The sequence below is a fragment of the Myxococcus hansupus genome, assembly GCF_000280925.3.
Classification (GTDB): Bacteria; Myxococcota; Myxococcia; order Myxococcales; family Myxococcaceae; genus Myxococcus; species Myxococcus hansupus.
The window spans coordinates 6951657-7182342 of sequence record NZ_CP012109.1; the positions used below are offsets into that span (position 1 = coordinate 6951657).

The 230686-nt window shown below is 70.2% G+C and carries 190 protein-coding genes and 2 pseudogenes (1 of these 192 running past the window's edge); 99 read left to right on the plus strand and 93 right to left on the minus strand.

Going from position 1 to position 230686, the window contains the following annotated elements; genetic code table 11:
* Positions 1 to 82 precede the first annotated feature (82 nt).
* Positions 83 to 682: a hypothetical protein gene (locus tag A176_RS27095; protein ID WP_044889371.1), complete on the plus strand. Its 600-nt coding sequence runs from the start codon at positions 83 to 85 to the stop codon at positions 680 to 682.
* Between the two features lie 6 nt (positions 683 to 688).
* Here the strand turns inward: A176_RS27095 and A176_RS27100 are convergent, their stop codons facing one another.
* On the minus strand, positions 689 to 1432 hold the full coding sequence (locus A176_RS27100) for a PP2C family protein-serine/threonine phosphatase (RefSeq protein ID WP_044889370.1): 744 nt from the start codon (positions 1430 to 1432) through the stop codon (positions 689 to 691).
* 400 nt (positions 1433 to 1832) lie between these two features.
* Between A176_RS27100 and A176_RS27105 the strand changes: the two genes are divergently transcribed.
* The gene (locus tag A176_RS27105) at positions 1833 to 3002 is read left to right on the plus strand and encodes a hypothetical protein (RefSeq protein ID WP_002635475.1); all 1170 of its coding nucleotides are present in this window, start codon (positions 1833 to 1835) and stop codon (positions 3000 to 3002) included.
* Positions 3003 to 3015: 13 nt separating this feature from the next.
* Here A176_RS27105 and A176_RS27110 read toward each other — a convergent pair whose 3' ends face one another.
* The 3 genes from A176_RS27110 to A176_RS27120 all read right to left on the minus strand — a co-directional run bounded on the left by A176_RS27110 (position 3016) and on the right by A176_RS27120 (position 6514).
* Positions 3016 to 4296, minus strand: coding sequence for a choice-of-anchor X domain-containing protein (locus A176_RS27110; protein WP_002635474.1), 1281 nt, complete (start codon positions 4294 to 4296; stop codon positions 3016 to 3018).
* Positions 4297 to 4319: 23 nt separating this feature from the next.
* The gene (locus A176_RS27115; protein ID WP_002635473.1) at positions 4320 to 5207 is read right to left on the minus strand and encodes a hypothetical protein; all 888 of its coding nucleotides are present in this window, start codon (positions 5205 to 5207) and stop codon (positions 4320 to 4322) included.
* Positions 5208 to 5392: 185 nt separating this feature from the next.
* Positions 5393 to 6514, minus strand: a complete 1122-nt coding sequence (locus A176_RS27120; RefSeq protein ID WP_044889470.1) for an aminotransferase class I/II-fold pyridoxal phosphate-dependent enzyme — start codon at positions 6512 to 6514, stop codon at positions 5393 to 5395.
* 112 nt (positions 6515 to 6626) lie between these two features.
* Here A176_RS27120 and A176_RS27125 point away from each other — a divergent pair, with 112 nt between their 5' ends.
* Positions 6627 to 7100 carry a peroxiredoxin family protein gene (locus A176_RS27125; protein WP_002635471.1) on the plus strand — a complete coding sequence of 158 codons (474 nt, stop codon included), beginning with the start codon at positions 6627 to 6629 and terminating at the stop codon, positions 7098 to 7100.
* Positions 7101 to 7116: 16 nt separating this feature from the next.
* Entirely contained in the window at positions 7117 to 8163 is a 1047-nt protein-coding gene (locus A176_RS27130) for an SDR family NAD(P)-dependent oxidoreductase (protein WP_002635470.1), read from the plus strand.
* 19 nt (positions 8164 to 8182) lie between these two features.
* Here the strand turns inward: A176_RS27130 and A176_RS27135 are convergent, their stop codons facing one another.
* Positions 8183 to 9280 carry an MJ1255/VC2487 family glycosyltransferase gene (locus tag A176_RS27135; RefSeq protein ID WP_193409805.1) on the minus strand — a complete coding sequence of 366 codons (1098 nt, stop codon included), beginning with the start codon at positions 9278 to 9280 and terminating at the stop codon, positions 8183 to 8185.
* 70 nt (positions 9281 to 9350) lie between these two features.
* Between A176_RS27135 and A176_RS27140 the strand changes: the two genes are divergently transcribed.
* Both A176_RS27140 and A176_RS27145 read left to right on the plus strand, forming a co-directional pair.
* A complete protein-coding gene (locus A176_RS27140) occupies positions 9351 to 9653 on the plus strand; it encodes a hypothetical protein (RefSeq protein WP_021781021.1) in 303 nt (100 codons plus the stop codon).
* Between the two features lie 137 nt (positions 9654 to 9790).
* Entirely contained in the window at positions 9791 to 10696 is a 906-nt protein-coding gene (locus A176_RS27145) for a LysR family transcriptional regulator (protein WP_002635467.1), read from the plus strand.
* Positions 10697 to 10702: 6 nt separating this feature from the next.
* Here A176_RS27145 and rsmB read toward each other — a convergent pair whose 3' ends face one another.
* The 4 genes from rsmB to A176_RS27165 are packed head-to-tail and all read right to left on the minus strand — an operon-like array spanning position 10703 to position 14509.
* Positions 10703 to 12019, minus strand: a complete 1317-nt coding sequence (rsmB, locus tag A176_RS27150; protein ID WP_002635466.1) for a 16S rRNA (cytosine(967)-C(5))-methyltransferase RsmB — start codon at positions 12017 to 12019, stop codon at positions 10703 to 10705.
* Complete coding sequence (locus A176_RS27155; protein ID WP_044889469.1) at positions 12016 to 12939, minus strand: type II 3-dehydroquinate dehydratase; 924 nt, start codon at positions 12937 to 12939, stop codon at positions 12016 to 12018. Before A176_RS27155 ends, rsmB begins: the two co-directional genes overlap by 4 nt.
* Positions 12940 to 12959: 20 nt before the next feature.
* Positions 12960 to 13898: a methionyl-tRNA formyltransferase gene (fmt, locus tag A176_RS27160; protein WP_002635464.1), complete on the minus strand. Its 939-nt coding sequence runs from the start codon at positions 13896 to 13898 to the stop codon at positions 12960 to 12962.
* A 29-nt stretch (positions 13899 to 13927) separates the two neighbouring features.
* Positions 13928 to 14509 (minus strand): hypothetical protein, encoded by a 582-nt coding sequence (locus tag A176_RS27165; RefSeq protein ID WP_044889369.1) that lies wholly within the window; start codon positions 14507 to 14509, stop codon positions 13928 to 13930.
* 103 nt (positions 14510 to 14612) lie between these two features.
* On the opposite strand from A176_RS27165, the gene A176_RS27170 reads away from it, so the two are divergent.
* Positions 14613 to 16208: a HEAT repeat domain-containing protein gene (locus tag A176_RS27170; protein WP_021781019.1), complete on the plus strand. Its 1596-nt coding sequence runs from the start codon at positions 14613 to 14615 to the stop codon at positions 16206 to 16208.
* A gap of 67 nt (positions 16209 to 16275) precedes the next feature.
* Here A176_RS27170 and A176_RS27175 read toward each other — a convergent pair whose 3' ends face one another.
* From A176_RS27175 to A176_RS27185, 3 genes are all read right to left on the minus strand, one after another.
* On the minus strand, positions 16276 to 18300 hold the full coding sequence (locus tag A176_RS27175) for an FUSC family protein (RefSeq protein WP_002635461.1): 2025 nt from the start codon (positions 18298 to 18300) through the stop codon (positions 16276 to 16278).
* Positions 18301 to 18562: 262 nt separating this feature from the next.
* Positions 18563 to 19909 (minus strand): LETM1 domain-containing protein, encoded by a 1347-nt coding sequence (locus tag A176_RS27180; protein ID WP_021781018.1) that lies wholly within the window; start codon positions 19907 to 19909, stop codon positions 18563 to 18565.
* A 197-nt stretch (positions 19910 to 20106) separates the two neighbouring features.
* Positions 20107 to 20946, minus strand: a complete 840-nt coding sequence (locus A176_RS27185; RefSeq protein WP_044889367.1) for a metal-dependent hydrolase — start codon at positions 20944 to 20946, stop codon at positions 20107 to 20109.
* A gap of 147 nt (positions 20947 to 21093) precedes the next feature.
* Here A176_RS27185 and A176_RS27190 point away from each other — a divergent pair, with 147 nt between their 5' ends.
* Both A176_RS27190 and A176_RS27195 read left to right on the plus strand, forming a co-directional pair.
* Positions 21094 to 22956, plus strand: a complete 1863-nt coding sequence (locus tag A176_RS27190; protein WP_002635458.1) for an HSP90 family protein — start codon at positions 21094 to 21096, stop codon at positions 22954 to 22956.
* The gene (locus tag A176_RS27195) at positions 22956 to 24083 is read left to right on the plus strand and encodes a hypothetical protein (protein ID WP_002635457.1); all 1128 of its coding nucleotides are present in this window, start codon (positions 22956 to 22958) and stop codon (positions 24081 to 24083) included. Before A176_RS27190 ends, A176_RS27195 begins: the two co-directional genes overlap by 1 nt.
* Positions 24084 to 24098: 15 nt before the next feature.
* Here the strand turns inward: A176_RS27195 and A176_RS27200 are convergent, their stop codons facing one another.
* The 8 genes from A176_RS27200 to A176_RS27210 all read right to left on the minus strand — a co-directional run bounded on the left by A176_RS27200 (position 24099) and on the right by A176_RS27210 (position 28994).
* Positions 24099 to 26441, minus strand: a complete 2343-nt coding sequence (locus A176_RS27200; RefSeq protein ID WP_002635456.1) for a Tex family protein — start codon at positions 26439 to 26441, stop codon at positions 24099 to 24101.
* Positions 26442 to 26534: 93 nt separating this feature from the next.
* Entirely contained in the window at positions 26535 to 27086 is a 552-nt protein-coding gene (locus A176_RS27205) for a GNAT family N-acetyltransferase (protein ID WP_044889366.1), read from the minus strand.
* A 144-nt stretch (positions 27087 to 27230) separates the two neighbouring features.
* Positions 27231 to 27401, minus strand: coding sequence for a hypothetical protein (locus tag A176_RS39390; protein WP_002635453.1), 171 nt, complete (start codon positions 27399 to 27401; stop codon positions 27231 to 27233).
* Positions 27402 to 27493: 92 nt separating this feature from the next.
* Entirely contained in the window at positions 27494 to 27661 is a 168-nt protein-coding gene (locus tag A176_RS39395) for a hypothetical protein (protein ID WP_002635452.1), read from the minus strand.
* A 151-nt stretch (positions 27662 to 27812) separates the two neighbouring features.
* A complete protein-coding gene (locus tag A176_RS39400; protein WP_002635451.1) occupies positions 27813 to 27989 on the minus strand; it encodes a hypothetical protein in 177 nt (58 codons plus the stop codon).
* A gap of 221 nt (positions 27990 to 28210) precedes the next feature.
* Positions 28211 to 28372, minus strand: coding sequence for a hypothetical protein (locus tag A176_RS39405; RefSeq protein ID WP_002635450.1), 162 nt, complete (start codon positions 28370 to 28372; stop codon positions 28211 to 28213).
* Positions 28373 to 28472: 100 nt separating this feature from the next.
* Positions 28473 to 28640, minus strand: a complete 168-nt coding sequence (locus A176_RS39410) for a class I lanthipeptide (protein WP_002635449.1) — start codon at positions 28638 to 28640, stop codon at positions 28473 to 28475.
* Between the two features lie 168 nt (positions 28641 to 28808).
* Positions 28809 to 28994 carry a hypothetical protein gene (locus A176_RS27210; RefSeq protein ID WP_002635448.1) on the minus strand — a complete coding sequence of 62 codons (186 nt, stop codon included), beginning with the start codon at positions 28992 to 28994 and terminating at the stop codon, positions 28809 to 28811.
* Positions 28995 to 29159: 165 nt separating this feature from the next.
* Here A176_RS27210 and A176_RS27215 point away from each other — a divergent pair, with 165 nt between their 5' ends.
* The gene (locus A176_RS27215) at positions 29160 to 32459 is read left to right on the plus strand and encodes a lantibiotic dehydratase (protein ID WP_044889365.1); all 3300 of its coding nucleotides are present in this window, start codon (positions 29160 to 29162) and stop codon (positions 32457 to 32459) included.
* Positions 32460 to 32540: 81 nt separating this feature from the next.
* Here the strand turns inward: A176_RS27215 and A176_RS39160 are convergent, their stop codons facing one another.
* Positions 32541 to 32717, minus strand: a complete 177-nt coding sequence (locus tag A176_RS39160; protein WP_002635445.1) for a hypothetical protein — start codon at positions 32715 to 32717, stop codon at positions 32541 to 32543.
* Positions 32718 to 32993: 276 nt separating this feature from the next.
* Between A176_RS39160 and A176_RS27220 the strand changes: the two genes are divergently transcribed.
* Both A176_RS27220 and A176_RS27225 read left to right on the plus strand, forming a co-directional pair.
* Positions 32994 to 33944, plus strand: a complete 951-nt coding sequence (locus A176_RS27220) for an efflux RND transporter periplasmic adaptor subunit (protein ID WP_002635444.1) — start codon at positions 32994 to 32996, stop codon at positions 33942 to 33944.
* A complete protein-coding gene (locus A176_RS27225; protein ID WP_002635443.1) occupies positions 33937 to 36168 on the plus strand; it encodes a peptidase domain-containing ABC transporter in 2232 nt (743 codons plus the stop codon). The genes A176_RS27220 and A176_RS27225 overlap by 8 nt, the downstream gene beginning before the upstream one ends.
* Positions 36169 to 36488: 320 nt before the next feature.
* Here the strand turns inward: A176_RS27225 and A176_RS27230 are convergent, their stop codons facing one another.
* From A176_RS27230 to A176_RS27245, 4 genes are all read right to left on the minus strand, one after another.
* Positions 36489 to 37343, minus strand: coding sequence for an efflux RND transporter periplasmic adaptor subunit (locus tag A176_RS27230; protein ID WP_002635441.1), 855 nt, complete (start codon positions 37341 to 37343; stop codon positions 36489 to 36491).
* A 215-nt stretch (positions 37344 to 37558) separates the two neighbouring features.
* On the minus strand, positions 37559 to 39787 hold the full coding sequence (locus tag A176_RS27235; protein WP_044889364.1) for an alkaline phosphatase D family protein: 2229 nt from the start codon (positions 39785 to 39787) through the stop codon (positions 37559 to 37561).
* Positions 39788 to 39944: 157 nt separating this feature from the next.
* Positions 39945 to 41039 carry a recombinase RecA gene (gene recA / locus A176_RS27240; RefSeq protein WP_002635439.1) on the minus strand — a complete coding sequence of 365 codons (1095 nt, stop codon included), beginning with the start codon at positions 41037 to 41039 and terminating at the stop codon, positions 39945 to 39947.
* Positions 41040 to 41151: 112 nt separating this feature from the next.
* Positions 41152 to 41907, minus strand: coding sequence for a hypothetical protein (locus A176_RS27245; protein ID WP_002635438.1), 756 nt, complete (start codon positions 41905 to 41907; stop codon positions 41152 to 41154).
* 127 nt (positions 41908 to 42034) lie between these two features.
* On the opposite strand from A176_RS27245, the gene A176_RS27250 reads away from it, so the two are divergent.
* From A176_RS27250 to A176_RS27265, 4 genes are read left to right on the plus strand one after another with little or no spacing between them, the layout of a single operon-like run.
* Positions 42035 to 42640, plus strand: coding sequence for an RNA polymerase sigma factor (locus A176_RS27250; protein ID WP_002635437.1), 606 nt, complete (start codon positions 42035 to 42037; stop codon positions 42638 to 42640).
* A complete protein-coding gene (locus A176_RS27255) occupies positions 42637 to 43116 on the plus strand; it encodes an anti-sigma factor family protein (protein WP_002635436.1) in 480 nt (159 codons plus the stop codon). The genes A176_RS27250 and A176_RS27255 overlap by 4 nt, the downstream gene beginning before the upstream one ends.
* Positions 43113 to 43607, plus strand: a complete 495-nt coding sequence (locus A176_RS27260; protein ID WP_002635435.1) for a DUF3106 domain-containing protein — start codon at positions 43113 to 43115, stop codon at positions 43605 to 43607. The genes A176_RS27255 and A176_RS27260 overlap by 4 nt, the downstream gene beginning before the upstream one ends.
* Positions 43604 to 43858 carry a hypothetical protein gene (locus A176_RS27265; RefSeq protein ID WP_002635434.1) on the plus strand — a complete coding sequence of 85 codons (255 nt, stop codon included), beginning with the start codon at positions 43604 to 43606 and terminating at the stop codon, positions 43856 to 43858. The genes A176_RS27260 and A176_RS27265 overlap by 4 nt, the downstream gene beginning before the upstream one ends.
* Before the next feature lie 79 nt (positions 43859 to 43937).
* On the opposite strand, the gene glmS is transcribed toward A176_RS27265, so the two are convergent.
* Together glmS and glmU are read right to left on the minus strand one after the other, a co-directional pair.
* Positions 43938 to 45773 carry a glutamine--fructose-6-phosphate transaminase (isomerizing) gene (gene glmS, locus A176_RS27270; RefSeq protein WP_002635433.1) on the minus strand — a complete coding sequence of 612 codons (1836 nt, stop codon included), beginning with the start codon at positions 45771 to 45773 and terminating at the stop codon, positions 43938 to 43940.
* A gap of 107 nt (positions 45774 to 45880) precedes the next feature.
* Positions 45881 to 47293, minus strand: coding sequence for a bifunctional UDP-N-acetylglucosamine diphosphorylase/glucosamine-1-phosphate N-acetyltransferase GlmU (gene glmU / locus A176_RS27275; RefSeq protein ID WP_420811441.1), 1413 nt, complete (start codon positions 47291 to 47293; stop codon positions 45881 to 45883).
* Positions 47294 to 47749: 456 nt separating this feature from the next.
* On the opposite strand from glmU, the gene ggt reads away from it, so the two are divergent.
* From ggt to A176_RS27295, 3 genes are all read left to right on the plus strand, one after another.
* Positions 47750 to 49522, plus strand: a complete 1773-nt coding sequence (gene ggt, locus A176_RS27285; protein WP_002635429.1) for a gamma-glutamyltransferase — start codon at positions 47750 to 47752, stop codon at positions 49520 to 49522.
* 3 nt (positions 49523 to 49525) lie between these two features.
* Positions 49526 to 50308, plus strand: a complete 783-nt coding sequence (locus A176_RS27290; RefSeq protein WP_002635428.1) for a TatD family hydrolase — start codon at positions 49526 to 49528, stop codon at positions 50306 to 50308.
* A 168-nt stretch (positions 50309 to 50476) separates the two neighbouring features.
* Positions 50477 to 52528: a M3 family metallopeptidase gene (locus tag A176_RS27295; RefSeq protein WP_002635427.1), complete on the plus strand. Its 2052-nt coding sequence runs from the start codon at positions 50477 to 50479 to the stop codon at positions 52526 to 52528.
* Positions 52529 to 52639: 111 nt separating this feature from the next.
* Here A176_RS27295 and A176_RS27300 read toward each other — a convergent pair whose 3' ends face one another.
* On the minus strand, positions 52640 to 52918 hold the full coding sequence (locus A176_RS27300) for a hypothetical protein (RefSeq protein WP_002635426.1): 279 nt from the start codon (positions 52916 to 52918) through the stop codon (positions 52640 to 52642).
* A gap of 250 nt (positions 52919 to 53168) precedes the next feature.
* On the opposite strand from A176_RS27300, the gene A176_RS27305 reads away from it, so the two are divergent.
* The 5 genes from A176_RS27305 to A176_RS27325 all read left to right on the plus strand — a co-directional run bounded on the left by A176_RS27305 (position 53169) and on the right by A176_RS27325 (position 57461).
* Positions 53169 to 53396, plus strand: a complete 228-nt coding sequence (locus A176_RS27305; RefSeq protein WP_002635425.1) for a hypothetical protein — start codon at positions 53169 to 53171, stop codon at positions 53394 to 53396.
* An 11-nt stretch (positions 53397 to 53407) separates the two neighbouring features.
* A complete protein-coding gene (locus A176_RS27310) occupies positions 53408 to 54352 on the plus strand; it encodes an amidohydrolase family protein (RefSeq protein ID WP_002635424.1) in 945 nt (314 codons plus the stop codon).
* Positions 54353 to 54517: 165 nt separating this feature from the next.
* Entirely contained in the window at positions 54518 to 54895 is a 378-nt protein-coding gene (locus A176_RS27315) for a response regulator (protein ID WP_002635423.1), read from the plus strand.
* A gap of 92 nt (positions 54896 to 54987) precedes the next feature.
* Positions 54988 to 55809, plus strand: coding sequence for an ABC transporter ATP-binding protein (locus tag A176_RS27320; RefSeq protein WP_002635422.1), 822 nt, complete (start codon positions 54988 to 54990; stop codon positions 55807 to 55809).
* On the plus strand, positions 55806 to 57461 hold the full coding sequence (locus A176_RS27325; RefSeq protein ID WP_002635421.1) for a hypothetical protein: 1656 nt from the start codon (positions 55806 to 55808) through the stop codon (positions 57459 to 57461). Before A176_RS27320 ends, A176_RS27325 begins: the two co-directional genes overlap by 4 nt.
* Positions 57462 to 57552: 91 nt before the next feature.
* Here the strand turns inward: A176_RS27325 and A176_RS27330 are convergent, their stop codons facing one another.
* Positions 57553 to 58821: a vWA domain-containing protein gene (locus A176_RS27330; protein ID WP_002635420.1), complete on the minus strand. Its 1269-nt coding sequence runs from the start codon at positions 58819 to 58821 to the stop codon at positions 57553 to 57555.
* A 161-nt stretch (positions 58822 to 58982) separates the two neighbouring features.
* On the opposite strand from A176_RS27330, the gene A176_RS27335 reads away from it, so the two are divergent.
* The 10 genes from A176_RS27335 to A176_RS27380 all read left to right on the plus strand — a co-directional run bounded on the left by A176_RS27335 (position 58983) and on the right by A176_RS27380 (position 69829).
* Entirely contained in the window at positions 58983 to 59882 is a 900-nt protein-coding gene (locus tag A176_RS27335) for a histone deacetylase family protein (RefSeq protein WP_044889361.1), read from the plus strand.
* Between the two features lie 74 nt (positions 59883 to 59956).
* Positions 59957 to 60673, plus strand: a complete 717-nt coding sequence (locus A176_RS27340; protein ID WP_002635418.1) for a COG1470 family protein — start codon at positions 59957 to 59959, stop codon at positions 60671 to 60673.
* Positions 60674 to 60862: 189 nt separating this feature from the next.
* Entirely contained in the window at positions 60863 to 61240 is a 378-nt protein-coding gene (locus tag A176_RS27345; protein ID WP_002635417.1) for a peptide chain release factor family protein, read from the plus strand.
* A 238-nt stretch (positions 61241 to 61478) separates the two neighbouring features.
* Positions 61479 to 61883, plus strand: a complete 405-nt coding sequence (locus A176_RS27350; protein ID WP_002635416.1) for a pilus assembly protein N-terminal domain-containing protein — start codon at positions 61479 to 61481, stop codon at positions 61881 to 61883.
* A complete protein-coding gene (locus A176_RS27355) occupies positions 61880 to 62587 on the plus strand; it encodes a prepilin-type N-terminal cleavage/methylation domain-containing protein (RefSeq protein ID WP_002635415.1) in 708 nt (235 codons plus the stop codon). Before A176_RS27350 ends, A176_RS27355 begins: the two co-directional genes overlap by 4 nt.
* The gene (locus A176_RS27360; protein WP_002635414.1) at positions 62584 to 63138 is read left to right on the plus strand and encodes a type IV pilus modification PilV family protein; all 555 of its coding nucleotides are present in this window, start codon (positions 62584 to 62586) and stop codon (positions 63136 to 63138) included. Before A176_RS27355 ends, A176_RS27360 begins: the two co-directional genes overlap by 4 nt.
* Positions 63135 to 64322: a PilW family protein gene (locus A176_RS27365; RefSeq protein WP_002635413.1), complete on the plus strand. Its 1188-nt coding sequence runs from the start codon at positions 63135 to 63137 to the stop codon at positions 64320 to 64322. Before A176_RS27360 ends, A176_RS27365 begins: the two co-directional genes overlap by 4 nt.
* 4 nt (positions 64323 to 64326) lie before the next feature.
* Positions 64327 to 64830, plus strand: coding sequence for a hypothetical protein (locus tag A176_RS27370; protein WP_002635412.1), 504 nt, complete (start codon positions 64327 to 64329; stop codon positions 64828 to 64830).
* Between the two features lie 34 nt (positions 64831 to 64864).
* Entirely contained in the window at positions 64865 to 69343 is a 4479-nt protein-coding gene (locus tag A176_RS27375) for a pilus assembly protein (protein WP_002635411.1), read from the plus strand.
* A 63-nt stretch (positions 69344 to 69406) separates the two neighbouring features.
* A complete protein-coding gene (locus A176_RS27380) occupies positions 69407 to 69829 on the plus strand; it encodes an HD domain-containing protein (protein ID WP_002635410.1) in 423 nt (140 codons plus the stop codon).
* Positions 69830 to 69925: 96 nt separating this feature from the next.
* On the opposite strand, the gene acnA is transcribed toward A176_RS27380, so the two are convergent.
* From acnA to A176_RS27405, 5 genes are all read right to left on the minus strand, one after another.
* The gene (acnA, locus tag A176_RS27385; protein ID WP_002635409.1) at positions 69926 to 72655 is read right to left on the minus strand and encodes an aconitate hydratase AcnA; all 2730 of its coding nucleotides are present in this window, start codon (positions 72653 to 72655) and stop codon (positions 69926 to 69928) included.
* Positions 72656 to 72823: 168 nt separating this feature from the next.
* A complete protein-coding gene (locus A176_RS27390) occupies positions 72824 to 74086 on the minus strand; it encodes a phospholipase D-like domain-containing protein (RefSeq protein WP_002635407.1) in 1263 nt (420 codons plus the stop codon).
* A 127-nt stretch (positions 74087 to 74213) separates the two neighbouring features.
* The gene (locus A176_RS27395) at positions 74214 to 75782 is read right to left on the minus strand and encodes an FHA domain-containing protein (protein ID WP_002635406.1); all 1569 of its coding nucleotides are present in this window, start codon (positions 75780 to 75782) and stop codon (positions 74214 to 74216) included.
* Positions 75783 to 75788: 6 nt separating this feature from the next.
* Positions 75789 to 76718 (minus strand): helix-turn-helix transcriptional regulator, encoded by a 930-nt coding sequence (locus tag A176_RS27400; protein ID WP_002635405.1) that lies wholly within the window; start codon positions 76716 to 76718, stop codon positions 75789 to 75791.
* Positions 76715 to 77737, minus strand: a complete 1023-nt coding sequence (locus A176_RS27405; RefSeq protein WP_002635404.1) for a helix-turn-helix transcriptional regulator — start codon at positions 77735 to 77737, stop codon at positions 76715 to 76717. Before A176_RS27405 ends, A176_RS27400 begins: the two co-directional genes overlap by 4 nt.
* A 248-nt stretch (positions 77738 to 77985) precedes the next feature.
* Here A176_RS27405 and A176_RS27410 point away from each other — a divergent pair, with 248 nt between their 5' ends.
* Positions 77986 to 78456 (plus strand): hypothetical protein, encoded by a 471-nt coding sequence (locus A176_RS27410; RefSeq protein WP_002635403.1) that lies wholly within the window; start codon positions 77986 to 77988, stop codon positions 78454 to 78456.
* A 16-nt stretch (positions 78457 to 78472) separates the two neighbouring features.
* Here A176_RS27410 and proB read toward each other — a convergent pair.
* A pseudogene (gene proB, locus A176_RS27415) lies at positions 78473 to 79605 on the minus strand (glutamate 5-kinase).
* 122 nt (positions 79606 to 79727) lie between these two features.
* On the opposite strand from proB, the gene hflX reads away from it, so the two are divergent.
* Together hflX and A176_RS27425 are read left to right on the plus strand one after the other, a co-directional pair.
* Positions 79728 to 81380 carry a GTPase HflX gene (hflX, locus tag A176_RS27420; RefSeq protein ID WP_002635400.1) on the plus strand — a complete coding sequence of 551 codons (1653 nt, stop codon included), beginning with the start codon at positions 79728 to 79730 and terminating at the stop codon, positions 81378 to 81380.
* Positions 81381 to 81435: 55 nt separating this feature from the next.
* Positions 81436 to 81867, plus strand: a complete 432-nt coding sequence (locus A176_RS27425; RefSeq protein WP_044889464.1) for a hypothetical protein — start codon at positions 81436 to 81438, stop codon at positions 81865 to 81867.
* A gap of 6 nt (positions 81868 to 81873) precedes the next feature.
* Here A176_RS27425 and A176_RS27430 read toward each other — a convergent pair whose 3' ends face one another.
* Together A176_RS27430 and A176_RS27435 are read right to left on the minus strand one after the other, a co-directional pair.
* Entirely contained in the window at positions 81874 to 82881 is a 1008-nt protein-coding gene (locus tag A176_RS27430) for an NAD(P)H-dependent glycerol-3-phosphate dehydrogenase (RefSeq protein WP_002635398.1), read from the minus strand.
* Positions 82882 to 82892: 11 nt separating this feature from the next.
* Positions 82893 to 83798 (minus strand): hypothetical protein, encoded by a 906-nt coding sequence (locus tag A176_RS27435; protein ID WP_002635397.1) that lies wholly within the window; start codon positions 83796 to 83798, stop codon positions 82893 to 82895.
* Between the two features lie 182 nt (positions 83799 to 83980).
* Between A176_RS27435 and A176_RS27440 the strand changes: the two genes are divergently transcribed.
* On the plus strand, positions 83981 to 84583 hold the full coding sequence (locus tag A176_RS27440; RefSeq protein ID WP_002635396.1) for a hypothetical protein: 603 nt from the start codon (positions 83981 to 83983) through the stop codon (positions 84581 to 84583).
* A 24-nt stretch (positions 84584 to 84607) separates the two neighbouring features.
* Here A176_RS27440 and A176_RS27445 read toward each other — a convergent pair whose 3' ends face one another.
* Entirely contained in the window at positions 84608 to 86623 is a 2016-nt protein-coding gene (locus tag A176_RS27445; protein ID WP_002635395.1) for a c-type cytochrome, read from the minus strand.
* Between the two features lie 242 nt (positions 86624 to 86865).
* On the opposite strand from A176_RS27445, the gene A176_RS27450 reads away from it, so the two are divergent.
* The gene (locus A176_RS27450; protein ID WP_002635393.1) at positions 86866 to 88395 is read left to right on the plus strand and encodes a sensor histidine kinase; all 1530 of its coding nucleotides are present in this window, start codon (positions 86866 to 86868) and stop codon (positions 88393 to 88395) included.
* Positions 88392 to 89090 (plus strand): response regulator transcription factor, encoded by a 699-nt coding sequence (locus tag A176_RS27455; RefSeq protein WP_002635392.1) that lies wholly within the window; start codon positions 88392 to 88394, stop codon positions 89088 to 89090. The genes A176_RS27450 and A176_RS27455 overlap by 4 nt, the downstream gene beginning before the upstream one ends.
* Before the next feature lie 3 nt (positions 89091 to 89093).
* On the opposite strand, the gene A176_RS27460 is transcribed toward A176_RS27455, so the two are convergent.
* Positions 89094 to 89765, minus strand: a complete 672-nt coding sequence (locus tag A176_RS27460; protein ID WP_002635391.1) for a class I SAM-dependent methyltransferase — start codon at positions 89763 to 89765, stop codon at positions 89094 to 89096.
* Positions 89766 to 90001: 236 nt separating this feature from the next.
* Between A176_RS27460 and A176_RS27465 the strand changes: the two genes are divergently transcribed.
* The 3 genes from A176_RS27465 to A176_RS27475 all read left to right on the plus strand — a co-directional run bounded on the left by A176_RS27465 (position 90002) and on the right by A176_RS27475 (position 94017).
* Positions 90002 to 91660 carry a hypothetical protein gene (locus A176_RS27465; protein WP_044889357.1) on the plus strand — a complete coding sequence of 553 codons (1659 nt, stop codon included), beginning with the start codon at positions 90002 to 90004 and terminating at the stop codon, positions 91658 to 91660.
* Positions 91661 to 91870: 210 nt separating this feature from the next.
* On the plus strand, positions 91871 to 93235 hold the full coding sequence (locus A176_RS27470) for a sigma 54-interacting transcriptional regulator (RefSeq protein ID WP_002635389.1): 1365 nt from the start codon (positions 91871 to 91873) through the stop codon (positions 93233 to 93235).
* 137 nt (positions 93236 to 93372) lie between these two features.
* Positions 93373 to 94017, plus strand: a complete 645-nt coding sequence (locus A176_RS27475) for a DUF3332 domain-containing protein (protein ID WP_002635388.1) — start codon at positions 93373 to 93375, stop codon at positions 94015 to 94017.
* A 102-nt stretch (positions 94018 to 94119) separates the two neighbouring features.
* Here the strand turns inward: A176_RS27475 and A176_RS27480 are convergent, their stop codons facing one another.
* Together A176_RS27480 and A176_RS27485 are read right to left on the minus strand one after the other, a co-directional pair.
* Complete coding sequence (locus A176_RS27480; protein ID WP_044889356.1) at positions 94120 to 94695, minus strand: hypothetical protein; 576 nt, start codon at positions 94693 to 94695, stop codon at positions 94120 to 94122.
* Positions 94692 to 96038 carry a hypothetical protein gene (locus tag A176_RS27485; protein WP_044889355.1) on the minus strand — a complete coding sequence of 449 codons (1347 nt, stop codon included), beginning with the start codon at positions 96036 to 96038 and terminating at the stop codon, positions 94692 to 94694. The genes A176_RS27480 and A176_RS27485 overlap by 4 nt, the downstream gene beginning before the upstream one ends.
* 134 nt (positions 96039 to 96172) lie before the next feature.
* On the opposite strand from A176_RS27485, the gene A176_RS27490 reads away from it, so the two are divergent.
* Positions 96173 to 96829: a gluconate 2-dehydrogenase subunit 3 family protein gene (locus A176_RS27490; RefSeq protein WP_002635385.1), complete on the plus strand. Its 657-nt coding sequence runs from the start codon at positions 96173 to 96175 to the stop codon at positions 96827 to 96829.
* A complete protein-coding gene (locus tag A176_RS27495) occupies positions 96826 to 98478 on the plus strand; it encodes a GMC family oxidoreductase (RefSeq protein ID WP_002635384.1) in 1653 nt (550 codons plus the stop codon). The genes A176_RS27490 and A176_RS27495 overlap by 4 nt, the downstream gene beginning before the upstream one ends.
* Positions 98479 to 98480: 2 nt before the next feature.
* On the opposite strand, the gene A176_RS27500 is transcribed toward A176_RS27495, so the two are convergent.
* Positions 98481 to 98987: a hypothetical protein gene (locus tag A176_RS27500; RefSeq protein ID WP_226994001.1), complete on the minus strand. Its 507-nt coding sequence runs from the start codon at positions 98985 to 98987 to the stop codon at positions 98481 to 98483.
* Between the two features lie 31 nt (positions 98988 to 99018).
* Between A176_RS27500 and A176_RS27505 the strand changes: the two genes are divergently transcribed.
* Complete coding sequence (locus tag A176_RS27505) at positions 99019 to 99450, plus strand: hypothetical protein (RefSeq protein WP_002635382.1); 432 nt, start codon at positions 99019 to 99021, stop codon at positions 99448 to 99450.
* A gap of 48 nt (positions 99451 to 99498) precedes the next feature.
* Here the strand turns inward: A176_RS27505 and A176_RS27510 are convergent, their stop codons facing one another.
* The 6 genes from A176_RS27510 to A176_RS27535 form a co-directional block, all read right to left on the minus strand.
* Positions 99499 to 101868, minus strand: a complete 2370-nt coding sequence (locus tag A176_RS27510) for a hypothetical protein (RefSeq protein ID WP_002635381.1) — start codon at positions 101866 to 101868, stop codon at positions 99499 to 99501.
* Positions 101869 to 101879: 11 nt separating this feature from the next.
* Entirely contained in the window at positions 101880 to 103628 is a 1749-nt protein-coding gene (locus A176_RS27515) for a vWA domain-containing protein (RefSeq protein WP_044889352.1), read from the minus strand.
* Positions 103625 to 105604, minus strand: coding sequence for a cell-cell cohesion protein MtsD (mtsD, locus tag A176_RS27520; protein WP_002635379.1), 1980 nt, complete (start codon positions 105602 to 105604; stop codon positions 103625 to 103627). The genes A176_RS27515 and mtsD overlap by 4 nt, the downstream gene beginning before the upstream one ends.
* A 34-nt stretch (positions 105605 to 105638) precedes the next feature.
* Positions 105639 to 106967 (minus strand): cell-cell cohesion MYXO-CTERM protein MtsC, encoded by a 1329-nt coding sequence (gene mtsC, locus A176_RS27525; RefSeq protein WP_002635378.1) that lies wholly within the window; start codon positions 106965 to 106967, stop codon positions 105639 to 105641.
* 169 nt (positions 106968 to 107136) lie between these two features.
* Positions 107137 to 108729: a thrombospondin type 3 repeat-containing protein gene (locus A176_RS27530; protein WP_002635377.1), complete on the minus strand. Its 1593-nt coding sequence runs from the start codon at positions 108727 to 108729 to the stop codon at positions 107137 to 107139.
* Between the two features lie 213 nt (positions 108730 to 108942).
* Complete coding sequence (locus A176_RS27535) at positions 108943 to 111414, minus strand: lactonase family protein (protein ID WP_002635376.1); 2472 nt, start codon at positions 111412 to 111414, stop codon at positions 108943 to 108945.
* Between the two features lie 157 nt (positions 111415 to 111571).
* On the opposite strand from A176_RS27535, the gene A176_RS27540 reads away from it, so the two are divergent.
* The 8 genes from A176_RS27540 to A176_RS27575 are packed head-to-tail and all read left to right on the plus strand — an operon-like array spanning position 111572 to position 123155.
* Positions 111572 to 111910: a hypothetical protein gene (locus A176_RS27540; protein ID WP_002635375.1), complete on the plus strand. Its 339-nt coding sequence runs from the start codon at positions 111572 to 111574 to the stop codon at positions 111908 to 111910.
* 38 nt (positions 111911 to 111948) lie between these two features.
* On the plus strand, positions 111949 to 114537 hold the full coding sequence (locus A176_RS27545; RefSeq protein WP_002635374.1) for an AgmX/PglI C-terminal domain-containing protein: 2589 nt from the start codon (positions 111949 to 111951) through the stop codon (positions 114535 to 114537).
* 51 nt (positions 114538 to 114588) lie between these two features.
* Positions 114589 to 115224, plus strand: coding sequence for an outer membrane beta-barrel domain-containing protein (locus tag A176_RS27550; protein ID WP_002635373.1), 636 nt, complete (start codon positions 114589 to 114591; stop codon positions 115222 to 115224).
* Positions 115221 to 116846 carry a coiled-coil domain-containing protein gene (locus A176_RS27555; RefSeq protein ID WP_002635372.1) on the plus strand — a complete coding sequence of 542 codons (1626 nt, stop codon included), beginning with the start codon at positions 115221 to 115223 and terminating at the stop codon, positions 116844 to 116846. Before A176_RS27550 ends, A176_RS27555 begins: the two co-directional genes overlap by 4 nt.
* Entirely contained in the window at positions 116843 to 120112 is a 3270-nt protein-coding gene (locus A176_RS27560) for a tetratricopeptide repeat protein (RefSeq protein WP_002635371.1), read from the plus strand. The genes A176_RS27555 and A176_RS27560 overlap by 4 nt, the downstream gene beginning before the upstream one ends.
* Positions 120094 to 120603, plus strand: a complete 510-nt coding sequence (locus A176_RS27565; protein WP_044889351.1) for a hypothetical protein — start codon at positions 120094 to 120096, stop codon at positions 120601 to 120603. The genes A176_RS27560 and A176_RS27565 overlap by 19 nt, the downstream gene beginning before the upstream one ends.
* Positions 120600 to 121235, plus strand: coding sequence for a hypothetical protein (locus tag A176_RS27570; protein ID WP_002635370.1), 636 nt, complete (start codon positions 120600 to 120602; stop codon positions 121233 to 121235). Before A176_RS27565 ends, A176_RS27570 begins: the two co-directional genes overlap by 4 nt.
* Positions 121236 to 123155 carry a tetratricopeptide repeat protein gene (locus tag A176_RS27575; protein ID WP_002635369.1) on the plus strand — a complete coding sequence of 640 codons (1920 nt, stop codon included), beginning with the start codon at positions 121236 to 121238 and terminating at the stop codon, positions 123153 to 123155.
* A gap of 475 nt (positions 123156 to 123630) precedes the next feature.
* On the opposite strand, the gene A176_RS27580 is transcribed toward A176_RS27575, so the two are convergent.
* Positions 123631 to 124503 carry an EamA family transporter gene (locus A176_RS27580; RefSeq protein ID WP_044889350.1) on the minus strand — a complete coding sequence of 291 codons (873 nt, stop codon included), beginning with the start codon at positions 124501 to 124503 and terminating at the stop codon, positions 123631 to 123633.
* A gap of 546 nt (positions 124504 to 125049) precedes the next feature.
* Between A176_RS27580 and A176_RS27585 the strand changes: the two genes are divergently transcribed.
* Genes A176_RS27585 through A176_RS27595 form a run of 3 tightly spaced genes read left to right on the plus strand, consistent with a single transcriptional unit; the run spans position 125050 to position 127919 of the window.
* Positions 125050 to 125790 (plus strand): hypothetical protein, encoded by a 741-nt coding sequence (locus A176_RS27585; protein WP_144429629.1) that lies wholly within the window; start codon positions 125050 to 125052, stop codon positions 125788 to 125790.
* Positions 125791 to 125820: 30 nt separating this feature from the next.
* Positions 125821 to 126540, plus strand: coding sequence for a hypothetical protein (locus A176_RS27590; protein WP_144429630.1), 720 nt, complete (start codon positions 125821 to 125823; stop codon positions 126538 to 126540).
* Positions 126537 to 127919, plus strand: coding sequence for a nitrilase-related carbon-nitrogen hydrolase (locus A176_RS27595; RefSeq protein WP_002635365.1), 1383 nt, complete (start codon positions 126537 to 126539; stop codon positions 127917 to 127919). Before A176_RS27590 ends, A176_RS27595 begins: the two co-directional genes overlap by 4 nt.
* Positions 127920 to 128152: 233 nt before the next feature.
* On the opposite strand, the gene A176_RS27600 is transcribed toward A176_RS27595, so the two are convergent.
* From A176_RS27600 to A176_RS27635, 8 genes are all read right to left on the minus strand, one after another.
* Entirely contained in the window at positions 128153 to 128956 is an 804-nt protein-coding gene (locus tag A176_RS27600; RefSeq protein WP_002635364.1) for a heme ABC transporter ATP-binding protein, read from the minus strand.
* Entirely contained in the window at positions 128953 to 130041 is a 1089-nt protein-coding gene (locus tag A176_RS27605) for a FecCD family ABC transporter permease (RefSeq protein ID WP_021781013.1), read from the minus strand. Before A176_RS27605 ends, A176_RS27600 begins: the two co-directional genes overlap by 4 nt.
* Entirely contained in the window at positions 130038 to 130934 is an 897-nt protein-coding gene (locus A176_RS27610) for a heme/hemin ABC transporter substrate-binding protein (protein ID WP_002635362.1), read from the minus strand. The genes A176_RS27605 and A176_RS27610 overlap by 4 nt, the downstream gene beginning before the upstream one ends.
* Positions 130934 to 132019 carry a hemin-degrading factor gene (locus A176_RS27615; RefSeq protein WP_002635361.1) on the minus strand — a complete coding sequence of 362 codons (1086 nt, stop codon included), beginning with the start codon at positions 132017 to 132019 and terminating at the stop codon, positions 130934 to 130936. Before A176_RS27615 ends, A176_RS27610 begins: the two co-directional genes overlap by 1 nt.
* A gap of 27 nt (positions 132020 to 132046) precedes the next feature.
* Positions 132047 to 132751 (minus strand): HmuY family protein, encoded by a 705-nt coding sequence (locus A176_RS27620; RefSeq protein WP_002635360.1) that lies wholly within the window; start codon positions 132749 to 132751, stop codon positions 132047 to 132049.
* Between the two features lie 39 nt (positions 132752 to 132790).
* The gene (locus A176_RS27625; protein ID WP_044889349.1) at positions 132791 to 134887 is read right to left on the minus strand and encodes a TonB-dependent receptor domain-containing protein; all 2097 of its coding nucleotides are present in this window, start codon (positions 134885 to 134887) and stop codon (positions 132791 to 132793) included.
* A 131-nt stretch (positions 134888 to 135018) separates the two neighbouring features.
* The gene (locus A176_RS27630) at positions 135019 to 135204 is read right to left on the minus strand and encodes a hypothetical protein (protein WP_002635357.1); all 186 of its coding nucleotides are present in this window, start codon (positions 135202 to 135204) and stop codon (positions 135019 to 135021) included.
* Positions 135205 to 135367: 163 nt separating this feature from the next.
* Positions 135368 to 136006, minus strand: coding sequence for a hypothetical protein (locus A176_RS27635; RefSeq protein WP_002635356.1), 639 nt, complete (start codon positions 136004 to 136006; stop codon positions 135368 to 135370).
* A 68-nt stretch (positions 136007 to 136074) separates the two neighbouring features.
* On the opposite strand from A176_RS27635, the gene A176_RS27640 reads away from it, so the two are divergent.
* The 3 genes from A176_RS27640 (at position 136075) to A176_RS27650 (ending at position 138500) form a co-directional block, all read left to right on the plus strand.
* Positions 136075 to 136908: an LEA/WHy family protein gene (locus A176_RS27640; protein WP_420811418.1), complete on the plus strand. Its 834-nt coding sequence runs from the start codon at positions 136075 to 136077 to the stop codon at positions 136906 to 136908.
* A gap of 12 nt (positions 136909 to 136920) precedes the next feature.
* The gene (gene aat / locus A176_RS27645; RefSeq protein WP_002635354.1) at positions 136921 to 137625 is read left to right on the plus strand and encodes a leucyl/phenylalanyl-tRNA--protein transferase; all 705 of its coding nucleotides are present in this window, start codon (positions 136921 to 136923) and stop codon (positions 137623 to 137625) included.
* Between the two features lie 92 nt (positions 137626 to 137717).
* Complete coding sequence (locus A176_RS27650; RefSeq protein ID WP_002635353.1) at positions 137718 to 138500, plus strand: hypothetical protein; 783 nt, start codon at positions 137718 to 137720, stop codon at positions 138498 to 138500.
* 61 nt (positions 138501 to 138561) lie between these two features.
* Here A176_RS27650 and A176_RS27655 read toward each other — a convergent pair whose 3' ends face one another.
* Both A176_RS27655 and A176_RS27660 read right to left on the minus strand, forming a co-directional pair.
* Positions 138562 to 139557 (minus strand): hypothetical protein, encoded by a 996-nt coding sequence (locus A176_RS27655; protein ID WP_002635352.1) that lies wholly within the window; start codon positions 139555 to 139557, stop codon positions 138562 to 138564.
* A 104-nt stretch (positions 139558 to 139661) separates the two neighbouring features.
* Positions 139662 to 140441: a pilus assembly protein N-terminal domain-containing protein gene (locus A176_RS27660; protein WP_002635351.1), complete on the minus strand. Its 780-nt coding sequence runs from the start codon at positions 140439 to 140441 to the stop codon at positions 139662 to 139664.
* A gap of 54 nt (positions 140442 to 140495) precedes the next feature.
* On the opposite strand from A176_RS27660, the gene A176_RS27665 reads away from it, so the two are divergent.
* The gene (locus tag A176_RS27665; RefSeq protein ID WP_002635350.1) at positions 140496 to 141866 is read left to right on the plus strand and encodes a hemolysin family protein; all 1371 of its coding nucleotides are present in this window, start codon (positions 140496 to 140498) and stop codon (positions 141864 to 141866) included.
* Positions 141867 to 141870: 4 nt separating this feature from the next.
* Here A176_RS27665 and A176_RS27670 read toward each other — a convergent pair whose 3' ends face one another.
* Genes A176_RS27670 through glgA form a run of 3 tightly spaced genes read right to left on the minus strand, consistent with a single transcriptional unit; the run spans position 141871 to position 144742 of the window.
* Complete coding sequence (locus tag A176_RS27670) at positions 141871 to 142353, minus strand: hypothetical protein (RefSeq protein WP_002635349.1); 483 nt, start codon at positions 142351 to 142353, stop codon at positions 141871 to 141873.
* Positions 142354 to 142355: 2 nt separating this feature from the next.
* A complete protein-coding gene (locus A176_RS27675; RefSeq protein ID WP_002635348.1) occupies positions 142356 to 143273 on the minus strand; it encodes a serine/threonine protein kinase in 918 nt (305 codons plus the stop codon).
* 35 nt (positions 143274 to 143308) lie between these two features.
* Positions 143309 to 144742, minus strand: coding sequence for a glycogen synthase GlgA (glgA, locus tag A176_RS27680; protein ID WP_002635347.1), 1434 nt, complete (start codon positions 144740 to 144742; stop codon positions 143309 to 143311).
* On the opposite strand from glgA, the gene pdxH reads away from it, so the two are divergent.
* Positions 144743 to 145405, plus strand: coding sequence for a pyridoxamine 5'-phosphate oxidase (gene pdxH, locus A176_RS27685; RefSeq protein WP_044889346.1), 663 nt, complete (start codon positions 144743 to 144745; stop codon positions 145403 to 145405).
* Between the two features lie 12 nt (positions 145406 to 145417).
* Here the strand turns inward: pdxH and A176_RS27690 are convergent, their stop codons facing one another.
* Positions 145418 to 146107, minus strand: coding sequence for an SDR family oxidoreductase (locus tag A176_RS27690; protein WP_002635345.1), 690 nt, complete (start codon positions 146105 to 146107; stop codon positions 145418 to 145420).
* A gap of 79 nt (positions 146108 to 146186) precedes the next feature.
* Here A176_RS27690 and hemG point away from each other — a divergent pair, with 79 nt between their 5' ends.
* The 4 genes from hemG (at position 146187) to A176_RS27705 (ending at position 149691) form a co-directional block, all read left to right on the plus strand.
* Positions 146187 to 147596: a protoporphyrinogen oxidase gene (hemG, locus tag A176_RS27695; RefSeq protein WP_044889345.1), complete on the plus strand. Its 1410-nt coding sequence runs from the start codon at positions 146187 to 146189 to the stop codon at positions 147594 to 147596.
* A 115-nt stretch (positions 147597 to 147711) separates the two neighbouring features.
* Entirely contained in the window at positions 147712 to 147834 is a 123-nt protein-coding gene (locus tag A176_RS40820) for a hypothetical protein (RefSeq protein WP_002635343.1), read from the plus strand.
* 31 nt (positions 147835 to 147865) lie between these two features.
* A complete protein-coding gene (locus A176_RS27700) occupies positions 147866 to 148921 on the plus strand; it encodes a sensor histidine kinase (protein ID WP_002635342.1) in 1056 nt (351 codons plus the stop codon).
* Positions 148918 to 149691 (plus strand): LytR/AlgR family response regulator transcription factor, encoded by a 774-nt coding sequence (locus A176_RS27705; protein ID WP_002635341.1) that lies wholly within the window; start codon positions 148918 to 148920, stop codon positions 149689 to 149691. The genes A176_RS27700 and A176_RS27705 overlap by 4 nt, the downstream gene beginning before the upstream one ends.
* 206 nt (positions 149692 to 149897) lie before the next feature.
* On the opposite strand, the gene A176_RS27710 is transcribed toward A176_RS27705, so the two are convergent.
* From A176_RS27710 to A176_RS27720, 3 genes are all read right to left on the minus strand, one after another.
* Entirely contained in the window at positions 149898 to 150662 is a 765-nt protein-coding gene (locus tag A176_RS27710) for a TolB family protein (protein ID WP_226994006.1), read from the minus strand.
* Positions 150663 to 150865: 203 nt separating this feature from the next.
* A complete protein-coding gene (locus A176_RS27715; RefSeq protein ID WP_021781012.1) occupies positions 150866 to 152284 on the minus strand; it encodes a hypothetical protein in 1419 nt (472 codons plus the stop codon).
* Positions 152285 to 152379: 95 nt separating this feature from the next.
* Positions 152380 to 153870 carry a glutamate-cysteine ligase family protein gene (locus A176_RS27720; protein WP_044889343.1) on the minus strand — a complete coding sequence of 497 codons (1491 nt, stop codon included), beginning with the start codon at positions 153868 to 153870 and terminating at the stop codon, positions 152380 to 152382.
* Positions 153871 to 154038: 168 nt separating this feature from the next.
* On the opposite strand from A176_RS27720, the gene rlmN reads away from it, so the two are divergent.
* Together rlmN and A176_RS27730 are read left to right on the plus strand one after the other, a co-directional pair.
* Positions 154039 to 155118, plus strand: a complete 1080-nt coding sequence (gene rlmN, locus A176_RS27725) for a dual-specificity RNA methyltransferase RlmN (RefSeq protein WP_044889342.1) — start codon at positions 154039 to 154041, stop codon at positions 155116 to 155118.
* Positions 155119 to 155491: 373 nt separating this feature from the next.
* Positions 155492 to 155875 carry a hypothetical protein gene (locus tag A176_RS27730; RefSeq protein ID WP_002635336.1) on the plus strand — a complete coding sequence of 128 codons (384 nt, stop codon included), beginning with the start codon at positions 155492 to 155494 and terminating at the stop codon, positions 155873 to 155875.
* Here the strand turns inward: A176_RS27730 and A176_RS27735 are convergent.
* Both A176_RS27735 and A176_RS27740 read right to left on the minus strand, forming a co-directional pair.
* Positions 155865 to 157484: an adenylate/guanylate cyclase domain-containing protein gene (locus tag A176_RS27735; RefSeq protein WP_002635335.1), complete on the minus strand. Its 1620-nt coding sequence runs from the start codon at positions 157482 to 157484 to the stop codon at positions 155865 to 155867. The genes A176_RS27730 and A176_RS27735 overlap by 11 nt on opposite strands.
* A 34-nt stretch (positions 157485 to 157518) precedes the next feature.
* Entirely contained in the window at positions 157519 to 158373 is an 855-nt protein-coding gene (locus A176_RS27740) for a metallophosphoesterase family protein (protein ID WP_002635334.1), read from the minus strand.
* A gap of 111 nt (positions 158374 to 158484) precedes the next feature.
* Here A176_RS27740 and gluQRS point away from each other — a divergent pair, with 111 nt between their 5' ends.
* From gluQRS to A176_RS27770, 6 genes are all read left to right on the plus strand, one after another.
* Complete coding sequence (gene gluQRS, locus A176_RS27745) at positions 158485 to 159456, plus strand: tRNA glutamyl-Q(34) synthetase GluQRS (RefSeq protein ID WP_044889341.1); 972 nt, start codon at positions 158485 to 158487, stop codon at positions 159454 to 159456.
* 220 nt (positions 159457 to 159676) lie between these two features.
* Complete coding sequence (locus A176_RS27750) at positions 159677 to 160633, plus strand: hypothetical protein (RefSeq protein WP_002635332.1); 957 nt, start codon at positions 159677 to 159679, stop codon at positions 160631 to 160633.
* Positions 160634 to 160818: 185 nt separating this feature from the next.
* Positions 160819 to 162657: a patatin-like phospholipase family protein gene (locus tag A176_RS27755; protein ID WP_002635330.1), complete on the plus strand. Its 1839-nt coding sequence runs from the start codon at positions 160819 to 160821 to the stop codon at positions 162655 to 162657.
* A gap of 28 nt (positions 162658 to 162685) precedes the next feature.
* Complete coding sequence (locus A176_RS27760; RefSeq protein WP_002635328.1) at positions 162686 to 163342, plus strand: AgmX/PglI C-terminal domain-containing protein; 657 nt, start codon at positions 162686 to 162688, stop codon at positions 163340 to 163342.
* Positions 163343 to 163382: 40 nt separating this feature from the next.
* Positions 163383 to 164219: a GNAT family N-acetyltransferase gene (locus A176_RS27765; protein WP_002635327.1), complete on the plus strand. Its 837-nt coding sequence runs from the start codon at positions 163383 to 163385 to the stop codon at positions 164217 to 164219.
* 28 nt (positions 164220 to 164247) lie between these two features.
* Positions 164248 to 164871 carry a MiaE family protein gene (locus A176_RS27770; RefSeq protein ID WP_002635326.1) on the plus strand — a complete coding sequence of 208 codons (624 nt, stop codon included), beginning with the start codon at positions 164248 to 164250 and terminating at the stop codon, positions 164869 to 164871.
* 4 nt (positions 164872 to 164875) lie between these two features.
* Here the strand turns inward: A176_RS27770 and A176_RS27775 are convergent, their stop codons facing one another.
* The gene (locus tag A176_RS27775; protein WP_002635325.1) at positions 164876 to 166735 is read right to left on the minus strand and encodes an SLC13 family permease; all 1860 of its coding nucleotides are present in this window, start codon (positions 166733 to 166735) and stop codon (positions 164876 to 164878) included.
* 210 nt (positions 166736 to 166945) lie between these two features.
* Here A176_RS27775 and A176_RS27780 point away from each other — a divergent pair, with 210 nt between their 5' ends.
* The 3 genes from A176_RS27780 (at position 166946) to A176_RS27790 (ending at position 171128) form a co-directional block, all read left to right on the plus strand.
* Positions 166946 to 168739 carry a phosphoenolpyruvate carboxykinase (GTP) gene (locus A176_RS27780; protein WP_002635322.1) on the plus strand — a complete coding sequence of 598 codons (1794 nt, stop codon included), beginning with the start codon at positions 166946 to 166948 and terminating at the stop codon, positions 168737 to 168739.
* A gap of 143 nt (positions 168740 to 168882) precedes the next feature.
* The gene (locus tag A176_RS27785) at positions 168883 to 169701 is read left to right on the plus strand and encodes a tetratricopeptide repeat protein (protein WP_044889340.1); all 819 of its coding nucleotides are present in this window, start codon (positions 168883 to 168885) and stop codon (positions 169699 to 169701) included.
* The gene (locus A176_RS27790; protein ID WP_002635318.1) at positions 169701 to 171128 is read left to right on the plus strand and encodes an ABC transporter substrate-binding protein; all 1428 of its coding nucleotides are present in this window, start codon (positions 169701 to 169703) and stop codon (positions 171126 to 171128) included. The genes A176_RS27785 and A176_RS27790 overlap by 1 nt, the downstream gene beginning before the upstream one ends.
* 12 nt (positions 171129 to 171140) lie before the next feature.
* On the opposite strand, the gene A176_RS27795 is transcribed toward A176_RS27790, so the two are convergent.
* The 6 genes from A176_RS27795 to A176_RS27820 form a co-directional block, all read right to left on the minus strand.
* Complete coding sequence (locus A176_RS27795) at positions 171141 to 172307, minus strand: pyridoxal phosphate-dependent aminotransferase (RefSeq protein WP_002635316.1); 1167 nt, start codon at positions 172305 to 172307, stop codon at positions 171141 to 171143.
* Positions 172304 to 172582, minus strand: coding sequence for a hypothetical protein (locus A176_RS27800; RefSeq protein WP_002635314.1), 279 nt, complete (start codon positions 172580 to 172582; stop codon positions 172304 to 172306). Before A176_RS27800 ends, A176_RS27795 begins: the two co-directional genes overlap by 4 nt.
* A 132-nt stretch (positions 172583 to 172714) precedes the next feature.
* Positions 172715 to 173398 carry a dethiobiotin synthase gene (bioD, locus tag A176_RS27805; protein ID WP_002635312.1) on the minus strand — a complete coding sequence of 228 codons (684 nt, stop codon included), beginning with the start codon at positions 173396 to 173398 and terminating at the stop codon, positions 172715 to 172717.
* Entirely contained in the window at positions 173391 to 174566 is a 1176-nt protein-coding gene (gene bioF, locus A176_RS27810) for an 8-amino-7-oxononanoate synthase (protein ID WP_002635310.1), read from the minus strand. The genes bioD and bioF overlap by 8 nt, the downstream gene beginning before the upstream one ends.
* Positions 174567 to 174572: 6 nt before the next feature.
* Positions 174573 to 175610, minus strand: coding sequence for a biotin synthase BioB (bioB, locus tag A176_RS27815; RefSeq protein WP_002635308.1), 1038 nt, complete (start codon positions 175608 to 175610; stop codon positions 174573 to 174575).
* Between the two features lie 139 nt (positions 175611 to 175749).
* Positions 175750 to 176019 carry a GlsB/YeaQ/YmgE family stress response membrane protein gene (locus A176_RS27820; RefSeq protein WP_002635306.1) on the minus strand — a complete coding sequence of 90 codons (270 nt, stop codon included), beginning with the start codon at positions 176017 to 176019 and terminating at the stop codon, positions 175750 to 175752.
* A 181-nt stretch (positions 176020 to 176200) separates the two neighbouring features.
* On the opposite strand from A176_RS27820, the gene radA reads away from it, so the two are divergent.
* Both radA and A176_RS27830 read left to right on the plus strand, forming a co-directional pair.
* Positions 176201 to 177568 carry a DNA repair protein RadA gene (gene radA / locus A176_RS27825; RefSeq protein ID WP_002635305.1) on the plus strand — a complete coding sequence of 456 codons (1368 nt, stop codon included), beginning with the start codon at positions 176201 to 176203 and terminating at the stop codon, positions 177566 to 177568.
* Positions 177569 to 178003: 435 nt separating this feature from the next.
* Positions 178004 to 180178, plus strand: coding sequence for a glycosyl hydrolase family 18 protein (locus tag A176_RS27830; RefSeq protein ID WP_002635304.1), 2175 nt, complete (start codon positions 178004 to 178006; stop codon positions 180176 to 180178).
* 56 nt (positions 180179 to 180234) lie between these two features.
* Here A176_RS27830 and A176_RS27835 read toward each other — a convergent pair whose 3' ends face one another.
* Positions 180235 to 180783, minus strand: a complete 549-nt coding sequence (locus tag A176_RS27835) for a dihydrofolate reductase family protein (RefSeq protein ID WP_002635303.1) — start codon at positions 180781 to 180783, stop codon at positions 180235 to 180237.
* Positions 180784 to 181076: 293 nt separating this feature from the next.
* Between A176_RS27835 and A176_RS27840 the strand changes: the two genes are divergently transcribed.
* Positions 181077 to 182561: a sensor histidine kinase gene (locus A176_RS27840; RefSeq protein WP_002635302.1), complete on the plus strand. Its 1485-nt coding sequence runs from the start codon at positions 181077 to 181079 to the stop codon at positions 182559 to 182561.
* Here A176_RS27840 and A176_RS41095 read toward each other — a convergent pair.
* The 3 genes and pseudogenes from A176_RS41095 to A176_RS27855 all read right to left on the minus strand — a co-directional run bounded on the left by A176_RS41095 (position 182545) and on the right by A176_RS27855 (position 186104).
* Positions 182545 to 184334, minus strand: a pseudogene (locus A176_RS41095) (methyl-accepting chemotaxis protein). The gene A176_RS27840 and the pseudogene A176_RS41095 sit on opposite strands and share 17 nt — an antisense overlap.
* A 197-nt stretch (positions 184335 to 184531) precedes the next feature.
* On the minus strand, positions 184532 to 185302 hold the full coding sequence (locus A176_RS27850; protein WP_002635298.1) for an iron-containing redox enzyme family protein: 771 nt from the start codon (positions 185300 to 185302) through the stop codon (positions 184532 to 184534).
* Between the two features lie 229 nt (positions 185303 to 185531).
* A complete protein-coding gene (locus A176_RS27855) occupies positions 185532 to 186104 on the minus strand; it encodes an NUDIX hydrolase (RefSeq protein ID WP_002635296.1) in 573 nt (190 codons plus the stop codon).
* A gap of 161 nt (positions 186105 to 186265) precedes the next feature.
* On the opposite strand from A176_RS27855, the gene A176_RS27860 reads away from it, so the two are divergent.
* Together A176_RS27860 and A176_RS27865 are read left to right on the plus strand one after the other, a co-directional pair.
* Positions 186266 to 187675, plus strand: a complete 1410-nt coding sequence (locus A176_RS27860) for a sigma-54-dependent transcriptional regulator (RefSeq protein ID WP_044889339.1) — start codon at positions 186266 to 186268, stop codon at positions 187673 to 187675.
* A 173-nt stretch (positions 187676 to 187848) separates the two neighbouring features.
* On the plus strand, positions 187849 to 188892 hold the full coding sequence (locus tag A176_RS27865; RefSeq protein WP_002635292.1) for a hypothetical protein: 1044 nt from the start codon (positions 187849 to 187851) through the stop codon (positions 188890 to 188892).
* 22 nt (positions 188893 to 188914) lie between these two features.
* Here the strand turns inward: A176_RS27865 and A176_RS27870 are convergent, their stop codons facing one another.
* Positions 188915 to 189451 (minus strand): hypothetical protein, encoded by a 537-nt coding sequence (locus tag A176_RS27870; RefSeq protein ID WP_193409806.1) that lies wholly within the window; start codon positions 189449 to 189451, stop codon positions 188915 to 188917.
* Positions 189452 to 189546: 95 nt separating this feature from the next.
* Here A176_RS27870 and A176_RS27875 point away from each other — a divergent pair, with 95 nt between their 5' ends.
* The gene (locus A176_RS27875; RefSeq protein ID WP_002635289.1) at positions 189547 to 190611 is read left to right on the plus strand and encodes a hypothetical protein; all 1065 of its coding nucleotides are present in this window, start codon (positions 189547 to 189549) and stop codon (positions 190609 to 190611) included.
* A gap of 10 nt (positions 190612 to 190621) precedes the next feature.
* Here the strand turns inward: A176_RS27875 and A176_RS27880 are convergent, their stop codons facing one another.
* The gene (locus A176_RS27880; protein ID WP_193409807.1) at positions 190622 to 190999 is read right to left on the minus strand and encodes a tetratricopeptide repeat protein; all 378 of its coding nucleotides are present in this window, start codon (positions 190997 to 190999) and stop codon (positions 190622 to 190624) included.
* On the opposite strand from A176_RS27880, the gene rsfS reads away from it, so the two are divergent.
* The 6 genes from rsfS to A176_RS39420 all read left to right on the plus strand — a co-directional run bounded on the left by rsfS (position 190998) and on the right by A176_RS39420 (position 196375).
* A complete protein-coding gene (gene rsfS, locus A176_RS39415) occupies positions 190998 to 191558 on the plus strand; it encodes a ribosome silencing factor (RefSeq protein WP_193409808.1) in 561 nt (186 codons plus the stop codon). The two genes, A176_RS27880 and rsfS, sit on opposite strands and share 2 nt — an antisense overlap.
* Before the next feature lies 1 nt (position 191559).
* Positions 191560 to 192024: a 23S rRNA (pseudouridine(1915)-N(3))-methyltransferase RlmH gene (locus A176_RS27890; RefSeq protein WP_002635282.1), complete on the plus strand. Its 465-nt coding sequence runs from the start codon at positions 191560 to 191562 to the stop codon at positions 192022 to 192024.
* A gap of 64 nt (positions 192025 to 192088) precedes the next feature.
* The gene (locus tag A176_RS27895; protein WP_002635280.1) at positions 192089 to 193246 is read left to right on the plus strand and encodes an RNA ligase RtcB family protein; all 1158 of its coding nucleotides are present in this window, start codon (positions 192089 to 192091) and stop codon (positions 193244 to 193246) included.
* 9 nt (positions 193247 to 193255) lie between these two features.
* Positions 193256 to 194056 (plus strand): GNAT family N-acetyltransferase, encoded by an 801-nt coding sequence (locus A176_RS27900; RefSeq protein WP_002635278.1) that lies wholly within the window; start codon positions 193256 to 193258, stop codon positions 194054 to 194056.
* 56 nt (positions 194057 to 194112) lie between these two features.
* Positions 194113 to 195654 carry a 2,3-bisphosphoglycerate-independent phosphoglycerate mutase gene (gene gpmI / locus A176_RS27905; protein WP_002635276.1) on the plus strand — a complete coding sequence of 514 codons (1542 nt, stop codon included), beginning with the start codon at positions 194113 to 194115 and terminating at the stop codon, positions 195652 to 195654.
* A gap of 19 nt (positions 195655 to 195673) precedes the next feature.
* Positions 195674 to 196375 (plus strand): ComF family protein, encoded by a 702-nt coding sequence (locus A176_RS39420; protein WP_002635275.1) that lies wholly within the window; start codon positions 195674 to 195676, stop codon positions 196373 to 196375.
* A 62-nt stretch (positions 196376 to 196437) separates the two neighbouring features.
* Here the strand turns inward: A176_RS39420 and A176_RS41100 are convergent, their stop codons facing one another.
* Positions 196438 to 197163 (minus strand): Imm52 family immunity protein, encoded by a 726-nt coding sequence (locus A176_RS41100; protein WP_044889337.1) that lies wholly within the window; start codon positions 197161 to 197163, stop codon positions 196438 to 196440.
* A gap of 264 nt (positions 197164 to 197427) precedes the next feature.
* Between A176_RS41100 and A176_RS27915 the strand changes: the two genes are divergently transcribed.
* From A176_RS27915 to A176_RS27935, 5 genes are all read left to right on the plus strand, one after another.
* Complete coding sequence (locus A176_RS27915; protein ID WP_002635271.1) at positions 197428 to 200115, plus strand: M1 family metallopeptidase; 2688 nt, start codon at positions 197428 to 197430, stop codon at positions 200113 to 200115.
* A 136-nt stretch (positions 200116 to 200251) separates the two neighbouring features.
* Positions 200252 to 200866 (plus strand): PGRP and LysM peptidoglycan-binding domain-containing protein, encoded by a 615-nt coding sequence (locus tag A176_RS27920; protein ID WP_002635269.1) that lies wholly within the window; start codon positions 200252 to 200254, stop codon positions 200864 to 200866.
* Positions 200859 to 206807: a hypothetical protein gene (locus tag A176_RS27925; protein ID WP_021781011.1), complete on the plus strand. Its 5949-nt coding sequence runs from the start codon at positions 200859 to 200861 to the stop codon at positions 206805 to 206807. The genes A176_RS27920 and A176_RS27925 overlap by 8 nt, the downstream gene beginning before the upstream one ends.
* A gap of 31 nt (positions 206808 to 206838) precedes the next feature.
* Positions 206839 to 207600, plus strand: coding sequence for an arylamine N-acetyltransferase family protein (locus A176_RS27930; protein WP_002635265.1), 762 nt, complete (start codon positions 206839 to 206841; stop codon positions 207598 to 207600).
* A gap of 177 nt (positions 207601 to 207777) precedes the next feature.
* On the plus strand, positions 207778 to 211437 hold the full coding sequence (locus A176_RS27935; RefSeq protein ID WP_002635263.1) for a DUF3857 domain-containing protein: 3660 nt from the start codon (positions 207778 to 207780) through the stop codon (positions 211435 to 211437).
* 59 nt (positions 211438 to 211496) lie between these two features.
* Here A176_RS27935 and A176_RS27940 read toward each other — a convergent pair whose 3' ends face one another.
* Both A176_RS27940 and A176_RS27945 read right to left on the minus strand, forming a co-directional pair.
* Complete coding sequence (locus tag A176_RS27940; protein ID WP_044889336.1) at positions 211497 to 213665, minus strand: bifunctional alpha,alpha-trehalose-phosphate synthase (UDP-forming)/trehalose-phosphatase; 2169 nt, start codon at positions 213663 to 213665, stop codon at positions 211497 to 211499.
* 14 nt (positions 213666 to 213679) lie between these two features.
* On the minus strand, positions 213680 to 214831 hold the full coding sequence (locus A176_RS27945) for a hypothetical protein (protein WP_044889335.1): 1152 nt from the start codon (positions 214829 to 214831) through the stop codon (positions 213680 to 213682).
* Between the two features lie 413 nt (positions 214832 to 215244).
* Here A176_RS27945 and A176_RS27950 point away from each other — a divergent pair, with 413 nt between their 5' ends.
* The 5 genes from A176_RS27950 to A176_RS27970 all read left to right on the plus strand — a co-directional run bounded on the left by A176_RS27950 (position 215245) and on the right by A176_RS27970 (position 221510).
* The gene (locus tag A176_RS27950; RefSeq protein ID WP_002635257.1) at positions 215245 to 216519 is read left to right on the plus strand and encodes a sensor histidine kinase; all 1275 of its coding nucleotides are present in this window, start codon (positions 215245 to 215247) and stop codon (positions 216517 to 216519) included.
* Positions 216516 to 217868 (plus strand): sigma-54-dependent transcriptional regulator, encoded by a 1353-nt coding sequence (locus A176_RS27955; RefSeq protein WP_002635256.1) that lies wholly within the window; start codon positions 216516 to 216518, stop codon positions 217866 to 217868. The genes A176_RS27950 and A176_RS27955 overlap by 4 nt, the downstream gene beginning before the upstream one ends.
* A gap of 201 nt (positions 217869 to 218069) precedes the next feature.
* Positions 218070 to 220523, plus strand: coding sequence for a BamA/TamA family outer membrane protein (locus A176_RS27960; protein WP_002635255.1), 2454 nt, complete (start codon positions 218070 to 218072; stop codon positions 220521 to 220523).
* Between the two features lie 5 nt (positions 220524 to 220528).
* Positions 220529 to 221134, plus strand: coding sequence for a hypothetical protein (locus A176_RS27965; RefSeq protein ID WP_002635254.1), 606 nt, complete (start codon positions 220529 to 220531; stop codon positions 221132 to 221134).
* 73 nt (positions 221135 to 221207) lie between these two features.
* Positions 221208 to 221510 (plus strand): hypothetical protein, encoded by a 303-nt coding sequence (locus A176_RS27970; RefSeq protein ID WP_044889334.1) that lies wholly within the window; start codon positions 221208 to 221210, stop codon positions 221508 to 221510.
* Here A176_RS27970 and A176_RS27975 read toward each other — a convergent pair.
* The 9 genes from A176_RS27975 to A176_RS28015 form a co-directional block, all read right to left on the minus strand.
* Positions 221494 to 223851, minus strand: coding sequence for an arylsulfatase (locus A176_RS27975; protein WP_002635252.1), 2358 nt, complete (start codon positions 223849 to 223851; stop codon positions 221494 to 221496). The genes A176_RS27970 and A176_RS27975 overlap by 17 nt on opposite strands.
* A 129-nt stretch (positions 223852 to 223980) precedes the next feature.
* The gene (locus tag A176_RS27980) at positions 223981 to 224751 is read right to left on the minus strand and encodes an Imm49 family immunity protein (RefSeq protein WP_002635251.1); all 771 of its coding nucleotides are present in this window, start codon (positions 224749 to 224751) and stop codon (positions 223981 to 223983) included.
* Positions 224752 to 224754: 3 nt separating this feature from the next.
* Complete coding sequence (locus A176_RS27985; protein ID WP_044889333.1) at positions 224755 to 225879, minus strand: hypothetical protein; 1125 nt, start codon at positions 225877 to 225879, stop codon at positions 224755 to 224757.
* Positions 225876 to 227123, minus strand: a complete 1248-nt coding sequence (locus tag A176_RS27990) for a hypothetical protein (protein ID WP_002635249.1) — start codon at positions 227121 to 227123, stop codon at positions 225876 to 225878. The genes A176_RS27985 and A176_RS27990 overlap by 4 nt, the downstream gene beginning before the upstream one ends.
* A 7-nt stretch (positions 227124 to 227130) precedes the next feature.
* The gene (locus A176_RS27995) at positions 227131 to 227697 is read right to left on the minus strand and encodes an imm11 family protein (protein ID WP_144429631.1); all 567 of its coding nucleotides are present in this window, start codon (positions 227695 to 227697) and stop codon (positions 227131 to 227133) included.
* A 57-nt stretch (positions 227698 to 227754) separates the two neighbouring features.
* Positions 227755 to 228597, minus strand: a complete 843-nt coding sequence (locus A176_RS28000) for an AHH domain-containing protein (protein WP_002635247.1) — start codon at positions 228595 to 228597, stop codon at positions 227755 to 227757.
* 23 nt (positions 228598 to 228620) lie between these two features.
* Positions 228621 to 229133, minus strand: a complete 513-nt coding sequence (locus A176_RS28005; RefSeq protein WP_044889331.1) for a DUF6484 domain-containing protein — start codon at positions 229131 to 229133, stop codon at positions 228621 to 228623.
* A gap of 33 nt (positions 229134 to 229166) precedes the next feature.
* Positions 229167 to 229628, minus strand: coding sequence for a DUF4150 domain-containing protein (locus A176_RS28010; RefSeq protein ID WP_044889455.1), 462 nt, complete (start codon positions 229626 to 229628; stop codon positions 229167 to 229169).
* Between the two features lie 87 nt (positions 229629 to 229715).
* Positions 229716 to 230686, minus strand: partial view of an FAD-dependent oxidoreductase gene (locus tag A176_RS28015; protein ID WP_002635244.1) — the 3' portion only. The gene runs 664 nt beyond the window's last position; only the last 971 of its 1635 coding nucleotides appear in the window; the start codon falls outside the window, past its right edge — the gene reads right to left on this strand; the stop codon is at positions 229716 to 229718.

Sequence of the window (230686 nt, forward strand, 5' to 3'; positions counted from 1 at the left end):
GCCATGCCTGCACGCTCGGCCATGGACAGTCGCCCTCGCGTTGCATTGACCGAGATGGAAGCCGCGCGATTGCGTGCGGCCCATGCGCTCGCCCTCTCTTTCGCAAGCCCTGGCATTGCTCGCATTCCTGCCCACGGGCCTTCGCGCGGAGGACATCACGGGCGAAGCCCGAGACCGGGCCGAGCGCTCGTTCACTCCTCGCAACTTCATCAACCTGCGCGTGGGGGGCTCCACGGCGAACGGCAACGGCCGACCAGAGCTCTGCATGGAGCTGTCGCCCGTGGCCTTCCTCTCGCTGGAGGGCTGCGGCACCGGCAGCGGCTTCCTGCACGGCGACCCCGAACCGGAGGTGGCGCACTTTCGAGCGAAGCTGCGGCTGACGAGCTTCGACGTGGCGCGCTGGGGCACGCTGCAGCCGTTCATCGCCGGAGGCTTCGCGGAGTCACAGGTGGGCCGCGACGACCCGGGGTTCCAGTTCAAGGGGACCGACAGGCGCCGCGTGGCGACGACGGGCCCCGAGGGAGGATTCGGACTGCGCTATCTCCGTCCGCTGGCCTCGGGCTTCGAGCTGGTGGGCGACCTCAACTTCAGCCTCGCGTGGCTGCCGCACGCCCCCCAACTCATCAAGCCCGGCGACACCTGGTTGCCCTCCGCCAGCCTCTCCTTCGGCGTCGGGTTCTGAGGCGACTCAGGCCTCCGCGACGCGCAGCACCACCGCGGTGATGTTGTCCTTGCCGCCCGCTTCATAAGCGTCGGAGACCAACGCGTCGCAGACCTCGCGCGCGGAGGACAACGTGAGGCGCTTCATCAAGCCCTCGACGCCCAGCGGCTCGTAGAGCCCGTCCGAACACAGCAGGAAGACATCCCCTGGCTCCGTCTGGAGCCGCTGCACGGTGGGCTCCGCGTTGTCCGTGCCCAGCGCGCGGGTGATGAGGTGCCGCAGGTTTCCAGAGCCCCCAGGGGGCTCCATGCCGGCGTCCCGCAGTTCCTCGATGAGGGAGTGGTCGCGCGTCAGCGGCTCCAGCTTCCCCGCGCGCAACCGGTACAGGCGGCTGTCACCCACGTGCGCCACCGCCGCGCCGTTCTCACTCACCGCCAGGGCCACCACGGTGGACGCCATCTCGCGCAGGCGGCCCACGCGCTGCGCCTGGAGGTTGCGCTGCGCCAGCGCCGAGCACGCCGCCAGCAGGTTCTCCTCATGACTGAGCCGAGGGTCCGGCACCGTGGGCCACATCGAGTCCCGGTCCTGCCCCAACCGCAGGCCAAAGCCCACGAAGGTGTCCACGACACACCGGCTGGCGACTTCGCCCCCTTCTTGGCCGCCCAGCCCGTCCGCCACCACGAACAGTCCCAGCTCCGGCGCCACGCAGAACGCATCCTCGTTGTGCGGCCGACGCCCGATGTGGGTCTGTCCCGCGCTGTCCATTCTCATGACTGCCTCCTCGGGCTTCCCACCAGCAAGCGGGAGGCCAGCGCCCTTCCCCCGACGGACGCAAGCTACGGATACCCCGGATCGATGGATTCCTGGGGAGGGACTGCCACTGCACCGCGCCCTTCGGGCCGCACCCGTCCACTGGCGGACGCTGCAAGTGCCCTCCATTCGTCAACAACCCTCACAACGTGGGGTCGCGCCCCCACACCGGGGACCGCCCTCCACAGGTCGCTGGTGACGGAAGCGCCCGCTCGGCAGGTCGTTTCCACCAGGGTGTGCGAATACCAATGCAACGAAATGACGAACCCGCCGCGCCTGAAGCGGGGGGCGTGGCAACTTCCTGGGGGACGGAGCGACAATTCCGATGCGGCCGGGCGTGTGTGCCGCAGGGGAGAACTCGATGTCGTCCATCCGTCGCATCACCGCGAGCATCTCCAGCGCCATCTCCCGGGCCCGGCTCGATACGAACGTGGAGTCCGTGTCGCCGCTTGCCCCGCGCGAGCCGCTGCAGCCCGTGCCCTCCGTGCGGCGGGGTTACGCAGACGAGAGCGAGTTCCAGGCCGAGGTGGATGACCTGGACACGTCGCTCGCCGCGCACGCGCCGAAGCTGGCGGGCGTGGACGCCACGGACGCGGAGACGCCCGAGCACCTGCGCGTCTTCGCCGGTGAGAGTTCCTTCGAGGCGTCGCCCCGGCGCTACTCGCAACTGCTGGGCTCGCAGCTTCCGTCCGCGCTCGGCGCGCCGCGAGATGCCGTGAGTGGTGGCGGGCAGTACCGGCCCCCGGTCCGTGGCCCCACGGCGCAGGACATGGGCAGCGACCTGCTCTCACCGGAAGCCGCCGCCTGGGAGCTGCAGAACCTGGACAGCGCCCCCCCGCCCACGTCCATGGAAGCGGAGGACGTGCTCTTCATGCTGAATGGGCCCGGCGCCGCGGTGGAGCACGAAGCCCCGCTGGAGCTGGGGCTGGAAGACATCTTCGAGGAAGCGCCGCTCACCGCGTCCGAGGTGGAAGCGGGCTTCGCGAGCGCGGCCAGCAGCCACCGTCCCCGCGCGCAGGGCGCGTTCTTCCCCAGCCCGGATGACGGCTTCGCCGCGGACGCGGTGGATGCCTCGGTCTCCAACACGCCGGCGAACCACGTCGCCCAGGCCGCGGGCATCGATGCCGTGCCGGCCGACGTCGCGACCGCCGCCGCTGGAGACGCGCGGGTCGACGACGCGCCCGCGGGCTTCGCGCTGGGCAGCGCCTACGCGGCCACCTACGGACAGCAGTTCGCCACGCGGCAGGCGCTGGACCCGGCCGTCAGCCCCGCGGGCCCGGATGACTTCCTCGCGGATCCACTCGACCTGGGCCTGATGGTGCCGGACGAGCCGTCCGTGGAGGACGCAGCCGTCGCGGGCGTGCTGGGCTCCATCGCCGCCAACCCCGCCGCGGCGAGCGCGCCCGTGGCCGCGTCCTTCGCCGCGCAAGGTGTCGAGGCGGTCGCGGAGTCCCTGTCGGCGGAGCTGCCGCCCGAAGGCATCCCGGCGGACGCGAGCACCGTGACCAGCGAGCCGCCCCCCGAACACTGAAGCACCAAGCCGCTCACGGAGGCGGCGGGGGCGGGGTCTCGTCGTAGGTCTCAAGCCGCATCAGGACGCCCTGGACGTCCCGATTCAGCTCGTCGAGATAGCGCTGCCGCTCCTCGCTCTGCCACTCCGCGTTGGAGAAGACCGACTCGGGATAGTCGTTCGTGGTGTGCACGTAGCCACGCAGGCTGGTCATCAGCTCGCGGTCCGGGTCGCCCCGCTCCTTGAGCAGGAAGCCCTCCACGTCGCGCAGCTTCAACGGGAAGGTGGGCGCCTCATCCAGCACGAGGTTGCCGGCGATGGTGAGCTTCACCTCCTGGTCCCCCTGCCGCAGCTCCTCGTTGAAGGACACGTGCGCGAAGGGCATGCCGCTCTCGTCGTCCACGCGGCCCGCCACCACGTACCGTCCCGCCTTCTGGACACGAATCCCGAGGTAGAGCTGGAGCGAGCCCTGCTCCAACACCTCACGAACCCGGCCGGTGAACTTCGCCGGAGGCGACGGCGTGTACATGATGTCGAAGAACGCGGAGCCCTCCGTCCCCCCCGAGCGCACCTGGACGTCCACGCGCAGCGTGCCCGAGTACAAGGGGAAGCCCTGCTTCGACGGCTGGAAGCGCCCCGTGAAGGTGCCGTCGCTGGAGAGCGCATCACCGCCCGCGCCGTCGTCGCTGAAGACCAGGGGCACCGGCACCACGCTGTCAGCGCCAGGCATGTGCTCGGCTTCGTGCGCGGTCGCTGAGACCACCTGACAGGGCCGAGGCATGCGCCGCGCGTCCTCGCAGCCGACGAAGAAGTGCACCACCTCGTCACCCACCACGAACACGCGGTCCTGCTTCAACCGGAGCTGCACGTCCGAGCTGTCACGGCTCAACGGGCGCGTGCGCTCCGGCTCCGCCAGCTCCATCTGGTCCGGATGCTCGCTGGCGGGCCGCGACTCGGGCGGATACCGCGTCGCTTTCATGTACGACGCCAGCGCCTGCTTCGCGCGGGCCAGGCGCTGCTCCCACAGGTGTCGCTCCGCCGCCCGCTTCTCGTCCTCGGGGCTGCGCGCCTGCCCCTGGACCGCCACGCCCATCACCGGACCCGGAGACTTCACGCCAGGAGCGCGTCGGGACCGCTCGGGGGCGGATGCCGCCGCCCCCGGGGAGACGACTTCCGCGGCGTCACTGTCAACGGACGCCGCGCCCAGCCGGTTCAACCACCACCACCCCACACACCCCAGGACGAGCGGGATGAGGGGGATGACCCACAAGGCATGACGCGCACGCGACGGGGAAACAGGACCGGTTGGAGTCATGGTGCTTCAGGGGGCGGAAGGCCTCAGTAAGCGTACTTGACGACGTCCGCGCGGACTGGGGCGATGATGCCACCCCACCTGCCCGCGGCGGAGTGATTGTACTCCTCCCGGTCGTCGCGCATCTCCACCGTGTGGAAGCCCCACTTCGCGCGCCCGTCGCTGCACGCCGCCGTGCCCAGGTTCAACGTGCCGCCGCAGAACCAATCCCCGGGGTTGCACTGCGAGCTGCCCGCGCTGCCGGACACGCCACCCGTCGAATGGTACGCCACCGCCTCGTCGTCCTGGCCCGGGAGCACGAAGGAGTACAGCGTGCCCTTGGACGCCGCGAACATGTAGAACCACACGTTGCGCGTGGTGTTGTGGTTGTACATGGCACGCGCGGTGGTGGTGACCAGGTCGCTCACCAGCGGCTCCGACACCGCCCACTCACCAATGTCCGCCAGCTCGCTGCCACCGGCCGCGCCCGACGCCACGTTCACCCACTTGATGTTCCAACCCGGCTGCTTCCTGCCGCCGCTGACGTTCCCACACACGCCGCTGGCGTTGGGCGACGCGTTCTTCACCTGGCGCTCCGAGCCGCCGAACATCGACAGCGCGTAGCCAATCTGGAGATTGCCGGCGCTGTGCGCGGCGATGTAGCACCAGTTGTCGCCCGTGCAGAAGCAGTCCAGGGCATCACGAATCCGGTAGTTCTCCGAACCGATGCGCGCGCGGCCGTCCCAGTTGACGGCCTTCTTGTTCACGCCCGCCGCCGTGTTCGCGGGCCCCCAGTAGCTGAAGTCGTTGTAGTCACCCGCCCGCGTCGTGCCTCCATTGCGGCCATGAATCCACAGGGTGTAGTTGGCCGCAGCGGCCTCCGTACCAGCCAACATCGTGGCGGCGGCGATGACCGTACCGATGAGCTTCTTCATGTAGAGCGCCTCCAGCGCTACCGAGGGGGGAGCCCGCCAGGAGGGGGACCGAGCGGGGAGGCGTACTGTAGAGGCATGAGGTGTAAAAGGTCGAGGTCACGGAAATCTCGACGTACACGCAAGAACTGACGCGTCGCATCAATGCCTTGCATCTCCTCGGGACGCGACACTCCATCGCCCTCGCGTCAACGCATGGTGTCAGCCACGAAGCGATCCAGGCGGGCCAGCGCGTCGGGCAGGTTCGACCGTCCCAACCCCATGCGGAAGTGATTGCCGGGAAAGTCGTAGACGTCACCGGGCAGCAGCAACACGCCTTCGCGCTCGCGCAGCGCTTCCGTGAAGTGGGCCACCGGCGTCTCGCGCAGCAGCTTCGGGAAGGCCACGCTGCCAGCGCGCGGGCGCACCCAGCGGAAGGTGTCCGTGTGACGCGCGAAGAAGGCATCCAGCAGCGCCAGGTTCTCCGTGAGCAACGCGCGGCTGCGCGCGAGCACCCGCTCCTGGGCGCGCAAGGCGATGAGTGACAGCACCTCGCTGGGCGCGCTGTTGCAGATGGTGGTGTAGTCCTTGTAGGCCGCGCACCGCCGGAGCAACGCCTCGTCGCGACAGGCCAGCCAGCCCACGCGCAACCCCGCGAGCCCGAAGGCCTTCGACATCACGCCCAGGCTGATGCCCAGCGGCGAGTGGCTGGCCGCGGGCGGCAGCGTGTCGGCGGTGTCGTACTCCAGCAGCCGGTACACCTCGTCGGACAACACGTAGATGCCACGCTCGCGCGACAGCGCGTACAGCGCGTCGAACGTCGCGCGGTCCAGCAGCGCGCCCGTGGGGTTGTGGGGGAAGTTCACCACCAGGAGCCGCGTCTCGGGCCGCAGCGCGCGGCGCAGGGCGTCCAGGTCCAGGGCCCAGCCGTCCTCCTCGCGCAGCCGCAGCAGCGTCACGTCCGCGCCGGTGGCGCGCGCGACTTCGTGCAGGGACTGATAGCCCGGCCACGTGACGACGGCGTGGTCGCCCGTGCCCAGCAGCACATTCACGAGGACGAAGAGCGCCTCCTCCGCGCCCGCGAAGGTGAGGACCTGGTCGGGCGAGAGGCCGGGATACAGCGCGGCAATCTCCTCGCGCAGGGCGGGCAGGCCCGTGGATTCGGTGTAGCCCAGCGTCAGCCCCTCCCAGCGGGCGCGCTCGTCCGGGCCGGCGAGCGCCAGCAAGTCCTGCATCCGCCAGCCCTCGATGTCCGACGAGCACAGCAGGTAGGGCGCCGCGAACTCCCAGCGCGCGAAGTAACGCTCCAGCTTGAAGTCGGGGATGCGCATGGCGGGCATGTCTGCCTGCTTCACGGCCTGCCGTCCAGCGACGTCCGGCGGCGAAGGCCCGTGCCTAGCTTGAGTCGCGTCCTTTCCAACGCCAGGCCTCATGGGAGCCCCTATGCCCAAGCTCGACATCCCCATCACCTTGCTGGACCCGGACGGCGGGTGGATCAACACCCCCGTCCACGTGTCCGAGCTGGATGAGCTGCCCGTCCTCCTCCACTTCTTCTCCCTCAAGCAGCGCGGGAATGACGCGGACATCGACGCGGTGAAGCGCATCCTCGCGGAGTTCGCGCCCCGGGGCCTGCGCATCATCAGCGTGGACGTCACCGCCTCCGACAAGGAGCTGCGCGACACCAACGCGGTGGAGGCCTTCGCGCGAAAACACGGGCTCTACCACCCCATCGCCGTGGACGACGGCTCCATGGCGCGCGCCTACGACGTGGCGGAGACGCCCGCGTGGCTGCTGTTCGACGCGGACTCGGGCCGGCTGCGCCACCACTTCTCCGGGAAGAACGCCTCCCAGCACGCGCGGCAGGTCCTGGAGCGCTTCGTCCAATCCAGCGCCGCGGCTCCCGCGCACGCCCCCTGACACCCTGGAGTCCACCATGGCGACTCGCCGAAAGAATCCAGACGCTTCCCGCTTCTCGTTCGGCACGGTGGCCGCGGCAGGTATCGGCGCGGTGCTCGGCCTGCGCCGGCTGCTGCGCTCGCGCTTCCAGTTCAAGGACTGCACCGTCCTCATCACCGGCGGCTCCCGGGGGCTGGGGCTGGTGATGGCCCGTCAGCTCCTGAAGGAAGGGGCGCGCGTGGCCATCTGCGGCCGTGACGAGCAGACCCTGGAGCGCGCCCGCGAGGAGCTGGAGCGCACGGGCGGCGAGGTGTACGCCATCCCCTGCGACGTGACGGACCCGGTGCAGGTGGAGGCCCTGGTCTCCGCCGTGCATGAGCGGTGGGGCGCGGTGGACGTGCTCATCAACAACGCGGGCATCATCCAGGTGGGGCCGCTGGAGTCCATGACGTTGGAGGACTTCGAGGAGGCCATGGACACGCACCTGTGGGCGCCGCTGTACACCACGCTGGCCGTGCTGCCGGAGATGAAGCGGCGCGGCAAGGGCCGCATCGTCAACGTCGCCTCCGTGGGCGGCAAGGTGAGCGTCCCGCACCTGGTGCCGTACTCCGCCAGCAAGTTCGCGCTCGTGGGGCTGTCGGACGGCCTGCGCGCGGAGCTGCGTCAGGACGGCATCCTGGTCACCACGGTGTGCCCGGGGCTGATGCGCACGGGCAGCCCGCGCAACGCGTACTTCAAGGGCAACCACGAGGCGGAATACGCGTGGTTCGCCACGGGGGACTCGCTGCCCGTCACCTCGCTGAGCGCCGAGCAGTCCGCGCGGAAGATTCTCGAGGCATGCCGGCGCGGCGACGCCGAAGCCGTGCTGGGCCTGCCCGCGAAGCTGGCCGCCGCCGGGCGCGCGCTGGCCCCCAACCTGACGGCCACGCTCACCGCCTGGGCCAACCGCTTCATGCCCCAGGACAGCAGCCAGGACCGCTACACCGGCAGCCAGAGCGAGACGCCGCTGACGCAGTCCTGGCTCACCGAGCTGACCCGCCGCGCGGCCGAGCGAAACAACGAGACCGAGGTACCGCTGCACTGACGGGCACCCCGGCGGTCCGTCAGTCCTGGGCCATCTCCATGGCCCAGTGGCCCCGGTGCTCGTAGGCCAGGGCGAGCTGCTCGCGCAGGGCGGCCAGCATCCGCGTGTTGCCGTCCTGCTCGTAGCCCTGGAGCGCCTGGTGGCAGCGAGGCAGGCGCGCGAGGAACTCCTTCATCGCGTCCACCGTCAGCTCCTTCACGTACATGCCGTAGCCGAGCTTCTCCAGATAGAGCGCGTTGATGATCTGCTCGAACTGGCCCAGGAGCGGCACGCTGAGCACCGGCTTGCGCAGGTACACCGCCTCGCTCATCAGCGTGTAGCCACCGCTGGCCACCACGCCCCGCGCGGTGCGCAAGTCGTCGATGAAGCCCTTCTCGCTGAAGGGCCGGTACGTGAGGTTGCCGTCCACCAGGTCCTCGGTGATGTCCCGGCGCAGCCCGTACACGCGGCAGGGGATGCCCGCGGCCTTGAGGATGTCGGGCAGCGCCGTGTTGGTGGTCGACGTCTGGTACACGAGCAGGTGCTCGCCGGGCTCGGACTTCGCCTCGAGGATTTCGGGCCGCAGAATCGACGGGGCCAGCGTGGTGCGCCGCTTGCGAAGCTCCGGGTAGAAGAACGAGGTGACGAGGTAGTGGAAGGCCCCCGGCAGCTTCGCCTTCACGATGGCGCGCGAGGTCTCGAAGCTGTCCTCGTAGCCCGCCAGCAGCGCCGGCTCGTGCTTGCACCGGTTGATGACCTGCATGTTGTCCACGCTGATGACGGGCAACCGGTGCGTCTTCGCGAACATGTAGCTGAACGACTCGAAGTCGCTCACCACCACGTCCGGACGGAAGTCATCCACCAGCTCGAAGTACTGGCGGATGTTCTGCGGCCAGCCCTTCACGGCGCCCGTGAGGTTCTGCAGCACCGTCTGCCACTTCTTCACCGAGTTCCCCTCGTAGGCGAGCGTCAGCCCCCAGATGCCGTGCACGTTTTGAAAGCGCTTGGCCAGGTAGTCCTGGGCCCGGCCGGACACCACGATGTGGACCTCGTGCTCCTTCGTGAGCTCCTCGAGGAGGACGCGGGAGCGCGTCGCATGGCCCATGCCTTCGCCGACGACACCGTAGAGGATTCGCATGCCCGGCAGCATACGCGGCCGACACACGCCCCGTTGAGCCCGCCCCACGCTCACGGCTATAGCTGCCCGCATGCCCTCCTCCCCGGAGCCCTCCCCTCCCCCGCGGCCGTCCCTGGGACGCTCCGCCGCGACGGGCCTGTTCGGCGGCCTGCTTTTGGGCGGCCTGGGTCTGCTCGCCGTGGGCCTGAGCAACCTCTTCGTCGCCCCAGGCTGCGAGGGCCTCACCGGGCCGGAGTGCAAGCTGGTGGAGGACGCCACCCGGGAGGTGGGGCGGACCCAAGCCCTGGGCGGGGGAGCACTGACGGCGCTCGGCGCCTCCCTCTTCGCCCTCTTCCGGCCCCGCCCGCCACCCGCGGGCCCGGAGGACGCCTGAGCCCTGGCCGCAATCCCCCCATCGCCCGATGGATGGCCAACCGGACACCAGCCGGGTTAGGTAGTGTGCCCGCGAAGTAAAGTCGTTCTAATTAACTTCTGGCCTAATCATTGGGTTTGGGGGTAGGAGACGACCTTATGCAGCTCGAATCCCTGAAGATGTTTTGCGACGTGGTCGAGACCGGTTCGTTCTCCCGCGCCGCGCAGCTCAATCACGTCACCCAGTCCGCCGTGAGCCAGCAGATTCGCGCGCTGGAGAATCGGTACGAGCAGAAGCTCTTGTCGCGCAGCGCGCGGCAGGTGACGCCGACGCCGGCCGGGGAGCGGCTGTTCCGGGGGTGCAAGGAAATCCTCGCCCGCTTCTCCGAGGTGGAGCAGGAGATTCGCGAGCAGGCCACCGAGGTGGCGGGCACCACCACGGTCTCCACCATCTACTCGGTGGGTCTGCACGAGCTGAACACGGTGCAGAAGCAGCTCCTCAAGTCGCACCCCAAGGTGAACATGCGCCTGAACTACCGGCGCAATGACCAGGTGTACGACGACGTGATTCTGGGCGCGGCGGAGATTGGCATCGTCGCCTATCCGCAGCCCCGCGCGGGCGTGGACATCCTCTCCTTCCGCGACGACAAGCTGGCGGTCGTGTGTGCCCCGGGGCACTCCTTCGCCACGAAACAGAAGGTCAGCCTCACCGCGCTGTCGGGCGTGCCCTTCATCGCGTTCGACCGCGAGGCGCCCACGCGCAAGGCGCTGGACCGGCTCTTCCGCGAGAAGAACATCGACATCAACCCGGTGATGGAGATGGACAACGTGGAGACCATCAAGCGGGCGGTGGAGATGGGCCTGGGCGTGGCCATCCTCCCCATCTCCACGGCGCAGGGTGAAATCAAGGGCGGCACGCTGGTGGCCAAGCCCTTCGCGGAGGGGCCGGTGTCGCGCCCCATTGGCCTGCTCATCCGCAAGGGCAAGTACCTGGACCGCGCCTCCGCGGCGGTGTTGGAGGCGTTCAAGGCCGCCGCCAACCTGCCGCACGCCGACGAGGCCTGAGCCCCGTCAGTAGAGCTTCCGGAGGCGCGCGGCGAAGAACCCGTCGAAGCCCTCCGGACCCGGCAGCGTGCGCAGGTATGCCTGCGTCAGCGGCAGCTTGAGGCCCGGCAGCACGGGCGGCTCGGCCGTCCACTCCGGGTGGCTGCGCAGGAACATCTCCACCTGGTCCTGCCCCTCCAGCGGGTCCATGGTGCACACCGCGTACACGAGCAGGCCCCCGGCCGGAACCGCCTCCTGGCAATTCTCCAGGATGCGCCGCTGAAGCGTGGCCAGCCGGGCGATGTCCTCCTCCTTGCGGCGGTAGCGCAGCTCCGGGTGGCGGCGCAGCGTGCCCAGCCCCGAGCACGGCGCGTCCACCACGAAGGCGTGGAACTCGCCCCAGGCCTCCGGGAAGGGCTCCGCGGCGTCGTGCGCGAAGGCCTTCAGGCGTGACTCCAGCCCCAGCCGGCGGGCCTCCGCCTCAATCTTCCGCAGCTTGTGCGCGTGGAGGTCCACCGCGACGACGTCGTGCGACTGCGCCTGGTGACAGGCCTTGCCGCCCGGCGCCGCGCAGGCGTCCAGCACGCGCGCGGACTCCGGAATCGCGCCGTAGACGCCCACGAGCTGCGCGGCCTCGTCCTGCACCTGCCACAAGCCCTCCGCGTAGCCGTACACGTCCTCCACCCGGCCCACGGACGGCAGGGTGATGCCCACCGGCGACACGGTGGTCGCCGTCGCCTCCACGCCCACTTCCTGGAACTGGGCGAGCAGCGCGTCCCGCGTCACCTTCGCGGTGTTGGCGCGCACCACCACGGCGGGCGACTGGTTGTCGGCCACCAGCATGGCCTCGGCGCGCTCGCGGCCGAACTGGCGCAGCCAGCGCTCCACCAGCCACTGGGGATGGCTCTCCCGCACCGACAGGTGGTGCGCCAGGTTGGACACGGGCGGCAGCGGCGGCCCGGGCAGCTCCGCCAGCTTGCGCAGGATGGCGTTGGCGAAGCCCGCGGCGCGGGCCAGCCCCACCTCCTTGAGCGCCTGCACCGTCTCCGCCACCGCGGCGCGCGCGGGCACGCGGGTGTGGAAGATTTGGTAGGCGCCAATGCGGAGCGCCGCCAGCACCTTGTCCTCCAGCGCGTCCAGCTTCCGGTCGGCGAAGCGGGCAATGGCGTAGTCCAGCGCGAGCTGCCGCCGGGTGGCGCCGTAGGTCAGCTCGGTGACGAGCGCGGCGTCGCGAGGGTCCTTCGGGGGCGACTCGGACAACTGCGTGTCCAGGACGACGTTGAGGTAGGCGTCCGTCGCGCGGACCCGCGCGAGGATTTGAATGGCGAGAGCGCGGGCGTTCATCCTTCGTCGAGCCGGGTCAAGAGGTCCACGAGCTGCTCATCCGAGAGCCGCGTCGCGGGCAGGTTGGAGAGGGTGAGGCTCTGGAGGCTTTCCTCCAGCAAGTCACGGTGGCCGTTCTCCGCGGGCGCGCCGCGCTGCACCGCCTGGTACTGGGAGCGGGCCCAGGCGGCCAGCTCGGCGGCGGAGAGCCGCCCCGAAAGCCGGTCTGAAATCTTCTGGCGCACCAGGGCGCGCGTGAGCAGGTCCGCCGCGGGGGTGAGCCCCTTCACCCCACCCCGCCCCAGCGTCTTCGCCTGACGGGCCGCGCGCAGGTCCTCCACCGGCGCCAGCTTGCGGCCCAGCGTCTTCGTGGGCCCCGCCGTCTTCACCGCGCGCGCCAGCGACCGGGCCGTGTCCGTGGAGCCGTCCTTGCGCGGCGGGCGCTTCAGCACGGTGATGGGCGTCACCTTCGCGCCCTTGGTGGCGCCGCCCTTCTTGCGCGCCAGCGGCTTCTTCGGCTCGGGCATCGTCGCCGAGAAGACGCCGCTGCCAAACGTCTCCAGCGCCTGGAGGTAGGGCTCGAAGCCCGGGCCGCCATGAATCTGGAGCACGCAGGCCTCGCCCACCACGGACTCCCGCGCGGGGGGCTTGAGCAGCACCTCGATGGCGGGCACCCCCGCGGCATCCAGGCCGTCCTTGAGCGAATAGGAGCCGAACAGGCCGGCCGGGTTGATGATGATGCCGTCCAGCTCCTCCAGCTCGCTGCCGAGCGTGTCGAGCAGGTCGCCCTCGTGGTTGGACTGGACCACCGTCAGCTCCACGCCCAGCGCCTCGGCGCGCGCGTGCATCGCGGCGTCCAGGTCCTCCAGCCGCCCGCCGGACGCGCTGTCCCGCACGCCCAGCAGGTTGAGGTTGGGTCCGTGCAACACCAGCAATTTCATGCCCATCACCCGTTCTCCCGTCAGGCCCCGGCGAAGGGCTGGCTGCCCGGCGCCAGCTTGTTCCCCAGCAGGAAGTCGGCGGCGCGCATCACCCGCTTTCCTTCCGGCTGGAGCTCCAGCAGCACCAGCGAACCCTCGCCGCATGCCACCTCGATGCCGTCCGGCCCGGACGCCAGCACCGTGCCGGGAGTGCCACTACCACCACTGGCCAGCGCGCGGTGCACCTTCAGCAGCTTTCCGCCCAGCGTGGTGAAGGCCCCGGGCCACGGCGTGAAGGCCCGCAGGCGTCGCTCCAGCTCCACCGCGGGCTTCGTGAAGTCCAACCGCCCCTGGTCCTTCTCGATGATGGGGGCCAGCACCATGCCCTCGGAAGGCTGCGGCACGGGCTTCAGCTCGCCGCTCAAGTAGGCGGGCAGGAACTCGCGCAGCACCTCGCCGCCCAGGGCGGCGAGCTTCGGGTACAGCGTGGCGCTCGTGTCATCCGCGGCGATGGGCAGGCGCTTCATCGCCAGCACCGGGCCGGTGTCCAGCCCTTCGTCCATCACCATCAGCGACACGCCCGTCTCCGTGTCGCCATGGGCAATGGCCCACTGGATGGGCGCCGCGCCCCGGAAGCGCGGCAGCAGCGAGCCGTGCACGTTGACGCAGCCCTTCGTGGGCAGGTCCAGCAAGTCCTTGGGGAGGATGCGGCCATAGGCCGTCACCACGCAGATGTCGGGCGCGTACTGGCGCAGCTCCTCGGAGAACGGCGGCGTGCGCAGCTTCGTGGGCTGGAGCACGGGCACGCCGCGCGACAGGGCCAGCTCCTTCACGGGCGGCGCCGTCACCGTGTTGCCGCGGCCCTTGGGCTTGTCCGGCTGGGTGACGACGGCCACCACGTCTCCCAGCTCGAAGCACGCGGCCAGCGACGCCACGGCGAACTCGGGGGTGCCCATGAAAACGATGCGGGGTCTGCTCATGGTGGTGCGCTTCTCCTGCGCCGGGCGACTCAGGCCACGGACTTGAAGGTGCTCCCAGTGGGGTTGTCCACTGCCTGACGTTTGCGCGTGTGCAGGGCGCTCAGCGTGCCCAGGGCCTCCAGGGCCTCGGGCGTGGTGGCCACCGGCCGCAGCGCCTCCAGCACCGTCTCCAGGGCGTAGGCTTCGTCGGCCTCGCGCTCCCGGATGCGCGTCACCGCTTCACTGAAGCGGTCGAAGAACAGCTTGAGCTCATCCCCGCGCCGCAGGGGCCGCATGCGCGGATAACGGCCGGCCGCCAGCGCCGACACATAGAGACTCATGACGTGGACGGGGCCCGCGACCCGGTGGGTGAAGACGAGGCCGAAGAGCCCCATCACCACCGCCGTGCCCAGGGCGCCGAGCACCGTGAGCCACAGCAGCGTCTGCCCACCATCCATTCCCGAGGCCACGGACATCACATGGACGCGGTGCGCCAGCAGTCCGAATACGAAGATGCCGCCGGCGCCAATCCCTGCCAGCAGCAAGATGTATTTGAGCTGAAACGGCCGGTCCAGGATGTACGTCCGGCGGACGTGGCTCGGGCGCACCGTCTTTTGATTCCCATCGGACATGTCGTTGACCAGCGTACCCCAGGTGCCCGCAGTGGATTGCTTCCTTCCTCGTGCGAGGTTTACACGGAAGACAGGACAACCTCGCAGCCGCCGTGGAGATCGCATGACCCGCTCTCTGACCGCGTTGTGTGTGGCGCTCTCGTTCGCGCTTTTGGCTGGGTGCAAGGAGGACCCAGCGACCCCCGAGTACTGGGAGTCCAACCTCCAACAGTACCGGCGGGCGGAGGACCGCATCCGGATGGTGGAAGCCATGCGTTCATCGGGAAAGATGAACGAGAGCTTCCTGCCCATGCTCCACGAAAGGCTGGGCTCCGAGCGGAAGCCGGAGGTCCGCGCCGCCATTGCCCGGGCCCTGAGCGACCTGCATCACGAATCCTCGGTGGAGCCGCTGACGAAGGCACTCGACCCGGCCGCGGATGACATGTCCGCGCAGTTGGCCAACAAGGCCATCGTCACGACCCTGGGAGTCATTGGTGACCGCCGCGCCATCCCCGCGCTGATTCCGCTGTTGAAGGCGCGGGACAACTACTCGCGCATCGAGGCCATGGATGTGCTGGGCGAGATGAAGGCCAAGGAAGCGGTGGAGCCCATCATCGCGCTGGCGACGGACGACTCCGTGGAGCCCTTCCTCAACAAGAAGGCCATCGAGGCGCTGGGCAACATCGGTGACGCGCGCGCGGCGCCCGCGCTGGTGCGGATGCTGACCAAGGAGCGCAAGGGCAAGTCCTTCTATGTGGAGAGCTCCTTCGCGCTCTACCAGCTCGGCGCGCCCGCGTCGGACGCGCTGCTGGCCGCGCTGGAGGGACAGGACGAGGAGCTGCTGAAGTGGGCGAAGTCGAATGGCGTCAACCCCGCCAGCTACGCGATGAAGGCGGCGACGGTGCTGGGCGACTTGCGTGAGAAGCGCGCGGTGGCGACGCTGCTGAAGCAGCTCACCTTCACGAACTCGGATCCGCAGATTCAGGCGCTGGTGCGGATGCAGGCGGCGGACGCGCTGGCGCGCATGCGAGTCCAGGACGCGGTGAAGCCGCTGGCCGGACTGGTGTCGGAGCCGGACGCCACGGTGCGGGACGCCTACGTCCGGGCGCTGGTGCGGCTGGGCGGGCGCGACGCGCTGCCCGCGCTGGAGAAGGCGGCGGGCACCGGTGACTGGTACGCGCGCGACTCGGCGGTGAAGGGCATTGGCATGTTGGGAGATGCCCGGGAGCTTCCGCTGATTCAGAAGCTGGCCGCGGCCGAGCCGGCGCGCACGGCGGCGGACTGCAAGCAGGCGGACGACGAGGGCTGCGACGACCCGGCGGCGCTGGGCAAGCAGCGGGCGGACGCCATCGCCGGCCAGGCGAAGCTGCTGGAGGTGGCGCAGGCGTGCACGGGCAACGCGGCGTGCTGGGTGCAGCGCATGGAGAAGGCGGACCCGCGGCTGCTGGAGCGCGCGGCGCTGGAGGTGGGCCGCTCGGGCGCGGCCGAGCACGCCGGAGCGCTGGCCACGCGGCTGGGCGAACGCGACACCGAGGCGCGCATGGCGCTCATCCTCTCCGTGGGCTGGCTGCTGGAGGGCTCGAAGGACGCGACGAAGAAGGTGCGCGACGTGTCGCTGGAGCCGCTGCGCAAGCAGCTTCGGGATGAACAGGGCAACACCCAGTTGGTCAGCGTCAACGAGGACCTGCGCCGGTTGGTGACCACGCTCGACCGGCCTTGAACCTCGGAACCCGGCCCTGGGTGTCCGCACCCAGGGCCGGTTCCGAGGTGCGCGCGCGACGCCGCCGCTACCTCGGCAACAAGGGCGGAATCCGCTCCGCCGCGGAGTGCAGCACCGTGAGCTGCCGCAGCAGCCGCTCCACGTGCGTGCGCACCAGCGGGTCCTCGCCGCCCACCGGCGCCGGCGCGGGCATGGGCGCGGGCCGCCGCTGCTGCTCCACCGCCGCCGCCAGCTCCTCCAACACGCCCCCGGCGAAGCGCACCACGCCCGACAATTCGCGGGGCGCGGCCGGCTCGCTGCGGCTGGCGGCCAGCGTCGTCACCGCGGACGTGAAGCGGCGCGCATAGACGAGCAGCGCCATCACCGGCTCCAGCTCCCGGGCCGGGCCGTTCCACTCCCCCATCAGCCGCTGGAGGGACGCCTCCGCCGACAGCAGCGCGAGCCCCATCTTCCGCCGGGCCGCGCGCACCGAGGGCTCCGCGTCCGACGGCGAAGAGGCCACCGCCATCAGGTAGTCGCGGTCCGCGCGCAGGGCGAAGGCCACCTGGTCCGGCAAGCGCAGGTGCTCCGGGCTCGGCCACAACAGCCGCGTCCCCGCCAACGCAATCAACCCACCCAGCACGGTGTTGACGATGCGCACCCCCGCCAGCTCCCAGTCTCCCGTCTGAAGCTCCGCCAGCAGCACCAGCGCCGGGGTGAGCAACACCTGGAACGCCGACAGGCTGAGCGGCTGGATGCTCATCGCGACGGAGAACAGCACGACAATGGCCAGGAGGATGATGGCGGGGTCCCGCACGAGCGCCACGAGCCCCGCCGCCAGCGCCGCGCCCAGCAGCGTGCCCGCGATGCGCTGCAAGCTGCGCTGGAAGGTGAGCCCCGCGTAGGGCTGGAGCACGACGGTGACGGTGATGATGACCCAGTAGCCGTGGTTCAGCTTCAGCGCCTCGACGAGCGCCATGGCCGCCGCGGCGGCGAACCCCATTCGCAGCGCGTGGCGGAAGATGACGGAGCGGACGTTGAGGTTCTCACGCAGCGGCTCCAGGAGCGGCTGCCGCGCCGGCTCGTCCGCGGGCCGCGAGGGCAGCGCCAGCGTCTCCGGCACGGGGGAGCCGCCCTCCAGCCGCGCCGCCACGTCCACGGTGGCGTGGGCATAGTCGCGCAGCCGGTCCAACAGCGTGTGGACGTAGTGATAGCCCGCGCGCACGTGCGCTGGGACATCCCCTCCGGTGTCCAACGCCTCCAGGGCGCGCTTCACCCGCTCGGCGCTCCAGCCCGGGCGGTCGCTCACCTCGGTGCCCTTCTCCAGGGCGAGCCGGACGCGCCGCAAGTCCGCGGCCAGCTCCACCAACGCGCGCTGCACCTCCGCGCGAACGACATGGAAGCGCGGCTCGGTGGGCGCCACCTCCAACATCTCCGTGAGCGCGACGAGCGTCACCATCATCGCGTCCGCGCCTTCCAGGAGCACCAGCAGGTGCTCACCCCGGCCACTCTCCCCCGCCCGCCCCATGCGCGTGGAGGCCAGCACGGTGCGGGACTGCTCGATGAACTGACGCACCCGGGCCTGCCAGGGGGCCTCCGGCAGCACCCCCGCGGCGAACGGCGGCAGCCCTTCCAATGGCCAGCGGCTCACCTCCTCCGCGTGGTCCGCCAGCGCGTCGTAACACCGGGCGATGGCCAGCCGCGCCGGCCGGTAGGGGAACAACGGCCACAAGCTCAGCGCGAGGAACATCGCCCACGCGCCGCCCACCAGGAACAGGCCCGAGCGCAGCAGCGCGTCCGACAGGTCCTTGGCGGGAATGGCGAGCGACACCACGAAGTAGTTCGCGAGCACCACGCCCATCAGCCCCGGCGTGTCGCCATAGGAGCGCGCGAAGCCGCAGGCCGTCACCCACAGCAGCGTGATGACGACGTCGGCCCAGGGCGGCAGATGGAACGCCGCGGAGAGCCCCACGACCGCGCCCAGGAGCGTCATCGCCCCCATGGTGGACGCGCGGTAGCGATAGGGCCCGCCCCGGTCCACCAGGGCGACGAAGAGCGCGGCCAGGCCCACCCAGGTGGCCGCGGGCAGGTGCAGCAGGGCCGCGGCGGCCATGGGCCCCCCCACCGCGAGCGCGGCGCGGAGGCCGGCGCCGTAGGCGGGGCGCCCCGGTTCGACCCGGAGAAACGCGTGGAGATGGTGACGCAGCGGACCCATTGCGTGACGTGGCGCTCGGACGGGCACTCTAACAACCGCGCCACATCACGGCCCGACCTTCGCAGGGCTGCACATCCATGCTCCCGATGCGCCCGACGCCCTCAACGGGTGCCGGACAACACGGCGTCTTCCGCCCGTGTCATCGATTCGACGGACAGTGCTACCCGGCCTCGCGCTCCGGGCCCAGGTCGTCGAAGTCGTCCAGCGGGGGCTCCTGCTCCTGGAAGGAGCTGGGGAGCAGGCTGAAGGGCAGCACCTTCGCCAGCGCCGCGAGCAGCAGGATGCCACCGGGCGCCGCGAAGATGGCCAGCGCGGGGATGGCCTTCGCCACGTCGATGAGCTGGGCGCGCATGCGCTGGCGCTCGTCCCCCGTGAGCGGCTGGCGACGGGCCGCCTTGGTGAGCAGCACGGCCAGGTCCCCGGTCTCGCGGACCTCCTGCATCAACCGGTAGAAGTTGCGCTCCAGCGTCTCCTGGATGCTGGCCACCATGTCCTCGCCCATGGCCCCCGCGGCGTCGGACACGGTGAAGACATCCACGATGGCGCGGTGACGGGCGTAGAACTCCGCCATCTCCAGCTCCAGCCGGTGCAGCTCCGCTTCGGGGACATGGAGCGCCTGCGCCAGCTCCCGGATGAAGACGCGCTCGCGCCGCGTCTTGCGCCCGTCCACCAACGCGGCCAGCAGCGCCTGCTCCAGCAGGAAGTGGCTCACGTCCACGCTGCGCACCTGCCGCACCACGTCCCGCACCGAGCGGCGCCGCGCGAAGGACTGCTTCACCGCCGCCTTGAGCTCGGAGGTCAGCGCCGCGGGCAAGCGCAGGTCCTCCACCTGCCGCAGGATGGCGCGGCGCGCGGCCAGGCTCGGCGCCCGGTCCACGCACGCCAGCCCCGTCAACACGTCCACGAGCAGCGCCTTCTGCCGCGCCGCGAAGTCCAGCCGCCGCTGCGCGCGCTCCCGGTGCAGCGTGCCCCGTGAGAAGTAGTCGATGGCCTGCCGGCAGAACAACTGCGCGTCCGCGTACTGCGCGCCGTTGTGCAGCACCAGCCCGTACACCGGGTCCCCCGCCAGCACCGGCGAGCGCTTCGCCAGCGACGCCTCCACCTTCAGCGCCCACCGCCGAGGCACCGGCTGACCCGAGGCCAGCCGCGCCGCCAACGCCTCCGCCAGCGGCAGCTCGCCGGTGAGCACCGCGAACAGGACCAGGAGCTGCTCGGCCCGAGGACCCGTTGGGGCCCCCACGAGCCGGCCCAGCTCCAGCGCCATCAACGCCAGCGTCCGCACGACGGCGCGGAAGAGCTGGTCCTCCAGCGCCCGGGCCTCGAACTCGGTGGGCTCCCCCACCTCCGCCGCGGACGGCGCATCCGCGGGCGTGCCGTAGAGCAGGCCGCTGGCGCGCAGCGTGCGGCGCAGGTACGCGCGCGCCCGGGCCCGGCCGGACCTCAGCGGCGGCGCGGACGGAGCCGGCGCGCCCGCTTCAAAGGCGACCGTCTCCGCCAGGAGTGGCATGAGCCACCCTGCCTTGCTGAAATCCAACACGGGAACACCCCCGGACCGCCGGAAACACCCACGCGCGGAAAGAGCGGAGCGGGATGTAACCCAGCGGCCCCCGGGTTTCCACTCGGCCCGGGGACAGGGTCAAGGCCCGGAAGTCAGCGGCCGTAGAACCGCCACTTCTACCGGGCCCAACCATCCGCGCGCGGCGCCTACAGCGCGGTGGCCGCGCCGGGCTCCGGAGTCACCACCTTGGCCGTGCTGCGCAGCTTCTTCAGCTCGCCCGTCAGCGCCTCCGGGGTGCCCTGGAGCAGCGGGAAGGTGCCGTAGTGCATGGGAATCACACTCTTGACCTTCAAGAGGCGCACCGCCTGGGCGGCCTCCGCGGGGCCCATGGTGAAGTGGCCACCAATGGGGAGCAGCGCCACGGTGGGCTTGAACTGGGTGGCGATGAGCGACATGCCCTCGAAGGGGCCGGTGTCGCCGGCGTGGTACAGGGTGGGACCGTTCGCCATCTCCAGCACGTAGCCCAGGGGCGCGCCCGCGTACTGCGGGGCCGACTTGGGGTCCGCCGCGTAGCTGCTGGAGTGCACGGCCTCCACCAGGTGGAGGGTGACGTCCTTCACCTGGAAGGTTCCGCCCGCGTTGGCGCCCACGGCCTGGGCCTCCGGCAGGCCCAGCAGGTTGATGAGCTCGAAGGAGCCGAACACCTTGGCGCCCGTCTTCTGGGCCAGGGCCTTGGCCTCGCCCACATGGTCGAAGTGGCCGTGGGTCAGCAGGATGGCGTCCAGCGCCTCCGGCTGCGCGGCCCCCTGTGGGGCCTTGGGGTTGGTGAGCCAGGGGTCGATGGCAATCACCGCGCCGCCCGGGCTGCGGATGATGAAGGCCGCGTGCCCCCACCACGTCGCCTCCGCCTTGCCCTTCGCCGCCACCGCCGGGGCCTTCGTGGCCGCGACCTTCGCCGGGGCCGCCGCGCCCTGCGCCAGGGCCGTTCCACCGAGGGTCATCGCCGCGCCAACCACCCCTGCCAGGAACTTCGTCCGCATATCCATCCACTCCTGTTGTGTGAGGAGCCCCGCCACCTGACACTCACCGGGCGGCCATTCGAGGGCTCGCCATGGATGCCCAACCTCGCGCCGCGTCTCAAGCTCGATTCGGCTGTCGATACCACAGGGGGCGTGCGCTAACGTCGGCGGCACGTGGACCACCGATTTCAAGTCAGCCTCCGCGGGGTCATCGACCTCCTGTCTCACCACCTGTACAGCTCCCCGGGCGTCTACGTACGCGAGCTGCTCCAGAACGCCACCGATGCCATCCGCGCCCGCCAGCGCCTGGAGCCCGGCCACGCGGGCACCGTCCACCTGGAACTGATGGAGAAGCAGGACGGCAGCCCGCCCACCCTGCTCTTCACGGACGACGGCGTGGGGCTGACCGAGGACGAAATCCACCGCTTCCTGGCCACCATCGGTGAGTCCTCCAAGCGGGAGGCCCTGGAAGCCCGCCGCAACGACTTCATCGGCCAGTTCGGCATCGGCCTGCTGTCGTGCTTCATGGTGTGTGACGAGCTGCTGCTGGTGACGCGCTCGGCGCGCGGCGACGGGCGAACCCTGGAGTGGCGGGGCCGGCATGACGGCACGTACGCCGTACGGGAGTCCGAGCACCCGCTCGCCCAGCCCGGCACCCAGGTCTTCCTGGTGGCGCGCCCGGACATGACGGACTGGTTCAACCCCACGCGCCTGCGCAGCCTCGCGGGCCACTACGGCGGCCTGCTGCCCTTCCCCATCCACCTCACCACGGACCAGGGCCGCGAGCGCATCGACACCAACGGCGCACCGTGGCGCCGCGAGTTCGACAGCGCGTCGGAGCGGCGCAAGGCCCTGCTCGCCTACGGGCGCGACCTGTTCGACACCGACTTCATCGACTGCATCCCGCTGCGCTCCACCGCGGGCGACGTGGACGGCGTGGCCTTCGTGCTGCCCGCCTCGCCGCACTTCAACTCGCGGCAGAAGCACCGCGTGTACCTCAAGCACATGCTGCTGTCGGAGAGCGCGGAGAACCTGCTGCCGGAGTGGGCCTTCTTCGTGAAGTGCGTGGTGAACGCCAACGCGCTGCGCCCCACCGCCAGCCGCGAGTCCTTCTACGAGGACGAGGCGCTCGCCTCCGCGCGAGAGGCCCTGGGCCAGGGGCTGCGCGCCTACCTGATGGAGCTGGCCCGCGAGGACCCGCGCGCGCTCCAGCGGCTGATTGCCCTGCACGGCTTGAGCGTGAAGGCCCTGGCGCTGGATGACGACGACTTCTACCGGCTCGTCATCCACTGGCTGCCGTTCGAGACCTCGCTGGGGATGATGACGCTGGCGGACTACCGGCGCGCGCACCCGCTGGTGCGCTACACGCCCACCATGGACGGCTTCCGGCAGATTGCCCAGGTGGCCGGCGCGCAGGGGCTGTGCATCATCAACGCGGCGTACACGCACGACACGGCGCTGCTGGAGAAGCTGCCGCAGGTGCTGCCGGACGTGCAGGTGGAGCTCTTCTCCTCCTCGGACCTGCCCCAGAGCTTCGAGGAGCTCACGCTGGACGAGCGCGACGCCACCTTCCCGCTGCTGCGCGTGGCGGAGCGCGTGCTGGCGCCGTTCCGCTGCGGCGCGGTGGTGAAGAAGTTCTTCCCGGCGGAGGTGCCCACCCTCTACAGCTCGGACGCGGAGGGCGCCTTCCGGCGCGACGCGGAGCGGGCCCGCGAGGAGTCGGATGACCTCTACGCGGGGGTGCTGGACGGGCTGATGGCGGCGGCGGGTGGCGAGCCCTCGCAGTTGTGCTTCAACCTCCACAACCCGGTGGTGCGCCGGCTGGCGGCGGTGTCGGACCGGGACTTGATGAAGCTGTCGGTGGAGATGCTCTACGTGCAGGCGCTGCTCCTGGGACACCACCCGTTGAACGCCCAGGAGATGGTGCTGCTGAACCAAGGGCTGCTCGGCCTCATCTCCGCGCAACTGGGAGGCGACCCGGGGCGCGGGGGTGGAGAAGGCAGCGGCGGCGGCGGCGGACCCCGGGGGTTGCACTGATGGCCGGTGATTGGCGCGAGCAGGTCGAGGCGCTCCTCGATGAAGCCCTCGGGCTCTCCGAGGGCGAGAGCAAGGTTCGCCTGCTGGAGGAGGCCGTCCGGCTGGCGGACACGCACAAGGACGTGGGCCTCGGCTACCGGATGCGCGATGCCCTCATCGACGCGGCCACCTTCGGAGGCTTCCCGGACAAGGCGCTGGTCGCCTTCGCGTGGTGCCGGGGCCAGCAGAAGAAGGACCCCAAGCGCTTCGACCCGGAGGAGATGCTCTGGAAGCAGAAGTGGGTGGTGGGGCGCATCAAGGAGTTCCCACACATCTCCCGCAAGCAGATCACCGACGCGTTGGAGGACGTGGAGCAGTGCTACAAGGCCTCGGACTCGGGCGTGCGCGCGGTGCTGAAGCTGCGCTACCAGGCCGCGCGGGAGATGGGTGACGCCGCCGAGGAAGTGGAGCGGCTGTGGAACCTGTGGCTGGAGGCGCGCCGCGACCACCTCACCGACTGCCGCGTGTGCGAGCTGGACGACGAGCTGGACCACCACGTCGACAAGGGCGAGTGGAAGCAGGTGCTGCAGAAGGCCCGGCCCATCCTGGATGGCCGCAAGTCCTGCGCGGAGATTCCGCACCTCACGCTGGGCACGGTGCTCTACCCGCTGTTCAAGCTGGGCGAGCTGGAGCAGGCGCGGGAGGCGCACCGCCGCGGCTACGCGATGATTTCGAAGAACCGCGAGTTCCTCTCCACCGTCGGCGAGCACATCGAGTTCCTGGTGCTGACCGACAACCTCTCGCGCGGACTGACGCTGCTGGAGAAGCACCTGGGCTGGGCGTTGGACCACCCGAGCTACCGGGACCGCTTCACCTTCTACACGGCCGCCGCGCTCCTGCTGGAGCGGCTGCTGGCCGCCGGGGACCGGGACGTCATCAGCCTGCGGCTGCCCAAGGCCTATCCCGAGTACACGGCGGACGGCGGCTACCCGGTCCGCGCCCTGCACGCGTGGATGCAGGGACAGGCGCGGGACATCGCGAACCGGTTCGACAACCGGAATGGCACGGACCGGTTCGCGAAGCTGCTGGCGCGCAACCAGGTGCTGGCGAGCGAGGTCCGGCCCTTCCCCATCGACTCGAAGAAGTGACCGGCCCCGGCGCCCTCAGCGCTTGAGCTTGCTGAACGGGTTGTTGAACGGCTCCGGGCCCTTCTTCTCACCCGAGCTGGCGGGGCCCTTCGGCGGAGGACCGGGGGGCCGCGCGCCCTGACGCGGGCCACCACCGCCCCGGTCCGTCATCCGCCCCGCGCCCGTGGCTCCTCCCACGGCGGGCCGGCCCGACGGCTGCGGCGCGCCGCCCTCCTGCACCGCGCGCACGGAGAGCGCCAGCCGCTTGCGCGCCAGGTCCACCGTGAGCACGCGCACCGTCAGCCGGTCTCCCACCTTCACCACTTCGGAGGGGTCCTTCACGAAGCGCGTGGAGATTTGCGACACGTGGACCAGGCCGTCCTGGTGCACGCCCACGTCCACGAAGGCGCCGAACGCGGTGACGTTCGTCACCACGCCCTGGAGCACCATGCCCTCCTTCACGTCCTCCAGCGAGCGCAGGTCCTCGCGGAGCTGGGGCGCGGTGAAGTCGCCACGCGGATCTCGGCTGGGCTTCTCCAGCTCCGCCAGGATGTCCTTCAACGTCAGCTCGCCCAGGTCGGCGCCCAGGTAGCGCTTCGGGTCGATTTTGCGCACCAGCTCGGCGTTGCCCACCAGCGCGCCCACCGCCACGCCCAGGTCCTTCGCCATGCGCTCCACCACGGCGTAGCGCTCCGGGTGCACGGCGCTCGCGTCCAGCGGCTCGCTGCCGCGCACGCGCAGGAAGCCCGCGGCCTGTTCGAAGGTCTTGGGCCCCAGGCCGCTGACCTTGAGCAGCTCGCGCCGGGTGGTGAAGCGGCCCTTCGCCGCGCGGTGCGCCACCAGCTTCTTCGCCAGCGACGGCCCCACGCCGGACACGTGCTCCAGGAGCTGCGGCGACGCGGTGTTCACATCCACGCCCACCGCGTTGACGCACGAGTCCACCACCTCGCCCAGCTTCTTCTTGAGCAGGCCCTGGTCCACGTCGTGCTGGTACTGCCCCACGCCAATGCTCTTGGGGTCGATCTTCACCAGCTCCGCCAGCGGGTCCTGGAGCCGCCGGCCAATGGACACCGCGCCGCGCAGGCTGACGTCCAGGTCCGGGAACTCGTCACGCGCCACCTCGGAGGCCGAGTAGATGGACGCGCCCTGCTCGCTCACCGACACCACCGGCGTCTGGGAGCCCAGGGCCTTCAGCGTGTCGCGCGCGAACACCTCCGCCTCGCGGCTGCCCGTGCCGTTGCCCACGGCGATGAGCTCCGGCTTGTGCTTCTGCACCACCGCGGCCAGCAGCTTCGCCGCGCGGGCCCGCTCGTCCGCGCCCCGCTCCGAGTAGAGCGTCACCGTCTCCACCACCTTGCCGGTGACGTCCATCATCGCCAGCTTGGTGCCCGTGCGCAGGCCCGGGTCCAGGGCCAGCACGGCGCGCGCGCCCGCGGGCGGCGCGAGCAGCAGGTGCCGCAGATTCTCACCGAAGACACCGATGGCCTGCTTGTCCGCGCGCTCCTTCAGCTCCGCGCGCAGCTCCGCCTCCAGCGAGGGGCCCATCAGCCGGTCCCAACTGTCCTCCACCGCGGCGCGCAGCTCCTGCGCGAAGAGCGACTGAGGCTTCGTCACCACCCGCCCGGAGAGGAAGCTCTTCACCTCGTCATCCGGCAGGGAGAGCTTCACCTTGAGCACGCCCTCCTCCTCGCCGCGCAGCAGGGCCAGCACGCGGTGCGAGGGGGCCTGGGTCAGCGGCTCCTCGTGGCCGTAGTAGTTCTCGAACTTGGTCGTCTCGCCCTTCTTGGCCGGCACCACGTCCGAGCGGACCGTGCCCCGGCGGGCGCTCATCTCACGGGCCTCGCGGCGCAGGCCGGCGTCCTCGGCCACGCGCTCGGCGCAGATGTCCCGCGCGCCCGCGAGCGCCACGGCCTGGTCCGGCACATCCTTCTCCGGATTGATGTAGGGCCGCACGCGCGAGGCCACGTCCTCGCCGCGCCGGCCGTCCTGCTTCCACAGCAGGTCCGCCAGCGGCTCCAGCCCCCGCTCCCGCGCGATGGCGGCGCGCGTACGGCGCTTGGGCTTGTAGGGGAGGTAGAGGTCCTCCAGCTCGGTGCGCGTCTTCGCCGCCTTCAGCGCCTTGGACAGCTCCGGCGTCAGCTTCCCCTGCTCCTCGATGGAGCGGAGGATGGTGTCGCGGCGGGCATCCAATTCAGCGCGCTCGGTGGCCCGGTCGAGGATGGTCTGAATCTGGACTTCGTCCAGACCGCCGGTGACCTCCTTGCGGTAGCGCGCGATGAAGGGAACCGTGGCTCCGTCCTCCTGCAACGCGAGGGTCCGGTCCACCTGCTCGGGCCTCAGGCCCAGCTCCTGGGAAAGCTCAGCGGCGTAGGGATGCATGGCGCCGCTTCTATAACCCGCCCCCCACGCTGCTCCCAGAGACCGGCCGTTCGAAGCGCTCAGCCACCAACGGATGCCACGCCCTCGCGTCCCTCATCCGAGCGACGCGCGCCGCAGCTCCCACTCGGGCCGGAGCAGGCCCCAGATTTGCTGGTCCCTGCGCTGCCCCTGGAACAGGCAGTGCGCGCGCAGCGTCCCCTCCAACGCAAAGCCCAGCTTGCGCGCCACGCCTTGCGAGCCGACGTTCTCCACCAGCGTCGTGAGCCACACCCGGTCGAGGTACGGCAGCGTGAAGAGCTGCTCCAGCATCAGCGCCACGGCGCGCGTGCAGAGGCCTTGGCCGTGGTACGCGTCCGCCATCATGTAGCCCAGCTCGACGCGGCCGTGGACGCGGGACAACTCCCTCGCGGAGACCGTCCCCGCGAGCTGACCCTCCACCTCCACGAACCACCGGAAGCTCCGGGCCCGGGGCTCACCCAACACGCCCGCCTCCAGGATGCGCCGCAGGAGCAGCTCCCGCGTGTCCTCGTCCGTGTCCACGAAACGCCGCGCACCGGGCGCCGCGCGCATCTCCAGCCAGAAGTCCACGTGCTCCGGCCGGGCGGGGACGATTCGGACCTGGGATTCGGGAGCAACGGGCGCCATGCCGCGCTTCTAGCGCGCCACCTGCCGTGGCGCCTCCCGGAATTCCCGAGCCCCACCTCGCGCATCACCCCTGGGGGCAAAGACAAACCGCGGGCCCCTCTCGGAGGGCCCGCGGCTTGATTGAAACAAACGCTTCGCGACGCGTTACAGCATGTCCTCAATGATTTCCTTCGTGAGGATGGTCAGCGGAACGGTGACGGTGACGGCCGGCGTCGTACCACCGACGGCGCCATCCAACTGGTTCAGCTCCGCGGTATCGAGCTGGCGCAGCGTTTCCTTCTGGAGCAACGGCTTCTTCGCGGCGTGTGCACTCATTCTAGGAACTCCTTGTCTGGGAGAAGGCGCTACCGCGTGCCGACTGAGACATCGGCACGATTCATCATCGAGAACAACCGCTGCGCGGCGCGTTACTTCTCGAGAATACGCGTGGTGAGCTCGACCACCGGACGGGTGAGGACAATGACCGTGGGCGTAATACCTCCCACGGCGCCATCCAACTGGTTCAGCTCCGCGGTATCGAGCTGGCGCAGCGTTTCCTTCCGGAGCAACGGCTTCTTCGAGGACTGTGCAGTCATTCTAGGAACTCCTTGTCTGGGAGAAGGCACTACCGCGCACCGACTGATACATCGGCACGGGCACAGCATCGCCTCGACACACTCGAAGGCACCTGGCCAGCAGCCTCGAGGCTGCGACCCAACGCGTCGAGACGTCCTTGCGAACGGCGGTTCAGCCCTCGCCAGAGTCGCGCGTCATCGCCACCGTGGCGGCAATCACAAGCGTCGCGGAGACGATGGTGGGCGTGATACCTCCCACGGCCCCCTCCAACTGCCCGAGTTGCGCGGTATCGAGCTGGCGCAGCGTTTCCTTCCGGAGCAACGGCTTCTTCGCGGCCTGAGCACTCATTCTGGCGTCTCCATGTCTCGAGGTGTGAGCGACACCGTGCCGCGAACAACCAGCACGGCTCGAGCAGGATAGCCCAGCTAAAGTTTTCCAATCAAGCGGCAGGCGGTTTTTCAGGACAATCGGTCAACAACCGACACTCTGAAAAACCACCCGCCAGGTACCGCGAGCCGGGGACTGAAACACCCGGAGACCCGAAGGCTCCGGAGCAGTCCCCGTTACCACTAGTCGTTGGCCATGATGGTGATGGTGAGCCCGATGATGACACCGACACAAAGGGGCGTGCTCCCACCGACCGCGCCGTCCAGTTGAGCCAGTTGCGACGAATCAATCTGACGCAGCGTTTCCTTCTTGAGGGACAGCTTCTTGGCAGCCTGAACGTTCATCTTGATGACTCCTGTCGTGGGGGTGAAACGCAAGACATCACCGCGAACCGCGGCATGATGGACACTGCCCGAGACCTGGATGGCCTTTCGGCCATTCCGGTCACTTGTCGCTGGCGTCGATGAGGGTCCGCCCGATGGTATAACCAATCGTGACGGGAATGATGGTGAAGGGCGTCGTACCGCCAACCGCGCCATCAAGCTGGGCCGCATCAATCTGACGCAGCGTTTCCTTCTTGAGGGATAACTTCTTCGGAGGCTGAACGTTCATCTTGATGATTCCAATCGTGAGTTGGGAACACAAGACATCACCGCATTTCGCGGTACAACGAACCCTAGCTCAAGCACTTTTGAAACCACAAGCCGAGCACCACGCATTGGGGATTGGCGTCATCAAGCAGTCTTTGATGACACCAGACATCACTCGTGACTCAATCCGTTACAACGTGCGGGTGCGCGGCGACACAGTGGGCTGAACCGTGAGCGTGGCGACACCGATGACACCACCACCCAGCGCGGGCGTGTTGCCACCCACCGCGCCATCCAGTTGCGGCAGCTCGGCGACGACGAGCGTCCGCAGGGTCTCCTTCTTCAGGGTGGGCTTCTTCGAAGATGCAGTGTTCATGATGGGGCTTCCTTCTCCTGGAGGACTGACCACACCGCGCGCCGCGGAGGCCGCGCGGAGCCCCCCAAGCCTAAGTCACGAAAAACAACAGCCTCAAGAAATAACTGCACTCCTGCTGTACACTGAAGTCCAGCGGGTTCCCCCTCCGAGCCACGGCACCAGCCCATGTCCCCACGATCTTCTTCCTCGTCCGACGCGCGCGAACTTCCGGCTGGGCGGACGCGCCCCGGGCGCGCATCTCCCTTCGTCGCCTCGGGCTTCTTCGTCCTGCGGACCCCGCTGCTGCCCTTCGACGCCCTGACGTCCTGGAGCGAGCACATGGAGGCCCCCGGCGCCGCTCCCGACGCGCTGGAAGCGGCGCTTCAACGGGACCGGCAACACCTGCGCGCCGGGCTGCGCCAGTGGGTGGAGGACCCGCTCATCCGCGAGGCCCTCTTCATCGCCTCGCCCGCGCTCGTGGAGAGCCTGCACTACTGGCAGGACAAGCCCGACTCCGAGCAGGGCCTCAAGGTGGAGCGGACGCTCGTGCGGTACTTCGCGCGCATGTCCGGCCGCAGCACGCCGTTCGGCCTGTTCGCGGGGCTCTCCGTGGGGCGCATCGGCCCGGCGACGCGCCTGCACCTGTCGCCTCGCGAGGAGCTGCGCCGCCACACCCGCCTGGACATGGACTACGTCTGCGCGCTCGTGGAGAAGGTCCAGCAGGAGCCGGCCGTCCGGAGCGCGCTCCACTACGTCCCCAACTCCAGTCTGTACCTGGCCGCGGGCCGGCTCCGTTACATGGAGATGCGGCACATCGGCCGCGAGCGCACGTACCACCTGGTGGCCGTGGAGCCCTCGTCGTACCTGGAGGCCACGCTGGCGCGTGCCCGGGGTGGCGCGTCCGTGGAGGCGCTGGCCCAGGCGCTCGTCCAGGACGACCCTGAAATCGAACTGGGGGATGCCCGCGACTTCATCCTGGAGCTCATCGACTCTCAGGTCCTGGTCTCCACGTGGGCACCCACGCTCACCGGCCCCGAGCCCATTCCCTACCTGCTGGAGCAGTCCGCGAACGTGCCCGCGCTCCAGCCCACGCGAGAGAAGCTGGCCTCCGCCCATGAGGCGCTGGGCCGCATCGACGCCGCGCGCCCTGGCGTCCCCGACGCGACCTACCGCGACATCGCCCGGATGCTCGAAGGGCTGCCCGTCCCCGCGGAGCTGCCCCGCCTCTTCCAGGTCGACATGGTCCGCCCCATGCGGGAGGCCACGCTGTCGCCAGCGGTGGTGGAGACGTGCCAGGGCGCCGTCGAGACGCTTCACCGGCTGGCCGTCACCGCGGGCGCGGACACGCCCATTGGCCGGTTCCAGCGGCGCTTCCTGGCCCGTTACGAAGACCGCGCCGTGCCCCTGCTGGAGGCGCTGGACGAGGACACGGGCATCGGCTTCGCGCTGGAGGGCGGCACCGGCAGCGGCACCGGCCCGCTCCTCCAGGGGTTCGCCTTCCCCCGCCAGGAGGGCGGGCGGCGCTTCCCCGACAGCCCGCGGTGGACGCACCTGATGACGCGGCTGGAGTCGTGCTGGCGCACGCAGGCCCAGGAGCTGATCCTCACCGAGGACGACGTGCGCGTCATGGAGTCGAAGGGCACGCTCCCGCTGCCGGAGACGTTCTCCCTCGTCGCCGCCGTGGTGGGCGCCAGCGCGGAGCACGTGGACCGGGGCGACTTCCGCGTCCTTCTGGAGAACCTGGCCGGCCCCTCCGGCGCGGTGATGCTGGGGCGCTTCTGCCATGCGGACGCGGACCTGGAGGCCGCGACGCGTGAGCACCTTCGCGCCGAGGAGGCCCTGCGCCCGGACGCCCTCTTCGCGGAGGTCGTCCACCTGCCGCAGGGCCGCATGGGCAACGTCATCTGCCGTCCCGCGCTGCGCCAACACGACCTCGTGTTCCTGGGCCAGTCTGGCGTGCCCACGGAGCAGCAAATCGCGCTGTCCGACCTGTGGCTCTCCGTGGAACAGGGCCGGCTCGTGCTGCGTTCGCGGAAGCTGGGCCGCGAGGTCATCCCCCGGCTGACGCACGCCCACAACTACTTCACGCTCGGGCTCGGGGCGTACCGCTTCCTGGGCCAGCTTCAGCAACAGGGCGTGGTGAATCTGGCCTTCAACTGGGGCCCGCTCGCCCAGGTTCCCTTCCTCCCCCGCGTGGTGCATGGCCGCGCGGTGTTGTCGCTGGCGAAGTGGAACGTGACGGCGGAGCAGCTCAAGGCCTGGGGCGCGGAGCAGGGCAGCGCGCGCTTCGCGGCCATCCAGCGGTTCCGGCGGGAGGCGCGCCTGCCGCGCTGGGTCTACCTCCACGACGGCGACAACCAGCTCCCCATCGACCTGGACAACGTATTGAGCGTGGACACCTTCATCCACCTCACGCGCAAGCGTCCCGCGGGCGTGCAGTTGGAGGAGCTGTATCCCTCGCCGGAGGGGCTCTGCGTGACGGGGCCGGATGGCCGCTACCACCACGAGCTGGTGCTCCCCTTCCACCGCCGCGAGCCCTCGCGCGCCGCCGCCGGAGCACGGGCCGCGCCTTCGGCCGCCGTGCGCCGCACCTTCCCGCCCGGCTCCGAGTGGCTCTACGCGAAGCTCTACACCGGCACCGCCACCGCGGACCGGCTGCTCACCCTCACGCTCACGCCCGTGCTGCGGCGACTCAGCGCGGCGGGCGCCATCTCACACGCGTTCTTCCTGCGCTACGGCGACCCGGACTGGCACGTGCGCGTCCGCCTGCACGGTCCACCGGAGCGGCTGCACGCGGAGGCCCTGCCCGCGCTGATGGCGGCGTGCGCCAGCGCCCTGGACTCCGGCGAGGGATGGAAGCTTCAGCTCGACACCTACGAGCGCGAAGTGGAGCGCTACGGCGGCCCCGCCGGAGTCGAGCTGGCCGAGCAGCTCTTCGCGGCGGACAGCGACGCCGTGCTGGGGCTGCTGGAGGCGTACCCCGGTGACGCGGGCGCCAGCGTCCGTTGGAAGCTGGCGCTGCTGGGCCTGGACACGCTGCTGAGCGGACTGGGCCTGTCCCTGCCCGCGAAGCTGGACATCGCCACCCGGTGCCGCCACGGCTTCGGTGCCGAGTTCCACGTCAACGCGCACTTCGAGGACCAGCTCAGCCAGCGCTTCCGCCAGGAGCGGCGCGAGCTCGAGCAACTGCTTAGCCTGACGGCAGCACACGAGGGCCCCTGGAAGGCCGCGCTCGACATCCTGGAGCGGCGCGAACAGCGGCTGCGCCCCATCGCCCAACAGCTTCACACAGCGGAGCGGGAGGGCCTCCTCACCGTGCCCGTGACGGGGCTCGCCGGCAGCTTCCTGCACATGCACGTCAACCGGATGCTCCCCAGCGACCAGCGCGCCCAGGAGCTCATCCTCTATGACTTCCTGGCCCGGCTCTATCGTTCGCGTCTCGCGAGGGCGCGCAAGGCGGAAGATGCCGGTGGCGCCCCTGCATAGACAGACACCGTCACCGGAAACCCCGCGCGCCCCCGAGGAGGGGGCACGCGGCTGGAACCCGGGGTGGCTCCACGACGGATATCAGTGCTCGGCGCTGAGGGTCTCGGCGATGGTGACCGTCAGGAGGCTGGTGGTGCCAATGGTCGTGGTCGCGCCGGTGCCGCCGACGGCGCCCTCCAGCATCGACTTGTCACTGCCCTCCAACACCCGAAGCGTCTCCTTCTTCAACGACAGCTTCTTCGAAGTCTGTGCAGCCATTGCGACCTCCATGATGGGTTTGAAAAACCTTCCCATGCGTCAAACAGCAATTCAAGGGAGCCCCTCAAGAGTCGACGATGACTCATGTATCACGCAGTGCATTGTTCATCGCCCTGCGCCGCGCGCACGCTGCGCGGTGTCGAAGACTCAGCGTGAAAACAACATGACTCCGGCTGCAGGCCCGCTTCGCTCCACAGGCCGCCAGACAGCCGGGCGCGCCATTTGGTCCAAGCCGGGACATTCGCTATCGTCCCGTATCTCCGGTCCTCGTCCGCCATGAGCCAGAATCCGCATCAGTCATCGCTCTTCCGGCAGGAGGCGCTCGACCATTACGCCAAGCCCGAGGTCCGGGGGAACCTGCTCCGGGTCGACCCGTTCTGGGCGCGCGTCACGTACTGGCTCATCCTCGCGGTGGCGCTCGTGCTGGGGGTGGGCCTCACCGTCGTCGAAATCAATGACTACGCGACGGGTCCCGTGCTCATCCAGGTCCGCGGCCTGGAGGATTTGACGGTGACGTCCGCGGGGCGCGTCAGCAAGGTGCTCGTGGAGCGAGGGCAATACGTCCAGGCGGGACAGCCGCTGGTGGAGCTGCACTCGCCGGTGGAGCAGGCGGAGCGCAGCCGGATGACGCAGGAGTTCCGCGCGCAGCTCGCCGCGGGCCTGCTCAACCCGCTCGACGCCATGTCCCGGCAGGCGCTCTCCAATTTGCGCAGCCAGGTGGACCTCAGCGAGGCGCGGCTGTCGGAGCGCGTGCTCCGGGCCACCGTCAGTGGCCGCGTCTATGACGTCCGCGTGCGAGAGAACCAGTACCTGAACGCCGGGCAGGCGGTGGCCTCCATCCTCCAGGATGGCTCCGAGGCCTTCGCGCTGGCGCTCGTGCCCGGCCAGTACCGCCCCATGCTGGAGGCCGGGCAACAGATTCGCATGGAGGTCTCCGGCTTCCCCTACGCGTACCAGTACTTCCAGGTGACGTCCGTCAGCGACGAGCTGGTGGGACCCGCCGAGGTGCGGCGCTATCTGGGGCCGGGGCTCGGCGACGCGCTGCCGCTCCAGGGGCCCCACGTGGCGGTGGAGGGCCGGCTGCCCGGCGCGACCTTCGACGTGGATGGACGCAGCTACTCCTATTACACGGGCATGCCCGGCGTCGCCTGGGTGCGCGTGCGCATCCGCAACGGCTGGCTGACCCTGTTCCCCGTGCTCGAACTCCTCGGAAAACACCGTGGCTGAAGAAGAAGACTCCGCGGGCTCACTGTTCGACCGCTTCCCCGCCCTGGCCCGCATTGGCGAGCACCTGCGGCGAAGGCGCGTCCCCTTCATCGCGCAGCTCACGGCCGCTGACTGCGGCGCCGCGTCCCTGGCCATGGTGCTGGGGTACTGGGGACGGCGCATCAGCCTGGACGAGGTCCACGCGGCCACGGGCCTGACGCTGCGAGGCGTCAGCGCGCTGGCGTTGCTCGAGGCGGGCCAGCGCTTCGGCCTGGTGGGCCGCGCCGCGCGGGTGGACATCGACGAGTTGCACCTGCTGGACCCCGCCACCATCCTGCACTGGGAGTTCCGGCATTTCGTCGTCTTCGAGCGGCTGACGTCGAAGGGCGTGGAGCTGGTGGACCCGGGCTTCGGCCGGCGCACCGTGCCCATGGAGCAGTTCCGCAAGTCCTTCACGGGCGTCGCGCTGCTCTTCGAGCCGTCTGAGACCTTCGAGACGGGCGGCACCGTCCCCGGCCCCCGCCGCTACCTGCGGCTCGTCACCGAGCGCAGCACCACGCTGCGGCGCATCGTCGTGATGTCGGTGCTGCTCCAGTTGTTCGCGCTCGCGCTGCCGTCCCTCACCGGCGCGGTGGTGGACCGGGTGGTCCCCAGCGGCAACGTCTCGCTGCTGGGGGTCCTCGCCGCGGGCATGGGCGCCCTGGTCGTCTTCCAGTTCGCCGCGTCGCTGGTGCGCTCACACCTGCTGCTGCATCTGCGCACGTACCTGGACGCGCGGATGACCGTGGGCTTCCTGGACCACCTGGTGCGGCTGCCCTTCTCGTTCCTCCAGTTGCGCTCGACCGGCGACTTGATGAGCCGGCTCAACAGCAACGCCACGGTGCGCGAGCTGCTCACCTCCGGCGCGCTGTCCGCCGTGCTGGACGGAACGCTGGTGTGCATCTACCTGGTCCTGCTGTTCTACGGGAGCTGGCAGATGGCCCTGCTCGTGCTGGGGCTGGCGCTGCTGCAGGTGCTCGTCTTCGTGTTCGCGCGCAAGCGCCAGCGGGAGCTGATGTCCCGCAGCCTCGAGGTGAACGCCAGCGCGCAGAACTACGAGGTGGAGCTCTTCAACGGCATCCAGACGCTCAAGGCCATGGGGCTGGAGGACCGGGCCGTGCAGCACTGGTCCAACCTCTACGTGGACGTGCTCAACGTGTCGCTGGACCGCGGCCGGCTGTCCGCGTTGACCGACTCCTTCACCGCCACGCTGCGCATGGCGTCTCCGCTGGCGACGCTGGCGGTGGGCACCTGGCTGGTGCTTGAGCATCAGCAGCTCTCCCTGGGCGAGATGCTGGCCATCAACGCGCTGGCGGGGAACTTCCTCACGCCCATCTCCAACCTGGTGGCCACCGCGTTCCAGTTGCAACTGGTGGGCAGCTACCTGGACCGCGTGGACGACATCCTCCAGGCGAAGCCGGAGCAGACGGACGACACGCCCCGCCGCGCGCACAAGCTGCAGGGCGGCATCCAGGTGGACGGCGTTTCGTTCCAGTACGGCAGCCGCGCCACGCCCGTGCTCCAGGACGTCAGCGTGGACGTCCAACCCGGCCAGTTCGTGGCCATCGTCGGCCGCTCCGGCGCGGGCAAGTCCACGCTGGCCAACCTGCTGCTCGGGCTGTACCTGCCGACGAAGGGGGACATCCGCTACGACGGCAACTCCCTGCGGGAGCTCGATTTGCGGGACGTGCGCCGGCAGATGGGCGTGGTGCTGCAGAACCCCGCCCTCTTCCAGGGGGACATCCGGAAGAACATCGCCTACTCCGACCCCAGCCTGCCCCTGGAGCAGGTGCTGGAGGCCGCCCGTCGCGCGCAGATTCACGACGAGGTGATGGCCATGCCCATGAAGTACGAGACGATTCTCAGCGACATGGGCAGCTCCCTGTCGGGAGGCCAGCGTCAACGGCTCGCGCTGGCGCGCTCGCTCGTGCATGGCCCGGCCATCCTGCTGCTGGACGAGGCCACCAACGCGCTCGACACGAAGACGGAGCGGGCCGTGCAGGACGCCATCGCGGAGCTGAACTGCACGCGCGTGGTGATTGCCCACCGCCTGAGCACCATTCGGGACGCGGACCTCATCCTCGTCATGGACCAGGGGCGCCTGGTGGAGCAGGGACGCCACGATGATCTGATGGCGCTCCAGGGGCACTACAGCGAGCTGGTGGCGCATCAGGACCGCGTCCTCCAGCAGAAGCTCACGGGGTGATGCCCCCAGGCACCCGGCAGGGGCGCCTGGAGCGCGGTGCCCCGCACCAGCGAGCTTGTGGCGCATCAGGACCGCGTCCTCCAGCAGAAGCTCACGGGGTGACGCCCCAGACACCCGGCAGGGGCGCCCGGCGCGCGGTGCCCCGCACCAGCGAGCTTGTGGCGCATCAGGACCGCGTCCTCCAGCAGAAGCTCACGGGGTGATGCCCCCAGGCACCCGGCAGGGGCGTCTGGCGGGCAGCGCCCCTCACGCCGGCGGCAGCCTCCAGGACGCGCCGCTCCGGGCGCGGCCCTCTCCCTTCACGTCGGCCTGAGCCGCCGTCACGGCGTCTGTCGAGACACGGGCGGCGGCCCCAGCTCCACATCCGCCAGAAGGCCCGTCGCCAACCGGTCGCGCAGTGAGCTGTCCAACCGCAGCCGGGCCTCCGCCTTCTGGTGCCGCGAGGACACGTCCACCTCGGGCGCGAGGCTGTCCACCTCGCCATCCAGCGTCAGGCCCAGCGCGGGCAGATGGACTCGCACCGGCGTCCCCAGGCGCACTTTGGGCGCGACGTGTTCCGGGACGGCGAAGCGCAGCTTCAGCTCCTCGCTCACCAAGCGCACGACGGGGGTCGCCCGGCCCACCGTGACGCCGGGCACCTGGTACAGCTCGGTGACGCGGCCCGCGAAGGGCGCGCGAATCCGCGCCAGCTCCAGGTTCCGGCTCGCGGCGTCGAGCACCGCCTTGGCCTCCGCGCGCCGGGCCTGCGCCAGCTCCACGTTCACCTTCGCCAGGGCCACCTCGGTCTCCGCCGTCTCCACGGCCTCCGCGGCGGTGAAGGCCTGGATGCGCTGCTCACGCTTGAGGCGCTGCTGCGACTGGAGCAGCAGCAGCTCCGTGCGGCTCACCTCCGCCTGCGCCGCCTGGAACTGGGCCTGGCGCGCCGCGGCCTCCAGTTGAAGCGGCTCCAGCTCGAGCTGGGCCAGCACCTGTCCAGAGGTGACGCGGTCGCCCAGGTTCACCTTGAGCACCTGCAACCGGCCATCCTGCTGCGCGGTCAGGTCCAACGTGTGACGGGCCACCACCACGCCGACGAGCGGCTCCGCTCCGGAAGGTTTGGAACGCTGCGCCTGCGCGGCGTCTGGTGCCGGCGCGGCCGCCAGCGCCCCCGCCGCGCCCAGCAAGACGGCGCCCACCACCCCACCACGGACTGGACGCAGGATGCGCCTGACACAATCCCTTCGACTCACGCGGTGGACTCTTCGCTGGAGAGGACGTGGGCGCGCATGCTGCCCGTCAGTCTACACCGCGCCTCCCCCACCCTGAAACGGCCGAGGGCCGCCACCCGGAGCCCCAGACAGGCTCCCGGCGCGGCCCTCACACCTCACCGTGACGGTGAGGCCCGCCCTACTCAGGCGGCGGTGATGACGCCGTCCCGGACGACGAAGTCGAGGCGCTTGAACTTCGAGGTCAACTCGCCGTCCTGGCGCAGCGAGTAGTCCTTGGCCACTTCCGCGCTCGGGATGAGGTGGAAGGCGGCCTTGGCCTCGGTGCCGTTGACCTCCAACACCACGAAGCCGTGCGCGTCACCGTCCACGAAGGAGATGCCGGGGTTGGCCTCCGCCAGGGACTCGTTCAGGTTCGTCACGATGTGCCGGTACACCGTGCTGCCCGACGAGAAGCCCGCGCCGATGACGGCCAGACCCGCCAGCTCCTTGATGGAGCCGGAGGAGATGCCCGGCGCCGTCAGCGCGGGGATGCCGGACTCCACGGACGCGAAGGACGCGTGGATGTCACCGGAGATGAACAGCGGGTTGCGCACCTGGCTGTCGCGCAGGAACTTCAAGAACTCCTGCTTCTTGGTGGGGAAGCCGTCCCACTGGTCCACGTTGAAGTAGAAGTCCTGGCGCAGCGTGAGGTCCGGGACGTCCAGCTTGTCGCTCAACTGGAACACCATGGACGTGAGCGAGATGGAGGAGACGACAATCTTCCACGCGTTGGTGGCCTCCGCCATCGTCTGGCGCAGCCACGCCTCCTGCTCGGTGCCGAAGATGTTCTCCGTCGCGCCCTGCGAGCCCATGTACTTGATGGCCGCGAACAGGTCGAAGATGGGCTTCACCACGACGTAGCGCGAGCCCTGCATGCCGAACAGGCCCGTCTTGCCCATGTGCGCGTAGGCAAGGCCACGCGACGCACCCGCGGCGGGGATGGCCGGAATGGCAGACTCACCCGCGGCCACGCGCTGCTGATTCACGGCGGCCACCACCTGGTTCACGTAGAGCAGCGCCAGGTTGCCCGACACCCACTGCGCGGCCCTCGCGCCCGCGTCTTCCTGCGTCAGGCCCGCGGCGAGCGCCTGCTGGACGTACACGGCCGTCAGGACCTGCTTGTACGGCGTGAGCGCCGGAACATCGATGTCCACGTAGGCGAACATGTCCGACTGGAGCTGCGCCTGGACGGGCGCGGGCAGCGTCGGCAGCACCAGGTTCAACTGCTCCTGCGGCACCGCCACCGTGCCCGGGTACCCGTCCTCGGGGATGAGGTGGTCGGGGCGGTAGGTGCGCGTGTCCGTCACCAGCAGCTTCAGGTTCCGGCCGAACTCGAAGTCACGGAAGATGCGCGTGGGCTGGCTCACCACCGCGTTGATGTCGATGGCACCCGCGCCGCTGGCGCCGTGGTCCATGGGGATGTACTCGAAGAAGGCCTGCTCGGCGTTGCGGCGGCGCTCCGTCTGCTTCTCGTCGACGCGCTCGTCCGTGTACGTCGCGACGTCGCCCCAGCAGTCGTCGGAGAACTCGTGGTCATCCCAGGTGATGATGAACGCGTAGCGCTCGTGCACGCGCTGAATCATCTTGTCCGTGCGCAGGTTCTTGTAGAGGTCGCGGTAGTTGGACAGCGAGTTGGCCGCGTAGAACCCCGTCAGGCCCGTGCCCTGACGCAGCGCCTTCTCCGGCTCGCTGAACGCCACGCCGCGGCCGTCCACGGACTGGAAGGTCGCGTCGCCCGTCGTCTCGTAGATGTAGTCGCCCAGGAACACGACGAAGTCGAGGTCCTCGTTGAGCTGCAGCAGGCGCTGCCACGCGTTGTAGTACCGGCCGATGTAATCCTGGCAGCTCGCGAAGACGAACTTCACCGGCACGTCGTCGGTGGCGTTCGGCGCGGTGCGCGTGCGGCCCGTCGCCGAGGAGAAGCGCTGCCCCGCCTTGTCGACGCTGAAGCGGTAGTAGTACGTCGTGCGCGCCGACAGGTTGGTGACCTTCACCTTCAGCGCATGGTCGAAGCTCGCCCGCGCCGTGAAGGACTGGTCCAGCACCAGGCTGCTGAACGACTCGCTGGTGGACACCTCCAACCGCACCGTCGTGTCCGCGCCCGCGTTGTCCGGGTCCACCGCGCGCACCCACAACACCACGCTGTCCGGACGCGGATCACCCGAGCACACCGACTGAGGGAAGTACTTCTCGCTCGCATCCGAGGACGTCTCGTCGTCGGAACATCCGAACGCCGTGGTCGCGGCAACGGCGACGACGGCCTGGAGGAAACTGCGGCGTTTGAATCGGTCGAACAAGGCGGCACTCCGGGTTGCGCGGGTTAGGAAACAGGGCCCTGAGTCTAGAGCGCCCTTCCGCTCAGCAGGAAACATCCCCACCGGATGAAATGACAACGCGCCGTGTCACCCACGCTCGGTACGGCAACCCCGTAGAAGACGACGGACGCCAAGCAAAAGGGCCGTCCACCTCGCGGTGGACGGCCCTCAAACTTCTGGCAACGAACCGGAAAACACCGGTTCCGCGGGCGGACTACTTCACGGCCTTCACGCGGCCGCGCTTCTCGCTGCCACCCTCAGCGGGAGCTTCTTCCGCCGCCGGGGTGGCCGGCGCGCCGCCCGGGCCCTTCGCGATGCCGTACTTCTCCAGCACGCGGGTTTCGATGTCCTTCATCACTTCCGGGTGCTCGCGCAGGTAGTCCTTCACGTTCTCCCGGCCCTGACCGATGCGCTCTCCGTTGAAGGAGAACCAGCTACCGCTCTTCTCCACGATGTTCTCGTTGGAGGCGAGGTCGATGAGGTCACCCTCACGGGAGATGCCCGTGCCGTACATGATGTCGAACTCGACTTCCTTGAACGGGGGCGCGACCTTGTTCTTCACCACCTTCACGCGGGTGCGGCTGCCCACCACGTTGTCGCCATTCTTGATGGCGCCGATGCGGCGGATGTCCAGGCGCTGCGACGCGTAGAACTTCAGCGCGTTGCCGCCCGTCGTCGTCTCCGGGTTGCCGAACATCACGCCAATCTTCATGCGGATCTGATTGATGAAGATGACGCACGTCTGGCTCTTGGCGATGGTGCCCGTCAGCTTGCGGAGCGCCTGGCTCATGAGGCGGGCCTGCACACCCATGTGCGCGTCGCCCATCTCACCCTCGAGCTCCGCCTTCGGCACGAGCGCGGCCACCGAGTCCACCACCAGCACGTCGATGGCGCCCGAGCGCACCAGCATCTCGGCGATTTCCAGGCCCTGCTCACCGGTGTCCGGCTGGCTCAGCAGCAGGTCATCGGTGCGAACGCCCAGCTTGCGCGCGTAGCCCACGTCCAGCGCGTGCTCCGCGTCCACGTAGCCGCAGATGCCGCCACGCTTCTGCGCTTCCGCGACGATGTGGAGACACAGCGTCGTCTTACCGGACGACTCCGGCCCGAAGATTTCGATGATGCGACCCTTGGGCACGCCACCCACGCCCAGGGCGATGTCCAGCGAGATGGAGCCCGTCGGGATGGCCTGAATGTCGCGCATCAGAGGCTCGTCCTTGCCGAGCCGCATGATGGACCCCTTGCCGAACTGGCGCTCCACCGCGGACATCGCCAGTTCGATCGCCTTTTCCTTCTCCTGATTCACGGCCATTGCTCGTAGCTCCTTGTATTGGCGAGCCACCCCGGCTCACCTGAACGCGCATTTAGTACGCGATGGGTAGACCCTAGTCCACCCCTCTGACATCCGTGCTGCATCCTGTGGGTCAGCCCTCGCGGAGGGCAGCCAGGAAGGCGGCCACCAGACCCGCCAACCCCGCCCACAGCCCCAGGGGGGCCCCCGCCAGGAGTGGCAGCGACACCCCCACCAGGGACACCAGGGCCAGGAGCAGCATCCCCACGCGGTACACGGGCGTTCGGGGCGGAGCAAGCCACAAGGCGGCCATGGCCAGCAGCATCAGTCCCACCTGCGAGGTGAGCAGGCCGGCATCCTTGGAGGGGCGGAGGGCCTCGTAGAGCCACTGGACCCAGAGGCCGCCCACAGCCACCGCCATGACCGTATAGGGCCTCACCTGCCCCTTCTTCCGCTGCGCCAGCACGTTGGCGCGCTGGTGCTCCAGGTCCTCGGGCCGGACTTCGAGGGCGTAGGGGAAGCCCAGCGACAACAGGGCCTCCACCGCCGCCGCGCGGCACGAGCGCCCTTTCGGGTCCACCAGGCCGTTGAGCCGTCCGCTCTCCAGCAGCCGCAAGAAGGTGTCCGCCACCAGCCGGTCCCCGCCCGTCTGGGCCATCCGGGCCAGTTGATGGTTCAGCCGCTCCGCCATCGCGGGGCGGAGCACCGCGTCGGCGCGCGTCGCCTGCTCGATGAGCACCAGCACCGGCAGCGGCAAATCCAGATGGGGCGTGGGCTTTCCCCGGCGATGCGCGAAACCACCCGTGGGCGGCAGCGTGGGCGCGTCGTCCTCGGGCAGCGGCGCCCAGGGCGCGACGTCCGTGCGCGGCGCCGCGTCCTCCCCCTCCATGGACCGCGGCGTAGGCGGATGTATGCGCGGCGCGTCGGGCATGACGGAAACTGTAGCCACGCCCCCGTGGCCGGCACAAAGCGAAGGCGCCCCGCAACTTTCACCGGACAACGGGGTTGATGTCAGAGTGGACGACGCGGACCCGGACGCACAGGTGATGTTGAAGGTGGCGGCGGGAGACCGGCAGGCCTTTGCCTGGCTGTTCGACCGCTACCACGCGAGCGTGGCGCGCTTCGCGTTCCGCTTCGTGGGCAACCGGGCGCGAGCGGAAGAGCTGACGCAGGACATCTTCGTGAAGCTCTACCGGAACGCGCGCGCCTACCAACCCACGGCGCGCTTCAAGACCTTCCTGTTCCGCGTGGCCACCCATCACTGTCTCAACGAAGTGAGGCGCGGCGAGTACCGGGCGCCCCACATGCCCGCGCACGGACTGGGCGGAGACGACCCAGACGTCGTGGAGCTGGAGGGCCCCCAGGGCGACAGGCCCGACACGGCGCTGGAGGGCCGGGAGCTGGAGCAGGTGGTGGGCGCGGCGCTGGCGGACATGAGCGCCCGCGAGCGCGCCGCCTTCACCATGTGCCGCTTCGAGGGCATGGCGTACCGGGACATCGCGGAGGCGCTCGAGGCGAGCGAGTCCGCCGTGAAGAGCCTCATCCACCGCGCCACGCTGGCGGTGGCGCGCAGGCTTGAAGGGCCGCAGGCGGGCACCATGCCCGCGAGGAGCAGGGCATGAGGTGTGGTGATTTCGAAGACGACGTGACGGCCTACGTGGACGGCGAGCTGCCCGCCGCCCGGAGCGCGCAGGTGCGAGCCCACCTGGACGCCTGCGCGGCCTGTCGGGCCACGGAGACGCTCCTGCGCGCCACCGTGGCGAGGATGGCGGAGCTGCCCGCGTTCGAACCCTCCCCCGCCACTCGGCGCGAGGTGTTCGCGAAGCTGGATGCGCTGCCCACCCCATGGTCGGAACGGGTGAGGCGCTGGCTGCGGCCGGCGGTGCTGGTGCCCGCCACAGGACTGGCGGCGGTGCTCGCGGTGTCGCTGCGCATGATGGCCCCTGGCCCGGACGCGGCGCTGGGGATGGAAGACGCCTCCGTCATCGAGCTGGCGGCGAACCTGGAGCTGGCCGAGGACTACGAGGTGCTGGGACTTACCGACATGGATGACGTGGAGGTCGTCACGAAGCTCCACGAACTGGAGGTGGTGCAATGATGGGCCGGAGTCTTGCCTCGCTGGGGTTGATGGTCGCGCTGCTCTCGGGGGCCGCCTCGCGCGCGGAGACACCCGCGCCGCGCACGGCCGCGGAGCGCTTCGAGCAGATGACGCCGGAGCAGAAGGAAGCCCTGCGCGCGAAGCTGCGCGAGTTCAAGGCGATGCCTCCCGCGGAGCAGGCGCGCATCCGCGCCAACCTGGAGCGCTGGCGCCAACTGGCCCCCGAGGAGCGCGAGCGCATCCGCGCCAACCTGCGCGAGTTCCAACGCCTCACCCCCGCCGAACGCCAGACGTTGCGCGAGCGCGCCCGGGAGCTGCGAAAGCTGGACCCGGAGCAACGCGCCGAGCTGCGCCAGCGCATCCGGCAGTACCTGCAGGAGAATCCGGAGCGCCGCGAGCAATTGAGGGACAACCTGCGCCGCTGGCGACAGATGTCTCCCGAACAGCGCCAGGAGGTCCGCGAGCGGCTGCGCGAGAGGCGGCAGCCGTGAGAGGCATTGCCTTCGCGGTGCTGGGCCTGCTGCTGGGCGGCACCGCCGCCGCACAGCCCGCGCCATCCCGCGAGCCGCCGCGGCACGCGCCCGCTGTCCCCGAGAAGCCGCATCCCACCGGCGAGCCGCCGCGCGCCCGCGACACCCTCTCCGCCGAGGACCGCGAGGTGGTGGACCACCTGGAGCTCCTCGAGGGCCTGGACGCCGCCGAGGCGTTGGACCTGCTGCTCGAACTGACCCGCGACGACTGAGTCCGGAAACGACGAAGCCCGAGCCCCCATTCAGGGAGCCCGGGCCTCGAACGTTTCACACCGTGAGACGAACCGGCGGCTACTCCACCGTCACGCTCTTGGCCAGGTTACGCGGCTGGTCCACGTCATTCCCGCGCAGGTCCGCCACGTGGTAGGCGAGAAGCTGCAGGGGAATGGTGGCCACCACCGGCGCCAGCAGCGCGCAGGCGGGCGGAATCCGGATGACCTGGTCGGCCAGGCCCGCCACGTGCTCGTCGTCCTCGTCGATGATGGCAATCACCTTGCCACCGCGCGCGCGGACCTCCTCGATGTTGCCAATGATTTTCTCGTAGGCCACGTGCGGCTGCTTCGGCGCGATGACGACCACCGGCATCTTGTCGTCGATGAGCGCGATGGGGCCGTGCTTCATCTCGCCACCCGCGTAGCCCTCCGCGTGGATGTACGAGATTTCCTTCAGCTTGAGCGCGCCCTCCAGCGCCACCGGGTGCATGGGGCCACGGCCGAGGAACAGGAAGTCCTGCGCGTTCATGTACTCACGCGAGACGCGCGTGACGGCGGGCTCGCACTTGAGCACGTCCTCAATCATCTTCGGCACCTTCGTCAGGTGCGTCAGGTGCTCCTGCGCCGCCTCCACGGAGAGGGTGCCACGCATGCGGCCCAGCTTGACGGCCAGCAGGTAGAGCGCCACCAACTGCGTGGTGAACGCCTTCGTGGACGCCACGCCAATCTCCGGGCCCGCGTTGGTGAGCACGGAGAAGTCGGCCTCGCGCGTCATCGCGCTGCCAATGACATTGCAGATGGCCATGGACGTGGCGCCGCGGGCCTTGGCCTCCTTGAAGGCCGCCAGCGTGTCCGCCGTCTCACCCGACTGGCTGATGGCGATGGCCAGGTGCGTGTTGTCGACGATGGGGTCGCGGTAGCGGAACTCGCTCGCCAGCTCGACCTCCACCGGCAGCCGCGCCAGCGACTCGATCATGTGCTTGCCCGCGACACCGGAGTGCCACGAGGTGCCGCACGCGAGGATGGTGACCTTGGTCAGCGAGCGGACCTTCTCCGCCGACAGGTTCCAGCCCTCGAAGTGCACGTCGCCTTCCGACAGGAGCATCCGGCCGCGCAGCGTGTCCGCGACGGCGCGGGGCTGCTCCCAGATTTCCTTGTGCATGAAGTGCTTGTGGCCGCCCTTCTCCGCCATCATCGGCGTCCAGTCGATGCGGCGGGTGGGCCGGTTCACCTTCTGGCCCTGGCGGTTGTAGATGTCCACGGCCGCCGCGGTGATGACGGCCAGGTCACCCTCTTCCATGTAGACGAAGTCGCGCGTGTGCTCGAGCAGCGCCGGCACGTCGCTGGCCAGGAAGTTCTGCCCTTCGCCCAGGCCCAGCACCATGGGCGAGGCGTCCTTGGTGCAGACGATGCGGCTGGGGTCATTGGCCGTCAGCACGGCCAGCGCGTAGGTCCCCTTCACCTGGGCAATGGCCGCGCGCACCGCGTCCGGCAGCTCCAGACCGCGCTCCAGCTCTTCGGAGATGAGGTGCGCGAACACCTCGGAGTCCGTCTCGGAGGAGAAGACGTGCCCCCGCGCGCGGAGCTGCTCCTTGAGCGCCAGGTGGTTCTCGATGATGCCGTTGTGCACCACCGCCACGTCCTTGTACGTGTGCGGGTGGGCGTTCTCGTCGGAGGGGCGCCCGTGCGTGGCCCAGCGGGTGTGGCCGATGCCGATGTTCCCCGGCGGCTGGTCCGCCACCACGCGGTTCTCCAGGTTGCGGAGCTTGCCCGTGGCCCGAACCACGTTGAGCTTGCGCTGGTTCAGCACCGCGACGCCCGCCGAGTCATAGCCACGGTATTCGAGCCGCTTCAGGCCCGAAACCAGGATGGGGGCTGATTCCTTGTCACCGACGTAACCAACAATCCCGCACATAGTTGCACCTCTCTCTCACGCCCACGCCCGCCGGAGCAATCCGCGGGATTCCCCTACATCCCTGCCGTGCAGCGCTCTGCCTGGTTCCCAAGCAAGAGCCGCGCCGTCTAGCCAGCCCGAGCCTTCGCTTGCCGCGCCTTCTTGGTGGCCACCCAACCTTCCTTGGTCACCTGTGGCGTGCGGGACACAGCGAGGCTCCCGGGAGGCACATTTTTCGTCACCGTGGTGCCCGCGCCGACATACGAGCCGTCGCCCACCTTCACGGGCGCCACCAATTGCGTGTCGGAACCGATGAACACGCCGTCGCCCAGCTCGGTGAGGTGCTTGTTCACCCCGTCATAGTTACAGGTGATGGTGCCCGCCCCCACGTTGCACCCTGAACCAATGACAGCATCACCCAGGTAGGTGAGGTGGTTGGCCTTCGAACCTTTTCCAATGCGAGCCTTCTTCGTCTCCACGAAGTTGCCCAGATGCACGTCCTCGGCCAGCTCCGTTCCGGGCCGCAGCCGCGAGAAGGGACCAATGACATTGCGCTCCCCCACCCGCGCCTCTTCCAGCACGGAATAGGGCTTGATGACGGTGCCATCCGCGACGGTGGAGGCATGCAGCACGCTGCCCTGGCCAATGGAGCAGCCCTTGCCCACCACGGTGCCGGCGGCCAGCGTGACGCTGGGGCCCACTTCCGTGTCGGAGCCGACGGTGACGCCTTCCTCGATGTACGTGGTGGCGGGGTCCAGCAGCGTGACGCCGGCGCGCATGTGCGCCTCGTTGATGCGCTGCTGGAGCACGCGCGCGCGCGCGGCCAGCTCCACCCGGTCATTCACGCCGGCCGTCTCCGTGGCGTCCGCGTCCACCGAGCCCACGGGGCCCAGCTTCGCGGCCATCTCCACCAGGTCCGTGAGGTAGTACTCGCCCTGCGCGTTCTGCGGCTTGATTTCCGCCAGCGCCTTCCAGAGGAAGTCCGCGTCCACGGAGTAGATGCCCGCGTTGCACTCGCGCACCGCGCGCTGCTCCGGGGTGCAGTCCTTGTGCTCCACGATGCGCGTCACCTTGCCACCCTCGCGGATGACGCGGCCGTAGCCCGTGGGGTCTTCCAGGGTGGTGGCCACCATGGCCAGCTTGCCGCCCGCCTGGTCGTGGGCGGCCAGCAGCGCCTCCAGCGTCTCCCGGCGCAACAGCGGCACGTCGCCGTAGAGGATGAGGACCCGCCCGGAGTACCCCTTCAGGGCCTCCTCGGCGGAGCGCACCGCGTCCGCCGTGCCGCGCTGCTCGCGCTGGAGCGCGAAGCGCAGGGGGGCCTCCGGAAAGAGGGCGCGAACCGACTTCTCCACCGCCTCCGCCTGGTGTCCCACCACGGGGACCACCGACGTGGCGCCCAGTTCAAGGGCCCGCTTGAGGGGATACGCGCAAATGGGCCGGCCGAGGATGGGGTGAAGGACCTTCGCCTTCTCCGACTTCATCCGCGTGCCCTTGCCCGCGCACAGCACCACCGCCGCCAAAACGCTCATGCGGCGGAGAATTAGGGACAGGGAATCGAGTCGTCAACCGCGCGCGGATCAGAAGGCGGGGTGGTGTCCACCGGCCGCGCCCTGGCACGGACCGAGACGCACAGGGTGTTGCGCTGAATCGTGATGCCAAAGCTGGGCTTCAAGAAGACCGTGACCTCGGCCGCGGTGGGCGCGGCGCAGGGTGAGGTCGTTTTCTCGGGCATGGCTGGCGTGCTCATACGCTCCCCCGAACGCGATTCATGATGGGACTAGGATGCACGCCGACCGGGAACAATCCAAGAAGAAAAATGTCGTCTAGCTGAAACTATGGTCCCGACCATACGGTTCGTGCATACCGGGACACATGTAGTCCGTCTGGCCCCCTTCAGTCGCTGGACTGGAGGGTAGGCTTTTGTCGCCCGGGTAACACATCACCCAGGACGAAAGCCAGCGAGGGACTGTTCCGACAGTGCGAGGAGGGCTGAACCCGTGAAGGAGACGAGCTTCCGCAGTGGGGTGACGTGGCGAGGGCTGGTGGTGGCGGCGTTGCTGGTGGCCGGCGCAGCGCAGGCGGCGCGGCCCTACCGGGGTGGCGCGGTGGCCACGGCGTACCCCCAGGCGAGTGCCGCGGCGCTGGAGATGCTGGAGAAGGGCGGCAACGCCACGGACGCGGCGGTGGCGGCGGCCTTCGTCGCGGCGGTGGTGGGTCCCTACCACTCCGGCATTGGCGGCGGCGGCTTCGCGCTGGTGCATGACGGGAAGAGCGGCGCCACGCAGGTGCTGGACTTCCGCGAGGTGGCCCCCGCGGCGGCCACGCGCGACATGTACCTGAAGGACGGCAAGGTGGTACCGGGCCTGTCCACGGACGGCGCGCTGAGTGTGGCGGTGCCGGGCGCAGTGGCGGGCTACCTGGAGCTGCTCAAGGCCCACGGCAAGCTCAAGCCCGCGGTGGTGCTGGCGCCGGCCATCGCGGCGGCGAAGAAGGGCCTGTGGGTGACGCCCCGCTACCGCACCATGGCGGAGGGCCGCCTGGCGTGCCTGAGCCGCGACGCGGAGGCCGCGCGGGTGTTCCTGGTGAAGAACGCGCAGGGCCAGTGGGAGGCGCCCCCGCTGGGACACGTGCTTCGCCAGCCCGACCTGGCGAAGACATTGACCGCCATCTCGAAGAGCGGCGCCAAGGCCTTCTATGCGGGGCCGGTGGCGAAGGCCATCGCCACCACGGTGAAGGACGGCGGCGGCGTGCTCACGCAGGAGGACCTGGCCCGGTACAAGACGCGCGAGGCCACCCCGCTGGAGGGCACGTACCGCGGCCACCGCATCCTCACCATGCCGCCACCGAGCGCGGGCGGAGTGGCCGTCATCCAGGTGCTGACCGCGCTGGAGCAGCTTCGCCCCAAGGGCTTCGACTTCCGGGACGCGGAGACACTGCACCTCTACGCGGAGGCCGTGCGGCGCGCGTACGTGGACCGGGCCAAGTACCTGGGCGACCCGGCCTTCGTGGACGTGCCCCTGGCGCGGCTGGTGTCCTCGGGCCACGTGGCGGACCTGGCGGGCTCCATCGACCCGAAGAAGGCCACGCCCAGCGCGTCGCTGCTGGCGCCGAAGGAAGGCGTCCGCGGCTCCACGCTGACGGACGAGCCCACCACCCTGACGCCCGAGCCGGAGAAGAAGAACACCACGCACATCTCCGTCATCGACAAGGACGGCAACGCGGTGGCGATGACGACCACGGTGAACTACGGCTTCGGCTCGTGCGTGGTGGCCAAGGGCACCGGCGTGCTCCTCAACGATGAGATGGACGACTTCGCCGCGCAGCCCGGCGTGCCCAACGCCTACGGCCTGGTGACGGGCGAGCCCAACGCGATTGCCCCGGGCAAGGTGCCGCTGTCCTCCATGTCGCCCACGCTGGTGTTCGCCAAGGACGACCCCAAGCGCGTCATGCTGGCAGTGGGCAGCCCGGGCGGCTCCACCATCCCCACCACCGTCATCCAGGTCATCAGCAACGTGGTGGACCACGGCATGGACGTGGCGCGCGCGGTGAACGAGGGCCGCCTCCATCACCAGTACCTGCCCGACGAGCTGTGGGTGGACCGGTGGGGGCTGGAGCCGGCGACGCTGTCCGTGCTGGAGGCCAAGGGCCACAAGGTCCGCCGCGTGGAGCAGTGGGGCGACGCGGAGGCCGTGTACAGCGACCCGAAGACGGGGCTGCGCTATTCCGCGAGCGATCCCCGCAACGAGGGCGCCGCCCTGGGGCAGGATTGAGCAGTGCCCACGCCACCGCCCATCTTCGACGCGCACCTCCACCCGGAGAGCCTGAGCGACCAGGATTTGGAATCCATGCGCTTCTTCGGCGTGGAGCGGGCGCTGGTGGTGGCGCACCACTTCCCGGAGCCCACGTCGAAGGCGCTGCTGCGCCACTTCGATGACCTGGTGGAGCGGCAACTCCCAAGGCTGGAGCGCCTGGGCATCCGCGCGTACGCGGCGCTGGGCGTCCACCCGCGCTGCATCCCCCGGCGCGGCCTGTCCGAGGTCCTCTCCGCCCTGCCCGACTACTTCCAGGGCGGGCGCGTGGTGGCGCTGGGCGAGACGGGCCTGCACGCGGGCGGAGAAGAGGAAGAGGAGGCCTTCCTGGAGCAGCTCGCGCTGGCCCGCGGCCTCAAGTTGCGCGTGCTGGTGCACACGCCCACCACCGAAAAGGAGCGACACACGCGGCGCATCCTCACGCTGCTGCGGCAGTCGGGGCTCCTGCCTTCGCGCGCGCTGGTGGACCACGCCAACGCGCGCACGGTGCGCACCATCCTGGAGGTGGGCCACTGGGCGGGGCTGACGCTGCATCCCGAGGCGCTCAAGGCCGAGCGCGCCGTGGCGCTGGTGCGGCGGCTGGGCAGCGAGCGGCTGGTGCTCAACTCCGATGCGGGCGACGGCGCCGGGGACATCCTGGGCCTGGCGCGCGCCGCCAACCTGCTGGCCAAGGCGAGCCTCTCCGAGCGCATCGTCCAGCGCATCACCCACGAGAACGCCGCCCGCTTCTTCCAGGTCGGCGACTGACGCGGGGCTCCACGCATTCTCAGCCCCGGAGAGTTGACCCGGGTCGACGACATTCGTGGCGGAATCTTGCAGGAATCGGCGCGCTCTTCGTCATTCCCTCCAGGAGCGCGCCGCGGAAATAGGCCTGTCCCGCGCACGTTGCCCCCTCACCCGCGCTGGGAGTGGCACTTGCACCGCTTGGTCGTTTTCATCGTCAGCCTCGCGCTCGCGAGCTGCGCCGGCATGTCCTCCGCGCAGCGCCTCGCGTCATCGGAGGGGGCGGCGCCACCGCTGGGGCCGCGCGAGCCCGATGCGGGCCGCCACCTGACCCTCCCCGCAGGGCACTTCCTGTCTGAATGCCTGCGTGACCTCCAGCGAGCGCGCGCGCACATCGAAGCCCTGTTGAGCCTGCCGACCCCCAGGGCGCCGGAGCCGGCCCTCACCGCATACGACGACGCGATGGCGCTGCTCGACGACGCCAGCGGACGCGCGGGCCTTGGCGCCAACACCCACCCGGACGCGGCCTTTCGCGACGCGGCGGCGCGCTGCGCGCAAGACGCCGACAGCCTGCGCACGGACGTGTCCCTGGACCCACGCGTGTACGCGGCCCTGGCCGAGCTGGACCTGAGCGGCGAGGACACCGCCACCCGGCGCTGGGTGGACCTGGTGCTGCGCGGCTTCCGGCGCGCGGGCGTGCACAGGGACGCGGAGACGCGCGCGCGGCTGCGCGTCCTGCATGACGCCCTCACCCGCCTGGGCCAGGCGTTCAGCCAGCACATCCGCGAGGACATCCGGCACGTGGACGTCCCCGCGGACGCGCTGGACGGGCTGCCCGAGGACTACGTCCGCCACCATCCGCCCGGCCCCGACGGCACGGTGCGCATCACCACCGACCCGCCGGATGCCCTGCCATTCCTGACGTACGCGCGTGACAACCGCGCCCGGGAAGCGCTCTGGCGCGCGGGCCAGCAACGCGGCCACCCACGCAACCTGGAGACGCTGTCGCAACTGCTCCAGGCGCGGCACGACCTGGCCACGCTTCTGGGCTACCCCAACTGGGCCGCCTACGCGTCCGAGGACAAGATGGTCCGCCAGCAGCAGGTGGCCGAGAACTTCATCGAGCAGCTCGCCACCGCCACCGCTTCGCGCGTGAAGGACGACTACGCGGCGCTCCTGGAGCGCAAGCAGCGCGACGTCCCCGGCGCGCAGCGCGTGGAGCCGTGGGAGCAGACGCACCTGAAGGAGCTGGTGCGCGCGGAGCGCTACCGCTTCGACTCGCGCGAGCTGCGGCCCTACTTCGAATACACGCGCGTGAAGCAGGGCGTGATGGACATCACCTCGCGGCTCTTCGGGCTCACCTACCGCCGGGTGACGGACGCGCCGGTGTGGCACCCGGACATCGAGGCCTGGGACGTCTACGAGGGCCCCACCCGCATGGGGCGCTTCTACCTGGACATGCATTCGCGGCCGAACAAGTACGCCCACCCCGCCCAGTGGGACCTGGCCACCGGACGCGCGGGAAGGTCGCTCCCGGAGGGCGTGATGACCAGCAACTTCCCCCGGCCCGGCGCCCACCCCGCGCTGCTCCAGCACACCCAGGTGCAGAGCTTCTTCCACGAGTTCGGCCACCTGCTGCACCACATCCTCGGCGGACAGACGCGCTGGGCGGGCCTGTCCGGCTCACGCACCGAGCGCGACTTCGTGGAGGCCCCCGCCCAGGTGCTGGAGGAGTGGGCCTGGCGGCCCGAATCGCTGCGGACCTTCGCCCGCCACATCGACACCGGCGAGCCGCTGCCCACCGACCTCATCACCCGCATGCGGCGCGCGGACGCCTTCGGAAAGGGCCTGTGGCTGCGCCAGCAGCTCTTCTACGCGGCCGTCAGCCTCCAGCTCCACGCGGGCAACCCCGCCGGGATGGACACCACCGCACGCGTGAATGCCCTGCAGGAGCGGTACATGCCCTTCCCCGCCCTGGACGACACTTACGCCCACCTCTCCTTCGTCCAACTGGACGGCTACTACTCGTCCGCGTACTACGCCTACCTGTGGTCGCTCGTGATCGCCCGGGACCTGCTCACGCCGTTCCTGCGACACGGCCTCATGGACCCCGCCACCGCCCAGCGCTACCGGGACACCGTGCTCGGGCCCGGGGGCTCACGGGATGCCGCGGACCTGGTGCGCTCATTCCTGGGCAGGGATTACGGCTTCGAGGCCTATACCCGTTGGCTGGACGACGCCTGACGCCCCTCGTCAGGCGGTGTAAAAACGAAGGGCCCCGCGATGTGAATCGCGAGGCCCCGGGTGTTGTGAATCCGTCAAATCGGCGGACAGCCGCTCACGCGGCGTCGGCGCTCAGTGCACCGCGGGTGCGGACACCGTCTGCTCGGGCTGCAGGGTGATGCCCTGCGCATCCGCGTCGAAACGGACCTGAACGGGCACGCCCTGGAGGCGGTACTGGGCCAGGGAGTCCGCCGCCGCGTCGAGCTGGCGCTGATAGCGCTCCTCCAGCTCCACCGCGATCAGAAGCATGGTCTCCCCCGCGTCCTCGACGCCCGGGCGGTACACCTGGCACCGCTGGAACCGCGCCCAGCGACCGTTCTCCATCTTCACCAGCTCGCCGTCGTAAGCCATGCGCAGCTCCTCTGCCGTAAATCCAACGGAGTCCAATGTATGGCCGGATTAACTCCGTGTCATCCCCCCACTTGAAAATTCGTCAAAAGCCTCGAAGTCCAAGGGGTTAGAGGCACACATGGCAGGCATCCAGGCGGGAGGGCGGCGGTGACTGCTCAAAAATGTAAATTCCGCCGGCCGTCAACGCGGTTAAGCGCTGCCTTCCGGGGCGGTGGCACCGGAGCAGTGCGTCACCTATGATTCAGGGGAGATGAAGCTGCCCGGACTGTTCCGCAAAGAGCGCACCACCATCCAGGCCGCCGACGCCCAGGACCACGCGGAGCGGCTCCTGGCCGAGTCGCTGCGGATGCTCGGGCAGGTGTGCGGCAAGGTCGCGGACGCCATCGAGGCGCAGCGGCTGTCCCGCCAGGGCTACACGCACAACACGTATCTGCGGCGGACGGACGGCGCCAAGGACGACAGCGACAAGAAGGCGTAGACGTCTTCGCCATGACGGACGCTGACGCCGACTCGCCCGCCCCCTGCCTGGCCTCCGCGCCCACGTGGCGGGAGGCGGGCATCGCCATGCCCATGCCCGGTCTGCGGGACGAGGAGGGCCCGCGACTGCCCGAGGGGTTGCCCCCCGTGGTGGACGCCCACGTCCACCTCTTCCCCGACCGGGTGTTCGAGGCCGTGTGGCGCTGGTTCGACCAGTACGGCTGGCCCATCCGCTACAAACTGCACACGCGCCAGGTGCTCGACTTCCTCCTGTCGCGAGGTGTCAGCCAGGTGGTGGCACTCCATTACTCCCACCGGCCGGGCATGGCGCGCGCGCTCAACGCCTACGTGGCGGAGGTGGCCCGCGAGGAGCCCCGCGTGCTGGGGCTGGCCACCGTCCTCCCAGGCGAGCCGGAGGCCACGGCCGTGCTGGAGGAGGCCTTCGCCGCCGGCCTGCGCGGCGTGAAGATTCACTGTCACGTGCAAGCCTTCTCGCCCGACGCGCCGCACCTGCACGAGGTGTATGCCGCGTGCGCGAAGGCGGGCCGGCCCCTCGTCATGCACGCGGGCCGGGAGCCCTCCAGCCCCCACTACCCTTGCGACACCTACGCGCTCTGCGCCGCCGAACGCGTGGAGCGTGTGCTGAAGGACCATCCCACGCTGAAGCTGTGCGTGCCCCACCTGGGCGCGGACGAGTTCGACGCGTATGCCCGGCTCCTGGAGCGCCACGACAACCTCTGGCTGGACACCACCATGGCCCTGGCCGGGTACTTCCCCGTGCCCCTGCCCCGGCGCGCGCTGGAAGTCCGGCCCGAGCGCATCCTCTACGGCACCGACTTCCCCAACCTGCCCTATGCGTGGGACCGGGAGCTGCGGACGCTGCTGGGGATGAAGCTGGATGACGCGGTGCTCGCCGGCATCCTGGGGCAGAACGCGCTGCGCCTTTACGGAGTGTGAGTCCCCCTGTCCCCAAGGCCCTGGATTCAAGCCTGGTCCCCCCGGGCCGTTCGCTGTTGAAAAGCGTGGGAGCCCCTTCCGGAATGGAAGAGGAGTTCCCATCATCCTGCCCATAGAATTCCGCGGCGAGAGACCCACCAGCCGCTGCTTCCCCGAGGCCCTGCCATGACCCACATCCTGGTCGTCGACGACGACGCGAGCCACCGCACGCTCATCTGCGATGCCCTCGAGGAGATGGGCTATCCCACGGTTCAGGCGGCCAACGGCCGTGAAGCGCTGGACCTGCTGGAGGGAGACATGCCCTCCGCCGTGCTGCTCGACTTGCGGATGCCTGTCATGAGTGGCTGGGGATTGCTCGACGCACTCAAGAAGATGCCCCGCGCGCGGGGACTGCCCATCATCATCATCTCCGGCTACGGCTTCGAGTGGGAGGCCGAGCTGGTGGGCGCCGCCGGCTACATCTCCAAGCCGGTGGACCTGGACAAGGTGCGGATGACGGTGCAGCAGATCGCCGGTCCGCCGGAGATGTCGTTCGTCCACTGAATCGGGCCCCACTCGGGGCGGCGGGCATCCTCCCGATGACGGGTGGGGGATTGTCCCCCGGTGCCGGGCTCGGGTGAGATGCAGGGCATTCCATGATGCCCTCTCCTTCCGATGACCTCGCCATCGACGCCCGTGGCCTGCAGAAGCGCTTTGGCAACTTCACCGCGCTCGACGGGCTGGACCTGCAGATTCCTCGGGGCGCCTTCTACGCGTACCTGGGCCCCAACGGCGCCGGGAAGTCCACCAGCATCGCGCTGCTCACGGGCGTGTATGGCCCGGACGCGGGCACCATCCGCATGCTCGGCGTGGACGCGGTGGCCCGGCCCATGGAGGTCAAGCGCCGCGTCGGCGTGGTGCCGGAGGAGCTGAGCCTCTTCGAGCGGCTCTCCGGACGGCAATACCTCACCTTCTGCGCACGCATGTACGGGCTGGACGGCGACGTGGCCGCGGCCCGCGCCACCGAGCTGCTGGAGCTGACGGAGCTCACCTACAAGGCCGGCGCGCTGGTGGCGGAGTACTCCAAGGGCATGCGCCGGCGGCTCGCCATCGCCGCGGCGCTGATCCACGCGCCGGAGCTGGTGCTGCTGGACGAGCCCTTCGAGGGCATCGACGTGCTGGCCGCGGGCGTCATCCGCGAGCTGCTGCGCGAGCTGAGCCGGCGCGGCGTGACGCTGCTGCTCACCACGCACGTCCTGGAGATCGCGGAGCGGCTGGCCACCCACGCGGGCATCATCCGCGGCGGACGCATGCTGGACCAGGGCCCGGTGGGCACACTGCTGTCGCGTTACGACTGCCCGTCGCTGGAGGCGGTGTTCGAGAAGCTCATCTCCGTGCCGGCCTCGCGCAACGCGCGCCTGTCCTTCTATGGCGACGCCCCCGCGCCCGTGGCGGCGCTGCACCGGGAGTCCGCATGAGCCGCCCCGCCGTGCCCGGCTTCTTCCGGCACCTGTGGCTCCTGTGGGGCCTGCGCTTCGACATCGGGCTCAACCAGGGGCCGGGGCGCAGCAGGCTGCTCGCGGTGGCCGCCTTCCTCGCGTCCAGCGCGCCGGGCGTGTTCCTGGGCCTCACCTTCTTCGCGCTGATGCGGGTGCGGACCATCGCGGACAGCGAGGTGTGGCCCTTCTTCATCCTCAACTTGCTGTGCTTCGTCACCTTCTCCGTGTGGGTGACGTGGCCGCTGCTGTCGGCGGGCGTGGATGACCACTCCGAGCTGAGCCGCTACGCGGCCTTCCCCATCTCGCCCTTCCGGCTGCTCATCGCCTCCACCGTGGCCAGCCTCTTCGAGCCGCGCGCGCTGGTGTTCTACGCGCCGCTCACCGGGGCCGCGCTGGGCTTCGCGTCGCGGTACGTGCTGTACATGCCGTGGATGGCGGTGGTGCTCTACGTCCTCTTCGCGCTCTTGTGCGCGGCCTGGAGCCGCGTGGCGCTGTACGCCGTCATCAACGTGCTGCGCGAGAAGCACAGCGCGGAAATCATGGGCGGCGGCCTGGCGCTGTTCCTCCTGGCCGCGTCGTTCATCCCGCCCATCGACACCTCGTGGCTGACGGCGGTGGGCGAGGCCGGCGTGGGCGCGCTGGACATGTCCATCATCGTCAACGCGACGCTGGCGCTGAGCCGCGTGCCCCCGGGCCTGTTCGGAGACGGCTTGGCAAACCTCGCGTGGCACCGGCCCCGGGTGGCCATGGTGGAGGCGGCCGCCCTGCTCTTCTTCACGGGCGTGGGCATGGCGGTGGCGTACGCGCTGCTGATGCGCTTCCACCGGCAGGCGGGACGCGCGGGCGGACAGCGCAAGGACGCCAAGGACAGCAATCCCTTCGCCACCACCCGGACGCGCTACACCACCCTGGTGACGCGCGAGGCGCTGGACCTGTGGCGCAACCCGCGCGCGCGGCTGCTGGCGTCGGTGCCCTTCATCCTCGCCATCCTGCTGAAGCTGCTGTCCGGCCGGGACTTGTTCGTGTTCGTCCTGGGCGGCTCCGCGGACGCGTGGCTGATGGGCGGCCTGTGCATCTACGGCGCGGTGGTGATTGCCTCCACGTTCTCCCAGAACACCTTCGCGTATGACGGGCAGGGCTTCGCGGCGTTCCTCGCGGCGCCCTTGGACCTGGCGGACGTGCTGCGGGCCAAGAATCAGGTTCAAGGCGCGGCGGCGCTCGGCATGGCGGTGCTGGTGGCGCTGTTCTATCGGGTGTACTTCGGCTTCGGCACCGTGGTGGACGTGCTGTGCGCCATCGCGGCCGTCCTCTCCGTGGTGCCGGTGCTGCTGGCCGCGGGCAACTTCCTGTCGCTGTACTTCCCGGTGAAGTTCCACGCGAGCCTGAAGCGGCGGGACAAGATTCCGCTGACGGCCTCCATGCTGGGCATCGTCGCGGCCAGCGTGGGCTGCATGCCCTTCGGTTGGGCGCTCAAGCTGGCCGGGAAGGAAGGGCCCACCTGGGCCACGGCGGGGATGCTCGTGCTGGCGGCCGGCCTCAACGTGGCGCTGTACCGGGCCGTGCTCCCCCTGGCGCAGCGGCTGCTGGAGCGGCGGCGCGAGGTGGTGCTCCGGGCGGTGACCCGGGAGTAGTGCGCGGGCGCACGCACGCCTGACATGAAGACGCCGCGGGCACCCAAGCAAGGGCCCGCGGCGTCCTGTCCCCCCGGCTTCGCGCTGGCGCTCAGTACGCGATGCCGTACCGCGCGGCCTGCGTCTTCACACCCTTCATCACGTTGGCGTCGAAGGCGTCCTCCTTCTCGGGGGCGTTCTTCGCGAGCCACGCCTCGCGGTCCGCCGCCAGCTTCTCCGCCTTCTTCTCCAGCGTCTTCTTCTCCTCGGAGAGCTGCTTCACCTTCGCGACCTGGGCCTCGGCCGACAGGCCCTTGAGCTCGGAGGGCATGTCGTCCGCGCTCACGCTCGCCAGCGCCGCTGGGGCCTCCACCAGGTCCACCGCGCCGCCCACCGCCTTGGGCGCGCTGCTCGCCGGCGCCCCCCCCGAACCCGCTGCGCGCGTCTTCTTCATGAAGCTGATGCGCTCGGCCGCCGCTTCCGGCGCCAGCTTCGCCATGGACTCGGCCCGGACCCGGTTCTCCGCCTGGATTTCCTTGCGGCCCGTGTAGAGCGTCTTGGACGCCAGCTCCGAGTTCACCTTCGCCAGCTCCGCGTCATACGGCGTGGCCACGGCGACCATGCCGCCGGACTGGTCAATGGAGTCGAACGTGCCGTCCGTCAGCTTCGCCACGTAGCGCCACGAGACCTCCGTCTCCGCGTCCTGGCCGCAGCGCACGGTGTTGACGACAATGTGCTTCTCTTTTGCCTTCTTCGACCAGTGCTTGAAGTCCCAGTCGTCGTTGCGCTGCGCCGGGGGCGCGTCACCCACCAGGAAGATGGCCTTCATCACCGAGCGGTCCTGGCTCCAGGACAGCTTGGACACCGCCTCTCCCAGGCCGCGGCCCACGTGCTCGGGCGCGTCACCACCGCCGCCCGCCTCGAACTTGCGCAGGTTGGCGAACACCGTGTCCAGGTCGTCGCTCAGGTCGAAGCGCTTCGTCACGTAGTCGTCGCCCACGTCGCGGTACGCCACCAGGCCGACCTTCAGGTGGGGCGTGGGCCGGCCCTGCGCGATGCGCGAGGCGATGGAGAAGATCTTCCGCTTCGCGCCCTCCAGCAGCCCGCTCATCGAGCCCGTCGTGTCGAGCACGAACACCACCTCGATGCGGGGCTTGGCGGCCAGGGCCTGGGCGTCCTGCGGCTCCTTCGCCTGCGGCGCCGCGGGAGGCGTCGCCGACGGGGGCTTGGCCACCGGGTGGCGCCTCACGTCCTTGCTGGCCGGAGCCGGCTTGGGGGCGGCGTCCACGGCGGGCGCCTCCCGGGCCAGGGACGGGGTCGCGAACAAGGTGGTGGCGAGCGCGGCCGACAACACGGCCCGCGACAGGGACTTGAGGTCCATGACGTTCTCCAAGGGAAGGGACGACAGCGGATCAGGAAGGGTTCTGCGTGCGCGTTCGACTCTGGAACGCGGGTCCCCGCCAAAAGGTCTACGCCCCTGGTCGATTTCTCACGCACCCGCCGGGTTGCGCCCGCCCCGCACGCCCGTTAGGGCTGGCCCGCGTGCGCGTCTTCCATTCGGACAGCTACGAAGTGCCGTTGCCCCCTGGCCACCGCTTCCCTATGGAGAAGTACCGCCTGCTGCGCGAGGCGCTGCTGGAGCGGGGCGTCCTCTCCCCGGCGGCCATCACCGAATCCACGCCCTGCCCCCGCGAGGACCTGGAGCGCGTCCACACGCCCCGCTACCTCGACGCCCTGTTCCACGGCACCCTCACCGAGGCGGAGCTGCGGCGGCTCGGCTTCCCGTGGTCTCCCGGGCTGGTCCAACGCTTCGCCGCCGCGGTGGCGGGCACCATCGACGCGGGACGCGCCGCGCTCCGCGATGGCATTGGCGGCAACCTCTCCGGCGGCACGCACCACGGCTTTCCCGACCACGGCGAGGGCTTCTGCGTCTTCAACGACATCGCGGTGGCCATCCGCGTCCTCCAGGCCGAAGGAGCGCTCCGCCGCGCCGTCGTGGTGGACCTCGACGTCCACCAGGGCAATGGCACCGCGGCCGTCTTCGCCGGAGACGACGCCGTCTTCACCTTCTCCATGCACGGCGAGAACAACTTCCCCTTCCGCAAGCAGCCCTCCCACCTCGACGTGGGGCTGCCGGATGGCACCGGGGACGCGGAGTACCTCGACGCCCTGGCGCTCTACCTGCCCGAGGTGCTCGACCGCGCCGGAGCCTGCGCCCTCTTCTTCCAGGCGGGCGTGGACCCGCTCACGGAGGACGCGCTCGGGCGGCTCTCGCTCACCCACGCGGGCCTGCGCGAACGGGACCGGCTGGTGCTGGAGGCGGCGCGCCAGCGGGGCATTCCCGTGGTGCTCACGCTGGGCGGGGGTTATGCGAAGCCGCTTTCCGCGACGATTGAGGCCCATGTGGGCACCTACGAGGTGGCCCGTGCGCTGTTCGGCTGAGCTCGCCTGCCCTGGCGCCGCTTGCCCGGGTGCCACGGTGGACCGATGCTGACGCGCACCAGGAGACCCAAGCCATGACCTTCCCTCTTCGCCGCCCCCTCGTCCGGAGCCTCGCGCTGCTCGGCTGCGCGCTGGCCATGGCCTGCGGCAATGACGCCCCCTTCTTCCGCATGAGCTTCGGCCTCCCGGACACCGTCACCGCCATTCCCGGGGAGAGCCTCCCGGTGGAGGTCACCGTGCGGCGGGAGGGCGATGACCAAAGCCAGTTCCGCATCGGCCTCTCGAACGCGCCCGAAGGCGTCACCCTCGCGCCGGAAATCGTCCTGCCTGAAGGCGAGCCCAGCGTCACCGCCACCTCCACGTACACGGTGGCGCCCGAAACCCAGGCCCGGGGCATGTTCCGCGCGCTGCTGCTCGCCACCAATGCCCCGGAGACGTTCGCCACGGGCGCCAACATCTTCCTGGTCATCCTCGCGCCGCCCGCGCCCCAGCCGGACTTCTCCATCACCGTGGAGCCGCGGCAGCTCAACCTCTTCGGCGGACAGAACGCGAAGGTGCGCATCACGGTGACACGCGCGGAGGGCTTCACCGGTCCCGTGACGGTCTCCCTGGATTCGCCCACCCGCCGCATCAGCATGCCCGAGGTCACCATCCCCGCGGACCAGACCTTCGTGGAGCCGTACGTCGACACCGACCGGGGCATCACGCGCGTGCCGGTCGCCGCGGGACTCATCGCCACCAGCGAGGATGGACGGCAAGCCACCACGGGCTTCTCCGTCAACGTGCGCTAGGCGCAAGCGGGCGCAACGCCGCTCACTTCCAAGCGGGTGACGCGTCCGCGCGCCACCTCGCTTCAGGGGGCCTTCAGCCCCACATGGAATCCCGCGTCAGGCCCAGGGTGGACGTGCGTCCGGCGCCGGGGGCTGCGCGCACGGCATCGGTGCGCAAAAGGGCCCGGGAGGGTTACCTTGAGAGCCACCATGAGCATTTCCCCCGCCCGCCGGCAGGCCGCGCTGGACGCCTTGACGCTGGACGACGAGTCCCTCCTCAAGACGTGCGAGGTGGACTACTTCATCGCCTCCGGCCCGGGCGGACAGCACCGCAACACCACCGCCAGCGGCGTGCGCCTCACCCACGCCCCCACGGAGCTGTCCGTCAGCGCCACCGAGCGCCGCAGCCAGGTCCAGAACAAGGGCGTGGCGCTGGAGCGTCTGCGCGAGGGCCTCAAGGTCCTCACCTTCGTCCCCAAGGTGCGGCGGGCCACCAAGCCCACCGCCGGCTCGAAGCGCCGTCGCCTGGAAGGCAAGAAGCGCACGTCTGAAAAGAAAGCCCAGAGAACCATTAAATCCGGCTGGTGACCCGGGTCTGTTCAGACTCCAGTCCTCCTGTCACCGAGCAGCCTGGGTGTGCCTAAAGTTTGCGGACTCGCAGACGTTGCGAGGTCGGCTGCTCTCGCTGGCACCCCGTCCCCATCAAAATTCCGTGAAGTGTCAAGGGCTTGGCCGAAGCGTCAGGGAGGCATGAGGTGTGCAAACACCCTGCGCGTCTCACTCGCCCCAGCCCCCAGGGGCCATTGTCTTCGCAGGACATCCCCCCATGGCCTTGCTCACGGACTTTTCGACGCTTTTCCCCCGCCGGTCGCGTTGGGCCCCGCTGGCGCTGACGCTGGCCGCCTCCGCCGCCTGGGCCCAGCCCACCCCGGCCCCTGAATCCACCACCGAGCCCGCCGCCACCGAAGTCGCCCCGGCGGACTACGCCGCCGAAGCCAAGGGCGCGGAGCCCTCTGGCGTCGTGGTGCGCGTCCCGCCCGGACAGCAGACGCAGTTCATCATCGAGAACGTCGAGCGCGTGCGCGTCCAGCAGCCCGGCCTGGTGGAGGCGTCCGTCGGCGAGCCGAACCAGGTGATGGTGCAGGGCCTGGAGCGGGGCGTCTCCGAAGTGCTCGTGTGGCGGCAGGACAGCAAGCGGCCCTTGAGCGTGCGCGTGGAGGTGAGCCCGTGAGCCGCCGCGCCGCTCGCGGGTTGACGATGCTCGAGGTCAGCATCGTCCTCGCCATCCTCGCGGTGCTGGCCGCGCTCGCGTACGCGGGCTACGCGCAACTGAGCGCGCGCACCGGTCCGCAGAACGCCGCGGCCGACCTGTCCGGCGCCTTCGCGGAGGCCCGGGCGCGCGCGGTGGACCGTCAGTCCGACGTGTGGCTCATCATCTACCCGGACATCAACCCGGACGGAGACGCCGGCGCGGGCCATGGCGCCTGGTTCCTCCTCGAGGACCAGTCGCGGGGCTTTGGTGACGCCGCCGGTCCCGCGGGGCAGCTCCGCTTCAACACCTTCGAGCCTCCGCTGAGCATCCATCCCGCCGAGGGCCAGGGGCGGTTGATGGACTCCATGTACCTGGACCGCTACACGCAGCGCTCCGTGCGCTTCGGCGCCAGCGGCCGGCTGGAGTGGGACGGCGTCTTCACCGGCCTGCCCGTTTCGGACTGCAGCTTCTGCAGCGGCGCGCCGCGGCGGGGCGCCATCGTCTTCCGGAGTGACGGCTCGGCGCGCTTCGTCGACGGCGCGGGCCAACCCGTCATCTCCGCTGGCAACGGCGCGGTGAATCGCGCCGCGTCCCTGGCCCTTCTCTCCACCGACGAGCAGCGCGAGTACGTCTTCGCCATCTCCGCGCCCGTCGGCTTCGTCGACACGAGGACCCACCGATGAAGCGCATGACTCGCTCGACCCGTCGCGGTGCCCAGCGCGGCGCCACCCTCATCGAAGGCATGGCCGCCGCCGCCGTCCTCGCCTTTGGCGTCAGTGGCGTCTTTGGCGGGCTCATCTTCGCCAGCCAGCAGAACACCGCCGCCAACCGGCTGTCCCAGGCGACCGCCATCGCGGCGCAGGTCCGCTCGGGCCTTCAAATCCAGGGACGGGCCCGCCTCTTCACCGGCGCAGGTCCGCTGACCAACGGGCGCTGCAGCAGCGCCGCGGAGACGCTGGAGCTGGCCGGTGGCCTCTCCTCGCTCCCCAACGCGTGCGTGGTGGACCTCGACGCGTACGAAAGCGCCACCCCGGACCCGCTGCTCAAGGTGGTGCCGGGCTATTGGGAAGGGGGCCAGGACTACTACCGCCGCGTGCTCGTGTGGACGCCGGACACCGCCGTCGACTCGGTGGCGGTGGTGGTGTCCTTCCCCAACGCCGGGCAGCGCCGCTACGTGAAGCAGTTCGTCGCGCTCTACAACCCGGTGGAGAACGGCGCGGGGGTGGAGCTGTGAGGACGCACCCGCGCGGGGCTCGCGGCGGCTTCACGCTCATCGAGCTGTTGGTGGGCGTCACCGTCTCCTCGGTGGTGCTGCTGGCGGTGGCCGGCACCATCATCGCGGTCAACGACATCTTCCAGAGCAACACCATCTCCAAGACGGCCGTCGAAGGCAGCCGCGTGGGAATGGACTACCTGAACCACACGCTGCGCTACGCGGGTTATGGCCTGGACCCGGCCATCGCCTTCAACTTCGACACCACGGGGCTGCCCGACGAGCGCAAGGACAACTACACGCAGGAAGTGGCGGACTGGGGCACCTTCATCACGGACGACCTCGCCTTCCGCTACCGCGACCCCATGTACCTGCGCCGGGGCCAGCTCGACGCCACGGGCGCGCCCCCCTACCGGCTCGACCTGGAGCCGGCGGCCACCTTTGGCCAGGCGCTGCGCCAGGGCCAGGCGGTGATGGTGGCCTGCCCCGGTGGCCAGGAGTACTTCCTGGGACGGCTGGCCGGGGATGTGACGGCGGACGCCACCACGGCGTCGCTCGAGGCCGCGCTCCCCGCGGGACAGCCGGGTAACGCGCCCAGGGCCTGCATGGCGGATTCGACGCGCGCGCCCTTCGTCATGCTGGTGCAGGAGAAGCGGATGCGGGTGGAGGCCCACGGCGGCCGGCCCTACCTGGTGGTGCGGCACGGCTGGGCCGAGAACGCCGACTTCGACCCGATTGCCTCCGACGTCGAGTCCTTCCAGGTCGCTTATTTGATGAACCGGCCTCCCGCGAACTCCGCGTGCTGCGCCGGACTCCCCCCGCCGGATGGCGCCGTCGGCAGCGGCCAGGGCTGGGTGCTGGGAGACGAGGACTCCGTGGTGCTGCCCAAGTACGACGCGGACGTCCCCGCGCCCACGTACAGCACCCCTTACGACGCGCCGCTTCGCTACAACATGAACCCGGCCAACATCCGCTCGGTGAGCGTGGGCCTCACGGTTCGCTCGGCGCGCCATCGCCCGTCCGGCGACGCCGAATCCGCCCGGCGGCTCATCAACGCCGTGCCCGTGTCTGGCGAGGACATGTTCTTCCGCTCCACCGTGGAAACGTCCGTGCGCATCCCCAACATGACGTCCCGCGCCTTCTTCATCCCCGAGCTGCGCTCGCCCGGCGTCGCCGGTGACATCAAGAACGTCTGGGGAGGCTAGTCCAATGACATCCTTTTCCTCCGCCTCTCGCCGGGGCAGCGCCCTGGCCATCACCTTGATTGCCCTGACGGTGCTGCTGCTGCTGGTCGTGGGCGCCATCACCTTCACCGGCCGCAACCAGTCCGCCGCCGTGTCCAAGATGCGCGGAGACCGCGTGGAGGCCTGCGCGGAGACGGCCCGGCGCCACCTGCTGTCGCGGCTCAAGGTGTTTGGCGCCGGTGCCATCCCCGTCACCAGCATCAACCTGGAGCAGGTGCTGATGGATGACGAAGTCGTCTCCGACCGCAGCACCATGCGCACCGCCCACATCGGCGACACCGATTCCGCCCCCACGGCGGCGGTGCTGGCGTCCTCCTCCTTCAGCAGCGGCAAGGACCAGGTGAGCGACGCGGCCAACACCCTTCGAGAAGGCACCACCGGCGGCAGCTACTACCGCGTGGTCGTCATGTGTGGCGAGCCCGGCGGCCGACAGGCCGAGACCGAGTTCGTCTTCCGCTTCGGCATCTGACCCTTCCGCCCCCCGCCCTTCCCCGAGTCCCCCCATGAAGGCACTCCTCTCCACCTTGACGGCCCTGGCGGCGCTGCTCGCCGCGCCTGGCGCGTTCGCGCAGGACCCGGCCTCCTGCTCCCTCCAGTCGACGTCCCGCCTGGACGCGCTGATGAACCCCGCGCGCGGCAGCGACGAGCGCTTCTTCACCAGCCCCAGCGGTCCGCCCAACATCCTGCTCATCCTGGACACGTCGGGCTCCATGGCGTGGTGGCCCATCGCCTGGAGCAACGACACCGTCCACAGCTATTCGAACAACAGCGGCGGCCTCAATCCAGGGTGCCGACAGGAGAACATCGACGCGCTGAACTACGACCCCAACGTCGCCTACCCGCGCATGTGGCTGTCGCTGACCAACCAGAACTCCGCCTGGTTCGTCCCGGACCGGTACTACCGCTTCGACGGAAACGGCAGCGGCACGCAGGAAAGCTTCGGGATGGGCAACAACCCGGTGCGCTTCGACCAGGAGCCAGACGCGGTCATCTCCACGTCCGCGGACGCGGCGTGCACCAACGTGATTGGCGGCGGCACCGGCAACGGCCGACCCGCCGCCCGTACCGCGTGCGCGCAGTGCCTGGCGACCAAGGGCTACTTCCAGTTCGCGTCCAACCGCCGCATCGCGACGGGCAACTTCCTCAACTTCTACTCACCGCGCGGACACTCCGCCGTCAACGTCATCAGCCAGGTGCTCAAGGATTCGGAGCGCACGCGCTTCGGCGTGATGACGTTCTCCGCGGGCAGCGGCGCCAGCGGCACGGTGAAGTGGAGTGGCCAGGACGTGGTGCGCTTCGAGCGCTTCGGCCCCCGGTGTGACCAGGCGATGAATGTTCCGGAGCGCAACAACCACCGCACCAACCTGCTCAGCAAGATGAGCAACGGCCTGCAGTTCAACACCGGCACGCCGCTGACGCAGGTCATGTGGGGCGCCAGCACGTACTTCCGCTCGTCCAGCAACGACCCCTTCACGGGTTGGTTCGGCACCAACTACCTGCGCGATTCGAGCTTCAACGACGAGGCCTCGCCGGGACGGGCCTCCACCTGCTTCTCCTGCGGCTTCAACGCCATGATTCTGCTCACGGACGGCGAGCCCAACGAGCCCAGCGGCAACGGTTCCCAGATTCCCCAAGCGGTGCGCGACCTCAACGTCCCCTGCTCCAATTGCTCAGCGGCCGGACAGGGCGCCAACAGCGGAGGCAGCAACAGCCACATCCACCGCATCGCCCGGTGGATGTGGACCCATGACTTGCGTCCGGAGCTCCCCGGCACGCAGCAGGTGGCCACCTACACCGTGGGCTTCGCGCTGACGAACACGCCCGCGCTGAACCTGCTGCGCACCACCGCCGACGCGGGCGGCGGGCGCTTCTACGCGGCCACCAACTCCAGCCAGCTCAAGACGGCGCTCCAGTCCATCGTCGACGACGTGCAGAACCGGAACATCGCCTTCGCCGCCGCGGCCATCTCCTCGTTCCAGACGGGCAGCTCCACCCTCAGCGCGCTGATGCCGCGCATGTCGCCCGCCTCGGGTGACAACGCCTGGCGTGGTGACTTGTGGCGCTTCAACCAGTTCAACGAGTTCGTCGAAGGCGTGGACAAGAACGGCGACGGCGACATGGACGACATCTTCGTCGTCGACCGGGACGGAGACATCGTCGTCGAGGACACGGGCGGCAACTTCGTCAAGGACGGTGGCAACACGCCCGCCAATGAGTTCTGGGAGGCGCGCCGCGCGCTGATGTCCCGGACGCTCAACAGCCGGAAAATCTACACGGTGCTGGACACCAACCGGGACGGCCGCATCACCGCCGCGGACAACATGACGGCGCCCATCGAGTTCACGGTGGCGAACCGCGAACAGCTCAAGAGCTACCTTGGCATCCTCGGCACGCCCGTGTGCCCCACCGTCCAGTCGCTGGTTCCCCTGGAAATCGACCCGGGCAAGCTGATGACGGGCCTCAAGGTGACGCCGCAGCAGGCGGCGACCGCCATGGGAATCACCGTGCCCACCTTCGGCAACCAGACCACGGCGCAGACGTGGCTGAACGACCTCTGCGTGCGCACGCTCATCCAATACGTGCGCGGCCAGGACCTGGCGGACGAGGACGGCAACGGCAACCGCACGGAGGTGCGCCGCTCCGTGCTGGGCGACATCTTCCACTCCGCGCCGGTGCTGGTGGACCCGCCCATGGACAAGTTCCTGTGCAACCTGGGCATGAGCAACCAGTGCGCGCGCACGCTCTACAGCCAGCAGCTCGGCGTGTCGCCGACGCCGCTCGCCCAGGAGACCATCACCCGCTGCGGCAACAGCGTGGAGGTGGACGCGTATGACGCCTACCTGCACCGCTACCGCCGCCGCGACAAGCTGGTGCTGGTGGGCGCCAACGACGGCATGCTGCACGCCTTCCGGGACAGCACCGCCAGCGCGGACAACTGCGAGGGCGGCCTGCCCATGATTGAGTACACGCCCAGCAACGGCGAGGAGGAGTGGGCCTTCATCCCGCCGGACTTGCTGTCGCGCCTGCACGAGATGGCCAACGGCCACCAGTACTACGTGGACGGCGACATCATGGTGCGCGACGTGTGGGCGGATGGCTCGGACGGCTCGCAGCCGGACGGCATCAAGCAGTCCACCGAGTACCACACGATGGCCGTCATCTCCGAAGGCCGCGGCGGCGTGCACTACCTGGCGCTGGAGCTGCGCGCGAACCCGACCAGCAACCGCTTCGAAGCCCCGCGCATGCAGTGGATGTATCCGCAGCCGGACGCCCCGGAGGCCGCGCTCTTCGGCAAGACGCTCTTCTCCCTCAGCCCCAAGCCGCCGCCCATTGGCCCCGTGCTGGTGGAGGCCGGCACCGCGCCTGGTGCCGTGTCGCGCTACGGCGTGAACACCCAGGAACGGTGGGTCATCGCCTTGTCGGGCGGCTGGTCTCCCGGCCAGGAGAAGGGCCGCGGCATCTACGTGGTGGACGCGTGGTCCCCCGAGGTGAATGGCCGCAGCGACAACCTGTGGTGGAAGTTCGAGTACGACCCGAACGCCAGCGGCGAGCAGAACCAGCCCGCCCGGCACCTCACCCACAGCGTGGCGGCGCCGGTGGCCCTGGTGGACTACGGCGTGGCGGGCAGCGTGCAGCAGGACGGCTTCTTCGACACGGCCGTGTTCGGCGACATGCGCGGCCAGCTCTGGGTGGCGCGCATGTCCGTGCCCGGCGCGCTGGACCCCAGCACCCGCCTCATCCGCAACTGGAGCGCCGCGCGCGCCTTCCAGATGGACCGGGACGCCGCGGGCAGCTCGGGCGTGCAGGGCAACACCCTGTCACGCACGTGGCCCTTCTATTACGTGCCCTCCATTGGCATCCAGCCGGGCACGGGCGCCATGCGCGCGCTCGTGGGCACCGGTGACCGCTACGCGCTGCTGGACGACGAGGCCGGCATCTGCCGCTTCGACAACCCGCAGGCCTGCGCGCGCTACGGCTGCGGCAACGTGGAGGTGGACTACCGCGTGCAGCGCCTGGACCAGAACGTCACCCGGGCGCGCCACCAGTGGAGCCAGAAGGAACTGGCCCAGACGACGCTGACGCGCGCGGTGTCCACGCAGGAGGCCTGCGGCAATCCGGGCCAGACGGTGGCGACAGCGCGCTTCAACCGATACGAGGCCCGCGCGTGCCCCGGCGCGCCGCAGGACTACACCTCGCTCAGCCCCGCGCGCGTGGAGTGCGGCAAGGATGCCCTGGGCAACTTCAGTTGCCAGGACGTCAGCAACGTGGCGCCCAACTATGGGGATTTGGAGCTGACCCGGAACGTCAGCGACATCGGGAAGAATCGCTTCTACGGCGTGCGTGTGTACGGCATCAGCGGGCAGACGTTCGCCGAGGACGCCACCGCCCCCGTGGAGGGCCAGATGACGGCGCTCCAGTTCGACACCGCCCGCCTCACCGACCGCACCAGCGCCAACGGCGCCAGCGGCGACCTGGTGGACGTGACGAACATCACCTGCAACGCGGCCGGTGCGTGCTCCGCGCCGGGCGCGCAGCCGGAGGGCGCCGGGTGGATGCTGGAGTACAACGACAACCTCACCCACAAGACGGCGGGCGGCGCGGCCACGGTCGCGAGCTGCACCTTGTGGAACGTCATCTACCCGTCGCAGGACGGCCAGGTGTGCAGCAGCACCGCCGCGCGGGCCCGCTTCTACCAGGCGGACTTCCTCAGCGGCCTGCCCAACTGCGCCGCGTCCTTCGACAACGCGCGCTTCCAGGAACGGTCGGTGCTGTCGCCGCCGCCCGAGCCCGCCACCGCGGTGATGATTTCGCCCACGGGCAGCGTGAAGTACAGCGCCGTCATGCAGGAGCCCGGACAGCGCCAGGCCACCTCCGTGGACGTGGCGGAGAACAGCGAGGTGCTCCAGAACGTGTACGAGCTGCCCCTCACGCAGGACCAGCACACGTGCCGCCACGTGAGCGCGGCCAACTGCCTGCCCTGAGCTGACACCGGGCCCCGCCCTCCCCACTCGCCTGGGGAGGGCGTCCGGCGTTACAAGGGCGGCATGCCCGCTCTCGAAGACGCCATCGCGCTCGCGGTGGCCGCGCACCACGGCCAGCGAGACAAGGCCGGACAGACGTACATCCTCCACCCGCTCCGGGTGATGATGCGCCTGGACACCGACGAGGAACGCACCGTCGCCATCCTCCACGACGTGGTGGAGGACACGCCCTACACGCTCGAGCGGCTGCGGACGCTGGGCTATCCAGACGCCGTGCTGGACGCCCTGGACGCGCTCACCCGCCGGGAAGACGAGACGTACGAGGCCTTCATCGAGCGCATCCGTCCGCACGCGCTCGCCCGCCGCGTGAAGCTGGCGGACCTGGAGGACAACATGGACGTGCGGCGGCTGGCCGGGGTGACGCCGAAGGACGCCGAGCGCCTGGCCCGCTACCGCGCCGCCTGGGCCCGCCTGCGCGAGCCTTGAAGACACAACGGCCCGGAGTGCCATGAGGGCAACTCCGGGCCGCGGTGCTACCGGCGCCCGCCGAGGAAAGCAGGACGCCGGGTTCCCTTCTCCGCGCTAGCCCTTGGCGAGCTGGCGGAGCACGTACTGCAGGATGCCGCCGTGGCGGTAGTAGTCGAGCTCGTTCGGCGTGTCGATGCGGCACACCACCGTGAACTCCTTGGTGCCGTTCTCACCCGTGGCCTTCACGGTGAGCTTCTTCTGCGGCGCCAGGTCCTGCGCCACGCCGGTGATATCGAACTTCTCATGGCCCGTGAGGCCCAGAGACTGCGCGTCCTGGCCCGCCTCGAACTGGAGCGGAAGCACGCCCATGCCCACCAGGTTGGAGCGGTGGATGCGCTCGAAGCTCTTGGCGATGACGGCCTTCACGCCCAGCAGCATGGTGCCCTTGGCCGCCCAGTCGCGGCTGGAGCCCGTGCCGTACTCGGCGCCCGCCAGCACCACCAGCGGCGTGCCCTCCGCCTGGTACTTCATGGAGGCGTCGTAGATGCTCATCCGCTCGCGCGTGGGGATGTGGACGGTGACGCCGCCCTCCACGCCGGGGACCAGCAGGTTCTTCAGGCGGATGTTGGCGAAGGTGCCGCGCACCATCACCTCGTGGTTGCCGCGGCGCGCGCCGTAGGAGTTGAAGTCCTTGGGCTCCACGCCGTTGGCCATGAGGTACTTGGCCGCCGGGCTCGTCTTCGCGATGTTGCCCGCGGGCGAGATGTGGTCCGTGGTGACGGAGTCACCCAGCAGCGCCATCACCTGCGCGCCGTGGATGTCCTGCGTCGGCTTGGGCTCCTTCGGGAGGTTCTCGAAGAAGGGCGGCTTGCGCACGTAGGTGGACGCGTCGTCCCACTGGAAGGTGGAGCCCTTGCTCACCGGGAGCTGCTGCCAGAGCGCGTCGCCCTCCATGGCGTTGGCGTACTGGCTGCGGAACTGCTCCGGCTTCACGGAGGTGCGGATGACCTCCTGAATCTCCTCGTTGGTGGGCCAGATGTCGCGCAGGAACACGGGGCGGCCGTTGGGGTCCAGCCCCAGCGGCTCGTTGTCCAGGTCCATGCCCACTTCGCCGGCCAGCGCGTAGGCCACCACCAGCGGCGGGCTGGCCAGGTAGTTCATGCGCACGTGCGGGTTGATGCGGCCCTCGAAGTTCCGGTTGCCGGAGAGCACCGCGGCGACCACCAGGTCGCCCTCGGTGACGGCGTTGGCCACGGGCTCCGTCAGCGGACCGGAGTTGCCGATGCACGTGGTGCAGCCGTAGCCCACGATGTGGAAGCCCACGGCCTCCAGGTACGGCAGCAGGCCGGCGTCGGCCAGGTACTCGCTGACCACGCGGCTGCCGGGGGCCAGGGACGTCTTCACCCACGGCTTCGGGTTGAGGCCGCGCTCCACGGCCTTCTTGGCCAGGATGCCCGCGCCCACCAGCACCGCCGGGTTGGACGTGTTGGTGCAGGACGTAATCGACGCGATGACCACCGCGCCGTGGCCCAACTGGTAGCTCTGGCGGCCGTTCTTCACGGTGACGGCCTGCGCCAGGCGCTCGGGCGGCACCGCGGCGGCGGCGCCCTTGCCCTTGCCACCCTCTTCGTCCTCACCCTTGCTCTTGCCGGCGGACAGCATCTCCACCAGCGACGCCTCGTAGCCCGCCTTCATGTCCTTGAGGGGCACGCGGTCCTGCGGGCGCTTGGGGCCCGCGAGGCTGGGCACCACGGTGGACAGGTCCAGCTCCAGCGTGTCGCTGAAGAGGGGCTCCTCGGCGTCGGCCTTCAGCCACAGGCCCTGCTCCTTCGCGTAGGCCTCCGTGAGGGCGACCAGCTCGTCGGGACGGCCGGTGAAGCGCAGGTAGTTGAGGCTCTCCTCGTCCACCGGGAAGAAGCCGATGGTCGCGCCATACTCGGGCGCCATGTTGGCGATGGTGGCGCGGTCCGGCAGGGACAGGTTCTTCAGGCCGCTGCCGTAGAACTCCACGAACTTGCCGACCACGCCCTTCTTGCGAAGCATCTGCGTGACGGTGAGCACCAGGTCCGTGGCGGTGGCGCCCGCGGGGAGCTTGCCGTGGAGCTTGAAGCCCACCACCTGCGGAATCAGCATGGTGATGGGCTGGCCCAGCAGCGCGGCCTCGGCCTCGATGCCGCCCACGCCCCAGCCCACCACGCCCAGGCCGTTGATCATCGTGGTGTGGCTGTCGGTGCCCACCAGCGTGTCCGGGTACACGGTGCTGCCCTGGCGGAACGTCACGTGCGCCAGGAACTCCAGGTTGACCTGGTGGCAGATGCCGATGTCCGGGGGCACCACGCCAAAGCCCTTGAACGCGCTCTGGCCCCAGCGGAGGAACGCGTACCGCTCACGGTTGCGCTCGAACTCCAGCTCGGCGTTCTCCTTGAACGCGGCCGACGTCGCGAAGGAATCAATCTGCACCGAGTGGTCGATGACCAGGTCGGCGGGGTTGCGCGGGTTGATCTTGTCCGGGTTGCCGCCCATGGAGGCCAGCGCCTCACGCATGGCCGCCAGGTCCACCACCGCGGGCACGCCCGTGAAGTCCTGGAGCAGCACGCGGGCCGGGTGGAAGGAAATCTCCACGTCCGGGGTGGCCTTGGGGTCCCAGGCCAGCATCTTCTCCACGTGCTCGCGCTTCACCACGCGGCCGTCTTCGTGACGCAGCAGGTTCTCCAGCAGGACCTTCAGGGAGAACGGCAGGCGGTTGACCGCCGGGTGGGTCTTGGCGAGCTTGCCCAGGCTGAAGAGGTCATAGGTGGCAGAACCCACCTTGAGCTGGGACTTCGTACCGAAACTGTCGGTCATGTGTGTTGCCGTCCTTCCTTGCGCGGGATGCGGCAACTTCTAGGCCCCCCTTTGACGCGTTGCAAAGGGTTCCTGCGAGCGCATCCAAGGCCGGACGCTTCGGGCCCCGCGCGTGCAGCAGCACTCATATGAACCATGCGTCAGGCTGGTCGCCCGCCGGCCTCTGGCTCAAATGATTTTGCGAAGCGAATACAGCACCCGCTCCAGGAGCTTCTGCCACAGGGGGCGGCGGCGGAACTCCGCCAGGGTGACCTCCCGGCAGTCGCCGCAGTCGCTGCGGAACGAGTCCTCGAGTTGCTGCCCCAACCTTGGGTCCGCGAAGACCGCGTTGACCTCGTGGTTGAAGGCCAGGCTGAGCCGCTCCAGGTTGAACGAGCCGATGGTGCCCCACACCCCGTCCACCACCGCCGTCTTGGCGTGCAGCACGCCGCGCTGCCATTCGAAGATGCGGACGCCGGCGCCCAGCAGGCGCTCGTAGAAGGCCCGGGCCACGAACTCCAGGATGGGGTGGTCGCTGCGGGCGTTGAGCAGCAGGTGGACCTCCACGCCGCGGCGGGCCGCCTCGCGCAGCGCCATCACCATGCGCCGGTCCGGGATGAAGTAGGCGGCGGCCACCAGCACGCTGCGCCGGGCCCGGCGGATGGCGTGCAGATAGGAGCGGTGGATGCTCCGCCGGCTGGACAACACGGCCAGCCCCACCTGCCCGCGCCGCACGGGCCGGTGCCGCAGCCGCTCCAGCCGCTTCGTCAGCCGGTGGAAGCGGCCCTGGAACATCATCCGCCACGTCGCGGAGAAGCACCGCTCCAGCTCATGGACGGCGGGCCCTTCGATGCGCAGCACGTCGTCCCGCCACGCCGCGCCCATGCCCGCGGGCGCCCAGTGCGAGGCGATGTTCACCCCGCCGGTGAAGGCCACCTCGCCATCCACCACGAGGATTTTCCGGTGGTCCCGCCGCAGGAGGTGCCGCAGCCCGCGTGACAGGCTGAAGGGCTTGAAGGCACGGATGTCCACGCCCCGCGCGCGCAGGCCCTCGAAGAAGCTCCGGCGGCTCGTCCACGAGCCCACCGCGTCGTACAGCACCTTCACGTGCACGCCGCGCTCGGCCGCCTCCGCCAGCGCCTGGCCGAACAGCTCGCCCACGGCGTCGGAGACGAACATGTACGTCTCCAGGCGGACGTAGCGCCGCGCCCGGCGGATGGCCTCCAGCATCGCCGGATAGGCCTCCACGCCGTCGCGCAGCAGCTTGCACGCGTTGCCCTGCAACACCGCGTGACGCCGGGGCAGGTAGTAACGCGACAGGAGCAGGCCGGAGACGTTCGGGCTCCACACCGGCCCGTGCTCCGGCACCGGCCCCGGAGGTGTGGGAACGGCCTGACGCGGGCCCGAGTCCCGTTCGCCTGACTGCTCCGTCAACGCCTCCAGGTCACGCATGGCCTCCTAACGGTGAGGATGCCCGCGTCCACCGGCAACCCGGCGCATTCCGCAGCCCCCCTTCCGGTGCCAGCGGATGTCTGGCACCGGACGTGGCAACCGCGTGAAGTCCCGCCCCAAGAGGCGTCTAGAGGCCGTACTCCGCCCGCTTGTTCTCCGCGCGCGTGGCGCACGGCTGGTCGAACTCCGGGAAGTACTCCTTCACGTGGTCCAGGGTGGACGAGGCGCGCCGGTAGTTGCCCTGGTTGTAGTAGCCCTCCACCTCCAGGAGCAGCTTCGCGCAGGTCCGGTCCAGCTCCTGCTGCGCCGCCTTCATGCGCTCCTGGGCCTCGTAATAGAGGTCCGGCTTCGGCTCCGGGTGGGCCTCCAGCATCAGCCACGACACGCGGAAGGACTTCCACGCCTCGTAACGGTTGCGGGCGCCGATGTCCGGCCGGTCGAAGTTCGTGCGGCCCCGCTTGTAGTACTCGTTCGCCTCGCGAACGAGCTCCTCGGGCAGCAGGTCCGGCAGGAGCGCGCGCTCCACCCAGATGTTCCAAATCATCCAGGGGTCCTCGCCCGGAGGATTCTTCACGTTGTCGAAGATGATGCGGTTGGGCTCGCCCTTCTTCAGGTGCTGGGCCGGAATCATCAGCTCGATGGCGCGGTCCTGGCTGGCCAGCGTGTCGGGCGGCACCTTGCCCACGTCCACGCCGTTGACGCTCACCACGACCTCGTCCTTGGAGATGCCCTGCGCCTGGTAGTGGAGGATGACCACCGCGCGCGTGGCGGCGGTGTACTCCCACTCGAAGATCTTCATGTCGGCGCGCTCCCACGTCACGCCCGGCCCCAGGCCGAACACGTCGCGGATGGGCTGGCCGCTGAGCACCGCGGGCTCCTCGCCCTTCGGCCCGCTGTCGTCACCGCTGAGCACGAGCCAGTAGAGGACGCCGAAGAGCCCGAGCACCATGGCCACGCCACCGCCGATGATGCCGGTGCGCAGGCCCTGGCTGGCGTCCGCCCAGAACAGCTTCGCGCTGGACACCACACCGGGAGACTCGCGGCGGATGCGGGCGCGCTCGGCCGCGGAGAGCCCGCCGCCCCCCGACGAGGGCGCCGGACGGGCCCGGGCCGGAGCCGGAGAGCTGGAGGGCCGCTTGGCGGGCGGCGCCGCCGGAGTGGAGCGCTCGATGGCCGCCGGCCGGGAGCCGCTCTTCTCCTGGGACACCGGGCGCAGCGCGCGGAGGTTGGAGCGGGTCGCGCCCTCGCGGATTTCGTCCAGCTCCTCCTGGGCCGCGCCCTCGGGGGCCAAGGCCTGGCCCTTGTTGCGCTGACGCTTCAGGGAGTCCAGGGAGACGATGCGGGTGCTGCCCTCTCCCTCCTGCGCGCCCGCGGGGATGTCCTCTTCGCCCGTGGCGGGCTCGTCCGTCAGCATCGCGAAGACGAACGTCACCGGACCGAGGGTCAGCTTGTCGCCGTCCTCGAGCACCTGCGTCTTCACCGGACTGCCGTTGATGAGGGACCCGTTGGCGCTGCCCTGGTCCTCGACGGCGTAGGCGTCGCCATCGAGGAAGATGCGGCAGTGGCGCCGGGACACACCCGGATCGAACAGCGCGACGTCACAATCCGTCGAACGGCCGATGAGAACGGAGTCCTGGTCGAAGACGAACTCCTTGCCGGCTTCTCTACCCTCGGAGATCGTCAGCTGGAAAGGCATGGGGGGTTACAATCCTACAGAGGCCCGCGCCGCTCGGGCAACGGCCGCACGCGCGGTGGAGGGTTCCACGACTTCCGCCTCGCCTCCAAAGGACAGGACCCACTGGGTCAGCCAGCGCTCGCTGTCCCCCGCCACCAGGACCTCGACGCCGCCGTCCGCCAGCGGCCGGGCGTCCTGCCCGAAGCGCTCCTTCACGTAGGGTGCGGCCACGGGGGAGAAGCGCACCCGCACCGAGGCGTCGGTGAGCCCCCGCGCCGGGTTGGGCACGTCCGCCCGGGCGTCCGCGGGCGGCTGGAAGGCCACGTCCGTGATGGCGATGTCCTCCATCCGGTCCAGCCGGAACAGGCGGGCGTCCTGACGGGTATGGCAGTAACCCTGCAGGTACCACTGTCCGCGGTGGCTGAGCAGTTCGTACGGTCGCACCGTGCGTGGCTCCGGCGAGCGGCCCGGGCTGGCGTAGGCGAACGTCACCTCCAGCCGCTCGATGATGGCGCGCGTGAGGGGCCCCAGCGCCTGGGGGGCCTCGGTGGACGCGTCAATCTTCCGGTACATCTCCCGGTAACGCTCCCGCGTGGCGGGAGGCAGCACGCGCTCCAGCTTCTGGAGGGCGCTCTGCAACGCGTCCCCCGTGGCCGGACGGAGCAGCTCCGCTGAGGCGGCCAGGGCCGCGGCCTCACCGGGCGTCAGCCGGGGCGGCGCGAACAGGCGCTGATCCAGGTCCACGTAGACGCGGTCATTGTCCACGTAGATGTCGATGTAGTCGTCCGGATTGAAGGGCGGCCGGCCCACGCACGTGAGCAGGTCCAGCTCGTCCAGCAGGTCCTCCCGGCTCACGTTGAGGGCGCGCGCGAGCGCGTCCACCGTGACGCCGGGGTGCTTGGACACGTAGGGGACCAGGAACAGCAGGCGGCGGAGCCGCTCATGGACGTTGCTCATGCGCTCACCTTGTCCTGCGAATCCTCGTGGCGCGCGACGATGCGAGACGCCATCTCCCGCAGCCGCGCCTGCGCGCGCTCCGGGCCTTCCACACGGCAATCCGGGCCCAGCGCCAGGCAGAAGCGCAGCAGGCCGTCCAGGAACGTCACCGGCAGCCGGGCCTTCACCGCCCCTGCCTCCACGGGCTCCAGCGTGGCGCCCGGCAACAGGCCCGCCGCGCGCGAGGCCAGCGTGCCCGACAGGTGGAGCACCACCTCCACCTGCTCATGGAAGCGGTGCTGCCACGGGAAGTACGCCACGTGCGAATCCAGCGAGAAGTCCGCGGGCACCTGGAAGTCCGGCGTCCGCGGACGCGCGGTGTTCACCTTCAATTCGCGAATGCGGTGGACATGGAAGCTGCGCAGGCTGCCGCGCAGGTGGCAGTAGCCCACCAGCGTCCAGGCGCCACGGCGCAGGGCCAGGCCATACGGGTCCACGCGCCGCTGCGTCGTCCCGGCCTGCTTGGGGCTGGCGTACGTCAGGTCCACCCACTTGCGGGCCGCGCACGCATCCCAGAGCTGCTCCAGGCGCGCGGAGACTTCCTTCTCCTGTCCCTCGTGCACGGAGCCCAGCTCCATGCGCACGCGCGGCGTGGGGAGCGACTCGCCCGCGAAGAAGCCGATTTTGCGCAGCGCGTGGGCCAGGTCATCCCGTCCGGGAAACGCGCCGGAGGCCAGCGCCGCGGAGCCGGCGGCGTAGAGCACGGCCAGCTCCTCCTTCGAGAGGTCGGCCTCCGGAAGGTAGTAGGCGTCCCGGTCGACGATGTAGCCGTCGCGCCGCTCGTCGTCTCCCTGGACGTACGTGAGCGGGAAGCCGAGCTCCACGAGCTCCGCCTTGTCGCGCTCGAACTTCCGTTCGGCGGCGTCATCCGAACCGCCGTAATCACCAGGGAAGTGCTCTCGAAGCTCCGCCCACGAAATGGGTTCGCGCGCGTCAAGCAGGAGGGCTACGAGGTCGAGGATGCGTTCGGTGCGGTCCATTGGAAAGGGCGGCGACGATGCCGGGCGGACCCGGGGGGGTCAAGAAGTGGACGTACGGGTGTAAAACAGACGGGCCGTCCGTCCGCGTCCGGCCAGATATCTGGCCCTAACTGAACGGGCAAGCAGGTATTCACCTGTGCGTGCGGTTGTCGCCAGTCCGGTCGGAACGGACCCCACGGGGGGCTCGCACTCCGGGCATGATCTGGGTTATTCCTGTGACATTCGGTGGAAGTGGAAGGGACCTCACGATGAACAGCATCTCCCTCGTCCGTAACGTGGTGGCCGGGCTGGCGATGCTCGTGGGTGTCACGGCCATGGCGGCGCCCGCCCCCGTGCGCGCCGAGCCCCTCTATTTCGCCGTGGAGGTCCGCCGCGACGGCCGCCTGGTCGCTCAGCCCAAGCTGCTGGGCGAGACGGGCCGCACCCTTCGCGCCGAGCGCCGCCGTCCTGGCGCGCCGGGCCCCGACTACCGGCTCGTCCTGACGCCCCGGGCGGAGGGCCAGTCCTTCCTCCTCCAGCTCGACCTGCAACTGCCCGAGGCCAAGGGCCACTCCGAGCTGGCGCTGCTGCACGGCCAGGAGCGCAAGCTCCAGTTGGGCCGCGTCCCGGGGGAGCTGGAAGTCTCCCTGCTGCTGATGCGGGTGGACTCGCCGGAGTTCCGCGCGCTGATGCAGCTCACCGAGGGCAGCGGCAAGGCCGTGTCCACGTCCTCCATCTAGGCCGCGCCCGAGGCGGCTACAGCACCGCCAAGTCGTCGCGGTGCACCGCCTCGTCCAGGTAGCGGTAGCCCAGCACCGCTTCGATGTCCGCGGTGTGCCGCCCGGCGATGCGCCGCAGCTCGTTGGCGTCGTAGGCGGACAGCCCCCGCGCGAACACGGCGCCGTGCGCGTCCGCCAGGTCCACCGGGTCTCCCCGGCCAAAGTCCCCGTCGACGTGCCGCACCCCACTGGGCAGCAGGCTCCGCTTGCCACCGACAATGGCCTCGCGCGCCCCCGCGTCCACCGTGAGCGTGCCCGCGCGCGCAGCGCATGGGCAATCCACGCGGCCCTCGCGCTGCGCCGCGTGCCCGTGGGCTCGAAGAGCGTTCCCACCACCGCCCCTTCCAGCACCGCGCGCAGGCGGCCGGGCACGGCCCCGGACGTAATCACGCAGCGGATGCCGGACTCGGACGCGCGCGCGGCGGCCCGCACCTTGGTGCTCATGCCGCCCGTCCCCACCTCGCTGGTGGTGCCCGTGGCCAGCGCCAGCACCTCCGGCGTCACCTGCATCACCGTGGACAGCAGCTCCGCCTCCGCGTCGCGCCGCGGGTCGCCGGTGTAGAGCCCCTCCACGTCCGACAGGAGGACGAGCGCGTCGGCCTCCACCACGCCCGCGACGAGCCCGGCGAGCGTGTCGTTATCGCCGAACTTCAGCTCGTCCACGGAGACGGTGTCATTCTCGTTGATGACGGGGATGACGCCGGCCGTCAGCAGCCGCTCCAGCGTGTGCTTCACGTTGAGGTACCGACGGCGCTCCTGCACGTCCTCGTGGGTGAGCAGCACCTGGGCCACCGGCTGCCCCCGCGCGGCGAAGGCCTCTTCGTAGGCCTGCATCAGGCGGCTCTGCCCCACCGCCGCGCACGCCTGCTTGCCTGGGATGTCGCGAGGGCGCGAGGGCAGGCCCAGCCGCTCGACCCCCAAGGCGATGGCCCCGCTGGACACGACCACCAGCTCCCGGTCCTGCGCGGCCCACAACAAATCCTGGCCCAACGCATCGAAGTGGGTGCGGTTGAAGCGCCCGGTGGCGTTCGTCAGCGCGTTGGTGCCGATTTTCACCACCACGCGCCGGGCGGTGCGCAAGGCGGTGCGTCCAGTGGAAATCGAACTCACGGGACGCCAGCGTAGGTCAGAAACGGAAGACGCGCGCGTCCGGCGTGTTTTCCCCACGGTCGCGGTCGTAAAGTCGCATCACGAAGCGGTGGGGGCCCCTGCCTCCGCCAGGAGAGCACGGTTTGAAGGAAATCTACGGCAACACCCTGGGCCTCAAGTCGAGCGAGCAGCAGCGACTGCGCAACACCTTCCGGCGGCGCGTCCCCCCGCACGAAATCGTGTCGCCCGAGCTTGCCCGTCACCTCACCGAGCTGTCGCGTGAGACGAACCGGCAGATGGGCGTGCTCATCAACCGGAAGGGTGAAATCGAGCACGTCGTCGTGGGCAACGCCCACAAGCTCGAGCTGCCCGACATCGGCCGCGCCCGTGCGGGCCAGATTCGTCTCCGTGGCCTGCGCCTCATCCACACCCACTTGAAGAGCGAGCCGCTCACCAAGGACGACCTCACGGACCTCGCGCTGCTGCGCCTGGACTGCGTGGCGGCCATTGGCGTGGGCGACGACGGCCTGCCCGGCGTCCTGCACTACGGCTACCTCGTCCCGGAGAACGGCACCGGCGAGTTCTGGCACGTGGAGACGCTGCCCTCCGTCCACGTCGAGCAGCCGGACCTGCTGGACACGCTGGGCGCGCTGGAAGAGGAGTTCAACCGCAAGGCGGCGTCGCGCCGCGTGGGCGGCCGCGAGAAGGCCATCCTCGTGGCGGTGTGCCTGGACGGCAACCGCGCCCGGGCCGAGTCCAGCCTGGCGGAGCTGAAGGAGCTGGCGCGCACCGCGGGCGTGGAGGTCCTCGACACGGTGCTCCAGGTGAAGCGGGAAGCGGACCCGCGCTACCTCATTGGCCGAGGCAAGCTGGAGGACCTCAACCTGCGCTCCATGCAGGCCATGGTGGACCTGCTCATCTTCGACAAGGACCTCACCCCGTCCCAGGGCCGGCACATTGGCGAGGCCACCAGCCTCAAGGTGCTGGACCGCTCGCAGCTCATCCTGGACATCTTCGCGCAGCGCGCGCAGAGCGCCGAAGGCAAGCTGCAGGTGGAGCTGGCACAGCTCAAGTACCGGCTGCCAAGGCTGGTGCAGAGCGACGACTCGCTCAGCCGGCTCATGGGCGGCATCGGCGGCCGGGGCCCTGGCGAGACGAAGCTGGAAATCGACCGCCGCCGCGTGCGCGAGCGCATCACGCATCTGGAGAAGCGCATCGACGCGATTGGCCGCGAGCGCAGCGTGCGCCGGGCCCAGCGCAACCGGCGCGAGCTGCCCGTCATCTCCATTGTCGGCTACACCAACGCCGGCAAGTCCACGCTCCTCAACGCGATTACCAACGCCGAGGTGCTGGCGGAGAACAAGCTGTTCGCCACGCTGGACCCCACCAGCCGGCGGCTGCGCTTCCCGCAGGAGCGCGAGGTCATCATCACCGACACGGTGGGCTTCATCCGCGACCTGCCCAAGGACCTGGTGGCGGCCTTCCGCGCCACGCTGGAGGAGCTCTACGACGCCAGCCTGCTGCTGCACGTGGTGGACGCGGCGGACCCCGCACGCGACGAGCAGGTGGAGGCGGTGGAGAACATCCTCGACTCGTTGGACCTGATGGAGAAGCCGCGCCTCATGGTGTGGAACAAGGCGGACCTGCTGCCACCCGACGAGGTGGAGGCGCTGCTGCGCACCCAGGGCGGCGTGGCCATCAGCGCCGCGACGCGCGAGGGCCTGGCGACGCTGCTGGCCAAGGCGGACACCACGCTGTTCGCCGAGGGCGCCACCGAGGCCATGGGCGCCGTCTGAGCTCCAGCGGTTGCCGCGCGGGCACGGCTCCCCGTAGAGTCGGGGGGCCGTGTCGATTTCCACGCTCTCGCCCCTTCCGCTGCTGCTCGCCCAGGCTCCCGACGACTACGCGAAGCCTGTGTCCTCCTTGTCGCCGAAGTACTTCGAGCTGCTGGAGCAGAACAGCCACATCATCTACCCCGCGATCGCCATCCTGACGCTGGTCCTCATCGCCGCGGGCATCCTCCAGGCCTGGCGGACCCAGGACCTGGACGGCCTGCAGAAGAACGAGTTCAAGCGCGCCATCGTCAACGAGCTGCGCCGCAACATCAGCGGCATGCCCGGTGACTTGCTGGCCAAGTCCGTGGGGCTGGACCGGCTCAAGACGAACCGGCTGCTGGAGCAGATGCAGAACGAGGGGCTGGTGGTGAGCCACACCAACTCCCAGCGCCTCACCGTGTGGCGCGTGCGCGGCGCGGCGCCGGAAGCCGCCGCCCGCCGCTACTGACGCGCCTCAGGCGCCCGACAGCTCGGACTTCGGCTGGCGCGTCATCAGGTCCACCACCGCCGTGCGGGCGCTCTTGCCCTCGTGGGCAATCAGGTACACCTGGTGGCAGATGGGCAGCTCCACGCCCGTCTTCTGCTCCAGCTCGTGCGCGCTGCGGGCCGTCTTCACGCCTTCGGCCACTTCCTTCATGTCCGCGAGGATGTCCGGCAGCTTGCGGCCCTTGCCCAGCTCCATGCCCACGTGCCGGTTGCGGCTCAGCTCGCCGGTGCACGTGAGCACCAGGTCGCCCATGCCGGACAGGCCGGACAGCGTCAGCGGGTTGGCGCCCTTGCGCACCGCCAGGCGCGTAATCTCCGCCAGGCCGCGGGTGATGATGGCCGCGCGCGCGTTGTGGCCCATGCCCAGCCCGTCCGCCATGCCCGCGGCGATGGCGATGACATTCTTCAGCGCGCCGCCGTACTGCACGCCCACCACGTCCGTGGACGTGTAGCTGCGGAACGTCTCCGTCTGCAGCGCCTTCTGGCAGCGCACCGCCACCTTGTCCCAGTGGGACGCGATGGTCACCACCGTGGGCATGCGCCGCGCCAGCTCCTTGGCGAAGCTGGGGCCGGACAGCACCGCGAGGTACGGATGGAACTCCTCCGGCAGGCAGTCCTCCAGCAGCTCCGTCATCGTCAGCAGCGTGCCGTTTTCGATGCCCTTCGACACCGTGACGATGGGCACGTGGCGCGGCAGGAAGGCCTGCGCCTTCGCCACCACCTCGCGCGTGGCGTGGCTGGGCGTGGCCAGCACCACCAGCTCCGAGCCCTCGAGCGCCTCCTGGAGGCTGTTCGTCGCGCGCACCCGCTCCGAGATGGGGATGCCCTTCAGGTACGCGGGGTTCTCATGCTGGGTGTTGATGGCCTCCACGACGGCCGGCTCCCGTCCCCAGAGGCGCACCTCCTCGCAATTCACCGCGAGCACGTTCGCCAGGGCGGTACCGAAGGAGCCGGAGCCAATGACACTGCCACGCATGAAAGACCTCGCTAGAAACCCGTGACGACGCCAAAGGAGACGACGGGCATGAAGTTCGCTTCGCCGGGCCGGGTGCGGATGTCCCCGCCCAGCGTCACAGCGTAGGACGTTTTCTCGCTCACGGGGACCTCCGCGCCCACCCGGAGGGGAAACGCGCTGGAGAACACCACGTCCGGAGGCAGCCCGCCCAGCGGCGTGCCCTGGACGGGCTCGGTGTCCAGCGCGAGCAGGTAGCGCGCGTCGAGGAACAGTCGAGGCGCCCGGGCCCCCGCGAACTGGAAGCTGCCGACGATGCCAGGCAACACGTTCCAATTGCGGCGGCCACTGACGTGACGCGCGCCCCGCTCCTCCACGCTCGCGGGCCGCAGGAAGAAGGCGTGGCTGCCCTCCACCACCAGCCCCAGACTCCACCGGTCGCCGCCGTCCAACACCCTCCACCGCGCGCCGACGCGAAGCTCGTTCATCAGCCCGTACACACTGTCCAGGCCCACCAGCGCGTCCACGCGGCGCGCGAGCCCCAACGCGACGCGCGCCGTCACGGACGGAAAGCCCAGGGACAACCCAGCCGCCATGCCGCCCGCGCCCACCGTCTGGGCTCCCAGCAGGCTCACCCGGTTGGGCGCGCGCGGCGGCGGAGGAGCGACGGGGGGCGGCTCGGGCTCGGGCAAGGGGACCTCGCGGACGGGCACCAGCGGAGGGACCTCTGGCATCCGGGGCAGCGCGGCCGCGTCCTCCTGGGATTGAGGCACCGCGGTGGTTCCCGGAAACGCCTCCCAGGACGCGTCGTCGGGCGCCGCGTTTCGCGGAGGCGCGGAGACCTCCGTGCCGGGTGCCTTCGTGGCGCCCTCCTCCGGGCGCGCCTGGGCGTCCGCCGCCAGGGCGAGCACGAGCAGCGCGAGGGAGGGAGCGGAGGCCATGGGAGCGGGCGGCAGCTTAGTCCAGCGGGTTCGGAAGGCACGAGGCCCGCTCGCCTGCCGGGCCCCCTGCCCGCCGCTGCGTCAGGAAGCGGTCAGCGGCGTGTGGGAAACGTCCCCGCGAGGGACTTCCTCCGGTCTACCATCCGCGCCGCTTCGGCAGGCGCACAAGGGAGTCACACGGGATGAGGGCTGGAGGGCGCGCGGCATTCTTCATGGCACTGGCGCTGGTGGGGTGCCGAAGCCGTCCCGCGGACCCGCCCGCGGAGGACGCTGGCAACCTCCCGCCCCCCGTCACACGCACGGCGCTCCCCGACTGTGACGTGCTGCTCCCCGCCGACGACCGCGAGCTGATGCTGCCCGGCTTCACCATGACGCAGGAGCGGAGCTGCCCCACCTGCGGCCCGCTGTGCGCCTTCCGCTCGGAGTCGGAGCCGGGCGTCGCCGTCTCCATCACCTGGGACTGCAACACCCGCCATCCCCAGGCGGACCTCCACGGCTTGATGGCGCCCTCGCTCCAGGCGGGCGGCGTGGAGGTCCCCGCGCTCGGCCGCGCCGCGGTGCGCCGGACGCCCGCGCAGGGCATGTCCCAGGTTCTCGCATGGGATGACGACACGGATTGCGCGGTCGTCGTCACCTGGCTCGGCGGAGAAACGGAGCGGGCCGTGGACGTGGCGCGCTCCGCCCTCATCGCCACCACGCCCGCCGTCCTCGATGCGGGGACGGCCACCGGCGACGACGCGGACGCGGGCGAGCCGGACGCCGGTGACGCCTTGAAGGCGCCCTGACCCGGGCGCCTTCAGGGCCTTGGACTACAGCGAGAGCAGGTACTCCACGAGGTCGTCGACCTCCGCGTCGGAGAGCCGCGCCGTCATGCCGTGCTGGTTCGACTCACGCCCTTGCAGCAGCCGGTCCTTCAGCGACAGCGCGCTGCCGTCATGCAGGTAGGGCGCGGTGCGGGCCAGCCCCAGGAGCGACGGGGTGTTGAGCCCCTGCTTGCGCACCGCCGCGTTGTCCTGCAACGGCCCCGTCGTGACGAAGGTGCCCACGTCGGCCTGCGCGTTGTTGGTGAAGAGCGCGCCTTCGTGACAGGCGTTACACGCGGCCTTCTGGAACGCCACCGCGCCTCGCGCCTGCGCGTCCGTGAGCCCCTCATGCTTGTGGGGGTTGTCGGGCGCGGGCAGCACGTCCATGAACTCCGACAACTGCGCCACCATGACGCCATCCAGAATCGTCCCGCCCATGCGGTGACGGACGGTGGCGTCCAGGAAGTCGCGCATCGTGGAGAACTCGCCGCTCCAGTGGAACGGGCCCGTCTGCGTCATGGCGCGGCCGGCGAGGCTCGGCGTCTGCCGCGGCCCGTCCGGGAAGCCCCACACGTGCCCATCCTCACGGCCGTCCGGATGACAGCTCGCGCAGGACGCGCCCACCGAGGTGCTGGCCATGCGCGAGTCCAACGCGCTGAAGAACAGCTTGCGCCCCGCCACTTCCTGGGGCGCCAGGGTGTCTCCCGCGATGGACACCGCCGGCCCGTCCGCGCGGATGTTGGCGTTGTTGCCCGAGCCGTCATTCACCAGCGTCGTCACGCTGTGGTCGAACGCGTTGTGGACGAAGGCCCTGCGCCCATCCCGCGTCATCGCGATGCCGGTAGGCCCCGAGCCCACGCGCACCAACTGCCGCACCGTGCTGCCCATGCTCGGCGCCAGGTCCGAACCGGAACGGCGCCCCGTGGGGATGATGGCGACGTTGTCCGTCTCCCGATTCACCACGAAGACCCAGAGGCCCGTCGGGTCCACCACCGCCGCCGCCGGCCCCTGGATGGGGTGCGTCAGCTCGGGGCTGATGATGGTGGAGGGCGCGAAGTCCGGCGGGAGGTCCGGCGGCGGACGGCACTGGTCCAGGTCATCCACGCGGGGCGAGCCCGTGTCCGTATCGAAAGTCACGAGCCCTGGCGCCACCACGCCGCCCGTGTTGCAGGGCCCTCCCCCACCGTAGAGCGAGCCGCCCGTGGGCGGGTTCGGCGTCCCCTCGGGAGACAGGGGGTCCTCGCGAGCCCACATCACCGTCGCCAGCGCGCGCTCACCATCCGGCGTCACCGACACCGTCGTCATGCTCCGGGGGTGGAAGCGGGGATTCACGAGCGACGACGGGGGCACCGGCTCCAGCCCGGATGGCGACGCCGTCACCCCCGTCTGGAGGTTGGCGCGCGCGTACAGGTCCGTGCCTTCACGCGCCACCCGGGGCCGGTCGGCGCTGGAGACGTCCACCGCGACGATGTCGCCCTGACGAAAGCGCGTCACGAGCGCGCGGCGGCCACCGTCCACCAGCGCGATGCCGCGGGGCTCATCCCCCACCGGCAGCTCCCAGCGCACCGCCAGCGAGCGCGTGTCCACGGCCATCAGCGAGCCGTGCCGCGAGGTCTCCAACGCGGTGCTGTTGACCACGTACAGCGTGTCCCCCGTGGGCGCCACCGCCAGCCCCACGGGCTCCACGCCCACCGCGATGCGCGCCGCCTCGTTCCAGTCACCCCGGCGGATGACAGACACGCTGCGCGAGCCCCGGTTGGAGACATAGATGGTGTCGTCCGGCCCCACCGCCACGCGCTCAGGCAGCAGGCCCACCTTCACCTCGCCCACCTTCTCGCGACGCGCTGTGTCCAACACGGCGAGGATGCCGTTGTCGGCGTCCACCACGTAGAGGAAGGCATCATCCCGGCTGAGCGCCACCGAGCCCGAGGCCTGCGTCCAGGTCGCCTGGGCTTCGCGGTCTTCACACGCCGACACCCCGAGCGCCGACGCCAGCACCGCCGCCAGTATCCGCCGTCTCATGGAGGGGATTCCTTCCTCGCAGCCGCCGGTCCCGGAGGGCTTCAGGCGTCTGCGTCCTGAGCGGAGAAAAAGGCGGCCGGCCCACGTCGCACGCCTACCCCGCGACCGCACATGCTTGCACCAGAACGCTTCCGAAGTCGATGCCGTCCGCCCACCGGGGTGGGTGGCGAACACGGCGCCCGGCCACCGGGGGCGAAACGCCACGAGCGTGTAGCGCCGGGTGGGAGTAAAGGAGAGGGGCCGTGTCCCGCACACCCCCACGCTTCCTCAATTTCCGGCGCACGTTCGCCCTCCTCATCCTCCTGGTGGTCCTGCCATCGGCGGGACTGTCTGGCTTCGGCGTGGTGGCCATCATCAACGAGCGCGCGGCCGTGGAGAAACGGCTGGAGGCGGCCTGGCGCGGCACGCTCGAATCGCTGTCGGAGGAGCTGCCCCGCGTCCTGGCCTCCGCGAGCCTGGAAGAGCTGGATGGACAGCTCCAGTTCGTGCTGCCCGACGGCGCGCGTGTCTCCGAACCCGGAGGCGCCTTCCAGATGGCGGACGGGCAGATTCGCACGCAGGACACCCAGTTGAACGAGGCGCTCACCACCGTGCTGCCGGAAGCCGGTGGCCTGCCCACCGAGCCCACCGTCTTCTCCCTCACGGCGGGCGGGCGCGCGGTGCTGGTGGCCGCCGAGCGGCGGGGCGGCGTGGTGTACGGCGTCCGGTTGTCCGTGCAGGCCCTGGAGGCACAGCTCGCCGAGCGCGTGGACTCTCGCGCCGTCAGCAGCGAACCGGTGCGCTTCGCGCTGCTGCCCGTGCCCCGGGACGTCTCCGAAGGGGGGCTGATGGGACGGCTGGTGTCCGAGGTCGCGCAGGCCCGCGCGAGCGCCCTGGGTCCCACGGGCCTGGCGGAGCGGGTGCTGTCCTCGCCGCTCCAGGACTTCCGGCTGGTGGTGCTCCCCACGGGCGAGGACCCGGTGGTCCGGGCCTCCACGCGCAACCGCGTGCTGTACGGCGTGCTGCTGGGCCTGTTCTACCTGACGCTGACGTTCGGCGTCGTCTACACCGGCCGCGCGCTCTACCGCGAGGCGCAGTTGTCGCGGATGAAGACCGACTTCGTGTCGCTGGTGAGCCACGAATTGCGCACGCCGCTCACGTCCATCCGGATGTTCATCGAGACGCTCGCCCTGGGCCGGCTGAAGGACCCGGCGCAGATGCAGGAGGTGCTCAACCTCTTGATGCGCGAGACGGAGCGGCTGTCCATCTTCGTCGAGCGCGTGCTGGACTGGGCCCGCATCGAAGGGGGCCGCAAGGTGTACCAGCGCGAGGTGGTGCAGGTGCCGGAGCTGGTGGGCGCGGCGGTGGAGGCCTTCCGCACGCAGCGGATGGAGGACGGCGTGGACCTGTCCGTGGACGTGTCGGAGGGGCTCCCCGCCGTCGACGTGGACCGGGCCGCGGTGGCCGGCGCGCTGCTCAACCTGCTGCAGAATGCCTACAAATACAGCGGGCCGGAGAACCGCCGCATCACCCTGCTGGCGCGCGGCGGCGGCAAGTGGGTGGACCTGTCCGTGGAGGACAACGGCGTGGGCATCGCGGCCAAGGAGCGCAAGCGCATCTTCGAGCGCTTCTACCGCGTGGACAACCTGCTCACGCGCAAGACGGAAGGCAGCGGGCTGGGACTGGCCATCGCCCGGCGCATCATTGAAACCCACGGAGGCCGCATCTCCGTGCAGAGCGAGCCCGGCAGGGGCAGCCGCTTCACCATCCACCTCCCGGCGGGGAAGGCATGAGCGACAAGACGCGGAGCATCCTGGTCGTGGAGGACGACCTGTCCATCCTCACCGGCCTGTCCATGAACCTGCGCTTCGAGGGCTACGAGGTGCTCCAGGCCCAGGATGGCCGCACCGGCCTGGCCCGCGCGCTCGACGAGGCGCCGGACCTCATCGTGCTGGACGTCATGCTGCCGGAGCTCAACGGCTTCGAGGTCCTCAAGGAGCTGCGCCAGCGGGGCCGGGACACCCCCGTCGTCGTGCTCTCCGCCAAGGGCATGGAGACGGACAAGATTCTGGGCCTCAACCTGGGCGCGGATGACTACGTGGTGAAGCCCTTCGGGCTCCAGGAGCTGCTGGCCCGCATCAAGGCCGTGCTGCGCCGCCGCTACCCGTCCGCGGGCGCGGGCGCGCCGCCGCCAGTGACGTTCGGTGACGTGAGCGTGGACATGGCCGCCCGCACCGTGGCCCGCGCGGGGACGCCGGTGGAGCTCACCGCGCAGGAGTTCAAGCTGCTCGCGCACTTCCTCGCGCACCCGGGCCGCACCTTCACCCGCGAGGAGCTGCTGTCCGGCGCGTGGGGCTACCACTACGAGGGCAGCGCCCGCACCGTGGACAACTTCATGCGCCAGCTCCGCCTCAAGTTCGAACCCGACCCGGAGGCGCCCCGCCACTTCCTCACCGTGCGCGGACTGGGCTACCGCTTCGAGCGCTGACGCTCACGGCCCGGCGATGCCGATGTGACGCGAGTCCTCCAGGTCGAAGGGCTTGCCGTCGAAGCGGCCGTAGCGCTCGCGCGGCACGAGCCCCGCGGACGTGAGCGCCGCGTCCAACTCCTCTGGCGAGAAGTGCCGCAGCTTCAAGCGGCGGATGGCGCTGGGGCCTCCGGGCTGCTGCCGCTCGCGCAGGTGGCGAGAGAAGAGCGGGCGGCGGGGCTCCAGGCCGGCGCTGGGGGCCTCGTCGTCCCGTGGGAGCACCGGCTCACGGGGCGTGTTGAGCACGTCGTAGACGAAGGAGCCGTTCGGCGTGAGGTGATGCCGCACGGTGGCGAGCAGGGCCTCCAGGTCCTCCCGGCCCGGCATCAACCCCAACGCGTGCTGGGGCGCGAGCACCAGGGGGAAGCGCTCGGACAGGCGCAGCGAACGGAGGTCCGCCACCTCGAAGCGAACGCGGTGGGCGACTTCCGCGGGCACCGAGGCGCGCTGCTCCTCGGCGGAGCGAATCATCACCTCCGACGGGTCCACACCCACCGCCGCGTAACCATGCTCGGCCAGGGCCCACACCACCCGGCCATTGGCGGCGCCCAGCACCAACACGGGTCCACCGTGTTCGGCCGCCTGGCGTGTGTAGAAAACGAGGTCCGGTTCCTGCTCGACAAGAGAAAGTGGCATCCGGCCCCGCGCGTCGTGACCACCCATTCCAGGAAGGAAGTAGCACGAATCCCGCCCCGCCCGGGACAGGCACGTACACACGGTGGGAAGCCGATTGCCCACACCCTGTCCGGCGCACGACGCACACACCCCGCGTCCAGGCGGGGACGTGCTGGCACCGTCCTTGCGAACGAGTGGGGCTGAACATGACGGCCCACTTCGGGCCAGTCTGCTTTTCAGCAGGGGACGGTGACCAGATGAAGCGCGGATGGGGATGGGCGGGCGCGCTCTGCGTGGCGGGCGCGGTGTGGACGACGGGCTGTGGCTCCGGAAACGGCGCGGGTGGCGCCGAGGACATGGACACCCCACCCCTGGAATCCCCCAATGGTCCGGAAGGCGATGCAGGCACGCCAGACTCGGGTACGCCGGATGCGGGGCCAGGCGCTCCAGACGGCGGCGGTGAGCCCGACTCGGGGATGCCCGACGACGGTGGCACCCCGGACGATGGCGGCACGCCCGACGACGGCGGCACGCCGGATGACGGCGGCACGCCGGACGGTGGGCCCGTCGAGGTGCCCCTGCCCACGCCTTCCTCGGCGGGCTGGGAGTTCTTCGGTCGCGACGCCGGCGGCCCTCGCTTCCTCTACGGCGCGAGCGCGGATGCCTCCGGCAACATCTGGGTGGCGGGCGGCGAAGAAGGGCTCTTCCTGATGAAGAAGGGTGAGCGGACCTTCCAGCGCTTCACCATGGCGGACGGCCTGCGGCCCTATGGCTACATGCCGGACGGCAGCGCGCCGCCGGGGCCCAAGTACCTCAAGGTCATCTCCGTGGCGGGCGCGTGGAACGACACCGTCTTCGTCGGCTACGAGGGCATGCCGGGCGACGGCGCGCTCCACTGCGAAAACAACTGGGACAGCAACGTCAAGGACCCCGCCCGCTACAAGAGCGGCGACGCGGACCGCGTGTCGCTGCGCGCGGACGGCACGCTGGACGTCGTGCACTACGACATCTCCTCGGGACCGAACGTCGTCAAGGATGAGCCGCCTGGACGGGAGAAGCTCTGCAGCATCTGGCGCCTGGCCTACGACCAGCGCACCAACAGCATCTGGTTTGGCGCCAACCACGGCTTCGCGCGCGGTGACGCGGACTACCGAGGCAACCCGACGTGCAATGGACAGCTCCTGTGCTCGGGCGTGGAGGAGCATTCGCACCCGGGCGTCAACGGGTACGTCTACGCCGACCCGGCGGGCGATCGTCAGCGGCACGGAGAGAACCGCAGCCAGTGGAGCGTGCGAGGCGCGCTGCTCACGGATGCGTACTACGGCCTGGGCGTCCGCCCGGATGGAGACGTCTGGATTGGCGGCGCCAACCGGACCACGCGCTACTTCTACGGTTCCGTCGGCAAGGACTTCTGGGAGGGGCAGAAGCGCACGGAGCAGGCCCCCTATGCGTGGAACCGCATCGACATCTGGCGTGACGCCGTGGGCGAGGAAAGCTACTCCCGGCCCGAGCAGCGCACGGATGACCTGGTCTCCGGCATCGCGGTCGTGGGCTCCTCCGCCTGGGTGGGATCCTTCGCCAATGGCATCGCCGAACTCAACGACAGCGGCCAGGTGGTGCGCACGCTGAAGAACGAGCTGGCCGCGCCGCACGTGGCCAGCGTGGCCGCGGACCCGGTCAACGGCAGCATCTGGGCTGGTCACAGTTGGGGCGGCGGACTCTCTCGCGTCCAGGGTGGCTCGGTCGCCCACTACGGGCTCTCCGTCCTCGGCCGCGAGCTGTCCTCCATGCGCGTGCCGGACATCCAGGTGGACAGCACCGGCCCGCGCCGCCGCATGCTGGTCACCTTCCAGGGCGCCACGCTGGGTGACGGCACGGTGATGCCGGGCACCCTCGGCATCTACTCCGGGGACTGAGCAGGACAGCGAACGGGTACACCACGGGCGGCGGCCGGGCTCCTTCTGGGAGGCCCGGCCGTCGTCATTTCGATTTCGCGGGGGGCCTTGGAGTCATCCCAGACCGGGCCACGGCCCCTGCCCGCGCACGGCCGGCCGCTGGGCGACCATCGTCCCACGGGACAGGAAGTCACCACGAAGCGCGAAGCCGTCCTAGAATCCCCGCCGGCCATGCCCGCTCTTCCCCCCGCCCCCATCCCTTCGCACACCGTCATTGGCGCACGGACGCAAGGGGAGCGGCTCTCCGCGCAGCTCTTCCATCTGGTCCTGCTGGACACCGAGCGTGCCGGCACCGTCTTCCCCCTGGCCAACGAAGCCCTCCGCGTGGGCAAGGCCGCGGACAACGACGTCGTCATCGACCACCCCACCGTGAGCCGCAACCACCTGGTGGTGCGCCGCCAAGGGGACCGCTTCCTCGTCCAGGACCTGGGCTCCACCAACGGCACCTTCCTTGACGGCGCCCAGGTGAGAGAGGCCTTCCTCCGCCCCGGCGCCCTGCTGGAGGTCGGCGACGTCCGGCTGCGCTTCAGCCCCCAGGTCTCCCCCGTGCAGGTGGAGCCCATCCTCGAGGACCGGCTGGGCGACCTCGTGGGCCGCAGCCTGCCCATGCGGCAGATTTTCGCGCTGCTCCAGCGCATCGCCCCCACCGACTCCACCCTGCTGCTGGTGGGCGAGACAGGCTCCGGCAAGGGCGCCGCCGCCAAGGCCATCCACAAGCTCAGCCCTCGCGCGAGCGGGCCGCTCGTCGTGTTCGACTGCGCCAGCGTCTCCGACTCGCTCATCGAGAGTGAGCTGTTCGGCCACGAGAAGGGCGCCTTCACCGGCGCGGTGAGCCAGCGCATCGGCTGCCTGGAGCGCGCCAACGGCGGCACCCTCTTCCTGGACGAAATCGACGACCTCGCGCTGGACCTCCAGCCCAAGCTGCTGCGCGCCATCGAGGACCGGGAGTTCCGCCGGCTCGGCGCGTCCTCGCCCATCTCCTTCGACGCGCGCATCATCGTCGCCAGCAAGAAGGACCTGTGGGCGGAGACGCAGGCGGCCCGCTTTCGCGAGGACCTCTACTTCCGCCTCTCCGTCTTCACCGTCAGCCTGCCGTCGCTGAGAGACCGCAAGGAGGACATCCCCCTGCTCGTGGATGCCTTCGCGGGCGAGGGACTGTGGCCCCGGCTACCGGAGAAGATTCGCGAGCAGTTCACCGGGCACACGTGGCCGGGCAACGTGCGCGAGCTGCGCAACGCCCTGGAGCGCGCCCGGCACATGGTGGACATCCCCGAGCTGGCCGGGGACACCCTGCTGCGCGAGTTCACCCGCGAGGCCCCCGCCGCCGCGGGCGACTCGCTCCCGGTGGAGTTCACCGGCCCCTTCAAGGTCTGCAAGGACGAGCTCATCCGCGCCTTCGAGCGCGAGTACCTCACCCGGCTCCTGGGCCGCGCCAAGGGCAACATCGCCCGCGCCGCGCGCGAGGCTGAGCTGGACCGGAAGCACCTGTACTCGCTGCTCCACAAGTACGGACTCGTTCAAAGCGAGACGGACTGAGCCGCCCGCAACACTCGGGCGGGCCCGACTGGCCAACAGCGGACGGAGTGAGGAAGCGGCTCGTGACAGCCCTGAGGGCCGTGGCATGTTCGCGGCGCACTCGGAGTCAAGCCTCCCCCCTCTAGGAGTCGCCAAGAATGAAGCGTCCGTCTCCCTGGCTCGCCATGCTGTTCGCCGGTTTCATGTCCATGCACGCCACTGGCTGCTTTGGAAAGTTCTCGCTCACGCAGAAGATCTGGAACTTCAACAAGAACATCTCCGGCAACAAGTTCGTCCAGTGGCTGATGTTCCTCGTGCTGAGCATCATCCCCGTCTACGGCCTGGGCGTGTTCATCGACGCCATCGTCATCAACAGCATCGAGTTCTGGACGGGCAACAACCCGGTCGCCAGCGTGGACGGCGGCGACAACAACACCCGCATCGTGAAGCTGAGCCCCACGGACACGCTGCGCCTGTCGCGCGACGTGGAGACCGGCGTCATGCGCATGGAGCTGGAGCGCGAGGGCCACGAGACGATGGTCCGCTACTTCGAGCCGCTCGAGGACGGCATGGTCGTCCGTGACGACGCGGGCGCGCTGCTCATCCAGGCCCAGGAGGCCGCGGACGGCGACGTGGCCATCACCGACGCCACCGGCACCACCCTGACGGTTCACGCCCGCGACGCGCTGGCCGTGGCCCGCCGCGTGTACGAAGAGGGCGGCGCGCAGGCCCTCGCCCAGCACACCGTGGCCCAGGCCTCCGTGGCCCAGGGGCTCGCGAGCAACACCTGCGTGGCCCGGTAGTCACCGAGGCAGCCACCTGTTCGGAAATGTCGGGACATTGAGCGGCACAAAACCCCCGACATTTCCGAACAGCGACCCGCCCGACGCGCCCGGCGCCCTCCGCTAGTCCGGAGGCGTGCCCGCGTCGGGGGGAGGAACGCCCCCGTCGAGCAGTTGGCCCGGTTCGGGACCGAAGCTCGCGTCCTGGGTGACGACGGAGAAGGCGCCCTCCAGGTTGCGGCCCGCGCCGTAGCCGTCTCCCCGGACGAAGGACATGGAGAAGTTCCCGCGCGTGGGCTCGCCCGGGTTGCCTCCGGACTCCAACTGCAAGTCACCCTTCTGCACCGGCGCGAGGACGCGCGCGGGCTCACCCGCTCCCAGGTGCACCACGGTGGCCCGGGCCTGCCCCGAGGGCGTGGTGCCCGCGAGGTCCACCTTCGAGCCAGGGCGCAAATCCAGGCCCTCGGTGGACACGGTGAGGCGGACGACCAGGTCCACGTCCAAGTCATTGTTCCGGTAGTAGCTGACCTGGAACGCCTCCGTGTTGCGCAGCGCCTCCACGCGGGACACGTCCAACGGGAAGAGCTCGGACACACTTCCGGCCAGCGTGTTGTCCGCGAGGCCGCAGGCGGCCAGCCCCGCACCGGAAACGCAGGCCGCCAGTCCCACGGCGGCGAGCGTCCGGAACGCGCGGTTCATCGCTCCACCGCGAGCTTCAACACGCCCTTGTCCGGCGCCACCACCGGAGCCCGGTACAGGACGATGCGCTTGCCATTGGACAGGTACGCGAGCTTCGGAGACCAGCCGCCGCCCGTGTCCACCACCGTCTCGCGCCAGTTGCCCGCGATGCGCGTGGAGATGACCAGTGCGTCGTCAACGGTGTTGCAGTTCGTATCATTGCGGCCGGACTCCAGCGCGCAGATGTAGAAGGCGATGGACGGCTCGTGGTGGACAGGGTCGAAGGCCAGCGACGGATACCAGCCGCCCGTGCCGTTGCTGAAGACAGGGTCCGGCATGGACCAATCCCGCTCGGACGTGCAGGACGTCACGGAGGCGTCAGCGCATTCCGTGTAGGTCAGCGTGTTCGAGTTCCGGTTCAGCACGGCGATGCCGAATCCCTCGACCGGGTCATACGCGAGCGAGGCCCCGAGTTGCGTATTCGGAACGGCCTGCACGCGCATCACCGGCGACCACGTGAGCCCGTCCGCATTGCGCCGCTGGAAGTGCACGTCCGTGCCGGTGTCGTGCGCTGCCTCTGGCGCCTTGTCGTGAACCAGGGCCGGCTGAGAACCCGCCATCACCATGGCGATGTGCCCACCATAACCGAGCTTGGTATCGCCGGAGGACACCGCCACCCGGCGCTGCCAATTCGTGGGACCACCGCTGGCAATCTCCAGGTCACTGGACTGGAAGTCTTGTCGCGCGAATTGCCCGTTCTGCCCATCCCGGTACGCGACGATGGCCTCACTCCCGTTGAACACGATGGCGGGATTGAGCCCGACAAGGAACCCCACGTCCGTGACGGGGTTGACGGGCTGTGCCTCATTGGAGCGCCGCACGACGATGCGCTCCGTCCATGCGCCAGAGGCGCTGCGATAGGCCACCGCCAGGTCGCTCTGGAACCAGAACGAGGAAGGCTCCTCCCGGTCACCGCCCAGGTACGTCACCACGGGCTGGCCGTCCGGCCCGAAAGCCACGGACACGCCATACACACGCTGCACGGTCTGGATGCGCTCGGCCGCGCCGAGCTGCCCGCCGTTGAACTCGCGGTACATCAAGTCCATGTTCTCCACGTCCTCCGTCCGCGTGCCGTTGCGGACGAAGTACGCCATGCCGATGCGGTCCTGCGGCCCCACGGCCATGGCGATGGAGGAGATGGGGTCGAACTGGCCTTCGCTCGGGTCCACCACGAACTTGGCGAAGGGCGAGTCGTCGGGCGAGCCGCCGTCTGGATTGCCACCCGCATCAGGGGGCGTCGGGTTGCTGTCCTTGCCACATCCCAGCGCGAGCACCAGGCCCAGAGCCCAGGCATGCCGTTTCATGTGCCACTCCTCGTGTGTTGTCGGCCCTGCACGTCGTGGCGGCATCCTACGCCAGCGACGCGTGGCGGGGAGCAGCCGAGCATGTTTCATGATGCCAGCGCGAAGCGGCTTCGTGCGCTAGGCTCGCGCGCCGTATGACACGTGCGCGTTCCAATCGGGGGCGCCTGTCCCGGCGCTCCCTCATCCAGCGGTTGACCTTCCTGGGCGGAGGCGTGGTGTTGCTCGGCCCCGCCTGCAAGCGTTCCTCGGAATCAAAAGACACGGCACCCGCCGGCGACTCCGGTCCCCTGGCCGCGAAGCAGGATGGCCAGGCGCCTCGCACCTTCTCCTCCTTCGAATTCGCGGTGGTGGCCGCCGCCACCGAGCGCATCCTCCCGCGTGACGAAGACCCGGGCGCGCTCGACGCGGACGTTCCCGTCTACATCGACCGCATTCTCCAGACACCCGAGCTGGAGCCCGTGCGCGAGGACTTCCTCAGCGGCGTGGCGGCACTCGAGCGCCGCGCCCAACGCATGCACCAGAAAGGCTTCGCCGCCCTGACGGCCGAGCAGCAGGACGAACTGCTGACGCTCTTCAAGGACAGCCCGCCCCGCAGCGGCGAAGCGCACTTCTTCGAGCTGCTCACGGTGATGTCGCTGGAGGGCTTCCTCGGAGACCCTTCCTATGGTGGCAACAAGGGCAAGGTGGGCTGGCGGCTGATGGGCTTCGACACCGTCGGCACCGTCGCCTCCGCGCCTCCCGAAGGATACGACGGGCCCAAGTGCCTGCGAGAATGCGGAGTGCACCGGTGAGCCAGCCCGAGGTGGACGTCTGCATCATTGGCAGCGGTGCGGGCGGCGCGCCCATGGCGCTGGAGCTGGGCCGCGCGGGCTTCAAGGTGGTCGTGCTGGAGAAGGGCCCGCACTACCAACCCAAGGACTTCATCCACGACGAAATCCTGAACAGCCGCCGGAACTTCTTCATGCCGGTGCCGTGGGAGGAGCCACACCTGGTGCGCCAGGGCGCGACGGGCCGTTACGAAAAGACGAGCGCGGCGTGGACGGCCAACTGCGTGGGCGGCGGCACCGTCCACATGAGCGGCTTCTTCTACCGGCTCAAGCCCGTGGACTTCCGGCTGCGCTCCACGCTGGGCGCGGTGCCCGGCAGCACCGTGGCGGACTGGCCCATCTCCTACGAGGAGCTGGCGCCCTACTACGACAAGGCCGAGGCGGAGCTCGGTGTCTCCGGCGAGTCCGTCCCCCACCCCTTCGCCGAACCTCGCAGCCGTCCCTACCCGCTGCCACCATTGGACGTTCACCCGGTGGCGAAGGAAATCGACAAGGCGTGCGGCGCCATGGGCTGGCATTCCTTGCCCACCGCGCGCGGCATCCTCAGCAAACCCTACCGGGGCCGGGCGCCGTGCTCGTACTGCGCGCTGTGTGGGAGTTACGGCTGTGAGACGGGCGCGAAGAGCGGCACCAACGCCAGCCTCATCCCCGCCGCGCTGGCCACGGGCAACGTGGACCTGCGCCCCGGCTGCATGGCGCGCACGGTGGAGGTGGACAAGCAGGGCCGCGCGAGGAGCGTCGTCTACCTGGACGCGGACGGCGTGACGCGCGAGCAGCCCGCGAAGGTCATCATCGTCTCCTGCACCGCGGTGGAGAGCGCGCGCCTGCTGCTCAACTCCACCTCCAGCCGCTTTCCTCGCGGGTTGGCCAACGGCAACGGGTTGGTGGGGCGCAACCTCACCTTCAGCTCGTTCGGTGAATCCCACGCCACCTTCCGGCTGTCGAAGCAGTCCGCCGCGCGGCCGTGGCTCAAGGACCCTTCGCCCTTCGTCAACCGCAGCCTCCAGGACTTCTACCTGTTGCCGGACGCCCGGTACGGCTTCCGCAAGGGAGGCACGCTGGGCTTCATGTGGGCCCATCCCAATCCCATCCATGCGGCGGTGGGGCTCGCGGGCAAGGGCCCGAAGGCGCTCTTCGGCAAGGCGCTGAAGGACCAGATGCGCGCGTACCGCGACTCACGCATCCTCCAGTTCGAGGTGTACGCCGAGTTCCTCCCCACCGCGGGCACCTACGTCAGCGTGGAGGACGGCGTGAAGGACCGGTACGGCATTCCCGTGGCGGCCATCACCGTGGACCGGCACCCCATGGACCTGGCGGCCACCCGCTTCCTGGTGGAGCGCGGTGAGGAAGTCCTCCTGCGCCTGGACCCGGATGACGTCCAGCGCGGCACCACCACCGGAGAGACGTCCATCCTCCAGCACGGCACCTGCCGCTTCGGCGACGACGCGTCGGCATCCGTATTGGACAAGAACTGCCGGGCACACGAAGTGCCCAACCTCTACGTGGTGGACGGCAGCTTCATGCCCACCGGTGGCAGCGTGCCGTCCACGCTCACCATCAGCGCCAACAGCTTCCGCGTGGCGGACCACCTGGTGCGCAAGCTCAAGGGCTGACGCTAGCGATTGCGCAGCGGCACGACGTCCACCTTGACGATGTAACGCGCCTGCAAGTCGGACTCGACTTCGATGAGGTGGTCCCCCACGCCGGTGAGTTCCGCCTCCTGCGTGAAGGCGCCTTGCCGCTCCATCAAGTCGAGCACGGCGCGGCCTTCCGTCGCGCGGCGGATGCGTGCTCGGCAGCCCTCCTCATGAAACTGCACCACCGTCTCCCGGCCCGCGGCCGTGGCGTCTTCCAGGAAGAGACTCACCCGGACGGTCGACGCCTCCTTGAGCTGGACGATGAATTGCTGCCGACCTGGAAAGCGGCCCTCTGAATAACTTTCCGAGCCGAGGATACAGCCTGCCACCCGGTTGCAGACAGGCCAGGCCGCACCACACGTATCCCTGACACGTGCGCCGATGAAGTCCTCGCGCGTGCCGTCGCAGCCACCCATGAGCAACGCAAACAACAACACCGCGGCTGCCTGGGCGTTGCGACCAAACACTGTTACAACCGGCGTCATCTTCAGACCCTCATGCGAGGAGTGGATGTCCATGCGACCGCGTACCCGTTGGCTCCCCATCATCATCTTCGCCCTGGCTGGCTGTGGGAACGAGACGGAGCTTCCCCAAGCGCCCACACTCTTCATCGACCGCGAAGCCCTGACCTTCAACCGCGAGTTCAACCACGGCACCTACGTGGGCCAGACGACCTACAACTCGCTGTCCATCCAGAACCGGGGCCTGGACCCGCTGGACATCACCGCCATCACCCTGGCGGGGCCGCGCGTCTTCACCCTCCAGCTCCCCGAGGGCTTCACCCCGGGCACGCCGCTGCGCCTGGAGACGTATGACCGCGCCTTCCTGACGGTGGCCTTCCTGCCCACCGATGACACCGAATACGACGGCACCATCACCATCGTCTCGAATGCCGCCAACGCCGGGGAGAAGGTCGTCACCCTCAACGGCCTGGGCGTCGCGCCCTGAGTCCCCCGCGGTCCGGCGGGAGCCCTCGCTCCCGCCGAGCCACCCGCCTCACGGCTGGTAGGTGAAGTTGCAGCCCCCCGCGTAGTTCTGGATGACGCCGCCATCCTCGGCGGGCGTCGTCCCACCGTCCGTAACGACAGGGCACGACACCGTCGTTCCGCCATCCACCGGGTAGCTCTGCGGATAGTCGCCGTGGCCGGTGCGCAGCGTGTAGTTGACCCGCTCGTAGTCCAGCCGCTCCGACGCCGTCACATCCACGCGCAGGGTGCCGCCGCGGATGAAGCGCCGCTCCAGGCAGCCGCAGGCATAGGGCGCCAGCGTCACCACGGTGGAGTTGGGACGGTCCTCCAAACGGTAGAGCGGCTGCAGGCTGCTCGTGCCCGCGTTGGACGGCGTGTGCCAGGCGCGCAGCGCGTCCGAGCGGTAGCCCAGCGTCAGCGGCCCCCGGTTGCCACCGCGAACCGGAGTGCAGCTTCCGCCATCCAACCGGTCTCCGTCGCAGAAGGTCAGGTCCAGCGCCAGCCCGTGCGGGGTGCCACCGTCGGAGAGCTTCGCCACCTCCCACTGGAGCAGCCACGTCCGGTCCTCCGGCGGCGGCACCGAGGGCAAATCAAACACGTACGAGTCCACGTCCGAGGGCACCGCGTCGTAGTCCACCGGACCGCGCACGCCGAGCCCGTTGACCCGGTCCGTGCCGCTGCGCAGACGGCCGTGGCCGTGGGACAACTGCCCCGTCACGGAGAACTCCGCCGTGTCGGGCGGCGCGGGGAAGGCCGTGGTGGAGGCCATCGTCCGTGACACCGGAGCCTCCACGCCGTTGACGTAGCGGGACAGCTCGTCCGCGTCCTCGGCCTCCCAGCTCACCTCCAGGCGGTAATCCCTGTCGTCCGTCCACGAACCGTTGTCCTGGACCAGGAACAAGTACCTCAGCACGCCGCTGTGGGCGGGGACGGGGATGACGCCGCGGAAGTTGCTCAGCGCGGTGAAGCGAGGGTTGGCCACCACCTCCTCACGCGAGGAATGCACACACATGGGCGCGGGCAGGTCCGTGCGCCGGCAGAAGCGATCCACCAGCCCTCGCGCGTCGGGGTTCTCGCTGAAGTCCCGGGGGCAGACGGCGGCGTTGGTGGCGCAGTTCTCCCGCCACTCGTCGAGACCGGCGCCCGTGGACACCAGCGTGAACACGTGAACGACCCGCGAGGGCGTCGCGGGCAGCGGCGGGAAGCGGCCCCCCGTCTCCAGGGGCACCAGCCGGTAGCGCAGCAACGTGGGGACGTTGAAGGCCGGCAAGCGGATGTCATACCAGTCCCGGTCGGGGACGTAGCCCAGGCGGCCGGTGATGGCCAGGGACGAGCCGGGCCCACCGGGCGTGGCTGACTCCAGGCTGCGCACCGTGGCCTCCTGCGCGCGGTCATTTCCCGGCGCGACGCGGTCCTGGGCGTCCTCCTCCTCCAGCACGCGGACGTCGACCTCGTAGGCGTGCGTGAGGTCGCCCTGCGCCGTGTCCCGGTCGTTGATGCCGCGGTAGCCCTTCACCACCAGCGTCCAGCGCCCCGCGTGCTCCGCCTTGATTTTGCGAGCGGTGGCCAGCTCACCGCCGCGCACCTGCGGCAGCACCACGCCTTCGTCTTCCTTCTCCGTGAAGCCGGGGCGCCACAGCTCGTAGGACAGGCGCCAGTTGGGCACCGACTCCAGGTTGGGCGCGATGACGTGCACGTAGGCCACCTTCCCCGCCGCCAGGTCGAAGGAATAGTGGTCCACGTCATTGTCCGTGGCCAGGTAGCCGGTGGTCGCGCCCATCAGCATCTCCCCCGACTGCGTCAGCACCAGCGGCGTGGCCGTCTCCGGCGTGTCGTTGGGCTCCTGCTCGTCCGGGTTCTGGTCGATGCGCACCGACAGCCGGTACTTGTTGCGCGCGTCGAAGTTGGGCCGCGACGCCACATCCGGCGCGTCCTGCACCAGCACCAGCAGCGTCTGGCCGCCCATGCCGTCGCGCAGCGGCAGCACGATGTCCACCGGCCGCGGGGCGCCCTGCCCGTGCTTGTCCTCCTTCTTCGCCAGCGCGCCCTCCTGCCCGTTGGGCAGCGTCCCCAGCACGGTGATGGACAGGTTCACCGCGGTGCTGGACGCCAGGTACGCGCCGTTGACGTTCAGCAGCGTGCGCGCGTTGGTGCCCGGCGGCAGGACGATGCGGTACCAGTCCTGGTCTCCACCTCGCGGCTCCGTCTCCAGCGCCAGGAGCCGCTCGAGCGGCTCCCCCGGCTTGAGCTCGCACTCGGGCTGGGACAGCGCCTCCTCGCGCGAGTTGCACAGGTCCTCCACCACGGTGGTGCCCGCGTCCGGTGTGTCGTCGCCTCCCGACTTGCAGGCGGCGAGGACGACCAGCGTGAGCGGCAACAGACGGACGAAGGTGGGCATGGCGTCGATTCTCAAGGCGTCTGGGACAGGTCGTCGGGGCGTCCGGGGCAGCCATCCACGAACTGCTCGGGCTCCACGCGGATGATGCCGTCGGCGGGCGACTTGATGCCGCCCACCGGGTAGCGCACGTCCGTCACGCGGAACGTGCGGACAATCGTCCGGGCGGTGGGGTCGTCCCCGGGCACCATGGCAATGGACATGGCGATGTCGTTGTAGCCCGCTCCGCGCTGCACCACCCCCGCGTCGTCCGTGGACGCCAGGGTGGGCGCGAGCAGGACGTTCTCCACGCGGAAGCGGTAGCACTGGCGGCCGAGCGAGTCCGGCGAGCCATCCGCCTCGAACGCGTAGCGATAGGCGCTCGTGGACAGCTCCGCGGAGTCCACCACCAATGGCCGCATGTGCATGCGCAGCTCCATGCGGTTCGTCAGCCCGTCGTTGTCCGGGTCTTCGTCCAAGTCGTTGCTGGAGCCCTGGGTGCCGCCCAGCCACTCCATGCCGTCCGGAATGCCGTCCCGGTCGCTGTCCGCGAGCGTCGCGTTGGTGCCCACGAACTGCTCGTCACAATCCAGCAGGCCATCACAGTCCGAGTCCACGCCGCGCAGCGCGGGCGGGCAGCCCCGGTCCAGTCCGCCGCCGTCCGGCAGCGCCACCTGCGTGGGGTTGAAGTCCACGCCACGGTCGCGGAAGTACACCTCCACGCCGTCGCTGAAGCCGTCACCGTCGGTGTCCACCTTGTGAGGGTCCGTGCCCAGCTCCAGCTCGCGCGCGTCCGTCAGGCCGTCTCCATCCGAGTCCGCCTCGCCCACCGGACTGCCGGGCGGCGCGGAGAAGTTGAAGGCCACCATCTCCTTCAGGATGAAGGAGCGGCGAACCTGGCCGAAGGTGAAGTCCAGGAAGTTGATGGGCTCGTTGTTGCGGAAGTCGCGGAAGTTGCCGCCGCCCAGCGTGGCCATCTGCTCCAGCCGGTCCGCGTTCTGGTTGATGATGAGCAGCGGGCAACCCGCGTCGCCCGTCAAATCACACACCGACGACACCGGCTGCGTGGGGTTGAAGACGTGAATGGTGTTGACGCGCACGTCCTCCACCAGGTCGCGGAGCTGGCGGAGGCGCACCACCGCGTCGCCGCGGAGCAGCTCGTCGTCCTGGTCGTTGGTGGGCTTGCCGTCCGACAGGAAGATGACCGAGTAGCGAGCCTGCGCCAGCGCCTGCGGCCCGCCGGGGTCCAGGCGGCTGCGCGCGATGTCCGTGTTGATGAGCGAGTAGATGTCCGACAGCGGCTTGACGAAGTCCGTCGAGTCCCGGTTCGGAGAGGTGTCCGGGTTGCGGAAGGTGAGGAGCTGCTCGGAGAGGCGGCGCAGCGTGGCGTCATCCATGGACGACACCTGCACGAAGCCGTCCTGCGGCGGGTTGCCCGGCTGCTGCGTGAGGAAGGCCGTGGTGCTGCCCGCGAAGAGCACCACCGCCAGGTAGACCTCCGGGTCCCTGGGCAGGTTCTGGATGAGCTCCACCAGCGCGGTGGCGCGCGCGCCGTCCGGGTCGCTCACCCGCATGGACTGCGAGGCGTCCATGGCGACCACCAGCTTGATGGGCCGCACCACCTCGTTGCTGCCCACGGTGCAGAAGCGGCCTTCCAACGTCACCGCCCGGTCCACGGGCACTTCGGTGTCACGGCGAGGGTCGTACAGGTACGAATCCGTACAGGCCATCACCAACACCACGGCGACCAACACCCCTGCCAATACGCGTACGGCGCGGCTCACGGATTGGCGCTCCCCGAGGGCGGGATTCCGACGCAGTCGTTCTGGTTGTTCCACGGATTGCTCAAGGTGTCGGGCCGGCGGAAGTCACCATCCTCGAACGTCAACTCCGGCCCCACGGGGACGCGCACGCTGGGCGGCGCGTACTGCGCCCAGGCGCAGGCGGTGCGCCAGACGCCGTAGTCGGTGCTCACGCCACTCTCCGGTGCCTCCGCGAACCACACCTTGAAGAGGTTGTAGCCCTGCTTCACGCCCGCGCGGTCCGGCGGCGTGACGAGCTGGAGGTTGGAGATGGTGAAGTCGTAGCAGAGGCTGCCGTCCGGCCGGACTTCCGCGATGCGCGTCTCGTACTGGTAGCCGAAGCGCTCGAAGAAGGCCTTGTCGCGGCGCGTGGGGTCGCTGCCCGCGCGCAGCTCCTGCGCGTCCGGGATGCCGTCTCCGTCCGTGTCCAGACCCGCCACGCTGTTCTCCAGCGGGTTGAGGCCCCAGCGCGCCTCGATGCCGTCCGGCACGCCGTCACCGTCGCTGTCCACGATGCCGGGGCGCGTGCGCAGGAAGTCCTCGGCGAACTGCGACAGGCCGTCTCCGTCCGTGTCGCGGCAGACGCAGTTGGGCGTCAGCGGCGAGGCCGGATTGCAGCCGCGCGCGTCCATGTGGTTGGCCGGCCGGAAGCCCTGGTCCTCGCGGCGGTGCTCGAAACCGTCGTCCAGGCAGTCACCGTCGCTGTCGGCGACAAAGGTGTTCGTCTTCAGCGTGAAGCTGTTGTCGATGGAGTCCGGCACCCCGTCCCCATCGCTGTCCAGCACGCGGCCCGTCTCCCCGGGCAGCGAGCTGAGCGACTCCACCATCAACGTCTTCATCACGTTGCGCGATGCGAAGGACGAGTAGTCCAGCGCGCCCAGGCCCAGGTTGGAGATTTCGCCGGTGTCGTTGAACTCCTGGTACACGCCGTTGCCCATGTCCGCGAAGCGCCGCAGCAGCCACGCGGCGATCTTCTTCGCCGCCTCCGGGTACTGCGCGGGCGCGACGCCCGGGTACACGCCGTAGATGTCCTGGCAGATGGGGCCGCACGCCCGCACCGCCTCCTGGTTGAAGAGCAGCACGGTGTGCATGCGCAAGTCGCCCACGTTGTGCTGGTCCTTCAGCTCCATCAGCCGGCGCACGTAGCTGAAGAGCTGGTAGTTCTGGTTGCGGTCCGTCCCCACCTCGAAGCCCTCAATCTGGTCCGTGGTGTTGGTGAGGTTGCAGAAGTCCGTCAGCGAGTCCGCCCACGTCAGGTCCGGGTTGTCCGGGTCCGCGTAGACGCTGAGGTTGTCGGTGGCGGAGCAGCGCGGATACGGCGTGCCGTCGGTGAGGAACACGACGACGTAGCGGGTGCGCGGCAGCAGCTCCGGGTTCGCCTGCGACACGGCGTTGATGTCGCTGGAGATGAGGCTGTACGCGTAGGACAGCGCGCCCTGGTAGTCGGTGCCCTTGCCCAACTGGCTCTGCAGCCCCTCGATGTAGCTGTCGATGTTGTTGTCCGGCCGGGCGAAGCGGTCGCCCGTCGTCGTGGGCGGCCAGACGTTGCGCACGTTCGTCTCGAACGGGGCGACGGAGATCTGCACGTTGCCGCCCTGCGCGTTGACCTCGCGGAACTGCTGCACCAGCCGCTTGAGGGCTCGCACGCGCGCGGGCTCGGTGACGCCCTCCGGGATGATGTCCAGAATCTCCCGGCGCTGACAGAAGCCGTTGTCCATCTGCGCGCCCGGCGGGTCGGACACGCACATGCTGCCCGACTCGTCGATGACGACCACGACCTTCACCGGGAAGCCGGACGGGCTGGGCGGGCGCGTACACACCCGCCCCTGCAACGTCAGCCGGTCATCCAGGTTGGAGAGCGCATCCACGCGGGACTCGAGCATGGCATCCGAACAGGACCACAGGCCCGAGGCCAGGAGGCCCACCGCGAGCAGCGAGGTACGAATGAGGCGGCGCATGCGGAAGGGACCTCCTGGTGGGGGGACGGCGAAGTTACTGCTGGTTGCGGCGGCGGCGCATCAGCACGCTGAGCAGCGCGGCGCCCAGGGCGGTGGCGCTGAAGCCCGCGGGAACGGAGCTGCAGTTCGAGCCCTCTCCGTCATCGTCGCCCACGAGCACCGTGAGGGTGGACGTGGACACGCGCTGGTCGGGGAAGACGCGGTCGGAGAAGGCCAGGCGCGCCGTCAACTGGAGCTGGTACTCGCCCTTCTTGTCCGGCACGAAGGTGGGCACGGCGCCGTCGACGTACATGTACTGCCAGTCGCGGCTGAGCGTCACCGCGCCCTGCGGGCGCTCCACGACGGCCGTCGAGCCCGAGGGACGCTTCACCACCGCCCACTCGTACTCCATGGCCGCGCCGTTGCGGTTGGCGAAGAGCGGCGGGCGGATGGAGATGCCAGACTTCTCCGTGCGGAAGAGGCCACCGGCGCTGACGGTGAACGGCGCCTTCGGGTCCAGGCAGTCGTCCGGACGCTCGGGGTTCGTCACCAGGCAGTAGCGCGTGTCGCACGCATCGCCGATGCCGTCGCGGTCGTCGTCGCGCTGGTCGCGGTTGGGCACCAGCGGGCAGTTGTCCTGCGCGTTGAGGACGCTGTCGCCGTCCATGTCGGAGTCGCAGGCGTCGCCCACGCCGTCACCGTCCGTGTCGCGCTGGTCGGGGTTGGGCACGGTGGGGCAGTTGTCGCTGCTGTCGGCGATGTTGTCGCCGTCCGCGTCCACGCGGCACTGCGACACGTCCGCCGGCATCACCTGGTCCGGGTTGTAGACGCGGGGGCAGTTGTCCTCGCCGTCCGGCACGCCGTCGCCGTCGTCGTCGAGGTCGCAGACGTCGCCCTGGCCGTCACCGTCCAGGTCCGACTGGTCCGGGTTGGGCACCAGCGGGCAGTTGTCCTGCTCGTTCGGGATGCCGTCGTTGTCCTGGTCCGGGTCGCAATCGTCGCCGATGCCGTCGCCGTCCGCGTCACGCTGCTGGAAGTTGGAGAGCGTGGGGCAGTTGTCGCACGCGTTGCCCACGCCGTCGCCGTCGTCGTCCGCCTGGTCGCGGTTGGAGACGAAGGGACAGTTGTCGCGGTCATCCGCGCGGCCGTCGCCGTCCGCGTCGTCCGTGTACGACAGCGTGTCGCCGTCGTCCGTGTAGTTCACCCACACGCTGCCGCCCGCGCCGCAGCCACAGCCGCCACCCACTTCCAGCGGCATGCCGCAACGGTCCCCGAGGCACTCCGGGTTGTCCGGGTTGTTGTTGGACTGAGCCAGCGCCCCCGTGGGGCCGAAGACGAGGAAGGCCCCCAGCGTGAGGACCGAAGTGAAACGAGCGCGTGTCATGGTGACTCCTTTCAATACGGAGCGCTTAGCAAGGAACGATCCGTACCTGACACTTGGGGGAAGCCTTGGAATGTCAGCAGGTTGAGCACGTCGGGGGCACGTCGAACAAAAGATGTGGGGGGCAGTCACCAGATGGCTCGTGGGGTAGACCCCACACTTCAAGCCTGCATCAAGTGCCGGGGATGAAGGTCTCCGGGTCCAGGGGGATGATGCCCGCGGGCAGGCGCCCCCCCTGTTCGCTGTATTGGATTTCCTGGATGAGCAGCGAGCCGATGCCCGCGCCCCGTGGATCATTGTCCCGGCCAGCCTGGAGGTAGAGGTACACCTCGTTGGTGCCCGCCGGGATGACCTCGCCCGGGATGAAGGGATGCGGCCGCTCGCGCGTGGGCACGACGGTGACGTTCTCCACGCGCACCTGGTAGCAGGTGCGGCCATCCGCGGTGGGCGTGGTCTCCACCAGCTCGTAGCCGTAGCCGCGCTCGCGGTGGAAGTCGAGGTCGGCGCTCAGCGGGTCGCCGTGCGCCTCCACCTCCGCCACGTTGGTGATGCCGTCGCGGTCCGAGTCCAGCAGGTCCTCGGGGATGAGCGGGTTCGTCATGGCGAGCGCCTCCACCAGGTCGGGCAGCGCGTCGCCGTCCGTGTCGCCAATACAGGCGTTGGTGCCGAGCACCCGCTCCTCGCAGGTGTTGAGCCGGTCGCCGTCCTCGTCGAGGGACACGTTGCAGCCGTTGATGATGTCCGGCACGAGCGGATTCAGCCCCATGCGGACTTCGATGCCGTCCATCAATCCGTCCTGGTCCGTGTCCGGGCGCAGGGGGTCGGTGCCCAGCAGCTCCTCGTCGATATCGGGGAGTCCGTCACCGTCACTGTCGATGAGCACCTGCCCGGCGCGCGACACCACGTTGCGGTTGTAGGCGAAGAAGCGCTTGAGCTTGAGGGTGTTGGTCCGCGCGGCGTACGAGATGTTGGTGAGCGCGCCCGACAGGCCGCCCAGGTCCGCCTCCAGCGGCTCGGTGCCACCGGCGGCCGCGATGGCGGCCACGTGCTGGCGGGTGACGGGGTCGGACGCCTCACCGTGCACGTAGATGGGCTGGACCACCACCTCGCCCGCGTTGAACTGCGTGGCCAGGGCCTTGATTTCGCCCGTGATGGCGGTGAGCTCGCACTGGCTGCACGCCGTCGTGTTGCCCAGGGCGCTGCAGCGCGAATCCAGGCCCACGTTGAAGGCGGGATTGGCGCAGCTCGTGTCCTGGCTGCGCACGACGACGACGACGACGTAACGCGTGCGCGCCACCTCACCGCGGCAGGACGTCTGCATGTCGCCCGACAGCAGCGTCTTGGCCAGCCGCAGGGCGGCGCGGACGCTCACCGGGCCGGACTCCTGATAGGTGGCGTAGCGCGGCAGCGCGGCCTGGAAGGCGGTGGCGTCGGAGAAGCTGCCCAGCAGCCCGGTGGCCACGGTGTGGTACGCGACGAGGCTGAACTTGACGAAGGGGCCGGAGAAACGGCTGGAGAGCGTGGACAGCGCCTCGGTGGCGTAGCCCACCATCTCGCGCTCGACGCCCTCACCGCCCTGCAGCGCGAAAAGCACCTTGGTGGGGAACGCCTCGCCGCCCGCGAGCGGCATGCAGACGGTTCCCGCGAAGCTCGCGCGGTCCTTCCCGCCCGGGCCCCGGCCGTTGAGCGCATAGAGGCCCGCGTCGGAACACGACAGCAACAGCACGGGGATGAGAAGCCAGACAGACCGCGTGAGGGCGCGCATCAGTCCGATTGTACACCTTAGGCACCGGTAACAACGCAAGCGCCCGTGACACAAAGCCCGCAAGGGCCGCGCAAGTGGCACAGCGACGGCCGAGAATTCGGCCCCTCGTGGAACGGGCGCAAGCACACCCAGCGGGGCCGTGAACCCCCGTGCCCTCCGGGTGTGAGCAGCCGGGTGACGGATGCGTGTCGCTGCGCCGCCCCCTCGGAGGGCTCACAACGTGAGGAGGTAGGCCAGCAGGTCGTCGCGCTCCTCGGAGGTGAGCGCGCCCGCGTTGCCATGTTTCACGCCCGAGGATTCCAGCACCGCGCGCAGCGGGAAACGGGTCTCCACCACCAGGCGCTCATCCTTCACGCCATAGCCCGCCGTGGCGCTCGTCAGCAGCGGCCACACGTCCCACGCCCCCACGAGCGAAGGCGTCGCCGCACCGGGCACCAGGTCCTGCTGCTCCAGCCGCAGCGGCAACGCCACCGGCGTCCCGACGTCGAGGTACTGCCCCCGCGTCGCCATCTCCTGATCCAACGTGTAGAGCGGCGCGGGGTGGCAAGACACGCAGGCCCCCTTCCCCTCGAACAGCACCCGGCCTCGGGCCGGCCGCCCCGCCCCACCGTCCGGAAACACCACCGTCTCCAGCGGTGCCCCCTCCGCGCCTCGATATGGGTTGGGCGGCGTCGCCACCAGCGCATTGAACAGGGCGAGCGCCTCCACCTCCGAGGGCGAGGGCGCGGGGTTGTGGAACCGGTTGCGGCCCCCCACGAAGCTCACGGTGTCCATGAGGCTGACGTGGCTCGCCGGCGTGAAGTACGGCGGCGTGTCGCGGCTGCCGCGCAGCGTGGTCGAGCGGTAGATGCGGTTGGGCTGCGTCTTCTCGTAGAAGACGCCTCCCGTGTGGCCCTCGATGTGACAGCCGTCACAGGTGATGCCCGTGCGCCCCAGGTCCACGTAATAGAGGACCTGTCCCAACCTGCGCTTGGCCTGGGCGCGCGACGTCTCCACCGGAAGCTGACGCACCACATGCGCCCGGCCCTTCCTCGCCTCACGCACGTCCACCACCGCCACCGTCCGGGTGAAGCGGTTGAGCACATAGAGGGTGCGCGCGTCGGGAGACAGGGCCAGGGCGCTCGGGCCTGAATGGAGCTCCTCCCCGGCCCGGCCCTTCGTCGAGAAGTCCTCTGGTGGCCGGATGCGCGGCGTGCCCTCGGGCGGCATCACCGCCACCTCCTGGAGCACCGCGCCTCGCGCCGCCACGTCGCTCGAGACGAGCGCCCGCGCGTCGAGCACCCGCACCCGACCCAGCCCCACGTCCGCCGCGAAGAGCAGCCCCGCGGTGTCATCCAGGACCAGCCCCTCCGTCCCTCCCGCGCCAAAGCCCCGGTGACGCACGTAGACGCCCCGCGAGGGCTCCACCACCGACACACCGCTGTTGGCGCTCACCTCCATGCGCTGGGGGTTGGGTCCCACGTTGGGCCCCAGGCTCGACATGAAGACGTGCCCCAGCCGCTCGCTGGCGACCAGGAACCGTGGCGCCTTGCCCCCCATCACCTGCGCCCGGAAGCGCTCGGTGTTGCCACCGACAATGGACACGCCCGGCCCTGGCACCACCGTGGACACCCGGGCGCCGTCCTCCCTCCACAGCAACTCCAACTGCCCCGTCTGGAGGCTGCCCACCGCCAGCAGTTCCTTCCACAGGGCGAGCGCTCGCGGGTTGGGGTCCACGGGCGTCGTCCACCGCACCCGCCCATCCTCCAGTGACACGGCCTGGACGCTGTCGCCCACGCGCTCCGCCACGAAAGCCACACCGCCCGGGCCATCCACCACCAGGCCCTCGGCCCCCAGCGGGGCGGGCAGCACCCGGTGCTCCCGCGTGGCCGCGTCGAGCGGATACAGCCACAGCTCCGCCGCGTAGCGATGCACCACGCCCAGCCAGGGCCGCCCCGAGCCGTCCGTCCACGCCGCCAGCGCCGACGGCCCGTCTCCCGCCGCCAGCCGCTCCACGCGGCCCGTGTCGACATCCAGTGCGAACACCGTGTCGGTGGGCGCGGAGGCGATGAAGAGCGTGCGTCCATCCGGTGACGGCACCATCGCGGTCAAGTCAGTGAAGGCCGCGTCATTCACCACGGTGAGACGCGCGGAGCCCTCGGGCCCCATCGCCGCATCGGGCGAGGACAGCCGCACCTCCACCACCGCCTGCGGCACGTCGTCCGGCAACACGACGTCCGACGGCAGCCGTGCATAGGCCTGGGTTGCGTCCACCACCGTGAGCGGGAGCTGTCTCGACAGCGGCGACCCCAGTGCCAATGTCAGGCCCGGCACCAGGTGCTCCCCCTGTATGGAGAGCGGCTGGGATGTTTCATTGCTCGTGAGCCGGGGCCCCACCGACAACAGTCTGGGAGGCGGAGCGGAGACCGTCGGAGACGGCCGAGACAACGCCCCCAGCCGATACATCACCCCCACGCCCCCCGCGACGACCAACGCCACCGTCAGCGCCACGAGCACGGCGCGCCTGCGAGAGCTGCCCATCCGGTTTCGCCACCTCCGCGCCAAAGCATCCACCATCGACATCGGCGCGGGGGCGAAATCGAGCCACGCCTCCCTGTCGAGCCAGCAAGCTCGGAACGAAGCACCGCACGCCATCTTTCCAGCGTCCCAGGAACACTGGGCCTCACCGTGGAGGATGCGCCCCACATGGGGTGGAGTGCCCTCCACACCTGTGCGCTCAGAGCGTTATTCAGGTGTCGGCGTGTGCGTTGACAGCTCGGTACACGCATCGCTTAACCTGTTGATGATGCGACGCTTCCTCCTTTGCATGGCTGTCGCCCAGCTCCTCGGAATCGGTACGCTGATGGCTCCGACCGACGCCTGGGCGCAGAGCCGTAACCGCCCGGCGCGGACGACGAAGTCCAAGGCGCCCAAGAAGGCCTCCCCCAAGGCCCCGCCGAAAATCGAGACCAAGGGGTCGTCGGTGGTGGACCCCGTCACGGGTGACGCGTCCTCCGCCTCCGCCGCGCTGCCGCAACGCGGCCCTGCGCGCATCGACTTCGATGACCGGCTCATCCAGGGACAGACGAACAAGTCCGGAGCCGTGTACCTCTACGACCGCAAGGAATTGAAGACGCGGTCGATGATCCGCGAGCGCGAGAGCTTCCGCTCCGAAACGCTCTCCACGGTGTACGACCCCTAAGGCCGCACCGCCACCCGCCCTTGAATGGAGCGTCACCGTTGAGCGGTCAGCCCAGCGTCCTGCAAGTTGTCATCCTCCGCGACGGTCTCCTCGTGGGTACCGAGGTGTTCGTTCCGGGCACGTATGCGCTCGGCTCGGATCCCGCATCGGACCTGCGCCTGGATGACGCCTCCGTGGAACCGCGGCACGCGTTGCTCTACTTCCAGAACGGCCGCGCGGCCGTTCAGGACGCGAGCTCCGGCACGGGCCTCTTCGTCAATGGACACCGCGTCTCCGCCTGCGAAATCCGGCCGGTGGATGAGGTCCTCTGCGGCCCCTTCATCCTGAAGACACGCGTGCTGTCGCAGAAGCCGCAAGAGGCCAAGCCGCAGCCGCCGCCCGAGGTCGCCGCGCTGCTCGGGTCGACGCCGCCCGCCGCGCCCCCGCCGTACGCGGTCGCGCAGCCAGACCCCTTCGCGCCGCCGCCGCAACATCCCGCGGTGCAGCAGCAGACCGCACCCGCGCGGCAGCTCCGTCCGGCCACCGCCGTGCCGGCGCCCACGTCCGCCACCGTCCCGGCGGCGCGAGCCCCGCAGCCGCCCGCGCATGTGGCGACGCAAGTGGCCTACCCCACGCCCGCGGCGCATGGCGCGAGCGGCCACGCGCAGGCTGGCGTGGCGGCGCATTCGCACCCGGCTCACGCTGCCGGTGGCCACGCGCAGGCCGGCGTGGCGGCGCATGCGCACCCGGCTCATGCTGCCGGTGGCCACGCGCAGGCCGGCGTGGCGGCGCATGCACACCCGGCTCACGCTGCCGGTGGTCATGCACAGGCCGGTGTGGCGGCGCATGCGCACCCGGCTCATGCTGCCGGTGGTCATGCACAGGCTGGCGTGGCGGCGCATGCGCACCAAGCCCACGGCGCGAGTGGTCACGCGCAGCCTTCAGTGCCGGCCGTCGCCCACGCGCAGCCCGCGGTCGCGGTGATTCCGCCCGTGGCCCACGCGCAGCAGGTCCACGCCGCGGGTGGCCACGCCGCGCATGCCCACGCGCAGCCAGCCGTCATCCCGACGCAGCCGCCCGCGACCGTTCCCGCCGGGACCATGCCCTCGGTCCGCCGTCGCACGGGGCCCGAGTCCACGCCGGTGGCCCCCGCCAGCTCGGGCATGCGGCTGGCCGACGAGCTGATGGCGGATCTCGCCCTCGACCCGCTCCCCGAGCCCACGGGGCCGCTGCTCCAGGAGGAGCGCGCCACCGCCGCGGCGCGGCCCACGCATGCGCCGCGCGTCGCCCCGGGAAAGGGCGCCGCGCAGCTCTACCTGGAGCTGTACTGGGGCGCCGTCCGCCGCGATGCGCGCCGCTTCGCGCCCGACAAGAAGAAGCCGGTGCAGGCGTCGCTGGAGCTCAAGGACGCCATGCCCCTGTGGGGCTTCACGCTGCCCGACGGCGCGCCCTTCACGCTGGCCGAGTCCCTCAACAACGCCTACCGCGTCTTCGTGCCCCCGGGCACCGAGGTGGAGCGCAGCAACAGTGACGGCCGCTTCACCCCGGTCACCGGCGCCGCGCTGGAGTCCGATGGGAGCCGCCGCTTCATCACGCTGCGCGAGGGCACCGCCGCGCGCCTAACGCAGGGCCACATGTCGCTGGTGGCCTACGCCGCGCCCAAGCCCGCGCGCGTCTTCGTCAATCCGCTCAAGGGCCTGCCCTGGCTGACGCTGACGCTCCTGGGCCTCTTCGCCTCCGGCATGGCCGCGTTCCTCGTCCTGAAGCCGCACCGGCCCGAGCTGGCGGACTTCCAGCAGAAGAGCCTGCCGCCGGTGGCGCTGCGCCTCATCGCGCCCGAGCCGAAGAAGAAGGAAGAGGCGAAGAAGAAGCTCGAGGCCATCAAGGAGCAGGCGAAGAAGCCCACCAAGGAGAAGGTGGCGGAGAAGGCCCCGCCCAAGCCGGTGGAGAAGACGCCGCCGCCGCCGAAGCAGCCCGAGCAGGCGGTGGCCGCCGCCGCGCCGCAGAACAAGGCACTCAAGGCGCTGGCCAAGCTGTCCGCCGCGGGGCCCGCGACGAATGACCTGCTCGCCGCCGTGGACAAGCTGGGCAGCGGTCCTGGCAGCAAGAACGTGAAGAACTCCAACTACAAGCTGTCCGGCCTCATCGGGAAGGCGCCCATCGCCAACGCGGGCCTGGGCACCTTCGGGTTGGGCGGCGGCGGCAAGGGCGGCGGCGCCACGCTGGGCTCCGAGCTGCTGCGCGGCAAGGGCGGCGGCGGCATTGGCGCGCTGGGCGCGGGCGGCGTGGGCAAGGGCAAGGTGGGCGGCACCGTCACCCGCGCTACGGCCCGCAGCATCGCCTCCACCCAGGGCACCGTGGACCGTGAGGCGGTGGCGCGCGTCATCAACAGCCACCTCAACGAGGTGCACGGCTGCTACGAGCGCGCGCTGCTCAAGGACCCCGGGCTGGCGGGCAAGGTGGTGCTGGAGTGGACCATCGGCACGAACGGCCGCGTGGTGGCCGCCAAGACGAAGTCCTCCACGCTGCGCAATGCCTCCGTCGAGTCCTGCATCCTGTCGAACCTGAAGTCGTGGACGTTCCCCTCCCCCAAGGGTGGCGTCGTCATCATCACCTACCCGTTCCTCTTCAACTCGGTCGGCTACTGACGCGGCCCCACGCCAGCGCCTGTTCCCGTCCTCCCCCAGGAAGCCCCCACCGTGCGATACGCCCTGCTCATCCTCTTGCTCCTGACGCCCGGACTCGTCCGCGCGCAGGCCGAGGCGCTGGAGAATCCCGGCGCAGTCTCCGCCATCCAGGAGCGGCGGTTCCGGATGCACCACGAGCTGATGCTCGGCGTGGGCGTGCTCCCGGCCAACGCCTACTACAAGGGGCTGGTGGGCACCGTCGGGTACACGTACCACTTCAATGACACGTTCGCGTGGCAGGTGGGGCGCGGCACCTACAGCTACAACCTGCAGACGAGCCTGCGCCGTCAGTTGGAGCGCGACTTCAACACGTCGCCCAACGCCGCCGCCTTCCAGGACCAGGTCCAGTGGATGGTGGGCTCGGACCTCATCTGGAGCCCGCTCTACGGGAAGATGGCCTTCCTCAACGCCTCCGTCCTCCACGTCGAGGCCTTCCTGCTCGGCGGTGGCACGGTGGTGAAGCTCGACCGCGACGGCGGCTTCCGGCCCGGCATCAACGTGGGCCTCGGCGTACGCCTCTTCACCGGCAAGACGCTCTCCCTGCGGCTCGACGTGACGAACAACGCCGTCTTCACGGGCCCCTCGCGCGTCATCCAGGTGCCGCAAATCCAGTTCGGAACCGCGTTCAACTTCGGCGCCACGGAATGACTTCCCGCTCGCTCATCGCCGCGCTCACCAGCGCCGCGCTCCTCGTGTCTCCAGCGCCCGCCGCCGCGCAGTCCGCGGGTGGCGCGCCGTCCACCACGCCCGCGCCCGCCGGCACCGCCGCGCCCGCGCAGGGCACGCCGCCCGCCGCGGACGCCAAGGCCCCCGCCGCCAAGGACGCCCAGGCTCCGGCGGCCGCCACGGCCCAGGCCAGCAAGCCCGCGACGCCGGCGGAAGCCCCGCCCCCCGTACCGGAGAAGGTGGACCCGGCCGTGTTCGACAAGGCCCTCAAGGCCTACTTCGACGGCAAGCCTCGCGACGCCGCCGGGCCGCTCTACGCTTGGCTGCAAGCGGCGCCCAAGACGGACGAGAACTACGCCTGGGGCCAGTTCTTCCTCGCCAAGAGCCTCATCGACCTGGGGCTGACGCACGCGGGCGCCTCGTACCTGGCCCGCATCGCGCGCGAGCGCTCCAACCCCAACGCGCTGCCGCGCGCGCTGGACGCGCTCAAGTCGCTGACGGACCGGCCGCACGATGAAGTGATGATCGACGAGCAGGTCTTCGGCGCGTTGGACCTGGGCTTCCTGCCGGAGGAGACGGGCGCGTACGCGCACTACCAGCAGGGCCTGGTGGACCTGCGCGTGGGCAACGAGCGCTGGGCCAACACGCACTTCTCCAAGCTGTCGGAGACGAGCGCCGAGGCCAGCCGCGCGAAGTTCGCGCTGCTCGTCACCCGCCTGAAGCAAATCAAGGAGCCGTCGGACGAAATCATCACCGACTTCCTCGCGCTGTCCGAGGACGAGAAGCTCACCCGCGAGGCGCGCAACGAGGCGGCGCTCGCGGTGGCGCGCCTGCGCTACGAGCGCAAGGAGTACCAGGGCGCGCTGGAGGCCTATGACCGCGTGAAGCTGCCGGAGCTGGACCCCGGCCGCGCCAGCCTCTACCTGGAAGAGGCGTGGACGCGCTACAAGCTGGGCGAGCTGCGCGCGTCGCTGGGCATCCTCACCACGCTGGACGCGCCCTCCTTCCGCGACGAGTTCCTGCCGGACAAGTACCTGCTGCGCGCGCTCATCTACCGGGACTTGTGCCACTACCTGCCGGCCAAGCGCGCCGCCAAGGAGCTGACGCGGCGCTTCGCCGACTCGCTGGAGGCGGTGCGCAGCCGCGAGGACCTCACCCAGGATGCGCGCCTGCGCCGCGCGGCCAACGCGCACGGCACCACCCAGCGCGCCGCGCGCTTCCTGGGGACGCTGGAGCTGGAGGGCGAGCGGCTGGGCCGCTACGCCGGCAGCTTCGGCGACCGGCTCTTCTCCCATCTGACGAAGCTGTATGACTTGTCCCGCGCCGAGGCGGTCCGCGTGCACGACGCGCGGCTGGCCGAGGCCGTCCGCGAGGAAGCGGACACGCTGCTGCGCGCCGCCGAGCAGGTGCGCCTCATGGAGTACGAAGTGGGCCTGAAGCTGTATGAGCGCGTGAAGAAGGGCGCGCGGATTGTCGCGCCGGAGGACGAACAGATTCTGTCGCCCACGCAAGCGGCCTACCGCTTCGACGGCGAGTACTGGAACGACGAGCTGCGCTCCTACCGGGTCCGCATCGACAGCCGCTGCATCGAGGAGACGCCATGACCGCCCACCTGACGGGCCTGATTGCCGCCGCCCTGCTCGCGGCCGCCCCCGGTGGGCCTGGGCGCGCGGGCCCTGGCGCCAACCCCATTGTCTCCAAGGCCAAGGAGCGCGAGGAGTTCATCGCCAAGCTCAAGCGCGACATCTTCAAGGTGGACCGCGCCATCGGCGAGACGGAGCGCCTCATCTCCAAGAGCCGCAACGCGCCCTACCTGCCGGACCTCCAGTTCCGGCTGGCCGAGCTCTACGTGGAGAAGAGCCGCTACGTGTACTACCTCCAGGCGGAGTCGCGCCCGGAGGGTGCCAGCGGCGCCATCGTCTCGCCGGAGACGCGGCTGCTGAAGCAGAAGGCCGTGCAGATGTACTACCGGCTGCTGCGCGAGTACCCGGACTTCAAGGACGGTGACCAGGTGACGTTCTACCTGGCGCACGAGCAGCGCGAGCTGGGCCAGTTCGATGAGATGCTCAAGACGTTGGGGGACCTGACGCGCAAGTTCCCCAGCAGCCCGCTGCGGCTGGAGGCCCAGCAGATTCTGGGCGACCACTTCTTCGACAAGGCCGACCTGGGCGAGGCGGAGAAGCACTACCAGGCCATCCTCGAGGCCCCGCCCTCGCCGGTGCACGACCTGGCCCGCTACAAGATGGGCTGGATTCGTGTGAATCAGGCCAAGCACGCGGAGGCCGTCACCTTCTTCGAGGCCGCGGCCGCCAGCGCGCCGCTGCCCGGCGTGGACGTGAAGAAGGCGCTCAACGTCAAGCGCGAGGCGCTGCTAGACCTCGTCTACAGCTACACCGAGGCGAAGCCGCCCAAGGGCGCGCTCAACTACTTCGAGAAGCTCAGCGACAGCCGCGCCACCTACGCGCTCGCGCTGGACAAGCTGGGCAACCGCTACTTCATCAAGCAGCAGTACGAGTGGGCCATCCCCGCGCTGCGCAAGCTGATGGAAATCCAGCACGACCCCGAGCTGGATTTGGAGCGCGGCCAGAAGCTCTACGACGCCATCAAGGCCTCCAAGGGCAAGGTGCTGCCGGACCCCGAGGACCTCCGCATCCTCGTGCGCGCCGCGGTGCAGAGCAAGACGGACCCCGAGCTGCAGGAGAGCGAGCGCAAGAAGCACCTGGTGGAGCTGGAGGAGATGGCGCGCGACCTGTCCACCCTGCTCCACGTGGAGGCGCAGAAGAAGAACGACAGGGCCATCTACGTGAACGCGGCGGAGGCCTATCAGGCGTACCTGGGCCTCTTCCGCCCCGAGCAGCACGTGCGCACGATGATGAAGAACCGCGCGGACGCGCTGTTCTCCGCCAACGAGTACCCCGAGGCCGCGCGCCAGTTCGAGGAGCTGGCCCGCTACCACGTGAAGGCCAAGGACGCGAAGGGCGAGGAGGAAGCGCTCAACGCCGCGCTGCTGGCGCACTTCTCCACGCTCAAGCCCGAGGAGGCGCAGAAGCGCAACGCCTTCGAGGTGGCGGACGCGCGTCAGGCCATGAAGCTCCTGGGCGCCGACTTCGTGTCGCGCTACCCCCGAAGCGAGAACGCCCTGGTGGTGAAGTTCAACATCGCCCGCGCCTACTACGAGGACGGCGAGTACCCGAAGGCGTCCGAGCTCTTCACCGCGTTCGCGCTGAGCCACCCGCAGCACAAGGACGCCCCCGTCGCGGGCAACCTCGCGCTGGACAGCCTGCGGCAGCTCAACGACTTCAAGGGCCTGGATGAAACGGGCAAGAAGCTGCTCGGCGCGCCGCTGCCCGCCAGCTTCCGCGCGGACGTGCAGAAGATTCTCACGCAGAGCCGCGCCGAGGCGCTGGACGAGCTGGCGCTCCAGAGCGCGCAGGAGACGGGCGACGTCATCCAGGGCCTGGTGAAGGTCGCGGACGAGAACAAGAACTCCGACATCGGCGAGAAGGCGCTCTACGGCGCGTTCACCGCGGCGCGCGAGAAGCGCGACATGCAGGCCGAGCGAGAGCTGGGCACCAAGCTGGTGCAGGACTACCCGAAGAGCCAGTACCTGTCCGACGTGCTGCTCACGCTGGGCCGTCACGCGGCGGAGGCCGCGGCGTTCGGCGAGGCGGCCGGCTGGTTCGAACAGGTGGGCCAGAAGCTGGGCGGCGACTTCGCCGCGGTGGACGGCTGGCTCGCGGGCGCGCGGCTGCGCCTGGCGCTGGGTGAGTACAAGGAGGCCTCGCGGGACCTGGAGGCCGCGGCCGACATGGCCGGCGCACGCAAGCCCGAGGTCCTGGTGATGCTCGCGGAGACGCGGCTGAAGCAGAAGGACTACGCCCGCGCGAAGACGGCGGCCGAGTCCGCGCTGAAGGTGGACCGCCACAGCGCCGCCGCCGCGGCCGTGCTGGCCGAGGTGCAGGCCACCACCGCGCCCACCGCGTCCGCCGACGCGCTCGTCGCCACCCTCACCACCGCGGTGCAGGGCCCCAACGGCGGCACGGAGGAGGCGGCCAAGGGCCTCTGGTACCTGGGCGAAATCCTCTACCGCGGCTACAAGGACCTGTCCGCCGACCAGGTGGAGGAGAAGGTCGCCGCGCTCCAGAGCCTGGAGGGCATCTACACGCAGGCCGCGTCGCTGGGCTATGCGGAGTGGGCGGTGGCCTCGCTGTGGAAGCTGGCGCTCGCCTACGGCCACATCGCGGACGTGGTGGAAGGCACGGCCGTTCCCGCCGGCCTCTCCGCCGCGGAGGCCCAGCAGTTCCGGGCCGCGGTGAAGGAGCAGGTGGCCCCGCTCAAGGCCCGCTCCGAGGAGGCCTTCAAGGCCTGTCTGTCCCGCGCCGAGTCGCTGGAGGTCTTCAGCGCCGCGGTGGTGGGCTGCCGGGGCCGCACGGAGACGGCGGCGCTGCCCGTGCCGCAGCCGGGCACGCCGACGCAGCCCGCGTCACTGGAGGAGCTGCGCAAGAAGGCCGAGCGCACGCTCAACGCGGAGGCGCTGGAGGCCCTGGGTCTGGCCTATCTGGACGCGCGGCAGTACGGCATGGCGCAGCTCACGCTGGGCCGCGTCACCGAGCTCCAGGACACGCGGGCCTCGGCGCACTCCGCGCTGGGCCTGGCGCTGCTCAACATGGGTGACGCCATGGGCGCGCGCGAAGCCTACGGCCGCGCCATGGACTCCGACCCGACCTTCGGCAAGGCCCGCCTCAACCTCGCCGCGCTGCGCTGCCGCTTCGGTGACGTGGACGGCGCCCGCCGCGAGCTGGCCGTGTTGAAGGACGTGGCCTCGCTCAACGGCAACGACGTGGATGGCGGGTGGAAGGCATGCAAGTGAGGCCCGCGCGAGCAGCCTGGCTCGGCGCCGTGCTGGCCGCCGCCCTCTGCGCCTGCAGCGACGAGGGCGGCCGGCTGGAGGGCAGCGTCACGTCGCTGCTCGACCTGAACTACGACCGCGCGGAGGCACAACTGGCCGAGGGCGAGCTCGCCGTCAGCTTCGTCACCCAGCAGGGCACGGGCACCAACATCGTGCTGAAGGTCAGCGCCCGGGTGGCGGACATGCTCCCGGAGGGCTACACCGGCTCGCTCGACGTCAATCTCGCGGAAGTCCTGGCCAGCGGCGCCCAGCGCGGCGCCGTGGGCCGCAACGTGCTGGACGAGCCGGCGCGAACCTTTCCGGAGCTCCGGCTGGGCGGGCTGAAGGTGAAGGCCCTGCCCAGCCAGCAGGGGCAACGCATCTCCGGCGAGTTCCACGTCACGTTCGTCAACGGCACCCACACCTATTCCGGGCGCACCATCTTCGGAAGCTTCGAGGCGACGGTTCCATGAAGCGCTTTGTCCTGCTCACCCTCCCCCTCCTCTCCGCCTGCGGCCCCAGCTACAGCCTGCGCGTGCCCGACGCCATGGAGAGGAAGCTCCCGTACGAGGCGCGCATCGAGTTGCTGGAGGCGGAGAACAACCTCGCGCTCGCCATCGACAAGGTGGACGAGGCCGACAACGAGATTGGCCGCGCCCGCGACAACATCCGCCGCGCCCGCTCCCGGCAGGAGGCCGCCGAGGACGAGGTGGACCGCGCCAACGACGAGGTGTCTCGCGAGGTGGCGAAGCTGGCCATCGCCGAGGCCGAGTCCCGCGTGGACTACCTGCGCGCCCGGCAGCGGCTCACCGTGGGCCTGCGCGATGTGGAGCGCCTGGCGCTGCGCTGCGCCTTCGCGGAGTTCGAGCTGGCCCGGCTCCATGCCGCGCGGAAGGCCAAGGTCGAGGGCAGTGAGCGCCTGGACCCGAAGAAGTTCGAGTCGCAGGTCTCCGAGTGCAAGGCGGAGGTGAAGGAAGAGCGCGCCGGGCTCGCCGGAGACGAGAAGGAAGAGAAGACGGCGCGGGAGGCGTGGGAAGCGAAGAAGGCGGCGCTGGCGAAGAAGACCTTCGACGCGCGCGCCAGTCCCTACGTGGAGAACCTATAAATGACGACTGCCAGCTTCCTGGTCCTCCAGTTGCTCACCGCGCAGGCCGCCGGCCCGGACACGGCCGCCCTCGAGCGCACCGCCGCCGTGGAGAGCGCCCGGCTGGAGTCCTCCCCGGACGACGCGGACGCGCTCTACCGCCTGGGCACCGCGTTCCTCGCGCTCAACACGCCGAAGAAGGCCGTGGCGCCGCTGAAGAAGCTGGTGGCGCAGGAGCCGGACCTCATTCCGCCCAAGCTGGCCCTGGCCCGCGCGCTGCGCCTGTCGGGTGAGCCGGAGCAGGCGCGCACGGTGCTCGACACCGCCATCGCCGCCTACCCCGACGAGGCCACCCTGCGCGCCGAGCGCGGCCTGCTGGCGCGCGTGCTGGACGAGCGCGACGTGGCCATCAGCCAGTACGCGGTGGCCGCGGAGCTGTCCCCGCAGGACGCCGAGCTGCGCTTCAACCTGGGCGAGGCGCTTCAGCGCGCCAACCGCACGGATGACGCCATCGAGGCGTACCGCGAGGCGCTCAAGCTGGACGCGAAGCTCAACGTGGCCCGCGTGAATCTGGGCAAGGCCCTGGCGGAGAAGGGCCTCAACGGCGAGGCCAAGGAGACGCTGCGCGAGGCCACCCGCCAGAAGCTGGGCGACACCGAGGCCCACTACAACCTCGGCGTGCTCCTCATGCGGGAGAACGACCTGGACGGCGCCATCGCGGAGTACCAGCGCACGCTCGCCGCCGACCCGAAGCACGCCTGGGCGCACAACAACCTGGGCGTGGCTCTCAACGAGAAGGGCGACCCGCGCAAGGCCACCGAGGCGTTCCTCAAGGCCATCGCCGCGGACCCGAAGTTCGCCGAGGCCCAGTTCAACCTGGGGCTTGCGTACTACCAGTTGGGCGACAACGTCCGGGCGCTGAAGGCCTTCGAGAAGGCGGTGGTGCTGGAGCCTCGCCGCTCCAGCGGGCCGTACACGCAGTTGGGGCACCTGTACCTGACGCAGGGCAAGAAGAAGCAGGCGGTGGAGGCCTTCAAGAAGGCCATCGAGAAGATGGCCGAGGATGGGAAGGCGACCACGGAGCCGTATCAAGGGCTCGCGCGCGCCTGGCTCAGCCTGGGCAAGGCGGACGAGGCGGTGGCCACGCTCAAGACGGCCGTGGCGGCCTTCCCGAAGGACGCGAGCGCGCGGGCCGCGTACGGCGAGGCGTTGCGCGCCAAGGGCGATCTGGACGGCGCCATCGCCGAGTACGAGGAGGGCGTGAAGCTGGCCCCCACGGTGGAGAACCGGCTGGCGCTCGCGAACGTGTACGCGCAGAAGCGCGTGGGCGCGAAGGCGCGGCCGCTCTACGAGGCGCTATTGAAGGAGGAGCCGGGCCATCGCGGCACCACGCTGGCGCTCGCCGACCTGCTGCTCGCCATGGGCGATTATGTGACGGCCGAAGGGCTGCTGAAGCCCAAGGACGGCGAAGAGGCCGACACCGCGGCGCTGGCGCGGCTGGGCATCGTCCACTCCCGGCGCGGCCGGCCGGACCAGGCCGTGACGGAGCTCGAGGCCGTGGTGGCCAAGGACCCGGCCCAGTTGGAGGCTCGCGCGGAGCTGGGCTTCATCTACCTGCGTGGCGGTGACGGCGCGAAGGCGAAGAAGGTGCTGACGTCCGTGCTCACGGTGGACCCGGGCCATCCGCTGGGCCTGCTGTACATGGGCCACACGATGTACCAGCAGGGCAACACCAAGGCCGCCGAGAAGTCGTTCCGTGGCGCCGCCCAGGCCGACCCGAACTTCGCCGAGCCCCACAACGCGCTGGGGCAATTGCTGGAGGCGACGAAGCGGCCCGACGAGGCGCGCGATGCCTACAAGATGGCCGTGCAGTTGCAGCCGGACCACGAGGACGCGAAGGCCGCGCTGGGCCGTCTGACGGCGTCCGCGCCCACGCCGTAGGCTACGCCACAGCGAACGCACGGGCTCAAAGCACGCAAGGCCCGTGCGCCCACGCCGTAGGGCACCCACGCACGGGCCACTGCGCACGCACGGCCCACGCACTCACGCCGTAGGCCACTCACGCACGAGCCACGGCGCACGCCGTAAGCCACCCACGCCCGGGTCTACGCGCTCACGCAGTAAGCCACCACCCACGCACAGGCCACGGCGCACGCCAGGCCACCCATGCACTGGCCACGGCACACGCCAGGCCACCCATGCACTGGCCAGGGCACACGCCAGGCCACCCATGCACGAGCCACGGCGCACGCCAGGCCAACCATGCACGGGCCACGGCGCACGCCAGGCCCGCCTGACCTCGACGTAGGCCACCCACGCACGAGCCACGGCGCCCGCACGGACCACGGCGCATGCGCGGGCGGTCTCCGGCCCCAAGGCTCCGCCCGGCATGGGCGCGACGCTGCCTGGAATCCGCCTACGCCGGGACGCCCAGCAACACCGCGCCCACGGCGACCAGCCCCGCGCCCGCGAGCTGCCGCCGTCCCAGGCGTTCGCCCTGAAGCGCGGCGAGCATCAGCGCGAAGGCGATGGAGGTATTGCGAAGCGTCAGCACCGCGCCTGCCCCACCACTCGACAGCGCCGTCAGGAGCAGACCGAATGACACAGCGGAGATGAGCCCGGTGAGCAAGACCAGCCCTGGAGCCTGCACCACCTCATGCCGGAAGACGGCCCATCCCTGCTGACGCCCTCGCTCCAGGATGAGGACTGGCAGGGCGACGAGCAGCCCCGTGGCGAACAACGCCGGAGGCTGCGCCCCCTCGCCGAGCGCCATCTTATAGCTCAGGTGGTAACCCGCGATCCCCACCGCGGACACGGCCGCCCACGACAGGCCCGTCCCCGTGGGCCCCGTGGGACGCGACAGGTTCATCACCGCGAGTCCGCCCGCGAGCAGCACCACGCCCGTCACAGTCCATGACGACACGGACTCCCCCAGCCACAGCACCGACACCGGCCAGACGAGCACCATCGCGCCACCTCGCGACACCGTGTAGGCGAGCCCCAAAGGAGCCTGCTTCAGTGCGCGCGCGAGCCCCAAGAGGTACAGGCTCTCGCACACGCCCGCCCACAGCGCCCAGCCCAGGCCGCGCACGTTGGAGAACGCCGGTCCGCTCATTCCCAGTGCCCAGAGGCCGCTGGCCACGATGACCACCGAGATGACGCTCACCACGCCCACTTCCGGGTTGGGGTGACGCTTGAGCAGCGCGTTCCAGGCAGCGTGCAGGAACGCGGACGACAACACCCAGATCAACGCGGCAGTCTCCAACGTGGCTCCTCGAGGCCTCGTCACTACCGCAACGGCGTCCTGCGCGCAGCGCCGTCCGCCCGGGCGGCCTCCATGAGCTCGCTGTTCGGAAATGTCGGGACTTTTGCGGCGTCAAAACCCCCGACATTTCCGAACAGCGAGCCATCCAGCGTGGGCCGCCCCTCCCTCCCGAGCCGCCGCACGCACGAGCAAGGCTTCCACCTGCGTGCGCACCGGCGCCAACCCCACCGCCTCGCCAACGCGCGCCTCGACAGCACTCACCGCCGAGCACCGGCGCAGGGAAGAGTCGTCTGACCGCGGGCAAGCACCGGCCAACAACCGAGCCACGAAGAAAGACGCCGGAATCGGTGCGAAGCTCGCCCACCTCCAAACGCGGCAATTCCTTTCACTGTATCCCCACATGCAACAGAGTCCTGTTTCTCGTAGCAAGATGTGTCACAGCCGCCAACTCACCAAGAGCGAGCCAACTCCAAGCAAACAGATGGCATGTGGCGTGCTCCGGGGACGCGTGGTCCGGCGCCTCCATTCCGCGAGGCACAAGGGCCGTTCACCCCGAGAGGAACCCCACCCATGTCATCCCAATCTCCCGCTGCTGCTGGGCGTAACTTTTTCCAATCTGCCCTGACGCTGATGATGTTGAGCATCTTCACCCTCCAGGCGGGCTGTAGCCGCAGCCCACAAACCAGCCCCTGGACGATGGAGAAGACCCAGCTCCTGGCGAGCCGCATCGTCCACCGCGACGTGGAGCCGGCGCGCGTGGTGGACGACAGCCTCGAGCGCTTCGGACGTGTCCAGGTCAGGCTGAGTGAGGAGGACGCGCCCCGGGCCCTCTCGTTCATGCTGCGCCAGGAGATCACGCGCGGCGACGGCATCACGGTCATCGACATCGTCGACGAGCAGACCGGCAGCCGGAGCGTCTACCAGATGCATGACGAGACGGGCGAGGCCATCATCACCACCGAGGCGGGCACGCAGCGGATGACCTTCAACGCGGACGGCACCGTGCGGGTCGGTGATGCACTGGCCCACAACGAGCGGCAGGCCGCCGAGCTCCTCCACAAGACGGGCGTGATGGCGCCGGTGTCCGAGTACTCGCTCACCGTCCTGCTCGACACCCTCTACCAGTACCTGCCCGAGGGCGAGACGGGTAAGGGCGGCGCGGCGGCGGCCGTCGTCGTCGTCGTGTGGCTGGCGGGCTCCTTCTTCATCTGCAGCAGCGAGTACACCCGCAAGGGCTGCAACACCAACAACGGCATGTCCACCTACTGCCGCGACTACTGCCGTCAGGTTGGCTGCGCCTGCTGGAAGTAGCCCCTCCTCGCCCACGGGAAACAGCATCCCATGCCTGCCCTGCCCCACTCCCATCTCGGCTGGAAGGGAATCCTCGGAGGGATGCTGCTCCCGTGGGTGGCCTGTTCATCAGAGCAACCCCCTCGACGCGCGGCGACGGAAGTCCCGCGCGTCGTCTCCGTCTTCTCCCACCTGGACTCGGAGCTCCTCCAGAAGTCGCCATGCGCCCAATCCGCTGGCGCGTGCGAAGAGGTCGCGTTGGAGGACTTCTCGTGTCCCCGAAAAGCCGCGGCGGAGGTGCTCATCGTCTCCGGCCACAGCCTGCCGCCGCAGTACCTCCACGCGGGGCCAGAGGCGCTGGCGCGCGTCGCGGCCTGCTACCGCCCGGAGCTCATCGTACTGGACACCTGCTACGGCTTCTCCCTGCCGCTGTTGGATGCGCTCGCCGACGTGCTCCCCGGCGCGCTCGTGGTGGCCGCCACCTACAAGCTGCCGCCGCAGGGGCTGCGCTACGACGAGGGCTTCTTCCTCGCGGGCACCGCCGACGCGCGCTCGGAGCGGGTCCACACCCGCTCCGGCAAGCCGCTGACACGCTGGCGGCTGGAGCCAGACGCCCTCAGCCAGGCCCATGACATGTTGCGGGACTGGACCGTGGACGCGCTGGAGGCGCGCCTCGTGCGCAAGCTGCCCAACCTGGTGAGCGTGGAGCTCCCCGGCACGCAGGCGTCGGCGCTAGCGCCGGTGGCCCCGGAGCGCTTCCGCCGCCCATGAACCTGCTCCTCGCGCTGCTCGCGGGCCTGCTGCAGGGCGCCGCCTTCCTGTTCCCCACGGCCCAGCCGCTGGTGTGGGTGGGCGTCGCGTGCGTGGCGGTGGCCGTGCACCGGTCCTCCAGCGTCCTTCGCGCCGTGGCGCTGCTCGCGCTCGCGGCCACGGTGCGGCAGGCGGTGGCGCTGCACTGGTGGGTGGACACGGCCCACCATTTCGCGCCGGGAGTGGCCGGGGCCGACTTCACGCTCGCGGCACTCGGGTGGGTCGTCTCGGGAATGGCGTCGCAGCTCCCGGCGATGGTGCTCCTCCTGACACCCGCGCGCAGGTGGCCGCTCCGCCTCTGGTTTCCCTTCACCTGGGCCCTGGGCGAGGCCGTGGCGGAGACCCTCTGCGGCTTCTCCATGACGCAGGTGCTGCACTCCCAGTGGGCACAGCCCGCGATGCTGCGGGCGCTGGCCCATGTCGGCTGGTGGCCCCTGTTGCTGCTGTGCCTCCATGCCGCCACCAGCGTGGGCGAGGCCGCCGTGCGGCGCACGCCCCGGCTGCTCGTGCCGGCGGGGCTCGTCCTGGGCGCGCTCGCGCTGGTGCCACCGCTGCCGCCTGTCGACGACGCACTGTCCGGCGTGGGCGTGGTGCATCTGGCCTCGTTGGCGCAGGTGCCAAGGACGACGCCCGAGGGGACGTCGCTGCTCGTGTGGCCGGAGAGCACCGTGCGCGGCAACCAGCGCCTTCCAGAGGGCATCCTGCCCCAGCCGACGCCGCTGGCCGCGCTCGCGGACACGCCCCTGTCCGTGGCGAGCCTCGCGGGCCTCACGCTGCGCACGGAAGGCCAGTACCTCACCGCGGCGGGCGCCTTCGACGCGCAGGGGCGCCTACTCGCGAGCCGGGGCAAGGCGGTGCTCGTCCCGGTGGGTGAGCGCGTCTTCCTGGGGCTGCGCGGTCGCGGCGAGCCGCTCACGCCCGGAAAGGCGCCGCCGCTGCTGTCCGTAGCGGGGCGGCGGCTCATCCCACTCATCTGCTACGAGGCCTTCAGCCGCCCCACGTCCTTGAAAGGACAGGCCGACGGAGGCGACCTCATCGCCGTACTCGCCAGCGATCTGCCCCTGGTGGGCAGTCGCTTCGCGTGGGAGCAGGCCGTGGGCGCGGTCATCCTGCGCGCCGTGGAGCAGCGCGTGCCCGCGGTCCGAGCATCACTCGCGGGGCCCGCCGTCATCGTGTCGTCGGACGGGCGGGTGCTTGCCCGGAGCGAGCCGGGAACGAGCGGAGTCCTCACCTGGGCGCCTGTTGAGCGGACGCAACAGGGGGCGGAAGGGATGACACACCGTGAGCGAGGCGGAGCGCCGACACGGCGGCTTGCCCGACAAGCCTCAGGAGCCCCCTGAGCGCGCCCGGGTCCCGTAGACAGTGGTTGATGCGGCCCACGGCCCCCGAGAGACGGCCTGCTCGAACTCGGCCGGGCTGACGTCGTCGAGCAAGAAGTACCGCTGCACCGCCGCCCGTCAGACGGCGCCCCCCGCGGGAAAGGTCCTCGGCCATCGGGCGTGGTGTGGAGGGGCACCACGCATCCAGGACCTTTCCCGCGGAGAGCTGAAGCCAGTCGGAGGGCGTTCAGCGCTCACTGCGACAGCGGCGCTCGGCCCTCCGGGATGACGAGCGGACCGGGCGAGCCCGGCCACTCCACGACCTGCACCCGCAATCCGAAGACACGGGCCACCAGCTCGGGCGACAGCACCTGCGCCGGCGAGCCCAACTGCACCACCCGGCCCTCCGCGAGCACCGCCATCCGGTGCGCGTAACGCGCCGCGAGGTTGAGGTCGTGCAACACGGCCAGCACCGCCCCGCCCTCCTGCGCGAAGCGCGTCGCCGCCTCCAACACGAGGTGCTGGTGCGACAAATCCAGGCTCGCCGTCGGCTCGTCCAGCAGCAGATAGCGGTGCCCGGACTCCACCGGCTCGGAGAGCTGGGCCAGCACCCGCGAGAGCTGCACGCGCTGCCGCTCACCACCCGACAACGTGAGATACGAGCGCGACGCGAGATGCCGCGTGTCCGTGGCATCGAGCGCCGCCACCGCCGCCGCCAGGTCCGCGCTGCCCTCCTGACGACTCGCGTGGGGACTGCGGCCCAGCAGCGCCACCTCCAGCGCCGTGAAGCCAAAGCCCAGGGACGACTCCTGGGGGAGCACCCCCAGCCGCCGCGCCCGGTCACGAGGCCGCCACCGCTCCAGGGGAATGCCCTCCATGAGCACCTCCCCCGTCGAACAGCGCAGCTCGCCCGTCATCGCCGACAGCAGCGTGGACTTGCCGGCGCCGTTGGGGCCCACCACGGCCAGCACCTCGCCGGGTTGGACGGACAGGTCCATGGGCCCCAGCGTGCGGCCCCGGCCGCGCCACACCTCGATTCCGCGAACCTCCAGACTCATGAGGCCCCCTTGCGCGACAAGAGCGCGATGAAGACAGGCACGCCCAACACGGACGTGAGCGCGCCCACGGGCAGCTCCGCGGGGATGGCCGCCGTGCGCGCCAGCAGGTCCGCGCCCACCAGCAGCGAGGCCCCCAGGAGCGCCGAAGCGCCCAGCAGGCGCCGGTGGTCCGGCCCCAGCGCCAGCCGTAGCAACGCGGGCACCAGCAGGCCCACGAAGCCAATGACGCCGGACACGGACACCGCGGCGCCCACGCCCAGCGCGGCGGAGAGGATGAGGCGGCGCTTGAGCCGCTCCACGTCCACGCCCAGGTGCCACGCCTCCCGCTCTCCGAGCAGCAGCAGGTTCAACGTGCGCGCCTCCCGCAGCAACAAGGCCAGCGCCACGAGCAACGGCACGGTGGCCGCGCCCACCACCTGCCACGACGCACCGCCCAGGCTGCCCCAGCTCCAGAAGGTGATGGAGCGCAACTGCGCGTCCGACGCCAACTGCGTGAGGAGCCCGATGCCCGCGCCCGCGCCCGCGCTGACGGCGACACCCGCCAGGAGGATGCGGGCCGTCTCGGTGCGCCCCCCGCCCGCGCCCAACCGATGCGCGAGCAGGGTCGCCCCCAGGGCGCCCAGGAAGGCCGCCAAGGGCACCGCCAAGAGCCGCAGCGGGCCCAGGTGGGCGCTGAGGGCGACATCCATGACGATGGCCGTCACCGCCCCCAGCGCCGCGCCGCTGGAGGTGCCGAGCAGGCCCGGCTCCACCAGCGGATTGCGGAACAACGCCTGGAGCGCGGCACCACAGGTGGCCAGAACCGCGCCCACCATGATGCCGAGCGCCACGCGCGGCAGGCGGATGGACCACAACACCGCCTGCTGCACGGACTCGAGCTTGTGCCCGATATCCAGGCCCACCAGGTCCAACACACTGCCCGCCAATGCCAGCGGTGGCACTGACACCGCGCCCACGGCGAGCGACAGGAGCACGACCCCCAAAAGCAGCAGCGTCAACGGCAGCCACGGACGCGGGGCCACCGATTGGACGTGCTCCTTCGAAGGGTACGTGGCGGAGACGGGCGCAATCCCCGATGCACTCATTTGCCGCCCCGAGCCGGGGCGACGAACCCATCCTGCAAGCGGCTCACGGCCTGCCCCAGGTGGGGTCCCAGGCCCATGAAGTGGACGTCATCCACGGTGATGAGGCGCCAGCCCTTCACCTGCGACAGGCCCGGCGTGCGCGCCAGACCGGCCTCCCCGCCCATCGGCTCCAGGGAGCTTGCAGGCATGAGGATGAAGTCCGGCGCGGCCTCGATGACCGCCTCGGCCGTCAGCGGCTTGTGGCCACCGTAGCCGGCGATGGCATTCACGCCACCCGCCAGCGTGACGAGCTCACCCGCCGCCGTGCCCGCGCCCGCCACCATGAGGACGTTGGCGCCGCGCGCATACAGGCCCAGCACGCGCGGCGGCTTCGCGTCCTTGCGCGCCGCGGTGCGCTCGGTGGCCTTGCGCAGGTCCACGTCGAGCTGCTTCACCAGCGCCTCACCCTGCTCCGCCTTGCCCAGGTGCTTGGCGAGCGTCCGGATGCGCTCGCGGGTGGCCTCGACGGTGGGCTTGTTCGACAGCACCACCACGTCCACGCCCGCGGCCTTGAGCTGCTCGAGCACGCCCGGCGGACCGGCCTCTTCCGAGGCCAAGAGCCGCGTCGTGCCCAGCGCGATGATGGCCTCCGCCGAGAGCGCCCGCTGGTAGCCCACCTTGGGCATCTTCCGGGCGGCCTCCAGCGCGAGGCTGGTGTCGTCCACGCCCACCACCTGCCCGCCAACGCCCAGGGCGAAGACGGTTTCAGTGACAGCGGGGCCAATGGTCACCAGCTTGCCCACGCTGACCGGCGCCGTGGCGGCGGCCTGGGGCTTCGCGGGCGCGGGCGCCGCCGCGTGCGACAGCGAGGCCACCGCCAGGAAGACCGCCGACACTCCGCGCGCGCGGACCATCACGCCACCTCCTGCGCGGGAATGGCCTTGGCCAGCTCCTCCGCCAGGGCGCGCCACTCGGGCGACTCGGCCTGACCGGGCTTCCGCTTGCCGAAGATGAGCGCGATGTTCTCACCGGCCTCGTCGAACAGCTCCACCGACGTGACGACGCCGTCCCGCGTGGGCTTGCGCACCACCCACGCCGAGTGGACGTTGTCCGCGCGGACGTGGAGGTTGAAGGCCGGGTCCAGCACGTTCATCCACGGGCCCATCGCCTTCACATTCTTCACCGGGCCGGTGTGAATCTGGATGCAGCCCGGGTTGCCCACGAAAATCATGATGGGCAGCTCCGCCGCGGACGCCTTCTCCAGCACCCACGTCAGCGCGGACGGCGCCACCGCGGTGGTCAGCTCCGGCTGCGCCAGCCGGAGCGCCTGGGTGCGCGCCACGCCGAAGCGGTTCAGCAGCATGAAGAACTCGTGCGTGTCCTGCAGCGCACGCCAGCCCTCGCGCAGACCGTTGGCGTCAATCTCACTGTCCGGCTTCGGGGCCGCGGGGGCCTTGGCCGGAACGATGTCCAACACGGGCGACTGCTCCGTGTGCGTGAACTCCTTCACCAGCGCGTCGAAGGTCTCCTCGCGACCGGCCTCCTCCACGTAAATCTTGTGGATGGCCATGCCCGACGCGTCGAAGAACTGGAGGCTGCGACGGATGCCGTCACCGTGCGGCTCGCGGAGGGCGAAGCCGAACGTCCACCGCGAGAAGAACAGGCGCAGGTCGATTTCCTCGTCCAGCACCAGTCCCTGCTTGCCGTGGAGTTCGATGTTGCGCCACGTGCCGCGCTTCTCGTGCACGGCGTGGGCGTTGCGGGTGAGGGACATCACCCGGCCCAGCGATTCGAAGCGGGGCAGGAGTGCGTCGAGCCGGAGGTCCAGCCGGACGACAGTCTCGCCCAGGCCGGTTGCGAGCAATTGCGCCTCACTGACCCCCAGTTGCTCCGCGGCGTCGCGGATGCGGGTACGGGGCTGCTCCTCACGCAGGGTCTGCCAGCGCTGGCGCAGGCGGGAGGGCTCGGAGACGGATTCGGAGTTCGCGGTCTGAATCATGTTGGACACCAGGAGAAGGGAAACTGCTCAGTGCGCGGACGGCTGCGCGACAGCGCTACCGCCCGAGGTGGGACCGGGCACCTTCGCCCAGCGGAACGACAACATCCCGGGAGTGCCGGCGTCGTCGTAGTAGGACTGCATCGCAATCTTGAAGTAGGCGCCCTCGTCCGAACGAACGACGTAAACGTTGCGGCGCGCGGAGAGCGCATGCGTCGACAAGTCGTACACGTACCAGCCGTCGCCCACGTTGAAGGCGCTGTCCGGGTCCTCGCCGCGGTCCGGGCCGTCCTCGGCGTCCGCGACGTAGCCATCCGCGGGCGCCTGCGTCACCTGCGCGAAGTCCGTCTCGGTGAGCACCGCCACGGCCACGTTGCCGCTGCCGCTCACGCCGCCCCGAGACAGGATGTTGAAGCGCTGGAAGGCCACGTCCCAGGCGGCGTCCGTCGTCTTGCTGACCTGCGTGCCATTGTCCAGGTCCAGGCCAATCCACTCCGCGCTGCTCGTGGCGTTCACCGTGGTGGTGTACGAGCCGTCGCCGTTGGACACGTGCGTGATGTGCGTGCCGTTCACCGGCGCGTTCTCGTCCGGGTTCTGGGGGTCGTTCGGGTCCGGGTTCTGCGTGTCATCGGGCGGCAGCGAGAGGTCGTCGCCACAAGCGGACAGCGAGCCGGCCAGCAGCAGGGCGGCGGCGGCGCGGCCCAGGAACGAGGAACGGGAAGCGAAGCGGGACATGGTGACTCCTTGGAGAGGGGTTGAGGAAAGAAGGCGGCGTCAGAGCCGCGCGGAGATGCCGGCCTGGATGGCGCGCGGCGGAATGGGGAGGTCGGAGGGGTTGCCCGCGTTCGCGAGGTTGGTGCCCAGCACGAAGAACTGGAGCTCCTCGCGCATGCGCCAGCCCACGCGGGCATCCACGGTGAGGTAGCTGCTGGACTGGTACGGGTTGGCGATGCCGTCACCGTCCGTGTCCGGATAGAAGGGCCGCGGCCCCACGAGCGCGCCGCGCACCCAGGCCTCCAGGCCCGATACGCGGTGACGCCACGAGGCCTGCGCCGTGAGGCGGTGACGCGCCTGGCCCTCCAGCGCCAGCCCCGTGTCCTCCGAACGACCGTCGGTGAGCGAGTAGCCCAGCTCCGCGGAGATGCGCCCGGGGAGCTGCTGACGCACGCCCACCTCACCGCCGCGCACGCGCGCCCGGTCGATGTTCACGTAGGTGAAGATCTGCTGCGGACCGACCATCTCCGTGGAGACGCCAATCATGTCGGTCAGGTTGTGCTGGAAGGCGCTCACCCAGAAGAGCGAGGACTCACCGGGCTTCACCTCCACCGACATGTTGAAGCTGCGCGAGCGCTCCGGACGCAGGTCGCGGTTGCCGCGCACCATGTAACCGACGGTGGGGTTCTCGAAGTCGAGCAGCATCTCCTGGAAGCCCGGCGCCCGGAACGCCCAGCCGTAGCTGCCGCGCAGCGTGAGCCAGGAGACGGGGTCCATGCGCGCCGCGAGGCGGGGCGTCAGCGCCGTGCCGAACTGCGTGTCCGTGTCCACGCGCGCGCCCGGCACCAGCGTCAGCTTCAGGCGCGGCACCAGCGTCCAGGTGTCCTGCACGTAGAGCGACGCGCGGGCGCGCTGGCCAATGCCGTCCTCGCCCAGGCGGTCCGCCCGGAGCCACTCGCCCAGGAACTCCACGCCCGCGACGAAGGCGTGGGTTCCGCCCAGCTTCGCGTCGAGCTGCGCGCCCAGGCGGCCCTGCTGCTCGCGCGTGTCCTCGATGGTGTCCAGCGCGTTGGAGCGGCGCTGATCTCTCAGGTAGCGGCGGTTGAACCACGCATACGCCCCGTCCACGCGCAGCTTCGCGTTGTCGGACAGCGTCCACGTGGGCGACAAGCGCGTGGAAATCGAATCGTCGCGGCTCGCCCGGTCAAAGATGGCGCCCGTCACGCCCACGTCCACGCCGCGCTGCACGCGCCGCGCATAGGTGGCATTGGCCTGCAGCGCCGCGCCGTCGCTCATGCGCAAATCGCCGCCCGCGGAGGCGTCGATGCCGTCCAGACTGCTGCCTGTGGTGCCGATGCTCGCCGGGTCCAGGTGGTACGCGTCGCGCCGGGCGAGGCCGCCGCTCAGCCGCAGGCCCCAGTCCTCCCCCTTCGCCTCACCGGTGGCGTCCAGCTCCAGCCGCTGCATGGAGCCGTAGGAGGCGCGCAGCTCGGCGCCCAGCGGACGGCGCGCGCGCCGGGTGATGAGGTTCACCACGCCGGCCACCGCGTCACTGCCGTAGAGGACCGACGAGGGGCCCTTCACGATTTCGACCTGCTCGATGTCCTCGGTGGACAGGCGCGACAGGTCCACGCTGCCGGCCACGCGGCCCGCGACGCGCTCACCGTCCACCAGCACCAGCACGTACTCCGGAGCCAGGCCCTGGAGCTGCACCGTGGCGCCCGCGAAGGTCTGCGTCACCTGGAGCCCGGGATGCGCGGCCAGCAGCTCCGACGCGTCACGCGCTCCGCTCGCCAGGATGTCCGAACGGGTGATGACCTCCGTGGCCACCGCCGAGTCCTCGAGCCGCTCAGGCGAACGCGACGCCGTCACCACCGTGCGCGCTTCGGGGACATCCAGCGCGTCGGACTCCGCGCCTCCCGCGCCGGGAGGCACCTCCCGCACCTCGGCGCCCACCGCCTGTTCGCCGGGAGGAACGTCTTGAGCGGCCGCCGCCGGCACCTGCTCGCCGGCCGGGGCGTCCTGCACGCCAGGCGAGGCCTCCTCGGCGGAAACCTCGCGAACCGTCACCTCACTGGCCGGCGCTTCACTGCCACTGCCCCACGCCGACCAAGGCATGGCACAGGCCACGAAGAGCAAACACCCACGCCACGACATGCTGCGTCCTCCGGCGCAAGGCCGGGGGCCTTTCGCGGAAGGCCCTGTAGGGCGCTGGGCTCAAAGGCCTCGGGCCGCAGGTAACAGACCTCACTGCACCCGGGACACACGACCGGGGAACGACTCACACGTCAGCGGCCGTGGCCACTCACCTGCGCACCCCCACCGCCCTCCGGCGGCGTCAGGGGCACCACCCGCGTCCGGTGACAACGGCGGCACTTCAACTCCACGCCCTCCGGCACGAGCCGCGCCAACAAGCTGCCGCACAGACAGCGCAGTTCCTCCGCCCCGCCTTCACTGTGGCAACCGTCGCGCATCACCGCTCCTGGCTCGAAACGGGAAGGACGATATTGATAGTGATTCTCAAAGTCAAACCTTTGGCGAAAAAACCGTCCCCATGCGAACGTCGGTGCGGTGGCAGGCGCCGCTCAGTGAACCCTGAGCGCGCGACAACCACCCGGGTGGGACGGGTGGCGCCGCTCAGTGAACCTTGGGGCGCACGGAGGCCTCACGCGCGAGGCGGACCTTGGGCGTCACCATGCGGGCAACGCCCGAGTAGAGCTGGTCCTCGGTGTAGACCTTGCGCACGCGGCGGTGGGTGCCGGGGACGTAGGCGGGACCGGGCCGCTCCAGCCACTGGAGGATGCGGACCTCGCCGGAGTGGGCCATGGCGGTCAGCAGCTCCGGGGGGCACAGCTTGAGGTAGCGGCGCACCAGCGGCTTGAGCTTGCGGGAGAAGTTGCGCCCGAGCACGGCGTGGCGCCGGCCGGAGTGCAGCGTCCCGTCAAAGCGGCGCGACAGGTGGAACAGCTCGTGAATCACCGTCTCCACGCGGGCCTGGGCGGTGGAGCCCCGGAAGAAGAGGGGCCGCAGGGTGATGCAGTAGAGCATCCGCTTGCCCCGGATGCGGATGATGGGCTTGCGGCGTCCGGTGCGGTCGGTGCTCTTGCCGCCCCGGAAGCACAGGGGCTTCACGGTGCCCCGCGAGGCCCGGCGCGCCTCTCCGGCCACCACGAGGATGCGGCCCGCCTTCACATGCCCGAACTCCGGCATCTTCGCCGCGATGTCCCGGATGAGGGAGCGGAGCGTCTTGTTGAAGTTGGGGCGGCGTCGGGCCACGGCTGGTGGACAGTCTAGCGGAAAAGACCTTGAGACGACGTGCTGGGGTGGCCACATTGTCTAGCGTCATGCGCTTGCCCTCGCCCATGTTCCGACTGGCCGTGGTGCTGTCCCTGTGTGCCGGGTGTGCTTCCGCCCCCGTCCGGCCCGCGGGTCCAGCCGTGCTCACCGCCCAGCAGACCCTCGTGTCCGCCCAGGGCCTCACGGACGCCACCCTGCGTTATCAGGCCCAGGTGGCCAGCCCCGCCAAGGGAGTGGTGGAGCGGGCGGACTACGAGCTCGTCGCCGACGGGCAGGTGGTGAAGACGGGCACGGCGAAGCTGGACGTGCCGCTCGAACCCGGGGTCCCCGCGGACATCGCCTTCGAGGAGCGCGCGCCCTATGTGAAGAGCGCCCAGGATTTGACGCGGCTCAGTGAGCAGGGCGGCACCCTGCTCCTGGCGCTCCGGGGCACGCTGGTGGTGCGCACGGGCGGCGGCCACGAGGAGACGATTCCCTTCGCCGCCAGCCGCGCGGCGCGGGTGCCCAGGCTGCCCATCGTCGTGGTGGAGGAGCTGGACGGGGCGCGCTACTCGGCCGAGGAGGTGCAGCTCAACCTCCGCCTGGGCGTGCGCAACCCCAACCCCTTCCCGCTCAAGCTGGAGGGCCTGACGTGGACGGCCACCGTGGCCGGCAAGACGCTGGACAGCGGCACGCTGGCGCAGGCGGACACCGTGGATGCGTCCGCCACGGGCGTCTATCCGGTGGAGCTGACGGTGACGCCGGACACGTGGGGCCCGGAGGTGAAGGCGCTCATCGCCAAGGGGCTCTTGCCCTACGGCGTGACGGGGGAAGTCACCGGGCCGCTGCTGCGGGTCCCCTACTCGCTGACGGGAGAGGTGAAGCTGAACGTCTCCCGGTAGAGTGGCGCGCCTGTGCCCATCTATCTGTTGAGTGACGAGCACCCGGAGCTCTTTCCCCCTCCAGAGCGCGCCGACAAGAGCGGCGTGGTCGCCGTGGGAGGAGACCTGCGACCGGAGCGCCTGCTGTCGGCGTACGCCCAGGGCATCTTCCCCTGGTACAGCGAGGGCGAGCCCATCCTCTGGCACTCGCCGGACCCGCGCTTCGTGCTGACGCCCGACACGCTCCACACGGGCCGCTCGCTGCGCAAGACGATGGCCCGCGGCGTCTACGAGGTGCGTTACGACACGGCCTTCCGGCGCGTCATCACCGAGTGCGGCCGCATGCCCCGGCCCGGCCAGGCGGGCACCTGGATTACGGAGGAGATGCTGGAGGCCTACGTCGCGCTGCACGACGCCGGTTTCGCGCACTCCGTGGAGGCGTGGGCGGACGGCGAGCTCAAGGGCGGCCTGTATGGCGTGTCCCTAGGCGCGGCCTTCTTCGGTGAGAGCATGTTCGCGCACGCGCCGGACGCCTCGAAGGTCGCCTTCGCCACGGCGGCGGAGCGCTTCCAGGGTTGGGGCTTCCACTTCATCGACTGTCAGGTGGAGACGGAGCACCTGGCCCGCTTCGGCGCGGTGAACTGGCCCCGCAGGCGCTTCCTGGCCGCGCTCGACAAGGCGCTGAAGGAGCCCACGCGGCGCGGAAAGTGGACGGAAGTCGCCCCCGCGCCGATTTGAGCATCCAGCGCTTTCGGGAATCCACGCGCCCCTTTGAATATCGGGAGCGGCGAGCCGTCGTCTGCCACGCCGCATTCCCAAGGAGTCGCCCCATGCGTTGGAGCCCTACCTTTCTGCTGCCCCTCTGCCTTGTCACCACCGCTTGCGGGACGTCCGCGAAGCACCAGGCGCTCGTCGAGCGCCGGGACACCATCCGACTGGTGGATGAAGAGCGCGAGCTGGGCGCCCGCCGGGACTACCGCAGCCAGACGGGGTACCAGGACACGCGCTGGGGCATGACGAAGGAGGAGGTCCTGGCCGTGGTGCCAGACGCCGTCCAGCACAACACGTGGGGAGACATGGGCGTCTTCGGCGTCATCGCGGACCGTCCCGCGTTCATTCAGTACCTCTTCGTCGAGGGGCAGCTCGCCAAGGTCGAGCTCCACTTCCATTCGCCCGGCGCCGTTCGCGACCAGTTCCATCAGATGGAGGAGCTGCTGACCCTGAAGTACGGCAAGCCGGCCTCCCGGAGCGATACCGCCATCGACGCCGCGAACCGCCTCGCGATGGCCGAGATGGTCAACAACCTCGCGGTCGCCTCGGACAACTACCACGCGGCGCGCAGCGGCCAGCGGCCCAGCACCCCGGCGGTGGACAGCTTCGGCCGGCAGCGGGAGGCCAACGCGCGCGTGGACGCCGCCACCGCGGCCTATGACTACGCCCTGGCGTCCACGTGGGAGGACACCGAGACCGGCGTCATGCTCAAGGGAGCGCAGGAGCCAGGGCAGAACCGTCTCTCCATCCATTACTGGAGCGAGCGGCTGGAGCCCTACCTCACGAAGGCGCTCGTGGTCCGCGCGGAGCAGCGGAAGGTGGAGCAGGCCCAGGAGCTCTGATTCGCCCCGACACCGCCGGAGCACGGCGCCCAGGAGGGCCGTGCTCCGCGCGGACGGCACCCTACTTCTTGCACGGCGACAGCGTGCGCTTCGCGTTCACCCGCTCCTCTTCCGTGGGGCTGCTGTAGCGCACCGTCTTCGGCGCCAGCTTGGGCTTCGCGGCGTCATGGACGTTGAGCGTGCCCAGGGTGCGGCTGAGCACGGTGCGCGGCCCGGAGCTGTCGTAGAGCGCGCCGAAGTACGCGCCGCCGCCTTTCACGGGCACCGGCGCCAGCGCGCCCACGGACCGCAGCAGCAACGTGGAGGCGTCCTCCGTCTCCCACTCGCAGGGGTCCTTCTTCCCGCCCCGCTTCATCCACGACACGGCGATGTCGAACACGGCGCTGCCGTCATCCCAGCGGCTGCTGAAAATCTCCCACTTGCGCGTGCACTCCGGCGCCTCGCACGCGCGCTCGGGCAGCACGTCCGACAGCTCCAGCGGAAGCCCGCGGCCGTCGTCGCTGGTGGAGCTGTCATCCGTGCGGCGCAGCTTGCAACCGGTGGGCGCATCCTTCTGGCGCAGCGCCACCGGCGTGCCCGACAGCCGGCCCGGCGGCAGCACGTCACACTCCACCTGCAGCTCCGCCATGAGGTACGTCTTGCGGTCGGCGTCCGTGCCCATGCGCACCGCCCACCACGTCACGGGCACCGCGCGGCACGGCGCCGCGTCCGCTTTGCCAAACACCCACAGCGGCACGTTCCGGTCGGGCGCGCCCAGCTTGCGGAGGTCCTCCTCCGGCACGAGCTTCACGCCGGAGCGGTCGCGTTCGGCCTCCGGGAAGAAGCGGTCCTTCGACTCTGGAATGACGGCCTGATGCGCCAGCCAGCCGGAGCCCGGCAGGCCCACCAGGTTTCGCGCCGTGAAGGGCACCACGTCCGGGCGCTTCGGGCAGCCTCGCTCGGGCTCGGCGGACGGAAAGCTGTCCAGGTCATCGAACTGCGCGGACGCCGTCAGCGGCATCCACAGCGCCAGGGCCCATCCCCACATCCGCGGGGTCCACCGGACGGCCAACTGCATCAGGCTCCTCCTCGAAAAGCCGCCGCGGCCGGCACACGCGCCGCGACGAAGTCAGGGAGCCTCCTGTCATACCGCAAGGCCGCGACACGCCAAGGCGCATCGGCTCAGCGCTTGCGTGACTTCTTCGGCGGAGGCAGCACCTCCACCGGAATCTCGCGCTCGGCCGCCACCGCGGGCGTGGCCGCGTCCGGCGCGCCCGCATCGGGAGGCTCGGGCGGCTTCACCTCCTGAATCTGGTCATCCAACGGCACGCGGCCCACGGAGCGGTGGAACAACTCCCACAGCGCCTTGCGGTGCCCCTCCGTGCTCGCCGAGCCCGACACCACCACGCCCGCGCCGCTGTACCGCGCCTCCAGCCCCAGCGGTTGGAGCCCCTCGCCAATCGACACGAGCTGCTCCTGGAGGACGTTCAGCTCGAAGGTCAGCTCCAGCTCCCGCGCCACGAAGGCGTCCGTCTTCAGCAGCTCCAGCAGCGCGAGCCTGCACGCGGAGTCCTTCACGGAAGCACTCAGGGAGCGCTCCGCGCCGCTCGTCGCCTTCAAGTCCGGACACGCCGCGCGGGCCGCGGCCAGCTTCGGTGCGGGGTCCTCTGGCGGCGGCGAGCCCACGGTGAGGCGCCACACGGCGAAGCGCCCCCTCGCGTACAAGAGGAGCAGCGTCCGCCCTTCCTTCTGTCCCGTGAGCAACAGCTCATTGCTCCCAGCCAGCAGCTCCGCCTCGGCGATGGAGGCGTCCGCCACCTGGACCCAATCCACGGTGTCGAGCTTGTGGAAGCGCTCCTTCCCGGGCTCCAACGGGACGACCAGGTCCACCGGCCACGCGCGCGCGAGCGCCGGGACGAGGCAGGCCAGGAGTGCTCCAACGGCGTACATGCGAGCGGACATCAGGGCTCCAGCGCAGTGGTGTGGACCCTTAGCACGGGATAAGAACAGGGCTCTATGCCTACCTGGACCCTCTGGGTCGCCTGCCTGGCGCTGTGTTTCGTCAGGGCACTCGTCGCCGCGGCGGAGTCCGCGCTCTACGGCGTGTCCGACCTGCGCGCACAGGAACTGGCGAACGCGCAGCCCAGCCGCGCGAGTCGCCGGGTGTTTCGCCACAAGACAGACCGTGAAGCCGTGGCCACGGCCCTCCGCCTGGGCATGGTGCTCAGCGGCTTCTGCGCCGCGGCCATTGGCGCGTTCGTTCCGCCGCGCATGCTGGACTTCAGCCGCTACGGCGAGGCGGTCTGGCTGCAGCTCGCCACCGTCACCGCGGGCGCGCTGCTGGTGGGCGTGGTGGCCACGCTGATGGACGTCACCATGCGCGGGCTGGCCAACGGCAGTCCGGAGCGCTGGGCACTGCGGCTGTCGGGCCTGGTGTCGCTGCTGGTGGCGGTGATGTACCCGCCCATGCGCGTGGCCATGGTGGTGCTCAACCTGGTGGCGCGCACCTTCGGCCGCACGCTGCGCTTCGAGCCGCCGCCTCCGCCGCTGGAGGAGCTGGAGAAGCTGCTGGCGGCGCAGGCCGCGAAGAACGAGGTCGACAAGAGCGCCCCGCAGCTCATCCGCTCCATCTTCGAGCTGTCCGACAAGCGCTGCCGCGACGTCATGGTGCCGCGCACGGAAGTCGTCACGGTGGACATCACCGTCACGCCGGAAGAGCTGCTGCGCCTGCTGGCCGAGGAGAACCACTCCCGCATCCCCGTGTACCGGGATGACGTGGACCACATCATCGGCGTGTTGCACGCGCGCGACATCATCCCCCTGCTCCAGCACCCGGAGCTCATCGTCCTGCACGACATCATCCGCCCGGCGCACTTCGTGCCGTGGATGAAGCCCATTGGCGACCTGCTCCGGGACATGCAGAAGCAGAAGATTCACATGGCCATCGTCGTCGACGAGTACGGCGGCTTCATGGGCGTGGTGACGCTGGAGGACATCCTCCGCGAAATCGTCGGCGACATCGGCGACGAGTTCGAGGTGGAGGAGAAGCAGGTGGAGAAGCTCGCCGACGGCAGCTTCCTGGTGGACGCCTCGCTGGAGGTGGACGGCTTCACCCAGACGTTCGGCTTCCCCCTGCCCGAAGGCGACTTCGACACGCTGGGCGGCTTCCTCTCCTCCATGGCCGGCCACCTGCCGGACGTGGGCGAGCGCTTCGCCTACAACGGCTGGCAGTTCGTGGTGGCCTCCAAGGAAGGCCCCCGCATCGACCGCGTGCGGATGACGCGCGTGAAGTCGGGCATCACCACCAAGGACGGCAAGCCCACCGAGGCGCGCGACGGCCTGGCCCGCGAGCATGGCCGCGAGGAGCAGCCCTCCGCGAAGGGCTGAGGGCTCAGTCCCCTTCCAGCGGCGGCGCCCAGGCCAGCGGCAGCACGCGCTCGGCCTGGAAGGGCGCCCGCCGCTCGGTGCCGCCAAAGCGCAGCACCACGCCGCCCTCCACCTGCACGCGCCGGCGCACCGGCTCCAGCCCGCCCGTGGCGCGTCCGCTGGCCAGCGGGAAGAGGACGCGAAGGGGCGCGCTGCCGTCCTCGGCCAGGGGCGCGGCCACCTGCTGCGTGCCCACGGCCACGCGGCGCCCGTCCACCCGCAGCGTGAAGTCCACGGCGGCGAGCGTCGCCGCGTCCGACGCGGGGTTCCTCACCTCCAGGTCCAAGTCCAGCACGCCGGTGCCGTCCGGCTGGAAGTCCACCTGGAAGCCCACCACGCGCACCGCTTCGTCATACGCGCGCGGCCGGAAGGGCACCGAGCCCAGGCACCCGGACACCCACGCGCTGGCCAGCAGTCCACCGACGACGACGGCCCGGCGCGAATGCATCTTCAGCCGCCCAGCAGCGGCTGGAGCGCCTCCACCGTCAGGGGCCAACCCGCGCGCCGCGCCAGGGACTCCAGCGCCTTGATGAACTCCCCCGCCGTCTGGAAGCGCCGCGCCCGGTCCGCGAAGAGCGCCTTGCGCGCCACCTGCACCGCGTAGTCCGGCAGCTCCGGCGACACCGAGGACAACAGCGGCACCCGCGCGTCGCGCACCTTGTGCATCAACTCCGCTTCGTGTTCGCCCGCGAAGAGGCGGCGGCCGGCCCACAGCTCCCAGAGGACGATGCCCACCGCGTACAGGTCCGTGCGCGCGTCCACCGCCAGGCCCAGCACCTGCTCCGGGCTCATGTACGGCAGCGTGCCGCGCAGCGCGCCGGAGTCGCCGCGCATCAGCCCCTCCACCTCCGCCACGCCGAAGTCGGTGAGCTTCACGTCGCCGTTGATGCCCAGCAGCAGGTTGGCCGGGTTCACGTCCCGGTGGACGATGGTGGCGCCGTTGTCCCCCACCTTCGCCCGGTGGATGTAGTCCAGCGCCTTGAGCAGGCACCACGCGATGTAGCAGGCGGACTCGGGCGGCATCGCCGCGCCGGCCTTCATCAGCAGCTCCTGCATGTAGCCGAGCGTCCGGCCACTCACGAGCTCCTGCACCATCAGATAGTCCGGCCCCGCCTTGAACAGCCGGTAGGTGCGGACGATGTTCGGATGGCGCAGGCGGACCGTCAGCTTCGCCTCGTCGACGAAGGATTTGACGTAAGCGGTATCGCTCCGAAACGACGGGTGCAGCCGCTTGATGACAATTTCGTCCGGTTCACCGGGTGAGCGCTGCGTGGTGACCCGGGCTCTCGCCTGGTACACCTCCGCCATGCCGCCCACCGCCAACCGGCCGACCACCTCGTAACCACCCAGGTCCGGAGCATCCGCCACGGCACAACTCTACTGCGAATTTCCGTCCGCACCCACTATTCAGCGACGACGTCGTTGAAGAGGGCCTGGTACCGGCGGCCGGACGCGTTCCAGGAGAAGTCCTTGGCCATGCCCCGGCGCCGGAACTCGGCCAGCCGCGGCGGGTCCGCGTAGAGGGCCAGGGCCCGGCGGAAGGCGGCCAGCAGCGCGGCCTTGTGGAAGGCCTCGAAGAGGATGCCGTTGCCGTCCAGCCCGCCCTCCACCGTGTCCACCAGGCCGCCGGTGGCGCGGACGATGGGCACCGTCCCGTAACGCAGCGAATACATCTGGTTCAGGCCGCACGGCTCGTAGCGGCTGGGCATGAGGAAGAAGTCCGCGCCCGCCTCCACCAGATGGGACAGCGCGGGGTCGAAGCCCAGGTGCACGGAGACCTGCTTCGGGTAACGGGCCTGCAACGCCCGCAGCCCGTCCTCCAAGGGGCCCTCGCCGCTGCCCACGCCCACCACGCGAAGGTCCGCGTGCAGCGCGGCCGGCAGCGCCTCCAGGAGCAGGTCCACGCCCTTCTGCCACGCCAGCCGGGTGACGAAGCCGAACACGGGCGCCCGCGTGTCCTCCAGCCCGAAGCGGCCCAGCAGCTCCCGCTTGCACACGGCCTTGCCGGCCATGTCCGACGCGCTGTAGCGGACCGGGAGGAAGGGGTCCGCCTCCGGGTTCCACTCCTGCGTGTCGATGCCGTTGAGGATGCCGTGGAGCCGGTGCGCGCGGTGACGCAACAGGCCATCCAGCCCGTACCCCTGCTCCGGCGTCTGGATTTCCCGGGCGTAGGTGGGGGACACGGTGGTGAGCGCGTCGGAGAAGACGAGCCCCGCCTTCAGGAAGTTCACGGTGTCGTGGAACTCGAGCCCGCCGTGGGCGGTGAACAAGTCCCAGGGCAGCCCCAAGTCCCCCATCACGTCCTTGGAGAACTGCCCCTGGTAGGCGAGGTTGTGGATGGTGAAGACGCTCTTCGCGTTCGCCAGCGGCCCCGCCTGGAAGCCGCGCCGCAGCGCCACGGGCACCAGCCCCGCCTGCCAGTCGTTGGCGTGGACGATGTCCGGGATGAAGCCCAGCCGCTGCGCCGCCTGGAGCGCGCCCACGCACAGATAGGCGAAGCGCCGGTGGTTGTCGGCGAAGGGCCCCGACGCATCGCCATAGAGGCCGTGGCGGTTGCCGAAGAGGGACTCGTTCTCCAGGAAGAGCACCTCCAGCCGCTCGGCCAGGCGGGCGGAGAGGATGGGACCCGACAGCTCACCGAAGGGGAAGCGCAGCAGCAGGGACTGCCCGGTGGGCACCAGCCGCTCGGCGCCCCTCACGTCACGGTAACGCGGGGTGACGACCTTGACGTCATGGCCCAGCGAGGCGAGCGCGGCGGGCAGTGCGCCGGCCACGTCCCCCAGGCCCCCCGTCTTCGAGAACGGGGCCACCTCCGAGGAGATGAAGAGGACTTTCATGTGCGCACATTGACGTGTGCGCCAGACGAGTCAACCGCGAAGGTGCACCGCTGCCTCCGCCCCCTTATGTTGCACCGCGTGATGATTCCTCCAGACCCCATCCAGCGCTTCGCGGAGCTCTTCGAGCGGGCGAAGCAGGCCATTGCCGTGGACCCCAACGCCATGGTGGTGGCCACCGTGGGGGACGACGGGCGCCCCAGCGCGCGCGTCGTCCTGCTCAAGGACTTCGATGCTCGCGGCTTCGTGTTCTACACGAACCACGAGAGCCGAAAGGGCCGCGAGGCCCGGGCGCATCCGCACGCGGCGCTGTGCTTCTACTGGCAGCCCCTGAACGAACAGGTGCGCGTGGAGGGCCGCGTGGAGCGCGTGACGGACGCGGAGGCGGACGCGTACTTCCACAGTCGCGCGCGGGGCAGCCAGGTGGGCGCGTGGGCCAGCCTGCAGAGCCAGCCGCTGGCGACTCGCGAGCAGTTGGAGGCCCGCGTGGCGGAGGTGGAGCAGAAGTACGCGGGGCAGCCCGTGCCTCGCCCGCCGCACTGGTCCGGCTTCCGCGTGGTGCCGGACCGCATCGAGTTCTGGCACGCCCAGGAGAGCCGGCTCCACGACAGGCACGTGTACCTGCGTGAAGGCGGCGGCTGGCGCACGGAGATGCTCTACCCGTGACGTGTCACACGGCTACCAGGGCACCTCGGCGCCCTGGTAGTCGAAGAAGCGGCCACTGTGCTCCGGGTTGAGCCCGTCGATGACGCGCAACATGCCGCGCACGGAGTCGGTCGCGGGCAGCGTCGCGTCCGGCCCGCCCATGTCCGTCCGCACCCAACCCGGGTGAAGCAGCACGGTGACGACCCCTTCGGCGCGCAGGTCCATGGACATGGTGCGCACCGCCATGTTCAGCGCGGCCTTCGACACGCGGTACGCGTAGGCGCCGCCATCCGTGTTCGCGGCGAGCGAGCCCATCCGCGACGTGACGTGCGCCACCCGACGCAAGGCACCTTGCCGCAAGGCCGGCAGGATGGCGTTGGTGACCCGCAGCGGGCCCAGCGCGTTGACGGAGAAGGTACGGGCCATGTCCGCGAAGTCCACGTCGTTCAGCGCGCACCACAAGCCAGAGACGCCGGCGTTGTTGATGAGCACGTCCACGGGACTGAGACACACGTTGGTGGCGAACGCGCGCACGCTGGCGTCGTCGCCCACGTCCAGTTCATGGATGCGCAAGCGGTTGCCCGCGGTGTGTTTCAAGGACTCCAGCCGCCGGGCACCCTCCGACGACCTGACTCCGGCTTCGACGGTATCGCCCCGCAGCAGGAGCTGCTGGACGAATTCGAAACCAATCCCCCTGCTCGCTCCGGTGATGACGTAGCGCATGCATGGCATTAACGCGCTGAATGCCTCGCGCTGGCAAAACACGCCTGTTGACGACTGGGGAGTGCACGCTGGTAACCGGATGCACCACATGCCGAGGACACACGGAATGAATGTCGCCGTCGTGGGAGGTGGGATTTCGGGGTTGGCCGTCGCGCATCGTTTGCGTTCGCGCGGTACGGATGCCGTGCTTCTGGAGACCTCCGGCCGTCTTGGAGGCGCGGTGGGCACGCATGCGCGTGACGGCTACCTGGTGGAGCAGGGCCCCAACAGCTTCCTGGACCGCGAGCCGGCCACGCGGGAACTCGCGGCGGCATTGAACCTGGAAGGTCGAATCCGGGTGGCGGACCCGTTGGCGAAGCGTCGCTATGTCTACACGCGTGGGCGACTCCGGTCGGTGCCGTCCTCGCCGCCCGCGTTTCTCGCATCGGACATTCTTCCGCTGGGCGCGCGGCTGCGTGTCGCGGGTGAACTGTTCTCCGGCCGCGCCCCCACGGGCATCGATGAATCACTGGCCGAGTTCGGCCGCCGTCACCTTGGACGCACCGCCACGCAGGTGCTGCTCGACGCGGTGCAGACGGGCATCTACGCGGGCGACGTGGAGCAGCTCAGCGTCGCCGCCACGTTCCCCATGCTGGTGGACCTGGAGCGCAAGCACCGCAGCCTCATCCTGGGCGCCATCCGCGCGCAGCAGGTCCAACGCCGGGCCCTCTCCGCGGGCGGCACGCCGAAGCTGAGCGGCGCGTTGAGCACGTTCGACGGTGGACTCCAGGTGCTCATCGACGCGCTGGCCACGTCGCTGGGGGACGCGGCGCACGTGGGCGCTCAGGTGGAATGCCTGACGCGCGTGGACGGCGGGTGGAAGTTGATGGTCGAGGAGCGCGGCCAGCGCGCGGAGCTGAGCGCATCCCAGGTGGTGCTGGCGGTGCCCGCGCATGTCGCGGCGGAGCTGCTCCGGCCCTTGGATGACGCGCTCGCGGCGCAGGTGGCGCGCATCGACTATGCGCCCATCGCCGTGGTGCACCTGGGCTTCGACGCGGGGACGCTGCCCGCGCCAGACGGCTTCGGCTTCCTGGTGCCCTCGGGCGAAAAGCGGCGGCTGCTGGGCGCCATCCATGCGTCCACCACCTTCCCCTTCCGCGTCGAGGGCGGGCGCGTGCTCTACACGTGCATGGTGGGCGGCGCGCGGCAGCCGGAGCTGGTGCGGCAGGACGAAGCGGCGCTCGCGGCCCTGGCGCTCGAGGAGCTGCGCGCCCTGGCGGGCGTGACGGCGCAGCCCACCTTCACGCAGGTCTACCGCTGGCAGCGCGGCATCCCCCAGTACAACGTGGGGCACCTGGAACGGATGGCCGGCATCGACGCGGCGCTTCAACGCTGGCCCGGGCTGCACCTCGCGGGAAACGCGTACAAGGGCATTGGCCTCAACGACTGCATTCGCAACGCAGCGCGGCTCGCGGATGCCCTCACGGACGAGGAAAGCGTTCGGAAATAGCCGCGGCGACCACTCGTTGTCGGGGAGCGACCGCTCGGGCCGGAGGCGTCAGCGAAAACCGGAAAGCCACGTCAGACTGGCAGTGCATGCTGCTTGGAGTCAGGAGCCCCCCGCCATGTTCGCCCTCCCCTCCCCCGTCCTCGTCGTCGCCGCCATCCTCCTCTTCCCCGTCGTCCTCGCCGGCAGCATGCTGCTCGACGCCTTCGAGACGGAGCTGGAGGAGCGCCCCGCGCGGTGATGCCCCCGGCGGTGTAGGCTTCCTCGAGCGCATGCTCGAAATCTCCGAGGGCTCCATCGTCCGCGCCACCCTGCGGGCCCTCGTGGAGCCCCGGCGGCTCTTGCCCATCCTCGTCGTCTCCGTCGCGTTGATCGCCGCGCAGGTGCGCTTCAGTGAGCCGCCCTCCGCGTTCGCGCTGGGCATCCTGATGTGCCTGCTCTTCGTCGCGGTGGCGCCGGTCTCCTACCGCGTCCTCTTTCCCGAAGGACTGGACTTCAGCCACGGCGGCATTCGCTTCCTCCTCTACGCCACCGTGGGCAGCGGCGTGGTGCTCACCTCCGGCTTCGTGGTGCCCAAGCTCCTGCAACTGGGCCCCACCTTCCTCACCCAGCCCACCAACCTCGCCGTCTGCGGCGCGCTCTTCCTGGTGGGCGGCTGGGGCCTGGGCCGAGACATCGGCTTCGAGGAGAGCCTCACCCGGGAGCGCGCCCGCGCCGCGCGCTTCGCGCTGGAGGCGGAGCAAGCGCAGCTCCTGGCGCTGCGCAGCCACCTGGACCCGCACTTCCTCTTCAACACGCTCAACGCCATCGCGGAGTGGTGCCGCGAGGACGGCGCCGTGGCGGAGGCCGCGGTGCTGCGCCTGTCGACGATGCTCCGCTCGGTGCTCGCGGGCGTGCGCAGCGCCACGTGGCCCCTGGAGCAGGAGCTGGAGCTTGTCCGCACCCTCTTCGACCTGCACCTGCTGCGAGACCCCGAGCTCTTCCAGCTTTCGATGAACGTCGCGCCGGGCGTGGGACAGGTCCCCGTTCCGCCGCTGGTGTTGCTGCCACTGGCGGAGAACGCCGTGAAACACGGCCCCGCCGCCGGGCATCGCGGCCCCCTCACCTTGGACGTCGTGTCCCACGGTGATGGCCTGGAGGTCGCCATCGAGAATCCGGGCCGCTCCCAAGGTCCCCGGGAGGGAAGCGCGGGCCTGCCCACCGTGGAGCGCCGGCTCGCCCTGGCCTACGGCGGCGCGGCGCGGCTCGTGATTGAAAGTGATGACGCTCGCACCCGTGTCGCGGTCACCCTGCCCCGGGCCGGCCCTCAACCTGGAGTCCTCACATGAGTTCCTCTTTGCGCGTGCTCATCGCCGACGATGAACTGCTCGCGCGCAAACGCCTGTCGCGGCTGTTGACCGCGATTCCGGACACGGAGGTGTGTGGTGAAGCCGCGGACGCCGACGCCGTGCTCGCCGCGGTGCGCGCGGGCGGCGTGGACGTGGTGCTGCTGGACATCCACATGCCCGGACTCAGCGGACTGGATGCGCTGGCCCTGATGCCGGAGGACGGGCCTCGCGTCATCCTCTGCACCGCGCACGCCGAGCATGCCGTGCAGGCCTTCGAGCATGGCGCGGTGGATTATGTGCTCAAGCCCGTGGAGCCCGCGCGACTGCAGAAAGCGCTGGAGCGTGTGCGCTCACGCGGCACCGCCATGCAGCAGGTGAACAGCGCGACGAAGGCGCCCGCCGCCGCCGTGCCCCGGAGCCTGGGGCGCCTGCCCATTCCCACGCGACAGGGCATCGTCCTGGTGGACACGGAGAGCATCTCCCACGCGGCGTTGGAGGACGAGCTGGTGACGGTGTTCACCACGCAGGGCGACTTCCTCACCGACTTCACGCTCAACGAGTTGGTGGAGAAGCTGCCCTCGGAGCACTTCCACCGCGTCCATCGCCGCGCGCTGCTCAACCTCACGCACGTCGCGCGGCTGGAGCCGCTGGACACGGGGGGCTATCTGGCGCGCACCCTTCGAGGCCATGGCGTGGAGGTGAGCCGCCAGTCCGCGCGCGAGCTGCGGCGCATGCTGGGACTGCGGCGAGGGACTGAAGACGAGGGGTGAGGCGCCCAGGCGCTGACGAATGGTGAGCGCGCGCCGGACTCACGCTCCGGCACATTCGCACGAGGGGCGTCGTCCTCACGAGCGCGCGGATCTCGCCCACTACGCACGCGCTATCTGTGTGACCTGCGCGCGGTCCACCAGCGCTGTGCGCTTCCGCTCACGCGCCCGTGCGCCATTTCCACGGCACGGGCGCGCTCGCGGCCTGCTCAGTTCACGCGCGCTTCGATGGTGACGACCCGGCCACCTTCGTTGCGCGAGTAGACAACGGTGCCACGCTCGGTCCACTCCGGCGCGAAGCCCTTGCCCAGGCTGGAGGCGGACGCCACGTCGTAGTTCCGGTCGAAGGCGATGACGCGCACCTCGCCGTCCTCACCCGCCCGCAGACTGGTCGTCGTGTAGACGATGATGCGGCGGTCAGCGTCCCACTCCAGCGTGCCGCCCTGTGCCGGGTTGGGGATGTACGCCGAGCTCAACTGCGACGCCGCGCCCTTGTTCGTCACCTGCACCAGGTCCTTGCCGTTCTCCTTCACGCGCCACAGCGCGGGCACACCCGAACGCCGCGAGGACTGGAACAGCACGACGCGCCCATCCGGAGACCAGATGGGCGAGCTGTCATCGAAGCCCTGCGTCACCCGGTCCGACTTGCCCGAGTTCACGTTGAGCACATAGAGGTCCGAGCTCCGCACCGCGTCGCCCGCGAGGTGCGAGTCCGGCAGCTTCGCGTACACGACGCGCTTTTCGTCCGGGGACACCTCGGGCTCGCCGGTGCGCTGCGCAACCAGGTGCGAGGTGCCCTTGTTGTCCACGCGCATGAGCTGAAGCGAGGTCGTTTGATAGACGATGATGCGCCGGTCCGCGTCCTCGGTGGACGGAGACACCACGGCCTGGGACGTCACGGACGGGGACTCGGTGTCCTCGAGCGTCTCCGCATCCAGGCCTCCGCACGCGGCGAGCGCGAGCGAAGAAGCCATCCACATCGCAAGGTTTCTACGGGGACTACGGCAGCGGACGTCGGTCGGATGCATACGGTCCTCTGGGTGGAAGCCACCTACCAGCGCGGGGTTGACTGGTTTTACAGTCCGCGCTCACGGGTATTCCAGGTCAGAGCACCATAACAATCTGGACCGTCATAAATGCTACCCGACGAGTGGCCGGCCCCGAGCCACACACCGCGTCATGGCCAGGCGAAGAGCGCGGGAACGTGGGTCGCATCCGCGCCAAAGATGTCCGCGAGGACCCGGACGGCTTGCACGGGGGTCGCGTCGCCCGCGCGCACGCACCTCGCGGCCTCATCCAAGGTGAGTGAAGGCGAGGAACAGTAGGACTCGAGCCAGTACGCGACGAGCCGCTCGGAGAAGGTCGTCTCCAGCGCCGCGACCTTCGTGTCCAGCCAGGCCTCGGCGGAGGTGAAGCTCGGGCGCTCCGGCGACACGTTCGCTTCATGGAACGTGACGTCATGCTCGTAGCCGGACTCGAAGAGATGGTCCTGCATCGTCACGAGGAAGGGCGCGCGACGCGAATCCAACACCGATGACGACAACACCGCGACGCGGTGCGCCTGCGACAACCGCAGCGCCTGGTACTCGAAGGTGCGGGGGACCTGGCGATGATGGGTGACGGAGACCGTGTAGGTTCGCGTCGTCGGGACGTTCTTCGTCACCAGCTCCGACCGGGTGACGCCATTCACGTCGGTGGAGTCCTCCCAACCGACCTGGACCTCATTGACGACCTCCGTGCGCGTCTCCTCCTCCGTATAGGGGACCGTCTCCGTCCAGGATGCGGTCCGCTCGACGTCGCGGCACTCCTGCTCGGTGACGAAGCGACCTCCCAGGGTGAACACGGGTCGCGACATGGCCCCCGACGCGTACCAGGGCGAGGACTCGAAGACCTGGATGAGCCGGCTTTCGAGCTGCGCCTGCTGCACGACATTGAGCCCGTCCACGGAGCCTTCCCACGCGATGGCCCCGAAGACTCCGGGCACGTCGGCGGGCCGGGGGGCGGACTCTCCCCAGTGGTCGCAGTAGCGGAAGACCAGCTCGCGCCAGTGAGGACTGTCGTCGGAGCGCATGTCCTTGAGCCGCTGGCAGGACGCCCTTCCGCTTGCCTGCACCCGCGCCTCCATGTCGATGGCGAGATTCGCCAACTCCGGATGCGCCAGCAGCCCCTGTCTGCGCCGTAGCGCCTGCTCCGCGGTGAGCGCATGTCCCTCCCGGGCGGGAACACCGACCCGCAGCTCCAGATGGCGGCGAGTGCTCTCCAGCGCATCGCGCAACAAGTGCTCCATGCCACCACTGAGCTTCGTCCCCCACGCGGCCCGGTGGTCGAGGACGTTCAGCAATCCCACCTCCGCGTCGTCATCCCGCCCCTCGTGACGCGCCGCCCGCGCAGCCTCCAGCCCTTGCAGCAACGCCTGTGAACGCAAGCGCTCGCGCATCTGGAGCAACTCCGGCTCATGCGGACTCTGACGGACGAGGTCCTCGTAGAGGGTCGCGGCCTCCACGTAGCGCCCCTCCTGCGCCAGGGAATCCGCCCTGCCACGGATGGTGGAACACGCACACAGGGCCAACACGGAGACAAGGAGGAGGCGTCGCATGGTCACCTGGAGGCAGGCCGTTTCCCCCGCGACGCACCGGACGTCCGGATATTCATGCGCCCCGCGCTTTTCTGGCCGGCCCGCGCTGGAGCCCCTCAGTCCACCGGCCACGTGTGCACCGGCGCGCCCGACTCCGCGTGCTGGAGATAGCGCTCCAGCATTCCGGCGAGGGCATCCTGCCGGGGCATCTGCGCCTCCAACCGGGCCAGCACCTGCCGCTGCCACAGCGCGCCCGTCCGCCGCAGCGCGACACGCTGCTCGATGATGCCCAGCAAGGTGTCCGCCTCCTCCGCGTCCACGCCCGCGCCCAGCAGGCCGCGGCGGGCCTCGGACAGCAGCCGTGGCACCAGCATCGTCACCGGAACGGGCCGAGGGCTCGGCGCGGAGTCGGCCGGCCACAGCATCTCCGCGTCCAACCCCTGGCGCGCCGCGCGGATGAAGTTGCCGTAGACGTGGAGGAAGGGCAGCGCGGGGAGCAAGGCGTCCACGCGCTCCGCGAGGGCCAACGTCAGGCCCAGCAGGAACGCGCCGTTGGCCGCCATGTCCATCGCCGTGGGCCCCGCGGGCAGCGCGCGGAATTCGATGCGGAGGTGCCCACCGTCCTTCGGATCGTAGATGGCGCGGTTCCACGTCCACACCGTGCCCTGGTGCAGACGCAGCTCATCCAACCCCGGCACCTCGCCCGCGGCCACGCGCTCTCGCGGTGACTCGTCCCCCGTCACCGGCAGCAGCGGCGGATGCAGCGCCACGGACTCCGCGAAGAGTTCGTAGGCGCCCTCGCGCACCCAACCATGGCCGAACGACACCCGCGCATGCGGCTGGAAGCCGCCCTCTCCGGGCTCGCCCCGGTCATCCACCGCTTGCCGGAACAGGGCCACCCGCGTCTCGTCCCACAGCTTCCGGCCCAGGAAGAACGGCGAGTTGCCCGCCACCGCCAACGCCGGCGCCGTGGCGAGCTGCGCGGCGTTGTACAGCCGCGCGAAGTCTTCGGGTGCCACGCGCAGGTGGTACTGGAGCGACGTGTTCGCGCCTTCCAGCGTGACGTCGTTCCAGGTGAGGTTCAGCGCCTCCTCATCACCGCGAATGGCCACCTGGAACGGAGCGGCCCGCCGCTGTCGAATCGCGTTCGACATGGCCCGGTAGCGAGGCTCCGCCGTGAGCGCGCCGCTGCCCAGGTCCGCCTCGCGCAACGTGGGGAGGATACCGATGACGGCCACGCGCGCCCCTTGCGTCGCGGCCCCCTTTCGCACCGCCGCCAACGCGCTCTCGATTTCCTTCCGCAGCGCGGTGAAGGGCCTGCCCGCCAGGGGCCCCGGCCGCAGGTTCACCTCCATGTTGAAGGCGTCCAGCTCCAGCGTCACGCGAGGGTCCTCGGTCCGCGCGAGCACCTGGCGGTTCACCGGCAGCGGGAAACCCAGCGCGTCCACCAGGTACAGCTCCAGCTCGGCGCCCACGGTGGGGCGACCCGCTCCGAAGCCTGGCCGCGCCAGCAACGCGCGCAGCGCCTCCAGGCTCTCCACGAGCCGTTGGGAGAAGCGCGCGTGGTCCTCTGGAAGAAATTCCTCCTGATGGATGGCCATCCCCATGAGGGGCCAAGGTAGGCATGGCCGCCTGCTTCCGCCCCGGCGCCAGGGAGCCCGCCTGCCCGGCCGCCAGGCGCACCCCGGGGACTACCCTCCAGGGCAGGGTCAATGTCCACGGGGGTCTGGGGCCCAGGTGCGTTCGGGCCGGGTGTGTTATCTCGCATCCTGGTCATGCCGTCCGACACGCTCGCCAACCTGTACGACCTGACGCGGCCCGCACTGGGAGCCCTGCTCGCCGGCTGGGGCTTCAGCGCCTACCACCGGGACCAGCTCTGGACCGCCCTGTACCGCCGGCACGCGACCTCCTTCGACGAACTGGAGGGCTTGAAGCCGGAGCTGGTGCGAGCGCTGCGTGAACGCGCGCGCCTGAGCCACCTGGGCGTGCACCACGAGTCCTTCAGCAGCGACGGCTTTACCCACAAGTTGCTGCTGCGGCTCGACGACGGCCAGACGATTGAGACCGTCCTGATGCGGTTCAAGGGCCGCGCCACCGTGTGCATCAGCACGCAGGCCGGCTGCGCCATGGGCTGCGTCTTCTGCGCCACCGGGCAGATGGGCCTGTCGCGCCACCTGACGCCCGGCGAAATCGTGGGGCAGGTGCTGCACGTCAACCGCGTCCTCCGGGACGCGAACGAGTCGCTGCGCAACGTGGTGCTCATGGGCATGGGCGAGCCGCTGCACAACTACGAGCACACGATGGCCGCCATCGACGTGCTCGTGGACGCGATGGGGCTCGCCATGGGTCCGCGCTTCATCACGCTCAGCACCGTGGGCGTGGTGCCCGGCATCCGGCGGCTCGCGGACGAGGAGCGCCCCATCCACCTGGCCGTCAGCCTCCACGGCGCCACGGACGCGGAGCGCGCGGCCCTGGTGCCCGTCGGGCGCCGCTGGCCCCTGGACGAGCTGATGGACGCGTGCCGCTACTACAGCGAGAAGCGCGGGCGTCGCATCTTCTTCGAGTGGACGCTCATCGCGGGCCGCAACGACACGGCCGAGCACGCGCACACGCTGGGCCAGTTGCTGCGCGGCATGGACGCGCACGTCAACGTCATCCCGCTCAACCCCACGGTGGGTTACGACGGCGGCCCCAGCCGGCCCGAATCCGTGCGCGCGTTCCAGGACGTGCTCACGTCGTACGCGGTGCCCAGCACGGTGCGTCAGCGCCGAGGCATCGACATCGACGCGGGCTGCGGTCAGCTCAAGGCCGACGTGGAGCGTCGGGCCCGCCGTTCACTTCCCACCAGCGCCTGATTTCGCATTCCGCCCCGCGCACGCGCGTCCGCTAACGTGAGCCAGCGGGGCGGGCACCCACACGAGGGCCCGAACCTTCCGTTCGACCGAGCCAGAGGTACGAGTCCACTGTCGCGAGTGGAGAGGGTCCCCGCTCGCACGGTCGCCACACCACGGACCCTCCGTGCGCTCCCGCGCGGTCTCGCTTTTCTCGTGCGTGACGCACAAGCTCTCGGCATGACGCGAAGGTTCACCGCTGTCAGGGTCCAGCGGTACACCCCAAGCAGTGCGTCGTGTCGGTAGCGGACGGCCCTGACGATTACGAGTGGTGCCCCTTGCACGCGACATGGCCATGGGCACATTCTTTCCATCGGCTTCCCCGGGGAGGTGGGCGATGCTTTCCATCCAGGAGCACGCAACGGTGGATGAGGCGAGCAACGATCTGCTCGACTTCGTTCTCAAGCCGTACAACTGGCTGTCACTGACAAGGACCAGCACGGACCCGGCCGCATGGCCCGGGCAGAACACGCTCTATCAGCGCCGCGTGGGGTCGCTGCGTATCTGCGCCTCCGTGGATGTGGCGGCCACGCTGGACGTGTTCCTCCACATCGCGTTCCGCGCACCGGGCCTCACGCCGGTGAAGGCCGCGGACCATCTGGAGAGCTTCCTCAAGCGGAGGCTGCCGCTGACGCCCAACTCCGAATGGCAGGTGGAGGTGGACGAGCGCCGCTGGATTCACTTCTCGCGGCGCTACGCGGGGCCACCGCTCAAGGCGTGAGCGGCTCCAGCCGGTAGTGGCGCAGCGGCTGCGCCACGTTCTTCACGTGCGTCTCCGACAGGGGCCCGAAGCGCAGGCTCCGGAAGAAGGGCTCGTCCGAGCCCTTCAACGTGTCGTGAACGCTGTCCATCACCAGCGTCTCCCGGAAGCCCGCCAGTGACTGGAGGCGTGCCGTCTGGTTCATGCCGCTGGAGAAGGCCGTGTACTGACGGTTGGGCCCGAAGAGGCCGCAGTTCGCATGGGCCAGGTTGACGCCCACGGACACGCCCAGGCCGGGCAGCTTCACGCGCTCGCACAGCGCGGCCACTTCCTCGCGCGCGCCCAGTGACGCGGTGAAGGCCTGGATGTCCCGCGCGGCGCGCACCGCGTCCCGCGCGCGCGCATGAAGCGAGTTCTTGAAGAACGGCGGCCCGAAGAGGCCGATGACGCAGTCACCGACCATCTTGTCGAACACGCCGCCGTGCTCCCAGATGCAGCCCACGGCGCGCTGGCTCCACTCGTCCACGAAGCGGCCGATGCTCCGAGGGCTGTCGAAGCCCTGCTCGCAGATGCGGGTGAAGCCGTTGATGTCCGCGAAGAGGATGCCCACCTCCTGGTCCTGCGCCCGCAGGTGCTGGGCATAGGCCGGGTCCTGCAACAACGCGTCGATGACCGCGTTGGGGAAGAACTGCGACAGGTGGATGCGCTCGCGGTGGTAGTCCTGGAGGCGCTGGCTCAGCGTGGACGCCAGGACCCGGATGAGGTCCATGGCGTAGGTGGAGAAGCCCTCGTCGTTCCAGACGACAATCTTCCCCAGCGGCCCCTGCGACGCGGCGCCGGAGATGAGCACGGCCTCGGTGGTGCGGCCGGTGAAGAGGGGGCGCAGCGCGGCCTCCTCGCCCCGGAGCAGCCGGGGGCCGTGCTGACGGATGGCCGCCTCCAGTCCCGTGTGGGGCTGCTCGCCGCTTTCGAACTCCAGGTGCCCGCCGCGGTAGGTGCGGTAGTGCAGCACGTGCGGCTGCACCGCGTCCCGGTACAGCAGCAGGAAGCCCGGCAGGCGCACGTGCTGGGACAGCGTCAGCACGGCCAGGTCCATGCCCGCCTCGAACACGGGGTTGGCCAGGTGGCGGTTGCACTGGAGGATGAGCTGGTGCTTCTCCGACGCGGTGTGCACCAGGCACAGCACGGTGTCGAGCTGCTCGGCCACCGTGTCCAGGATGCGCAGCAGGCGCGCGGACGTTTCGGGCGCGGTGGCGTCGCCGGGGAAGAGCAAGCCGAAGGTGCCCACGCGGCTGCCGGCCACGTCCAGCGGCTGGCTGACCAGCGTGTCCTCGCCCAGGCGGCTGACGCCCGTGGACTCCGCCAGGAGCGCGCCGGGATGGCAGTCACTCCAGTCGCCCTCGGTCCACGTCTGCTCCACCAGCTCCTCGTCACGCGTGGTGATGGCCGCGGCCTTGGCGCCGGTGAGCGCGAGCACGCGCGGGAAGCAGCGCCGAAAGGTCCGCGTCAGCGTCTCGCGTTCTCGCAGGCCCTCCTCCAGGAGGTCATCCACGGCGCGGTGCAGCGCGCGCAGGGCCTTGTACTCCTCCAGCGTGATGTCGGTGGGCGACGGGTACGGCGGGTTCGTCATGGACTGACGTTCTAGCGCCGCCCGGGTGGTGCTGTCACAGAACGGGCGTGTATTGCTGGCCGCCCGTTATCTGCCCGCCCGCCACGTCGATGAGCCAGTAGCCCTCGTTCCCGGCCTCCGTGGAGGACCCCGCTCCGAAGACATGGGGGCGCTCGGCGGTGGCGGGGTGGTGGTAGCGGTGGTGGATGTGGCCATGCAGCACCGCGTAACGAGGCCCTGGCAACAGCCGCAGCAGCGCGTCCGCGTCCCGCAGGCCGTGGTGCCAGCGGTCCGGGCGGCCCTTCGGGTTGAGCGGCGCGTGGTGCACCGTCACCAGGACGGCGCGGCCCGCCAGCCGGGCGTCCTTCACCAGCGCGGCCAGGCCCTCGAGCTGGGCCGGCCCGATGACGCCGTAGGACAGCCCCGGCGCGTGGGGAACGCGGGCGGACAGCAGGCCCACCACCGCGGCCTCGGTGCCCACCAGGCGGACGAAGGGGAAGGCGCCCTCGCGGCGGTACTCGGGCAGGTCGCTTTCCAGCAGGTGACCGAAGTGCCGCGCGAAGCGGCCGGTGCGGTGGCTCCCCGGGGTGAAGACGTCGTGGTTGCCGGGGATGACCGTGCACCGCCGTGGGTCATCCGCCAGGGTGCCCAGGGCCCGCCGGGCGCCGAGGAACTCGCCCTCCAGCGCGTAGGCCGTCAGGTCGCCCGACAGGATGAAGTGGTCCACCTGCCGCGCCTGCGCCTCGGTCGCGATGGCGGCCAGCGTTCTCGGCGCTTGCGCGTATCGCCTGGCACGGCCGCCCACGGTGAGCTCGGCCAGGGCCACCCAGCGGCGCCAGCCCAGGCGGTGCAACGGCAGGGAGAAGTAGTTCTCGGTGATGTGGACGTCGGAGCAGTGGGCGATGCGCATCAACGGATTCCGCCAATCTCGACCAACGTAGCATCCGCCCCCGGGAGCGTCGACGAAGCAGGCCACGGGCACTGCACCGCTCCTCCGCGTCGGTTATCGTCCCCCGCGACGATGACCCGCACCGCGAGCACGCCTGCCTCCCCCCTCTGCGGACGCTTCGCGCCCAGCCCCACCGGGCGCATGCATCTGGGCAACATCCGCAGCGCGCTGCTCGGCTGGCTTCAGGCGCGCGCGGTGGGAGGCCGCTTCCTGCTGCGCATCGAGGACCTGGACCGTGCGCGCTGCAAGCCCCAGTACGTGGAGGACCTGCTGCGCGACCTCGCGTGGCTGGGGCTCGACTGGGACGAGACGGCGCTGTTCCAGAGCCAGCGCGATGACGTCTACCGCGACGCGCAGGCCCGGCTGGAGCGCGAGGACCTCGTGTATCCGTGCTTCTGCACCCGCGCGGAGATTGCACGGGCCGCCAGCGCGCCGCATGGGCTCTCCGACGAAGGACCTCGTTACCCCGGCACCTGCGCGCGCCTCACCCGGGAGCAGATCTCCGAGCGCGCTCGCACCCGCGCCCCGGCGTACCGCTTTCGCGCGCGCCCCGGTGAGGTGCGATTCGAGGATGGACTGCAAGGTCCCTACGCGCAGGACGTGGACGTGGTGGTGGGTGACTTCGTGGTGCGCCGCAACGACGGCGTGGCCAGCTATCAGCTCGCGGTGGTGGTGGATGACGCGGCGACGGACATCACCCACGTCCTTCGCGGCGATGACCTGCTGTCCTCCACGCCCCGGCAGCTCCAGCTCTACGCGGCGCTGGGGCTGCGCGCGCCGGACTTCCTGCACGTGCCGCTGGTGCTGGGTGAAGACGGCAAGCGGCTCGCCAAGCGCGAAGGGGCCTTCGCGCTCGCGGAGCTTCGCGAGCGTGGTGTGCCTCCCGAGCGCGTGCTGGGCCTGCTCGCGTCCTGGAGCGGGCTCGGCGACGGAGCGCCCGTGACGCTGGCCGAACTGGTGCGTGACTTTCGCCCCGAAGCGCTGCCCCGTGAACCCGTCACCACCAGCGAGACCGCGCTCCAGACGGCACTCGGCCTGTGCTGAGCTTCCTCCCCGCGGCCCTGCCCCGCTCGCCTGGCGCGACCACCCAGGGCGTACTCTCAAAGGCACTCGGCCAGGAGTGAGCCACCGCGCCGCGCTCCCCCGCGTGGGGGCATTCAGGCGTGGTGGAATCGTGCGTCCTTCGCCCCATGGCCATGTTTGCCGCGAACATGAGCGTCTTCTGCTCGCAGGGGCGCTCCCTCGCATCAGGAGGGGCAGCACCATGGCAGCCATCGTCGAGAACCAAGCGCCCGGCGTCATCCCGGCCGTCGCGGGCAATCCCTACAAGCTGAGCTGGGGCGCCATCTTTGGCGGCGCATTCGTCGCCATGGGCCTGTGGATTCTCCTCTACTCGCTCGGGTTGGCATTGGGCCTCTCCTCGGTGAACCCCAATGACCCGTCCAGCGCCCGGGCGGCGGGTATCGGCACCGGTATCTGGAGCGTCATCGCGCCCCTCATCGCGCTGTTCTGCGGCGGCTTCGTCGCCGCGCGCTCGGCGGGCCGGTTGGACAAGGGCGGCGGCGCGCTGCACGGCGCGGTGATGTGGGGCCTGACGACGCTGGTGAGCGTCGCCCTGCTGGGCATGCTGCTCTCCACGGTGCTGAGCACCGTGCTGCGCGCGGGCGGTGCGGTGGTGGGCGCCACGGGCGCGGCGGTGGCGGGCGCGGCCTCCGGTGGTGGACAGGCCGCGCAGGCCTTCGGATTGGACGCCAATGACGCGCTGGCCCCCATCAACCGGCGACTCCAGGCGGAGGGCAAGCCGACCATCACCGCCAATCAGCTCCAGGCCGCCACCTCCGACATCATCACCACGGCCGTGCGCACGGGCGAGCTCGACCGGGAGGTGCTCGTCTCCTCCATCGCGGACAACACGCGCCTGACGCGACAGGACTCGGAGGAGGTCGCGGACCGGGTGAACCAGCAGTTCACCGCGTTCAAGGGCAAGGTCGGTCAGGTGGGCCAACAGGTGCAGCAGGGCGCGCTCCAGGCCGCGGAGCCCACCAGCCGCGTCTTCTGGGGCATCTTCGGCTCGCTGCTGCTGGGACTCATCTCCGCGGTGATCGGCGCCACGCTGGGCGTGAGCCGCCGCCAGCGCATCGCCGCCGAGGGCGCCGTCATCACCACCTCGCCCCCGCGCCCCACCGAGCCCATCGGCCCTCGACGCGAGGTGTACCCGTAGGCGTCTCACGCACGACGGCGCGCGGGCCCCACGCCGGCGCCCGCGCGCCGTCCGCTTCCACACACTCCCCGGCGCCCCCGCATGCGGGCCTGGGCTAACATCCACTCCGACGCGGCGTCGGGCACGAGCCCCCGGCGCCCTCCCGCGCTGGCGCCTCGCCCGGCGCGCCTTTCGGGGGGATGCACATGAACCGGAGCACCACGTACCTGCTGTGCTTGAGCGCGCTCGCGGCCGTCTCCAGCGGCTGCTTCCTGCGGACGGGCTACCTCCTCGACGCGTTGAACACGCCCGGGGACCCAAAGGCCGCGCCGCTGCCCGTCCCCATCCAGGAGCGCGCCGCGCGCCTCACGCGCAGCCACCTGGTGGATGCCTATGCCGACCCCGCCGAGGCCGCGCGTTGGATGTCCGCGCTGGGCAACGCCCCCCAGCCCATCCTCGAGCAACTGGGCTGCCTGAAGCAGACGGCCGGAGGCAGCAACAGCGCCTGCTACGAGCAGTTCCTCCACACGGCCCTGGAGACGCCCTTGTGGGGTGTGCCGCCGAGGCCCACGTCGGTGGACCCCGCCCGCCCCGCGCCAGGCGAAGTGGACGCCGCGCGCTTCCTGGCCAACACGCTGGGCATCGCCGCGTCGCTGTCCGCCCTGCGGGACGCGCAGGGAGACACGGTGCCCCTCCAGGTGCTCTCCCGAGGCATCCGCGAGGGCGCCGAGTCCGCCGCGCAGTACATCAGCGCCCGCCAGTGGAACCGCACGCTGGGCCGCCCGTCCAACGCCCTGGTCCTCAGCGGCGGCGGCGCCAACGGAGCCTTCAGCGCGGGTGCCGTCTGGCGGCTGCTCGGCGTGCTGGAGCAGTGCCGTGGCAAGCCCGCGCCGGAGGGCTGCGGGGACGCGCGCATCGACCTGGCCGCGGGCTCCAGCACCGGCGCGCTCATCAGCACCCTCGTCGACCTGTTCCACACGCCGGGCCACGAGCAGGCCGCGCGCCAACTGCTCATCAGCAACTACACGTGCTCGGTGGAGTCGGACCTGTACTGCGTCAACAGCACCTGGATTTGGAAGATTGCCTCGGACCTGCGCGGGCTGGTCCAGTTCGACGGCGTCTACGGCAAGCTGCGCGCCGCGGTGGTCCCCGAGCAGCTCACCAACGGCACGGAGCTGGTGGCCGTGTCCGTGGACTTCGACACCGGCGATGTCTTCGGCATCAGCGACCAGGACCCGGCGAACTTCGACCCGAACGCCACGCCCCAGCAGCGAGTGGAGGGCCTCATCAACGGCGTGGTGGCCTCCATCGTCGAGCCCGTGCTCGCGGACCCGGTGCCGTGGCTGCCGTCGCACACCGGCCGGCTCCAGGGCAGCTTCTACGACGGCGGCGTGCGCTCCGGCTTGCCGCTGCTCCAGGCCGTGCAGCGCGGCGCCGAGCGCGTGCTGGTCATCTCCACCGGCGGCGTGGAGCCCTCCCCCGAGAGTCCACCCGACAACGCCGTCAGCGTGCTGATGCGCACCATCGACCTGTTCGTCGCCCAGCCGCGCGTGGGCGAGGTGCAGCAGGGCGAGCTGGCCGCGGTGGGCCGCCGCTTCGCGGAGTACAACGTCTGCGTGGAGCGTCTGGTGAACGTGACGGACGCCGCCAGCGCCAACGCCTTCTGCCGCCGCACCGGCACCGGCTTCGTGTCACGCGAGCCCGGCGCGCTCCAGGCGGCCACCAGCATGTGGCTGGGCTCGGCCCGCTTCGACCAGGTGGCCTCCAGTTGGCGCTCCGCGTGGATGTTCCGGCCGGACTCACAGCTCCAGACGGCCAGCGGCTACGGCTTCAACCCCGAGGTCATGCGCCCGCTGTTCAAGGAAGGCGTGAAGCACTTCCAACTGCGCTGCCAGGAGGTGCTGCGGCTCTTCGAGATTCAGGGCAGCCTCGCCGCCGCCGAGTGCGACAAGCCGGTGGACACCGTCGTGTCGGAGGCCGAGGCGCGGTTCGCGCCGCTGGCCCAGTGCACGCAGGGCAAGCCAGAGCAACGTTCGTGCGAATGAGTCCTGGAGGCATATCCTCCAGGAGCCCATGTCCGACCGGTCGTCACTCATCCGTTGGCTCGTCATTCCCGGCGTGAGCCTGGGCGTGCTCATCCTGAGCGCGGCCCTCTCCTACTGGCTCACGCGCCCCGTCCACGTCGAGCCACCGCCACCGGAACCTCCGCCTCCTGTCGAAGCGCCCCCCGCCGCGCCCCAGCCCGACGTGCGCGCCATTCCCACGCCGGGCCTGACACCGCCGGACACGACGCCCCCGCCGGTGCTGCCCCCGCCCTCCTTCCCTTCGTCCCAGCGCGTGGTGCCCACGCCGCCTCCACCGTCGGGGGACCCCCGGCGCGTGGTGGAGGTGGAGCCCGTCATCGAGTCCACCTCCGGCCGCATCCACGCGGACGACATCCGCGCCGCCATCCAGGCCGTGACTCCGCTCGTGCAGCAATGTTTCGAGGACGCGGCACAACGCAACCGCGGTCCGCAGACAGTGAAACTGCGCTTCACCGTGGAGGCGGGCCGGGAGGGCGGCGTGATGAGCGCCGGAGAGCTGGTGTCGAGCACCATTCCGGACCCCTTCGTGCAGGCGTGCGCCCTGGACTCGCTGCTGGACGTCCGGTTCCCCGCCCCCTTTGGCGGCGGCAAGGCCCAGGTCGTCTACCCCTTCGAGTTCCGAGTGCCCGGGGACACTGGCCGGTAGGGCCGGGTTTTGCGTAAGGTGGCAAAGCCCCCGACCCTTCATGCCCGTTACCGTCGAACAGCTCGGTCCTCATGACGCGGAAGCCCTCCGGGGGCTGCTGTCCAAGGACCCGGTCCACAACCTCTACCTGCTGGGGTTGTTGGAGGAGTTCGGCATCGCCCCCCAGGGCCGGGTGCCCTTCGCCTTCTACGGCCGCTTCGACGGCAAGGCCCTCACCGCCGCCGTGTTCGTGGGCGGCGAGGGCGGACTCGTGGTGCCCAGCGCGAGCGACGCCACCGCCACCAGCGTCATCGCGGATGCGCTGTCCTCGAACCTGAAGCTGCGCTCCACCGTGGGCGACAAGTCCGCCGTGGACGCGCTCTTGCGCAGCCTGGCCCCGGGCAAGCCCCGCCTGTCGCGCACGCAGCGGCTGTTCAGCGTGTCCGCGGACGACCTGGGCCCCTTCACCAACCCGCTCTTGCGGCTGGCGAAGGAAGAGGACTTGCCCCGGCTGCTGCCGCTGGCCCAGGGCTACGTGCGGGAGGTCCACGAGCGCGACCCGCTGGCCGAGGACCCTCGCTTCTACGAGGCCCGCGTCATCCAGCGCGTGCGCCAGCGCCGCACCTACGTGCTGGAGGAGAACGGCGCGCTGGTGTTCAAGGTGGACATCGGCAGCCGCTCCCAATACGGCGCGGAGCTGGAGGGCCTCTACACGCTGCCCGCCGAGCGCAAGAAGGGCCACGCCCTGCTGTGCCTGGGCCAGATTTCCCGCCACCTGCTGTCCTCGCTGCCGCGCCTCACCCTGCGCATCGACGAGCGGGACGAGAGCACCGCCCGCATCGCCCGCAAGGTCGGCTACCTGGCCGGACGGACGTGGCGGCTCGTCCTGGTGGACTAGACGACGGCCGCGTACAGTCCGCGCGCGCATGAGCCGTCCCACGCCTTCCCGCCGTCCCCTCTCTGGAGAGGGCCCCGTCATCCTCCACGCCGCCACCGACCCGCGCTGGCTGCCGCTGGCACTCGAGCGGTTCGACGAAGTGCTGGTCGACCATGCCCACTGCGAGAAGAAGGCCGCCGCCAACGCGCTGTCCATGCTCCAGGCGTATCCGGACCTGCCCGGGCTGCCCTCGCAGATGGCCCGGCTGGCCCGCGAGGAGAGCGCCCACCTGGCCCGCGTCCTGGACTTGATGGCGGCGCGGGGCCTCACGCTGACGAAGGACGCCGGAGACCCGTATGCCCAGGGCCTCCAGAAGCTGATTCGCACGCCCGCCACCGAGCGCCGCATGGACCGGCTGCTGGTGGCCGCCGTCATCGAAGCCCGCTCCTGCGAGCGTCTGTCCCTGCTGGCGGAGGGACTCACCGACCCGGCCCTGGCGCGCTTCTACGGCGAGCTGGCGCAGTCCGAGGACGGCCATCAGTCGCTCTTCTACCGGCTGGCCGTCACCGCGGCCGGCGGCGAGGAGGCCGGCGTGAAGGAGCGGCTGGAGTGGATGCTGGAGCGCGAGGCCCAGGTCGTCACGGACGTGGGCCTGCGCGCCGCCATCCACTGACGCGTCACGGCGCGGGCATCAACTGCTGCACCACGGGGCGCCGCTCCACCGGGACCGGGGACGCGCCCTTCTCCAGCGGCCACACCCAGGGCACGGCCACCGTGAGGAGGACCACCAGCAGCGCGGTGAGCGGCGTGCCCAGGCGGAAGAAGTCCGTGAAGCGGTAGTGCCCGGGCCCGTAGACGAGCACGCAGCTAGGCTCCAGTGGGGTGATGAACGAGCAGCTCGCCGCCAGCGTCACCGCGATGGCGAAGGGCCGCGCGTCCACGCCGAGTTGCTGCGCGGCGTTGAGTGCCACCGGCAGCACCACCAGCGCCGCGGCCTGGTTGCTCATGGGCGCCGACAGGACGATGGTCAGCACCATCAGCAGCACCATCACCATCCGCGGGCCGCCGTACGTGCCCAGCCGGGCCACGTGGTCGCCGAGGAACGCGCCCGCGCCGCTCACCTCCATGGCCAGGCCCAGCGCCATCATGGAGCCGATGAGCAGCACCACGCGCCAGTCCACCCGGAACGCGCTGCGCGGGTCCACGCAGCCGGTGGCGATCATCAGCAGCATGCCCGTGAGGCCCGCCACCGACAGCGGCACCACGCCCAGCGAGCCCACCAACAGCGCGCCCAGGAAGAGCACCACCGCCAGCAGCGCCTTGCCGTAGCGCGGCGGCTGGTAGTCGTGGCCTCCGAGCACCGTCAGGGTGCCGCCCCGCGCCAGCTCATCCACCTTGCTCCGCGCCCCGCGCAGGAGCAGCACGTCGCCCACCGACAGCGGCAACATGGACATGGAGCGCTCCCCGAAGGTGCGCCCCAACAGTTGAAGCTTGGTGACGCGCTGGATGGCGGGCTTGCGGTGCAGGGCCAGCGCCACCATGCCGTAGCGCTCCACGAAGAGCGTCTCCTTCAGGCTGCGTCCCACCAACGGACTGCCAGGCGGCACGCTGGCCTCGATGAGGATGGAGTCCTTTTCGCGCAGCTCCTCGTCGGACAGGCGCACGTCCGGGCGGATTTCGATGCCGCGCAGGTCCTTCACCCGCAGAATCGCCTCGCGGTTGCCCTCGATGAGCAGCCGCTCGTCGCCGCGCAGCCGGTGGCTCGGCACCGCGGGCAGGGCCCCACCGTCGCGGATGATGCCGATGACGCGCAGCCCCAGCCCCTCCGAGATGTCCCCCAACTCCTTGCCCACGTAGCGCGAGTCCGGCGGCAGCACCGCCTCCGTGAGGTAGTCGCGCAGCGTCCAGTCCTCCATCGCGCCCCTCCCCTCCCGCGACGGCAGGAGGAGCGGCCCCAGCAGCACCACCACCAGGATGCCGACGATGGCCAGCGGCAGCCCCACCGGCGCCAGCTCCGCCACGCCGATGCCCGGCATGCCCAAGCGCTGCAAGGCGGCGGACATCACCAGGTTGGTGGACGTGCCGTAGAGGAAAACCATCCCGCCCAGCATCGACGCGTACGCCAGCGGCAACAGCACCTTGCTCTTGGGCACCTTGGCCCGCTGCGCCGCGCCAATGGCCACCGGCAGGAAGGCCGCCGTCGTCACCGTGTTGGAGATGACAGAGGAGAACGCCGCCACCGCCACCATCATCGCCATCACGAACGTCTGGTGGCCGAAGCGCGCGAAGAAGGACAGCCGTTGACCCACCAACTGAACCACGCCCGTCGACGCGAGCCCCTGGGTCATCGCCAACAGCGTGAAGATGAAGATGACGGTGTCGTTGCTGAACCCCTCGAAGGCCTGCGCCGGCGTGAGCACGCCGGTCAGCGCCAGCAGGCACACCACCACGAGCGAGCTCACCTCGATGGGGAGCGAATCGAACGAAAACAGCACCAGCGCGACAACAACGACACCCAGGACGATGGCGATGGTCATAAGGCCCGCCCCAAGCTGTATTCGCTGGGCTGATAAGGCGAGTCCCGTGGCGCAGTGCGCCGTCCACTACTGAATGCCCGGCCTCTGATAAGTGGAATTAGGACCGGCCTGTTCGGTACCAAGGTGAGTGACCGGTCGCGGGTTGCATTTGCGCCCCCCTTCCAGAACGTTTGGGGCCTGTCTCCAGACATGAACCACAAGGACGAATCCATGGCTTCGACGCAAGTTGCGGCGGAGGGCCAGCAGGCCCCCACGAAAAACCCCACGCTCCTCGCCTGGGTGGCCAAGATGGCCGAGATGACCCAGCCGGACCGCATCGTCTGGTGCGATGGTTCCGAGGCCGAGAAGAAGCGGCTGACGGACCAGGCGGTGCAGGAGGGCATCCTCATCCCGCTGAACCCGGAGAAGCGCCCCAACAGCTACCTCCACCGCTCCAACCCGAACGACGTGGCGCGCGTGGAGCACCTCACGTTCATCTGTACGCCGAACAAGACGGACGCGGGCCCGACGAACAACTGGATGGAGCCCGAGGCCGCGTACACCAAGCTGGGCAACCTGTTCAGCGGGTGCATGAAGGGCCGCACCATGTACGTGGTGCCGTACGCGATGGGTCCCATCGGCAGCCCCTTCACCAAGCTGGGCGTGGAGCTCACCGACAGCGTCTACGTCGTGCTGAACATGCGCATCATGGCGCGCATGGGGAAGCAGGCGCTGGACATGCTGGGTGACAGCGACGACTTCAACCGCGGCCTGCACAGCACCGGCGACGTGGACCCCGACCGCCGCTACATCTGCCACTTCCCCCAGGACAACACCATCTGGAGCTTCGGCTCCGGCTACGGCGGCAACGTGCTGCTGGGCAAGAAGTGCCTCGCCCTGCGCATTGGCAGCTACCTGGGCCGCGAGGAAGGCTGGATGGCCGAGCACATGCTCATCCTCGGCGTCACCAGCCCCAAGGGCGAGACGACGTACGTCGCCGCCGCCTTCCCGTCCGCGTGTGGCAAGACGAACTTCGCGATGATGATTCCGCCCCCCGAGTACAAGGGCTGGAAGATTGAAACCGTCGGTGACGACATCGCGTGGATGCACCCCGGTCCGGATGGCCGCCTGTACGCCATCAACCCGGAGGCCGGTTACTTCGGCGTGGTGCCCGGCACCAACTACAAGACGAACCCCAACGCCATGGAGTCCATCTCCAAGGACACCATCTTCACCAACGTGGCCATGACGGCCGACGGCGACGTGTGGTGGGAGGGCAAGGACGGCGAGGTCCCCGACGAGCTCACCGACTGGCAGGGCCGCCCCTGGAAGAAGGGCAGCACGGAGAAGGCGGCGCACCCGAACAGCCGCTTCACCGCGCCCATGTCCAACAACCCGGCGCTGAGCCCCAAGGCCAATGATCCGACGGGCGTGCCCATCTCCGCGCTCATCTTCGGCGGCCGCCGCTCCAACACCGTCCCGCTGGTGCTCCAGGCCTTCAACTGGACCCACGGCGTGTTCCTGGGCGCCACCATGGGCAGCGAGACGACGGCCGCCGCCACCGGCAAGGTCGGCGTCGTGCGCCGCGACCCCATGGCCATGCTGCCCTTCTGCGGCTACCACATGGGCGACTACCTCCAGCACTGGCTGGACATGCAGAAGCACATCGCGCAGCTCCCCAAGATCTTCCAGGTCAACTGGTTCCGCCAGGACAAGAACGGCAAGTTCATGTGGCCGGGCTTCGGCGAGAACATGCGCGTGCTCGAGTGGATCGTGAACCGCGTCCACGGCCGCGTCCCCACCCAGGAGACGCTGCTGGGCTGGGTGCCGCGCGCCGACGAGGGCCTCAACCTCAAGGGCCTGGACCTCGGCTCCGAGGTGGTGACGGAAGTCACGTCCATCAAGGAGGACGAGTGGAAGTCGGAGCTCAAGAGCCAGGAGGTGTTCTTCGAGCAGCTCGGCACCAAGGCGCCCGACGCCCTCATGCTCCAGCGCAAGCTGCTGATGGCGCGCCTGGACCACTGAGTCCCAGGACGCCTGTAGCACCCTGAATCACCGAAAGGCCGCTTCCCGCTCATACGCAGAGCGGGGGCGGCCTTCCGCGTTTTCACAGGAAGTAAAAGTCAGCTCTTCGACCTTCCGGCTTCTCCGCGCTAGGCTCTCAGGTCATGAGACTGGCTTTCGTGTTGTCGGTGATTCTCGCGCTGGCGCCGCCTGTGGCGTTTGCGCAACGCGGGAAAAATGCAGCGGCCCTCATCAAGGAGGGCGAGCGCTTGTATCAGGCAGGCAAGTACCAGGAGGCCGCGGAAGCGCTGAAGAAGGCGCACGAGGCCCAGCCCCACTCGCGGCTCATCTACAACATCGCCATCTCCCTGGAGAACGCGGGTGAGCTGCGCGAGGCCGTGAGCTGGTACCAGCAATACGTCGGCGCCACCGACGGCACGGACCCCACGCTGCTCAAGCGCAGCTCGCGCAGCATCGACCGGCTGCGGGTGCTCATCGACAAGGAAGACCAGGCCTCGGCCTCGGCCAACGCCGAGCGTCAGCGGCTGCAGGATGAAGCGGACGCCGCGCGCAAGCAGGCGGAGGAAGAGCAGCTCGCGGCCCGCCGCGCCGAGGACGAGAGCCGGCGTCAGCAGGAGGCGGAGCTGCAGCGCGCGCTGACGTCCTACAAGCGCCAGCGCATTGGCGCCTTCGCCGCGGGCGGCGTGGGCGTGGCGGGCGTGGTGGCGGGTGTGCTGTTCGGCATGCAGGCGCGCGACGCGCGCGAGCAGTTCGACGGCGCCACCCGGGTGGAGACCAAGGAGGAGTTCGCCGACAAGACGCGCAGCCGCGCGCTGCTGGCGGACATCGGCTTCGGCGTGGGTCTGGCCGGTGCCATCACCGCCATCATCCTCTATCCGAAGGAAGGCCCCCCGGTCGCGGGCGAGGTTCGAGTCACGATGGCGCCCAAGGGCGCGGGTGCGGGAATGGCGGTGAGCTTCTGATGCGCGCGCTAGGACTGTTGATGACGGGGAGCACCCTGCTGATGGCCGGGTGCAGCTTCACCACCGCGAGCGGACTGACCGAGTGCGAGACGTCCTCGGACTGCGCCACCGCGCAGGTGTGCAACGCGGGCTACTGCCTGCCTCAGCCGGAGGGGTGTGGCGAAATCTATGGCCCCGCCTCCTCGAGCAACGCCATCGCCCTGGGCGCCGCGGTGCCGCTCAGCACCGCCGACGGCCCGGACGAGTCCGAGGTGCAGGCCATCAACGCCATCAAGCTGGCCCTCGACGAGGTGAACCAGCGCGAGGGCGTCAACGGCCGGCCCTTCGTGCTCCACATCTGCGACACGCGCTCCGAGCCGAACCGGGCCGCCGGGCAGGCGCAGTGGCTGATTGACGAGCGCAAGGTGCAGATGATCTTCACCTCCAGCAGCGCCCAGGCGCTCGCGGTGTCGTCGCTCACCGTGCCCGCTGGCGTGCTGATGATTACCTACAGCGGCACCAGCCCGGACATCGCCAACATCAACGACCAGAACGGCACGGACGCCGGCCTGGTGTGGCGGACGGCGCCCTCCGACGTGCTCCAGGGCCGCATCATCGCCGACCTGCTCCAGAACCGCATCGCGGTGACGGGCGCCACGCCCTTCGCGGACATCTCCCGCCTGGGCATCAGCTACGTGAACGATGCCTACGGCCAGGGCCTGTTCGCGGTCACGCTCGGCCGCATCGACTCCACCCTGCGCAGCGTGACGTCCGCGCAGTACGCGCGCAACAGCACCGACTTCGCCAACGTGGTGCGGCACATCACCCAGGATCAGCCGGACGTCGAGGTCCTCATCGGCTTCTCCGAGGACAACGCGCGCATCATCAACCAGACCATCTCCGGAGGCCGGACCAGCCAGCGCTGGTTCTTCACCGACGCGGGCAAGGACCGGGGCCTCTTCACCGCCCTGGGCGCCAACGCGCAGTACGTGGAAGGCTCCTACGGCACCGCGCCCGCCCAGGCCCGTCCGGACCTCGTCTACCGGCTGTTCGCCCAGCGCTTCCAGTCCGCCTACCAGACGGACCCGGGGCAGTACTCGTTCACCGCGCACGCGTATGACGCCATGTACCTGGTGGCGCTCGGCGCCGCGTACGCCGCCGGTCCCGACGTCAACAACCCGCAGCCCATCACCGGCGCGCGCATGGCGGACGGCCTGGCACGCGTGACGCCGGCTCCGGGAGAAACCGCGCCCGCGTTCAACCTGGGCACGGAGGGCTTCGGCGGTGCCCGCGAGGCCATCCGCAACGGGACCATCATCGACGTGACGGGCGCCAGCGGAAACCTGAACTTCAACGCCTCCGGCGAGGCGCCGTCCGAGTACGAACTCTTCCGCGTGACGAGCAACGGCTTCGAGACGATTCAGCTCATCACCCCGCCCACGCAGTGACGTGAGGGGCCCTCAGGGCCCCAGCGTCCGCGCGAGCACCTCGACGGCGGCGGCGAACACCTCGGGCTGTGGCAGCAGCGACAGCACGAGGAAGGCGCCGCCGCCGAAGTCGTAGAAGTAGCCCGGCTGCACCGCCACGCCCGCGTCCAGCAGGGCCAGGCAGGTGGCCTCCTCGCCGGGCTGCCTCGGAATCCGCAGCACCGCGCTCCACCCGCCCTCCGCCGGCACCACGTCCCACGGTGCGCCCACGGGCCGGGCCGCGAGCAGGCGCTGGCGGTTGCCCCTCACCCGCTCCAGCACCGCCGCCTGGAAGCGCGGCGCATGCGCCAACAGCCCTGGCAGGGCGCGCTGCACGGGCGTGCCCACGGGGAGGACGGCGTCCGCCAGCCACTCCAGCCGGGCCAGCGCCTCGTCACGGAGGTGCGCGGGCCCGCCCACGTGCGTCCACGCCAGCTTGAGGCCGGGCAGCCCCGCGGACTTGGACAGGCCCCCGAGCGCGAAGGTGAGCATGGGCAAATCGCGCCCCGCCACCGTCTCCACGCGCCCCTGCCCCGCGTCCCACGCGAAGGGCGAGAAGACCTCGTCGCAGACGAGCGGCAACCTCCGACGCGCGCAGACGTCCGCCAGCGCGGCCAGCTCGCCTTCGTGCAGGAAGTGGCCGGTGGGGTTGCCGGGGTTCACCACCAGCACCGCGCGGGTGCGGTCGTCCACCGCGTCGCCCACGGCGTCCGCGTCCAGGCCGAAGCCGTGGGCCCGCGGCAAGGGGTAGGAGCGCGTCTGGACGCCTTCCAGGCGCGCGAGGTGCTCGAAGAGGGGGTAACAGGGGGCCGGGACGAGCACGTTGTCCCCGGGCTCGCACAGGAGCTTGAAGAGCCAGCCGTAGGCCTCGCTGGTGCTGGAGGTCAGCAGCAGGTGCTCGGCGGCCACCCGGGCGCCCCGCGCGGCGAAGTCCGCCACCAGCGCCTGGCGCGCGGTGACGAGACCTTGAGGCTCGGGTTCGTAGGTGAAGGCGCCGTCGGAGGCCAGCAGGGCCGCGTCCGGCGTGGGCAACCCCACACGCGTGGGGTTGGATTCCGTGAGGTCCCGGAGGGGACGGCCGCTGGCGCGGTGCCGTTCGAGCGCCAGCGCCAGCGGGTTGGGTGTCCGAGCGAAGTCCGTCCGCGCGGAGAAACGACTCACAGGCCCGTTTGCAGCATGGCGTTCGCGACACGACGAATCAGGTCGCGGCGAACCTCCTTGCGGCAGTGCTCGATGGCCTTGTCGTGGGGTCGGGGAAGTTGAGGGTCGCGCGCGCGCAGAGCGGTCCGGAGCACGAGCTCCACCTTGGTGGGCTCGATGTGAAAGAGCCGAGGCCCCTCCTTTTGCAGGAAGTAGGAAAGCCCCCTCTGGTCCATGAGCTTCTTGTACAGCCGCCGGACGTCCGCGAGGAACGTGAGATCGATGATGTCCGCCATTCGTGAGGCGTTCTCGCGCGGAAAAAACGGCACGTCCATTTCACGGCCGCATGTCCCGAAAACTTGCGCGACCTGTAGCACTGGCCCTCGGAAGGAAACGCGCCGGAGGCCGATTTTCCGGCCTCCGCGCGTTCAGGGCAGCAGCGGCCGCAGCGCGCGGCGGAACGCGGCGTGGCGCCGCCGCGCATCGGGCAGGAAGGGCACCGGTCCCAACACCGGGACGCCGTGACGCGCCTCCAGGATGCGCCGGTTGTCTCGCTCCGAAACATCCTTCGCGGACGTCCCGCGCGACAGCAGCACGGCGCGCACGGCAATGCGGCGCGCGGCCAACGCCTGGAGCGACAGCGCGGTGTGGTTGAGCGTGCCCAGCCCCGCGCGCGCCACCAGCAGCACGGGCAGGCGCAAGGTGGCGATGAGGTCGATGATGTCGTGCTTCGAATCCAGCGGCACGAACAAGCCCCCTGCCCCCTCCACCACCGCGGTGCCGCCGCGCAGCCGCCGCCACGCGGCCAGCGTGACGTCCCAGTCGGGCTCGCGGCCCAGGCGGCTGGCGGCCACGCCCGGCGCCACGGGCAGGCGGAACCGGTGGGGACATACGGCGTCCACGCTCAGCGAGCTGCCCGCCGCCTCCCGCAGGGCCAGCGCGTCCGCGGGCGCGCGCAGGGAGGCGCAGCCGCTCTCGTAGGGCTTGAAGCCCTCCGGCCGCAGCCCCGCGTCCGCCAGCAGCGACAAGAGCGCGCACGACGCCTGCGTCTTCCCCACGCCCGTGTCCGTGCCGGTGACGAAAATCTGGAACGGCTTGCGCGTGTCAGCCACGGTGGACTCCCACGCCGCGCAGCGCCTCCAGCGCCAGGTCCACGTGGCCCACGGTGTGGGACGCGGACAGGCAGAAGCGCAGGCGGCTGGTGCCCTCCGGAACGGTGGGCGGACGGATGGCCTTCACCAACACCCCCGCCTCGCGCAGGCGCCTCGCGGCGTCCAGGGCACGCTCGGGCTCGCCGAGGATGACGGGGAACACGGCGCTGCGCGGCTCGGCCTGCAAGCCCAGGCTCCGCAGGCCCTCCGCGAAGCGGCGGATGTTGCGCCACAGCCGCTCCCGCAGCGGCGGGTCCCCTTCCACCGCGTCCACGGCGGCCTCGGCGGCGGCGCACAGGTGCGCGGGCAACGCCGTGGAGAACACGAAGGGCCGCGCCCGCGACACCAACAGGTCCGCCACCGCGCGCGAGGTGGCCACGTACGCCCCCATGACGCCCAGGGCCTTGCTCAAGGTCCCCATGCGCAGGTCCACCGCGTCCTCCAGGCCCAGCTCGTCGCAGAGGCCCGCGCCCCGCGCGCCCAGCACGCCGGTGGCATGCGCCTCGTCCACCATCAGCGCGGCGCCGTGGGCACGGCACGCGGCGACGATGTCGCGCAGCGGCGCGGTGTCTCCATCCATGGAGAAGACGGTGTCCGTCACCACCAGCTTGCGCCGGGCGGGGGTCTCCGCGAGCGCGCGCTCCAGCGCCTCCACGTCCGCGTGGGGATAGACGCAGACGCGGGCGCGGGACAGGCGGCAGCCATCCACGAGCGAGGCGTGGTTGAGCGCGTCGGAGAAGACAGAGTCTCCGGGCCCCACCAGCGCGGGGATGATGCCGGTGTTCGCGGCATAGCCGCTGTTGAACAGGCGCACGGCCTCGGCGCGCTCGAAGGCGGCCAGGCGGGCCTCCAGCCGATGGTGCGCGGCGGTGTCTCCCACCACCAAACGACTGGCGCCGGTGCCCACACCGTAGCGCTCCACCGCCGCCAGGGCCGCGGCGCGCACGGTGGGCGACGAGGCCAGTCCCAGGTAGTCGTTGGACGAGAAGTTGACGAGCGTCTCGCCCCCCACGCGGACCACGGGCCCCTGGGGTGAATCCAGGGGCTCCAGGTACCGGCGCAGACCGCGCTCGGACAGGGCCTCCAAATCCTCCCGGGCCCACGCCGCCGCGACGGTGTCATCAGTCACGATGAATCAACCTTCCTGACGCGGCTCCAGGGGGCGGATGCCCGCCTTCTCCAACAGGGCCATGTCCTGGGTGTACTCCGGGTTGCCGGTGGTGAGCAGCTTCTCGCCGAAGAAGAGCGAGTTGGCGCCCGCCATCATGCACAGAAGCTGCGCCTCTTCGTTCATCTGCTGCCGGCCCGCGGACAGGCGCACCATGGACTGCGGCATCAGGATGCGCGCCGTGGCGATGGTCCGCACCATGTCCACCGTCTCCACGCGCTGCTGCTCCTGGAGCGGCGTGCCCTCCACCGCCACCAGCGCGTTGATGGGCACCGACTCCGGGTGGTGCTCCTGGTTGGACAGCGTGCGCAGCAGGTTGCAGCGGTCCTCCACCGACTCGCCCATGCCGATGATGCCGCCGCAGCACACGGAGATGCCGGCGTCACGCACGCGGTTGAGGGTGCGCAGGCGGTCCTCGAACGTCCGGGTGGAGATGATGTCGCCGTAGTGCTCGGGCGAGGTGTCCAGGTTGTGGTTGTAGGCGGACAGGCCGGCCTCGCGCAGGCGCTTCGCCTGGCTGTCGGAGAGCATGCCCAACGTGGCGCACGCCTCCATGCCCAGCGCGCGCACGCCGCGCACCATCTCCAGCACACTGTCGAATTGCGGACCGTCCTTCACCTCACGCCATGCGGCGCCCATGCAGAAACGGGTGGCTCCGGCGGCGCGGGCCTTGGACGCGGCGTCCAGCACCTCCGGCACCGCCATCAGCTTCTCCGCCTTGACGCCCGTCTTGTAGCGCGCGGCCTGCGGGCAGTAGGAGCAGTCCTCCGGGCAGCCACCCGTCTTGATGGACAGCAGCGAACAGAGCTGCACCTTGTTGTCCACGAACACCGCCCGGTGGACCGTCTGCGCCCGGTGCACCAGGTCCAGCAGCGGCAGCTCGTAGAGCGCCTTCACCTCGGCCAGGGACCAGTCGTGACGCACGTCCACGCCCGAGGGCGGCGGCGCGGCGACATGGGCATGGCCGGAGAAGGACTCGCTGGAGGCGGTGACGGTGTCGGGCATGGGCTCCTCTACGGACGAATGAGGGCCCGAACGTGCGCGGACCCCGGAAAGTTGTCAACGCCTGCGAGCAGACAGGTTGACGACTTTCCAGGGCCCATCTCCCCTTGGGAGGGGTCAGCGCGTCAGACGACGCGCGGCACTAGACGTGGACGCGGCGTCCCCTGCCCGCCAGGCCGACGAGGAACAGCACCAGGAGTGCGCCCAGGACGGAGAAGAGAAGACCCGTCGGGTGCAGATCGAACACACGGCCGTCACTGCGGAACAGCGACGAGATAAAGCCGCCCACGAAGGAGCCGGCGATACCCAGCAGCGTCGTGGCAAGCAGTCCCATGGACTGGTTGCCCGGCATGAGCGCGCGGGCAATGAGACCCGCCAGAAGGCCGATGACCAGGAACGCGATAATCCCCATGACTACCTCCCTTGATTGGTTAGCGGCGCAGGGTGCGTCGCCCACTGGGAGCAAACCTGGGCTGCCCCACCCCTTCGTACAACTTGGCGTGATGGGCTTGACATGACGCCTGCCTGCTCTGCGGTCATGCCTGCCTGTAAGGCCGCAAAAACGTCAGGGTTCCGCGCTATTCACCCAACCCATGGCGAAGGCGAAGACGCACTACACCTGTCAGGCGTGTGGGTACAAAACGGCGAAGTGGCTCGGGAAGTGCCCGGACTGTGGCGCGTGGAGCTCCCTGCTGGAGGAGAGCGACCCGAAGTCGGATGACCGGCGTCCGGCGTGGGGGGCCTCGGGTGGCGCGGCGCGGCCCACGCTGCTGAAGGACGTGAGCGGCGAGACGGAGACGCGGCGCCGCACGGGCATCGCCGAGTTCGACCGGGTGCTGGGCGGCGGCGTGGTGGGCGGCTCCCTCGTGTTGCTGGGGGGTGACCCCGGTATCGGCAAGTCCACGCTGCTGCTGGCCGCGCTGGACAAGCTGGCGCGTCACGGACCGGTGCTCTACGTCTCCGGTGAAGAGAGCCTGCGGCAGACGAAGATGCGCGCCGAGCGGCTCCGCGTGACGGGCGACTCCATCCACCTGTTCGCGGAGACGGACGCGGAGCGGGTGCTGACCGCGGCGGAGGCGCTGAAGCCGCAGGCGCTGGTGGTGGACTCCATCCAGACCATGTACCTGCCGGAGCTGGGCAACGCGCCGGGCAGCATCACCCAGGTGCGCGAGGTGGCGGGCCGGCTGATGGCCTACGCGAAGCGCTCGGGCGTGCCGACGTTCCTCGTGGGCCACGTGACGAAGGAAGGCTCCATCGCGGGCCCGCGCGTGCTGGAGCACATGGTGGACACGGTCCTCTACTTCGAGGGCGAGCGTGGCCACCCGTTCCGCATCCTGCGCGCGCACAAGAACCGCTTCGGCTCCACGAACGAGATTGGCGTCTTCGAGATGAAGGGCGCGGGGCTCGCGGAGGTGCCGGACCCGTCCGCGCTGTTCCTGTCGGAGCGGCCGGTGGGCAAGTCGGGCAGCGTCGTGACCAGCACGCTCAACGGCACGCGCCCGCTGCTGGTGGAGGTGCAGGCGCTGGTGGCGCCCACGGGTTACGGCACCGCACGGCGCACGGCCATTGGCGTGGACGGCAACCGCGTGGCGCTGCTGGCCGCGGTGCTGGAGAAGAAGGAGGAGATTCCGCTGGTGGGCTGCGACCTGTTCGTCAACGTGGCGGGCGGCATGCAGCTCACGGAGCCGGCATGTGACCTCGCGGTGTGCGCGGCGTTGGTGAGCAGCCTGCAGAACCGGCCGTTGGACCCGAAGACGCTGGTGATTGGCGAAGTGGGCCTCGCGGGAGAGGTGCGCGCGGTGGGGCAAGTGGAGCCCCGGCTGGCGGAAGCCGCGAAGATGGGCTTCCAGCGCGTGGTGATGCCCGCGGGCAGCGCGCGGCGGCTGGAGGACGCGGGCCCGAAGATGAAGGTCGTCGGCGTGGAGACGCTCGGCGACGCGCTGGTCGCGATGTTCGACTGAGTCGGCCACACTGCGGTCCATGAAGCAGCTCCCTGTGTCACAACACAGGGAGCGAGCCCCGGCAGCGATTCCACCGCGGGCCTGGACCACCATGTCTCTGAATGATTCCACGAAGAGAGATGGCATCCAGGGTACCAAGGCCTCGCTCATGACAAAGGCTTCGCGCGGCGCTGCCTGCAACCGGCATCTCGTCGAGTGAACAGGCTTGGTTCACTCGGCCATCGGACGCACGCACCGCTGGCTGCTCCACGTCCCGACATACTGGCGAAGTACTGAAACACCGCACCCCATGGCTTGAAAGCCGATGCCTGCACGCGGTGTCTCTGCGCACAGACAGCCAGGGTTCTGAGCGCCCGCCACTCCAGGTGGGCCCAGACGAGATGGCGCCGGGCCCACGAGGCCGCGCCTGTTCTCACCCCTGGCCACGGGAGCGCCATGAAAAGACACTTCACGTGGTTCATGTTGGCAGTCGGTGTTCATCTCAGTGCATGTGGCAATGAATCCATCGCGGAGGGCCTGTCCCCACGGGACTTCGCGCCCGAAGACGCCGCGCCCGTCCATGCGGAAGCCGTGGCGGATGACGCGGCGACGCTCTACGAGGACGCGCTCGGGCCCGGCTGGGTGGACTGGTCCTGGGCCACCCGCAACCTCGCGGCGACTTCCCCCGTGGCCTCGGGCACGCGCGCCATCTCGGTGACGTTCGGCCCGTGGACCGGCCTCTATCTCCACCACACCGGTGTCTCCACCACCGGGCTCGAGTTCATCGAGTTCCAAGTCCACGGCGGCGCCACCACCAACCCCGCCCTCACCGCGTACGCCACCGTGGGCAACCAGGCCCGGCCCACCGTCTCCATCAACCGCTACTGCGACGGCGGCGCCATCAAGGCCGGCGCCTGGACACGCTGCCGCGTCCCCCTCACCGCGCTCAACGTCGCCAACGTCACGATGGACGGCCTCGCCATCCAGGAAGGCGCGGGCCGCAACCTGCCAGTGATGGCGTTCGACAGCCTGCGCCTGGGCTCGTCCACCCTTCCCGCGCCGGGCAACGTGAAGGCCGTGGCCTCCGCGTCGGACGTCTCCCTGACGTGGAACACCGTGAGCGGCGCCACCGGGTACCACGTCTACCGCGCCACCTCGCAGACGGGCACGTACACGAAGCGCACGACGTCACCGCTCACCAACACCACGTACCGTGACGCCGGCCTCACCGCGGGCGCGACGTACTGGTACGCCGTGACGGCGGTGAGCGGCGGCGGCGAGGGCCTCCGCTCCGCGCCCATCTCCGCCACCGTCTCGAATCCGCAGCAACAGGTCGCCATCACGGTGAGCCCCACCAGCGCGTCGCTCGCGCTCGGTGCCTCGCGAGCCTTCGCCGCCACGGTGACGGGCAGCAGCAACACCGGCGTGACGTGGTCCGTGCAGCAGGGCCCCACGGGCGGCACCATCACCAGCAGCGGCCAGTACACGGCGCCTCGGACGGCGGGCACCTACCACGTCATCGCCACCAGCCAGGCCGACACCACGAAGAAGGCGACCGCCACCGTCACCGTGACGGCGACGCAGCCGTCCACGGGCAAGTGGGTGTCCGGCTATTACACCGGCTGGAACGCCGACCTCTATCCCCCGGAGAAGGTGGACTTCACCGCGCTGACGCACATCATCGTCGGCCGCGTCACGCCCAGGCCGGACGGCACGCTGAACACGGCCTTCGACAACAACAACGGTCCGCAAATCGCGCGGACGCTCGCGCAGCGGGCACACGCCGCCGGGCGCAAGGCCATCATCATGGTGGGCGGCGCGGGTGAGCACGCGGGCTGGGTGGCCGCGGCCTCCAACGCGAACCGAGCGAAGTTCGTGCAGAACCTCCTCAACGCCATGGACACCTTCGGCTACGACGGGCTCGACATCGACTGGGAGCCCGTGGAGGCGGCGGACAAGCCGAACCTGCTCGCGCTGGTGAAGGAGCTCCGCGCGGCGCGGCCGAACATGCTGCTCACCTTCCCCATCGGGTGGATCAACAGCAACTTCGCCAGCGACGCGGACCCGTGGTTCGCCAACCTGGCGCCCTACCTGGACCAGATCAACATCATGTCCTACGAGATGATTGGCCCGTGGGACGGCTGGCAGTCCTGGTACACGTCCGCGCTCTACGGTGAGTCCGGCAACCGGCCCACGTCCGTGTCCTCCAGCCTCCAGGGCTGGGCCCGCGCGGGCATCCCCAAGGCGAAGCTGGGCATGGGCATCCCGTTCTACGGCATGGCCTGGCGCAACATCACCGGCCCCTACCAGAACTTCACGAACTGGTCCGACTACGTGGGCAGCGACAACTCGTTCACCTACAGGAAGATTCAGCAGCTCTCCGCGTCCGGAACGTACCGCTGGGACGCGGTGGCCGCGGCCACCTACCTCACCTTCAACACGCCCGTGGAGGACGGCACCGTGCGGTGGATTTCCTACGACGGTCCGCAGGCCATCGCCGCCAAGGGCGCCTACGCGAAGGACCAGGGTTTTGGTGGCACCATCATCTGGACCATCAACCAGGGCTGCACCAACCCCAGCACGGGCGCCAACCCGCTGCTGGACGCCGTGAGGGACTCCTTCCTCCGGTAGCCACGCGAGGGCGCGTGTCCAACGTCACTCGGACACGCGCCCCAGCGGCTCCGCGCCTACGCCGGCTTCGGTATGACGGCGTAGCGCAGCAGCAGCACGCCGTTGCCGTAGACCTTGGTGGACTTCAGCTCCAGGTCCACCACGGTCCGCAGCGACGACACCAGCGGGATGCCCGCGCCGAGAATCAGCGGGTTCACCTTGAGCAGGACCTCGTCAATCAAGCCCTCGGCGAACAGCACCCCCGCGAACGCGCCGCCACCGGACAGGTAGATGTCGCCGCCCTCCTGGGCCTTCAGGCGCCGGACCTCGCCGACCGCGTCGTCCGCCACCAACGTCACCCGAGGATTCGGGCTCTCCTTCATCGTGCGGCTGAAGACGTAGGTGTCCATCTTCGCGTACGGGTCCGTCACGCCTTCCTTGAGGCCGACCTCGTAGGTGCGGCGCCCCATGAGCGCCGTCGTATAGGTCGCCAGCGACGCGATGAAATCCATCACGTGTTCGCTGTCTTCAATGAGCCGCTTCTGCATGAACGCGCCGTACGTGTCGTCCTCGTGGGCGATGAAACCGTCGACGCTGGTGGCAACGTGGTACTTGAGCTTTCGCATACGTGTTCTCCATGCCGCGTGCGCCAAGGGCGCAGGGCATTCGGTTCAGGGAATACGGCTGGGGACACCACGGAGACCCACGCACCTGGGACACACCCGCATCGACGCCACGGCACAGCGGCCGGAGCGACAGGGGCGGTCCTACACAGGTGCTGGGTTAGCGAGCGGAGGTCATGGGACAGCGCCGTGAGGCGCCGAGAGCAAGCTACGCACACCCCGATGCCGCCGGCAAGCCCTGGCCTGACAAGCGGCGCGTCACGAGCGTGGTGCTCGGATAGAGTCCATGCCCGCACATGCCCTCCGGTGACCGGCAAAACTCGCGATGGCGTGACGCGTTGGGCTCGCTCTCCGCGCGGCTGCTGGTGGCATTCCTGGTGCCCACCCTGCTCTTCGTCGCGGTGGCGGGCACGGCCGTGTACCAGCTCGCGCGGTCCATCCTGGAGGAGGAGCTAGGGACCAGCCTCAGCGCCATCGCCGCCGCCACCGCCACCCAGGTCCACGGAGAACGGCTGCTCACCATCGAGCCGGGCGACGACGTCACCGGCACCCGCACGTGGCGGAATTTCGTCCGCATGTTCGAAAGCGTCGCGGAGGCCAGCGGCGTGCGCCGCGTCTACGCCGTGGACACGCAGGGCCGCGTGCGCGTGGACGTGGGAGGCACGCTGCCCGTGGGCACGGAGATGCCGGAGCTAGCGCGCGACCGGCTGGAGCTCACCCGCGTCTTCTCCGGCGAACGCGCCGCCAGTCAGGTGCTCTTCACCGGCTCGGATGGGCGCCTCTACAAGACGGGCTACGCCCCCATTGAATACGAAGGAAGCGTGGTGGGCGCCGTGGGCGTGGAAGGCAGCGCGGCCTTCTTCGGTTCGCTCCAGCAACTGTCCCGCACCTTCGTCACCATGGGCGCGGTGGCGCTGGGTGCGCTCGCCTTCATCGCAGTGGTGACGGCCAGAGGCCTCGCCCGGCCGCTGCGGCGCTTGATGGTGTCCGCGCTGCGAATCGGCCGGGGCGACCTGACGACGCCCGTTCCCCCGGAGCCCACATTGGAAATCGGTGTCCTCGCGCGCGAGTTGGAGGACATGCGCGGCGCATTGGAGAGCCGGGACCGGCAACTCAAGATGATGCTCGCGGGCGTCGCGCACGAGGTGCGCAACCCCATTGGAGGCATCGCCCTCTTCTCCGGCATCCTGAAGGAAGACCTGCAAGCCGGCGCACACGACGAGGCCGGCGCGCACGTGGAGCGCATCCAGCGCGAGGTGGCCTACCTCCAGCGCATCGTCGAGGACTTCCTCGCCTTCGCCCGAGAGCAGCCCCTGGCCCGAGCGCCGGTAGAGGCCCCCTCCCTGCTCTCCATCGCCTGCGAGCTGATGGCCGCCGAAGCCAGCGCCCGCGACGTCGCCGTGGACATCGACGCCGCGCCCGCGGTGCTGGAAGCGGACGGCAGCCTGTTGACCGCCGCGCTGGTGAACCTGGTGAAGAACGCGGTGCAAGCCTCGCCCCAGGGAGGCCGCGTGCGGGTGTCTGGCACGGCGCACGGCGGCCAGTACACCATCCAGGTCCGCGACGCCGGACCCGGGGTGCCCGCCCCGGAGCACGAACGCATCTTCGAGCCCTTCTTCACCACGCGCGAGAAGGGCACCGGCCTGGGCCTCCCGCTGGCGCGCAAGATTGCCCTCGCGCATGGTGGCATGTTGAGCCTGACCTCCGCGCCCGGCGACACGCGTTTCACACTCACGCTGCCCCTGGGCGCGGCGCCCTCGGGCGTCACCCCGCCGCGTTGAACTGCCGCGCCATGCGCGTCACCTCGTCGGAGACCACCGCCAGCGTGTTGGTGGCCTCCTGCGTGGACTCCAGCCGCTTCAGCGTGGCGTCCATGAGCTGAGACAGGTCCGCGATGGCGTCGAAGATTTGCGCGAAGCCGGCATCCTGCTGCGTCACCGCGGCGGCAATCTGCCGGGCGGCGGCGGAGTTCTCCTGCGCGATGCGGGACAACTCCCGCAGCGAGTCACCCGACGCCCGCATCTGGTCCAGGCCGGTGCCGATGGTCTGCACGCCGGCCTCGCCCATCTTCGCCGCGTCGCGGATGCCGGTGCTGATGTCCTGGAGGATGGTGCGGATGCGGCGGGTCGCCTGGATGGACTGGTCCGACAAGGCGCGAATCTCGCGGGCCACCACCGCGAAGCCCCGGCCCTGCTCCCCGAGCGCGCCGCTTCAATCGCCGCGTTCACCGCCAACAGGTGGGACTGGTCGGCCAGGTCCTTCACCGACTCGGTGATTTCTCCAATCTGCGAGGTGCTCTGCGCCAGCCGCTCCAGCCGGTCCTGGATGCCGTCCACCACGCGACGGATGTCCGTCAGGCCGGTGAGGCTCCGCTCCACCGCGGCCTCGCCCTGCTGCCCCAGCACCTCCGAGCGGCGGGCCACCTGGAGCACCGCCTCCGCCCGCTCCACCGCCATCAGCGAGGTGCGGCGAATCTCCTCGGACGTCATCTGCGCCTCGTGCAGCGCCGACGCCTGACGGACGAGGCTCTGCTGGTGCTCGCCATGCGACTCCCGCAGGTGCCGCCCCGCGCCGCTCAGCCGCGTCGCGGAGTCATTCAGCGACAGCGGCAGTTGCCGCAGCCGGACCAGCACCGCGTTCATGCCGGACGACAAGTCCCCCATCTCATCCGTGGAGACCCATGCGGGCGACATGACCCGCCCGGCCGCCAGTGACTCGATGGCCGCCCCCACCGCGCCCGCCGCGTTGGACTGACGGCGCGCCAGCATCCAGGTGGTGACGGCGGGAATCGCCAACAGCCCGCCCACCCACGCCAGCCCGAAGGCCAGCTCACCGACGAGCATTCCCCCCATGTCCATCAACGCCGCCGCGGAGCCATGCGCGCCCTCCGCCACCAGCGACGTGTGCAGCGCGTCGCGCACGCCCTGCAGCTTCACGAGCACCACGCACCCGCTGAGCACCAGCGCGCAGAGGCTGGAGCCAATGAAGGTCGTGGGCATGAACCACGCCTGACGGGGCCAGAAGAAGCCGCCCCCCTTCAGCACCAGCGTCGGGTCCTTGCGCTGCTCCTCCAGCGCCAGCGGCAGCAGCAGCTTCTCCAGCGAGACGCTGATGGGGAAACCCAGCACCACGCCGAAGCAGACGCCAATCAGCGTGCCCACCACGACCTGGGACAGGTCCTTCTTCCACAGCAGGCACACGTGGAGGCTGAACCAGACGCCGCCCATCGTCCACGCGCCCCACGACGTGGCCACGGCCGCGCGCCAGGGCAGCCGCAGGATGCGCGTCAGCCGCTCCCCCGGCGCATCCCGGGGCCGCTCCCGCAGCGCGCCGTCCACCAGCAGGTGCAGCATCATCGCGGGATAGGCGATGCCCAATCCCACGATGATGGGCGGCAGCACCCAGACCACCGCGACCATCCCCGACCAGCCGGCCACGCCCATGGCCATGCCATTGAGATACGCGGCGATGGGCGCCACGGGCAGCACCCACAACATGAACAGCTTGAGCGCACGTCCCCGGTACTCCTGGATGACCTTGTCTTCGGCACTCATGCGTCACATCCCCCCGAGGCCGCGTGCTCGCACCGCTCGGGTGGAGCCGGGTGTCCTCTGTCGCGAGTACCTCACTCTCCGCGCGATGCGGACAGGGTGCTCGCGCGGAAGCTGCCGCCTTCCGGACAGAGCGGACGACCCCGAGAAACGCGCGCGAAATCAACGCCCTGAAGGGATGTGCGCAGGTGTCGCGCGATTCAGCCGTTGCAGCAGGCGTGGAGCGCCGCGGCGTACATCCGCAACGACTTGCGCGCGGCGGCCTGGACGCGGAAGGGCTCCCCGGTGCCCACGTCGGTGGACAGCTTGATGATTTCCAGCGCCTCCTCCGGGTGCAGGTCGTCATAACGCGCGTGGACCTTGAGCCACATCATCGAGTGCGCATCGATGCGCGCGCCGTCCGCGGCGTAGGCGCGGAAGGGCTCCGCCACCTCCCGGGTCCACACGCCGGTGATGCCCTCCACGGCCCAGTTGGACGCGGCCACCCCTTCGGCCAGCGTGCCGTGCGCGCACGTGTCGAGCAGGTACTCGTGCAGCGCCCGGACCTCCGGCAGCGGCGGCTGGGCGAAGACGGTGGCCGGGTCAACGCCCACGCCACGCAGCCAGTCGATGTACCACTCGGCGTGTTTCGCCTCGACGCCCAGGTTCTGCAACAACCAGCGGCGGGCGCTCGCGTCGCCCGGGCGCTGGCCGTAGGTCGTCTTCGCCAAGGACAGGCCCATGTACTTGGGGAAGGACTCCACGATGACGAAGAAGTTCGACAACACCCGCTGCCACTGACACAGCGGCGGGTGCTTGCCGTCGGCGGTGTCGCGAAACAGCGGCGGCCAGCAGGCGGTGTTCCAGTCGTCGCGCAGGGACTCCAGCATTGCCTCCAACCAGAGGGGATGCGCGGTGGGCGTGAGGGCGGGGGGGCTGTAACGGCGGGTCGTGGCTTCCGGGTGCGCCAGTTCCTGCAAGACGGACGGCATGGAGATGCTCCTTGCTTCCCGGCGGGTGACAGGCCGGCATGGCCTCCCTCACCCGCCCAAGCAAGACGGCATGGTTGCAATCGCTTTCCGCCCGCACCACCGGCCCAAAGGCAATCAGGCGGTGTTTTTCAAATTCTGTTTCAAATCAGGGCGCGGACGCGCGGGCTCGGTCCGCCGCCCCACAGTGCCCTGGACCCCGGGGACATGCGCGCGTCCAACACCCACCGCTTCAGCGGGAAGAGGCCACGTGCCGCCGGGCCTTCTCCAACATCCGGCGCAGCGGCGCTTCGTCCGCGCGCGTCATGGCTTCGTCCCACGTGAGCCACTGCACGCCAAAGGATTCGGCCGGGTCGTGCACCAGGGCCTCCGGGTTCTCCGCCACCACGAGGAAGCGCACATCCAGGTGGTGATGCTCCGGTTCGTCCCGGCGCGCGGGGATGGTGTGGATGTCCACGTCCAGCGGCTGGGGCGCGGTGGGGTGGAGCGACACGCGGCAGCCCGTCTCCTCGCGCGCTTCCCGCAGCGCGGTGGCCGCCATGCTGCCTCCGTCCGCAACATCCGCGTGGCCTCCGGGCTGCAACCAGCGCAGCAGTTTGCGGTGGTGCAACAGGACCATCCGGGTGCCGGAGGGGTCCACCACCACCGCGCTGCCCGTGAAGTGGGCCTCCGACTGCGTCCGGGAGAAGGGCTGCGCCAGGGCCTGGGCGAAATGGCGCATCCGCTCCAGGTCCTCGCGCTCCTTCGCATCCTCGGGGACGTGGGTCGCGAGCAGGTCCAGGAGGGCGGTGGCCGTGATTTCCATGCCTCCCCGTACTGCTCCGGACCGGGAGGCGCCAGCACCTTCGCACGCCGGGCGACAAGGACGCGCGGCGCGTACGAGTGGAGCGGCCCCAGCCGGATGTGCTCTCATACGGCCGCCCCGGAACGGCCGGCCCGGTGCAACTGGGAGACACGAGTCACACCATGGCGCGCATCCTCGTCATCGACGACCACGACACGCTGAGGGAGGGCATGACGGTCACCCTGACCCGCGCGGGCCACACCGTGTCCGCGGTGCGCAGCGGCCAGGACGGGCTGGCCGCGTACCGCAAGACGCCCTTCGACCTCGTCGTCACCGACCTGAAGATGGACGGCATGGACGGCATCGCGGTGACGAAGGCCCTCAAGGCGCAGGACGCCGGCGCCGTCGTCATGGTGGTGACGGCCTTTGGCACCATCGAGACCGCGGTGCAGGCGATGCAGGAGGGCGCCTACGACTTCATCACCAAGCCCTTCCCGCCCGAGGTGCTGCGCGCCAAGGTGGACAAGGGGCTGGAGCTGGCCTCCACGCGCAAGCAGGTGGAGCGGCTGACGGCGCGCACCGCCGCGCATGACTCGGACGCGGCCCTCACCCACGGCAACCTGGTGGGCGACAGCGAGCCCATGCAGAAGTTGGTGTCCCAGGTCATCAAGGTGGCCCAGAGCGACGCCACCGTGCTGGTGCGCGGCGAGAGCGGCACCGGCAAGGAGCTGGTGGCGCGCATGCTCCACCAGCGCTCCCCACGCCGAGACGGCCCCTTCATCGTGGTGCACTGCGCGGCGCTGGCGGAGACGCTGCTGGAGAGCGAGCTGTTCGGCCATGAGCGCGGCGCCTTCACCGGCGCGGTGAAGCGCAAGCTGGGCCGCTTCGAGCTGGCCGACGGCGGCACGCTCTTCCTGGACGAGGTTGGGGAGATTCCCGCCTCCGTGCAGACGAAGCTGCTCCGCGTGCTGCAGGAGAAGGAAATCCAGCGCGTGGGCGGCGAGGACACGTTCAAGGTGGACGTGCGCGTGGTGAGCGCCACGCACCGCGACCTCCAGGCCGAGGTGAAGGCCGGCCGCTTCCGCGAGGACCTCTACTACCGGCTGCACATCGTCCCGGTGGTGCTGCCGCCCCTGCGCGAGCGGCCCGAGGACATCTCCCTGCTGGCCCGGCACTTCGTGGCCAAACACGCGGTGCGCGTGAACCGGCGCGTCACGGGGTTGGACGACAGCGCGTTGCGCGCCCTGGCCCGGCATGCCTGGCCCGGCAACGTGCGCGAGTTGGAGAACGTCATCGAGCAGGCCCTCGTGTTCGCGGAAGGGGACCTGCTCACCGACCTGGACCTGCCCTCGCACCTCACCGCCAGCGGCACGCCGCGCGTGGAAGCGGGGCTTCCCGTGCTCCAGGGCGACCGCCCGCTCCCGGACATCCTGGAGGACCTGGAGCGGCAGCTCATCGCCCGCGCCTACGAGAAGGCCGGCGGCGTGAAGACCGAGACGGCGCGCCTGCTGGGCATCAAGACGTCCGCGCTGTACTACAAGCTGGAGAAGTACGGCTTCCTGCCCAAGGGGACGCCCCCCGAGGAGCCCTGAGCCTCGAAAATCCGTCACCCCCACCACCCCCCCATGACTTTTCACCGGTGTCCCACCTTGGCCCCTTCCCTTCTGGACGTTCCAGGTGTCCGGAATTGTTGGGGTCCAAGTCGCCACCTCGCCTGGAATCGGGCAAGCAGGCTGGCACCTGCCTTGCTTCGAGAGCGCCCCTGATGAATCTCCGCCCCCTCGCCCTCCTGCTGAGCCTCTTCCTGGCCGGTCCCGGCCAGGCGGCGTCCGGGCTGGAGTCGATGCGGGGTCGGGCCCAGACGGCGCGCACGGAGACGCGCTCCCTGCGGGGGCAGCAGCAGACGCTGCGCGACGAACTCAACGGGCTGGCGACGCGCATCGAGGCGCTGAAGGCGCAGCACCGCAGCCGGCTGACGGTGGGCACGGAGCTGGAAGCCGCGCTGCGTCGTTCGCAGGACCTGAGCGGTCAGCTCACGGGCCTGGCGCAAGCGGTGGTCGCGGCGGAGGGTGAGTCGGAGCGCGCGCACCTGGCGCTGCACACCGCGCTGTCGGATGAGCTGGCCCGGCTGCGGCTCGCCTGGGACGGGACGACGGAGCGGAGCCAGCGCGCGGAGCTGCTGGACGCGATGCGCACGCTGCGCGCCGAGCGCGAGGCGGTCCGCGCGGCCCTGCCCGCCTCGCGCGTCCCCGCCCTGGACCGGGCTTCCGCCCGGGGCGATGACCCGGAGGACCTGCTGGCCCAGGCGGACACGCTGCGCGACACCGAGGACAAGGTGCGGGAGCGGCTGAAGGCGCTTCGGGGCCGCATCACCGAGGTGCGCGAGGAGCGCGACCTGGACCGGCGCATGAACGACTTCCTGGGCGAGGAGTCGATGTTCGACGACCAGGACCGGCGGCTGCGCATGCGCCTGGGCAGCGACCAGACGATTCAGGTGGAGCGCTCCGAGCCCAATCCTCCGGCCTTCCAGGACAGCTCGGACCCTCCGCCTTCCCCCAACGTGGGCGGACGGCCCAACGAGGGCGGCAACCCGGGGCCGGATCGCCCGCCGTTTCCCATGCAATCCAATCGGGCCACCGACCGCCGGCCCCATGTGGAGACGCAGCGCGCGCAGGACCTGGCCGCGGGCAGCGCGCAGGACCTGCCGGCGATGGAGGCAGAAGCCGCGCGGCTGGAGTCCCTGGCCCGCGAGCTGGAAGGCCGCGCCTCCAAGCTGGAGCGGCGCGCCCAGGAGATGGGCGACCCCTGAGGCGTGACGGGAGGACGCCCGGCTACAGCAGCCCGGTCTCCACCTGGAGCTTCACCACCGCCTGGAGCCGCACCTCGCGCTCCGGCAGGCGCCCGCGTCCGCGGACGATGATGCTCATGGTGGGCGCGGCCACGAAGGGCTGGAGCTCCACGTTCTCCACGTTCAGCGACAGCACGGGGTTGGGCAGCCGCAAATCCACGGTCGCCACGTTCTGGCGTGAAGCGATGCGCGCCTCGCGGTCCCCGGCCCGGGCGAAGAACTCCACCGAATCCAGGAAGGTGAGGTCCTGGTCATCGGGACTGAGGACCTTCAGGGTGAGGGACTCGACCTTGACGGACGTCACCTCGCTCTTGCGAAGCCCCTGATTCTTGAAGTCCTGGTTCTTGTCGAAATCCATCCCCGCGAAACTGCTGATGGCGGGAAAGCCATTGAGCGGCGTTTCGACGCCACGGGGGCCCGCGGGCACGGTCGACTCCCCTCTCACCTCGGTGGTGAAGGAGGAGGAGGCACAGGCAGCCAGGCCGAGGCTTGCCGCCGCCAGGAGGGACACAAGGCGCATGCGCTCAATGTAACGGGCCGCCCGGGGCGCCGTCACGGGCGGGAGCAACCGGACGGCGCCCTGGCCCTCCGGGGACGGGGTATGGTGCGCGCGCCGTGGCCCGCTCCTTCGCACCGCTGCTCGTCTCCCTCGTCCTGCTCACCGCCGGCAGCGCCCCTGCCGCCGAGTGGGATGGAGCGTTGAGGGGCACCGGGCGGCTGATGATGGACACCAACGCGCCTCGGGATTTCACGGACCGCCTGACGGCCGCGCCCACGCGGGACCTCGCCTTGAGCCTGCTGGGCTCGGCGGAGGGGCGAGGCACCTTCGACCGCGCGCAGCTCGTGGGCCGCTACGAGCTGGGCGCGCGCAAGTACCTTCGCTACATCGACGAAGACACGCTGGTTCAGTCCGGCGCGGTGGAGTCCTCCCTCGCCCTGGGCACGTCGGTGGGCATCGGCCTGGAGGGCCATGCGAAGGACCGGCGCGGCGGGTCTCGCTCGTACTCGGACCTGGGCACCACCGCCTTCCTGGAGTACGCGCCGGACGCCCAGTTGGCCCTGCGGGTGCGCGCGGGCGCCCGGCGCTTCGTGTACCGGCCGGACCCCACGGCCAACTTCGGCGGCCCCGAGCTGGGCGTGCTCGGCCGCTACCGGTTCAACCGCCGACACAGCCTGTCCGTGTTCGGTGACTGGAACTCACGCGGCTTCGGCACCGCGCCCCGGGCACGGCCTCCGGGCACGGGGGGCCCGTCGGGGCTCCTCTCCGGGCGGCGCCAGGACGGCGCCCTGACGGCGGGGGCCTCGTACACGTACCGGGGGCCCTTGGCCCTGGGCGTCACGTACGTGTTCCAGGAAATCTCCTCCAACAGCTACGGCGAGACGCTCCAGCGCCACCGGGTGTCCGCCAACGCCGGCATCCGCCTGCCCTGGAAGGTGACGCTGCTGGCCCAGGGCTCGCTGGGCCTCACCGCGTACCCGGACGGCATCTACCTCTCCCCGGAAATCATCCTGGTGGAGGAGGACGAGGGGCAGAACTCGCTCTCACTGAAGCTGGCCCGCCCCCTGACGGACACGTTGGATTTCGAGATGTCGTGGGGGGTGTGGAGCACCCGTTTGCCCCGCAACGACCTCACCTACACGCGCCAGGTCTTCAGCACCGGCTTCACCTGGCGCTACTGAGGCGCGGGGGCTACTCCAGGTCCGCGATGCGCTCGTCGATTTCCTCGGCGAGCCCCGGGTGCCCCTGGGACAGTGCGTGCTCCCGGGCACGGACCAGCACCTCGCGGGCCTTGGCGGCCTCCCCGGCCCCCGCCCAGGCGTCCCCCAGGGCCACCATGGCGGCCGCATAGGTGGAATCCAGCCGGACGGCGGACTCCAGGGCCGCCGCCGCTTCGGCGTACTGCCGCCGCTCCAGGTACAGCTTCCCGAGGGAGAAATGGCTCATGGGGGAGTCGGGAAAGTCCGCCACCATCTTCTTGAACTGTTCCAGCCGGGCGTCGCTCATGGACACCAGGAGATAGAGGACCGCTTCCGTGTTGCCAAGGGTGCGGTAGGGTGCGCCGCACATGGCCACGAAGAAGAAGACGACCGCGAAAAAGACCACCACCCGGGCCCCGGCGGCCCGGAAGAAGACTGTGTCGGGCAGGACGCCCGCGAAGAAGAAGGCCCCCGTCGCCAAGAAGGCCTCGGGGAAGAAGGCGCCTTCGAAGGCACCCGCGAAGAAGAAGAAGGCGAAACTCCCAGTCGCCCCTGCCCAGAAGGCGGGCCCCGCGGAGAACCCGGCCGCCAAGGCGCTGGCCCAGCGCATCGGCAACCTGCTGGTGGACAAGAAGGCGCTGGACGTCGTCATCCTCGACGTGCGCGGGATGACGTCCTACGCGGACTACTTCGTCATCGCCTCCGGCGAGAGCGACCGCCAGGTGAGCGCCATGGCGGAGAACGTCCAGGTGCAGCTCAAGACGGGCGACGAGCCCCAGCGTCCCATCGGCACCGAGGGCTTCGAGACGGGCCAGTGGGTGCTGCTCGACTACGGCGAAGTGGTGGCGCACCTGTTCCTCGCGGACCTGCGCGCGCACTACGACCTCGAGGGCCTCTGGGCCGACGCGTCGCGGGAGAAGCTGGCCTGAAGTGAAGGTCCGGCTCCTCTCCATCGGCAAGGACCGCTCGGGCTTGTACGAGCCCGCGGTCCAGGAGTACGCCCGGCGCCTGGGCCACTACACCCGCTTCGAGCTGGTGGAGATGGCCGAGGCCAGCGGCAAGCGCCTCAAGCCCGGGGACGCGAAGGCCGCCGAAGCCGACGCGATTCTCGCGAAGCGCAAGCCGCAGGACTGGCTGGTGGCCCTGGACGAGCGCGGCTCGCTGCTCGACTCCCCCGAGCTGAGCCGCTACGTGGGCAAGGCGCAGACGGGCGCCAAGGACTTGCTGTTCGTCATTGGCGGTGACGAGGGCCTGGACGCGCGCGTGCGGGATGCTGCGAACCTCACGCTGTCCCTGTCGAAGATGACGCTGCCCCACCGGCTGGCGCGCGTGGTGCTCATCGAACAGCTCTACCGCGCGTTCACCATCCTCAAGGGCGAGCCGTACCACAAGTAGGCGACCGGGCCAGGGTGCCCGGCGCCACCGTCAGGCGTGGCGCGCGGGTGCCGTCCACCGGCGCATGCGGACCGAAGCCTCGACTGAACCCCTCTCTCCCTCCGCGCCGCCCGCGAGCGTGCGTGTCATTGCCTCGGCCCAATCCTGGGTGGAAGGCGAGGCCGTCCGTCAGTTGGAGGCCATGGCGCGCCTCCCCGGCATGACGCTGGCGGTGGGACTCCCCGACCTCCACCCTGGCAAGGGCGCTCCGGTGGGCGCGGCATTCCTGTCGGAGGGCTTCTTCTATCCCTACCTGGTGGGCAGTGACATCGGCTGTGGCATGGGCCTGTGGAACGTGGACCTGCTGGCGCGCAAGGCCAAGCCGGAGCGCTGGGCAGGCAAGTTGGACCTGGAAGGCCCGTGGGCGGGCGACACGGAAGGCTTTCTCCAGGAGCACGGCGTGAAGTCCTCGGGTTTCGAGGCCGCGCTGGGCACGGTGGGCGGCGGCAACCACTTCGCGGAGTTGCAGCGGGTGGACGCGGTTCACGACGCACCGGCCTTCGCCGCGCTGGGCTTGTCGGCGGAGCGGTTGCTCCTCCTGGCCCACTCCGGCTCGAGAGGCCTGGGCGAGGCGATTCTCCGGGCCCACGTCGACCGCCACGCGGCGGGCGGACTCGCGGACGACTCCCCGGAAGCGGAGGCCTACCTCGCGCGGCATGACCACGCGGTGGCCTGGGGACGCGCCAACCGCGCGCTGGTGGCGCGGAGGATGCTGGACGGCATCGGCGCCACGGGACAGCGTGTCCTGGACGTGTGCCACAACAGCGTCACCCCTCGGCGTGACGCGGCGCGGACGCAGTGGCTGCACCGCAAGGGCGCGGCGCCGTCCGACGAAGGGCCGGTGGTGATTCCCGGCAGCCGGGGCGCGCTCAGCTACCTGGTGGTTCCCACGGGCGAGGGACTCGTCAGCGCGCACAGCCTGGCGCATGGCGCGGGCCGCAAGTGGACGCGCAGCGCCGCCCGGGACCGGATGCGCGAGCGATTCACGGCGGAGGCGCTCACCCGGACCTCATTCAAGAGCCACGTGGTGTGCGAGGACCGGGACCTGCTCTTCGAGGAGGCGCCGCCCGCGTACAAGCCCATCGACCGCGTGGTGACGGACCTGGTGGAGGCTGGACTGGTGCGCGTGGTGGCGACCCTGGCGCCCGTGCTCACGTACAAGACGCGCGCGCGGCAGGAGTAGGGTTCACGCATGCGGATGCCTCTCGACCCCGACTCGCCGCTCGTGCGGTCCGCCATGGAAGCCAACCAGGTGGAGCACATGACGTACCTGGCGCGGCGGCTCCCGGGCGCCATCGTCCAGGATACTCCCGGGCTGCTGCTCGTCGACTCGGGCCTGCCCTGCAACACCTTCAACGTCGTCTGTCGCGCCCGGCTCGCCCGTGAGGAAGCGGATGCGCGCATCGCCGCCGCCGTCTCGCACTTCCGGGACAAGTCCTTCCCCTTCGCGTGGTGGGCAGGGCCGGACGCCCTGCCCGAGGACCTGGACGCGCGCCTATCCGCTCACGGACTGGTGAACGCCGAACAGGAGCTGGGCATGTCCATGGACCTGTCGCGGTTGCCGGCGCTCACGCTGCCGCCCGGACTGAGCATTCGGCGCGCGGAGGATGAACGCACCCTGGCGGACTTCGCCCACGTCGTCGCCGCGAACTGGGAACCCTCCGACGCGGACGTGGTGGAGTTCTACGCACGGACGGCGCACGCCGCGCTCGCGCCGGACAGCCCCATCCGCTTCTTCGTGGGCTACCTGGATGGCGAGCCGGTCTCCGCCAGTGAGTGCCATATGGCGCAGGGCGTCGCGGGACTCTACTCGGTGGCCACCCTGCGTCACGCGCGGCGGAGGGGCATCGGCTCGGCGCTCACGTTGGCGCCTCTGCTGGACGCCCGGGAGGCAGGCTACCGGACAGCCACGCTCCAGGCCTCGGCGCAGGGACAGGGCGTCTACTCCCGGCTGGGTTTCGTCCCCCGCGACACCTTCCGCGAGTACCAATAAGCGCTCCCGCTTTTTGTCCTCTCCCGTCTGGCGCCTGCATGGTTAGGGTTCGGAGCATGACGCCCGCGCACAAGGTCCTGCTCTGCATCCTGGATGGTTGGGGTATCCGCCAGGAGCGTGACAACAACGCCATTCTCCAGGCCGGCACGCCGCACCTGGACAAGCTGGCCGCCCCCTACCCCTTCACCGAGTTGCAGACGGCGGGCCTGGCCGTGGGCCTGCCCGAGGGGCAGATGGGCAACTCCGAGGTGGGCCACACCAACATCGGCGCGGGGCGAATCGTCTACCAGGACCTGGTGCGCATCAATCGCGCCGCGGAGTCAGGTGAGCTGGCGCAGAACCCCGTGCTCCGCGCCGCACTGGACGGTGTGAAGGCGGACGGCAAGGCGCTGCACCTGCTGGGGCTGGTGTCGCCCGGCGGGGTCCACTCGTCCATGGACCACCTGTTCGCGCTGCTCAAGGCGGCGCGCGAGCGCAACGTGGCCCACGTCTATGTGCATGCGTTCCTGGACGGACGTGACACGCCGCCGCAGAGCGCGCTGGGCTACGTGGAGGAATTGGAGCGCTTCCTTCACGAGACGCAGACGGGCCGCATCGCCACCGTGAGCGGGCGCTTCTACGCCATGGACCGAGACAAGCGCTGGGACCGCGTGAAGCAGGCCTACGACGCGATGGTGTTCGGCCAGGGCCCCAAGGCACCGGACGCGCTGAGCGCCATCCGCGCATCCTACGCGGAGAAGGTCACCGACGAGTTCGTGAAGCCCACGGTGCTGGCCGGCCGTGACGGCACGCCGGTGGGCCGCATCCAGGACGGCGACGCGGTGCTCTTCTTCAACTTCCGCGCGGACCGGGCGCGGGAGCTGACGCAGGCGCTCGCGTTCCCGGAGTTCAAGGAGTTCGACCGGGGCGGGCTGCGGCTGGGCCGCTACGTGTGCATGACCCAGTTCGACGAGACGTTCAAGCTGCCCTCCCTCTTCGAGCCGGACCAGCCGCAGGACATCTTCCCGGAGCTGCTGTCGCGCCAGGGGCTGCGCCAGTTCCGCACGGCGGAGACGGAGAAGTACGCGCACGTCACGTTCTTCTTCAACGGCGGCCGCGAGGTCGTCTACGCGGGCGAGGACCGACACCTGGTGCCCAGCCCGCGCGACGTGAAGACGTACGACTTGAAGCCGGAGATGTCCGCGTACGAGGTGACGGCGGAGCTGGTGCGGCGGCTCGACTCCGGGAAGTACGACTTCGCGCTGGTGAACTTCGCCAACCCGGACATGGTGGGCCACAGCGGCCGGCTGGACGCGGCGATGAAGGCCGTGAGGGCCGTGGACGAATGCCTGGGCATCCTCGGCAAGGCGTGTGAGCGCAACGGATGGGTGCTGGCCATCTCCGCGGACCATGGCAACTGCGAGCAGATGGTGGACTTCGAGACGGGCGAGCCGCACACCGCGCACACGCTCAACCCGGTGCCCTTCCACCTCATCCACCCGGACTTCCGCGGCCAGAAGCTGCGCCCGGGCATCCTCGCGGACATCGCGCCCACGCTGTGCAAGGTGATGGGGCTGCCGCAGTCGAAGGAGATGAACCGGCAGGGTCTGCTGCCGTGAACGTCGGGGGACGCGGCCGGTGCTGAAGGCGCTGTTGGACCTGCTGTATCCCCCTTCCTGTCTCGCCTGCACGAAGGTGCTGCCGGGCTCGGAGGGCTTCTTCTGCGAGGCCTGTGACACCGCGCTGGAGCGGCTGCCTCCCGTGTGCTGCCGCACCTGCGCGGAGCCCGGCGCGTTTCCTGGGGATGCCTGTCCCCGGTGCCGGGCCTCGCCGCCACCGTTCAGCCGCGCCTGGGCGCCCTTCGCGCACGAGGGGCCCGTGGCGCGCGCCATCCACCGATTCAAATACGAGGACCACCCGAACCTCGCGGGCCCGCTGGCGGAGCTGCTCGCGGACGAGGCGCGCGGATTCCTGGCGCAGGCCCCCGCGCTGGTGGTCGCCCTGCCCTTGCACAAGCGGCGCTATCACACGCGCAAGTACGACCAGGCCCAGTTGCTGGCGGGCGCGCTGGCGCGGGCGACGGGACGGAAAGCGCCCGTGGGGCTGCTCACGCGTCAGCGCGAGACACAGCGGCAGGTGGGGCTGAGCGAGGCGGAGCGGGCCAACAATGTCGCGGGCGCATTCACCGCGTCCTCGCGTGTCGCGGGGCAACACGTGTTGCTCGTGGATGACGTGTTCACCACGGGCGCCACCGCTCGCGCGGCGGCCTCCGCGCTGCGCGAAGCGGGGGCCACGCAGGTGGAGATGCTGAGCCTGGCGCGGGCGTTCACCCTTGAGTGAGCAGCCGACACCCAGCGCACGATGTCCGGCAGGCGCGAACCAGCTCCAACTCAGCCTGGAGCCTACGGTTGGGCTTGGAGCGGCTCCAAGAGCCCGGCTTGGCCCAGCAACACCCGCACCCGCTCAGCGAGCGACACATGCTCCGGGTTGCCAGCGGTGAATCGCTCGGGCGTGAGGATGATGAGGGTGCCCTTGTCCTCCACAGGCTCGACTCGAACCGGAGCGGGCAGCGGCGGTACCGTGCCTCGATGCCGTGCGAGGTACGTCACCCAGCCTACGTAGGGTGATTTCGGGGTGCGCTGGGCCTCGGCCATGTCCCGGTGTTCGTGCGACATGGCCACGCCCCAATCAGGCTCCCACGCGACGGCCGTTACTCGCAGCGTGTTCGACAACACGGATGCATTCAAAACACGGTCTGCGTTCGCCCCCCGACCCGGCAAGCTGAACACGCACCGGTTGTTTGTCCGCGAGTCGTAGCTCCCACACCGGATTAGAAAGCCACAGTCATCCTGTGCGGTGGGCGCGCCGTTCCATCCGCCAATGCTGAACCCAAGCTCGTCGAACACAGGGTCTTTGTTCTTCTGGACCCACCGAGTCAGCGCGTCCTGATCGGGCCGAAGTGGGCGGCTCAAGGACGCTTTGGGCGACTTCGCCGTTTCGTACCACTGCGCGAAGGATGAATCGGTGACAGCGAGCCCCTTCAGGAAGCTCGCCAATCGTTGAGCACATGCTTCCGGCGGCTCCTCGCGAGGTCCCCAATACCCACCGGCGTAATACGTTTCACCCACGAGCTCTCACCTTCAAGGAAGTGCCAGAGGAACCGACGCGCTGGCATACACCGAGCACCTTCAGCGCGGATCCTGGAGAACCACGAACGGGGCGCCACTGACCGTCCACAACCGTTGCCCCCGCCGGTCCCCCAGGGAAGACTTCAAGCGCGACGCGGGTCTTCCCCCTGAGCTGAGCCAAGCCGGAAAGAGCCGGGAGATGGCGCACCCGGCCATACGTCCAGACTCTGGCTCTTGGGCTGACTGGGGTTAGCGTCGCCCCCCATGCGCTCGCTCATCCCCATATTCGTCGCGGTCGCCGTCCTCCGCTGTGCCCATGCGCCCGAAGCGCCACCCGCCGCGCCTGTGAGCGCGGCCCCGGAGTGGCCCGAGGCCCAGCCTCCCGAGCTGCGACTGCCGAAGTCGGTCCAGCCCACACGCTATGCGCTGGACCTGAAGCTCCTGCCCGCCGAGCCGACCTTCTCGGGCAGCGTCGCCATCGACGTGGACGTGCATGAGTCCGTGCGGCAAATCTGGCTGCACGGCCAGGACATGGAAATCACCCAGGCCCGCGTCGAGACGAACGGCCGCACCCTGGACGCGCGCCCCGTCACCGCCAGCGAGGGCCGCCTGGGCCTGCTGCTCCCCGAGGCCATCGCGCCCGGCAAGGCCCGCATCCACCTCAGCTTCAACGGACAGGTCGACCGCGAGCGCAGCCAGGGCCTCTACGCCGTGGAGGAAGGCGGCGAGCCGTACCTCTACACCTTCTTCGAGCCCGTCGACGCGCGCCGCGCCTTCCCCTGCTTCGACGAGCCGGGCTTCAAGGTGCCGTGGACCCTGCGCATCACCGCGAAGGAGGAGCACGTCGCGCTCGCCAACCACCCCATCGTCTCGCGAGAGAAGCTGGAGGGTGGCCTCGCGCGCGTCACGTTCGCCGAGAGCAAGCCGATGCCCAGCTACCTCGTCGCGTTCGTGGTGGGCCCCTTCGACATCGTGGACGCGGGCACCGCGGGCCGCAACGCCGCGCCGCTGCGCTTCATCGTGCCCCGTGGCCGGGGCGCGGAGACGGCCTACGCGGCCAGTGTCACGCCGCGCATCGTCTCGCTCATCGAGGACTACTTCGACATGACGTACCCTTACGAGAAGCTCGACGTGGCCGTGGTGCCTCGCTACTGGGGCACCATGGAGCACCCGGGCCTCGTGGCGCTCGGGCAGCCGCTGACGCTCATCCGCCCCGGCGAGGAGACGCTCGCGCGCCGCCGCTGGTACGTGAACATCGCCAACCACGAACTGGGGCACTACTGGTTCGGCAACATCGTCACCTGCAACTGGTGGGACGACATCTGGCTCAACGAGTCGCTCACCTCGTGGCTGGACCGCAAGACGGTGGAGCTTTTCGACCCGAGCTGGGAGTTCGCGCTGGAGCAGCACACCCAGTCCGCGATGTTCGCCCTGAACACGGACTCGCTCGCCGCATCCCTGCCGGTGCGCAAGCCGGCCAACACGCATGACGAGGTCCTGGGCGCGTTCGACAATGGCACCACGTACGCCAAGGGCTCGGCCATCATCGACATGTTCGAGTCCTGGCTCGGTGAGGAGCGCATGCGCGACCTGCTGCGCGGCCACATCCGCAAGAACGAATGGGGCACGACGACGGCGGACGACTTCGCGGGCACGCTGAGCGCCGCGGCGGGGCCGGAGGTCGCCCGCGCGTTCCGCAGCTTCATCGACCAGCCGGGCGCCCCGCGCATCACCGCCGAGCTGCAGTGCCAGCCGGGCTCGCCCGCGAAGCTGAAGCTCCAGCAGGAGCGCTACGTCCCCGCGGGCTCCACCGTGAGCGCGGCGCAGACGTGGTCCGTTCCCGTCTGCGTGCGCGCCGGCACGGGCAAGACGTCCGAGCGCGCGTGCACGATGCTCACCGAGGCCACCGGCGAACTGGCGCTCCCCAACAAGAGCTGCCCCGCGTGGGTGCTGCTCAACGCGGGCGGCACGGGCTACTACCGCGCGGGCTACACGCGGGAGCAGCTCGACCGCGTGGCCGCCGCGCCGAAGGGCGCCCTGACGGTGCGTGAGCGCATGATGTTGCTCTCCGACATGGAGGCCTCCGCGAACCGGGGTGACCTGCCGCTCGGCGATGCCCTGCGCCACGTCGCCGCGACCGCGAAGGACGACCACCGCCTCATCGTGCAGAGCGGCGCCCGGCTGCTGTACGCCGTCGACGAGGAGCGGCTGTCCACCGACGAGCGGGCGCGCTTCCGCGCCTGGGTGGCCACGATGTACGGCCCGCGCGCCAAGGCCCTGGGCTGGGAGCCTCGGCCGGGCGACGACGACACGGTGAAGTCGTCGCGTCCGCGGCTGCTGGCGCTGGCCGCCCTGCAGGGCCAGGACCCGGCGTTGGTTCGTGACGCGAACCGGCTCGTGAAGGCGTGGCTGGCGGACCGCAAGGCCGTCCACCCCGAAGCCGTGTCCCTCGCGCTCACGGTGGCGGCGCGCAACGGCGACAAGGCCTTCTTCGACACGCTGCTCGCGCGGGCGCGCGCGACGGAGGACCGGACCGAGCGCTCGCGCGTCTTCGGCACACTGGGTGCCTTCCGCGACCCGGCGCTGATGCGCGAGGCGCTGGCCCTGGTGGTGGGCTCGGAGTTCGACGTGCGCGACACCCGCCCCATCCTCATGGGGGCCTTCACCAAGGCGGAGACCCGGGCGCTCGCCTGGGCGTTCTACCAGGAGCACTTCGACGCGCTGGCGAGCCGGATGCGCTCGGACGAGGTCGCCTCCCTCATCGGACTGACGGGCACGCTGTGCAGCGAGCAGAGCGCCAACGAGGTGGAGGCCTTCCTCACGCCGCGCATCGCGAAGCTGGACAACGCCTCGCACGCCCTCGCCACCACGCTGGAGTCCATTCGCCTGTGCGGCGCGTCCGCCCGGCTGAACGAGCAGAGCGTCCGGGACTTCCTCAAGAAGGCCCGCTGAAACACCGACGCGTCACGGCGCGACGCACCTGCGTTCCGCCGTGACGCGTTCGCAGCGGCATTCGCCGGACGCGGCCCGGGCATCCCGCCGGCCGCGCACGGCACATGCGCTGCATGGGTCCGTGCCTTGGCACACCATGGCCCGCACCCACACCGTTGAAGAAGGCGACTGCGTCTCCAGCATCGCCCACGCCCACGGGCTGAGCCCCCAACACGTCTGGGAGGCGCCCGGAAACGAAGCGCTTCGCCAGGAGCGGACCAGTCCGCACGTCCTCAAGCCGGGTGACGTGGTGGCGCTCCCGGACAGGCAGGTCCGGCACGTCCCCTGCGCGACGGGACGCACCCACACCTTCAAGCTCAAGGGCATTCCCGAGCGATTCCGCCTGCGGCTGCACGAGGACGGCGCCCCCCGAACCCGTGTGCCCTACCGGCTCACCCTCGGACAGGTCGTCCACGAAGGGGAGACGAACGACCAGGGCCTCATCGACTGCGGGATTCCTCCCGGGGCCCGTGAGGCGAAGCTGGAAGTTGGCGGTGAGGAGTACACGCTGTCGCTGGGAACGCTCCAGCCCGTCAGCACCGATGAAGGGTTGCGAGCGCGGCTGGTGAACCTGGGCTTCCTGGAGGAGGACGCCACGGAGGAAGCCCTCGCCGCCGCCGTCGCGGGCTTCCAAGCCGAAGCGGGACTGATGCCCACCGGCACGGTGGATGACGCCACGCGGAGCAAGCTGAGGGAGGCCCACGGTGCCTGAGACCGTGTCTCCCGAAACGGCGCCCCGGCGCCCCCGCGTGGGGCACGTCGCGCGCGGCGGTGAAATCAACACGCTCAACATCCGGTTCCCCGGCCGCTACTACGCCTTCGTCACGGAAGTGGAGGGCGAGGCGGCTGACACGCTCTACGTACGTCTGGAGTGCGTCGAGCGGGACTGGATGGACAAGGTCTGGAGCGAGCTGGAGAAGATCTTCAACCCAGGCGACTTCCTCAGCTTCTTCAATGCCGTCATCAACGGCCGGCGCTTCGAGGATGTCCAAGACGCCCTGACGGAAGAGCAGCTCAACATCTTCTATGTCGTCTACTACTGGTTCCTGCGGCGAGTCATCGACGGGGGCAGGGACTTCGCGCCGGTGTCCGTGTTCGAGTTCGAGCTCGCACCGGGAGACCCGCTGCGCGATGACCTGGACGAAACGGACTGGTTCCATCTGGAGCTCCAGTCCGCGCCGGAGAGCACCCGGCCCGACGACGACTTCGTGCGCGGCGGACAGGTGCGGCGCGCGGGCGTCCACGTGGTGCGGGGCTTCACTCCGGACACGGATGCCCCGCCGGTGGAACGTTGGATGCGGCGCTTCGTCTTCGTGGAGGACAGCTCCGGCGGCGCGCTGACGCAGGCCGCGCTCAAGCTCCTCCACTTTCCCCTCCCCGAGACGCCCCTGCCCCCGCCGCCACGTCCGGGGGGGCCCGGTGGCGGGAGCCGAAGCCCCACGCCAGAGCCCCCGTTGAAGGACCCCTTCGGCATTCCCGCCGCGCCCCTCCCCATTCCCGTGACGGCCCGCGTGGCCACCGCGGCGCTCGTCGAGCGGATGCGCTCCGCCGTCCGCCGGTGGACCCAACACGCGCGCGCCATCACCGAGGAGGTGGTGGAGTTCTTCGACGACTGGATGCCCCCGCCCCCGGGGCTCGCGCTCGCCGGCGCGGGCGCGCCGATGCCCTCGGGCGGAAGCGGGGCTTTCCCGTCACGCACGCCCCGCGCACGACCGCTGGCCCCGCCGCCCACCGCCCACGCCTACGTGGGAAGCGGCGCGCCCAATCCGATGGATGCGGCGGACCCGAACCGCTCGTTCGCGCCGTTCGTCGGGTTGTTCAACGTGGGCCAGGGCTCGTGCTCCGTGCTGTACGACAACCAGGGCCGCGCCATCGTCTATTACGACTTCGGCAGCCCGGCCAACGGACAGCAGTCCACCTTCCCCCTCATTCCCCAGGGCCACTGCGTGGGCCTGTGCATGTGCAACGGGCCCCTCATCATCCTGTCCCACTGGGACATGGACCATTGCGACCTGGGGCGCTTCTATCCGGAGTCCTTCCGGTGCAGATGGCTCGCGCCCCAGCAACACATGGGGACCGCGGTGTGCCGGGACACCGTCGCGCGCGTGGTTCATGACGGAGGTGAGTTCTCCATCTGGACCGCCTCGGGCCGGCCTGGAACGGCCGCGCAGCCTCGCGGCACGCCGAGTTCCTGGAACCGCCCGGGTGGCAGTCACATGCGGTTTCCGTGGGGCTTCGTCGAACGGAACTACCGCGACACCCAGAACCCGCTCGCCAAGGGCTCGGACCCGCGTAACAACTCCGGGCTCTCCGTGTACGTCTGCGTGCGTGACGCGGCGGGCGTGGGGGCTGTCGCAGCGGGTCCAGCGGCGGACGACGCGAACACAGCGATTGTCGCGGCCGGCCTCAGGCGCGTCACCATCGCGGGCGGCGCGCCGCCAGGCTGGGTGGGTGCGGCGTTCGGCGGACCGAACCTCCCCAACATGGTCGCGGGCCTTCCCGCGTTTCTCGCGGCGATGCAGCCCGGTGGAGGCCACCCCAATCCCGCGGCGCTCCTCGCCCGGCGTCAGGCTGGCGCCGCCCAGGCGGCGGTGGGTCCGGGGGCGCCCGGCGCGCTGCTCACCGCCCGGCAACGGCTCATCATCGCGGCGGTGGCCGTGGCCCAACCGGCGCTGGCACCCGCCACGGCGACACTCCTGGGGAGGGCCGCGGAAATGGCGGCGGACGCGGCGGCGCTCGCCGGGGGAAACCTCGCGCAGCTCGCGGCTGCCGCCGGCACGGCCATCGTGGTGGCGAACGGCGCGCCAGGAACCGCGCTCGCGACCTACACCGCCATTGGACAGGCGGCAGCGGGAGGTCCCCCGCTGCCGCTCCTCGGCGCTCCCGCCGTGGCGCTGGCGCTCATCCAAGGTGCCATCCTGCTCCTGCCCGCCGACCCCATTGGCGCAGTGGCGGGCGCCGGGGCCGTCACGGGCGTGGTGGGCGGCGCCGAATCGGTGAGGGCTGCGGTGAGGGCCGTGGCGCGGACGCAGGTCTTCCCGCTGCTGCCCGCGGTCCCCGGTCTGTCCCTGGAGGGAGAAGTCGCTCGCGCCGTGGGCGTCAGCAATCCGGTGGCCGTCTGCAACGCGGTGGCGCCAGCACTGCCGCAGACGCTCCAAGGCGAAGCGCCCTACCACGCCAACGAGCGCTTCGTACTCCTCACCGGGGACGTCAACTACCTGTACATCCCCGCGCAGCGGCGGCCCTTCGTCGCCCCGGGCGGCCTGCCCCCCGGTGGAGCCGTGGCGCTTCCATTCGCCACCGTCGCCCATCCGCCCGTCGTCGTGAGCATCACCGCGACCCACCACGGCTCCAACAAGGTGGGCAGCAGTCCGCTCAACCCCGCCAACATTCCGTGGGCGCCCAATACGCTGCCGACTCGCGCGGCCGCGACCGCGCATGACGCGGTCGCGGCCCTGCCCCTCTCCAACATCCGGAGGACCGCCACGGCGGCCGCGGCGGCGGCCGCGCTCCCCGCGCCATTGCCCCCGAACCTGGCGCGTCTGTCCGCGGTGGCGGTGCATGCCGCGGGTACCGCGTCCGCCCTGGGCGCCGCGGCCCTCCATGTGAGCATCGCCGCGGCGACGGCGGTCGTCCTGGAAGCAGGCACCCCCGGAACGTTGCAGGCGCAGTTCACGCAGGTGGGCACCGTGGCCGGGGGAGGCGCCTTGCCGGGCGCGCTGGCGGGCGCGACGGCCCTGGCATGGGGCGCGGTCACCGGCGCGTTGGGGGTTGGCGGCGTCGCGATGGTGCCCGGACTGGGCCCCGTGACGGCCGTCCCCGGTGGTCCGGAAGTGGTCCGTGCCGCCACGGCGGCCGTCGTGGCGAATGCGGCGCCCCCTCCCGCCGTGCACGTGACTTCCGCGCGGCGCGCGGTGGAGCAAATTCACGTCGCCGCACGTCCGGGAGCACCCCAGCCGGTGTGGCAGGCCGTCGCCGCGGCAGTGGCGATCCGGCGAAGCATCGCCGCGGGAGGCGCCGTCTCCCCCTTGGCCGCCACGGCCATTGGCCGCGCGGCCCGCGTGGGAATCATCGCCGGCGCCCCGGGAGCCGCGGGAGCCATCGCCATGGCGGGCATCCCGAACCTCCCGCCCGCGACCCACGCTTTTTTCGTCACCGCCGTTGGCGCGATTCCCAACCCGCCCCTCGCGGCGGTGCAAGGCGCGCTGGGGCTCGCGCAGAGCGCGCCCATCGACCCGTTGAACACGGCCTCCGCCGTCGTCAACGCCTTCGCGCCCGCTCCCATCTGGCTCGAGGTCGTCCTGGACGCGATGGTGTCGCGCGGTCAGACACTGGCGCAGTTTCCCTTGGCGGTGGTCGAGATATCCGCCGCCCTCGCGGCCCTCGGCGCAGCGGCGCCAATCGATGCGGTAGCGGCCGTCGTCGAGGCGGCGCGCGCGGCGCAGAACGGACAGGCGGCGGGCGCGGCCGCGGCCGCGGGACTTCCCCACGACCCCGCCAATCGCATTGGTTATTCCTACGGCGTCGGCAGCCAGACGGGCGGAGCCGCGGCCGTTCCACCCTTCGCGCACCGGTATCCCTCCCAAGGCGTGGGACATCCCGCCCACCTCGCCATCGACAAGTACCGCCGGCGGGGATGGGACGTGCGGCGCAACACCAGCATCCACGCGGACCAGAGCAGCCAGCCCGACAACAGCCCTCGCGGTCACCTCGCGCTCGGCTGGGAGGTGGCGTTCATGTACGAAGGCCCGTTGCGTCCCGTCTCCGCCGCCGCGGGCACCCTCTCCCGGACCTGCCACGGCTGCAGGGAAGTCGCCGTGGCGCGAGCGCTCGCGGCCGGCGGCGCCCCGGCCACCGCTGTCGCCACCGCCATGGGCGTGGTCCCCGCTGGGGCCGCGGCCGTGGCCCCCGCGGTGGCCGCGGTCACCGCCGCGCAGCTCGGCCGGGCAGGTCTTCCCGCCGTCAGAGCCGCGCACTACGCCGTGCAGTACGCCACCGCGGCCCGAACCGCGGTGCCCTTCGCCGCCGCGGCGAGCGCCGGGGTCGAGGCGGCCCACGCGACGACGGCTTGCATCAACGTGGCCACGGCGACCCTGAGAGCCTGGTGGCCCGCGAGCATGGCGCGCGTGAACGTCGTCAACGGGACCCCCCTCTCGCCTGGAGCCATGCTGCTCGCGGGCCCGATGGTGCCCAACACCGCCGCCGCCGTCGTCGCCGAGGCCCACCAGACAGTGCTGGGGATGGGGCTGCCCGCCGCGGACCTGTCCGCGCTGCTGGCGGCCGTGGCGGTGTCGTGCGGAGAGCCTGTCGGGGCCGCCATCGCCGCCGCCACCGCGCAGGTCCCCGGACACATCCTCAGCGCGGCCGCTGGCGCCAATGCCGCGAGCGCGGGACTCCCCACAGATCACTTCGCGGCGGCGGTCATCGGAGGCACCTACGCCTGCGCCTTGAACGCGCACCTGCCAGCGGTCGTCGCCGCCCGGGTGGCCGCGATCTCCGCCATGGTCGCGGGGGCTCCCAATCCCGCGTACCTGGACACCGTGGCCAATACCCTTGCAGCGGGGGCCGCGGTCGCCCCGGACTATTTCCTGCTCATGAGAACACCGGGAATCAGTTGGCCGGCGATCGCCGCGGTCGTCTCGGCGCGCTTCGCCGTGGCTCAGGCGGGCTTGACGCCCGGCGCGCCGGCGGACGCGTGCGTCTGTCACGCCGCCGCCGCGGCCACCGTCCCCCTGGTCGCCACGCGCGCCGTGGAAGTCTGCGCGGACACGCTCGCCGGCAGCGGCCTCCCCATCCCTTATCTCCCCGGCAACGTCCCCGCCGCGGTCGCGGCCTCCTCGGCCAAGGCCGCCGCCGCAGTGGCCGCCGCGTCCGTCATCCTGACCACCATGGGCGCGGCGCCCGCAATCCCCATACACGCCGCCGTCTGTTACGCCGCGGCCACCGCCGCCGTCACCGCCGCGGTGGGAGGCGCCGCCGTGGCCGCGGAGGCAGCCGCGAACACCCTGGTCGCAGGCCCCGTGCCCGCCGTCGGCAACACCGCCGTGGCGGCCGCCGTCGTCCTGAACTCCAGCGCGGAGGCCGCCGCGGCGGTGGCGGCGGCCGACACCCTGGTCACCGCGGCGGCGCTGGCCCTGCCCGCCGTGGCCGCCTCCGCCGAATGCCACGCGGCGGCCGCGGCGGCCGCGGGCGTTCCTCCGGTGGCCGCGAACGCCGCGGCGGGAACGATTGCGCTGGGCGTGGTCACCGCCGGCACCGGCGCACAGACCGCCCTGCTCGCGTTCGCATCCGCGGAAGCGAGCGCGGCCGTCGCCGCGGCCATGGCCGTCACCCAGATTGCGCCGGGTGGCCCCGCCAATGACCGGGCCGTCGCGGCGGCGGCCAGCGCGGCGACGCTGGGCATCAACGCCGTTCAGGTCGACACGGCCGCCAACAGCCTCAGCGTGGGCATGGCCCACCCCATCTCCGTCGCCATTTCGGACGCGAACGAACTGCGTGCCTCGGGGGCCTCGGAGGATGCCGCGGCGGCCATGGCCACCGTCCGGGCACTCGAGCCCCGAAGCGCCCCCACGAGCGCGGCCGCGGCCGCGGCGGCGGGCGTCCTCCCCGGGGAAGCGGCGGGCGCCACCGCCATCCGCCACTTCAAGGTCTGACAGGGCCCACCGCGCGTGAGACAGTCGACCCATGTTCGACGTCGCGCGCTACCTGGAGCGAATCGGCGCGGGCGCGGAGCAGCCTCTCGGAAGGCTGCACCGGGCCCACCTGGAGTCGGTCCCCTTCGAGAACCTCGACATCCACCTCGAGCGCCCCATCCGGCTCGACACCGACGCCCTCTTCGAGAAGGTCGTCGTCCAGCGGCGCGGTGGGTTCTGCTACGAGCTCAACGGCCTCTTCGCCCACCTGCTGACGGCGCTGGGGCACCGGGTGACGCTGCTGTCCGCGGGCGTGGCCACCTCACCGGGCAGCGGCACCTACGGCCCCGAGTTCGACCACCTCGCCCTCCAGGTCGAGGACGGGCGGGGCCGGTGGCTGGCGGATGTCGGCTTCGGGGAGGGCTTCACCGAGCCGCTCGACCTCGACAGCCGTGACGTCCAGGTGCGCTCCGGACGCGGCTACCGGCTGGCCCCGGAAGGCGACCGCCTCATCCTCTGGCGCGATGCCTCCACGCCAGAGGGCTGGGAGGCGCAGTACAGCCTGTCGCTCGTGCCCCGCCAGCTCACGGACTTCGCGGGCATGTGCCACCACCACCAGACGTCCCCGGACTCCCACTTCACCCAGCGCCGGCTGTGCACCCGGCTGACACCGGAAGGCCGCGTCACCGTGAAGGAGGGCATGTGTGTCCTCACCCGGGGAGGGGTGCGCACCGAACATCCCCTTCCGGACGAGGCCGCCTGGCGGCGCGCGCTCGTCGAACACTTCGGCGTCATCCTGCCCGTCTCGGAGTAGCGCGCACCTGTCCACACCCCCGCCTTCATCGTATCCTGCGTGATGTTTTCGGTTGCCTGTCCGGCACCCGGGGCCACATGCAGGGGAAGCCCCGGAAGGGTTCGCCTGTTCATCCGCGTCGATGCCCCCCGCCCGGGGCTGGCGCCCCTCACCGTAGCCGCCCACCCAGGAGAACGGATGTCCCGCTTCACAGTGCTGGCCGCAGTCTTCGTGCTCACCTGCCCCCTCTGGGCGCAGGCGAAGCCGGCCGCGGATGAGACCGCCCGCGCCTACGCGGCCGAGGCGATGAAGCAGGCCTCCTCCCCTCGAAGCGCCGCCCTGCTGCTGCGAATGCACGCGCTGGTGGACGAGGTGGAGGACCTCACGCCCCTGTTGAGCACCTATGCCTACGTGGCGTCCCGCCGCAGCTCGGACCCGAACACCCGCGCCACCGCGCAGATGCTGCTCCTGGACACCGAGCGCGCCCGGGGCCGGCTGGTGCGCGCCAACGAGGTGAAGCAGTGGCTGGGCTACGTGGGCGACTACTACGTCACCGGCGGCTTCGAGAACGAAGGCAAGGCCGGCTGTGACACCGACTTCGGCCCCGAGGCGGCCAACCTGGACCTGTCCGCCACCTACCCCGCCGCCAAGGGGGGCAACGCGTCCTGGCGCAAGCTGACGGCGAACACCGCGAACGGCTACATCGACCTGGCCACCGCCATCCGCCCCAACCGCGAGGCCGTGGCCTACGCCGTCACCTGGCTGGAGGCGCCGCAGGAGTCGCGCGTGTCGCTGGGCGTGGGCACCTCCGGCGCGTTCCGCCTGTGGGTGAACGGGCAGCTCGCCGCGAAGGAGGACCGCTACAACCTGCCGCGCCCGGACCAGACGCGCGTGTCCGTGAAGCTGCGCAAGGGCCTCAACCGCGTCCTGGTGAAGGTGTGCCAGGAGTCCGGCCCGCTGGGCTTCTACCTGCGCCAGGAGTCCACCAACGTGCGCGCCGCGCTGCCGGCGAAGGCGCCCGCCCTGGAGCGGGGCATCGCGCCGCAGCCGCAGGCGCTGCCCACGCTCACCTCGGCCATGCGCGCCCTGGTGGAGAAGAACCCGGCGGACGCCGCGCTGCGCGGCGACTACGCCCGCGTGCTGAACTTCTTCCGCACCTATGACGAGCGCGAGCACACCGCCAGCGCCGAGGCCGCGCTCGCCGCCGAGGAAGCACCGAAGGACGCCCGCCTCCAGTTGCTCGCCGCGCAGACGCAGCGCGATGACCTGAACGAGCGCCGCCGCTTCCTGGAAGCCGCCATCGCGGCCGACCCCACCCTGTCGGAGGCCCGCGTGGCGCTGGCGGACCACGAGATGGACCGAGGCCACCCCGAGCGCGTGCTGCCCCTGCTGGCGCCCGTGCTGGAGAAGACGCCGGACGACGTCAACGCGCGGCTCCTGCTGGCGCGCGCGCACGAAGCGCTCGGTGAGCGACCCAAGGCCCACGCGCTGGTGGAGGAGACGTTCCGCCTGCAGCCCCGCGTGCCTCGCGCGGTGCGCGCCGCGGCGCAGGTGTCCCGGCAGCTCGGCCGCAACCGCGAGGCCATGGACCGCATGCGCGTGGTGCTGGCCCTGCGCTTCGACGACACCGGGATGCGCCACACGCTGGCCACGCTGCTGGCGGAGGCCGGTCAGGTGGAGTCCGCCCAGCGCGAGTACGCGCAGTTGGTGACGCTCAACCCCTTCGACAATGGCTCCCGCGTGCGGCTGGCCGAGCTGAAGGCCAGCAACGGCGCGGTGGACGACGCCGTCACCCTCTTCGCCGAGGCCCGCGCGCTGTCGCCGGACGAGCCCGAGGTGTACGAGCGCGAAGGCCGCGCCCTGCTGGCCGCCGGCCGCCGTGAGTCGGCGCTGGCGTCGTTCGAGCGCTCGCTCGTGCTGCGTCCGCAGAACCCGGGCCTGAAGGAAGCGCTGCGCACCCTCAAGGGCGAGAGCACGGGCGCCGGCATGCAGTACCTGGTGGATGCCCGGGAGCTGGCCAAGGAGGCCGAGGCCTACGTCCACGAGGACGCGCTCTACCTGGTGGAGAACACCTACGTGCGCGTGCAGCAGAGCGGCCTGTCCAGCCGCATCCACCAGCGCGTCATCAAGGTCTACAACTCGCGCGGCGTGGATGCGTTCCGCACCATCCCCGTCACCTACTCGCCGGACCGCCAGGAGGTGCGCGTGCTGCGCGCCCGCGTGGTGAAGGCGGACGGCTCCGTGGTGGAGAGCTACGGGGAGAACGAGCGCAACATCAACGAGCCGTGGACGGGCATGTACTACGACGCCCGCGCCAAGATTCTGTCCTTCCCCTCGCTGGCCGCGGGCGACACGCTGGAGCTGACGTACCGCCTGGACGACACCGCGCAGGACAACCTCCTGTCGGACTACTGGGGTGACGTGGAGAGCGTGCAGGGCGTCTACCCGAAGGTGCGCTTCCAGTACCTGGTGGACATGCCGAAGGCGCGGCCCCTGTACTGGAACAAGAGCAAGCTGACGGGCCTGGAGAACGCGCAGGAGACGCTCGACGGCGGCCGCGTGCTGTACCGCTGGAACGCGAAGCACGTCGCCAAGGTGGTGCCGGAGCCGGGCATGCCGGGCTGGGCCGAGGTGGCGCAGAACCTCCACGTCTCCACGTACCAGACGTGGGACCAGGTGGGCCGCTACTGGTGGGGCCTGGTTCGCGACCAGCTCCAGCCCAACGCGGAGCTGCGGCAGACGGTGGACCAGGTGCTCCAGGGCGTGGACCGCAAGGACGAGCTGGCGGTGGTGCGCGCCATCTACAACTTCGTGGTGACGAACACGCGCTACGTGGCGCTGGAGTTCGGCATCCACGGCTTCAAGCCCTACCGCGTGGACCGCGTGCTGGCGCGCCGCTTCGGTGACTGCAAGGACAAGGCGAGCCTCATCCACTCCATGCTCCAGGTGGCGGGCGTGGAGAGCCGGCTGGTGCTGCTGCGCATGCGCAACCTGGGCTCCATTGGCGAGGAGCCGGCGAGCCTCGCGGCCTTCAACCACGCCATCGCCTACGTGCCCAAGTTCGACCTGTACCTGGACGGCACCGCCGAGTTCCACGGCGCCAACGAGCTGCCCAGCGCGGACCGCGTGGCCAACGTGCTGGTGGTGGAGCCCAACGGCAAGAGCACCTTCCTCACCACGCCGGAGGCGAAGGCGCAGGACAACGCCACCCGCATCTCCCTGGACGTGGCGCTGCGCCCGGACGGCGGCGCCGACATCACCGGTGCCAGCACCGTGGGCGGCCAGCACGCGCCCGACTACCGCCGCGCCTACCGCCCCGAGGCCACGCGCAAGTCCACCTTCGAGCGCGCGTGGGCCCAGAGCTTCCCCGGCCTCACGGTGCACGAGGTGAAGCTGAGCGACACCACCCGCCTGGATGACCAGGTGGCGCTGGACTTCAAGATGAGCATCCCGCGCTACTCGGAGGTGCTCCCCAACGGCATGCGCTTCCTGCCCTTCGGCACGGGCCGCACCTACCAGCAGGCCTACGCCTCGCTGTCGGAGCGCCGCTTCGACCTGGTGATGTCCAGCCCGTGGACCAACGGCTTCCTCCTCCGCTACGCGCTGCCTCCCGGCTGGACGGTGGCGGAGCTGCCGCAGGCGGTGGAGGAGACGACGAAGTTCGGCCACATCAAGCTGAGCTACCGGCTGGAGGGCGGCAAGCTGGTGGCCGAGGGCGAGGTGGCCCTCTCCACCGCGCGCGTGTCCGCGGACGACTACCCGGCGTTCCGTGAGTTCCTCGGCCGGGTGGACCGCGCCTTCGGCCGCCGCGTGTTCATCCAGAACGCGGCCAACCGCACCGCGTCCTCGACGCCGTAACGTCGTCGTCTGGAAGGCCCGCGCCCGCCGCCGTCATGGCGGGCGCGAGGCCCCGGCGGCTACGATTCCAGCACCCCCGCCAATAGCGCCCGGACCTCGGCGGGCCCCTTCACCCGGAAGGCCGCCCGCGTGGGCTTGTTGCCCGCGTGGATGGTGAGGCCTCCCTTCGGAATGCACGCGAAGAGGTCCTCGTCCGTGCGGTCATCCCCCATGGCCACCACGAGCGAGCCGGGCGCCGCGCCCCGCGTGGCCTCGCCCACGACGCGGCCCTTGTGGACGCCCTGGGGACGAATCTCCACCACCTTGTCCCCCGGCAGGATGTCCATGGACTGCCCCGCGAACTTCTCCGCGAGGTACAGCCGCAGCTCCCGGGACTGGAGCGCGCCGAACTCCGCGTCCACCAGCCGGTAGTGCCACGCCAGCGACGCCGTCTTCTCCTCCACGAAGGAGCCCGGCACCCGCGCGGAGAAAGCCTCCAGCTCCGGCCGCACCCGCTCCTTCCAGTCGAAGTTCACGCCCTCCAACATCCGCCAGTCGTCGCCCGGTTTGGGGCGAGACCAGAGGCCGTGCTCCGCGTAGAGGCCGACGCGCAAATCGCCCAGCCACTCCTCCAGCGTCTCCTTCGGCCGGCCACTGACGATGCTGACCGAGACACCCGGCTTCGCCACGAGCCTGGCCAGCAAGGCCTTCAGCTCGGCGTCGGGCGCCGCCAGCTCGGGCCTGGGCGCGTAGCCCACCAGCGTCCCGTCGTAGTCGAGGAGCAGTTGCAGGCGCGGCGCCTGCTTCATCCGCGCCAGCGCCTCCGGGGCGCCCGCTTCGGCGCGCTCCGACACCGGGGGCAGGCCCTGGAGCCGGTCGAGGAAGGACGACGTCCACCAATGCACGTCGCGCGACTTCACCTGCTTGCGCAGGGTGCGCATGCGGGTGGCGCGCTCCTCCTCCGCCATCCCCAGCGCCTTCTCGATGGCGTCCGCCATGTTGTCCACGTCGTAGGGGTTGACGATGAGCGCACCGCCCAGCTCCGCCGCGGCGCCCGCGAACTCACTGAGCACCAGGACGCCGTCATCATCCGGCCGCGCCGCGCAGAACTCCTTCGCCACCAGGTTCATGCCGTCGCGCACCGGCGTGACGAGCATCACGTCCGCGGCCCGGTACAGCGCCGCCAACTGCCGCTCGTTGAACGAGCGGTAGAGGTAGTGCACGGGCACGTTGTGCACGGTGCCGTAGGTGCCGTTGATGCGGCCCACCAGCTCGTCCACCAGCTCGCGGTAGTTGGCGTAGGCCTCCACCTGCGTCCGGCTGGGCACCGCCACCTGGATGAAGCGCAGCCTTCCGCGCCACGCGGGCGTGCGCTCCAACACGCGCTGCACGGCCAACAGCCGCCGGGGAATGCCCTTGGTGTAGTCCAGCCGGTCGATGCCCAGGAGGATGCGCTGCCCCTCCGCGGACTTGCGCAGTTGGGCGACCTCCGCCGCCGCGCCCGCGTCGCCCGCCAGGGACTCGAACGCCTGCGCGTCGATGCCCATGGGGAAGGCCGCCACACGCACGTCGCGCCCTTCCCAGATGATGCGGTCGATGTCCGTGTCCAGCCCGAGCTGCCGCAGCAGCGCGCCGGAGAAGTGCCGCACGTAGCTCACCGTGTGGAAGCCGATGAGGTCCGCGCCCAGCAAGCCCTTCAGCAGCTCGTGACGGCGCGGCAGCGTGCTGAAGATTTCCGACGAGGGGAACGGGATGTGGTGGAAGTAGCCGATGCGCGCGCCCGGCAGGCGCTGGCGCAACATCCCGGGCACCAGCATCAACTGGTAGTCATGCACCCAGATGGTGTCACCGGGCTGGTAGTGCTTCGCCACCAGGTCCGCGAAGCGCTCGTTGACCTTGCGGTACACCTCCCAGTCGCGGTCCTGACGTGGGATGCGGTCCAGCATGTAGTGACACAACGGCCACAGGACGCGGTTGGAGTAGCCCTCGTAGTAGCGGCTCACCTCGCTGGCGGACAGCGTGAGCGGTACACAGCGCAGCTCGGCGAGCTGCTCATCCACGCGCGCGCGTTGGCTTTCAGACAGACGGGAGACGTCCCCGGGCCAGCCAATCCACAGCCCACCCGAGCGCTCGTGCGGACGGCGAAGGCCCGTGGCCAGCCCTCCAGCGCTGCGGACCACGGAGACGGTGTCCTTCTCCACCTTGACGGTGACAGGGAGTCGATTCGAGACGAGCAGGAGTCGGGACATAGGCCCCTTCTGCATTAGTCATTCCGAGCAGGAATGACCATGGTCGAAACGTGTGGCGCCCCCAATGGTCGCCCCGGGTGTCGAATGTCCACCGGTGCCCAACCCAAGCGCGACAACAGCGCGGGCTGCCGTCCCGGCTTCCACACGAACGCGTCCAAAACGTAGTGCGTGGCCTGCGGCAGTGCCAGCAGCGGCACCACGAGCGCCAGCACGTCTGGTGGCAGCGTCACGCGGCTCGCGCCGAAGAGCGAGGCGTGCTCGCGCCACACGGCCTGGTCCCAGAGGAACTCCTCCGCCAGCGCCAGCGCCACGAGGAACAGCAGGAAGCCCGGCAGTCCCGCGCGCAGCAGCGCCGCCGCCGCGCCGTAGCCGCCTTCCGCGAGCCGCCCGCGCGCATACCGGAAGAGCAGCGCGAAGTACGGCACGCCGTGCAGCACCACGTTCATCACCGTGAAGCTGAAGTCGTCATTCGCGACGACGATGCCGCCGAACCACGTCACCCACGTGGCCACCACCAACAGCACCTTGCCCACCTGCACGCCTTCACCGCGCACCACGCGCAGGGCCTGGAAGCCGGCCCACGTCACGAGCACGCCCGCGTGGAGCGCCAGCGCCACGGTCCCCATCCAGGACGGCAGGCCCGCCAGGAAGTCCCCGGGCACGAACCACGAGAAGCTCCGGGGCAGGTTCGCGTGCCACCAGACCACGGGGCCCAGCGTCGCGGCGTACACGGCCGCGGCATCCAGGCGGCGCTCCCACGGAGAGACGCGCGCCTTGCGGTCATACAAGGCCACCCAGCCGTACTGCTGACGCACGAAGTGACTGAGCGCGACGTAGGCGAAGAGCGTCCAGAACGTGCCCGGCGACACGAGATGCGCGAGCACCCCCGCGCCATACGCGGCCAGCGGCGCGCCCAGGTAGAGCCCGGGCCTGTCCCTCAGCTCCTCGGGGTCCAGGTAGGTGCGGAACAACGTGGACCAGACGTGCGCCACATCCACGCAGACGACGAAGAGCAACCACGCCCACAGCGGCGATTCACCCGCCACGCCGAGCCACGGCGCCGCGAGCACGAACGCCACGGACACGAGCGCGCTGCCCGCGAAGACGAACAGGTCCACGCCAGGACTGAACAGCCAGCCCTGGGAGGGCGCGAGGAGTCGAGCCATCGGTGCGCGCAGCCTATCAGAGTCCGTGCGCCCAGGACGCGGCACGCCGCCGCTGGCGCCCGGGACGAGGCACGCCGACACCGCGCCGTGGACGCAGCACGCCGCCGAGCCTTGAACGCGGCACGCCGCCGCGCCTTGAACGCAGCACGCCGACACCGCGCCCGGGACGCGGCACGCCGCCGCGCCTTGAACGCAGCACGCCGACACCGCGCCCGGGACGCAGCCCGCCCACACCGCGCCCGGGACGCGGCACGCCGCCGCGCCTTGAACGCGGCCCGCCGCCGCTGGCTCCCTGGATGCGGCACGCCGACACACCACGCCTTGGACGCAGCCCGCCCACACCGCGCCTTGAACGCGGCCCGCCACCGCTGGCTCCCTGGACGCTCCCCGCCGCCGCCGCGCCCGGATGCGGTATGAACCGGGACATGCAACCCACCGCGCCCGTGGGGGCCCGCACGCCCGGTGACAGGGTGGGCCCTGGCCCCCACGTGGACCTTCCGCTCCCGCCGTCCCGTTTCCGCCGCAGGCTGCTGGTGGTGATGTTGCTCGCGGGGTGGCTGCCCCTGGTGCTGCTCGGCGCGTTGGCGCAGGGCGCGCTGGAGCGCGTGCTGTCGGTGTCCGTCGCGCCTGTGGAAGGTGTGTTGGACGAAGTGTCCGCGGAGCTGGCGCGGCGGGAGCTGCCTCGGGACGCGCTCAACGAGGCCCGACTCAACCTCGCGCAGGCGGAGCTGGCACGGTCGGCCCTGGTGCGCCGCGTCCCCGCGTTCATCACCGGGCTGGTGCTCCTCTCTGGCGCCGCGCTGACGGTGGCGGCGGTGCTGCTCGGCCGAGCCCTCACACGCCCCGTGAGCACCCTCACCGAAGGCATGTGGGCCTACGCGCGCGGAGACCTGTCCGTGCGCCTCGACGCCCCCGAACCTCCGGGTGACGAGCTCCAGTTCCTCCTGGGGCAGTTCAACAAAATGGGCCAGGAGCTGCTCTCGCAGCGCGAGCGCCTCAAGTCCGCCGAGCAGATCGCCGCCTGGCAGGACGTGGCCCGGGCGCTCGCCCACGAGCTGAAGAATCCGCTCACCGCAATGAAGCTCTCGCTCGCGCGTCTGACCCGGACGGATGCGGCCACGCCCCACGACGCCACCCGCATCACCGAGGCCGTGGCGCTCCTCCAGGAGGAGGTGGACCTGCTGATGCGGATGACCCAGAGCTTCTCCACCTTCGCGCGCCTGCCCACGCCGCGCTTCCAGGACGTGCCCCTGCGTCCCCTGCTGGCCGAGGTGTGCACCTTGTACGCGGGCACCTCCCCCGTTCCCGTGGAGCTGCTACCGGGCCCCGAGGCCACGCTGCGCGCGGACCCGGATGGCCTGCGCCGCCTCTTCGGCAACCTGGTGAAGAACGCCGCCGAGGCCTCCGCGAGCAACGCCCTGCCCGTCCACGTCGCCCTGGAGCCCTTGAGCGCCTCGGGCGTGCGCGTCACCGTGAAGGATGGCGGCAGCGGCGTCGCCCAGGTCCTCGAGGGCCCCGCCCTCACGCGCGGACTCTTCAGCACCAAGCCCGGCGGCAGCGGGCTGGGGCTGCCCATCTCCCAGAAAATCGTCCACGAGCACGGCGGCACACTCCGCCTGGAGCCCGCGCCGGGCGGCGGTACGCTGGCGCGCGTGGACCTGCCCCTCACGCCCCCCACCCACGCATGAAGCCCGGACCTCGCATCCTCGTCGTCGACGACGACCCTGGCGTCCTCAAGGCCCTCCGCGGGCTGCTCAGCGATGAAGGCTTCACGCCCGTGGAGGCGCGCTCCGCGGCGGAGGCCACCCGGCTGCTCGACGCGCCCGAGGGCCCGCCCGCGATGATGCTGCTCGACATTCGCATGCCGGGCGAGACGGGCCTGGAGTTGCTCGCGCGGCTGCCGCGCCCGCTCCCCGTGCCCGTGGTGGTGCTGTCCGGCGAGGCCTCTCCCGCCGAAGCCGTGCAGGCCCTGCGGCTGGGCGCGACGGACTTCGTCGAGAAGCCCCCTTCGCCCGAGCGGCTCGTCACCGCGCTGCGGAACGCGCTGGCGCTGGGTGCGCTTCAAGAAGAGCGCGAGCGGCTGTTGGATGCACTGGCCCGCCCCGGACACCTCGTGGGTGACAGCCTCAGCATGGTGTCACTGCGCCAGCTCATCACCCGGGTGGGCCCCAGCGACACCGCCATCCTCATCACTGGCGAGACGGGCACGGGCAAGGAGCGTGTCGCGCGGGCGCTGCACCTCGCGTCGGGGCGCAAGGGCCGGCTGGTCGCCGTCAACTGCGCGGCGATTCCCTCCACCCTGTTGGAGAGCGAGCTGTTCGGCCACGAGAAGGGCGCGTTCTCCGGCGCGCTGTCACGGCGCGCGGGCCGCATCGAACAGGCGCACGGTGGCACGCTGTTCCTCGACGAGTTGGGGGACATGCCGCTGGAGCTTCAAGCCAAGCTGCTGCGCGTTCTGGAGACGAAGGAAGTGGAGCGCCTGGGCGGCAGCCTCCCGGTGCCGGTGGACGCGCGCGTGCTCGCGGCCACGCACCAGGACCTCACCCGCGCGGTGAAGGAGGGCCGCTTCCGTCAGGACCTCTACTTCCGCCTCAACGTGATGCCGCTCCAGATTCCGCCGCTGCGTGAGCGGCCGGAGGACCTGCTGCCGCTGGCGCGCGCCTTCGCGGCGGAGCTGGCGGGGCAGCACGTGCCCCTCGTGCTCGCCCCCGGCGCGGAGGCGGCCCTGCATGCCTATGCGTGGCCGGGCAACGTGCGCGAGCTGCGCAACCTCATCGAGCGCCTCAACCTGCTTCGAGGCGAAGGCCCGCTGACGCTCGGACCGGAGCTCGTCGCCGGGCCCCAGCCCGCCGCCACGGCCAGCCGCACGTTGCTGGGCGACAAGAGCTACCGCGAGCACGTGGAGGACTTCGAGCGCGAGTTGATTCGCGCCGCGCTCCAGCAGGGCGAAAGCATCGCGGGTGCCGCGCGGCTGCTCCAGGTCGACCGGGGCAACCTCTACCGGCGCATCAAGGCGCTCGGGCTCCCCGTCACGTGATGGGGGGGCGTCTCCATGCCGACCGACGCCCGTATCCAGATGTTGGATGGTCGCGAGCAATCGCATCGGAGCGATGTCAGTACCACATCACGGCTCGACATCAGGATGTCTCCATGACATCGACATGACTGCCAGGCCCTCGTCCTTTCAAGCACTTGCCCCACAGCTCCCGGTGGAACGGCATGTGCTCTCCCTCCGAGCATGAACCGCTTCGCGCTCCTCACGTGCATCCTCTCCGCAGTCGCCGCCGCGCAGCCCGCGCCTCCGTCCGAGGCGCCGGCCACGCCGACGCAGGAAACGACGACTGCAACGCCTCCGCCCACCAACACCGCGGCGCCTGAGTCGACGCCTCCGGCAACGGAAGCCAGGCCCCCCTCCCCGGCGCCTGTCCGCGAGGCCGCGCCGTCCGAGACGGTCCGCGCCCGGGCACGGGATGTAGACGACTCGTGGAAGGAATGCCCCGACGACCTCGATGCCGAGGGCGAGGAGACGAACGACGCCCACGTGCTCGTCCCGATGCAGCTCACCGTGGATGGCCGTTCGCTCACCCCGGGCCGCATCGAGCTGCAGGGACTCCGCTGGCTCACCGATACGCAGGTGCGCACGCTCATCGGCGCGCCGCGCGCGGACTCGGAGGCGCCGCTGGGGGGAAGCGAGGTGCATCTCTACCTCCGCCGACTCGCGCGCTCCGGCCTGTTCGCCCGCGTGGAGCCCCGGGTGCGTGTCTCCGAGACGCCGGGACTCGCGGTGCTGGAAGTCCACCTGGAGGAGAACCCCGTCATCAACGAGGTGGTGATTGAAGGCCTCCAGGACATCCAGCCCCAGGAGGTGCTCGAGAAGCTGCTCCGCCTCCCCCACCGCGCCGCCTCCCAGGAGGAGGACAAGGAGTCCTTCACCGCCACGCTGCGCGTCGACTCGCGGCGCGGCACGCTCTCCATCGTCCGGCCCTGCGCGCCACCGTACCCGCCCCGTGACTGGCTGGCGCGGCTGGAGCGGGAAACGCTGCATCCCGGCATCCTCCTGGGCGGCGTGGCCCAGGGCATGGAGCGCGCGCTGAAGGACCTGCGCGAGGAGGGCTACCTGCTCGCGAGCCTCTCCGCGGTGTGGACACCGGACGGCCGGCTGGTGGTGACGGTGGACGAAGGCCGCATCGAACGCGTGGAGGTGCGGGGCGTGGACGGAGACATCGCCGCGCGTGTCCAGGCGGCGCTCGACCTCAAGCCCGGCACGGTGTTCCTCCGCAGCGACGCGAAGCGCGCCGTGCAGCAGTTGGAGTCCCGGCTCCCCTTCCTGGAGCCCACGAAGCTGGACGACGCCGAGAACACGAAGACCCGGCGCGCGCGCATCGTCGAGTTCCGTGAGGCGGACGGAAGCCGGACCTACCAGACGCAGGAGGAGCCCCGCCGCCGCGAGCGCAACCGCGAGCACGTGGAGTTCGAGGTGAGCTGGCAGAAGTTCGCCGACTGGTGGGACAACCGGAACAACAGCGAGGGCATCAGCATCGAGGGCAAGACGGTGGTGGTGCATCTGCGCCCACGGCGGCCGGACTTCGACGCGGACTTCCTGCCCGACCACACGCAGGTGACGGGCTTCTCGCCGGGCCTGTCGGGCAGGGTCCGCTTCTGGGACCCGAAGGACCGCGCGCACACCACGCTGGATGCGGCGCTCACCGTGCCCTTGCGCTGGGGCGGACAGCGCCTGCCGGATGACCCGGAAGGCACGCGGCGGCAGCGCCGGGTCAACATGCTGGGCGGGGCCAAGGTGCAAATCCCCGGGCTGAGGCTCGCGGAGCTGGGCGCGCAGGCCTACGACTTCACGGACACGCTGGACCGGTGGCGGCTGGGTGACATCGACTCGTCCATCTACTCCGCCCTCATCAACCGTCCGGACCGCGACTACTTCCGCCGCCGGGGCGTCACGGGCTTCGCCACCTTCCGGTGGGCGGAGGACTGGCTGGCGGGCGTCGAGTACCGCAGCGACCGGTACGAGACGATGCGCAGCTTCGCGCCGCCCTTCAGCCTGTTCCGCCGCGGCTCCGCGCCGTTCCCCAACGCGCCCGTCACGGAAGGGCGCTTCGACTCCGTGGTGGTGCGGTTGGAGTACGCCAGCGGCATGCCCGCCTCCACCCAGGTGGGCTCACTCTTCCGCACGCCGGAGACGACGCTCTTCGACCGGGACGGTGACTGGGACCACCGCGCCTCGCTCCGCGGCCTGCTCACCCTGGAAGTGGGCAACGGCCCTGGGAGCGCGGGGGGAGACCAGCGCTTCTGGAAGATGGTGAACGACCTCGCGCTGGACGTGCCCACGGGCTGGGAGTCGGGCCTGTCGCTGCGCGTGCGCACCGCGGGCGGCAGCAACCTGCCTGAGCAGAAGCGCGAAGGCCTGGGCGGATGGACCGCGCTGCGCGGCTACGGCTTCAAGGAGTTCCGTGGCGACGTGTCCGTGCTCACCACGGCGGAGTACCGGTGGGACGCGCTCGGTCTCTTCGCCGATGTGGGCACGGTGCGGTCGGACTCGGAATGGACGGAGGCCCGCGTCGGCGTGGGCGCGAGCCTGCACCTGGGCGATGGCGTGCGCTTCGACGTCGCGTGGCGCACCGATGAGCGCGCCACCGGGTCCCCCGAGGCGCGGCTGCTCTTCCAGCGCACCTTCTGACGCGCATGGACCGGGCACTCACACACTGGGGACGAAGGTTCGGCACGGCGCTCATCGCCGTGTCGAGCCTGCTCGCGCCCACGGTCCACGCCATGGAGCCGCGCACCACCTGCACCGCCTCGCTGTCCGGGCGACGCGTCATGGTGCGGCCCGAGGCCTTCGACTTCGTCTCACTGGAGCTGGATCGGCTGGTGCGGCTGGGCATGGCGGGGAAGCTGGAAGTGGAGCTGACGCTGTGGCGGAAGAACGCCATCTGGTTCGACGCTCGCGTGGACACCACCCGCCTCACGCAGGTGCTCGCCTTCGGGGGTGGCCTGTACCTGTTGGACCAGCGCCCCTTGCCCGACGGCGCATCCTCGATGCCGCTGGAGCGCGTGGCATGGACTCTCGCGGAGCGGCCCACCGCCGACGCGCGCTTCGAGGTGCGCGTCAGCGTCCGGCTCCAGGTGGTGACCGCGGCCAGCCTGGGCCGCGTGGCCGCCTGGCTCACGCAGGGCAAACCCGCCCCCGTCGAGGAAGGCTCCACGCTCACCGGCACCGTGCTCCGCTCCGTGGCGGAGGACCTCTCACGCAGCGCCTCCGGGCGCTGTGACGTCACCCGTCCCCCCTGAACCGCGGCCCTCGCCGCTCGAATCCCTGATTCGTCGAGTGCCCGGCGCGAAGCCGAAGGCACGGAGTGCGTCCATGTGCCGTTGGCTCTGCCTGTTGTTCGCCCTCACCGTCGGGTGCGCCCCTGTGTCGACGGCGCCACCTGCTCGCGGCGTCCACGTCTTCGCCCCCGAGGACGTCGAGGCCGCCGGGAGTCACGTCCCCGTCCTCTACGTGGATGACGACCGCGCGCTGTACTTCCCCGGCGGCGTCGGCGGTGGCGCCACCCGGCACCCCGTGGTGCCGGGCCCGAGCGAGCTCGTGGCCCTGAGCCGGCGCGACGACATCATCATCGTCACCGTGGCCCGTGCCACCTCGCGGACTACTGGCGTGCCATGACGGTGCTCGCCTCTGTCGCCGGGTCATGGAGGTGCTCGCCGGACACGTCCACCACCACCTCCACCAGCGTCCCTCCCTTGAACGCGAACGGCGGCTGATACTGCTGGCTCACGGCGGAGTTCTCGTCCCGGCCACACGTCAGTCCTTCACCCAGGCTGATGAGCAGCGGCATCGTCTTCGGAATGTCGCACTGGGCCACCAGGTCTCCGTTGATGAAGAGGCGCCCCAGGCCCGGAGCACCGCGTCCCGCGGGCAGGTCCGGGGCGCCCGTGAGCTGGAACTCGAAGCGCAGCTCGGACGGGCCGCCTGGTACGTCCACGGCGGACTCGAGGTGGAACTCCTTCTCGCCGACGAAGTTGTAGACGTAGTGGAGCTTGCGGTCCTTGATGAAGAGCGAGTACCCGCCCGTCAATCCACCGTGACAGAGCAGCACGCCCTCCGCGCCGTCCTTCACGTCCACCTGCGCGGTGATGGTGTGGGTTCGATTGAGGACGTGGGCCGCGACGTTCTCAGGCGCGGGCGAGGTGTTGGGCCGGTAGACGTACCGCTCCCGCTCCCTGGACAACTGCGGACGCTCCAAGGAGAAGAGCTCCAAGGACGGCGTGACGAGCGGCAGCACGTCGTACCGGCCCGCCTCCACATACCAACGGGCAATCAGCTCGATGAGCTTGTCACGCTCCCTCGCGGCCACGTCCCGCGTCTCCGTCCAGTCCTCCGCCACGTGGTACAGCTCCCAGCCATGCGCGTCCAACTCGCGCAACCGGGCCTCCGTGAAGCGCGCCGCGCCGAAGGGCTCTTTCGCCTCCGTGAACGAGGGACCGGGGAACGGACACACCGCGCGCCAACCGTCGTGGTAGATGGCACGGTGGCAGAACATCTCGAAGTACTGCGTGTGGTGTCGGCTCTCCGCGTCCGCGTCCTGGAAGGAGGACTTGAAGCTGACACCTTCGACGGGAGACTGCGTGACGCCGCGAATCTCCGCGGGGGCCTCGATGCCCAGACAGTCCAGCACCGTGGGGACCATGTCGATGGCGTGACAGTACTGCGAACGGATTTCTCCTCGCGCCCGGATGCCACGGGGCCAGTGGACGATGAACGGGTCCGACGTTCCACCCCGGTAGGTCTCGCGCTTCCACCGTTTGAAGGGCGTGTTGCCCGCCCACGCCCAGCCCCAAGGGTAGTGGTTGAAGTGGCGGGGCCCGCCAAGGTCCCCCATCGCCGCCAGGTTCTGCTCCAGCGACTCCGGCGTGTTGTTGAAGAACTTCAGCTCGTTGACGGAGCCGTGCAGTCCGCCCTCCGCGCTGGCGCCATTGTCGGAGATGACCATGACGAGCGTGTTCTCCAGTTCGCCGCTCTCCTCCAGGGAACGCAGGAGCCGGCCGAGGTGGTGGTCCGTGTGCTCCAGGAAGCCCGCGAACACCTCCATCATCCGCGCATAGAGGTGCTGCTCATCGGAGGACAGGCTGTCCCACGCCTGCACGTCCGGGTCGTGCCGGGATAGCTGCGTGCCGGGAGGAAGGATTCCCAGCTCGAGCTGACGGCGGAAGACCTTCTCCCGGTAGGCGTCCCAACCGCCATCGAACTGCCCCTTGTACCGGTCCGACCACTCCGTGGGGACATGGTGGGGCGCATGCATCGCGCCGGTGCAGAAGTAGAGGAAGAAGGGCTTGTCGGGCGCCACCTGCTTCGCGTCCGCGACGAAGCCGATGGCCCGGTCCACCAGGTCCTCTGTCAGGTGGTAGCCCTCCTCGGGTGTCTTTGGCGGACGGACCGGATGATTGTCGTGAACGAGGTCCGGGTAGTACTGATGCGTGTCGCCGCCAAGAAAGCCGTAGTAGCGCTCGAAGCCGCGCCCCAGGGGCCAGCGCGAGTAGGGACCCGCGGCGCTCGTCTGCTCGGCGGGGGTGAGGTGCCACTTGCCCACGCAGTAGGTGTTGTAGCCGTGCCCGGCCAGCATCTCCGACAGGAAGCCGTTCTCGAAGGGAATGGTGCCGTTGCGCCCTGGGTACCCGACGGAGATTTCGGTGATGCCGGCCATGCCATTGGAGTGGTGGTTGCGGCCGGTGAGGATGCACGAGCGCGTGGGCGAGCACAGCGCGGTGGTGTGCATGTTGTTGTAGAGCAAGCCGCCCTTCGCCAGCCGGTCCAGGTTCGGCGTACGAATGGGCGAGCCATAGCAACCGAGCTGGCCGAAGCCCGTGTCATCCAAGACAATGAAGAGGACGTTGGGTGCCCCGGGCTTCGCGCGCAGCGGCGCGGGCCAGGCGGGAGTGGACTCCGCGTCCGTGCGTCCAATGACACCAGGGAACGCGGTGCCGGGCGGGTATTCCTTGAGCGACATGGTGCGACCTCCACGAGAACGCCCGGGCACTGAACGGGACCCGGGCTCCGAGGAGGGAGATGCACATGCGAGCCAACACAGGCCCCTGTTCCCCAGCCGGGTACGGCCAGGCAGGGCAGCCTCCGCCGCCTAATCCCAGAGCGCCCGCCAGGCGTCGGGGGCGAACGCGATGAGGCCGCCCTTCCTCGCGGTGGAAGGAACATGGAGATAGTCCTGCTCGGTCTCCAAGCCATCGCGCTCCGCCAGCTTCACCAAGGCCAGCCCTGGGACGCACAGATTTCCCTCCGTGGCGGCGGACTCATCCGACACGGCACCGCCATCCGACAACTGCGTGAGCCACTCGTCCCGCTCACTCAGGAACGTGGTGAGGGTGGAGTTGAAGGCCTGGGAGTCCCGGGTGAGGAGCGCATGGCACATGGGAAGCCGGCAGTCCTCCGCGCCTTGAAGCGAGGCTTCATAGCGTTCGAGCAGGGCCGCCCCCGCCTGAGGCGTGGCGCCAAGAAAGAAGCGCTGCATCAGGAACTCGACGAAGAGAAAGTCTTCTTCGTACTCCTCTCCTTGGCCCCAATCACGACGAGACGTGTGGGCGATGAGCGCCGCGGCATCGAAGTCTCCGGCGCCCACCGCATCGAAGAAGGGGTTCGCTTTGCTCGTCAGCACCGTGCGAGGCCCGGCCCGGCCGAGAAAGTGCGCATAGGCACGACCGCTGTAATGCAACATCTGCCGGAACAGCTTCGGCGCACTTCCCAGGAAGAGCGCCCCGATGCCCGCACGGCGGAAATTCTCGCAGAACGTGAGCAGCGTCTCGGTATCCGCCCTGCCCGTGAGCACGTCCTGGAGCAGTTCCTCGTTCTCCTCCAACGCGTTCCGCACGAAGACGGACAGGTACTGGGAAGCCATGTCTCACCCGGCCCTGCGGCCCATGAACAACGCGCGAATGGGCGCGCCCATGCCTTGGACCGCCACGCATCCGACCGCGCCATCGTCAGCGCTCGACACAACGAGACACGGATTCGAGCGCGCATGCCCCCAGCACAACCCGTGAACGGCCTGACACAGCCCCAGTGCGGCGCTGGCACACCCGGTGTCTCCCACCGACGAGGCCACGGTGTGGATACGCGGCTCCGCGAGGCCATCCCGCAAGCGAGCCAGCGCGCCCCCCCATTGCCGGGACCTCCAGGATTCACCGTTCAGGTCCACGTGAATGTCCCCGCTGAATGGCAACGGCGCAGCCGAGCGTCCCAACGCGTCCCGGACACACGAGCCCAAGGCCACTCCCGAAAAGTGGCGAGCCCCTGAACCAGGCGACGACTCCCGGCCTGTCGCGACCGCCAGGATGCGTGCCAGTGGCGACGCTCCACGGCGAACGGCGTGGGTCTCCCGCTCCAGCAAGAAACCCACGCCCGCCTCCCCTGGCATCAGTCCCACCGGCTGGCCGTCCCACTTCAGTCGGCGTTCGCGCGACAAGCGCAGCAACGGCAATGGCGTCAGATACGAGTCCGCGACGACGATGAGGCACCGGTCCAGCACACCGTCATCAAGCCAGCGCAGCCCCATCTCCAAAGCCACGAACAAGCCCGCTGAACCCATCGCGACGGCCTTCATCGACTCGACCGCCACATCAAGCCCCAGCTCATCCCGCAGCGGCGAAAGACAAAGCGCCAGGAGCGAGGCACTTTCCGGTTCGGGCACGGGCAGCAAATCCTCTGGAACTGGGAGAACCCCCACCATGCCTGTGCGGCCCCAGAAGCGGGAGTCCGCGTCCTTCGGAACGCAGGGAGTTCGCAGCAGGTCCTCGAGGGCCCCCAGCGCGAGCCGCCTCCAACGCCCCACTCCGTCGAACCCTTCCGTGTAGCCCGTGAGGGGATGCGCCGTGAGCCCCACCGCGTCCTGAGTCTCTTCATCCACGGAGCGGAAGTACCGCAGCTTCCGGGGCCTGCTGATTCGGGCATGGATGGCGGCACAAGCGGCCAGCGCGGTGCGCCCCACGGAGGACACCACGCCCATTCCGGTAAGGACCGTGCTCATGAGGACAGGAACCTCGTGAAGGGTCCCGACTGGAAGCGCTGCGTGGCCTGGAGCGCGCTTGCGAGGGCCGTTCGCTGCGCCCAACTCCACGCCCGAGTCTCGACCTGCACCGAACCTCGTGTCCTCACTGAGAGGTCCCAAGCCAGCTCCGAGCGCCACGCACACGGGACATCCTTCAGTGCCGTGAGCACGGAAGCCAAGGACCAGAGCCGGCCATTGAGATACCGGCCCTCCTCGGAAAGCCCAGGACGTGCGTCTCGCCACCACTGCTCAATGGGCTCCAACAGGGCCGTTCCCGCTGTCGGAACCGGGAGCTCGTCCGAGTCCGCTTCGGCAAGGACCAGCAGCTTCGACAAGGGGAGCCCACTCACGAATGACAAGGGCGCCGCCGCGGCCGCGACGCCTTCGCGCAACGCCACCACCAGCGACTCGATGAGCATCGGCGTCGCGCCGAACCCCATGGCCCAGAGGGTGTCCACGCGGGCTTCACGATGCGCGAGCCGCTCCAGCAGGAGGGCCCGTTCCTTGGCATCGCCCCCCAAGGCCATTGCGACGAGCGAAAGCGCGGGGAGCGGCTCGTCCCGCTCAACGACGCGGCGGCAGCGCCGCCATGCATCGCGAGAACCGACGACACAGCCCGTGGAGATGGCTGCATCACGCGTTTCAGCGCTCCCTTCCGACAGTCCCCGAGCCACCAGCGCATGGGCCGTGACAGGCCCCGCGAACCGAGCACAATCCAACGCCGCCGCGAGGACCTCGGGCTCCTGCGTCGCGAGCAGGGGCTCCAACGCGCCACCTGGGTCCACCCCCCGGAACGCCAATACCTCCAGCACCCGGGCCTGCAGACCTGGGCTCAGGGTGGGCATGAGCGCCCGAAGCGAGTCGTCGATGCCTGCGCTGGGACAGAGCGCGACCCCCGACAGCAGCGCCTCCGGATGTGTCGTCTCGACGAGGGCAGCCATCACCGTGTCAGCCCAGTCCCGTTCTCGCGAGGCAAGGAGCGCCAGCGCCGCCACCGCGACTTCGCTTGGAACCCCATCTCTCAGCGTGGGGAGCAGCAGGTGTTCCGCGGCGCGAGGCCCCGCATGCACCAACCCCTCCAGGTGCGCCACCAGCCGATACTCATCACTCTCCGCGATATCGGCCAGGGACTGGTCCGCGGATTGAAGCGCCCGCTCGCGTTGAGACCAGAGGAACGCCGCCTCGTGGAAGTGCTCTTCGACGATGTCCCAATGGAGGTGCATCACCGACTCACTGACCGCCGCTGAGTGGCAGCTCTGTCCACCAGATGTTCTTGAAGCTCCGAGCCTTGAACTCCCGAGCGACTTCCAGTCCCAACACGTAGGAGGTAGGTGCCTTGTCGATGCGGAAGCACTGAGGCGCGTCCTTCATCTTCTTCCGGTCGAGGACAATCTTATCGATCCCAATGATTTCTTCGGGGTCCTCGTCATCCCATTCGATGACACTCTCCTTGCGGTCGAGGCAGTCGAAGGTGCCAATGGGATTGATGATGAAGTAGTCCCGGCTATGAACGCGCTTGCGGTGGTCGTAGAGCGTGAACGGCAGGTACTCAATCTCGTTCTTGCAGTGCTTTTCGATGGCGGCCTTGAATTCATTCGACCCCACCAGCACGTTCCGGCTGTTTCCCAGCAGCGGAGACAGCTTGATGCCCGGGTTCTCCCGGTTCATGAAGATCTTGGCCTCTTTGGGATACTCCACGCCGATGCGAACGCCGCTCGAGGCGCGATGGGCCAAGGGATTGATGCCCTCGACGAAGTTGTCCAAGAAGCAAAGACTGTCATCATCAGGGTCACCCAAGACACTTATCTTGAAGAACCGCATAGTCCTCCCATCTCTTGAGTTCACACCCGGGGTTCAAAGGTCCGTGTAGTTGGCGGCTCCAGGTTCCTGCTTCTGAAAGCTGGAGGCGGGCATGTCGTCGATGGCTTGACTGCGCCCGCCCATCTGCGCGCCGGCATCAATGACCTTCGGGTAGAGGTCCCGAGAGATTCGTTCGATCTTCCTTCTGCACTTCCTGTAGGCAGGAAGCTTCCCCTTGCACTTCTCCACCTTCGCTTGAAGAGGCGCGAACACCGCATCGAGCAAGAGCCGTACGTTCTTGCTGTAGCCCTGGTGAGAACGCGTCATCCGGGTCTTGCGATGCCGAGGCAACCGGAGGGCACTGGATACCTTCCTGTCCATGGGCAGGATGATCATGTTGAGCGCGGCATTGAGGTTGTAGCCCTCGTCCATCAACCCGCCGCGCACCAGCAGGACCACCCTCCCTTCCAAGCGGTGTCCCTTCCCGACATTGAGGATGGCCCCACGAAGGTCGCTGTTGGGAACGAGGTGATGTGCCTCGTGCCAATACGGCGTGCTCGCGTTCGTCCTGAAGTTCCTCATCCACTGTTTCTTCCGGCTCATGAACTCATGAGCGAGGTCCCATTCCCCCTTCACAGGAGGCTTGGTGGACTTCGCGATGAACCAGAAGGTCTCCATGAGGAAACTCTTCTCGCGGACCTCGACGCTCAGCGACTTGTAGGCAGGCCAGTTGTAGCGGCCCGAATCGGACTTGGCCCGCTGATAGCCCTGCCATTGATGACTGCAGGGGTCATTGTCTTTGTATCCCTGGTGCCGGTTGAGGCATCCCTTTCCCTTTTGGGAGAGGTGCTTCCCCGGAAGGTTCTCGATGTCCCACGTGTGCTGGTCTTTCGACATGTGGACCTCGCTTCGAACCGCGCTCAGTTGATCTGAACCTTCCCGCCCTTGATGCGCTGAATCCCGTCGGCTTCGGTTCGGATGTTGAGTCCACGCAACACCACCTCACCGTTCCGGCGCAGTGTCAGCGTCGCCTTCCCACACCGCAGCACCACTTCATCGCGCCCCTCGATGACGACGCGCCTGCCATCCACGCGCGCCTCTTTTGGAACCTCTTCAAGGGAGCGCTCCAACACCGCGTCGATGAGCGGTGTCGCGCTGGTGGGAGCAACCAGTCCGACCAACATCGGCAAGCGGGGGTCACCGTTTTCGAAGAGCAGGATGGCGCCGTGGCGCTCAGCGGCGGCACGAACCAGCACCGCTCGCTCCAGTCCCAGGGAGACACGCGCGACAAGAGGTCCCGCCACGTTGCCGGGAAAGTCCACGCGCACGAGGCCATCTCCCGCCAGCGCCGCCACCCACCCGACACGCGGCTCCAGAATGCGCTCCCCCGATGACGCCAAGGGTGCTTGCCTCTTGGGAACGGAAGAACTCATGGACACCCCTCCGCATCGAACACGTTCACATGCTCAACGAGGCTCGCCACAGCACTCACACACGTCCTGCGCGGACTTTCCCGAAGCAACCACAGGAGGCTGCATGACCGGAGCGGGCGGCGTGTTCTTGTCGTTGTGGAGCATCAGGTCGAACGCGCGGGCCACATGCTTGCCTTCAATCAGCACGTCGAACGCGTAATTGACGAACTCCGCCTTGCCCTTCGTCTTGCCCGAAGCCACCCCGCCCCCTGCCGTGCCGGCTTCATCTCCCGTGCTGGTGCTGAAGTTCGAGTCTTCCAGGCACACAGGCTTCCCATCCGCCGTCACCTTCTTGCTTCCCTTGGCGGTGTCCGCCGAGCGCGCGACGTTGGGATAGGGAACCGGAACCGGCCCCGCGGGGCTCGGCGTCTTGCAGACGTCGGGAAACGCAACGGTGACGCCGTTGCTGTCCTCCTTCACGACGGACAGCGCATTCACGCCCACGGTGTTCGGCATGTTCCCCCCGGGAAGCCACGTCCGTGTGAGCATTCAGGGTGCTTCAAGGCCCATGGATTGTGCAAACCAGGGGTGTTGCCGAACCGACTAAAGCCAGCTCAACTCGCGCCGGCCCAGCTCCGCCAGCACACGCTCCGCGGCCCGGACGCCGAACCAGTTGGCCTCTTCGAACAAGCCCATGCCGCCCAGGTCCGAGTGCGCGAAGTGCAACGTGCGCCCCAGGCTCTCCGCCGCGGCCTTGCGGGCTTCGCCCCACATGAAGCCAGGCGTGGGCCGCACCATGGCGTGGCCCCAGCGCTGCACCTCCAGCCGCTGCGCCTGCGCCTCGATGCCGGGATGCGCTGGAACCATGTCCGCCATCACCAGCGACTCCCAATCCGCGTAGGTCGCGGACAGCGCCTTCTCGCGCTCGGCCTTCGCATCCCCGCCGTCCATGGGCAGGTACCACGTGAGCACCGTGGGCCCGCGCTCGTCCTGGCGCAGCGTCTGGTGCGTGGCCACCACGTAGCCCAGGCTGCGGCTCTCGTAGAAGACGTTGTCCCACGCGAGCGGGAACCCCCGGGAGCGCGGCGGCGAGGACAACGTCAGGTTCGCCACCACCCAGGGCCCATACGTGAAGCCGCCCAGCCACTCGGGGCGCTCGCGCCGCCACGGCGCCACCACGTGCGCCGCCACGAAGCGTGGACACGCCAGCACCACCTGCCGCGCCAGGAAGGCCCTCGGCTTGCCCGTGGCCGCGTCCACCGCGTCCACCCGGCAGCCGCCCTCCACGGGCTCCACCGTGTGCGCCAGCACGTTGCGCTCCAGCGCACCGGGCGGCAGCGCGGACACCAACTGCCGCACCAGCCGGCCGTTGCCCTCGGGCCAGCTCAAGTAGCCCTCGCTGCGCTCTCCATTCCCGTCCTGCCGCGCGGTGAAGTACCAGATGCCCGCCCACGCGGAGACGTGCTCGGCGGTGGTGCCGAAGTCGTCCCGGCACGCGTAGTCCACCACCCACTTCAGCCGCGTCGAACGGAAGCCCTCGCGCTCCAGCCACGCGGCCATGCTCAGCGCGTCCA

Coding starts and splice junctions, on each gene's coding strand:
- A176_RS27095 (WP_044889371.1), top strand. CDS start 83: ATGCGCTCGCCCTCTCTTTCGCAAGCCCTGGCATTGCTCGCATTCCTG.
- A176_RS27100 (WP_044889370.1), bottom strand. CDS start 1,432: ATGAGAATGGACAGCGCGGGACAGACCCACATCGGGCGTCGGCCGCAC.
- A176_RS27105 (WP_002635475.1), top strand. CDS start 1,833: ATGTCGTCCATCCGTCGCATCACCGCGAGCATCTCCAGCGCCATCTCC.
- A176_RS27110 (WP_002635474.1), bottom strand. CDS start 4,296: ATGACTCCAACCGGTCCTGTTTCCCCGTCGCGTGCGCGTCATGCCTTG.
- A176_RS27115 (WP_002635473.1), bottom strand. CDS start 5,207: ATGAAGAAGCTCATCGGTACGGTCATCGCCGCCGCCACGATGTTGGCT.
- A176_RS27120 (WP_044889470.1), bottom strand. CDS start 6,514: ATGCGCATCCCCGACTTCAAGCTGGAGCGTTACTTCGCGCGCTGGGAG.
- A176_RS27125 (WP_002635471.1), top strand. CDS start 6,627: ATGCCCAAGCTCGACATCCCCATCACCTTGCTGGACCCGGACGGCGGG.
- A176_RS27130 (WP_002635470.1), top strand. CDS start 7,117: ATGGCGACTCGCCGAAAGAATCCAGACGCTTCCCGCTTCTCGTTCGGC.
- A176_RS27135 (WP_193409805.1), bottom strand. CDS start 9,280: ATGCGAATCCTCTACGGTGTCGTCGGCGAAGGCATGGGCCATGCGACG.
- A176_RS27140 (WP_021781021.1), top strand. CDS start 9,351: ATGCCCTCCTCCCCGGAGCCCTCCCCTCCCCCGCGGCCGTCCCTGGGA.
- A176_RS27145 (WP_002635467.1), top strand. CDS start 9,791: ATGCAGCTCGAATCCCTGAAGATGTTTTGCGACGTGGTCGAGACCGGT.
- rsmB (WP_002635466.1), bottom strand. CDS start 12,019: ATGAACGCCCGCGCTCTCGCCATTCAAATCCTCGCGCGGGTCCGCGCG.
- A176_RS27155 (WP_044889469.1), bottom strand. CDS start 12,939: ATGAAATTGCTGGTGTTGCACGGACCCAACCTCAACCTGCTGGGCGTG.
- fmt (WP_002635464.1), bottom strand. CDS start 13,898: ATGAGCAGACCCCGCATCGTTTTCATGGGCACCCCCGAGTTCGCCGTG.
- A176_RS27165 (WP_044889369.1), bottom strand. CDS start 14,509: ATGTCCGATGGGAATCAAAAGACGGTGCGCCCGAGCCACGTCCGCCGG.
- A176_RS27170 (WP_021781019.1), top strand. CDS start 14,613: ATGACCCGCTCTCTGACCGCGTTGTGTGTGGCGCTCTCGTTCGCGCTT.
- A176_RS27175 (WP_002635461.1), bottom strand. CDS start 18,300: ATGGCCGCCGCGGCCCTGCTGCACCTGCCCGCGGCCACCTGGGTGGGC.
- A176_RS27180 (WP_021781018.1), bottom strand. CDS start 19,909: ATGCCACTCCTGGCGGAGACGGTCGCCTTTGAAGCGGGCGCGCCGGCT.
- A176_RS27185 (WP_044889367.1), bottom strand. CDS start 20,946: ATGGATATGCGGACGAAGTTCCTGGCAGGGGTGGTTGGCGCGGCGATG.
- A176_RS27195 (WP_002635457.1), top strand. CDS start 22,956: ATGGCCGGTGATTGGCGCGAGCAGGTCGAGGCGCTCCTCGATGAAGCC.
- A176_RS27200 (WP_002635456.1), bottom strand. CDS start 26,441: ATGCATCCCTACGCCGCTGAGCTTTCCCAGGAGCTGGGCCTGAGGCCC.
- A176_RS27205 (WP_044889366.1), bottom strand. CDS start 27,086: ATGGCGCCCGTTGCTCCCGAATCCCAGGTCCGAATCGTCCCCGCCCGG.
- A176_RS39390 (WP_002635453.1), bottom strand. CDS start 27,401: ATGAGTGCACACGCCGCGAAGAAGCCGTTGCTCCAGAAGGAAACGCTG.
- A176_RS39395 (WP_002635452.1), bottom strand. CDS start 27,661: ATGACTGCACAGTCCTCGAAGAAGCCGTTGCTCCGGAAGGAAACGCTG.
- A176_RS39400 (WP_002635451.1), bottom strand. CDS start 27,989: ATGAGTGCTCAGGCCGCGAAGAAGCCGTTGCTCCGGAAGGAAACGCTG.
- A176_RS39405 (WP_002635450.1), bottom strand. CDS start 28,372: ATGAACGTTCAGGCTGCCAAGAAGCTGTCCCTCAAGAAGGAAACGCTG.
- A176_RS39410 (WP_002635449.1), bottom strand. CDS start 28,640: ATGAACGTTCAGCCTCCGAAGAAGTTATCCCTCAAGAAGGAAACGCTG.
- A176_RS27210 (WP_002635448.1), bottom strand. CDS start 28,994: ATGAACACTGCATCTTCGAAGAAGCCCACCCTGAAGAAGGAGACCCTG.
- A176_RS27215 (WP_044889365.1), top strand. CDS start 29,160: ATGTCCCCACGATCTTCTTCCTCGTCCGACGCGCGCGAACTTCCGGCT.
- A176_RS39160 (WP_002635445.1), bottom strand. CDS start 32,717: ATGGCTGCACAGACTTCGAAGAAGCTGTCGTTGAAGAAGGAGACGCTT.
- A176_RS27220 (WP_002635444.1), top strand. CDS start 32,994: ATGAGCCAGAATCCGCATCAGTCATCGCTCTTCCGGCAGGAGGCGCTC.
- A176_RS27235 (WP_044889364.1), bottom strand. CDS start 39,787: ATGTTTCCTGCTGAGCGGAAGGGCGCTCTAGACTCAGGGCCCTGTTTC.
- recA (WP_002635439.1), bottom strand. CDS start 41,039: ATGGCCGTGAATCAGGAGAAGGAAAAGGCGATCGAACTGGCGATGTCC.
- A176_RS27245 (WP_002635438.1), bottom strand. CDS start 41,907: ATGGAGGGGGAGGACGCGGCGCCGCGCACGGACGTCGCGCCCTGGGCG.
- A176_RS27255 (WP_002635436.1), top strand. CDS start 42,637: ATGAGGTGTGGTGATTTCGAAGACGACGTGACGGCCTACGTGGACGGC.
- A176_RS27260 (WP_002635435.1), top strand. CDS start 43,113: ATGATGGGCCGGAGTCTTGCCTCGCTGGGGTTGATGGTCGCGCTGCTC.
- glmS (WP_002635433.1), bottom strand. CDS start 45,773: ATGTGCGGGATTGTTGGTTACGTCGGTGACAAGGAATCAGCCCCCATC.
- A176_RS27300 (WP_002635426.1), bottom strand. CDS start 52,918: ATGGCTTACGACGGCGAGCTGGTGAAGATGGAGAACGGTCGCTGGGCG.
- A176_RS27305 (WP_002635425.1), top strand. CDS start 53,169: ATGAAGCTGCCCGGACTGTTCCGCAAAGAGCGCACCACCATCCAGGCC.
- A176_RS27310 (WP_002635424.1), top strand. CDS start 53,408: ATGACGGACGCTGACGCCGACTCGCCCGCCCCCTGCCTGGCCTCCGCG.
- A176_RS27315 (WP_002635423.1), top strand. CDS start 54,518: ATGACCCACATCCTGGTCGTCGACGACGACGCGAGCCACCGCACGCTC.
- A176_RS27320 (WP_002635422.1), top strand. CDS start 54,988: ATGATGCCCTCTCCTTCCGATGACCTCGCCATCGACGCCCGTGGCCTG.
- A176_RS27325 (WP_002635421.1), top strand. CDS start 55,806: ATGAGCCGCCCCGCCGTGCCCGGCTTCTTCCGGCACCTGTGGCTCCTG.
- A176_RS27330 (WP_002635420.1), bottom strand. CDS start 58,821: ATGGACCTCAAGTCCCTGTCGCGGGCCGTGTTGTCGGCCGCGCTCGCC.
- A176_RS27340 (WP_002635418.1), top strand. CDS start 59,957: ATGACCTTCCCTCTTCGCCGCCCCCTCGTCCGGAGCCTCGCGCTGCTC.
- A176_RS27345 (WP_002635417.1), top strand. CDS start 60,863: ATGAGCATTTCCCCCGCCCGCCGGCAGGCCGCGCTGGACGCCTTGACG.
- A176_RS27350 (WP_002635416.1), top strand. CDS start 61,479: ATGGCCTTGCTCACGGACTTTTCGACGCTTTTCCCCCGCCGGTCGCGT.
- A176_RS27360 (WP_002635414.1), top strand. CDS start 62,584: ATGAAGCGCATGACTCGCTCGACCCGTCGCGGTGCCCAGCGCGGCGCC.
- A176_RS27370 (WP_002635412.1), top strand. CDS start 64,327: ATGACATCCTTTTCCTCCGCCTCTCGCCGGGGCAGCGCCCTGGCCATC.
- A176_RS27375 (WP_002635411.1), top strand. CDS start 64,865: ATGAAGGCACTCCTCTCCACCTTGACGGCCCTGGCGGCGCTGCTCGCC.
- A176_RS27380 (WP_002635410.1), top strand. CDS start 69,407: ATGCCCGCTCTCGAAGACGCCATCGCGCTCGCGGTGGCCGCGCACCAC.
- acnA (WP_002635409.1), bottom strand. CDS start 72,655: ATGACCGACAGTTTCGGTACGAAGTCCCAGCTCAAGGTGGGTTCTGCC.
- A176_RS27390 (WP_002635407.1), bottom strand. CDS start 74,086: ATGCGTGACCTGGAGGCGTTGACGGAGCAGTCAGGCGAACGGGACTCG.
- A176_RS27395 (WP_002635406.1), bottom strand. CDS start 75,782: ATGCCTTTCCAGCTGACGATCTCCGAGGGTAGAGAAGCCGGCAAGGAG.
- A176_RS27400 (WP_002635405.1), bottom strand. CDS start 76,718: ATGAGCAACGTCCATGAGCGGCTCCGCCGCCTGCTGTTCCTGGTCCCC.
- A176_RS27405 (WP_002635404.1), bottom strand. CDS start 77,737: ATGGACCGCACCGAACGCATCCTCGACCTCGTAGCCCTCCTGCTTGAC.
- A176_RS27410 (WP_002635403.1), top strand. CDS start 77,986: ATGAACAGCATCTCCCTCGTCCGTAACGTGGTGGCCGGGCTGGCGATG.
- A176_RS27430 (WP_002635398.1), bottom strand. CDS start 82,881: ATGCGTGGCAGTGTCATTGGCTCCGGCTCCTTCGGTACCGCCCTGGCG.
- A176_RS27435 (WP_002635397.1), bottom strand. CDS start 83,798: ATGGCCTCCGCTCCCTCCCTCGCGCTGCTCGTGCTCGCCCTGGCGGCG.
- A176_RS27440 (WP_002635396.1), top strand. CDS start 83,981: ATGAGGGCTGGAGGGCGCGCGGCATTCTTCATGGCACTGGCGCTGGTG.
- A176_RS27445 (WP_002635395.1), bottom strand. CDS start 86,623: ATGAGACGGCGGATACTGGCGGCGGTGCTGGCGTCGGCGCTCGGGGTG.
- A176_RS27455 (WP_002635392.1), top strand. CDS start 88,392: ATGAGCGACAAGACGCGGAGCATCCTGGTCGTGGAGGACGACCTGTCC.
- A176_RS27460 (WP_002635391.1), bottom strand. CDS start 89,765: ATGCCACTTTCTCTTGTCGAGCAGGAACCGGACCTCGTTTTCTACACA.
- A176_RS27465 (WP_044889357.1), top strand. CDS start 90,002: ATGAAGCGCGGATGGGGATGGGCGGGCGCGCTCTGCGTGGCGGGCGCG.
- A176_RS27470 (WP_002635389.1), top strand. CDS start 91,871: ATGCCCGCTCTTCCCCCCGCCCCCATCCCTTCGCACACCGTCATTGGC.
- A176_RS27475 (WP_002635388.1), top strand. CDS start 93,373: ATGAAGCGTCCGTCTCCCTGGCTCGCCATGCTGTTCGCCGGTTTCATG.
- A176_RS27480 (WP_044889356.1), bottom strand. CDS start 94,695: ATGAACCGCGCGTTCCGGACGCTCGCCGCCGTGGGACTGGCGGCCTGC.
- A176_RS27485 (WP_044889355.1), bottom strand. CDS start 96,038: ATGAAACGGCATGCCTGGGCTCTGGGCCTGGTGCTCGCGCTGGGATGT.
- A176_RS27490 (WP_002635385.1), top strand. CDS start 96,173: ATGACACGTGCGCGTTCCAATCGGGGGCGCCTGTCCCGGCGCTCCCTC.
- A176_RS27500 (WP_226994001.1), bottom strand. CDS start 98,987: ATGACGCCGGTTGTAACAGTGTTTGGTCGCAACGCCCAGGCAGCCGCG.
- A176_RS27505 (WP_002635382.1), top strand. CDS start 99,019: ATGCGACCGCGTACCCGTTGGCTCCCCATCATCATCTTCGCCCTGGCT.
- A176_RS27510 (WP_002635381.1), bottom strand. CDS start 101,868: ATGCCCACCTTCGTCCGTCTGTTGCCGCTCACGCTGGTCGTCCTCGCC.
- mtsD (WP_002635379.1), bottom strand. CDS start 105,604: ATGCGCCGCCTCATTCGTACCTCGCTGCTCGCGGTGGGCCTCCTGGCC.
- mtsC (WP_002635378.1), bottom strand. CDS start 106,967: ATGACACGCGCTCGTTTCACTTCGGTCCTCACGCTGGGGGCCTTCCTC.
- A176_RS27530 (WP_002635377.1), bottom strand. CDS start 108,729: ATGCGCGCCCTCACGCGGTCTGTCTGGCTTCTCATCCCCGTGCTGTTG.
- A176_RS27540 (WP_002635375.1), top strand. CDS start 111,572: ATGGCTCCGACCGACGCCTGGGCGCAGAGCCGTAACCGCCCGGCGCGG.
- A176_RS27555 (WP_002635372.1), top strand. CDS start 115,221: ATGACTTCCCGCTCGCTCATCGCCGCGCTCACCAGCGCCGCGCTCCTC.
- A176_RS27560 (WP_002635371.1), top strand. CDS start 116,843: ATGACCGCCCACCTGACGGGCCTGATTGCCGCCGCCCTGCTCGCGGCC.
- A176_RS27570 (WP_002635370.1), top strand. CDS start 120,600: ATGAAGCGCTTTGTCCTGCTCACCCTCCCCCTCCTCTCCGCCTGCGGC.
- A176_RS27575 (WP_002635369.1), top strand. CDS start 121,236: ATGACGACTGCCAGCTTCCTGGTCCTCCAGTTGCTCACCGCGCAGGCC.
- A176_RS27585 (WP_144429629.1), top strand. CDS start 125,050: ATGTCATCCCAATCTCCCGCTGCTGCTGGGCGTAACTTTTTCCAATCT.
- A176_RS27590 (WP_144429630.1), top strand. CDS start 125,821: ATGCCTGCCCTGCCCCACTCCCATCTCGGCTGGAAGGGAATCCTCGGA.
- A176_RS27595 (WP_002635365.1), top strand. CDS start 126,537: ATGAACCTGCTCCTCGCGCTGCTCGCGGGCCTGCTGCAGGGCGCCGCC.
- A176_RS27600 (WP_002635364.1), bottom strand. CDS start 128,956: ATGAGTCTGGAGGTTCGCGGAATCGAGGTGTGGCGCGGCCGGGGCCGC.
- A176_RS27605 (WP_021781013.1), bottom strand. CDS start 130,041: ATGAGTGCATCGGGGATTGCGCCCGTCTCCGCCACGTACCCTTCGAAG.
- A176_RS27610 (WP_002635362.1), bottom strand. CDS start 130,934: ATGGTCCGCGCGCGCGGAGTGTCGGCGGTCTTCCTGGCGGTGGCCTCG.
- A176_RS27615 (WP_002635361.1), bottom strand. CDS start 132,019: ATGATTCAGACCGCGAACTCCGAATCCGTCTCCGAGCCCTCCCGCCTG.
- A176_RS27620 (WP_002635360.1), bottom strand. CDS start 132,751: ATGTCCCGCTTCGCTTCCCGTTCCTCGTTCCTGGGCCGCGCCGCCGCC.
- A176_RS27625 (WP_044889349.1), bottom strand. CDS start 134,887: ATGTCGTGGCGTGGGTGTTTGCTCTTCGTGGCCTGTGCCATGCCTTGG.
- A176_RS27630 (WP_002635357.1), bottom strand. CDS start 135,204: ATGCGCGACGGTTGCCACAGTGAAGGCGGGGCGGAGGAACTGCGCTGT.
- A176_RS27640 (WP_420811418.1), top strand. CDS start 136,075: ATGCGCTTGCCCTCGCCCATGTTCCGACTGGCCGTGGTGCTGTCCCTG.
- A176_RS27650 (WP_002635353.1), top strand. CDS start 137,718: ATGCGTTGGAGCCCTACCTTTCTGCTGCCCCTCTGCCTTGTCACCACC.
- A176_RS27655 (WP_002635352.1), bottom strand. CDS start 139,557: ATGCAGTTGGCCGTCCGGTGGACCCCGCGGATGTGGGGATGGGCCCTG.
- A176_RS27660 (WP_002635351.1), bottom strand. CDS start 140,441: ATGTCCGCTCGCATGTACGCCGTTGGAGCACTCCTGGCCTGCCTCGTC.
- A176_RS27665 (WP_002635350.1), top strand. CDS start 140,496: ATGCCTACCTGGACCCTCTGGGTCGCCTGCCTGGCGCTGTGTTTCGTC.
- A176_RS27670 (WP_002635349.1), bottom strand. CDS start 142,353: ATGCATTCGCGCCGGGCCGTCGTCGTCGGTGGACTGCTGGCCAGCGCG.
- glgA (WP_002635347.1), bottom strand. CDS start 144,742: ATGAAAGTCCTCTTCATCTCCTCGGAGGTGGCCCCGTTCTCGAAGACG.
- A176_RS27690 (WP_002635345.1), bottom strand. CDS start 146,107: ATGCGCTACGTCATCACCGGAGCGAGCAGGGGGATTGGTTTCGAATTC.
- hemG (WP_044889345.1), top strand. CDS start 146,187: ATGCACCACATGCCGAGGACACACGGAATGAATGTCGCCGTCGTGGGA.
- A176_RS40820 (WP_002635343.1), top strand. CDS start 147,712: ATGTTCGCCCTCCCCTCCCCCGTCCTCGTCGTCGCCGCCATCCTCCTC.
- A176_RS27700 (WP_002635342.1), top strand. CDS start 147,866: ATGCTCGAAATCTCCGAGGGCTCCATCGTCCGCGCCACCCTGCGGGCC.
- A176_RS27705 (WP_002635341.1), top strand. CDS start 148,918: ATGAGTTCCTCTTTGCGCGTGCTCATCGCCGACGATGAACTGCTCGCG.
- A176_RS27710 (WP_226994006.1), bottom strand. CDS start 150,662: ATGGCTTCTTCGCTCGCGCTCGCCGCGTGCGGAGGCCTGGATGCGGAG.
- A176_RS27715 (WP_021781012.1), bottom strand. CDS start 152,284: ATGCGACGCCTCCTCCTTGTCTCCGTGTTGGCCCTGTGTGCGTGTTCC.
- A176_RS27720 (WP_044889343.1), bottom strand. CDS start 153,870: ATGGGGATGGCCATCCATCAGGAGGAATTTCTTCCAGAGGACCACGCG.
- rlmN (WP_044889342.1), top strand. CDS start 154,039: ATGCCGTCCGACACGCTCGCCAACCTGTACGACCTGACGCGGCCCGCA.
- A176_RS27730 (WP_002635336.1), top strand. CDS start 155,492: ATGCTTTCCATCCAGGAGCACGCAACGGTGGATGAGGCGAGCAACGAT.
- A176_RS27735 (WP_002635335.1), bottom strand. CDS start 157,484: ATGACGAACCCGCCGTACCCGTCGCCCACCGACATCACGCTGGAGGAG.
- A176_RS27740 (WP_002635334.1), bottom strand. CDS start 158,373: ATGCGCATCGCCCACTGCTCCGACGTCCACATCACCGAGAACTACTTC.
- gluQRS (WP_044889341.1), top strand. CDS start 158,485: ATGACCCGCACCGCGAGCACGCCTGCCTCCCCCCTCTGCGGACGCTTC.
- A176_RS27750 (WP_002635332.1), top strand. CDS start 159,677: ATGGCAGCCATCGTCGAGAACCAAGCGCCCGGCGTCATCCCGGCCGTC.
- A176_RS27755 (WP_002635330.1), top strand. CDS start 160,819: ATGAACCGGAGCACCACGTACCTGCTGTGCTTGAGCGCGCTCGCGGCC.
- A176_RS27760 (WP_002635328.1), top strand. CDS start 162,686: ATGTCCGACCGGTCGTCACTCATCCGTTGGCTCGTCATTCCCGGCGTG.
- A176_RS27765 (WP_002635327.1), top strand. CDS start 163,383: ATGCCCGTTACCGTCGAACAGCTCGGTCCTCATGACGCGGAAGCCCTC.
- A176_RS27770 (WP_002635326.1), top strand. CDS start 164,248: ATGAGCCGTCCCACGCCTTCCCGCCGTCCCCTCTCTGGAGAGGGCCCC.
- A176_RS27775 (WP_002635325.1), bottom strand. CDS start 166,735: ATGACCATCGCCATCGTCCTGGGTGTCGTTGTTGTCGCGCTGGTGCTG.
- A176_RS27780 (WP_002635322.1), top strand. CDS start 166,946: ATGGCTTCGACGCAAGTTGCGGCGGAGGGCCAGCAGGCCCCCACGAAA.
- A176_RS27785 (WP_044889340.1), top strand. CDS start 168,883: ATGAGACTGGCTTTCGTGTTGTCGGTGATTCTCGCGCTGGCGCCGCCT.
- A176_RS27790 (WP_002635318.1), top strand. CDS start 169,701: ATGCGCGCGCTAGGACTGTTGATGACGGGGAGCACCCTGCTGATGGCC.
- A176_RS27800 (WP_002635314.1), bottom strand. CDS start 172,582: ATGGCGGACATCATCGATCTCACGTTCCTCGCGGACGTCCGGCGGCTG.
- bioB (WP_002635308.1), bottom strand. CDS start 175,610: ATGCCCGACACCGTCACCGCCTCCAGCGAGTCCTTCTCCGGCCATGCC.
- A176_RS27820 (WP_002635306.1), bottom strand. CDS start 176,019: ATGGGGATTATCGCGTTCCTGGTCATCGGCCTTCTGGCGGGTCTCATT.
- radA (WP_002635305.1), top strand. CDS start 176,201: ATGGCGAAGGCGAAGACGCACTACACCTGTCAGGCGTGTGGGTACAAA.
- A176_RS27830 (WP_002635304.1), top strand. CDS start 178,004: ATGAAAAGACACTTCACGTGGTTCATGTTGGCAGTCGGTGTTCATCTC.
- A176_RS27835 (WP_002635303.1), bottom strand. CDS start 180,783: ATGCGAAAGCTCAAGTACCACGTTGCCACCAGCGTCGACGGTTTCATC.
- A176_RS27840 (WP_002635302.1), top strand. CDS start 181,077: ATGCCCTCCGGTGACCGGCAAAACTCGCGATGGCGTGACGCGTTGGGC.
- A176_RS27850 (WP_002635298.1), bottom strand. CDS start 185,302: ATGCCGTCCGTCTTGCAGGAACTGGCGCACCCGGAAGCCACGACCCGC.
- A176_RS27855 (WP_002635296.1), bottom strand. CDS start 186,104: ATGGAAATCACGGCCACCGCCCTCCTGGACCTGCTCGCGACCCACGTC.
- A176_RS27860 (WP_044889339.1), top strand. CDS start 186,266: ATGGCGCGCATCCTCGTCATCGACGACCACGACACGCTGAGGGAGGGC.
- A176_RS27865 (WP_002635292.1), top strand. CDS start 187,849: ATGAATCTCCGCCCCCTCGCCCTCCTGCTGAGCCTCTTCCTGGCCGGT.
- A176_RS27870 (WP_193409806.1), bottom strand. CDS start 189,451: ATGCGCCTTGTGTCCCTCCTGGCGGCGGCAAGCCTCGGCCTGGCTGCC.
- rsfS (WP_193409808.1), top strand. CDS start 190,998: ATGGCCACGAAGAAGAAGACGACCGCGAAAAAGACCACCACCCGGGCC.
- A176_RS27880 (WP_193409807.1), bottom strand. CDS start 190,999: ATGTGCGGCGCACCCTACCGCACCCTTGGCAACACGGAAGCGGTCCTC.
- A176_RS27895 (WP_002635280.1), top strand. CDS start 192,089: ATGCGGACCGAAGCCTCGACTGAACCCCTCTCTCCCTCCGCGCCGCCC.
- A176_RS27900 (WP_002635278.1), top strand. CDS start 193,256: ATGCGGATGCCTCTCGACCCCGACTCGCCGCTCGTGCGGTCCGCCATG.
- gpmI (WP_002635276.1), top strand. CDS start 194,113: ATGACGCCCGCGCACAAGGTCCTGCTCTGCATCCTGGATGGTTGGGGT.
- A176_RS27915 (WP_002635271.1), top strand. CDS start 197,428: ATGCGCTCGCTCATCCCCATATTCGTCGCGGTCGCCGTCCTCCGCTGT.
- A176_RS27920 (WP_002635269.1), top strand. CDS start 200,252: ATGGCCCGCACCCACACCGTTGAAGAAGGCGACTGCGTCTCCAGCATC.
- A176_RS27930 (WP_002635265.1), top strand. CDS start 206,839: ATGTTCGACGTCGCGCGCTACCTGGAGCGAATCGGCGCGGGCGCGGAG.
- A176_RS27935 (WP_002635263.1), top strand. CDS start 207,778: ATGTCCCGCTTCACAGTGCTGGCCGCAGTCTTCGTGCTCACCTGCCCC.
- A176_RS27940 (WP_044889336.1), bottom strand. CDS start 213,665: ATGTCCCGACTCCTGCTCGTCTCGAATCGACTCCCTGTCACCGTCAAG.
- A176_RS27945 (WP_044889335.1), bottom strand. CDS start 214,831: ATGGCTCGACTCCTCGCGCCCTCCCAGGGCTGGCTGTTCAGTCCTGGC.
- A176_RS27950 (WP_002635257.1), top strand. CDS start 215,245: ATGAACCGGGACATGCAACCCACCGCGCCCGTGGGGGCCCGCACGCCC.
- A176_RS27955 (WP_002635256.1), top strand. CDS start 216,516: ATGAAGCCCGGACCTCGCATCCTCGTCGTCGACGACGACCCTGGCGTC.
- A176_RS27960 (WP_002635255.1), top strand. CDS start 218,070: ATGAACCGCTTCGCGCTCCTCACGTGCATCCTCTCCGCAGTCGCCGCC.
- A176_RS27965 (WP_002635254.1), top strand. CDS start 220,529: ATGGACCGGGCACTCACACACTGGGGACGAAGGTTCGGCACGGCGCTC.
- A176_RS27970 (WP_044889334.1), top strand. CDS start 221,208: ATGTGCCGTTGGCTCTGCCTGTTGTTCGCCCTCACCGTCGGGTGCGCC.
- A176_RS27975 (WP_002635252.1), bottom strand. CDS start 223,851: ATGTCGCTCAAGGAATACCCGCCCGGCACCGCGTTCCCTGGTGTCATT.
- A176_RS27980 (WP_002635251.1), bottom strand. CDS start 224,751: ATGGCTTCCCAGTACCTGTCCGTCTTCGTGCGGAACGCGTTGGAGGAG.
- A176_RS27985 (WP_044889333.1), bottom strand. CDS start 225,879: ATGAGCACGGTCCTTACCGGAATGGGCGTGGTGTCCTCCGTGGGGCGC.
- A176_RS27990 (WP_002635249.1), bottom strand. CDS start 227,123: ATGCACCTCCATTGGGACATCGTCGAAGAGCACTTCCACGAGGCGGCG.
- A176_RS28000 (WP_002635247.1), bottom strand. CDS start 228,597: ATGTCGAAAGACCAGCACACGTGGGACATCGAGAACCTTCCGGGGAAG.
- A176_RS28005 (WP_044889331.1), bottom strand. CDS start 229,133: ATGAGTTCTTCCGTTCCCAAGAGGCAAGCACCCTTGGCGTCATCGGGG.
- A176_RS28010 (WP_044889455.1), bottom strand. CDS start 229,628: ATGCCGAACACCGTGGGCGTGAATGCGCTGTCCGTCGTGAAGGAGGAC.